Annotated in this window: 181 protein-coding genes and 2 pseudogenes (2 of these 183 only partly in view); 102 read left to right on the top strand and 81 right to left on the bottom strand. The window is 69.7% G+C overall.

Annotated elements, in window-relative coordinates; all coding sequences use genetic code 11:
- From OG214_RS14565 to OG214_RS14535, 7 genes are all read left to right on the top strand, one after another.
- A protein-coding gene (locus tag OG214_RS14565) for an AAA domain-containing protein (RefSeq protein WP_405984976.1) crosses the window boundary here: on the top strand, nt 1-2,309 show its 3' portion. 1,138 nt of this gene lie to the left of the window's left edge; the window shows 2,309 of its 3,447 coding nt (coding positions 1,139-3,447); the start codon falls outside the window, past its left edge; the stop codon is at nt 2,307-2,309.
- 65 nt (nt 2,310-2,374) lie between these two features.
- Nucleotides 2,375-4,426, top strand: a complete 2,052-nt coding sequence (locus tag OG214_RS14560) for a thioredoxin domain-containing protein (protein ID WP_363081444.1) — start codon at nt 2,375-2,377, stop codon at nt 4,424-4,426.
- Nucleotides 4,427-4,631: 205 nt separating this feature from the next.
- Complete coding sequence (locus OG214_RS14555; RefSeq protein ID WP_363081443.1) at nt 4,632-5,888, top strand: glycosyltransferase; 1,257 nt, start codon at nt 4,632-4,634, stop codon at nt 5,886-5,888.
- A complete protein-coding gene (locus OG214_RS14550; protein WP_405984975.1) occupies nt 5,885-7,762 on the top strand; it encodes an ArnT family glycosyltransferase in 1,878 nt (625 codons plus the stop codon). The genes OG214_RS14555 and OG214_RS14550 overlap by 4 nt, the downstream gene beginning before the upstream one ends.
- On the top strand, nt 7,759-9,081 hold the full coding sequence (locus tag OG214_RS14545) for a glycosyltransferase (RefSeq protein ID WP_405984974.1): 1,323 nt from the start codon (nt 7,759-7,761) through the stop codon (nt 9,079-9,081). Before OG214_RS14550 ends, OG214_RS14545 begins: the two co-directional genes overlap by 4 nt.
- A complete protein-coding gene (locus OG214_RS14540) occupies nt 9,069-11,774 on the top strand; it encodes a galactose oxidase-like domain-containing protein (protein WP_405984973.1) in 2,706 nt (901 codons plus the stop codon). The genes OG214_RS14545 and OG214_RS14540 overlap by 13 nt, the downstream gene beginning before the upstream one ends.
- Before the next feature lie 436 nt (nt 11,775-12,210).
- On the top strand, nt 12,211-15,066 hold the full coding sequence (locus tag OG214_RS14535) for an ADP-ribosyltransferase (protein WP_405984972.1): 2,856 nt from the start codon (nt 12,211-12,213) through the stop codon (nt 15,064-15,066).
- A gap of 196 nt (nt 15,067-15,262) precedes the next feature.
- Here OG214_RS14535 and OG214_RS14530 read toward each other — a convergent pair whose 3' ends face one another.
- Nucleotides 15,263-15,997, bottom strand: coding sequence for a hypothetical protein (locus OG214_RS14530; RefSeq protein ID WP_405984971.1), 735 nt, complete (start codon nt 15,995-15,997; stop codon nt 15,263-15,265).
- A 239-nt stretch (nt 15,998-16,236) separates the two neighbouring features.
- Here OG214_RS14530 and OG214_RS14525 point away from each other — a divergent pair, with 239 nt between their 5' ends.
- The 6 genes from OG214_RS14525 (at nt 16,237) to OG214_RS14500 (ending at nt 23,282) form a co-directional block, all read left to right on the top strand.
- The gene (locus OG214_RS14525) at nt 16,237-16,992 is read left to right on the top strand and encodes a cupin domain-containing protein (RefSeq protein ID WP_405984970.1); all 756 of its coding nucleotides are present in this window, start codon (nt 16,237-16,239) and stop codon (nt 16,990-16,992) included.
- Nucleotides 16,989-18,032, top strand: coding sequence for a hypothetical protein (locus tag OG214_RS14520; RefSeq protein ID WP_405984969.1), 1,044 nt, complete (start codon nt 16,989-16,991; stop codon nt 18,030-18,032). Before OG214_RS14525 ends, OG214_RS14520 begins: the two co-directional genes overlap by 4 nt.
- Nucleotides 18,029-19,120 (top strand): hypothetical protein, encoded by a 1,092-nt coding sequence (locus OG214_RS14515; RefSeq protein ID WP_405984968.1) that lies wholly within the window; start codon nt 18,029-18,031, stop codon nt 19,118-19,120. Before OG214_RS14520 ends, OG214_RS14515 begins: the two co-directional genes overlap by 4 nt.
- Nucleotides 19,121-19,144: 24 nt before the next feature.
- A complete protein-coding gene (locus tag OG214_RS14510; protein ID WP_405984967.1) occupies nt 19,145-19,720 on the top strand; it encodes a hypothetical protein in 576 nt (191 codons plus the stop codon).
- Nucleotides 19,721-19,905: 185 nt separating this feature from the next.
- Nucleotides 19,906-21,738 carry an asparagine synthetase B family protein gene (locus OG214_RS14505; RefSeq protein WP_405984966.1) on the top strand — a complete coding sequence of 611 codons (1,833 nt, stop codon included), beginning with the start codon at nt 19,906-19,908 and terminating at the stop codon, nt 21,736-21,738.
- Between the two features lie 131 nt (nt 21,739-21,869).
- Nucleotides 21,870-23,282 (top strand): aldehyde dehydrogenase family protein, encoded by a 1,413-nt coding sequence (locus tag OG214_RS14500; protein WP_405984965.1) that lies wholly within the window; start codon nt 21,870-21,872, stop codon nt 23,280-23,282.
- A gap of 64 nt (nt 23,283-23,346) precedes the next feature.
- Here the strand turns inward: OG214_RS14500 and OG214_RS14495 are convergent, their stop codons facing one another.
- From OG214_RS14495 to OG214_RS14480, 4 genes are read right to left on the bottom strand one after another with little or no spacing between them, the layout of a single operon-like run.
- The gene (locus OG214_RS14495; RefSeq protein WP_405984964.1) at nt 23,347-24,804 is read right to left on the bottom strand and encodes a hypothetical protein; all 1,458 of its coding nucleotides are present in this window, start codon (nt 24,802-24,804) and stop codon (nt 23,347-23,349) included.
- A complete protein-coding gene (locus OG214_RS14490; RefSeq protein WP_405984963.1) occupies nt 24,798-26,627 on the bottom strand; it encodes a tetratricopeptide repeat protein in 1,830 nt (609 codons plus the stop codon). Before OG214_RS14490 ends, OG214_RS14495 begins: the two co-directional genes overlap by 7 nt.
- A complete protein-coding gene (locus tag OG214_RS14485) occupies nt 26,627-27,859 on the bottom strand; it encodes a hypothetical protein (protein WP_405984962.1) in 1,233 nt (410 codons plus the stop codon). Before OG214_RS14485 ends, OG214_RS14490 begins: the two co-directional genes overlap by 1 nt.
- Complete coding sequence (locus tag OG214_RS14480) at nt 27,856-29,589, bottom strand: hypothetical protein (protein ID WP_405984961.1); 1,734 nt, start codon at nt 29,587-29,589, stop codon at nt 27,856-27,858. The genes OG214_RS14485 and OG214_RS14480 overlap by 4 nt, the downstream gene beginning before the upstream one ends.
- A 141-nt stretch (nt 29,590-29,730) precedes the next feature.
- Here OG214_RS14480 and OG214_RS14475 point away from each other — a divergent pair, with 141 nt between their 5' ends.
- Entirely contained in the window at nt 29,731-30,528 is a 798-nt protein-coding gene (locus OG214_RS14475) for a hypothetical protein (RefSeq protein WP_405984960.1), read from the top strand.
- Nucleotides 30,529-30,623: 95 nt separating this feature from the next.
- Here the strand turns inward: OG214_RS14475 and OG214_RS14470 are convergent, their stop codons facing one another.
- From OG214_RS14470 to trhA, 3 genes are all read right to left on the bottom strand, one after another.
- Entirely contained in the window at nt 30,624-31,256 is a 633-nt protein-coding gene (locus tag OG214_RS14470) for a TetR family transcriptional regulator (protein WP_363085366.1), read from the bottom strand.
- Between the two features lie 5 nt (nt 31,257-31,261).
- Nucleotides 31,262-31,651 carry a hypothetical protein gene (locus OG214_RS14465; RefSeq protein WP_405984959.1) on the bottom strand — a complete coding sequence of 130 codons (390 nt, stop codon included), beginning with the start codon at nt 31,649-31,651 and terminating at the stop codon, nt 31,262-31,264.
- Nucleotides 31,652-31,878: 227 nt separating this feature from the next.
- Nucleotides 31,879-32,616: a PAQR family membrane homeostasis protein TrhA gene (gene trhA, locus OG214_RS14460; protein WP_363079998.1), complete on the bottom strand. Its 738-nt coding sequence runs from the start codon at nt 32,614-32,616 to the stop codon at nt 31,879-31,881.
- Between the two features lie 223 nt (nt 32,617-32,839).
- On the opposite strand from trhA, the gene OG214_RS14455 reads away from it, so the two are divergent.
- The 7 genes and pseudogenes from OG214_RS14455 (at nt 32,840) to OG214_RS14425 (ending at nt 41,565) form a co-directional block, all read left to right on the top strand.
- Nucleotides 32,840-34,675 (top strand): phosphoenolpyruvate carboxykinase (GTP), encoded by a 1,836-nt coding sequence (locus tag OG214_RS14455; protein ID WP_363079997.1) that lies wholly within the window; start codon nt 32,840-32,842, stop codon nt 34,673-34,675.
- Between the two features lie 261 nt (nt 34,676-34,936).
- On the top strand, nt 34,937-35,593 hold the full coding sequence (locus OG214_RS14450; protein ID WP_405984958.1) for a hypothetical protein: 657 nt from the start codon (nt 34,937-34,939) through the stop codon (nt 35,591-35,593).
- Between the two features lie 89 nt (nt 35,594-35,682).
- A complete protein-coding gene (locus OG214_RS14445) occupies nt 35,683-36,162 on the top strand; it encodes a hypothetical protein (RefSeq protein ID WP_405984957.1) in 480 nt (159 codons plus the stop codon).
- A gap of 261 nt (nt 36,163-36,423) precedes the next feature.
- Nucleotides 36,424-36,966, top strand: a pseudogene (locus OG214_RS14440) (2Fe-2S iron-sulfur cluster-binding protein); the annotation flags it as partial.
- A gap of 164 nt (nt 36,967-37,130) precedes the next feature.
- Nucleotides 37,131-38,243 (top strand): xanthine dehydrogenase family protein subunit M, encoded by a 1,113-nt coding sequence (locus tag OG214_RS14435; RefSeq protein WP_363079994.1) that lies wholly within the window; start codon nt 37,131-37,133, stop codon nt 38,241-38,243.
- Nucleotides 38,230-40,506 carry a molybdopterin cofactor-binding domain-containing protein gene (locus OG214_RS14430; protein WP_405984956.1) on the top strand — a complete coding sequence of 759 codons (2,277 nt, stop codon included), beginning with the start codon at nt 38,230-38,232 and terminating at the stop codon, nt 40,504-40,506. Before OG214_RS14435 ends, OG214_RS14430 begins: the two co-directional genes overlap by 14 nt.
- Before the next feature lie 162 nt (nt 40,507-40,668).
- Entirely contained in the window at nt 40,669-41,565 is an 897-nt protein-coding gene (locus OG214_RS14425; protein ID WP_405984955.1) for an alpha/beta hydrolase, read from the top strand.
- Nucleotides 41,566-41,652: 87 nt separating this feature from the next.
- Here OG214_RS14425 and OG214_RS14420 read toward each other — a convergent pair whose 3' ends face one another.
- The 7 genes and pseudogenes from OG214_RS14420 to OG214_RS14390 form a co-directional block, all read right to left on the bottom strand.
- Nucleotides 41,653-42,279: a hypothetical protein gene (locus tag OG214_RS14420; protein WP_363079991.1), complete on the bottom strand. Its 627-nt coding sequence runs from the start codon at nt 42,277-42,279 to the stop codon at nt 41,653-41,655.
- The gene (locus OG214_RS14415; RefSeq protein ID WP_405984954.1) at nt 42,266-43,879 is read right to left on the bottom strand and encodes a substrate-binding and vWA domain-containing protein; all 1,614 of its coding nucleotides are present in this window, start codon (nt 43,877-43,879) and stop codon (nt 42,266-42,268) included. Before OG214_RS14415 ends, OG214_RS14420 begins: the two co-directional genes overlap by 14 nt.
- A 14-nt stretch (nt 43,880-43,893) precedes the next feature.
- Nucleotides 43,894-45,087 carry a toxic anion resistance protein gene (locus tag OG214_RS14410; RefSeq protein WP_405984953.1) on the bottom strand — a complete coding sequence of 398 codons (1,194 nt, stop codon included), beginning with the start codon at nt 45,085-45,087 and terminating at the stop codon, nt 43,894-43,896.
- Between the two features lie 87 nt (nt 45,088-45,174).
- Nucleotides 45,175-46,251 carry a hypothetical protein gene (locus OG214_RS14405; RefSeq protein WP_363079988.1) on the bottom strand — a complete coding sequence of 359 codons (1,077 nt, stop codon included), beginning with the start codon at nt 46,249-46,251 and terminating at the stop codon, nt 45,175-45,177.
- 381 nt (nt 46,252-46,632) lie between these two features.
- Nucleotides 46,633-46,995 (bottom strand): annotated as a pseudogene (locus tag OG214_RS14400) (hypothetical protein); the annotation flags it as partial.
- Nucleotides 46,996-47,149: 154 nt separating this feature from the next.
- The gene (locus tag OG214_RS14395; RefSeq protein ID WP_363079987.1) at nt 47,150-48,361 is read right to left on the bottom strand and encodes a pyridoxal phosphate-dependent aminotransferase; all 1,212 of its coding nucleotides are present in this window, start codon (nt 48,359-48,361) and stop codon (nt 47,150-47,152) included.
- A 279-nt stretch (nt 48,362-48,640) separates the two neighbouring features.
- Nucleotides 48,641-49,495, bottom strand: coding sequence for a helix-turn-helix transcriptional regulator (locus OG214_RS14390; RefSeq protein ID WP_363079986.1), 855 nt, complete (start codon nt 49,493-49,495; stop codon nt 48,641-48,643).
- A 213-nt stretch (nt 49,496-49,708) separates the two neighbouring features.
- Here OG214_RS14390 and OG214_RS14385 point away from each other — a divergent pair, with 213 nt between their 5' ends.
- Nucleotides 49,709-50,056 (top strand): DoxX family protein, encoded by a 348-nt coding sequence (locus OG214_RS14385; RefSeq protein ID WP_405984952.1) that lies wholly within the window; start codon nt 49,709-49,711, stop codon nt 50,054-50,056.
- A 52-nt stretch (nt 50,057-50,108) separates the two neighbouring features.
- On the opposite strand, the gene OG214_RS14380 is transcribed toward OG214_RS14385, so the two are convergent.
- Nucleotides 50,109-51,731 carry an amidohydrolase family protein gene (locus OG214_RS14380; protein ID WP_405984951.1) on the bottom strand — a complete coding sequence of 541 codons (1,623 nt, stop codon included), beginning with the start codon at nt 51,729-51,731 and terminating at the stop codon, nt 50,109-50,111.
- 11 nt (nt 51,732-51,742) lie between these two features.
- On the bottom strand, nt 51,743-53,083 hold the full coding sequence (locus OG214_RS14375; protein WP_405984950.1) for an alanine racemase: 1,341 nt from the start codon (nt 53,081-53,083) through the stop codon (nt 51,743-51,745).
- Between the two features lie 190 nt (nt 53,084-53,273).
- Between OG214_RS14375 and OG214_RS14370 the strand changes: the two genes are divergently transcribed.
- The 4 genes from OG214_RS14370 to OG214_RS14355 all read left to right on the top strand — a co-directional run bounded on the left by OG214_RS14370 (nt 53,274) and on the right by OG214_RS14355 (nt 57,382).
- Nucleotides 53,274-54,443, top strand: a complete 1,170-nt coding sequence (locus tag OG214_RS14370) for a sugar kinase (protein ID WP_405984949.1) — start codon at nt 53,274-53,276, stop codon at nt 54,441-54,443.
- Nucleotides 54,440-55,237, top strand: coding sequence for an IclR family transcriptional regulator (locus OG214_RS14365; protein WP_405984948.1), 798 nt, complete (start codon nt 54,440-54,442; stop codon nt 55,235-55,237). The genes OG214_RS14370 and OG214_RS14365 overlap by 4 nt, the downstream gene beginning before the upstream one ends.
- 7 nt (nt 55,238-55,244) lie before the next feature.
- Nucleotides 55,245-55,655 carry a RidA family protein gene (locus OG214_RS14360; protein ID WP_363079980.1) on the top strand — a complete coding sequence of 137 codons (411 nt, stop codon included), beginning with the start codon at nt 55,245-55,247 and terminating at the stop codon, nt 55,653-55,655.
- Between the two features lie 254 nt (nt 55,656-55,909).
- Nucleotides 55,910-57,382: a gluconate:H+ symporter gene (locus OG214_RS14355; RefSeq protein WP_363079979.1), complete on the top strand. Its 1,473-nt coding sequence runs from the start codon at nt 55,910-55,912 to the stop codon at nt 57,380-57,382.
- Between the two features lie 73 nt (nt 57,383-57,455).
- Here OG214_RS14355 and OG214_RS14350 read toward each other — a convergent pair whose 3' ends face one another.
- Nucleotides 57,456-59,636 carry a serine/threonine-protein kinase gene (locus OG214_RS14350; protein ID WP_405984947.1) on the bottom strand — a complete coding sequence of 727 codons (2,181 nt, stop codon included), beginning with the start codon at nt 59,634-59,636 and terminating at the stop codon, nt 57,456-57,458.
- 277 nt (nt 59,637-59,913) lie between these two features.
- Between OG214_RS14350 and OG214_RS14345 the strand changes: the two genes are divergently transcribed.
- A complete protein-coding gene (locus tag OG214_RS14345) occupies nt 59,914-61,383 on the top strand; it encodes an Nramp family divalent metal transporter (protein ID WP_405984946.1) in 1,470 nt (489 codons plus the stop codon).
- A 178-nt stretch (nt 61,384-61,561) separates the two neighbouring features.
- Here the strand turns inward: OG214_RS14345 and OG214_RS14340 are convergent, their stop codons facing one another.
- From OG214_RS14340 to OG214_RS14330, 3 genes are all read right to left on the bottom strand, one after another.
- Entirely contained in the window at nt 61,562-63,277 is a 1,716-nt protein-coding gene (locus OG214_RS14340; RefSeq protein WP_363079976.1) for a glycoside hydrolase family 18 protein, read from the bottom strand.
- A 289-nt stretch (nt 63,278-63,566) separates the two neighbouring features.
- A complete protein-coding gene (locus OG214_RS14335; protein WP_405984945.1) occupies nt 63,567-63,971 on the bottom strand; it encodes a hypothetical protein in 405 nt (134 codons plus the stop codon).
- A 116-nt stretch (nt 63,972-64,087) separates the two neighbouring features.
- Nucleotides 64,088-64,465 carry an ATP-binding protein gene (locus OG214_RS14330; RefSeq protein ID WP_405987505.1) on the bottom strand — a complete coding sequence of 126 codons (378 nt, stop codon included), beginning with the start codon at nt 64,463-64,465 and terminating at the stop codon, nt 64,088-64,090.
- 349 nt (nt 64,466-64,814) lie between these two features.
- On the opposite strand from OG214_RS14330, the gene OG214_RS14325 reads away from it, so the two are divergent.
- A complete protein-coding gene (locus OG214_RS14325; RefSeq protein ID WP_405984944.1) occupies nt 64,815-66,095 on the top strand; it encodes a helix-turn-helix domain-containing protein in 1,281 nt (426 codons plus the stop codon).
- A gap of 12 nt (nt 66,096-66,107) precedes the next feature.
- Nucleotides 66,108-66,581, top strand: a complete 474-nt coding sequence (locus OG214_RS14320; protein WP_405984943.1) for a hypothetical protein — start codon at nt 66,108-66,110, stop codon at nt 66,579-66,581.
- Nucleotides 66,582-66,688: 107 nt separating this feature from the next.
- Here the strand turns inward: OG214_RS14320 and OG214_RS14315 are convergent, their stop codons facing one another.
- From OG214_RS14315 to OG214_RS14300, 4 genes are all read right to left on the bottom strand, one after another.
- Entirely contained in the window at nt 66,689-67,132 is a 444-nt protein-coding gene (locus OG214_RS14315; RefSeq protein ID WP_363079970.1) for a hypothetical protein, read from the bottom strand.
- A 217-nt stretch (nt 67,133-67,349) separates the two neighbouring features.
- Entirely contained in the window at nt 67,350-67,775 is a 426-nt protein-coding gene (locus OG214_RS14310) for a DUF3592 domain-containing protein (protein ID WP_363079969.1), read from the bottom strand.
- Nucleotides 67,776-67,784: 9 nt separating this feature from the next.
- On the bottom strand, nt 67,785-68,441 hold the full coding sequence (locus OG214_RS14305) for a hypothetical protein (protein ID WP_405984942.1): 657 nt from the start codon (nt 68,439-68,441) through the stop codon (nt 67,785-67,787).
- A 27-nt stretch (nt 68,442-68,468) separates the two neighbouring features.
- Nucleotides 68,469-69,926: a hypothetical protein gene (locus OG214_RS14300; protein WP_405984941.1), complete on the bottom strand. Its 1,458-nt coding sequence runs from the start codon at nt 69,924-69,926 to the stop codon at nt 68,469-68,471.
- 589 nt (nt 69,927-70,515) lie between these two features.
- On the opposite strand from OG214_RS14300, the gene OG214_RS14295 reads away from it, so the two are divergent.
- From OG214_RS14295 to OG214_RS14205, 19 genes are all read left to right on the top strand, one after another.
- A complete protein-coding gene (locus OG214_RS14295) occupies nt 70,516-71,394 on the top strand; it encodes a hypothetical protein (RefSeq protein ID WP_363079966.1) in 879 nt (292 codons plus the stop codon).
- 367 nt (nt 71,395-71,761) lie between these two features.
- On the top strand, nt 71,762-72,472 hold the full coding sequence (cpaB, locus tag OG214_RS14290; protein ID WP_363079965.1) for a Flp pilus assembly protein CpaB: 711 nt from the start codon (nt 71,762-71,764) through the stop codon (nt 72,470-72,472).
- A gap of 7 nt (nt 72,473-72,479) precedes the next feature.
- Nucleotides 72,480-73,730 (top strand): AAA family ATPase, encoded by a 1,251-nt coding sequence (locus tag OG214_RS14285; RefSeq protein ID WP_363079964.1) that lies wholly within the window; start codon nt 72,480-72,482, stop codon nt 73,728-73,730.
- 31 nt (nt 73,731-73,761) lie between these two features.
- Nucleotides 73,762-74,187 carry a TadE family protein gene (locus tag OG214_RS14280; RefSeq protein WP_363079963.1) on the top strand — a complete coding sequence of 142 codons (426 nt, stop codon included), beginning with the start codon at nt 73,762-73,764 and terminating at the stop codon, nt 74,185-74,187.
- A gap of 2 nt (nt 74,188-74,189) precedes the next feature.
- On the top strand, nt 74,190-74,573 hold the full coding sequence (locus OG214_RS14275) for a TadE family protein (RefSeq protein WP_363079962.1): 384 nt from the start codon (nt 74,190-74,192) through the stop codon (nt 74,571-74,573).
- Nucleotides 74,574-74,684: 111 nt separating this feature from the next.
- On the top strand, nt 74,685-76,025 hold the full coding sequence (locus OG214_RS14270; protein ID WP_363079961.1) for a CpaF family protein: 1,341 nt from the start codon (nt 74,685-74,687) through the stop codon (nt 76,023-76,025).
- A gap of 108 nt (nt 76,026-76,133) precedes the next feature.
- Nucleotides 76,134-77,075 carry a type II secretion system F family protein gene (locus tag OG214_RS14265; RefSeq protein ID WP_405984940.1) on the top strand — a complete coding sequence of 314 codons (942 nt, stop codon included), beginning with the start codon at nt 76,134-76,136 and terminating at the stop codon, nt 77,073-77,075.
- A 15-nt stretch (nt 77,076-77,090) separates the two neighbouring features.
- Nucleotides 77,091-77,981 (top strand): DUF5936 domain-containing protein, encoded by an 891-nt coding sequence (locus OG214_RS14260; RefSeq protein ID WP_363079959.1) that lies wholly within the window; start codon nt 77,091-77,093, stop codon nt 77,979-77,981.
- A 139-nt stretch (nt 77,982-78,120) separates the two neighbouring features.
- On the top strand, nt 78,121-79,413 hold the full coding sequence (locus OG214_RS14255) for a sensor histidine kinase (RefSeq protein ID WP_405987504.1): 1,293 nt from the start codon (nt 78,121-78,123) through the stop codon (nt 79,411-79,413).
- Between the two features lie 75 nt (nt 79,414-79,488).
- A complete protein-coding gene (locus OG214_RS14250; RefSeq protein ID WP_405984939.1) occupies nt 79,489-80,571 on the top strand; it encodes a response regulator in 1,083 nt (360 codons plus the stop codon).
- 233 nt (nt 80,572-80,804) lie between these two features.
- The gene (locus tag OG214_RS14245; protein WP_405984938.1) at nt 80,805-81,041 is read left to right on the top strand and encodes a hypothetical protein; all 237 of its coding nucleotides are present in this window, start codon (nt 80,805-80,807) and stop codon (nt 81,039-81,041) included.
- Complete coding sequence (locus OG214_RS14240) at nt 81,038-81,694, top strand: pilus assembly protein TadG-related protein (RefSeq protein ID WP_405984937.1); 657 nt, start codon at nt 81,038-81,040, stop codon at nt 81,692-81,694. Before OG214_RS14245 ends, OG214_RS14240 begins: the two co-directional genes overlap by 4 nt.
- 29 nt (nt 81,695-81,723) lie before the next feature.
- Nucleotides 81,724-82,320, top strand: a complete 597-nt coding sequence (locus OG214_RS14235) for a hypothetical protein (RefSeq protein ID WP_363080000.1) — start codon at nt 81,724-81,726, stop codon at nt 82,318-82,320.
- Complete coding sequence (locus OG214_RS14230) at nt 82,320-82,988, top strand: OmpA family protein (protein WP_405984936.1); 669 nt, start codon at nt 82,320-82,322, stop codon at nt 82,986-82,988. Before OG214_RS14235 ends, OG214_RS14230 begins: the two co-directional genes overlap by 1 nt.
- A 322-nt stretch (nt 82,989-83,310) precedes the next feature.
- Nucleotides 83,311-85,011, top strand: a complete 1,701-nt coding sequence (locus tag OG214_RS14225; protein ID WP_405984935.1) for a polymorphic toxin-type HINT domain-containing protein — start codon at nt 83,311-83,313, stop codon at nt 85,009-85,011.
- 39 nt (nt 85,012-85,050) lie between these two features.
- A complete protein-coding gene (locus OG214_RS14220; RefSeq protein WP_405984934.1) occupies nt 85,051-85,560 on the top strand; it encodes a hypothetical protein in 510 nt (169 codons plus the stop codon).
- Nucleotides 85,561-85,821: 261 nt separating this feature from the next.
- The gene (locus OG214_RS14215) at nt 85,822-86,298 is read left to right on the top strand and encodes a hypothetical protein (protein WP_363080003.1); all 477 of its coding nucleotides are present in this window, start codon (nt 85,822-85,824) and stop codon (nt 86,296-86,298) included.
- 52 nt (nt 86,299-86,350) lie between these two features.
- Nucleotides 86,351-87,574 (top strand): phosphotransferase, encoded by a 1,224-nt coding sequence (locus OG214_RS14210; protein ID WP_405987503.1) that lies wholly within the window; start codon nt 86,351-86,353, stop codon nt 87,572-87,574.
- A 215-nt stretch (nt 87,575-87,789) separates the two neighbouring features.
- A complete protein-coding gene (locus OG214_RS14205; RefSeq protein ID WP_405984933.1) occupies nt 87,790-88,599 on the top strand; it encodes a hypothetical protein in 810 nt (269 codons plus the stop codon).
- A 44-nt stretch (nt 88,600-88,643) separates the two neighbouring features.
- On the opposite strand, the gene OG214_RS14200 is transcribed toward OG214_RS14205, so the two are convergent.
- Nucleotides 88,644-89,003 carry a DUF192 domain-containing protein gene (locus OG214_RS14200; RefSeq protein WP_363080006.1) on the bottom strand — a complete coding sequence of 120 codons (360 nt, stop codon included), beginning with the start codon at nt 89,001-89,003 and terminating at the stop codon, nt 88,644-88,646.
- Between the two features lie 125 nt (nt 89,004-89,128).
- Between OG214_RS14200 and OG214_RS14195 the strand changes: the two genes are divergently transcribed.
- The gene (locus OG214_RS14195) at nt 89,129-90,073 is read left to right on the top strand and encodes a prepilin peptidase (protein ID WP_405984932.1); all 945 of its coding nucleotides are present in this window, start codon (nt 89,129-89,131) and stop codon (nt 90,071-90,073) included.
- A 480-nt stretch (nt 90,074-90,553) separates the two neighbouring features.
- On the opposite strand, the gene mgrA is transcribed toward OG214_RS14195, so the two are convergent.
- Nucleotides 90,554-91,591, bottom strand: a complete 1,038-nt coding sequence (mgrA, locus tag OG214_RS14190; protein ID WP_363080008.1) for an L-glyceraldehyde 3-phosphate reductase — start codon at nt 91,589-91,591, stop codon at nt 90,554-90,556.
- Nucleotides 91,592-91,739: 148 nt separating this feature from the next.
- On the opposite strand from mgrA, the gene OG214_RS14185 reads away from it, so the two are divergent.
- From OG214_RS14185 to OG214_RS14165, 5 genes are all read left to right on the top strand, one after another.
- Nucleotides 91,740-92,501 carry an isoprenyl transferase gene (locus tag OG214_RS14185; protein WP_363080009.1) on the top strand — a complete coding sequence of 254 codons (762 nt, stop codon included), beginning with the start codon at nt 91,740-91,742 and terminating at the stop codon, nt 92,499-92,501.
- A gap of 466 nt (nt 92,502-92,967) precedes the next feature.
- Nucleotides 92,968-94,293 carry a PhoH family protein gene (locus tag OG214_RS14180; protein ID WP_093598250.1) on the top strand — a complete coding sequence of 442 codons (1,326 nt, stop codon included), beginning with the start codon at nt 92,968-92,970 and terminating at the stop codon, nt 94,291-94,293.
- 385 nt (nt 94,294-94,678) lie between these two features.
- A complete protein-coding gene (locus OG214_RS14175) occupies nt 94,679-95,377 on the top strand; it encodes a transglycosylase SLT domain-containing protein (protein WP_363080010.1) in 699 nt (232 codons plus the stop codon).
- A 324-nt stretch (nt 95,378-95,701) separates the two neighbouring features.
- Nucleotides 95,702-97,075 (top strand): AI-2E family transporter, encoded by a 1,374-nt coding sequence (locus OG214_RS14170; protein WP_405984931.1) that lies wholly within the window; start codon nt 95,702-95,704, stop codon nt 97,073-97,075.
- On the top strand, nt 97,072-98,043 hold the full coding sequence (locus OG214_RS14165) for a hypothetical protein (RefSeq protein WP_405984930.1): 972 nt from the start codon (nt 97,072-97,074) through the stop codon (nt 98,041-98,043). The genes OG214_RS14170 and OG214_RS14165 overlap by 4 nt, the downstream gene beginning before the upstream one ends.
- Nucleotides 98,044-98,224: 181 nt before the next feature.
- On the opposite strand, the gene OG214_RS14160 is transcribed toward OG214_RS14165, so the two are convergent.
- The 7 genes from OG214_RS14160 to OG214_RS14130 all read right to left on the bottom strand — a co-directional run bounded on the left by OG214_RS14160 (nt 98,225) and on the right by OG214_RS14130 (nt 104,370).
- Nucleotides 98,225-98,782, bottom strand: coding sequence for an alkyl hydroperoxide reductase (locus OG214_RS14160; protein WP_382853380.1), 558 nt, complete (start codon nt 98,780-98,782; stop codon nt 98,225-98,227).
- 5 nt (nt 98,783-98,787) lie between these two features.
- Nucleotides 98,788-99,342 (bottom strand): peroxiredoxin, encoded by a 555-nt coding sequence (locus OG214_RS14155; protein ID WP_363080014.1) that lies wholly within the window; start codon nt 99,340-99,342, stop codon nt 98,788-98,790.
- Between the two features lie 165 nt (nt 99,343-99,507).
- Nucleotides 99,508-101,916: an FtsX-like permease family protein gene (locus tag OG214_RS14150; RefSeq protein WP_405984929.1), complete on the bottom strand. Its 2,409-nt coding sequence runs from the start codon at nt 101,914-101,916 to the stop codon at nt 99,508-99,510.
- Nucleotides 101,913-102,599, bottom strand: coding sequence for an ABC transporter ATP-binding protein (locus OG214_RS14145; protein WP_405984928.1), 687 nt, complete (start codon nt 102,597-102,599; stop codon nt 101,913-101,915). The genes OG214_RS14150 and OG214_RS14145 overlap by 4 nt, the downstream gene beginning before the upstream one ends.
- Entirely contained in the window at nt 102,596-103,120 is a 525-nt protein-coding gene (locus OG214_RS14140; RefSeq protein ID WP_363080017.1) for a PadR family transcriptional regulator, read from the bottom strand. The genes OG214_RS14145 and OG214_RS14140 overlap by 4 nt, the downstream gene beginning before the upstream one ends.
- A gap of 87 nt (nt 103,121-103,207) precedes the next feature.
- Complete coding sequence (locus tag OG214_RS14135) at nt 103,208-103,486, bottom strand: hypothetical protein (RefSeq protein WP_363080018.1); 279 nt, start codon at nt 103,484-103,486, stop codon at nt 103,208-103,210.
- Nucleotides 103,432-104,370: an SPFH domain-containing protein gene (locus tag OG214_RS14130; protein ID WP_405984927.1), complete on the bottom strand. Its 939-nt coding sequence runs from the start codon at nt 104,368-104,370 to the stop codon at nt 103,432-103,434. The genes OG214_RS14135 and OG214_RS14130 overlap by 55 nt, the downstream gene beginning before the upstream one ends.
- Before the next feature lie 248 nt (nt 104,371-104,618).
- Here OG214_RS14130 and OG214_RS14125 point away from each other — a divergent pair, with 248 nt between their 5' ends.
- A complete protein-coding gene (locus OG214_RS14125; RefSeq protein ID WP_405984926.1) occupies nt 104,619-106,862 on the top strand; it encodes a transglycosylase domain-containing protein in 2,244 nt (747 codons plus the stop codon).
- 45 nt (nt 106,863-106,907) lie between these two features.
- On the opposite strand, the gene OG214_RS14120 is transcribed toward OG214_RS14125, so the two are convergent.
- The 5 genes from OG214_RS14120 to OG214_RS14100 form a co-directional block, all read right to left on the bottom strand.
- Nucleotides 106,908-108,371 (bottom strand): catalase, encoded by a 1,464-nt coding sequence (locus OG214_RS14120; RefSeq protein WP_382853395.1) that lies wholly within the window; start codon nt 108,369-108,371, stop codon nt 106,908-106,910.
- 190 nt (nt 108,372-108,561) lie between these two features.
- Nucleotides 108,562-110,442, bottom strand: a complete 1,881-nt coding sequence (locus OG214_RS14115; RefSeq protein WP_363080022.1) for an ATP-binding SpoIIE family protein phosphatase — start codon at nt 110,440-110,442, stop codon at nt 108,562-108,564.
- 516 nt (nt 110,443-110,958) lie between these two features.
- Nucleotides 110,959-111,633, bottom strand: coding sequence for a DUF402 domain-containing protein (locus OG214_RS14110; RefSeq protein ID WP_363080023.1), 675 nt, complete (start codon nt 111,631-111,633; stop codon nt 110,959-110,961).
- 23 nt (nt 111,634-111,656) lie between these two features.
- Entirely contained in the window at nt 111,657-113,054 is a 1,398-nt protein-coding gene (locus OG214_RS14105) for a class II fumarate hydratase (RefSeq protein ID WP_363080024.1), read from the bottom strand.
- Nucleotides 113,055-113,166: 112 nt separating this feature from the next.
- On the bottom strand, nt 113,167-114,843 hold the full coding sequence (locus tag OG214_RS14100; protein ID WP_405984925.1) for a fumarate hydratase: 1,677 nt from the start codon (nt 114,841-114,843) through the stop codon (nt 113,167-113,169).
- Nucleotides 114,844-115,098: 255 nt separating this feature from the next.
- Between OG214_RS14100 and OG214_RS14095 the strand changes: the two genes are divergently transcribed.
- A complete protein-coding gene (locus tag OG214_RS14095) occupies nt 115,099-115,782 on the top strand; it encodes a DUF1707 domain-containing protein (RefSeq protein WP_405984924.1) in 684 nt (227 codons plus the stop codon).
- Nucleotides 115,783-115,978: 196 nt separating this feature from the next.
- Nucleotides 115,979-116,353 (top strand): WhiB family transcriptional regulator, encoded by a 375-nt coding sequence (locus OG214_RS14090; RefSeq protein WP_066942704.1) that lies wholly within the window; start codon nt 115,979-115,981, stop codon nt 116,351-116,353.
- 222 nt (nt 116,354-116,575) lie between these two features.
- Here the strand turns inward: OG214_RS14090 and glpX are convergent, their stop codons facing one another.
- A complete protein-coding gene (gene glpX, locus OG214_RS14085; RefSeq protein ID WP_363080027.1) occupies nt 116,576-117,607 on the bottom strand; it encodes a class II fructose-bisphosphatase in 1,032 nt (343 codons plus the stop codon).
- Nucleotides 117,608-117,739: 132 nt separating this feature from the next.
- Here glpX and OG214_RS14080 point away from each other — a divergent pair, with 132 nt between their 5' ends.
- On the top strand, nt 117,740-118,267 hold the full coding sequence (locus OG214_RS14080) for a DUF4245 domain-containing protein (protein WP_405987502.1): 528 nt from the start codon (nt 117,740-117,742) through the stop codon (nt 118,265-118,267).
- 141 nt (nt 118,268-118,408) lie between these two features.
- Here OG214_RS14080 and OG214_RS14075 read toward each other — a convergent pair whose 3' ends face one another.
- From OG214_RS14075 to OG214_RS14060, 4 genes are all read right to left on the bottom strand, one after another.
- Nucleotides 118,409-118,999, bottom strand: coding sequence for a malonic semialdehyde reductase (locus tag OG214_RS14075; RefSeq protein ID WP_405984923.1), 591 nt, complete (start codon nt 118,997-118,999; stop codon nt 118,409-118,411).
- 124 nt (nt 119,000-119,123) lie between these two features.
- A complete protein-coding gene (locus OG214_RS14070; RefSeq protein WP_363080030.1) occupies nt 119,124-119,363 on the bottom strand; it encodes an exodeoxyribonuclease VII small subunit in 240 nt (79 codons plus the stop codon).
- 216 nt (nt 119,364-119,579) lie between these two features.
- Entirely contained in the window at nt 119,580-120,788 is a 1,209-nt protein-coding gene (gene xseA / locus OG214_RS14065) for an exodeoxyribonuclease VII large subunit (protein ID WP_405984922.1), read from the bottom strand.
- Between the two features lie 145 nt (nt 120,789-120,933).
- On the bottom strand, nt 120,934-122,340 hold the full coding sequence (locus OG214_RS14060) for an APC family permease (protein ID WP_405984921.1): 1,407 nt from the start codon (nt 122,338-122,340) through the stop codon (nt 120,934-120,936).
- A 210-nt stretch (nt 122,341-122,550) separates the two neighbouring features.
- On the opposite strand from OG214_RS14060, the gene OG214_RS14055 reads away from it, so the two are divergent.
- Both OG214_RS14055 and ppgK read left to right on the top strand, forming a co-directional pair.
- Nucleotides 122,551-123,579: a 4-hydroxy-3-methylbut-2-enyl diphosphate reductase gene (locus tag OG214_RS14055; RefSeq protein WP_363080033.1), complete on the top strand. Its 1,029-nt coding sequence runs from the start codon at nt 122,551-122,553 to the stop codon at nt 123,577-123,579.
- Nucleotides 123,580-123,686: 107 nt separating this feature from the next.
- Nucleotides 123,687-124,424 carry a polyphosphate--glucose phosphotransferase gene (gene ppgK / locus OG214_RS14050; RefSeq protein WP_363080034.1) on the top strand — a complete coding sequence of 246 codons (738 nt, stop codon included), beginning with the start codon at nt 123,687-123,689 and terminating at the stop codon, nt 124,422-124,424.
- Nucleotides 124,425-124,585: 161 nt separating this feature from the next.
- On the opposite strand, the gene OG214_RS14045 is transcribed toward ppgK, so the two are convergent.
- Nucleotides 124,586-125,239, bottom strand: a complete 654-nt coding sequence (locus OG214_RS14045) for a DUF6542 domain-containing protein (protein WP_405987501.1) — start codon at nt 125,237-125,239, stop codon at nt 124,586-124,588.
- A gap of 367 nt (nt 125,240-125,606) precedes the next feature.
- Here OG214_RS14045 and ychF point away from each other — a divergent pair, with 367 nt between their 5' ends.
- Nucleotides 125,607-126,695, top strand: coding sequence for a redox-regulated ATPase YchF (ychF, locus tag OG214_RS14040; RefSeq protein WP_363080036.1), 1,089 nt, complete (start codon nt 125,607-125,609; stop codon nt 126,693-126,695).
- Nucleotides 126,696-127,236: 541 nt separating this feature from the next.
- Complete coding sequence (pglW, locus tag OG214_RS14035) at nt 127,237-131,565, top strand: BREX system serine/threonine kinase PglW (protein ID WP_405984920.1); 4,329 nt, start codon at nt 127,237-127,239, stop codon at nt 131,563-131,565.
- 33 nt (nt 131,566-131,598) lie between these two features.
- Here the strand turns inward: pglW and OG214_RS14030 are convergent, their stop codons facing one another.
- Genes OG214_RS14030 through OG214_RS14020 form a run of 3 tightly spaced genes read right to left on the bottom strand, consistent with a single transcriptional unit; the run spans nt 131,599 to nt 134,950 of the window.
- Nucleotides 131,599-133,071 carry a hypothetical protein gene (locus OG214_RS14030; RefSeq protein WP_405984919.1) on the bottom strand — a complete coding sequence of 491 codons (1,473 nt, stop codon included), beginning with the start codon at nt 133,069-133,071 and terminating at the stop codon, nt 131,599-131,601.
- Nucleotides 133,068-134,447: a ParA family protein gene (locus OG214_RS14025; RefSeq protein ID WP_405984918.1), complete on the bottom strand. Its 1,380-nt coding sequence runs from the start codon at nt 134,445-134,447 to the stop codon at nt 133,068-133,070. Before OG214_RS14025 ends, OG214_RS14030 begins: the two co-directional genes overlap by 4 nt.
- Nucleotides 134,444-134,950 (bottom strand): hypothetical protein, encoded by a 507-nt coding sequence (locus OG214_RS14020; protein WP_405984917.1) that lies wholly within the window; start codon nt 134,948-134,950, stop codon nt 134,444-134,446. The genes OG214_RS14025 and OG214_RS14020 overlap by 4 nt, the downstream gene beginning before the upstream one ends.
- Nucleotides 134,951-135,083: 133 nt before the next feature.
- Between OG214_RS14020 and pglX the strand changes: the two genes are divergently transcribed.
- Complete coding sequence (pglX, locus tag OG214_RS14015) at nt 135,084-138,878, top strand: BREX-2 system adenine-specific DNA-methyltransferase PglX (protein WP_405984916.1); 3,795 nt, start codon at nt 135,084-135,086, stop codon at nt 138,876-138,878.
- A 51-nt stretch (nt 138,879-138,929) separates the two neighbouring features.
- Here pglX and OG214_RS14010 read toward each other — a convergent pair whose 3' ends face one another.
- Nucleotides 138,930-139,112 (bottom strand): DUF397 domain-containing protein, encoded by a 183-nt coding sequence (locus OG214_RS14010; RefSeq protein WP_405984915.1) that lies wholly within the window; start codon nt 139,110-139,112, stop codon nt 138,930-138,932.
- Nucleotides 139,109-139,663, bottom strand: a complete 555-nt coding sequence (locus OG214_RS14005; protein ID WP_405987500.1) for a Scr1 family TA system antitoxin-like transcriptional regulator — start codon at nt 139,661-139,663, stop codon at nt 139,109-139,111. The genes OG214_RS14010 and OG214_RS14005 overlap by 4 nt, the downstream gene beginning before the upstream one ends.
- Between OG214_RS14005 and OG214_RS14000 the strand changes: the two genes are divergently transcribed.
- Nucleotides 139,589-139,912, top strand: a complete 324-nt coding sequence (locus OG214_RS14000) for an ATP-binding protein (RefSeq protein ID WP_405987499.1) — start codon at nt 139,589-139,591, stop codon at nt 139,910-139,912. The genes OG214_RS14005 and OG214_RS14000 overlap by 75 nt on opposite strands.
- A 13-nt stretch (nt 139,913-139,925) precedes the next feature.
- Here the strand turns inward: OG214_RS14000 and OG214_RS13995 are convergent, their stop codons facing one another.
- Both OG214_RS13995 and OG214_RS13990 read right to left on the bottom strand, forming a co-directional pair.
- On the bottom strand, nt 139,926-141,254 hold the full coding sequence (locus tag OG214_RS13995; RefSeq protein ID WP_405984914.1) for a hypothetical protein: 1,329 nt from the start codon (nt 141,252-141,254) through the stop codon (nt 139,926-139,928).
- On the bottom strand, nt 141,251-141,781 hold the full coding sequence (locus OG214_RS13990) for a hypothetical protein (RefSeq protein ID WP_405984913.1): 531 nt from the start codon (nt 141,779-141,781) through the stop codon (nt 141,251-141,253). The genes OG214_RS13995 and OG214_RS13990 overlap by 4 nt, the downstream gene beginning before the upstream one ends.
- A 611-nt stretch (nt 141,782-142,392) precedes the next feature.
- On the opposite strand from OG214_RS13990, the gene OG214_RS13985 reads away from it, so the two are divergent.
- The 5 genes from OG214_RS13985 (at nt 142,393) to OG214_RS13965 (ending at nt 153,435) form a co-directional block, all read left to right on the top strand.
- On the top strand, nt 142,393-146,313 hold the full coding sequence (locus OG214_RS13985) for a PglY protein (protein ID WP_405984912.1): 3,921 nt from the start codon (nt 142,393-142,395) through the stop codon (nt 146,311-146,313).
- Complete coding sequence (gene pglZ, locus OG214_RS13980) at nt 146,313-149,093, top strand: BREX-2 system phosphatase PglZ (RefSeq protein WP_405984911.1); 2,781 nt, start codon at nt 146,313-146,315, stop codon at nt 149,091-149,093. The genes OG214_RS13985 and pglZ overlap by 1 nt, the downstream gene beginning before the upstream one ends.
- 4 nt (nt 149,094-149,097) lie before the next feature.
- The gene (brxD, locus tag OG214_RS13975; RefSeq protein WP_405984910.1) at nt 149,098-150,429 is read left to right on the top strand and encodes a BREX system ATP-binding protein BrxD; all 1,332 of its coding nucleotides are present in this window, start codon (nt 149,098-149,100) and stop codon (nt 150,427-150,429) included.
- Complete coding sequence (locus OG214_RS13970; protein ID WP_405984909.1) at nt 150,426-152,570, top strand: DEAD/DEAH box helicase; 2,145 nt, start codon at nt 150,426-150,428, stop codon at nt 152,568-152,570. Before brxD ends, OG214_RS13970 begins: the two co-directional genes overlap by 4 nt.
- Nucleotides 152,571-153,159: 589 nt before the next feature.
- The gene (locus OG214_RS13965; protein WP_405984908.1) at nt 153,160-153,435 is read left to right on the top strand and encodes a hypothetical protein; all 276 of its coding nucleotides are present in this window, start codon (nt 153,160-153,162) and stop codon (nt 153,433-153,435) included.
- A 408-nt stretch (nt 153,436-153,843) separates the two neighbouring features.
- On the opposite strand, the gene OG214_RS13960 is transcribed toward OG214_RS13965, so the two are convergent.
- The 3 genes from OG214_RS13960 to OG214_RS13950 all read right to left on the bottom strand — a co-directional run bounded on the left by OG214_RS13960 (nt 153,844) and on the right by OG214_RS13950 (nt 156,732).
- Nucleotides 153,844-154,902 carry a serine/arginine repetitive matrix protein 1 gene (locus tag OG214_RS13960; RefSeq protein WP_405984907.1) on the bottom strand — a complete coding sequence of 353 codons (1,059 nt, stop codon included), beginning with the start codon at nt 154,900-154,902 and terminating at the stop codon, nt 153,844-153,846.
- Between the two features lie 946 nt (nt 154,903-155,848).
- Nucleotides 155,849-156,070, bottom strand: a complete 222-nt coding sequence (locus OG214_RS13955) for a hypothetical protein (RefSeq protein ID WP_405984906.1) — start codon at nt 156,068-156,070, stop codon at nt 155,849-155,851.
- Nucleotides 156,071-156,171: 101 nt separating this feature from the next.
- Nucleotides 156,172-156,732 carry a hypothetical protein gene (locus OG214_RS13950; RefSeq protein WP_405984905.1) on the bottom strand — a complete coding sequence of 187 codons (561 nt, stop codon included), beginning with the start codon at nt 156,730-156,732 and terminating at the stop codon, nt 156,172-156,174.
- A gap of 129 nt (nt 156,733-156,861) precedes the next feature.
- Here OG214_RS13950 and OG214_RS13945 point away from each other — a divergent pair, with 129 nt between their 5' ends.
- Nucleotides 156,862-157,665: a hypothetical protein gene (locus OG214_RS13945; protein WP_405984904.1), complete on the top strand. Its 804-nt coding sequence runs from the start codon at nt 156,862-156,864 to the stop codon at nt 157,663-157,665.
- 152 nt (nt 157,666-157,817) lie between these two features.
- Here OG214_RS13945 and OG214_RS13940 read toward each other — a convergent pair whose 3' ends face one another.
- A complete protein-coding gene (locus OG214_RS13940; RefSeq protein WP_405984903.1) occupies nt 157,818-160,460 on the bottom strand; it encodes a S8 family peptidase in 2,643 nt (880 codons plus the stop codon).
- A complete protein-coding gene (locus tag OG214_RS13935; protein ID WP_405984902.1) occupies nt 160,453-161,442 on the bottom strand; it encodes an AAA family ATPase in 990 nt (329 codons plus the stop codon). Before OG214_RS13935 ends, OG214_RS13940 begins: the two co-directional genes overlap by 8 nt.
- 897 nt (nt 161,443-162,339) lie before the next feature.
- Between OG214_RS13935 and OG214_RS13930 the strand changes: the two genes are divergently transcribed.
- Nucleotides 162,340-163,617, top strand: a complete 1,278-nt coding sequence (locus OG214_RS13930) for a tyrosine-type recombinase/integrase (protein WP_405984901.1) — start codon at nt 162,340-162,342, stop codon at nt 163,615-163,617.
- A gap of 179 nt (nt 163,618-163,796) precedes the next feature.
- Nucleotides 163,797-165,023 carry a damage-control phosphatase ARMT1 family protein gene (locus OG214_RS13925; RefSeq protein ID WP_405984900.1) on the top strand — a complete coding sequence of 409 codons (1,227 nt, stop codon included), beginning with the start codon at nt 163,797-163,799 and terminating at the stop codon, nt 165,021-165,023.
- Between the two features lie 117 nt (nt 165,024-165,140).
- Here OG214_RS13925 and OG214_RS13920 read toward each other — a convergent pair whose 3' ends face one another.
- Nucleotides 165,141-167,987, bottom strand: a complete 2,847-nt coding sequence (locus tag OG214_RS13920) for a discoidin domain-containing protein (RefSeq protein ID WP_405984899.1) — start codon at nt 167,985-167,987, stop codon at nt 165,141-165,143.
- A gap of 95 nt (nt 167,988-168,082) precedes the next feature.
- A complete protein-coding gene (locus OG214_RS13915; RefSeq protein ID WP_405984898.1) occupies nt 168,083-169,267 on the bottom strand; it encodes a pyridoxal-phosphate dependent enzyme in 1,185 nt (394 codons plus the stop codon).
- A gap of 153 nt (nt 169,268-169,420) precedes the next feature.
- Here OG214_RS13915 and OG214_RS13910 point away from each other — a divergent pair, with 153 nt between their 5' ends.
- The 5 genes from OG214_RS13910 (at nt 169,421) to OG214_RS13890 (ending at nt 174,508) form a co-directional block, all read left to right on the top strand.
- The gene (locus OG214_RS13910; RefSeq protein ID WP_363082130.1) at nt 169,421-170,173 is read left to right on the top strand and encodes a GntR family transcriptional regulator; all 753 of its coding nucleotides are present in this window, start codon (nt 169,421-169,423) and stop codon (nt 170,171-170,173) included.
- A gap of 327 nt (nt 170,174-170,500) precedes the next feature.
- Nucleotides 170,501-170,680, top strand: a complete 180-nt coding sequence (locus tag OG214_RS13905; protein ID WP_405984897.1) for an SPOR domain-containing protein — start codon at nt 170,501-170,503, stop codon at nt 170,678-170,680.
- 54 nt (nt 170,681-170,734) lie between these two features.
- The gene (locus OG214_RS13900) at nt 170,735-171,163 is read left to right on the top strand and encodes a (deoxy)nucleoside triphosphate pyrophosphohydrolase (protein WP_382853446.1); all 429 of its coding nucleotides are present in this window, start codon (nt 170,735-170,737) and stop codon (nt 171,161-171,163) included.
- A gap of 203 nt (nt 171,164-171,366) precedes the next feature.
- A complete protein-coding gene (locus OG214_RS13895) occupies nt 171,367-171,795 on the top strand; it encodes an ATP-binding protein (RefSeq protein WP_383031442.1) in 429 nt (142 codons plus the stop codon).
- A 145-nt stretch (nt 171,796-171,940) separates the two neighbouring features.
- Nucleotides 171,941-174,508, top strand: coding sequence for a SpoIIE family protein phosphatase (locus OG214_RS13890; RefSeq protein ID WP_363082120.1), 2,568 nt, complete (start codon nt 171,941-171,943; stop codon nt 174,506-174,508).
- A 137-nt stretch (nt 174,509-174,645) separates the two neighbouring features.
- On the opposite strand, the gene OG214_RS13885 is transcribed toward OG214_RS13890, so the two are convergent.
- A complete protein-coding gene (locus OG214_RS13885; protein ID WP_363082121.1) occupies nt 174,646-175,356 on the bottom strand; it encodes a PspA/IM30 family protein in 711 nt (236 codons plus the stop codon).
- Nucleotides 175,357-175,388: 32 nt separating this feature from the next.
- A complete protein-coding gene (locus OG214_RS13880) occupies nt 175,389-177,494 on the bottom strand; it encodes a TPM domain-containing protein (protein ID WP_405987498.1) in 2,106 nt (701 codons plus the stop codon).
- Nucleotides 177,495-177,645: 151 nt separating this feature from the next.
- Between OG214_RS13880 and OG214_RS13875 the strand changes: the two genes are divergently transcribed.
- Nucleotides 177,646-178,719 carry a glycoside hydrolase family 18 protein gene (locus OG214_RS13875; RefSeq protein WP_405984896.1) on the top strand — a complete coding sequence of 358 codons (1,074 nt, stop codon included), beginning with the start codon at nt 177,646-177,648 and terminating at the stop codon, nt 178,717-178,719.
- On the opposite strand, the gene OG214_RS13870 is transcribed toward OG214_RS13875, so the two are convergent.
- The 8 genes from OG214_RS13870 to OG214_RS13835 form a co-directional block, all read right to left on the bottom strand.
- Nucleotides 178,703-180,187: a glucoamylase family protein gene (locus OG214_RS13870; protein ID WP_405984895.1), complete on the bottom strand. Its 1,485-nt coding sequence runs from the start codon at nt 180,185-180,187 to the stop codon at nt 178,703-178,705. The genes OG214_RS13875 and OG214_RS13870 overlap by 17 nt on opposite strands.
- Nucleotides 180,188-180,334: 147 nt before the next feature.
- Nucleotides 180,335-182,182, bottom strand: a complete 1,848-nt coding sequence (locus tag OG214_RS13865) for a GH39 family glycosyl hydrolase (RefSeq protein ID WP_405984894.1) — start codon at nt 182,180-182,182, stop codon at nt 180,335-180,337.
- 99 nt (nt 182,183-182,281) lie between these two features.
- Nucleotides 182,282-183,181: a carbohydrate ABC transporter permease gene (locus OG214_RS13860; RefSeq protein WP_405984893.1), complete on the bottom strand. Its 900-nt coding sequence runs from the start codon at nt 183,179-183,181 to the stop codon at nt 182,282-182,284.
- A complete protein-coding gene (locus tag OG214_RS13855) occupies nt 183,178-184,158 on the bottom strand; it encodes a carbohydrate ABC transporter permease (RefSeq protein ID WP_405984892.1) in 981 nt (326 codons plus the stop codon). Before OG214_RS13855 ends, OG214_RS13860 begins: the two co-directional genes overlap by 4 nt.
- Nucleotides 184,155-185,408, bottom strand: coding sequence for a sugar ABC transporter substrate-binding protein (locus OG214_RS13850; RefSeq protein ID WP_405984891.1), 1,254 nt, complete (start codon nt 185,406-185,408; stop codon nt 184,155-184,157). The genes OG214_RS13855 and OG214_RS13850 overlap by 4 nt, the downstream gene beginning before the upstream one ends.
- A gap of 213 nt (nt 185,409-185,621) precedes the next feature.
- The gene (locus OG214_RS13845; protein ID WP_405984890.1) at nt 185,622-186,161 is read right to left on the bottom strand and encodes a MarR family winged helix-turn-helix transcriptional regulator; all 540 of its coding nucleotides are present in this window, start codon (nt 186,159-186,161) and stop codon (nt 185,622-185,624) included.
- The gene (locus OG214_RS13840) at nt 186,158-188,065 is read right to left on the bottom strand and encodes an MFS transporter (protein ID WP_405984889.1); all 1,908 of its coding nucleotides are present in this window, start codon (nt 188,063-188,065) and stop codon (nt 186,158-186,160) included. Before OG214_RS13840 ends, OG214_RS13845 begins: the two co-directional genes overlap by 4 nt.
- Before the next feature lie 194 nt (nt 188,066-188,259).
- On the bottom strand, nt 188,260-189,324 hold the full coding sequence (locus OG214_RS13835; RefSeq protein WP_363083905.1) for a LacI family DNA-binding transcriptional regulator: 1,065 nt from the start codon (nt 189,322-189,324) through the stop codon (nt 188,260-188,262).
- Between the two features lie 169 nt (nt 189,325-189,493).
- On the opposite strand from OG214_RS13835, the gene OG214_RS13830 reads away from it, so the two are divergent.
- Both OG214_RS13830 and OG214_RS13825 read left to right on the top strand, forming a co-directional pair.
- Entirely contained in the window at nt 189,494-189,964 is a 471-nt protein-coding gene (locus tag OG214_RS13830) for a MarR family winged helix-turn-helix transcriptional regulator (RefSeq protein WP_405984888.1), read from the top strand.
- A gap of 215 nt (nt 189,965-190,179) precedes the next feature.
- On the top strand, nt 190,180-190,731 hold the full coding sequence (locus OG214_RS13825) for an isochorismatase family protein (protein WP_382853471.1): 552 nt from the start codon (nt 190,180-190,182) through the stop codon (nt 190,729-190,731).
- A 178-nt stretch (nt 190,732-190,909) separates the two neighbouring features.
- Here OG214_RS13825 and OG214_RS13820 read toward each other — a convergent pair whose 3' ends face one another.
- From OG214_RS13820 to OG214_RS13805, 4 genes are all read right to left on the bottom strand, one after another.
- The gene (locus OG214_RS13820) at nt 190,910-191,713 is read right to left on the bottom strand and encodes a succinate dehydrogenase/fumarate reductase iron-sulfur subunit (RefSeq protein WP_405987497.1); all 804 of its coding nucleotides are present in this window, start codon (nt 191,711-191,713) and stop codon (nt 190,910-190,912) included.
- Nucleotides 191,714-191,775: 62 nt separating this feature from the next.
- Nucleotides 191,776-193,851 (bottom strand): fumarate reductase/succinate dehydrogenase flavoprotein subunit, encoded by a 2,076-nt coding sequence (locus tag OG214_RS13815; RefSeq protein ID WP_405984887.1) that lies wholly within the window; start codon nt 193,849-193,851, stop codon nt 191,776-191,778.
- Nucleotides 193,852-193,956: 105 nt separating this feature from the next.
- The gene (locus tag OG214_RS13810) at nt 193,957-194,778 is read right to left on the bottom strand and encodes a hypothetical protein (RefSeq protein WP_363083910.1); all 822 of its coding nucleotides are present in this window, start codon (nt 194,776-194,778) and stop codon (nt 193,957-193,959) included.
- A gap of 17 nt (nt 194,779-194,795) precedes the next feature.
- A complete protein-coding gene (locus OG214_RS13805) occupies nt 194,796-195,026 on the bottom strand; it encodes a hypothetical protein (protein ID WP_363083911.1) in 231 nt (76 codons plus the stop codon).
- 297 nt (nt 195,027-195,323) lie between these two features.
- On the opposite strand from OG214_RS13805, the gene OG214_RS13800 reads away from it, so the two are divergent.
- The 7 genes from OG214_RS13800 (at nt 195,324) to OG214_RS13770 (ending at nt 206,922) form a co-directional block, all read left to right on the top strand.
- On the top strand, nt 195,324-197,903 hold the full coding sequence (locus tag OG214_RS13800) for an ABC transporter substrate-binding protein (protein ID WP_405984886.1): 2,580 nt from the start codon (nt 195,324-195,326) through the stop codon (nt 197,901-197,903).
- A 298-nt stretch (nt 197,904-198,201) separates the two neighbouring features.
- Nucleotides 198,202-200,076: a translational GTPase TypA gene (gene typA, locus OG214_RS13795; RefSeq protein WP_363083913.1), complete on the top strand. Its 1,875-nt coding sequence runs from the start codon at nt 198,202-198,204 to the stop codon at nt 200,074-200,076.
- Between the two features lie 649 nt (nt 200,077-200,725).
- Entirely contained in the window at nt 200,726-201,697 is a 972-nt protein-coding gene (locus OG214_RS13790; protein WP_363085965.1) for an ABC transporter permease, read from the top strand.
- Between the two features lie 98 nt (nt 201,698-201,795).
- A complete protein-coding gene (locus tag OG214_RS13785) occupies nt 201,796-203,598 on the top strand; it encodes an ABC transporter substrate-binding protein (RefSeq protein WP_363085964.1) in 1,803 nt (600 codons plus the stop codon).
- 115 nt (nt 203,599-203,713) lie between these two features.
- The gene (locus tag OG214_RS13780) at nt 203,714-204,691 is read left to right on the top strand and encodes an ABC transporter permease (RefSeq protein ID WP_363082236.1); all 978 of its coding nucleotides are present in this window, start codon (nt 203,714-203,716) and stop codon (nt 204,689-204,691) included.
- 10 nt (nt 204,692-204,701) lie between these two features.
- The gene (locus OG214_RS13775; protein WP_363082235.1) at nt 204,702-205,763 is read left to right on the top strand and encodes an ABC transporter ATP-binding protein; all 1,062 of its coding nucleotides are present in this window, start codon (nt 204,702-204,704) and stop codon (nt 205,761-205,763) included.
- Nucleotides 205,764-205,788: 25 nt separating this feature from the next.
- Entirely contained in the window at nt 205,789-206,922 is a 1,134-nt protein-coding gene (locus tag OG214_RS13770; protein ID WP_363082234.1) for a dipeptide ABC transporter ATP-binding protein, read from the top strand.
- A gap of 99 nt (nt 206,923-207,021) precedes the next feature.
- On the opposite strand, the gene OG214_RS13765 is transcribed toward OG214_RS13770, so the two are convergent.
- Nucleotides 207,022-207,867 carry a hypothetical protein gene (locus OG214_RS13765; RefSeq protein WP_405984885.1) on the bottom strand — a complete coding sequence of 282 codons (846 nt, stop codon included), beginning with the start codon at nt 207,865-207,867 and terminating at the stop codon, nt 207,022-207,024.
- Between the two features lie 399 nt (nt 207,868-208,266).
- Here OG214_RS13765 and OG214_RS13760 point away from each other — a divergent pair, with 399 nt between their 5' ends.
- From OG214_RS13760 to OG214_RS13740, 5 genes are read left to right on the top strand one after another with little or no spacing between them, the layout of a single operon-like run.
- A complete protein-coding gene (locus OG214_RS13760; protein WP_363082232.1) occupies nt 208,267-209,895 on the top strand; it encodes an ABC transporter substrate-binding protein in 1,629 nt (542 codons plus the stop codon).
- A gap of 21 nt (nt 209,896-209,916) precedes the next feature.
- Nucleotides 209,917-210,840, top strand: coding sequence for an ABC transporter permease (locus OG214_RS13755; RefSeq protein WP_363082231.1), 924 nt, complete (start codon nt 209,917-209,919; stop codon nt 210,838-210,840).
- Nucleotides 210,833-211,828 carry an ABC transporter permease gene (locus OG214_RS13750; protein ID WP_405984884.1) on the top strand — a complete coding sequence of 332 codons (996 nt, stop codon included), beginning with the start codon at nt 210,833-210,835 and terminating at the stop codon, nt 211,826-211,828. Before OG214_RS13755 ends, OG214_RS13750 begins: the two co-directional genes overlap by 8 nt.
- Nucleotides 211,829-211,870: 42 nt before the next feature.
- Complete coding sequence (locus tag OG214_RS13745; RefSeq protein ID WP_363082229.1) at nt 211,871-212,845, top strand: ABC transporter ATP-binding protein; 975 nt, start codon at nt 211,871-211,873, stop codon at nt 212,843-212,845.
- Nucleotides 212,838-213,878, top strand: coding sequence for an ABC transporter ATP-binding protein (locus OG214_RS13740; protein ID WP_405984883.1), 1,041 nt, complete (start codon nt 212,838-212,840; stop codon nt 213,876-213,878). The genes OG214_RS13745 and OG214_RS13740 overlap by 8 nt, the downstream gene beginning before the upstream one ends.
- 172 nt (nt 213,879-214,050) lie before the next feature.
- On the opposite strand, the gene OG214_RS13735 is transcribed toward OG214_RS13740, so the two are convergent.
- Entirely contained in the window at nt 214,051-216,231 is a 2,181-nt protein-coding gene (locus tag OG214_RS13735; protein WP_405984882.1) for an alpha/beta fold hydrolase, read from the bottom strand.
- Between the two features lie 156 nt (nt 216,232-216,387).
- Here OG214_RS13735 and OG214_RS13730 point away from each other — a divergent pair, with 156 nt between their 5' ends.
- The 4 genes from OG214_RS13730 (at nt 216,388) to OG214_RS13715 (ending at nt 220,502) form a co-directional block, all read left to right on the top strand.
- Nucleotides 216,388-216,582 (top strand): hypothetical protein, encoded by a 195-nt coding sequence (locus OG214_RS13730; RefSeq protein WP_046497980.1) that lies wholly within the window; start codon nt 216,388-216,390, stop codon nt 216,580-216,582.
- A gap of 200 nt (nt 216,583-216,782) precedes the next feature.
- On the top strand, nt 216,783-217,751 hold the full coding sequence (gene mshB, locus OG214_RS13725; RefSeq protein WP_405984881.1) for an N-acetyl-1-D-myo-inositol-2-amino-2-deoxy-alpha-D-glucopyranoside deacetylase: 969 nt from the start codon (nt 216,783-216,785) through the stop codon (nt 217,749-217,751).
- The gene (locus OG214_RS13720) at nt 217,748-218,164 is read left to right on the top strand and encodes a DUF6113 family protein (protein ID WP_363082225.1); all 417 of its coding nucleotides are present in this window, start codon (nt 217,748-217,750) and stop codon (nt 218,162-218,164) included. The genes mshB and OG214_RS13720 overlap by 4 nt, the downstream gene beginning before the upstream one ends.
- A 196-nt stretch (nt 218,165-218,360) precedes the next feature.
- Nucleotides 218,361-220,502: a hypothetical protein gene (locus OG214_RS13715; RefSeq protein ID WP_363082224.1), complete on the top strand. Its 2,142-nt coding sequence runs from the start codon at nt 218,361-218,363 to the stop codon at nt 220,500-220,502.
- Nucleotides 220,503-220,669: 167 nt separating this feature from the next.
- On the opposite strand, the gene OG214_RS13710 is transcribed toward OG214_RS13715, so the two are convergent.
- Nucleotides 220,670-221,512 (bottom strand): tetratricopeptide repeat protein, encoded by an 843-nt coding sequence (locus tag OG214_RS13710; RefSeq protein WP_405984880.1) that lies wholly within the window; start codon nt 221,510-221,512, stop codon nt 220,670-220,672.
- Nucleotides 221,513-221,529: 17 nt separating this feature from the next.
- Nucleotides 221,530-222,534: a GNAT family N-acetyltransferase gene (locus OG214_RS13705; RefSeq protein WP_405984879.1), complete on the bottom strand. Its 1,005-nt coding sequence runs from the start codon at nt 222,532-222,534 to the stop codon at nt 221,530-221,532.
- Nucleotides 222,535-222,674: 140 nt separating this feature from the next.
- Between OG214_RS13705 and fdxA the strand changes: the two genes are divergently transcribed.
- Both fdxA and dapC read left to right on the top strand, forming a co-directional pair.
- Complete coding sequence (gene fdxA / locus OG214_RS13700) at nt 222,675-222,995, top strand: ferredoxin (RefSeq protein ID WP_003985062.1); 321 nt, start codon at nt 222,675-222,677, stop codon at nt 222,993-222,995.
- Between the two features lie 168 nt (nt 222,996-223,163).
- Complete coding sequence (dapC, locus tag OG214_RS13695; RefSeq protein ID WP_363082221.1) at nt 223,164-224,276, top strand: succinyldiaminopimelate transaminase; 1,113 nt, start codon at nt 223,164-223,166, stop codon at nt 224,274-224,276.
- A gap of 142 nt (nt 224,277-224,418) precedes the next feature.
- Here the strand turns inward: dapC and OG214_RS13690 are convergent, their stop codons facing one another.
- Nucleotides 224,419-224,853 carry an ATP-binding protein gene (locus tag OG214_RS13690; RefSeq protein ID WP_363083722.1) on the bottom strand — a complete coding sequence of 145 codons (435 nt, stop codon included), beginning with the start codon at nt 224,851-224,853 and terminating at the stop codon, nt 224,419-224,421.
- A gap of 402 nt (nt 224,854-225,255) precedes the next feature.
- Nucleotides 225,256-226,254, bottom strand: a complete 999-nt coding sequence (locus OG214_RS13685; protein ID WP_405984878.1) for a hypothetical protein — start codon at nt 226,252-226,254, stop codon at nt 225,256-225,258.
- Nucleotides 226,255-226,421: 167 nt separating this feature from the next.
- Between OG214_RS13685 and dapE the strand changes: the two genes are divergently transcribed.
- Both dapE and OG214_RS13675 read left to right on the top strand, forming a co-directional pair.
- Nucleotides 226,422-227,501 carry a succinyl-diaminopimelate desuccinylase gene (dapE, locus tag OG214_RS13680; RefSeq protein ID WP_363083724.1) on the top strand — a complete coding sequence of 360 codons (1,080 nt, stop codon included), beginning with the start codon at nt 226,422-226,424 and terminating at the stop codon, nt 227,499-227,501.
- Between the two features lie 91 nt (nt 227,502-227,592).
- A complete protein-coding gene (locus OG214_RS13675; protein WP_363083725.1) occupies nt 227,593-228,342 on the top strand; it encodes a TIGR00730 family Rossman fold protein in 750 nt (249 codons plus the stop codon).
- 149 nt (nt 228,343-228,491) lie between these two features.
- Here the strand turns inward: OG214_RS13675 and folP are convergent, their stop codons facing one another.
- On the bottom strand, nt 228,492-229,364 hold the full coding sequence (gene folP, locus OG214_RS13670) for a dihydropteroate synthase (protein ID WP_405984877.1): 873 nt from the start codon (nt 229,362-229,364) through the stop codon (nt 228,492-228,494).
- 95 nt (nt 229,365-229,459) lie between these two features.
- Here folP and OG214_RS13665 point away from each other — a divergent pair, with 95 nt between their 5' ends.
- Nucleotides 229,460-229,813 (top strand): DivIVA domain-containing protein, encoded by a 354-nt coding sequence (locus tag OG214_RS13665; RefSeq protein WP_363083727.1) that lies wholly within the window; start codon nt 229,460-229,462, stop codon nt 229,811-229,813.
- Nucleotides 229,810-230,391 carry a DNA-3-methyladenine glycosylase I gene (locus OG214_RS13660; RefSeq protein ID WP_363083728.1) on the top strand — a complete coding sequence of 194 codons (582 nt, stop codon included), beginning with the start codon at nt 229,810-229,812 and terminating at the stop codon, nt 230,389-230,391. Before OG214_RS13665 ends, OG214_RS13660 begins: the two co-directional genes overlap by 4 nt.
- 168 nt (nt 230,392-230,559) lie before the next feature.
- Here the strand turns inward: OG214_RS13660 and OG214_RS13655 are convergent, their stop codons facing one another.
- Nucleotides 230,560-230,686: the end of an enoyl-CoA hydratase-related protein gene (locus OG214_RS13655; RefSeq protein WP_363083729.1), read on the bottom strand. It continues 677 nt past the right edge of the window; the window shows 127 of its 804 coding nt (coding positions 678-804); its start codon lies beyond the right edge, outside the window; its stop codon occupies nt 230,560-230,562.

Genomic DNA, 230,686 nt, shown 5'->3' with positions numbered 1-230,686 from the left:
CCGCGCTGGCCGCTCTGGACACGGAGGAACGTGGACTTGACGGGCGGGGCCGCCTGCGGACCAGACGGCGGCGTGGCGAGATCCAGCGCGAACGAGCTGAGCAGATCCAACGTCGGGTTGCCCTCCAGCAGCAGGTCGTCCATGCCGCTCAGACCTACTCCGCCCACCACGATGTTTTGCGTCGGCGTATCGCCCGTGCGCAAGCTGAGGCGCATCCCGTAGATGAGACCGCGCTGCGCCTGCAACGGGCCCTGATCGATTCAACCGCCATGGCCCAGGCCAAGGTGGACCGGGATCTCACGCTCGCTCAGCAGACGGCGGAGGCAGCCGGACACCGGCTGCGGACGGCCCAGCAGGACCACCGTCCCCAGCCCGGGGACGCCGATCTGGTGGCGACCTCCGATCGCGCCGGACTCCCTCGGCTGGCTGTCCGGCTCCGCGCATTGCAGGCCTCCTGCGCCGGACTGCTCTCCAGGCAGGGCGAGTTGGAGCGTGAACACGAGCGGCTCGTGCGGGAGCTGGCGCGTCGGCGCTCCCAGGCCGAGCCCGAGCTGATCCGCGGGGCGAGCGTGGTGGCCACTACGCTCGCCCGGCTGCGGCTCAACCGGACCGTGGCCGAAGGGCCTTATGACGTCGTACTGGTTGACGAGGCCGGTGCCGCCTTGCTGCCCGAACTGATCGTCGCGGTCGCCAAGGCCAAGGAGACCGTCGTCCTGTTCGGCGACTTCTGCCAACTCGGCCCGGTCATGCCCAAGCGTGTGCCGAAGCAGCCGGAGCTGGAGCGGTGGATCCGCATGGACTGCTTCGAGCTGGTGGGCATCCGCACACCCGCCGACGCTCTGTCGCACCCCGGCTGCGCGGCGCTGCTCACCACACACCGTTTCGGACCCGACACCACCGATCTGGTCAATCGGATCGCCTACGGCGGCACACTCAGGTCGGCCCGTCCGGTGAGGGACCGTGCCCTCGACCCGGAGATCATCCTGGTCACCACCGACGGGCTCGGTGAGGGAGATGACGGAATCGCCGCCGTGCGACGGGCACCGGGCGGAACGGGCCGCTGGTGGGTGGCCGGCAGTCTGCTGGCAACCGCGTTGGCAGAGCGCCACCACGACGAGGGCGAGAGCGTCGGTATCGTCACGCCGTACAAGGTGCAGGCCCAGGTGACGCACGACTGGCTCCACGACCAGGGCCGCCTCTTCCGTACCCCCGTGGTGGAGGTGGGTACGGCGCACCGCTTCCAGGGCCGGGAGTTCGACGTGGTCATCCTGGACCTGGTGGAGGACGGCGTGCTTCCAGGATGGGCTGCTGCCGGGGACTTCAAGGACGCGCGGCCCTTCCCCAGGGACGGGGCCCGACTCTTCAACGTGGGTGCTACGCGGGCCCGCCAACGTGTCTACGTGCTCGCGGCCTGGGACGCCCTGGCCAGAGCGGCGAGCGGAACGGTACTGGCCCAGTTGCGGGATATGGCCAGAACGGAACCCGAGGCACTGGTGCGCGGCGTCCGTTCCGATCAACTCCTCGGTCTGTCCGCCGGCGAGTCGCCGGGGTTGAACCCGTTGCAGCAGGAGATCTGGCAGGCGTTCGAAGGCCATGTTCGGTACTCCGCCATCCACGACGAGGACACCTACTTTCCCGACGCCCTCGATGCCATCGACCAGGCCCGCCACAGCATCTGGCTCTGGTCCCCCTGGTACACCAAGCGCATGTGGGAGGTTCTCCCGCGGCTTCACGACGCGCGCCGCCGGGGTGTGCGGATCCACCTCTTCGTCACCAACGAGAGCGACAGCCTGCTGCAGCGCCAGCTGGCGAATCCGGCAACCGCGGCCGACGCCGCGCGTCGGCTGCCCGAACTCAAGGCGGTGGCCGACACCGTGGTGGAGATCAAGGACATGCACCAGAAGATCCTGGTGATCGACGAGCAGCTCTGCTTCCTCGGCAGCCTGAACACCTTGTCCCACGCAGCCGGCGGTCGGGGCCGGCGGGAGATCATGGTCCCGTTCCGGGGACGTCGCTTCGCCCGTCATATCCTTGACCACGAGAACGCCGACCTGCTGCTCCACCCGCCCATCTGCCCCGACCACGGAGCCCAGGCCGAACTGCGCAAGTACACGATCCCGTTCAAGCAGCGCCCTGCAAGGTCCCGGCAGACAACCAGCCACCCGGCGCAGCGCTACTTCGTCTGGGCCTGTCCCGCGCGCACGACCGCGGTCGGACCCGACGGCACGACCAGCACCGCCGGCTGCAACCGACGGAAGGCTCTGCGCCCTGACGAAGCCGGGTACCTGGGAAACCAGCCGCCCCTGTAGCGAACAAGCGGACGGAGGCGCGCGGGTTCCACGGCCGGGGTCGGGCCTTGTGAGAGGCTGGATCCGTGAATCGGTTGGTTGGTGCGACCTCGCCTTATCTGCTTCAGCACGCTGACAATCCGGTCGACTGGTGGCCATGGGGACCGGAGGCTTTCGAGGAAGCACGGCGGCGTGATGTGCCCGTTCTGCTGTCGGTCGGCTACTCGGCGTGTCACTGGTGTCATGTGATGGCGCACGAGAGCTTCGAGGACACCACGACCGCGAAGTACATGAACCGGCACTTCGTCTGCGTCAAGGTGGACCGCGAGGAGCGGCCCGATGTCGACGCCGTCTATATGGAGGCCGTGCAGGCCGCCACCGGGCAGGGCGGGTGGCCCATGACGGTGTTTCTGACGGGGGACGGGGAGCCCTTCTACTTCGGTACGTACTTCCCGCCCGCGCCCCGGCACGGCATGGCGTCCTTCCCGCAGGTCCTGGAGGGTGTCAGCGCCGCGTGGACCGACCGGCGCGAGGAGGTCGCGGAGGTCGCGGGGCGGATCGTACGGGAGCTGTCCGGGCGGTCGCTCGCGCACGGCGGCGGGGAAGGGGTGCCGGGGGAGGCGGAGCTGTCGCAGGCGCTGCTCGGGCTGACCCGGGAGTACGACGCGCGGCACGGCGGGTTCGGCGGGGCGCCCAAGTTCCCGCCGTCGATGGTGGTGGAGTTCCTGCTGCGCCACCACGCCCGTACCGGCGCCGAGGGCGCGCTCCAGATGGCGGCCGACACCTGTGAGGCGATGGCGCGAGGCGGGATCTACGACCAGCTCGGCGGCGGGTTCGCGCGGTATTCGGTCGACCGTGAGTGGACCGTGCCCCACTTCGAGAAGATGCTCTACGACAACGCGCTGCTGTGCCGGGTCTACGCCCATCTGTGGCGGGCCACCGGATCCGATCTGGCCCGGCGGGTCGCGGTGGAGACCGCGGACTTCCTCGTACGCGAACTGCGCACCGACGAGGGCGGGTTCGCCTCCGCGCTGGACGCGGACAGCGACGACGGCACCGGACGGCATGCCGAGGGCGCCTACTACGTCTGGACCCCGGAGCAGCTGCGCGAGGTGCTGGGCGGGCCGGACGCCGAGTTCGCCGCCCAGTACTACGGGGTGACCGACGAGGGCACCTTCGAAGAGGGCGCGGAGGGCGCCTCGGTGCTCCAACTCCCGCAGGGCGGCGGGATGGTGGACGCCGCGCGGGTCGAGTCCGTACGGACCCGGCTGCTCGCCGCGCGTGAGGAGCGGCCCCGGCCCGGCCGGGACGACAAGATCGTGGCCGCCTGGAACGGGCTCGCGATCGCCGCGCTGGCCGAGACCGGCGCCTACTTCGACCGGCCGGATCTGGTGGAGCGGGCCACGGAGGCCGCCGATCTGCTGGTGCGGGTGCATCTGGGTGACACGCCCGGCACCGCGCGCCTCGTCCGTACCTCCAAGGACGGCAGGTCCGGTGCGCACGCCGGGGTGCTGGAGGACTACGGGGATGTGGCCGAGGGGTTTCTGGCGCTCGCCGCGGTCACCGGCGAGGGAACCTGGCTGGAATTCGCCGGATTCCTGCTGGACATTGTGCTCGACCGATTCGTCGCGGAGGACGGCGCGCTGTTCGATACCGCCGACGACGCCGAACAGTTGATCCGCAGGCCCCAGGATCCGACCGACAACGCGACGCCGTCCGGCTGGACCGCCGCCGCCGGAGCCCTGCTCTCCTATGCCGCGCACACCGGCTCCGAACCCCATCGCGCCGCCGCCGAAGGGGCGTTGGGCGTGGTGAAGTCGCTGGCACCGCGCGCCCCGCGCTTCATCGGCTGGGGGCTCGCGGTCGCCGAGGCGCTGCTCGACGGGCCGCGCGAGATCGCCGTCGTCGGGCCGGAAGAGGACCCCGCGGCACGGGAGTTGCACCGTACGGCACTGCTCGCGACGGCACCCGGCGCGGTCGTGGCGTCCGGCCCCGCGGACGGCGACGGGTTCCCGCTGCTGACGGACCGTCCGCTGGTCGGCGGGCGGTCCGCCGCGTATGTCTGCCGGCGGTTCGTATGCACCGCTCCCACAACCGAAGTCGGCGTCCTGCGTGCCGAGTTGGGCGTGTTCGAGTGATCTGTGGCTGATTTACGACGTGCGGTGAATCGGCCGGAAACGCAGTATTCATCTAATCACCCCCCCGACCGTCACAGGTCGGCCCTATTGTCTTCACAAGAGGCACAACAGGTGCGCATGGGGGACCTGCGCACGAGGGGGATGACGGGTGCGCCTGCGGCCAGGGGGGCCTTGCCGCGGTCCACCCGGGCCGAGGGGGGCCGTGTTGCTCACGTCTGTGTTCATTGCTGCCGTTTCACTGGCGCTTTTCTGGATGGCCGCGTTCACGCTCTGGTGGCAGATGCATGCCTGGCGTACACCGGAGACGCTGGCCTCGACCAAGTTCGCACCGCCCGACGGGGGCCGCGAGGGATCGTTCTCCCTGCTCCTGCCCGCCCGCCATGAGCAGGCGGTGCTGGAGCACACGATCGAGCGGCTGCTCCAGTCCAGCCACACCGACTTCGAGATCATCGTCATCGTCGGACACGACGACCCGGAGACCGCCGAGGTCGCCGAGCGGGCCGCGGCCCGTGACCCGGACCGGGTCAGGGTCGTCGTCGACACCCACGAGGCGAAGAACAAACCCAAGGCGCTCAACACCGCGCTGCCGCACTGCACCGGCGAGGTCGTCGGGGTCTTCGACGCCGAGGACCAGGTCCACCCCGAACTGCTGACCCATGTGGACCACGCCTTCCGCTCCACCGGCGCCGATGTCGTCCAGGGCGGCGTCCAGCTCATCAACTTCCATTCGAGCTGGTACAGCCTGCGCAACTGCCTGGAGTACTTCTTCTGGTTCCGCAGCAGACTGCATCTGCACGCCCAGAAGGGCTTCATCCCGCTCGGCGGCAACACCGTCTTCGTACGGACCGAGGTGCTGCGCAAGGCCGGCGGCTGGGACCCGAACTGCCTGGCCGAGGACTGCGATCTCGGCGTACGGCTCTCCAGCGTCGGCAAGAAGGTCGTCGTCGCGTACGACTCGGACATGGTGACCCGCGAGGAGACCCCCGGCTCACTGATGTCCCTGCTCAAACAGCGCACCCGGTGGAACCAGGGCTTCCTTCAGGTCTACCGCAAGAAGGACTGGAAGCAACTGCCCACGCCAGGACAGCGGATGCTCGCCCGCTACACCCTGATGACCCCGTTCCTCCAGGCGTTCACCGGAGTGATCATCCCGCTGAACGTGGGGATCGCGCTCTTCCTGGACGTATCGGTGACGATCGCCTTCATCACCTTCCTGCCACTGGTCACCGCGATGGTGACCTTTGTCTTCGAGGTGGTCGGGCTGCATGACTTCGGCAAGCAGTACGGACTCCGCGTCCGGCTCACGCACTATCTGAAGCTCGTCGTCGGCGGCCCCTTCTACCAGGTGCTTCTCGCCGGCGCGGCGATCCGTGCCGTCTGGCGCGAGCAGCGGGGACGCAGCGACTGGGAGCTGACCAGTCATGTCGGCGCGCATCTCATCCGAGAGGACGTCCACGCGTGACCTCCACCCTCCCCGTGGTGACGACCGATCAGAGAACGGCCGTCCCCACGCAGCCGAACGATGCCCCGGACACGGACGAACGGGCCGGACACAAGCGGGCCGGACACAAGCAGCCCAGACACAAGCGGGCGAACGGCGAGCGGGGCCCGGGGACCCCGGACGAGGCCGACGGACGGACGGGCGGCAACAGACGGCTCACGGTCCGGCCGGTGGTGCGCTTCCGCGGCTCCCGCCCCGATCTGCTGCTGTGCGGTGTGCTCCTCGTCGCGATCCTGCTGGTCCAGGGCTGGAACATCCAGCACTATCCGACGCTCAGCGACGACGAGGGCACCTATCTCGCCCAGGCCTGGGCGGTCCAGGAGGGCAACGGTCTCGCCCACTACACCTACTGGTACGACCATCCGCCGCTCGGCTGGATGCAGATCGCCTTTCTGACCTGGCTGCCCTCGCTCCTCTCGCCCGAGTCGATGACCGTCGCCCCGATGCGGTTCGCGATGCTGCTGGTCAGCGCGGCCAGCGCGGTGTTCCTGTACGTACTGGCCCGGCGGCTGTGGCTGCCGCGCTGGGCCGCGGGACTGGCGATGGTCCTCTTCGGGCTCTCCCCGCTCTCCGTGGTGCTCCAGCGGGAGATCTTCCTCGACAACATCGCCGTGATGTGGATGCTGCTGGCGTTCTGTCTGGCGGCCTCGCCGCACCGTCATCTCTGGCACCACTTCGCGGCCGGGATCGCCGCCGCCGTCGGTGTGCTCACCAAGGAGACGATGCTCGTCATCCTGCCGGCGCTGCTGGTGACGATGTGGCGGTTCAGCCACCGTGACACCCGGAAGTTCGCCCTCACCGGCGCGATCACCGCCTGTGCGCTGATCGGGCTCTTCTATCCGCTGTTCGCCCTGCTCAAGGGCGAGCTGGTGCCGGGCGGCGGACATGTCTCGCTCTGGGACGGCATCACGTACCAGATGAGCCGGCCCGGCTCCGGCTTCATCCTCGACGCCGGCAGCGGCTCGTACGGGGTGCTCCAGTCCTGGCTCTACTACGACCGGGTGCTGCCGCTGGGCGGTGTCGCCGGTGCCGTCCTGCTGATGGTGACCCTGCGCTGGTCGGTCACCGCGCGGGCGCTCGCGGGCCCCGCGCTCGCCGTGGTGATCCTCACCGCCGTCGCCATGCGTCCCTCCGGCTATCTGCCCGCGATGTATGTCATCCAGGCGCTGCCCTTCCTGGCGCTGGTGCTGGCGGGCGGCGCGGCGAGCGTCACCCATGCCGTGCTGCGCAGACGGCGCGGGAGCGGGGAGAGCCGGAAGCTGACCGTCGTGCGCTGGACGGCGCTGGCGGCCCTGGCCGCGACCGCCGCCGTGTACGCGGCGCCCCGCTGGTACGACGGCAACCGCACCGCCCTGACCGCCGACGCCAACGCCCCCTACCGGGCCGCCGCCTCCTGGATGGCCACGGAGGTCCCCGACCCGTCCCGGGCCCGGGTGCTGGTCGACGACGCGCTCTGGCTGGACCTCGTACACGCCGGATACGAGCCGGGCCTCGGCGCGATCTGGTTCTACAAGGCCGATCTCGACCCGGCCGTCACCGAGACCATGCCCCGCGGCTGGCGCGACCTGGACTATGTGGTCGCCTCCCCGACCGTACGGCGCGACGCGCGCGACCTGCCCAATGTGCGGGACGCGCTGACCCATTCGGACACCGTCGCCGTCTTCGGCGAGGGCGAGGACCGGATCGAGATCCGCCGGATCGCGGCCACGCCCACGGCTACGACCACGGACACGGCTACAGCTACAGCTTCGGACACGGCTACGACCACGGCTACGGACACGACCACGGCTACGGACACGACCACGGCCACGAAGAGCACGGGAGGCGCACGATGAGCATTCTTCCGCCCACCGGCGCCGGCGCGCTCGGCGAGCCCGAACTCGAAGCCACGGCCGTGGCCGAGCCGGGAGCCGTCACCGTCATCATCCCGACCTTCAACGAGTCGGGAAACGTCAGGGAGTTGCTGCGGCAGCTCACCGACGCCGTACCGGCCAGACTGCCCTGTGAGGTGATCTTCGTCGACGACTCGACGGACGACACCCCCGAGGTCATCGTGTCGGCCGCGCAGGACTGCCCGTTCCCCGTCGAGGTGATCCACCGGCAGACCCCCGAGGGCGGGCTCGGCGGAGCCGTCGTCGAGGGTCTGCGGGCCGCGGGCTCCGACTGGATCGTCGTCATGGACGCCGACCTCCAGCATCCGCCCGCCCTTGTCCCCGATCTGGTCGCGGCCGGTGAGCGGGAGCGCGCCGATCTCGTCGTCGCCAGCCGCTACATCAGCGGCGGCAGCCGGGCCGGACTGGCCGGCGGCTACCGGGTCGCGGTCTCCCGCGCGGCGACCTGGCTGGCCAAGGGGCTCTTCCCGGCCAGGCTGCGCGGGATCAGCGACCCGATGAGCGGGTTCTTCGCGATCCGGCGCTCGGCGGTCACCGCGGAGGCGCTGCGTCCGCTCGGCTACAAGATCCTGCTGGAGCTGGCGGTACGCTGCCGGCCCGAGCAGCCCGCCGAGGTGCCGTTCGTCTTCCGGGACCGGTTCGCGGGCGAGTCCAAGTCCTCGGCCAGGGAAGGGCTGCGCTTCCTGCGCCATCTCGTGGAGCTGCGGACGGCCTCGCCGTTCGCCAGGATGGCCGCCTTCGGACTGATCGGCCTCACCGGCTTCGTACCGAATCTGCTCGCGCTGTACGGGCTGACGGTGGCCGGGCTGCACTATCTGCCGGCCGAGGTGCTGGCCAACCAGTTCGGCGTGGCGTGGAACTTCCTTCTGATCGAGACGCTGCTCTTCCGCAACAGGCGGGCGCACCGGCACTGGGCGGACCGCGTGGGCCGGTTCGCGCTGCTCGCCAACGCCGATCTGCTGCTGCGTATCCCGCTGATCGCGCTCTTCGTCTCCCAGCTCGGGATGGCGGTGCTGGCGGCGACCGCGCTGGCGCTGCTGGCGACGTTCGTACTGCGGTTCGTGGGGACGGAAGCGCTGGTGTATCTGCCGAAGCGGCAGCGGGTGCGGGGCGGGAATCGGGGGCAGCGGGGCAAGAGCCGTGCGGCGGCCGGGCGACGGGGCGGGCCCGTGGCCGACCGCGTCGCGGGTGCGGGTGCCGGTGCCGAGCGTATCGAGGGTGTCGAGATCATCGAGGGGGGAGCCGCCCGATGGGAGCACTGAGATTCGGACGAGGGCCGCGCGGGACGGGGAGTACGGGCACGTCGACCGGGGGTCCAGACGCGGGGAGTACGGGCGCGGGGGGTACGGGCACGGGGGGTACGGGCGCGTCCCCCGGCGTCACGGGCGCGGCGCGGGCGGCGAGCGGTTCGGCGCGCTCGGCCGGATCCGTACGTCCCTTCCGCCGCCCGCCCGCCCGGCGCAGCCGCAGGACCGCCCTGCTCGCCGTCGCCGCGCTCACCGGCGGACTGCTCCTCAGCACACAGCAGCCCGCGGCGGCCGGGGTGAACCTCGTCAAGAACCCCGGCTTCGAGACGGCCGGCGCGGGCGCCGGAGCGATGCCCTACTGCTGGGAACAGTCCGGCTGGGGCGACAACGACTTCAGTTTCGCGACCGTCGCCGACGCCCACTCCGGCACCAAGGCGCTCAAGGTCGAGCTGACCCGCCGGGTCGACGGCGACCGCAAGGCGCTGATCACCGAGTCCGTGGCGTGCGCGCCCGATGTGGTGCAGGACCGGCAGTACGACCTGTCGCTCTGGTACAAGTCGACCACCCCGGACGCGGCGATCACACTCTTCCGGCATGACACCACGGCCGGCTGGCAGTACTGGACCGATCTCAAGACCCTGGACCTGAGCGCCGGTTACCAGCGGGCGGAGGTCCGTACCCCGGTCGTCCCGCCCGGCACCGACCGGATCACCTGGGGTGTGTCGGTGTACGGCACGGGCAGTGTGACCAGCGACGACTACACCATGGAAGAGGTGGCACCGCCGCCCGCCGAGCCCGAGTGCACCGGGACCGCCCAGGAGTGCCTGGACGGCAGGTGGGAGGTCCTGCCGACGGAGAACCCCGTGCGCTCGATGCACTCGGTGGTGCTCAACAACGGCAAGGTGCTGCTGATCGCCGGGTCCGGCAACGACACGGACATGTTCGAGGCGGGCACGTTCACCTCCGCCGTCTACGACCCGGAGGACGGCTCGTACCGTACGGTCCCCACGCCCGACGACATGTTCTGCGCGGGCCATGTCCAGCTCTCCGACGGCCGGGTGCTGGTGATGAGCGGCAACAAGGGCTATCCGTCGGCGGACGGCACGGTCGGCTACCAGGGGTACAAGGACTCGTACATCTTCGATCCCGTCACCGAGACCTACAGCAAGACCAACGACATGAACGACGGGCACTGGTATCCGTCGGCCACGATCATGGGCAACGGCGATGTGCTGTCCTTCGGCGGGCTGCGCGAGGACTCCAGCGGATCGGTGACCGCCGAGCGCTGGTCCGCCGCGCAGAACCAGTGGCTGCCGACGTGGCAGGTCAACCAGACCTGGTCGTACTGGGGTCTGTACCCGTCGATGATCCTGATGCAGGACGGCCGGCTCTTCTACTCGGGCAGCCATGTCTTCGGCAACGGCACCCCGGGCACCGGCTCCTCGGTCTACGACTACGACGCCAACACGGTCACGGACGTGGCCGGGCTCCAGAACAAGGACGAGCGCGACCAGTCGGCGAGCGTGCTGCTGCCGCCCGCGCAGGACCAGCGGGTGCTGACCATCGGCGGCGGCAACATCGACTCCAACCCGGAGGCGAACCGGCTCACGGACCTGATCGATCTCAAGGAGCCCAACCCGACGTACACACCTGGTCCACCGCTGCCCCAGGGCACGGTCGACCTAGGCGCCGGTCCGCAGCCGCAGACCGGGGCGCAGGGCAAGATGTACGGCTCGGCGGTGCTGCTGCCCGACGGCACGGTCCTGGAGACCGGCGGCGCGCTGCACAACCGGGCGAATCCGGTCTACGAATCGTCGATCTTCGATCCGCGGACGGACACCTTCGATCCGGTGGCGGTGGACCCCGAGGCGCGCGGCTACCACTCCTCGGCGTTCCTGCTGCCCGACGGCCGGGTGATGACGACGGGCGACAACCCGGGCAACGGCACCTGGAACCACCAGGTGTCGCTGTACACCCCGCCGTATCTGCTCAAGGGGCCGCGCCCGGAGATCACCTCGCTGATCGACGACCAGTGGCTGTACGGGGACACCCAGCGGATCACGGTCGACCGGCCCATCGCCAAGGCGGAGCTGATCCGCCCGGCGGCGGTGACGCACTCGTCCGACCCCAACCAGCGGTTCGTGGACCTGCCGCTCACGGTGGACGGGAACAACGTCGATCTCAATGTGACGAGCAATCCGAATCTGGCGCCGCCCGGCTGGTACATGCTGTTCGCGGTCGACGCCAACGGCGTTCCCTCGGTGGCGGAGTGGGTGCACCTCGGGGGCCCGGAGACACTGGCGAAGCGGTCGGCGGGGGTGGCTGGGTCCGAGGCGTCGGCGGGGTCGGCAGGGTCTGCTGGGCGAGCGGGGTCTGCTGGGCCGGCGGGGTCGGCGCACGGGGCACATGTGCAGGACTTCGCGGGCGACCTGGCGAAGCCCGCCAAGAAGCCGGGGAAGAAGCGGACCTCGGCACCGGTGAGCCCGCGGATCGCCGGCTGCGACCGGCACTACGGCTCGGCGAACGTCTGCGTCCCCACGGTCTTTCCGGAGACGGTGAAGGCGACGACGAAGGCGCGCTGCGACTGGCTGGCGGAGAACGCGTACGGACGGCTGAAGGTCAACGGCAAGGACGACCCACTGCGTCTCGACCCGGACAAGGACGGCACGGCGTGCGGAAAGGGTGACGTACGACGGACCAGGGGCTGACGCCTCGAAGGGGCTGACGCCTCGAAGGGGCTGACGCCCCGTTCGGACCCGGGTGACGCGGCGCTGCGGCACCCGGGTTCCCGCGTTTCCAGGGACCTCCGCCCCCCGGCGCCTCCGGCGTTCCCTGGAGCCTCCGGCACTCCCCGGCGCCTCCGGTGCCTCCGGTGCCTCTCGTACTCGGTTGTGCCGGGGATTCGTCCATGTCTCTCCTCTCTTGCGCCGGGCGCAGGCTCGGTTGGGCCCCCGGGTTGGGTCTGTGGGCCCTACGGCTGGGCCTCGCCCGTACCTACGCTGACGGCGTAGGTGCCACGGCCGGACACCGTCGGCCGACGTTTTGAGCAGTGTGGTGGAAGGGTTTCCTATGTCCGACCCAGGGGCCTTGACGTTGCGGGGCGTCCCACCGCTGTCCGACGGGCGCAGGGAGTTGCCCCGGTCCTTGATCCTGACGCGGGCCCTGCTGTATCTGATGTTCGCCCTTACGCTGCTGGGCGGCGTCGGCATGCTGACCTCGCTGCTGGAACTGGGCGACCGTGTCACGCCGACGCTCACCCTGCTGGCGCTGTACGCGGTGGCGCCGGGCATCGCGGGTGTGGTTCTGGCGCAGCGCCTGTGGACCGGCGGCAAGGTGGTCTGGTTCGGGCTGACCGGTCTCCAGGCGTGGCTGCTGGTCGGCGGTGTCATCAATCTGTACGGGGGTTCGGAGCGCGGGATCAGCCAGATGGTGCTGCCCGGCGCTCTGCTGGTGCTGATCGGCGGTAGCCGCGCCTGGTTCGAACTCCCCCTGGAACTGCGGGCCGTGAAGCCGCGCCTCACCCCCGAGCGGTTCCGCAGGCACGCGATTCCCTCGCTCCAGCATCTGATCAGGTGGCGCCGGAACCGTGGCCAGACGTCGGTCGAGTACGTCGGCCTGATCGGCTTGGTCGCCCTCATCATCGGCGCGCTGCTCCTCACCGGAGTGGGAACCCAGGTCGCCGGTGGCCTCCAGGACGCGGTCTGCCGGATCCTCGGCGGCTCGTGCTCCACGGTGGTCGTGGGCGGCGGTGGCGGTGGCGGCGAGACGGCCGGTGGGGGTACGGGTGGTACGGGTGGTACGGGTGGTACGGGTGGTTCCGGCGGCGGTGACAACGGCGGCAGTACGACGGGTGGTTCGGGCGGCGACAGCGGCGGTGGCGCTGACGGCGGTGGCTCCGATGGCGGCAGCACCACGGGTGGTGGCGACGACGGGGGCGGCACCGGCGGTGGTACCGACGGTGGTACTGGTGGTGACGAGGACTCGGGCGGTACGTCGGGCAACGGCGGTTCGGGTAACGGTGGCTCGGACGGCGGCGGTACGGACGGCGGCGGTACGGATGGTGGGCGTGCCAACGGCGGTACCGACGGTGGTGGTTCCGACGGCGGTACGAGCGGAAGCGGCGGCAGCGATGGCGGTGGTACCGACGGCGGCGGCAGCACCGGCGGCGGTAACTCGGGTGGCGGCTCCGACGGAGGATCTGACGGAGGCGGTTCGGACGGCGGTGGCTCCAACGGTGGCGGCTCCAACGGCGGCTCCAGCAGCGGCGGGTCCGATGACGATGACGACGACGGCGACATAGGCGGAGCCGTCATCGGCGGCGGCACCAGCGGTAGCGGTGGCTCCAGCGGTGGTGGTTCAAACGGCGGTGGCTCCAACGGTGGTGGTTCGAATGGCGGCGGGAGCAACAGCGGTGGCTCCAGCGGCGGTGGGACCAATGGTGGCGGTTCCAGTGGCGGTGGCACCAGTGGCAGTGGTGGGTCCAGCGGTGGTGGCAGTAATAGCGGCGGATCAAGCGGTAGTGGAAGTAACGGCGGTGGGACCAGCGGAGGCGGTTCCAGTGGCGGTGGCACCAGTGGCAGTGGTGGGTCCAGCGGCGGCAGCAGCAATGGCGGCGGGTCCAGCGGCGGTGGCAGCACAGGCGGTGGCTCAACCGGCGGCGGTTCCAACGGCAGTAGTAGTAGCGGCGGTTCCAGCAGCGGAGGGTCCAGCAGCGGCGGCCTGATCAGCGGTGGTCTGATCAGTGGCGGCCTGATCAGCGGCGGAGGCTCAAGCGGTGGCGGTACCTCCGGCGGTTCGACCAGCGGAGGCTCCAGCAGCGGCGGTGGCACCACCGGTGCCCTCACCAGCGGTGGCAGCAGCGGCGGTGAGGACGATGACAAGAAGGACGACGACAAGGACGACGACAAGGACGACGAAGACCAGGACGACGACGAAGACGAGGACGAGCAAGACCCCTGCGGTGGCGGTGAAGGATCCGTCGCTTCTTCCATCGCCTCAGCGATCTCCTACTCCAGCGGTGTGACCTCAGGCGCGACCGGCGGTGTCCGCTTCGCGCTCGCCTCGGCCGATGTCAGTACGGGCACGGGCACCCGGAGTGCCGCCACCGCCGGCTTCTCGCTCGCGGCCCCCGGCCCCGGGAGCACCGCGGCCGAAGTCGAAGCCGCCATGCAGGCGATGGCCGCGGCCTCCCTCGCCGGTTTCGGTACGTATCAAGAGGCGGAGCAAGCGGTCCAGCAAGCCCTTGACTCCGAGCAGCAGCAGTCGAACCCCGAGATCGGCGGGAACGACAACCCGAGTGAACCCAACGTGGGCGGGCAGAACCCGGGTAACCCCCAGGTGGGCGGCGGGAGCCTCGGAGAGTGCTCCGACGCCAACCGGCCGATGGACCCGATGCGCGCGCTGGACGACATCCCGCCGTACCGCCCGGGACCGGGACGCAAGGCCTGGGCGCAGGAGGTCGAGGAAATCGCTCGCAAGAACCCCCTGACCAAGGACTTCACGGCCGAGGACGCGCTCATCATCGCCGACTACACCGGCTCCTGGTACGAGGACGCGAACAAGTTCCTGCGCGGCCAGCCGGTCTCCGGCAGCCGGGCCGGCAAGGTCGAGGAGTTCATCGAGAAGATGGACCGCGCGCTGGAGCATCTGCCGCCGGTCAGCACGACCGTCTACCGGGGCACGTTCATGCCGCGCGACATGCTCGACAGGTACGCCGCCGGCGAAGAGATCACCATGCCCGAGTACCTCAGCACGTCCACCGACATCAAGAAGGCCGAGGGCGCCGCCGCCAAGGCGAAGAGCAACGGCCGGGACGGCGAGTCGGTCCTCGTCCGCATCGAGACGGACAACGGCCGCAATGTCGACCCGCTGTCCCGTTACCGGGGCAAGGAGTCGGAGGTCGTCATCCCGCGCGACGGCAAGTTCACACAGACCGGTACGGAGACGACCATCATCAACGGCAAGGAGTACAAGGTCATCGTCCTGAAGCAGACGGGGTGAGCCACGCGCTCGGCTCTGTACGGCGGCCGGCCGGCCGCCGTACAAGAGCCATCGCACAGGCCCGATGCCCGCGCTGCCCGATGCCCGCGGCGCGCGGCCCGCGGCGCCCAACCGTCACACGTCCCACCGTCACACGTCCCGCCGTCACGCGTCCCGCCGTCACGACGCGTCTCACGGATCTGAAGGGCATCCGTGACTACGCCTGGATGACCTGCTCGGCGATGCCCTTCTTGATCGTCACCTCGACCTTGAGGGTGCCGTCCTTGGCGGCCATGTCGAGTTCCTCGGGGGTGCAGTTCTCCGCCTCCGGGGTCTCGGGGTCGCCGCAGATCTCGCCGCCCTGGATCAGGGTGTCGACCGCGACGAAGAAGGGGCGGCCGTCGACCTCAAGTTTTCCCGGTGCCAGATAGGTCAGCACGCCGGTGACCGTACCGTCCTCACGGTTGCCGGAGTTGGCCTCTTCCGCGCCGTCCTCCCCGGACGGGGTCTCGGGGGAGATCTTCTGGAGGACCTTGACGGCTACGCCCTTCTCGATGGTCACCTCGGCGGTGTGGTTGCCGTTCTTGGCGGCCATGTCGAGTTCCTCGGGGGTGCAGTTCTCCATCTCCGGGGTCTCGGGGTCGCCGCAGATCTCGCCGCCCTGGATCAGGGCGTCCGCCGCGACGAAGAAGGGGCGGCCGTCGACCTCAAGTTTTCCCGGTGCCAGATAGGTCAGCACGCCGGTGACCGTACCGTCCTCGCGGTTGTCGGCACTGGCCTCTTCAGCCCCGTCCTTCGCACCGTCCTCCGCGCCGGCACCGGCAGTGGCCTCCGCACTGGAAGCGGCGTCGGAACCGGCGGGCTCGCAGGCGGTGAGGAACAGGCTGGTGGCGGCCAGGAGGCCGACGGCGGCCAGTGTGCGGGTGCGGGTGCGGGAGCGGCGGAGCGACATGTGGGTGCCCTTTCGGCGGTGCGTTCGTCTTGGTCTTGACCTGTCAAACGCACTTCGGGGCGAGGCGGTTTACCGATCGGCGCCACTGTTGCACGCCCATGATCAACCGTGGGTATCTGTTACAGACGAACGCGCTTCGTTCACCGTGATCTCGCCTCGGATTCGGGCCATACGCGCCGTGTGTTCCCAGACACCGGCCTACCATGCGAGGGTGGTCGACAGCGCGATGGGGGGCGTCGATGTCCGGCGTGGAATTCGGGTCCGGCAGGTCGGGACTGCGGGGTATGGCGCGGCTCGCGCGTGAACTGCCGTACGGGGTGGAGCTGTTCCAGCTCGGCTCCGAGGGCAGTGTGCTCTTCGCGGACCGCGACGGGGCGCGGGAGCTGGGACCCCGCGAGGAGTTCCTGCCCTTCATCGACGACGGGCAGTTCGCCCACTATCTCGTCGGTGACGCGCGCACCTCGCCCGAGCGCCCGTCCAACGCCACCGTCAAGCTCGGTGTCGTCGGGCCGCGCAGCGCGTTCACCCCGCACGCCCACGGCGGCGAGCACTTCGTACTCAGCCTCGGCCATGCCTCCTGCGGGCTCTGGGACGCGCCCCGCGGCCGGGTCACCGAGATCCCGCTCGTACCCGGCGGCATGATCCGTATCCCCGAGATGATGCCCCACTCCTTCGCCAACCGGGGCACCAGGCCGCTGAACATCCTCGCCGCCAACACCGGCTTCGGCATCGACCACGAGGACTACGCGATCACCGCGGACGAGGCCGAGCGCCGCGCCACGGACGATGTCGTACGCGGTGGCCGCCGCGGCCTCGGCACCGCCGCTCGCATCGGCACCGTCGCCAGGATCGGCACCGACTTCGGACTGCTCGCCGCCGCGCTGCGCGACATCGAACGCGCCCAGCGGCTCAGGGGCGTCGGCACCACCACGGCGCGCGAGCGTCTCGCCGCGGGGCTGCGCCGTATCGCCGCCGCGCTGGAGAGCCCGCGATGATCTGCCCGCACTGTCAGCAGAACCTGCTGTACAGGGAACGGCCCGACCGGACCTGTTCCAAGTGCCATCGGCGGTTCGCCCTGGACCCCAGGACCAACTCGCTCGGGCTGAGCGATCTGCGTATCCAGCGGCTCATGGCGAAGCTCACCGACGGCGGGCGGCTGAAGATCACCCTCGACCAGCTCGGGACCGCCGCCGTACGCAAGAAGCAGAAGAGTTCCTCGGGCGGGATCGCGGCGGCCATCGGGTGCACGGTGATCGGGGTGCCGGCCGGCGTCGGTCTGCTCGCCGTCGGCGCGGCCACCAGCGGGGACGGGGGCATACTCAGCGTTTTCGGCGTCCTGATCCTCATCTTCCTCGTCATCAGCGTGATCTCCTCGCTGAGGAGCGGCGGACGCGGGCGGGGCGACACCCTGCTGAGCGCCTTCCGCACCGCACTGCTGACCGACTGGAAGCCTCTCTACGGCGCGCTCCCGCACGGGGTCGTGGACGACTCCGCCCACCGGGGCGTCCACCACCCGGACAGGGCGCGGGTCGCGCTGCTCTGCCCCGACCGGGCCGTCCTCGCCTTCCTGTCCGCCAACGACATCCCCGAGCGGTACGGAATCGCCCTCGCGGCCGAGAGCCGTCAGCTCCCCGGTGTGCTGCCCGTTCTCGTCCTGCACGACGCGAGCGCGGACGGCTGCGGGCTGGTGGTGCGGACCCGCGAGGAACTGCCCGGCCGCAGGGTGGTCGACGCGGGGCTGCCGCCGCGCGCGGTGATGAACGTGAAGGGGGCGCCGACGGCGCGGGTCGCCAGACCGGCACGGGACCTCATCGCGTGGCTGGGCGGGGGCGGCACGCTGACCAAGGCCGAGCTGGACTGGCTGGCCAAGGGATGGACCGTCCCCCTGACCGCGGTACGGCCCGCCAAGCTCGTCGACGCCGTCACCAGGACCGCCCACCGGGTCGCCACCATGGACGAGGCGGATCCCGCCCGGCGCGGGGCGGAGGCGGTCGGCTTTCTCACCTGGCCCCCCGGCGGCGGGGCCGGCCGATGACCCCACGTGCCGCCACGGGCATCGGCGACCGGCTCCTCGACCGCGCCCTCACCACCGCGGTGGCCCGCGCGGGAGCGCCGGCGCGTATCCGGTTCACGGAGCGCCAGCTCTACTACGAGATGTGCCGGGTCCTGCGCCCGCTGCACACCGTGCCGCGCCGGATCCCGCTCACGCCGGCGCCGCCCGTACGGTACGAGCGGTTCGAGGAGGCGCTGCGCCGGCGGCGCGAGGCGGGGAAGGGCGAGATACCGGGGCTGCTGGAGCCCCTGCCGTCCGGTGCGCCCGCCGGTTCGGACGTCGGTCCGTCGGCCGGTGTGTCCGTCGGTCAGGCCGTCGGTCGGTCGGCCGGTGCGTCCGTCGGTCAGGCCGTCGGTCCGTCGGCCGGTGCGCCCGCCGGGGCGTCGTCCGTCAGTTCGCACGTCGGTCCGTCGGCCGGTGCGCCCGCCGGTCCTACCGCCGTCCGCCGTACCCCCGAGGAGCCCGACCTCTACGCCTACGGACTGCCCCGGCTGCTCGTCTGCCAGAGCCGCGCCGTGGCCCGGATGCTGCTCGCCAACGACATCCATCTGGAGGCGGCCTGCCCGGTGCTCGCCGCCGACGGGCTGCCGCTCGACCCCCGGCTCGTCGCCGGGCTCGGCCGGGTGGAGGGCGCCACCGTGCATGTCCTGCACGACGCGAGCACCGCCGGGATCGCGCTGACCGCGCGGGTACGTGCCGATGTCGCCGGTGTCGCTGACGTCGCCGGTGTGCGCGGCGGCTCCGGCGTTCCCGGTGTCCCTGGCGTTCCCGGGGTACGGGTCGCGTCGATGGGGCTCGTACCCCGGCACGCGGCGGCGCTGCACCTGGTCTCGCCGCACGGCCCGGCCCCGGGGCCGGACGACGGGCGGGCACTGCCGTCCGCGCTCGAACCGCGCGAGCGCGCCTGGCTCGCCGACGGGCGCTTCGCCGAGGTGGAGGCCGTCCCCCCGGCGCGTCTGCTGCGCACGGTCCTGCGTGTGCTGCGCGGACCGAGAACACCCGGCCAGTCCCTGTGGACCGGCCTGCGCGAGCTGCGCACGGCCGGGTTCATGACCTGGCCGACGGACTGACCGGCGATACGAGGACAAGAGGCGATGAACCGGCCACGCGAAACACCGTACAGAGACGAACTGCTCGCCGACCGCAGTGTCCACCGGCGGTACGAGGACGGGCGCGAGGAGTGGCGGCGGCGTGACGGCGGCACCACCGTGCGCTGGTACGACAACCAGGGCGGCTCCGGCACCGACGAGCTGCTCGGACAGCGGATCATCAAACGGCGTTACGCGGACGGCACCGTCACCTACGGCCGGGACATCGGCTACGGCCGTACGGTCTGGGGCCAGGGCGAGACGGTCATGGTCAACAGGACCTCGTTCGGCGGGCGCACGGGGGTCCTGCTGGGCGGTCTCGGTCTGGCGGCGCTCGCCGTCACGGCCGCCCAGTACCCGCCGGTGAGCCTCAGCCCCGAGGAGGAGGAAGAGCTGCGGCAGCAGGCCCAGAGCAGTTCCTCCGGCGGCGGCGACGGCGGTGGGGGTGACAGCGGCGGCGACAGCGACACCGGTGGCACCGGCGACACCGGCGGCGACAGCGGCGATGGCGGAGACTGGGACTCCGGGGACGGCTGGAACTCCGACGACGGCGGTGGCTGGAGCGACGACGACTTCGGCTGAGCGGGCCCGGCGGCTCGGCGGCCGACGGCCCGGCGGCTCGTCGGACGAGCCGTATCCCGCCAGACCCGGCAAGACCCAGCGTGATCCGTCAGGACTCAGCAAGACCCAGCGTGATCCGGTAAGACCAGGCAAGACCCAGCAGAACCCAGCAAGATCCGGCAGGATCCGGCACGAGGAGCGTGACGATGGCGCGGTTCAGCGCCTTCCTGGCGGCGGACCCCGGGCACGCCAGGGACCAACTGGCGGCGACGGGCGCCACCGTACGCCCCGACGGCCCCGCGCTCGCGCTGATCGAGGACGAACCGGGCCATGCCACCGGCCCGTTCACCGCGTACGGCCGTACCGCCGTCGGTGAGGTCACGCTCCACAACCGGTCCGAACTGCTCACCGCACTCGCCGCGGCCGGCGCCCCCGCCCCGCCCGACTGCCCCGACGGAGAGCTGCTGCTGCGCTGCTGGGCGAGGCTCGGCACGGCCGGGATCCGCGCGGCGGAGGGCATGTTCGCACTCGCCGTGCACGAGGACGGCGCACTGGTCCTGATCCGCGACCATGTCGGAGCCCGCACCCTCTTCTACGCCCGCGCCGGTGACTGCTGGGCCGCGTCCACCTCGCTGCGGGCCCTGCGCCGCTGGCCCGCGCTCGGTACCGGCCTCGAACTCTCCGCCGTACGCTCCTTCCTGACCTTCGCCTATCTCCCCGGCGAGGAGACACTGCTGCGCGGGGTACGCGAGGTGCTGCCGGGACGGTGTCTGCGGCTGGCGGCGGACGGGACCCTGGCGGAGGAGCACTACTGGGAGCCCCGGGAGCTGATCGAGAACGACGGCGCCCCGCCCGAGAGCTACGCGCTACGGCTGCGCGAACTGCTGGAGGAGGCCACCGCGCGCCGGCTGCCGGAGGCGGAGGCCGTGGGCGTCCTGCTCTCCGGCGGTGTCGACAGCTCGCTGGTGACCGCGCTCGCCGCCAAGCTGCACTCCCATCCCGTGCACACGTACTCCATCAGCTTCGGCGACGAACTCCCCAATGAACTGGGCTACTCGGGCCTGGTCGCCGCACACTGCCACACCCGCCACCGGGTGCTCACCGTCTCCGGGGACGCCGTGGCCGCCCGGCTCGCGGAGGCCGCGGCGCTGCTCGACAGCCCGGTGGGCGATCCGCTGACCGTGCCCAATCTGATGCTCGCCGAGGCGGTGGCGGGCGACGGACTACGGGTCGTGCTCAACGGGGAGGGCGGCGACCCGGTGTTCGGCGGACCGAAGAATCTGCCCATGCTCGTCAACGAGATGCACGGCGACGATCTGGCCGGGCTGCCCGGCGGGACCGGCGGAGCGGGCGGAGTCGGCGGGGCAGGTGGGCCCACCGGGACCGGCGGAGCGGACGGGTACGCGACGACCGCGCGCGAGACCGCCTATCTGCGCTCGTACCGCAAGTGCTACACCGACCTTCCCGAGCTGCTCACCCCGGACACCCTCGACGCCCTCGCCACCGCGCCCCGTCCCGAGCGCTTCATCACCCCGTATCTGCGGCCCGAGCCCCGGGACGGCCGGATGGACCATCTCCTCAACCAGCTCCTGCACTGCAATCTGCGGACCAAGGGCGCCCATCACATCCTCACCAAGGTCGAACGGCTCACCGCCTCCCAGTCGCTCCAGGGCCGCGCCCCGCTGTTCGACCGCCGGGTGGTGGACCACGCCTTCGCCACCCCGCCGCGGTGGAAGCTGAACGGCGCCGTCGAGAAGTGGGTGCTGAAGGAGGCCGTACGGGATCTGCTGCCCGGCACGGTCGTGGACCGGCCCAAGAGCGGGATGCGCGTACCGGTGCAGCAGTGGCTCGGCGGACCGCTGCGCGAGCTGGCGGGCGATCTTCTGCTGGGCCGGGAGGCACGCGCCCGAGGGCTCTTCCGCCAGGACACCGTACGCGCGTGGATGCGCGGCGAGGGCGCGCTGCTGCCGAGACAGGGCGGCAAGCTGTGGCTCGTACTCACCCTGGAACTGTGGCTGCGCGCCTACGACATACGCTGACGGGCTCCTCGGCGGCGGCCGGGGGCGCCCGCGGCGGATCCGGGGGGACGGTTAAGGTCGGAGGAACCCGGAGAAGCGATTCGCCCACCGGACAGATCCGCTTGTCCCCCGGCTGGCTGATGGAGGCCCGGTTGAGCACGTCGAGCACCCGCACCGATGACACCGCCGCAGAGACCGTTGAGACCGTCGCCGACACCGTTGACACCGTCACGCTGGTCGATCCCCGGACCGGACGGGTACGCGGCGACTTCGCCGTCGCCCGTGTGGAGCGGATCACCGCCTCCGTCGGCGCGGCCCGCCGGGCCTTCACCGGCTGGCGGGCGCTGACCCCGAGGGAACGGGCACGGCGGCTCGACCGCCTCGCCGGTCTGATCGAGGAGCACGCCGCCGAGTACGCCGCGCTGGAGCGGGCCGGTACGGGCAAGGCGGAAGGAGAGGCGGCCTCCGAGGTGGAGCAGGCGGCGGATCTCTTCCGTTTCTACGCCTGGGCCGCGCGCACCCAGGCCGCCCCGGCCGCCGGAAGCTTTGTCGCGGGCCATGAGAGCTGGGTCCGCTGGGAGCCGCTCGGTGTCGTCGGAGTGGTCGTACCCTGGAACTACCCGCTGATGATGGCCACCTGGCGGTGCGCCCCCGCGCTCGCCGCCGGGAACACCGTCGTGGTCAAGCCCGCCGAGACGACCCCCGACTCGCTGACCCTGCTCGCCGAGCACGCGCGTGAGGCGCTCGGCGAGTCGGTGGTCCGGACGGTGCCCGGCGACCGGGAGACCGGCCGGCTGCTGGTGGCGTCCGACGTGGACATGGTGGCGTTCACCGGGAGCGCGGTCGCCGGAGCCGATGTGACGGCACGGGCCGGCACCCGGCGCGTCAGCCTCGAACTGGGCGGCAACAGCCCGGTCGTCGTCCTGCCCGACGCCCCCGAGTACACCTGGACGGAACTGGCCGCCGCGACCACGTACAACGCGGGCCAGAGCTGTGCCGTCCCGGCGCGCGTGATCACACTCCGCGAGAACTACGAGTCCGCCGTCGCCCTGCTCTCCGACGCGATGCGCGAGCGCCGCGCGGGCCGGGACTTCGGCCCGCTCAACAACGCGGACCAGGCCGCGCGTTACGACCGTATGGTCGGCGCCTCCGCCGCGAAGGTGACCGCGATCGGGGAACTGGCCCCGGGGGCGGGCGAGGAGGGCGGGTACTGGCGGCCCGCGCGGGTGCTCGCCGATCTGCCCGACGACGACCCGGCGGTGGTGGAGGAGGTCTTCGGCCCGCTGCTCACCGTCCAGGCGGCGGACACGGCCGAGGACGCGCTCGCCCTGGCGAACGGTGTGCCGCAGGCGCTCGCCGCGAGTGTCTGGACGCGTGATCTGGCGGCGGGGCTGGACCTCGCAGGGCGGCTGAACGCGGGCGAGGCCTGGGTCAACTGCCATCTCGTGCAGACGGCGGAGCTGCCCCACGGCGGCCGTGGCTCCTCGGGCCACGGGACGGACCTCAGCACGCTGGCCCTGCATGAGTACCAGCGTCCGAAGACGATCACGGCGAGGGTGCGGTAGGCCCTGGCCGGGCAGCCGGGCAGCCGGGCAGCCGGGCAGCGGGACGCTGGCCGTCGGGCCTGTTTCAGACCGTGCTGATGGTGGCGAACGCGCCCCACAGCACGGGGGAGTGCTCGACCGCACGGTGCTCCCGCCAGGCGGCCAGCCGTTCCCGCTGCCAGTCGCCGTGGGCGACCACCGCGTCGTCCCGCTCGTGCGCCGCGTCGATCGCGCGGATCGCGTCCTGGAGCGGGCGGGCCGCCGGGTCCGCCCCGGCGATCCGGTGGAAGGCCAGATCCGTGGGGAGCGTCCACCGGCCCGCGGTGACGGTCTCGGCGCCCCCGTGGATCATCGCCGTGGCCAGCCCGAGCGCCTCGCCGAACCGCAGATCACCGCCGCTCTCGCAGGCGATCAGCGCCACCCGGCTGGGGATCGGCCACCGGGTGTCTCCGGCCCGCGCCCGGGTGCCGCTCTCCGTGCCGGCGGTGCTCTCCGTACCGGCGCCGGTCTTCGAACCGGTCCCGACGGCCGCCTCTGTCCTCGCCCCCGCGCCGCCCGCCCCCGCGTCGAGCCCGTACGTACCCAGCAGCAGATCCTTCGCGGAGAGCGGCCGGTGGGCGCGTACCGTCGGCGCGAAGCCGGCCGTCTCCGCGGAACAGGAAAGATGGAGCTGGGCGTTCTCGCTCTGCCCCGACTCGGGCGCCGCCGCCGTCACATGGCCGACGTACAGCAGCCGCGACGCTCCCGCGCCCTCGCGCAGCGCCGCGCCGAGCCACTCCCGGTCCAGATCGGTACGGCGGAACGCCTCGACGGGATCCTGTACGGCAGGCAGCCAGCGCTCCCGCGCCAGATACCCCGCGACCATCCGGACCACCGGGGCGTCGGCCGTCATCCGCCCCAGTACGGAGCCGAGCGCGGAGTCCGCCCGGAATCCCGGCACCCGGGGATCGAGGACGCCCACGACCGGAAGGTGCCGGGTGGCCGCCCAGGTGCGGGACGGTCTGGCGGGGGCGTGCGCGATGCTCACCGGCGCGAGCAGACTGATGTCCGCGATCTCCACCAGCCGTACCGCCGGATCCGGCGCCAGCAGCTCCCAGGGGACCTGGGCCACGCGCGGCGACGGCTGAAGGCGCAGATGGGGGCGGATCCCGCGCTCGTAGAGCTCGTGGAGCTGCTTGGCGAGGCCGTACGGGAGGAAGGTGCGCGCGAGCAGTTCGGCGAGGGCGAGTTCGGTGTCGTACGAGGCGAAGGCGCCGGAAGTCAGCGCATGGCCGAGCGCCTCGCCGGGCAGGGCGGCGGCGAGCGCGGTCAGCGCCGTGGTGAGTTCGGCGCGCGGGACGATACCGACGCCCGTCGCGGTCAGATCGTGTGTCCAGCGCCAGGAGATGTAGAGATCCCCGGCGTCGGCCATCCGGACCAGGGCCGTCGGCCGCCCGTCCGGCCGCTCCGTACCTCCCGTCCCGGCGCCCGCGCCGTTCGCGCCGTCCACGCTCACCCCGTCCACGCTCACCCCGTCCATGCTCACGCCGTCCACGCTCACCATGTCGGCACCGCCCGGTCGTCACGGATCCGGCCGCCGTAGCGGGCCTCGGCCTGGGCGATGTACGGGGCGAGCGCCACCGCGCCGGTACGGTTCAGCGCCAGCCGGGGCGGAGGGGAGACCCGCAGTCCCGCGCTCGCCGCCACTCCGGCGAGCGCGGCGCCGAGCCGGAAGGCGTCCTTCTCCTCGCCGGTGTCCCGGTCCGCGCCCGGGAAGGACAACGGACCCAGGAAATCAGGGGGTTCGGGGAACGGCGCCCCGACCGCCGGGTCACCGTCCGGGTCCTCGGCCGGACCGGCCGTGGCGGACGAGCCGTCCAGCAGCGGGGTGCCCGCGCACCGTGACTCGATCAGCTCGGCCACCAGCTCGGCCGCGCCCGCCCGGGTGGCGAGCCGGAACGCCAGCCGCATGGCGGGTTCCGCGAACGTACGGTTCCAGCGCTCCCGCTGTCCGCCGTCGGCCAGTGTGAACCGCACCGCGTCGATGGCGAGCGCCGCCGGTACGGCCAGCCCGACGGCCCGGCCCAGCAGCACGGGGTCCGGGGCGGAGCCGCCGGGCGGGCCGTACCGGCCGGGCGGGCCCGGCGGGCCGTACCGGCCGGGCGGGCCCGGCGGGCCGTGCCGGTCGGGCGGGCCGGACAGCCGGTGCTCCAGCAGCGTGGCGTGGTAGAAGTCCGTCTGCGCGCAGCGCGGTCCGAGCCCGCTGGTGGCGAACGCGGCCAAGGCCAGGGCGAGTTGGGCCTCGCTCTCCTCGTACCGGCCCTCGGCGTGCAGAACGGCCGCCAGTCGTACGCGTACCTCGGCGGCGGCGACCACCGCCCCGGACTCCTCGAACCGTGCGACCGCGCGCGCATACAGCGTGTTGGCCCTGGCCGGATCACCGCGCAGCGCGGCGAGCAGTCCGAGCAGATCGAGACCGATGCCCGACTGGTGGCCCATCCCGGTGCGTTCGAAGTACGTCCGGCACGCGGTGAGCAGCGGTTCGGCCAGGGCGGGACGCCCGGAGCGCAGATACATCTGGGCGAGACTCTGCTGTGCCTCGGCGAGCCCGGCCGGGGTGTCCGACGCCTCGAACGCGGCGATCGCCTGATGGGCGAAGTCCTCCGCCAGCTCCGGCCGTCCGGTGGCGAGATGGATCGCCGACAGATTCAGCAGCGGGCGCCCGGCGAGTTCCGGGCGGTGGCGCAGGACGACATCGAGGGACTCGGCGGCCAGTTCGTGCGCCCTGGCCCACTGCTCGCGCTCGATCGTGATCGCGGTGAGGGCGACCAGACAGCCGATGAGCAGATCCGCCGTGTCCGGTCCCGGCTCGGCGCCGCCCACCAGCGCGCGGGTCCGCTCCAGGACGGTGTGTGCCTCGTCGAGCTCCCCGGTGCGCGTCAGTGCCTGGGCGAGATTGACGAGTACGGACGCCCGCAGGACCGTCACAGCGGCGGTGTCAGCGGTGTCAGCGGGACCGGAGGGATCGGAGGGATCGGTGGCGACCAGCGCGGCGAGCCGGTCGCACAGATTCAGCGCCTCGTGGAACGAGGCGATCGCCGCCGGGTGGTCGCCCATCCGGTCGGCCGTGCTCGCCCGGTTGGCCAGGGCCTGGATACGGAGGTCGAGGGTCCGTCCGTAGCGGGTCGCGGCCTCGACGGCCTGGTCGAACAGCGCGTGGGCGGCGGGGAATTCACCTCGGAGGAAGGCGTCGTTGCCCGTGTCGACGAGGGCGGAGATCCGGGAGATCACCTCGGGCCCCGGCTCGTCGCGGTCGCCGTGGCTGCCGCGTCTGCCAGGGGCATCGTGCTCGCAGTGGGCGTCGTGGCCGTCGGGAAGGTCGGTCATCAGAAGTCCGAGTCGTCGTTCGCCGCCGCGATTTCGGCGCGCAGGAGGAGTGCCCCGGACCCGGCGGCCGAGTCCGTACCGGCTGCGGCTGCCGCTCTGGCCAGTCGGCTCCGCGCGAGATCGCGTATCCGCGCTCGTACGGCCCGTTGCGCCGCCGGATCCTCCCCGGGGCCGGCCGGTGTGCCGAAGCCCGGGAGATGGATGTCCACGGCGAGGCCGTCCGCGCCGAGGGCGTACGGATCGGGACCGGCCGGGCCGTCGGTATGGGGCCCCGCCGTGGCTCGTACGCCGTCGGGCCGTATGCCGTCCAGCCGACCGTCCCCCACCCAGGTGTCGGCCACCCGGCGCAGCGGGACGTCCAGTGGCGCGGCCGCTCCGCCGACGGCCGCCCATGGCGCCAACTCGCGGCGCGGGTGCGGCGGTCCGGGGGCGGCCACCACGCTGATGGACACGGTGGTGCGTGCCGCCGCCCGTACGACCTCCCAGGACACGGCGCGTTCCGAGGCGTCGACCAGCCCCGGCGGACAGCGGCGCCAGTCGGAGCCGCCCGTGCCCCGGGCGAGTGTCAGACCGTCGGCCGCGCCGGCGGCCGGTGCCGGACCGGCGGCAAGCGCGTAGTCGGTCGCGCGGGGCGGCGGCACGTCGGCGCCCGGGACTGTGTCCGGCGGGACGGCCGGGAACGGTCCGTCCGCCGGTGACGCGTCGGCCGTCTCCCGCGCGCCGAAGAGCAGATCGCACTCCTCGGTGAGGGTGCCGATCTCCTGGCCGAGCAGGTGTACGTCCAGCGCGGGGATGGCGTCGACCACGGAGGCGGGCCACCACCGTGCCGCCCAGTGCGCGTACGCCAGCCGACGGGCGCTCGCGACCAGTTCCGGCAGGGCGGGGGACGCTTCCGTGACGGTGCTGTCCGTGATGGTGCTGTCCGTGACGGTGTCGTCGCCCCGCCCGGCCCGTGCCGTCGCGTTCTCGGCGAGGGCCAGCGCGGTCTGTTCGCCGTAGACGGCCCAGACCCACCCCTGGGCCGGGCCGACGCTGTCGAGCACCGCCACGGGCGGTGCCTCCAGCGCGAGCACGCTCCAGGTGAGATGGCCGCCGGCGACCTCCAGCACCGCCACATCCACGCCGGGCGCGGGGTCCAGCACACTCGGTGGTGTTCCGCCGCTCGGCAGGAGCGGGGCGATGACATGGAGCAGCCCGTCCTCGGCGCGGCCGATCCGTACGGTGTCCGTCATCGGCCGGTCCTCTCGCGTCCGCTTCCTTCGCGTCCGCTTCCTTCGTGTCCGGTCCCTTCGCGGGCGGTCCCCTCGCGCGCGGGGTGGGCGGCCGGGGCGGCGAGGGGGACGGCCGGGTCGCTGAGGGCGCGTCTGACCCGGGTGCGGTGGTCCAGGATGACCGAGCGGGCGACTCCGTCCAGGACGTCCCACAGCTCCTCGACGCCGGGCATCGGCGCCTCGCGCACATCGCGTCCGTGCAGCCGGACCCAGAGGCGTCGCAGATACGCGCGCCAGGGGGTACGGAGATCCTCCGCGATGCGCGCGAGCGGTTCGGGGACGGTGGTCTGTGCGGTCCGCGCGGCCCGTACGGCGCTCTCACCGGAGCCGCCCGGCCGCTCACCGGAGCCGCCCGGCTCACCGAGGCCGACAGTGAGCCGACGGGCCCGGAGGACATACGCCTCACGGCGCCAGCGGCTGTTGATCACACGATGCGCGTCCGTTTCCGGGCTCCCACTGCCACTCCCGCCCCCGCCTCCACTCCCGCCTCCACTCCCGCCCCCGCCTTCACTCCTACTCCCACTCGCGCCGCTCTCGTCCCCGCCGCCCAACGGCCGCAGCCCGAGCGCGAGTTGTACCCCCACGGTGGCGGCGACACGCAGCGACTCGTCGCTCAGGGCCCAGGGCGCGCAGCTCCGGGCGATCTCCCGGTGGACCAGTTCCGGTACGGGCGCCAGCCCGGCCCGGTCGTTCGACGTCTGCAACACGGAGAACACCCGCTCGTGCACCGTACGGTCGAAGGGCGGTCCCAGCCCCTGTCCGGGGCCCTGTCCGGTCGCGGCCGTGGCTGCCGAGCCGCCCAGGCGCGGGCTGACCGGTACCGGATGCTTCGTCAGGCCCAGCTCTTCGGCGCCGGCGGGGAGTCTGGGGGCGGGCGCGGCGGTCCACAGGGCCCGGCCCGCCGCCGTACCGGCGTGCCGCGCGACCAGCCGTACCAGCGCCGCCGCACCCGACCGCCCGGCATCGGCCGTCCGCCCTCCGCCCGGAGCGTGCACCGTACGGGACCGGCCGACGGACGGAGCCGCGCAGCCGTCGAGCACGTCCCGTACCAACGCGGCCTGTTCTTGCGGGCTTTCGGGCTCCCCGGGGGCGCGGGACCCGTTGCCATGGCTGTTGTTGCTGTTGCCGTTGCTGTTGCCGTGGAGCCTGCCCACCCAGGCGCGTTCGAGGGCCGCCGTCAGCTCCGCGGTGTGCGCGGGGTCGGTGATGTACTCCTTCAGCGCCCCGGTCGTACGGCCCTGCGCGGAGCCGTGCGTCTCGCGCAGCGCCTCCTCCGCCGTGCGCCGGCCGGTCGTCGGATCGGGCGGACCGGAGGTGGCGGCCAGTTCGAAGCAGAGCTGGAAGTAGAGGTCCTGGGGATTGCCCTCGGTGATCCGAAGCGCGCGGCGCACCTGTTTGAGCAGGGTGAACCAGTCGGCCGTGGCGCGCAGCACGTCCGCCGCCGCGTGGATCAGCGCGGCGAGCAGGGCCGCTCCGTCCGCCGTCACCAAAGGGCCCGCGCACTGGGGATGGAGCACGGGACGGATCACCAGCGGATCGAGGACGAGCTTCACCGTACGGCTCAGGGGCCCGCCCTGGGGACCGCTCAGCGGACCGACCCCGGCCAGCTCGCGCCACACCTCGTCCAGGACCATCGCCCGCGGACGCGCCGCCCCCGAACGCACCCCGCGCACCCCGGCATCTGTCCGCATGCGCTCCAGGCTATAGCGGGTCCCTCAGCGCCGAACCGGCGCCGCCAAACCTGGGATTGGTAGGGCGCGGGCCGCTCCTACGGTCCTCGTACCGGCCGGCCGAACACGGCTCCCGGCCCATTCGGGGAAAGGAACAGACCCATGAAGAAGCTCATCCGCGCGGCGGCCCTGGTGTTTCTCTTCGGCTCGACCGGCTACTACCTCTGGACGGGGTTCACCCGGCCCGTCGAGGAGGGGTTCGAGTTTCTCGCCTGGGTGGGACCGCAGATGATCGCGCCGATCATCGCCCTCACCGTCGTCCCCATCGTCTTCGCCTTCTCCGGCGACAGCGTCGTGGCGGCGTTCTCGGGGCGCAACAGCGCGGCCTTCCGCGACGGGCTGGTGGGTGTGGGGACCGTCGTGTCGACGCGGCCCACCGGGATGACGCTCAACGACCAGCCCGAGGTACGGATCGAGCTGATGGTGGAGGGCGCGGACGGCGTTCCGTTCCCCTCGTACGCCAGGGCGGTCGTGCCGGTGACGGATCTGGCGATGCTCCGGCCGGGCATCCTGCTGCCGGTGCGTTATCTGCCCGGCCGTACGGACAGGGTGGAGCTGGACCGCTCCGGCGATATGACGAAGGTCCAGAGCGCGATGAACGAGGCCATGATCCGGCAGGGCGTCACCACCCGGGAGAATCTGGAGATCGCGGAGCGCGGGGTGGCCGCCGAGGCCGTGGTCCGCTCGCTGGAGGTGCCGGGGGAGATCCGCGACGGCAACCCGAAGGTCGCGATCGGACTGGCCGTCACCCGTCCCGACGGCACCGGTTTCACCACCGTGGTGGAGAAGTTCCTGCCGCCGCGCGCCGTGCAGCATGTCCAGGTGGGACGGGTCGTGAAGGTGCACTACCTCCCGCAGAACGAGTCCGTGCTCGTCCTGGCCCTCCCCGCCAACGCGTGAGCGTTCAGGACCGCCGGGACCGCCGGGACCGCCGGGACCGCAGAGCGATCAGTCGGCGGACCAGGGACAACGGCCCGGCATGTCCGACCTGCGCGTCACAGCCGCAGACCGGCGGCCAGATTGTCCAGAGCGCGGTGGATCAGGGCGCGCAGATCGTCCTGGCTGCCGCGCTCCCCCCAGTAGATGGTGATCTCACGCAGGGCGCCCAGCACGGCGGCGACGAAGATCCGCACCTCGAAGTCGTCCGCGTCCCGGCCGGTGCGCTCCGCCAGCGCGTCGGCGAGCAGCTTGGCCGTCGACGACATCGTCTCGGTCATCCGGGCCCGGACGGCGGGCACTTCGACCACCAGCTTGGTGCGCTGGATCATCTCGTCGTAGTCGCCGGCCATCATGGTGCGCATCGCCTCGTCCATGACGAACCGGATGGACTCCAGCGCGGGTTCGCCGGCCGGCCGGGAGCGCAGCAGGGCCGCCATGACCGGGTCGTACTCGTCGGTGAGGACGATGTCTTCCTTGGTCGGGAAGTAGCGGAAGACGGTCGAGGGGGAGACCTCGGCCGCCTCCGCGATCTGCTCGATGGTCGTCGCCTCGTACCCCTGCTCGGCGATCAGCCCGTAGGTCGCCCGGCGGATCGCGATCCGCGTCTTGAGCTTCTTGCGCTCGCGCAGGCCCATCGGGGGCTGGTGTTCCGGGAGGGGGGCGAGAGGGGTGTGAGAAGTGGCGGCCATGACTCCTATTGTCCGGCATCGGCGGGCGCCGGGGCCACGCCCGCGTCACCCTCTGTCTCCCCGGCCGTCGCTGTCTCCCTGGCTGTCGCGCTCTCCCGGACGGCCTCCCGCTCCCTGCCCGCGACCCGGTCCGTGTCCGTGTCCGCGTCCCCGGCCGGGCCCCCGCGCGTACTCTTGTCCTCTCCTCGCCTGGAGCCCGGTTCCCTGGAGCCCGATTCCAGGGAGTCCGGTCCCCGGGAGTCCGGCAGGAGCGTCATGACCAGCAGCGCGGAGGCCAGCGCCGCGACACCGCAGACCAGCAGGGCGAGGTTCATCCCGTGGATGTACGCGGCGTCCGCAGAGGCCGCGAGCCGGGGGACGTCCAGCCGGTCGGCGACGACATGCGCGGCGACCACGGAGTCCCCGGCGGTGCCGGCGGCGGCAGCGGGCAGCCCCGAGGTGTCCAGCCCGGAGGTGTAGGCGGCGGCGAGCAGTGAGCCCAGCAGAGCGATCCCGACCGCGCTGGAGTCAGTGTCAAATGACAGTAACTCTCAAAAGAGGGATAGCGTCAAGCTCTATGGGGGTCTGTGTGACGGACGGGCCGAGTCCCGGCCGCGGCCGGGACTCGGGAATGCTGCGGAACTCAGGAGTGCTGGTAGGCCACCAGTGAGATACCGACGAAGTGCACGACGAACGCGGCCAGCGTGAAGGAGTGGAACACCTCGTGGAAGCCGAACCAGCGCGGTGACGGATTGGGGCGCTTGAGACCGTAGATCACACCGCCCGCGCTGTAGAGCAGCCCGCCGACGATCACGAGGACGAGTACGGCGATCCCGCCGGTGCGCATGAAGTCGGGCAGATAGAAGACGGCGGCCCAGCCCATCGCGATGTAGCACGGCGTGTAGAGCCAGCGTGGCGCCCCGACCCAGAGCACCCGGAAGGCGATGCCCGCGGCGGCCGCCGCCCAGACCGCCCACAGCAGGGGCCGTCCCGTCGTGTCGGGCAGCAGCAGCATGGTCAGCGGGGTGTAGGTGCCCGCGATGATCAGGAAGATATTGGCGTGGTCGAGCCTGCGCAGTACGGCCTCGCCGCGCGGTCCCCAGGTGCCCCGGTGGTATATCGCGCTGACGCCGAAGAGCAGGCAGGCGGTCAGTACGTAGATCCCGCAGGCGACCCTGGCGCGGAGTGACTCGGTGGTGACGATGAGCACCACTCCCGCGATCAGCACGGCGGGAAACATCCCCGCGTGCAGCCAGCCGCGCAGCCTCGGCTTGACGATGCTCAACAGCTCGGGCACGGCCTCGGGACCGCCTCGGCTCGCGGTCCTCCCCCCTTCCTGTGACTGGGGGTTGGCGAGTGGCTCGGGCGAGGCAGGAGTCATGGGTTCATGCTACCTACGGGAGCGTAGGTTACGTTCCCGCACAAATAACCTCATCGTCATGTCGCATGAGTGGTGATGCTCACGTGTGCGGTCCTCTGGACAGATGGGCGCGCGCGGCGGATGATCATATGAGTGCGGTCGGCACCGGATGAGCGGCTACGAAGCGTCCGGGTCGCGGCCCCCAAGGGGCACAAACCTCAAAAACCCTCATCAAGGAGCAATCGTGGCGAGCGATATCGCGGCTCCCCCAACCGCCCCCACCCATCACCAGGAGTTGATCTCCTGGGTCGACGAGATCGCAGCAATCACGCAGCCGGACAGGGTGGTCTGGTGCGACGGGTCCGAGAGCGAGTACGAGCGCCTGTGCGGGGAGCTCGTCGCCAAGGGCACGTTCGTGAAGCTCGACCCGATCAAGCGGCCCAACTCGTACTACGCGGCCTCCGACCCGTCCGATGTGGCCCGCGTCGAGGACCGTACGTTCATCTGCTCCGAGAAGGAGGAGGACGCGGGGCCGACCAACCACTGGAAGGCGCCCGCCGAGATGCGGGAGATCTTCACGGGTGACCGTGGCGTCTTCCGTGGTGCGATGCGCGGCAGGACGATGTACGTGGTGCCGTTCTGCATGGGCCCGCTGGGTTCACCGCTCTCCGCGATAGGTGTCGAGATCACCGACTCCGCCTATGTCGCGGCCTCCATGCGCACCATGACCCGGATGGGCCGGGCCGTCCTCGACGAACTGGGCTCCGACGGCTTCTTCGTCAAGGCCGTCCACACGCTGGGCGCGCCGCTGGCCGAGGGCGAGGCCGATGTGCCGTGGCCCTGCAACTCGACCAAGTACATCTCCCACTTCCCCGAGTCCCGCGAGATCTGGTCGTACGGCTCGGGATACGGCGGCAACGCGCTGCTCGGCAAGAAGTGCTACGCGCTGCGTATCGCGTCCGTCATGGCGCGTGACGAGGGCTGGCTCGCCGAGCACATGCTGATCCTCAAACTGACGCCGCCGCAGGGGGAGTCGAAGTACGTCGCCGCGGCCTTCCCGTCCGCGTGCGGCAAGACGAACCTCGCGATGCTGGAACCGACCATCTCCGGCTGGACCGTGGAGACGATCGGTGACGACATCGCCTGGATGCGGTTCGGCGAGGACGGCCGGCTCTACGCGATCAACCCCGAGGCGGGCTTCTTCGGAGTCGCGCCCGGCACGGGTGAGCACACCAACGCCAACGCGATGAAGACGATGTGGGGCAACTCGGTCTTCACCAATGTGGCGCTCACCGACGACGGCGACGTCTGGTGGGAGGGCATGACGGAGGAACCGCCCGCGCATCTCACCGACTGGAAGGGCAACGACTGGACACCGGAGTCCGGTACGCCCGCCGCGCACCCCAACGCCCGCTTCACCGTGCCCGCCGGGCAGTGCCCGATCATCGCGCCCGAGTGGGAGGACCCCAGGGGGGTCCCGATCTCGGCCATCCTCTTCGGCGGCCGCCGTGCCTCCGCCGTACCGCTGGTCACTGAGTCCTTCGACTGGCGCCACGGTGTCTTCCTCGGAGCCAACGTCGCCTCCGAGAAAACGGCGGCCGCCGAGGGCAAGGTCGGCGAGCTGCGCCGGGACCCCTTCGCCATGCTGCCGTTCTGCGGCTACAACATGGGCGACTACATGGGGCACTGGGTCAAGGTCGGCGCCGACGCGACCGCCAGGGGCGACGAGTCGAAGCTGCCGAAGATCTACTACGTGAACTGGTTCCGCAAGGACGAGGCCGGCAGGTTCGTCTGGCCCGGCTTCGGTGAGAACAGCCGCGTGCTGAAGTGGATCGTGGAGCGACTCGAAGGCAAGGCCGACGGCGTCGAGACCCCGATCGGGGTCCTCCCGACCAGGGAGGCCCTGGACACGGCCGGTCTGGCGCTCTCGGAGTCCGAGCTGGACTTCCTGCTCTCGGTGGACAAGGAGGTCTGGCGCGAGGAGGCGGCGCTGGTCCCCGAGCACCTCAACACCTTCGGCGACCACGCGCCGAAGGAACTGTGGGACGAGTACCACGCGCTGGTGGAACGTCTGCGCTGACACCGCGGCCGACACCGATACCGACACACCGGCCGATACCGACACACCGGCCGATACCGATACCGATACCGATACCGGCATCGGTGTCGGTATCGGCCGCCCAACACCGCCGGGCCGGTCCCACCCCCCGGGACCGGCCCGGTCCCTCGCGGTTTCCCGTTCGCGACCGGCCGTTCCCCCTCGCCACCGGCGGTTTTCCGCCGGAGGTTTCGCGCGCGGAGGTCTCGCGCCGGACGGTGACAGCGGTCAGACTCAACAGTCATGGACGCAGGGTTAGCCGCGGTGTGCGGCGCACTGGCGGGAACGTTCGCCACGATAGGAGCCGCGTTCGCCACCGGCCGTACCCAGCTGGAGGCGGCGCGGATCGCGGCCCACATGGAGCACCACCGGCAACGCCGTGAACCACGCCATGGGTTCTACAGAGCGTTCATCTCCGCGATGGAAGAGCTGCAGACGGCGATAGGGCAGCGGAAACCGGGGCCCCACTCCCTCGCCGACTTCACGAGCGGCTATGTGCGCGAGTGCCGGGACCGGGCCTCAAGTGTGAAATCGGTATGGGTCGACGTCGCCCTGGCGGGCCCCGAGAACGTGTCGACGCTGGCGGAGGAACTCGCCCAGTCGGTCGATGTGATCTCTTCCCTCTGCGCGGATCTCGGGCGTATCAGAGAAGAGCACGAAAGGAATCCGGCCGGAAAGCTGCCACGGGACACGATCGCCCTGCTCATCTCGTTCGAGCAGACGGTCCAGCCCATGACGGAGAGCCTGCCGAAGTTCAGGAAGGCGGCCCGGAACGCCCTGGACGACAACGGTCTGAGCGATCTGCGCCAGTCCCACCGCCGCACCCGCTACCGACTCCTGCGACGTCCCGCCCCTGCCCCTGCCCTCCTCGGCGCAGGCGTGGAAGACTCCCAGCCGTGAATCTCGGCTTCGCGCGGACACAGGGGCGGCAGAGGCGGCGCGGGCGGTGCGAGCGGCACGGGTGGCGCGGGCGGCCGACGCTGTTCACGGTGACCGCGGTGACGGTCCTCGCGCTGCTCGGGGCGGGTGGCTGCACCGGGAGCGACGACGACCCCTCCGAGCCGTCCTCGACCCCCGTGACCATGCCCGCGACACGGCCGTCCGCGGCGGGTACGACCGCCGGTACGACCGCCGGCACCGCCGCCGGCACCGGGACGGTCTCCGAGGCCCCTCCGCCGTTGCGAGGCGGTGAGATCCTGCTCGGTGCGAAGTCCCGCCGGGGGAACGCGACCCTGCCGCTCGCGAAGAAGATCGGTGACGGACGGCTGGGAGTCCAGGTCAACTGCCGGGGAAAGGGCACTCTTTCGGTATCCGTCGAGCCGGTCGGACCGAGCTTCTCCCTTGAGTGCGTGGCCCAGGACGTACGCGGCACACACAACGAGATCGACCTGAAGCGGCCCACGGCCGAAGGGACGGTCCGGGTCACCGCCCCCTCCGCGGTCACCTGGGCTCTCACCGTGGAACAGTGACGAACGGCCGGCGGCCCTTCCGACAAGTTTCGGGTTCGCCGGTACGGGGTTAGCGTGGAATCCGGTATGTCCTTCGAAGGGAAGAACGTTCCCGCCGCCCTCCGGGCCGAAAGGACGGGATGCCCGCCGGCGGGATGCCCGCCCGGTCGTGGGCAGCCTCAAGGCCCCTCCGCCCGGTGGCGTGCGGGTGGCGTCCGAGTCCCTCCGAACGCTCCGCCGGAGAGGCGGAGGCGGGAAGGCGGAGACGGGAAGGCGGATGCGATGAGCGAGCCGGACGTGGACCGGGCCCGGGACGGGGGAGTACGGCTCTCCGCGATCACCTTGAACGTCAACGGCCGCTCGCGGCGCCTCGACGTCGATCCCCGTACGTCACTGCTCGACGCGCTGCGCGAGCAGCTGCGTCTGAGCGGCACCAAGAAGGGCTGCGACCACGGACAGTGCGGCGCCTGTACGGTGCTGGTCAACGGCCGGCGCGTCAATTCCTGTCTGACGCTCGCCGTGATGCGCCAGGACGACGAGATCACGACGATCGAGGGCATGGGGGGACCGGGCCGTCCCAGCGCCATGCAAGCGGCCTTCGTGGAGCGCGACGGCTTCCAGTGCGGCTACTGCACCCCTGGTCAGATCTGTTCCGCGGTCGGCATGCTCGGCGAGGTGAAGGCGGGCTGGCCCAGCCATGCCACCGCCGATGTCTCCTCCGCGCGGATCGAGCTGACCGACGAGGAACTCCGCGAGCGGATGAGCGGCAACCTCTGCCGGTGTGCGGCCTATCCGAACATCGCCGCGGCCATCCGTGATGTCGCGGCTGACAGCGGGGCGGACAGCGAGGCCGCCGGTGTGGATCCCGTTCCGAGGCATGTCGCGGGTCATGCCGCCGCCGATCTCCCGTCCGACGTCCCGGCCGACGTCGCGGCGGATCTCCCGGCCGACGTCACGAACCCGGAAAGAGGCACGGAAAGAGGTCCGGTATGAGGCCCTTCACCTATGAGCGGGTGACGGACGCGCGGGCCGCGGTGGCGGCAGCGGCGTCCCGTCCCGGCGCGAAGTTCATCAGCGGCGGGACCAATCTGCTCGACCTGATGAAGCTGGAGATCGAGCGGCCGGCCCATCTCGTGGACATCAGCCGGCTTCCCCTGGGGACCATCGAGGAACTGCCGGACGGGGGAGTGCGGATCGGCGCGCAGACGGCGAACTCCGATGTGGCCGCCGACGCCCGCGTACGTACCGCCTACCCGGTCCTGTCCGAGGCGCTCGTCGCCGGTGCCTCGGGCCAGTTGCGCAACATGGCGTCCGTCGGCGGCAATCTGTTGCAGCGCACGCGCTGCCCGTACTTCTATTACACGGACTCGGGCTGCAACAAGCGTGATCCCGGCTCCGGTTGTGACGCGATCGGCGGCCTCAACCGGACGCACGCGATCCTCGGCGCGAGCGACTCCTGTATCGCGACCCACCCCTCGGACATGGCCGTCGCGATGACGGCGCTGGAGGCGCGGATCGAACTGCTCGACGCCGGCGGGTCCGTACGCACCGTCGCCATCGGGGACTTCTACCGGCTGCCGGGGGACACCCCGCACATCGAGACCGTTCTGCGGCCCGGCGAGATGATCACGGGCGTCGTCCTCCCCCCGCCCCCGCCGGGCGGACAGCTCTACCGGAAGGTACGCGACCGCGCCTCCTACGAGTTCGCGCTGGTCTCCGTGGCGGCGGTCGTCTCGACGGACGCGGGAACGGGAGCCGGCGGGGAAACGGGAGCGGACGCGGGAACGGGAGCCGGCCGGGGAACGGCGACGGTCATGGACGCCCGGGTGGCGTTCGGCGGTGTGGCGCACAAGCCCTGGCGGTCCCTCGCCGCGGAGGACTCGCTGAGGGAGCGCCCGGCCACGATGGCGACGTACCGCGCCGCGGCCGAGGCCGCGATGCGGGACGCCGTGGGACAGGGCGGCAACGACTTCAAGATCGAGCTGGCCCGGCGCACGCTCTGCCGCACGCTGGACGAGGCGGCCCGAGCGCCGCAGGCGTCCCTGGCGACCGGGCGGTCCGGGCGGTCCGGGCGGGATGAGGGAAGCCATGGCGCGAGCTGAGAAGGCCGGCGAGGAAGCCGGAGCCCCGTTGATCGGACAGCCGCTCAACCGCGTCGACGGTCCGCTCAAGGTCACCGGCCGGGCCACCTACGCGTACGAGCGGTGGGAGGGCGGACCGCCGCTCTACGGACACATCCTGGGCGCGACCATCGGGAAGGGCGGCATCACCCGGATCGACACCACGCGCGCCGAACACCTCCCCGGTGTCCATATGGTGATGACCCACCACAACGCCCCGCCGCAAGGCACCCGCGACGAGTCCACCTTCCTGGAGTACCCGCGCGCCTTCACGGCACTCGCCAACCCCGAGATCCACTTCCACGGTGAACCCGTGGCGCTCGTCGTCGCGACGACCCTCGAACAGGCTCGGGCGGCGGCCGGCCTCATCGATGTCACCTACGCCGTCGAGCGGGGACGTTACGACTTCGCCGCCCGTCTGGACCACGCCCACCTCCCGGAGAACATGAAGATCGGTCTCCCGGCCGACGCCGCGGTGGGCGATTTCGACGCCGGGTTCGCCGCCGCCGATGTCACGATCGATCAGTACTACACGACGCCGTACGGCTCCTCGCAGCCGATGGAACCGCATGCCTGTCTCGTGGTGCCGTGCGGCGAGGACCTGATCGTCCACACCAGCACCCAGATCGTGGACATGGCACGGACCTCCATCGCGAGCACGCTCCGGATGGACAGAGAGCGGATCCATGTGGTCAGCCCGTACGTCGGCGGAGGATTCGGCTCGAAACTGCGCGTCCACTACGAGACGATCCTGGCCGCGATCGCCGCCCGCACGCTGAACCGGCCGGTCAAGATCGCGCTGACCCGGCAGCAGACGTTCCCGCTCGTCGGCCTGCGCCCCACATCGGAGCAGCGCGTCCGTCTCGGCGCCGGGCGGGACGGACGGCTGGCCGCGATCGCCCACGAGGTCACCATGTACACCAACCCCGACGTGGAGTACGCCGAGCCGACCGCCGCCACGACGCGCAGCCTCTACGCCGCCCCGAACCGGCTGACGCGTCACCGGCTGACATCGGTCGACCTGCCGCGCGGGGAGGACGTCCGCGCGCCGGGCCACGCGCCGGGGCTGCTGGCGGTCGAAGGGGCGATGGACGAGCTGGCCCATGAGCTGTCGATGGATCCGGTCGAGCTGCGGATCCGCAACGAGCCGGAGCTGGACCCCGAACGGGGTGTGCCGTTCAGCGACCGTCATCTGGTCGACTGTCTGCGCGAGGGGGAGCGCAGGTTCGGCTGGAAGCACCGCCCGACGAGACCCGCGACTCTGCGGGAGGGGCGGTGGCTGATCGGGTACGGCGTCGCCTCCGCCATCCGCCCCCATCCCCAATGGGCGACCAGGGCGCGGGTCCGGCTGGAGGCGGACGGTACGGCCGTCGTCCGGTCCGACATGACGGACATAGGCACGGGCACGTACACGCTCCTGACCCAGGTCGCCGCCGACGGGCTGGGACTGCCCCCCGACCGGGTACGGGTCGAGCTCGGGCGTTCCGGGTTCCCCGTCAGCGCGGGGTCCGGCGGCTCGTGGGGCGCGGGCAATTCGAGCACCGCGGTCCACCGCGCGTGCGCGGCCCTGCGCGAGGAACTGCTGCTCGCGGCGTGCGGCGACCCGCACTCCCCGCTGTACGGTCTCGATCCCGCGACCGCGGCCCTGGCGGACGGCGGGGTGCGCGTCGACGGGATGTCCGGGCCGTTGCCGTTGGCCGAGATCGTCGGACGGGTCCGTCCCGAGGGCATCGAGGCGGAGGGCGCGGCATCGTTCATGACGGAGGATCCGAACTACGCGGCCTACTCGATCAACACCTACGGGGCGCACTTCGCCGAAGTGGGCGTCGACGCCGACACGGCCGAGATCCGGCTCCGGCGGATGCTGGGCGTGTTCTCGGCGGGCCGCGTCCTCAACGCCAAGACAGCGCGCTCGCAGCTCATGGGCGGCATGATCTGGGGGGTCGGGATGGCGCTGGAGGAAGCGGTGCTCGTGGACACGCGGTCCGGCGCCCTCGTGAACCGGGATCTCGCGCAGTACATGGTGCCCGTCCACGCCGACATCCCCGAGATCGACGCCGTCGTCCTTGAGGGATTCGACGACAAGGCCAACCCTCTCGGCGCCAAAGGCGTCGGTGAGCTGGGCATCTGCGGCGCCGGAGCGGCGGTCGCCAACGCGGTGTTCAACGCCACGGGCGTACGCGTACGTGACTTCCCCATCATGCTCGAAGACCTTCTGTCCGCTCTGCCGCCCATGGAGGAGTGACTCGCGCACGGCGGAGTGAGCCGCGCACGGGGGACACGGATCTGCGGGGATCATCACCCGGGTGGCGGTTCCGTTTCACTCGTCTGCTCCGCAACGCGCGACCCGAGGACCAACGGCGGTGACGCTGAGGGCAGCCCCTCCGCCGTTCGAAGGAGAGAGCAGATGGCTGAGCCGTCCACTTCCGGCCCGCGGATACGTCCGGGGGCACGTCCGGAGATACGTCGGGGAACACGTCCGCGTCACCGGTACACGCTCGCGGTCGTCCTCACCGCCACGGCGTTCGCCGCCACCGTTCCCGTCGCGAGTGCCCGCCCGGCCCTCCCCGGGGGCGGTGGTACCGAGGCCGCACCGACGGTCGTGATGATCCACGGCGCCTGGGCCGACACATCGAGCTGGGGCGGTGAGGTGAAGATCCTCCGCGGCGAGGGGTACTCCGCGCGAGCGATCGGCAATCCGCTGGAGGGCCTCACCACCGACGCGGAGACGGTGGCCGACTTCGTCAAGAGCATCCCCGGGCCCGTCGTGCTGGTCGGCCACTCGTACGGCGGCTCGGTCATCACGAACGCCGCCGCCCGGACCGGCAACGTGAAGGCGCTCGTCTACGTCGACGCCGCCGCGCCGGCGGTGGGCGAGACCACGGGGGAGCTGAGCGGCTCGGCATCGGCGCTCAACGCCCCGCCCGAGACGCTGTTCGACAGCGTCCCGTACGCGAACGCCCCGGAGGGCACGGCGAACCTGTACTTGAAGCAGGACATCTTCGTCAGGAAGTTCGCCCAGGACCTGCCGGCCAAGCAGGCCGTCAACCTGTGGGCCACCCAGCGCGCCGCGTCGATGGCAGCGTTCGACACGCCGTCCAAGTACGCGGCGTGGAAGACGATCCCCTCGTGGTACTTCATCAGCACCGGCGACCAGATCATCACGCCCGAGTCCGAACTGATGATGGCCCGCCGGGCGGGCTCGAAGATCACCACGTTCCAGGGCGGCTCGCACCTGACGCTCATCTCCCACCCGGAGGCCGTCACCAAGGTCATCAAGGCGGCCATCGAAGCGGTGAGCTGAACGATGAGCTGACGCCCCGCCGCCCCCGCCCCACCCCCGGAGCCGGAGGTCGTTCCGGCCCCCCCAGCCCCCCGCCTCCCCCAGCCCTCACAGTCCCGGCGGGCGGTGGCGGTCCTCCAGGTAGCGGGTGTGGGTCTCCTGGCGGCGGGACTCGGCTTCTCTCAGGGCCGTCGCCAGGGCGCGGGCCTCGTCGTACAGGACCGTGAGCTGGCGTTCGAGATGGCGTTCCGGGGGTTCCATGCCGGGCTGGAGGCGGGTCCACCAGCGGGTGCGTACGAAGGTGTCCACCGATTCCGGGACGTCCTGGCGGATGGCCCGGGAGAGGGTGTGGACACCTTCGGCGTCGGTGGCGAGGGCGTCGGCGACCCAGCCGGGTTCGAGCAGGGCGGCCAGGACCTCGGTCAGTTCGGTGAGGCGGCCCGCCGCGGTGGGCGGGAGGTCGACCTCGGCGAGATAGGCGTGAAGCCTGGTGAAGTCGGCGCGGAGTTCGTCCAGTTGCTCGGCCGGGTTGGTGAAGGCCGGGGCGTCCGGGCGTTCCGGCGGGGCGATCAGCGCGCCCGCGCCGTACAGTCCCGCCACGACCACCGGCCAGTACGCGCCCGCGAGACCGGTGAAGGTGAGGGCGAGGCCGCCCACGCCCGCCGCGCTGCCCACCAGGTTCTTGCGCGACTCCAGATACGCCAGTGCCCTGCCGATTGCTCTACTGGTAGCCACGGATCTCCTCGAAGGCGCCGTCGAGCGACTCCTCGCCACCCGTCGCGTCGAACAGCCGACCGCCCGTGAGCTGGGCGATGTGCTCCAGCTCCGCGCGGTCCGAGTCGCCGAAGAGGATGGGGAAGACGGGGGTGGCACGCTGGTCCGCGGGCAGTCCCGCGTAGAAGCTGTCGAATTCGACGGCCTTCGTGCCCGTGGTGTTCTCGCCGTCCGTCATCAGGACGATCGAGGTGAAGGCGTCCGAGCCCGGACCGCCCTTGCCGAGATGGGAGTACGCCTCCCGCAGACTGCTGTAGACGGCCGTGTCACCGGACGCCGACAGCGCCCTGGCGTCCGCGCGGATCGCGTCCAGCGCGGCGGCCCGGCCGGCCGGGTCCACCGTATGGCTCAGGACCCGCTTCACCTCGGAGCCGAACGGCATCAGCGTCACCTCCTCCCGGTCACGGAAGCGCTCCCCGGTCGCGGAGTCGTCCGTACCGGTCAGCCCCGCGAGCGCGTCCTTCAGCCGGGAGAGCCGTTCGCCCTCCATCGAGCCCGAGGTGTCCAGTACGTACACCGTGCGCGAAGGACGGCGCAGCTGGTTCTCGTACGCGTGGAGCAGCCCGTCCGCGACCGAACGCGAGCCGGGGAAGGGGAGTTCGCGCCGCTTGTCGGTGGCCAGGCCCGCCGCGGGCGGTATGGACGGGATGACGGGGCGCCGGAACGTCTGCTCGGTCAGCGACTTCTGCGCCTCCGGGCTGCGCAGATACGAGGTGAGCGCCTGGCCCGCCTCCCGCGCCTCCTGGGGCGCCGACGTCAGCAGGGTGAAGGGGTAGTCGGCGGTCACCACCCCGTCCTTGGGACGGATCACGGTGAGCCCGGTGCGGCTGTCCCGGTTCATGGAGAGCAGCACGGACTCGTAGTTGACCAGCGCGTCCACACTGCCGCGCCGGGTGTAGGCCGTCGCCAGCCAGCCGGACGAACCCGACGTGAGCTTCTGCCCGGTGAAGAACTCCTTCAGCTTCCCCGACGCCCGGCGCACATCCGCGTCGGTGAGCGCCGACTGCGCGCCCGAGAGCCCGGAGGCCACCGAGATCAGCGCGGAGAAACCGGAGTTGGAACGTACGGGGTCGGTCATCCCGTAGGTCAGCTTCCCGGCCACGACCGCCTGGTGCACCTGGGACCAGGTGACCTCGTCCGGCTGCCAGCCGAGCCGCCGTACGGTCTCCGTCCGCACCCCGAGCGCGACGGGCGAGGACATCACCGGCGTCTCGTTGGTGATGCGCCGCGCCACCCCGGGGTCGAGCCGCAGATAGTCGTTGGACGACAGCCAGACCGCGTCGTACGCCCCGTCCGCCTTGCCCGACGCGATCAGCTCGGCGGCGTCGAGCGTGCCGGTCCAGGTGGGGCGTACCTTCACCCCGGTCCTCTGCTCGGCCTGGTCCAGTACCCCCTGCATGTCGGAGAGTTCACTGGAGGCGAGCACCCGCAGGGTGCCCGGACGGTATGTCGTGGCCGGGGCGGACTCCGGCCCGTCCGGCGCGTCGCCCCCGCCGGTGGTGCACGCCGTGGCGGCGCTCAGCAGGGCGGTGACGAGTACGGCGGTCAGCGTGCGTCTCACCGGAGGCCTTCGTCTCACTGGAGGCCTCCTTCCAGCGCGCTCGCCGAGCGGGTCCGCTCCAGATAGGTGCTCGCGCTCCGGAGCTCGGCCGTCAGGGACTCCACCGTGGAGGCCATCGACTCCGTCGCCTGGATCTTGTACGTGTCGATCGCGTCCAGCGTCCGGTAGATCTGCTGGAACGCGGTGCGCAGCGTCTCCGCCCCCACCGCCGGATCCGCCGCGATGCGCTGGATCTCGCCGCTCTGGGTGGCGAGCATCTCCGCGTTGCCGCGGATCAGGTCCTCCGTCGTCGAGCGCAGGACGTTCACCTGCTCGGTCACCTTGCGCTGGTTCTCCAGGGCCGAGGAGAGCATCACCGCGATCCGCAGCGCCGAGACCGTGGTGGTCGCGGCGCGGTCGACGCCCTTGATCAGCTCCTCGTTGTTGCGCCGTACGACATCCATCGCCAAGTAGCCCTGCGCGCACACCGCGAGCTGGGTCAGCAGGTCCTGGTGCTTCTGCCGGACGGGGAAGAGGACATCGGCGCGCAGCGCGTCGGCCTGCGCCGGATCGGTGAGGCCGACCGAGCCGATCCGCTCCTCGATCGCCGTGTCGAGCGCCGAGGTGAGCACCGCGTACTCCTGGAGCTTGCCCATGGTCTCCCACAGACGTGTGCGCTCGGTGTGCAGCGCGGCGTTGTCACGGCGCAGTTCGTCCTGGCCGCCCCTGAGCGAGCTCACGATCTTGTTCAGGGTGCCCTGCGAGGAGGCGTACTTGGCGGCGTGATCGCGCAGCTTGTTGCCGCCGGGCAGCTTCGAGAGAAACCGGCGGGCCCCCTTGCCCGGGGTGTCGCGCGGGTCCAGGTCCTCGACCGTACGGCGCAGTTCGACCAGCGAGGACGACACCCGGGACTGGGCGTCCTCGCCGCCGGAGGAGAGCGAGTGGATCGTACGGTCCAGCATCCGGTTGGACTGCTGGGCCGCGCCGCGGATCTCACCGGCGCCGAGATTGGCGATCTCGCCGATACGTGCGGTGAATTCGGGCGAGCGGGCGTCGAGCGCGGCGAGCGACCCGACATAGTCCGTGGCGCGCCGGGTCATCTCCGTGCGTACGGAGTCGTCGATCGGCACCAGTCCCGCGGCCTGTTCGGTACGGACCGGGGCGACGGGTTCGGGCGGGGTGAGGATCAGCTCCGGGCCGGCCGGCCCGGGGCTCTGTTCTACGGACATCTGGTTCCCCCTGGGACGTGAAGAGCGAAGCGCGAAGTGCCGGCCGGGACCGGACCGGCCGCGACCTGGGCTGCCACGGCGGGCCGCCTACGACCGGGCCCGCTGCGCCATCGCGTGCAGCCACTCGGTGGTGGGCACGGGCGCCTGGCGGACCCCGGTCAGCCGCTGGTTGAGGAAGGCCTGGTAGGGAGCGGTGGCGGCGGTGAACTCCGCCGCGGCTCCCTGCGGGCGGAAGCCGTGCCGTACCGCCAGCTCGCGCAGGCGCGGATCGGTGGTGAGCAGCGCGCCGAGCGCCCGCCCGTTCTCGGTGAGCGGTACGAGCGTGTGGTCGCTGTTGACGGTGGTGTCCGGGTAGAGCACCACCAGATCCCCGACCTCCTGCCGCTGGAGCAGCACCGAGGCCACCTGCGACTCGTAGACCAGCACCAGCGGATTCCCGACGCCGCTGATGAAGTCGCGGAACGGCGCGTCGGAACTGGTCTGCTGGGCGCCCTGGACCACGGTGAGCTGCTTGAGCAGCGGTGCCGTACGGGCGACGGCCGCCTTGTCGCCCACGACCTTTCCGCCGTCGGCGACATAGGACGCGGCGGCGAGATAGAGCGCGCCCGAGCTGGAGGTCATGGGGTCGGTGCTCGCGATGAAGACCGTCCCGGTCAGCTCGGCGTGGGCCGAGGCCCCCTTGAGCTGCTGCCAGGTGCGCTCCTCGCGCGCCGCCTCCAGATACGGGCCCATCCGCAGGGTGCCGCGCGACTCGCCGTCCAGGGTGGCCAGTCCGTTGCGGGCCAGGACCTGGGCGGCGGAGCGGTGGGCGACGACCACCAGCGGGGAGTAGAAGGGCCGCGGCGGGGTGCCCTGGACCTGGTACTTCGCGGCCAGTTCGTCCGCCGGTGCCTTGGAGGAGGGAAAGGCGAAGTCGGTGCCGTCGAGAGAGAGTTCCTCCATGGCCCAGGAGCCGGAGGTCTCCGTCTTCACGGCGTAACCATGTTCGTCCAGGGCCTTGACGACGTCGGGGTCGGCGAAGAACTCCGCCTTCTCCGAACCGATGACCCCTCGCACGGTCTTCGTTGCCGTGCTTGCTTCCTGGCTCTCTCGGCCTGCCACGACGGCTGCTGCCACTCCGCCGATCAGCAGCACCGCCAGGATGATTCCCACGATGCGTCTCACGCCCAAAGCGTGCTCGCGGAGACCCACATTCCGGGGGGAGTTGGGTGTACGCGGGGTGAAGTACCCATCCCGGTAAGGAACCGGAACGGAAGGTTCACAGCGGTCATAGCGACCGCGGCCACAGCGTGCCGGCCGGCCTCCGGGGGCCGTCGGGCATTGGCCTCACTCGGAGGCCGCGCGACGCCGTGGCGCGCGCCCGCCGGTGGTGAGGGGCGCCCGGTCCGCGCGCCTCCGCGGCCCGCGGGACCGGGGCCGTCAGTGGGCGCCGACCAGCCGCTGATCCTCCGGGGCCGGGGCCGGGGCCGGGGCCGGGGCCGGGGTAGGGGTAGCGGCTGGGGCCGGGGACGGTGCGGGAGCCGGGGCAGCGGCAGCGGCGGGCAGCTCGGCCAGCGCGGCGGTGTGCGCGTCCATACGCTCGGCGGAGAGGATCGCCGCGGCGGTGTCGGCCCGCGAGGCGGCGACGACGAGCGAGCGGCCCGCGAGGGCCAGGGCGCGGCGGTGCAGCACCGCCGGGTCGGCGTCGGCGAGCGCCGCGTGCCGGACCGGCGGGGTGCCTCGGAGCCTGCTGATCTGCCCGGCGATGCTCGCGCCGGGCTCTTCGAGCCCCAGCTCGTCGGTGACGGCGAGCAGGGCGGAGAGATGTCCGGCGAGCTGGATGTTCAGCTCTTCCTCGCGGGTGCGGTGGGGGAAATCGGCGTCAGCGGCCAGGGTGTGGACCGACTTGGCGCGGATCGGCTCATACATGAGGATGGCCTCCTGGCATCGTCAGGAGACCATCCTACCTTGGATCGAGTCTAAAGTTGAGCGGAGTCCGGACCCTTCTCACGGACAGTCCGGAACCTTCGCGCGGGCGATACGGGCCGTACGGGCCGTACGGGCACGGCGGCGCCCGTATCGCCTACGGCTGCGAGTAGCCGTCCAGGAAGGTCCCGATCCGGGTCACCGCGTCCGTCAGATCCTGTACGGCGGGCAGGGTCACGATCCGGAAGTGGTCCGGCTCCGGCCAGTTGAACCCCGTACCGTGCACGACCATGATCTTCTCGGCCCGCAGCAGATCCAGCACCATCTGCCGGTCGTCCTTGATCTTGAAGACCTTGGGATCGAGCCGCGGGAAGAGATAGAGCGCGCCCTTGGGCTTGACGCAGGTCACGCCCGGGATCGAGGTGAGCAGCTCGTACGCGGTGTTCCGCTGCTCCAGGATCCGCCCGCCCGGCAGGACCAGATCCCGGATGGACTGCCGGCCGCCCAGCGCCGTGGCCACCGCGTGCTGCGACGGCATATTGGCGCACAGCCGCATATTGGCCAGGATCGTCAGACCCTCGATGTACGAGGCCGCGTGCGCCTTGGGCCCGCAGACCGCCAGCCAGCCGGAGCGGAAACCGGCCACCCGGTAGTTCTTGGAGAGCCCGTTGAAGGTCAGCGTGAGCAGATCCGGGGCGATGGCGGCGGTCGGGGTGTGCGTGGCGCCGTCGTAGAGGATCCGGTCGTAGATCTCGTCGGAGCAGACGACGAGATGGTGGCGGCGGGCGATCTCCGTGAGCGCCGTGAGCATCTCCTCGCCGTATACCGCGCCCGTCGGATTGTTCGGGTTGATGATCACCAGCGCCTTGGTGCGGTCGGTGATCTTCCGTTCGATGTCGGCGAGGTCCGGCATCCACTCGGACTGCTCGTCGCAGCGGTAGTGCACGGCCGTGCCGCCCGCGAGGGAGACCGCCGCCGTCCACAGCGGATAGTCCGGCGCCGGTACGAGCACCTCGTCGCCGTCGTCGAGCAGCGCCTGCATCGACATCTGGATCAGCTCGGAGACCCCGTTGCCGAGGTAGATGTCCTCGACGTCCAGCTCGATGCCCTTGGTCTGGTAGTGCTGCATCACCGCGCGCCTGGCGGAGAGCAGCCCCTTCGCGTCCCCGTATCCGTGGGCGTCCCCGAGATTGCGGAGTACGTCCTCCAGGATCTCGGGCGGGCACTCGAAGCCGAAGGCGGCCGGGTTGCCGGTGTTGAGCTTGAGGATGCGCTGGCCCGCCGCCTCCAGCCGCATCGCCTCGTCGAGGACGGGGCCCCGGATCTCGTAACAGACGTTTGCGAGCTTCGTCGACTGGATGACCTGCATGTCCGCGAGCTTACGGCGGCGTAACGGAGCCCGCGTCGTGTTTTGGGACACGTCAGCCGGTCGGGGCGAGGTTGGGGGCCGGGCGGCGCAGTACGGCGGGCGGGGGACGCGGAAGTGTGCGGTCCGGTGCGGAGGCGCGGTGACGGCGTTCCGGGCGTACCGAATCGTTCGTCCTCGATCGCCGCACGGGCGCGGGTGGGCGCGGGACGGGCGCCGGACGGGCCGGTTTCAGCCGTACCAGTGGTTCATCCGTGCCGGCGGTTCAGCCGCGCCGGCGGTTCAGACCGCGCGCAGTGCGCCGGGGCGGCGGCCGGTGAGGGCGTCGAGCGCCGTGGACGTCGCCTCGTCGGCGGGGAGATGGATCAGCAGCCGCTGGCCCTCGGCCTCCGGCAGTTCGAGCGTCTCGTCGAGCAGCCGCAGCTCCCCCGCGCCGGGGTGGACGAGCCGCCAGGCGCTGAGGTTCGCGGGCATCCGGGGGGCGGCGGCCCACCGCTCCGTGAACGGGGTGCCCACGCTGAGCGTCAGCTCCTCGACGAGCGCCGCGAGATGCGGGTCGTCGGGGACGGAGTCGGTCTTCAGCCGGCCGATCTGCTCATCGGCGGCGCGGGACCACTCCGGGTGCGCGGTACGGGCCCGTGGATCGGTGAGCAGATAGCGGACGAGACTCGGTGAGGAGGCGTCCAGCAGACCCAGCGGGCCGACGAGCAGCTCGTAACCGCGGGTGAAGGCCAGCACCTCGGTCAGCCGGTTCAGCAGGACGGCGGGGGTGGGCTCCAGCCGTTCGAGCACCGCGCGCAGGGTGGGGCGTACGGTCCTGGCAGGCGGGCGGCCCGCCCCCGGGCAGAGCTTGAGCGTGTCGCTGTTCGCCTTGACCTGGCGCAGCAGGGCGAAGCGCTCCTCGTCGGTGAGCCGCAGGGCGTTCGCGAGCACGGTCAGCACCTGCGCGGAGGGATGACGGTCCCGGCCCTGTTCGAGCCGGGCGAGGTACTCGACGCTGATACCGGCGAGCGTGGCCAGCTCGGAGCGGCGCAGGCCGGGCGTACGGCGCCGGCCACTGTCCGGGAGCCCGACCTCGGCGGGGGTGACGGACTCGCGGCGGGCGCGCAGGAACAGGCCCAGCTCGTTGTCGCTCACGGAAGGCAATGTACCGGCCGGGCTCCGCGCCGGGAGCCGCCGGATCGTAGCCCTGTCATTACTAGTCTCGGCCCGGTGTTCCTGGGAGCCGCGGATTCCGGCACGTTGAGCGGGGGCCCTCGATCAGTGGACCTCCTTTCGTTTCCCGTGGTCTTCCCGCGGTCTTCCCGCGGTTCTTCACACGCCGTACGCACACCGTCCGAGGGGTCATCCGTGTTCATCGCCTACGCCGTAGTCGGCATTCTGCTCGCCGCCGTCCTGGCGGCCTCCGCCGTCGCCACCATCACCCGGCAGGAGTCGGTCGTCGGTTCGATGTCCAAGGTGGGCGTCCCGGACTCCTGGCTGCCACGCCTCGCCACGCTCAAGGCGGCGGGCGCGGTGGGCCTGGTGATCGGCCTCTGGGTCCCGGCACTCGGCGTGGCCGCCGCGATCGGTGTGGTCCTCTACTTCATCGGCGCCACCATCGCGCATCTCCGGGTGAAGGACTACGAGATCGCCCCGGCCGTCGGCCTCTTCCTGCTGGCCGCGGCGGCCCTTGTCCTGCGTCTGGCCTCGGCCTGAGCGGCGGCGGCGCCCCGCCCGAGCGGACGCGCCGCCCGCCTGGGCGGGGCGCTCAGCGCGACCGCCGTACGGACCGCCCCGCCAGGACGTCCGTGCGGCGGCCGTCCTCGATCACGAAGTGCCCGTCGATCAGTACGTACGGGATGCCCACCGGCAGTACGCGCGGGGACGCGAAGGTGGAGCCCGCCGCGACCGTGTCCGGGTCGAAGAGGACCAGATCGGCGCGGTAGCCCTCGCGGACCAGACCGCGGTCGGGGAGGCGCAGACGGGCGGCGGGGCGGGCGGTGAGGTGGGACACGCACTCCTCCAGTGACAGCACGCCCAGGTCACGCGCGTACCGGCCCAGATACTGGGGGAACGTGCCGTAGGCGCGCGGATGCGGCTTGGCGCCCTGGAGGATGCCGTCGCTGCCGCCCGTGTGGACGCGGTGCCGCATGATCGCGCGGACGTTCTCCTCGTGCCCCACGTGCTGGAGGATCGTCGAGCCCAGCCGGTCGTCGATCAGGAGCCGGCGGGCCGTGGTCCAGGGCGCCTCACCGCGCGCCCGCGCCGACTCCGCGACCGTACGGCCGACATGGTCCGCGAGTCCCGGTGCCGAGACGCCGGAGATCTCGATCGTGTCCCACTCGATGGGCACACCGTGGCAGCCGTCGGAGCCCACCACCTCCAGATGGTGGCGGATCCTCTCGGCGGCGGAGTCGTCCCGCAGCCGGTCCAGGACCGTGTCGGGACCGCCCTCGCCCGCCCAGCTCGGCAGCATCGCCACCAGCGTGGTGCAGCCGGGGGTGTAGGGATAGGTGTCCAGGGAGATGTCCGCGCCCGAGTCCAGCGCCCGGTCGAGCAGCGCGAGCAGCTCGGGCGCCTTCCCCTTGTTCACCCCGAAGTTCATGGTGGCGTGGGCGAGATGGAGGGCGCAGCCGGCGTTGCGGGTGAGCGTCACCATCTCCTCGTACGCCTGGAGCGCCCCGGCGCCGTAGGACCGGTGGTGCGGGCAGTAGTAGCCGTCGTACTCCGCCACCACCCGGCACAGCTCGGTCAGTTCGGCGTCGTCCGCGTACATCCCGGGCGTGTAGGTCAGCCCGGAGGACATCCCGACCGCACCCTGCTCCATGGACTCGGCCACCAGCCGTTTCATCCTGGCGAGTTCGGCGTCGGTCGCGGGCCGGTCGTCCCAGCCGACCGCGTGCATACGGACCGTGCCCTGCGGGATCAGATACGCGGCGTTGACCGCGATGCCCCGGCCGTCGAAGCCGTGGTCGAGCCGGTCCAGATACTCGCCGACCGTGCGCCAGTCGAAGTCGACGCTCGTGTCCTCCGGCGCGCCGCCGTTCCACCCGGTGATCGCCCGCCGCACCTGAGCGAGGGTCGTGTCGTCGACGGGCGCGTACGACAGACCGTCCTGGCCGATCACTTCGAGGGTCACGCCCTGCGCGGCCTTCGCCGAGTGATCGGGGTCGCGCAGCAGCGCCAGATCGCTGTGCGCGTGCATGTCGATGAAGCCGGGGGAGAGGGCGAGTCCGCCGGCGTCGAGGACCCGGGCGCCGGTGGGACGGCCCCCGCCCCCGGACTCCTTGTGTATCGCGGCGACCCGGCCGCCGGTGATGCCCACGTCCGCGCGGTACGAGGGGCCGCCCGTGCCGTCGATGACACGCGCGTCCCGCAGAACGAGATCCATGACCGGCCCTCTCAGAAGAACGTACGGATGAGGTCCGTGACCGTGCCGTCCGCCTCCACGAGCGGAATGAGCTGCCACTTGTCGAACGAGGTGCACGGATGGGACAGCCCCATCCCGACCCAGTCGCCGACCTCCAGCTCCGCCTCGGGCGTGGTGGTCAGCCAGCCGTGCTGGTCGGACAGGCCCGTGACCGTGACACCGGCCGCCGGGCGGATCGCGCCGGTGCGCCCGTCCCGTACGACCTGGGCCTCGGGCAGGTCCAGGTCGTACGCCGCGTCCCGCTTGCCCGCGTTGACGAAGGCCTGGCCGGGGGAGGGACGGGAGACGACCTGGGCCCAGAGCCGGAAGGCGGGCTGGAGGGAGCCTTCCTCGGGGACACGGTTGAAGGGGGTGAGATGGCGGTAGTGGCCGTCGTCGTGCGAGATGTACGCGCCCGAGCGCAGCAGCTTCAGCACGGGACGCGAGAGCGGGGGGATCTCCGCGAAGACGTCCGCGACCGCGTCGAACCAGGCGCTGCCGCCCGCGCTGATGACGATCTCGCCGCCGGGAGCGCCGCTCGTGCCGGCGTCCGCCGCCGGGACGGCGAAGCGGCCGGCCTTGTCGAAGCCGGCCGCCAGGGCGACGAGCCGGCGCAGCCAGGCGCGGACGGAGTCACCGTCGGCCGCCGGGACCTCGCCCTCGTAACCGGCGACGCCGACGAGCCGCAGGGTCGTCACCGCCGCCACCGCGTCGGCGACCGCGGCGCACTCCGCCTCCGTACGGGCTCCGGTACGGGCGCCCTCGCCCGCGCCCAGCTCGACGACGACCTCCACCGGGCGGACGGCGCCCGCCGCGCTCAGGGCCTCGTCCATCAGCTCGACACCGCGTACGGAGTCGACGTAGCAGAGGAACCGGAAGGCGGGGTCCCGGTCCAGCTCGGCGGCGAGCCAGCGCAGCGCCGCCGCGTCGACCAGCTCGTTGGCGAGGAAGATCCGCCGGATGCCGAACGCGCGGTAGACACGCACCTGGTGGGGCACGGCGGCGGTGATGCCCCAGGCGCCGCGGTCGAGCTGGCGGGCGAAGAGCTGCGGCGACATGGAGGTCTTGCCGTGGGGGGCGAAGGCCAGGCCGTGGCGCGCGGAGTAGGACTCCAGGAGGGCGAGATTGTGCTCGACCGACTCGGCGGAGAGGGCGAGGACAGGGGTGGTGAAGCCGCCGCTGAAGAGGGAGCGGCGCTCGGCGGCGAGCGCGGCGACGGTGAGACCCTCGGCGTCCGGCGGGAGGCCCTTGAAGCGGTGGTCGACGCGCTCGTCGCCGAGCCCCCCGCCGGGTCGCCGGTCGAGGCGCTCGTCGGTACGTCCGTCGGCGGCCATGGGAGCCTCCCCTTGCTTCAGCGGTTGCGGCGGTTGTGGCGGTTGCGGTGGTTCCAGCGGTTTGTTTCGGCAGTGTCGTTGCAATACTTGCAATGACCATTGCGTGTAACGCTCACCGCTGTCTAACATCCGAGCGACAGCGGGTCAATGGTGACCTCATCGAACATCACGAGCGGCGAGGAGTCCCAGCGTGACCGGAACCGCGGACGCGGAGGTCGTCTGTCTCGGTGAGTCCATGGTCACCTTCCTGCCCTCGCGGCCCGGCCCGCTCGCGGACGTCCCGTCCTTCGACCGTACGATCGGCGGCGCCGAGTCCAATGTCGCCTGCGCGCTGGCGGCGGCCGGGCACCGGGTGCGCTGGGTCAGCCGGGTCGGCGCCGACGGCTTCGGCGACCATCTCGTACGGTCGGTCGCCGCGTACGGGGTCGACACCTCGGGTGTGCGCCGCGACCCGCACCGGCCCACCGGTATCTACTTCCGTACGGCGACGGACCGCGCCACCGACGCGCACGAGGTCGTCTACTACCGCGCGGGTTCCGCCGCCTCCGCGATGTCGCCGGACAACATGGCGCCCGAGGACCTCCGGTCGGGGGCACTGCTGCATCTGTCCGGTATCACCGCCGCGCTCTCGGACGACTGCCTGGCGCTGATGCGCGCGCTGACCGCGCGGACCCCCGGGCGCCCGCTGGTCTCCTTCGACGTCAACCACCGCCCGAATCTGTGGCGCGATCCCTCCGGCGTCCGTGTGCTGCTGGACCTCGCGCGCGGCGCCGACCTGGTGTTCGTCGGCGAGGACGAGGCCGCGGCGGCCTGGGACCTGCACGGCGCGGAGGCGATCCGCGCCGCGCTGCCCGAACCGCGGACGCTGGTGATCAAACGCGGCGCGGCGGGGGCGACGGTCTACACACGCGAGCCGGAGACGACGGCCCTCGGCACCGCGGGCGCCCCGCCCGCCACGCCCGTCACGCCTGCTTCGTCGGCGTACGGGCACGACTCGGCGCATGGGCGCGAGGCGGAGTACGGGCACGAGGCGGAGTACGGGCACGAGGCGGAGTACGGGCGCGACACCGTCGTCTCCGTGCCCGCCCTCCGCGTCGATGTCGTCGCGCCCGTCGGGGCCGGGGACGCCTTCGCCGCCGGATTCCTCTCCGCGACCCTGCGCGGCCTGCCCGCCGCCGCCCGGCTGCGCCACGGGCATCTCATGGCCGCCGCCGCCCTCACCGTGCCCGGCGATCTCGGGGCGCCGCCCGCGCGCGCGGACGCCGACCGGCTCGCGGGCCTCGACGCGCGGGCGTGGGGGAGACTTCGTCTCGGCCCCGGCTGGACGGAGGCCACGGAGCAGGAGGTACGTACCCCATGAGCCAGACCGTCGACCGCGCGCTGAGCATCCTTCCGCTGCTCGCCCAGGGACCCGCCGATCTCGGGCAGGTCGCGGACCGGCTCGGTGTGCACAAGTCCACCGCGCTGCGGCTGCTCCGTACGCTCCACGAGCACGGGCTCGTCCACCGCCAGCAGGACCAGCGCTACCGCCTCGGCGCCCGTCTCTTCGCGCTCGCGCAGGAGGCCGTGGAGAACCTGGACGTACGCGAGATCGCGCACCCCCATCTCAGCGCGCTCAACGAGGAGATCGGGCACACCGTCCATCTCGCCGTGTACGAGGAGAACGAGGTCCTCTACATCGACAAGGTCGAGAGCCGCTACCCCGTCCGTATGTACTCGCGGATCGGCAAGCCCGTCGCGATCACCGTCGCCGCCGTGGCCAAGCTCCTGCTCGCCGACCTTCCCGAGCCCGAGCGCCGCGCCGTCGCGGAGAAGCTCGACTACCCCGCCTACACGTCCCGTTCGACGCCGAACGCCGCCGCCTTCCTCAAGGAGCTGGCGACCGTGCGCGAACAGGGCTGGGCCACCGATCTCGGCGGCCACGAGGAGTCCATCAACTGCGTCGGCGCCCCGGTCCGCGGTACGGACGGCCGGGCCGTCGCCGCCATGTCGGTCTCCGCGCCGAACGTCGTGGTCACCGCCGAGGAACTCCTCACCCTGCTGCCGCTGGTACGCCGTACCGCGGACGCCATCAGCCGGGAGTACTCCGGCACCGCCCCCATCAGCACCACCCCGCTCCACACCGCCCCCGTCAAGGACACGCCCGAAGGATGAGTGCCACATGACCGAGAAGACCGCCCTCACGCCCGCCACCCACACCGCCCCGCCGGCGAAGTTCTCGCACGGCGTCCGCAAGGGGAACATCCTCCAGGTCGCGGGCCAGGTCGGTTTCCTGCCCGCCGTCGAGGGGCAGGCGCCCACGGTCGCGGGACCGACCCTGCGTGAGCAGACCCTCCAGACGTTCGCCAATGTCCGGGCGATCCTGGAGGAGGGCGGCGCGAGTTGGGACGACGTCATGATGATGCGCGTCTATCTCACCGACGTGGACCACTTCGCCGAGATGAACGCGATCTACAACGCGTACTTCGAGGAGCAGGGGCTGAAGGAGGCCCCCGCCGCGCGTACGACCGTCTATGTGGGCCTGCCCAAGGGGCTGTTGATCGAGATCGACGCGCTCGCCGTCCTCGGCTGAGCCACCGAAGCCCCCCAGCTCCCGAACCCCCAAGCTCCCGAAGTCCGCGAGGCCCCGAAGCCCGCCAGAGATCCAGAGATCCGGAGATCCGGAAACCGACCCGGTACGGCGACCGCCCCCGCGGCGCCGTACCGCGATCCCCCCTGCCCCGCACACCATCGCCACGCCATCGCCGTATGCCCTTATATCCCCATAACCCCCTGAATCCCCGGAACCCCCCGAGCTTCCTGAACCCCCTGAACAGAGGTCCCCCCATGCTCCTGGCCGCCGACGCCCCACCCGAGACACCGCCCCACACCGGTGGTCTGCTGCTCCTGATCGACGGCACCGCCGGTCTGCTGACCGTCGCCGCCCTCGGTATCGCCCTCCTTCTCCTCCTGATCATCAAGGTCAGGCTCCAGCCCTTCGTGGCCCTCCTCGGTGTCTCCATAGCCGTCGGCCTCGCCGCCGGTCTCTCCGTCACCGAACTCTTCGGCACGGTCCAGAAGTCCGCCGCCGTCTCCATGATCGAGACGGGTATGGGCGGCATCCTCGGCCATGTCGCGATCATCATCGGTCTGGGCACCATGCTCGGCGCGATCCTCGAAGTGTCCGGCGGCGCCGAGGTGCTGAGCGCCCGGCTGCTCCGTCTCTTCGGCGAGAAGCGCGCGCCGCTCGCCATGGGGGTCACCGGTGTCGTCTTCGGTGTCCCGGTCTTCTTCGACGTCGGTATCTTCGTCCTCGCGCCGATCGTGTACGCCGCCGCCAGGCGCTCGGGCAAGTCGGTCCTGCTGTACGCGATGCCGCTGCTCGCCGGTCTGTCGATGACCCATGCCTTTCTGCCGCCGCACCCGGGTCCCGTCGCCGCGGCCGGACTCTTCGGGGTGGATCTGGGCTGGGTCATCCTGATGGGTGTCGTCGTCGGCGTCCCGGCCGTGCTCGCCGCGTGGGTCTACGCCGCGTGGATCGGCAAGCGGCTGTTCGTCGAGGTTCCGCAGGACATGGTCGAGGCCGCGGCGGAGGCCAAGGCCGCGGTCGCCGCCGAGCAGCGGGCCTCCGGGGTCACCCCGAGCGAGCGGCCCGTCGCGCTCGGGACCGTACTCGCGATCATCGGCACCCCGCTGGTCCTGATCCTGCTGGCGACCTTCTCGTCCATCGCCCTGGACCCGTCGACCGGCCGCTCGGTGATCGAGTTCTTCGGCCACCCGTTCGTGGCGCTGACGATCGCGCTGCTGCTGGCGTACTACCTGCTGGGCATCCGCCGGGGCTGGTCACGTGCCTCGCTGGAGAGGGTCTCCACCTCCTCCCTCAAACCGGTCGGCAACATCCTGCTGGTCGTCGGCGCGGGCGGGGTCTTCGGCGCGGTCCTCAAGGGCAGCGGTATCGCGGACGCCCTCGCCGACACCTTCAACGACGTCGGTCTGCCGGTCATCCTGCTGGCCTGGCTGATCTCCGTCGTACTGCGGGTGGCACAGGGCTCGGCGACGGTCGCGATCGTCACCACCGCGGGCATCGTCGTCCCGCTGGTCGAGGGGCAGGGCTTCTCGCAGGCGCATCTCGCCCTGATCATCATGGCGATCTCGGCGGGCTCCATCTTCGCCTCGCACGTCAACGACGGCGGCTTCTGGATGGTCGCCAAGTACTTCGGCATCTCGGAGCGCGACACCCTGAAGTCCTGGACGGTGCTGGAGACGGTCCTGTCGGTGGCGGGCTTCGTCGTGGCGGCGCTGCTGAGCCTGGTGATCTAGCGACTCCGGTACTTCCACGTTCCGGCGATTCCTGGCGCTCCGGCGAGTCGGGCGCTCCGGCGGTGACCGGTGCTCAGGAAGTCACCTCGGCGCAGACGTAGTTCTCGTCGTCGTCCACCTCCCACCAGTACTCGGGGCAGTTGGGGTCACTGCCGTCCGCCGGCATCGAGTAGTAGCCGGTGATCTGCATGATGTACGCGTAGCCCTTGGGCACCGTGTCGGCGCCGCAGTTCCATACGGCCTGGAGGCGGCCGGCGCCGACACGGTCGCCGTTCTTCTCGGCGATGAAGCACTGGCCCGGGGCGTATCTGCGGGAGACGCAGAGCGTGGTGGTCATCCCGTCGTCGCCCCGGTTCGCCCAGGCCTGCTGGTCCTCGCCGCCGTCGCAGCCCGAACCCGTCGAGTCCGAGACGGCCCGGTCGACATGGTTGTAGGCCTCGGGCGCCGAGCAGTCGACCCGCTTCGGCACGGTGTCGCTCCAGCGTCCGAACCCGTCGTCGTGGGAGCTGAGGCACTCCCCGGTCCGTACGGCACGGAAGGCGAGGTCGACGGCGCTCGGGGTGGGCGTCGAGGGGCTGTCACTGGAGTAGGAGGAGCCGCCGTCGTAGGAACTCCCGCCGCTCGACGACGACGAGCCGCCGGAGGACGAGGTGCTGGTGGTGTCGGCCTCCCAGGGGCGCCAGATGAAGATCACGACGAAGGCCATGACGAGGAGGAACACACCGCCGCTGGAGGACTTCTTGGCGGGGGACGTCGCGGGCGGCGTGGCGGCGGGCGCCGACCTGGCCGCTCCGGCGGAGGAACGCTGTCTGCCCGCCGGGCGTGATCCGGCGGGTGAGCCCTGGCCGGTGGAGCCCTGCCGGGGTGAGCCCTGCCCGGGGGAGCGCTGTCCCGCGGAGCCCGGTCCGCCGGGCGATCCCGCCCGTGACCGGCCGTCGGCCCCGGCGTCCTGCCGCCCTGCCTGATCCTGCCCCGCCTTGTTCCGTTCCGCCTGCTCCCGTTCCGCCTGTTCCCGCTCGATCCGGCCGCGTGCCGCGCGTACCTGTCTGGCCTGTATCTCGGCCAGCTCGCGGGCCGAACGCTCCCGTTGGGCGCGGCGCTCGGCCCGTTCCCGTTCCGCGCGGTCGTGTTCGCGGGCGGCGCGCTCCCGCTCCCGCTCGGCCCGTTCGCGCTCGGCCTCCTCCTTCTCGGCTCTCTCCCGCTCCGCCTCCGCCGTCGCCTCCGCCGCCGCGTCGCGGGCCTGGGTGTACTCGCGCGTCGGGTCCGGTTCCCGTACCCCGTGCGTCCGCTGGTCCGCCGTCGGATCGTCGGGGCCCACGCCCGACGCCGCCCCCGGTCCCGGCCCGCCCTCCCGTAGCCTCCGTCCCTGCTGGTCGTACGCCTCGATCAGCGCCGTCCAGCGCGGCGGCAGCCACCGCTTGCCGCTGTCCGACACCGGCAGCCCGACCAGAGCGGCCTTGAACTGCGCGAGGACGTCCGCCGGCCGGGGCCGGGCACCCGGGTCCGCCGCCAGGCAGGGGCGGATGAGCTGGTCCAGTTCGCGCGGCAGCCCGCTCAGCTCCAGCTCGCCCCTGGCCACCCGCGCCAGCAGCCCGAGCGTGTCGCCGTCATGGGCGTACGGCGGCCGGCCGACCGCGAGATGGAAGAGGGTCGCGCCCAGCGAGTAGATGTCGGAGGCCGCCGTGGACGGCTCGCCCCTGGCCTGCTCGGGGGAGGTGAAGGCGATCGTGCCGAGTGTGAGGCTGGTGCGGGTGAGATCGCTGGCGTGGGAGATCCCGAAGTCGATGACGCGCGGGCCGTTCAGCGGGAGCAGTACGTTCGGCGGCTTGATGTCACGGTGGACGATGCCCGCGCCGTGCAGCGCGACCAGCGCCGCCGCCACCCCCGCCCCCACCCAGCGCACCGCCGAGGCCGGTGGCTGCCCGGCCGTCCGTACCAGCTCGGCGAGCGACGGCGCGGCGATGTACTGGATGGCCATCCAGGGCCGGGCCGCGTCGGCGTCGGCGTCCAGGACCCGCGCCGTGTAGCCGCTGTCGACCCGCTGGGCCACGGCCACCTCACGGGCGAACCGGCGCCGGTCGACATCGCTGACGATCCCCTCGGCGAGCAGCGTCTTGACCGCCACCAGCCGTGGGCCGGAGCGGGCCAGATAGATCCGGCCCATTCCGCCCGAACCAAGTCTGCCGATGATCCGGTACGGGCCCAGAGCCGTCGGGTCGTCCGCACCCAGCCGCTCGATCTTCACCCCGGACATGCCAAAACTCCCCCCGCAGATCCCCCGTCGATTCCGGTGCGCGGTGGATAACACGCCTGGCGGGGACACCCCGTTCCCGCCACGGCCATGGAATCCACCGGATCCGGAATCCACCAGGAATGCTCGTCCGCCACCGCACCCGCGTCAACATCCTGGGGAGGGAGGCGGGACCTGATTGGTCCGCCGCCGGACCCGACGCGGTCTTGCGCGATCACCGGCCCTCCGCTTTGGTGACGTGGGTCACATGAGGGGGGTCGAGTGAGAGGCGACGTTACGCATGGCGGACAGTACGGACAGTACGGGTACGGCGGACAGTAGAGGTACGACGGACAGTACGGGCGCGACGGGCGCGACGGGCGCCGGGGCGGGCACCGGGCCCGGAACCGGGGCGGGTACGGGAGCCGGGGCCGACGCGGTTATCGGGACCGGGACCGGGACAGGGGCAGGCGCCGGTGCAGTCGCCGGAGCCGGTGAGGCCGTCTCCCGGCCGCGCAAGTCCAGCTGGAAGTACATCGGCCCCGGGATCGTCGTCGCGGCGACCGGGGTCGGCGCGGGCGATCTGGTCGCGACGCTCATCGCGGGCAGCAAGTTCGGCTACACCCTGCTGTGGGCGGCGGTCATCGGCTGTGTCGTGAAGATCTCCCTCGCCGAGGCGGCGGGCCGCTGGCATCTCGCCACCGGCCGTACGCTCTTCGACGGCTGGCGCAGCCTGGGCAACTGGACCACCGTCTACTTCGCGGTCTACGTCCTCGTCTGGGGCTTCGTCTACGGCGCCACGGCCATGTCCTCCAGCGCCCTGCCGATCGTGGCGCTCTTCCCCGACGGTCCCGGGCTCAAGACCTGGGCGGTCATCACGGGGCTGACCGGCCTGGTCTTCGTCTGGTTCAACCGGTACGCCGTCTTCGAGAAGGCCATGACGGTCCTGATCGGGATGAAGTTCCTCGTCGTCATGTATGTCGCGGTCCGCGTCGCGCCGGATCTCGGGGAGGCCGTCGCCGGTCTCGTACCGGTTCTGCCGGACGGCTCGCTCTTCTACACGCTCGGTCTGATCGGCGGCGTCGGCGGCACCATCACCATGGCCGCCTACGGGTACTGGGTGAACGCCAAGGGCTGGACCAACTCCGGCTGGATGAAGGTGATGCGGCTCGACAACCGCGTCGCCTACATCACCACCGGCCTCTTCGTCGTCGCCATGCTGATCATCGGGGCCGAGCTGCTGCACTCCTCCCAGATCGCCCTCACCTCGGGCGACCGGGGCCTGATCGATCTCGGTACCGTACTGGAGGACCGCTTCGGCGTGGTCACGGCGAAGCTCTTCCTGATCGGCTTCTTCGCCACGTCCTTCGGGGCGCTCATGGGCGTGTGGCACGGCGTGAGCCTGATGTTCGCCGACTTCGTCGACCGGTTCGTCCGGGAGCGGAAGGGCGTGGACCGGGAGGACGCGGTGGACATGGTCGCGTCCGGCGCGCGGGAGCGTTCGTTCATGTTCCGCGCGTATCTGCTCTGGCTGACCTTCCCACCGATCGCGCTGCTCTTCCTCGACGAGCCGTTCGGTCTTGTGGTGGTCTACGGAGTGCTGGGCGCCTTCTTCATGCCGTTCCTGGCGCTCACCCTGGTCTGGCTGCTCAACTCCTCGCGTACGCCCGCCGAATGGCGCAACGGTGTGCTGAGCAATGTGATGCTCGCGGCGGGCGGGCTGCTGTTCGTGGTGCTGTGTGTGCAGCAGGTGAGGGACCTTCCCTGGTAGCCGCCGCGCCACGCGGTGATCCGGGGCCGGACACACGGCAGCGCCGTCGGGGTGGGGTTCGACGGCGCTGCCGGCCCTGTGGGGGGCTTGGGGGTTCTGGCAGTGCCACCGGGGGAGCGGCGGCACTGCCGGTACGGTGCTGTGCCGGTGAGACCGGCGGTACGGCGGTACGGCGGGGTTACGGCAGGCCGTGGACGTGCGGGCCGACCGCGTTGGACCAGGCGTTGCCCGCCGTGGCGTCCCAGTTGGTGGACCAGGTCATGGCGCCGCGGATGCCGGGGTAGGTCCTGGAGGGCTTGAAGGAACCGCAGTTGGTGCCCCTGGCGAGGCAGTCCAGCGCGTTCTTCACGATGGACGGGTCGACATAGCCGCTGCCCGCGCCCCGCGTGGAGGCGGGCACTCCGAGGCCGACCTGTGACGGGTCGAGGCCGCCTTCGAGCTGGATGCAGGCGAGGGCGGTGAGGAAGTCCACCGAGCCCTGGGAGTAGACCTTGCCGTCGCAGCCGAGCATCGAACCGCTGTTGTAGTACTGCATGTTGACGACCGTGAGGATGTCCTTCACGTTCAGCGCCGTCTTGAAGTACTCGCCCGACGTCGACTGCATGTCGATGGTCTGCGGCGCCATCGTCAGCACCAGTCCGCTGCCGGCCTTCGCGGAGAGCTGCCGCAGGGCCTTGGTCAGATAGGTGGAGTTGATGCCGTGTTCGAGGTCGATGTCGACCCCGCTGAAGCCGTACTCCTGCATCAGCGCGTAGGTGCTGTCGGCGAAGGCGGTCGCGGAGGCGTCACTGTTGATGGTGACATTGCCCTTCTCACCGCCGACCGAGATGATCACCGACTTGCCCGCGGACTTCTTCGCGGCGATGTCCGCCTTGAAGTCGGCCACCGAGGCGTATCCGACGGCCGGGTCGAGATTGAAGGTGATCTGACCGGGCGTGGCCGTCGCGTCGGCGAACGACACCGCGATGATGTCGTACTGCGACTGGACGTCACGGAGCTTCTGGACGGTCGCGCCGTTGTTGAAGTTCTGCCAGTAGCCGGTCAGCGCGTGCTTCGGCACCGAGGGGTTGCCGGGCGGGTTGCCGCCGCCCTGCGCGGTCCTGCCGCTGACGGTGGCGGAGCGGGCGGACTCGCCGGCCGCGTTGGTCGCGGTCACCTGGAAGTCGTACGAGGTGTTCGCGGCCAGGCCGGTCACGGTCGAGGAGGTGCCGGTCGCCGACTGGACCTTCGTACCGGACCGGTAGACGTTGTAGCCGGTCGCCCCGGACACCCCGCTCCAGTTGAGCGTCACGGACGACGAGGTCACGGAGCCGACGGCGAGACCGCTGGGCGCGGCGGGGATCTGCGGCCCGGGGTCGGTGCCTCCGCCGCCGTCGGGGCCGAAGACGGAGAGATCGTCGGCGTAGTAGGGGGTCTGGCCGTACCACCCGTGGGTGTAGACGGTCACCGACCGGGTGGAGGCACCGGTCCTGAAGGTGGTCGTGAGCTGCTTCCAGCCGGAGCTGTCCGGGGTCCAGGTCGACACATCGGTCGTACCGGTCCCCTCGGCCCCGAGATACACATACCCGCCCTGGACCCACGCGCTCAGCGTGTACGTCGAGTTGGGCTGCACGGCGACGGCCTGGGCGCACTTGGCGTTGTCCTGGCCCGCGGGCGTGGCCCTGAGCGCGGCGGCGCCGCCGTGCACGGGCGAGCCGACCGTGGCCCCACTGCCCGCGGAACAGGTCCAGTTGGCGAGCCCGGACTCGTAGCCGGCGTTCTTGGCGACATTGATGTCGGCGGCCTGCGCGCTCCCGGAGAGCCCGGTCACACTCAGCGCTCCGGCCGCCAGCACGGCCACCGCCCCGCCGATCCAGGTACGTATGCGACCTCTGCCGTCTGGTGCACGTTCCACTTGCTGCCTCCGCTGGGGGTTCGGGGATGGAGGTACCGAGAGGGGGAACGGTGGCCACCGTCGGGCGTAAAGGTGGTCCAGACCAATCAACTTGTCAAGACCTCTGGCAGAAGGTCGTATACAAGAAACCCCACCCCACCCCGAGCCCCACACCCACCCCCCACGAGCGCGCCGCACACCGGGAACGCCGGGACCTGCGCGGATACCGAACACGCGGGACGGCTGTCCTGGGGGCGGCACGGCCGGTTGCCCGCAGGGCGGGCGGGTGCCTTCGTGCCGCAGGGGAGGATTACAACCGCCGGACGAAGGCACGCGCTCCGTTGTGGAACGCGACCGTCAGACCACCGCGGCTGTTCCCCTGACCCGGACGGGTCGACCAGCGCTCGATGCTCGCGATCTCCGGGGACTCCGCCCGTGCGACGGCCGCGGCGAGCCATCCTTCGTGATCGCCGGACGCCGGGTTCGCCACTACCTGAACCGGGTCACCGTTGACGGGAACATCAGCGTGTTCGTGTTTCTCGCTCTCGGCGAGCTGGCCCATGATCTGCCACCGCGCTTCACCGTCCCCGGTCGTGATCGCCAGCCCGAAGGGATGCTTGGTGTCCCCGGCTTCCGCGAGCGTCTGGACGCGTGTCACGCCGGGGCTGTTCTTGGCCAGATCGAGTGTGAAGTCCTGGAACCGGGAGGGGCGCATTTACGGTTATTTCTCCGAGGATGGGTCATGTCGTCCGAGGCTGCGGACAGCCGCCGCGGGGGCGCTGTGGATCGAGGGACGCCGGGGCCCGCGCAGATGTCGGACAAGGGTGATCGTCACCGGCCGTCTCCAGTACCCATGTCGATCGTGCACCAGGTAATGGAGCCGTCCTCACTTACCCCCCACGCCTCCGTAAGGGCGTCGACGAGGAACAATCCCCGACCGCCTTCCCGGTCGACGTCAGGTCCGCACGGTTCGGCGCGGCTGCCGGGTGTGCGATCGTCCACCTCGATGCGTACCTTGCCCGACAGGCTGTCGTGGGCGAGAGACAGACCGACCGCCTCGGCCCGGCCGTACCTCACCGCATTCGACAGCAACTCGCTGACGACAAGGGTGATGGAGTGCACCGCATCGGCGGCAGCTGCCGCCCAGTGCCGGAGGAACGCGGCGACGATACGCCGCTGCGCACCGACGTACCGGGGATGTCTGATCATCTCGGTCACATACCGGCGTACGTGCGGTGGGGACGCCGGTCCGGACGAAGCCGGTAAATCCTCGTCCTGCGGGCCGACCGGTAAGAAAGCCGCGGTGACAGATGCGGACGGGCCCCGCTCGGCCTGGCCCTGGGGGAGGTGGTCCTGCTCCACCGGAGGCAGGTAGGTGCTCGGTTTCCTCAGGTGCGCTTTCACGTGTCCCCCTTCGCGACGGCCGGGACAGGTCCTGACGGTCCTCGGGTCTCTGAGAGGCCAAGCCAATCGTGCGAACAGCAACGGATCCACGGCGCATTCAGTTCGCGAATACGCATACCCGCAAAGCGCATACGCGTCGGCAAGGAGAGGTGACATGCTGCCTACTGTGATGACATCGAACAACATCGACTGGCACGCGCACGGAGACCTCAAGGACGCGAGTCGGGAAGGCGACTTCGGATTGGTCATCAGACGGGCAAGGCGTGTCCGCGGCATGAATCAATCGCAATTCGCCAAGCTGTGCGGATTAACCCAGTCCGCCGTCTCGCGACTGGAAAACAGTCACACCGGCGCGTACAACATGACCACCCTGGCAAACGCCGCGACAGCCCTGGGACTCCCCTTTGAACTGGTCGGCCTGGCCAGCCAGCACTCGAACGGAATCCCTCCCGTGGAACGTCGCGAATTCCTTGCCGGCGGCTTGGCGGTAGCAGCGGCTCCGTTGATCTGCTCGCCACCGGCCCGGCTCACGGACGGAGACTCCTCTCCGGCCGCCGGCCTGCGCGTGGTTACCTCGTCGTATCGGCGACTCGACGCGACCACGGTCTCAAGTGATCTTGCCGATGCGGTACATGCGCACCTTCGGCTCATCCAAAGCATCGCTCAGACGTCCTCGGACGCGTTCCAGCGCGCTCGCATGGCCTCCGTCGGCAGCGAGGCCGCAAGTTTCGCCGCTTGGCTCGCGTGGGACATGGCGGACTACGGTTCCGCACGTCGCTGGTACGGCTCCTCCGTCAAGGCCGCGCACGCCTCCGGAGACATGCTCCTCACTGCCTACCAGACCGGTAGCCTGGCAAGTTTCGAGGCCGACACAGGCACCCCGCACGAAGCCTTGAGACTGGTCACCGAAGCCCGCCGCCACCTCGGAACCGATGTTCCTCTTCTCGCCGCTGCCTGGCTGGCATCGATCGAAGCCCTCGCCCACGCCGGCAACGGCGACCGCACCGCGTGTGAACGGGCTCTCCGTGCCTGTGAGCGACATGCGAACGCCATGTCCGAGGCCGATCCCGTCGCCTGGCCCTGGATTTTCGCATTCGATGAACGCAAGATCGCCGCGTGTCGCGTCACCTGCGCCGCGCGTCTCGCTTCAACACAACGGATCCGGGTATCGGAGGACGACATCGCCGTGGCGCTCAGTAACGGCAACGACAAGCAGCGGGCGCTGCTGACCATAGACGTTGCCACCGGCCATCTGCGGTCCGGGGACGTCGACATGGCCTTCACACTCGCATCACGAGCCCTCGGTGAGGGAATGCGTCTTCGCTCAGGAAAGATTGTGGAGAGGGCCCGTCGGCTTCGCTCCACCTACAAGGAATCGCAACGACGCGCTATCGTGCGCGAGTTCGATGCCCAGCTCCATGCGACCTATTTGTAGGAAGACAGGACCATGCGTATCGGGATTACCGGCCACCGCGGCCTGCCGTCGGATGTCGCCGCCGAAGTTCGAGCCGATCTCATCGAGCAAGCAAAAGCCCATGCAGCCGCGGAGTTCACCGCTGTCAGTTGTATCGCTGACGGCCCTGACGCATGGTGGGCACGGGCCGCACTGGACGCGGGTGCCCGGCTCGAAGTTGTCATCCCGGCCGACGAATACCGCGAGAACTTGCCCGGATGGCACCACGCCGACTACGACCAACTCCTGAGCAGTGCTGCGGACGTTCATCGCACCGGACTCACGGAGTCGACCTCGGAGGCTCATCAAGCGGGCAGCGAGATCCTCGTCGGTCTCTCCGACCATCTCCTCGCGGTGTGGGACGGCAAGCCCGCCCGAGGGTATGGAGGGACGGCCGACGTCGTCGCCTACGCGCGCCGGGTAGGTGTACCTGTAACGATCATCTGGCCTGACGGCGCATCACGCTGAGACGTGAGGGGGGCGGTCTCTCGGCCTCGGTCAAACCGGGTGCGCCGCCGAGCCGCGCCCCCCGCCCCCGCGCGCCCCCGCGAAGCTTCCTGCCGCGCGTCGGGACGTCAGTCCTCTGTGAGGCGGTCCGCCGCGTAGCCCGTTACGCAGCCGAGTACCAGGACCGCGTTGGACATCAGCAGGCCCTCCGTGGCCAGGTCCTGCCACTGGATCGACATGCTCAGGGCCTGGGCCGCCACGGGGACGGTGAAGGTCGCCAGGGCGTGCTGGAAGCGGGCGTCGCGGTAGGGCTCGTGGTGGACCCGGCCCGCGATCCAGGAGGCCAGGGCTATGCATATCGCGTTCGGGAGGTGGATCAGCGTCAGGCGGCCGAGGAACGTCTCCAGGCTGTCCTCGGACGCGAGATGGTCGTTGACCAGCGTGGCCTGGAGATACTCCGTCGCGACCAGGACGACGATGCCGGCCGCCCAGGCGCGTACGAGCGCGAAGACCGGCGCTCCGGGGCCCTCGTCCCGCTGGGCGCGCGCCCCCGGGTAGTCGTACCGCGTCATCGCCCCTCGCCTCCGAACAGATCGCCGTGCATCAAAACTCCGTGCCTCGAATCGCCGTACTGTGCTGGGGACTTCCGCTGCTGTACCGGGAGCCGCTGTAGCGGGTGCTGCTGTACTGGCTGCCGCTGGACCGGCGACTTCCGCGCCACGAAAGAGCCGCCGTGCCGCCGTACCGCCGTACCACCGTGCCCCGGGACCGGTCGGTCGGTCCCGGGGCTCAGATCACCGTGAACAGGAACACCGCCGTGAACCCGGCCGCCGCCAGTCCGCAGCCCGCCACCAGCAGTCCGTACTGCGCCACCGGTGACCAGCTCCCGCGCCCCGCGACCGTCGCGGTGCGCTCCGGGGCGGCCGGGTCGTACGCCACCGTGACCTCGCCGCCCACCTTCACCGCGCCGCTCGCCAGATCCTCGAACTCGATCGTGCGCCCGTCCTCGGGGGTGCGGAAGGAGAAGACATACCGTCGCGCGTCCGAGCGGTTGTACGGTTCGCTCTCGATCCTTATGCAGACACCGGGCGCCCGGCCGCCCGCCCGCAGCGCACGTCCCACGGCCGCCAGCCGTCGCGCGTAATGTGCCGTCAGCCACCCGAACAGCAGAATCATGCCCAGGAAAAAGACGTAGTCACCACCCGGAATCCCCATCAAAGCACCTTACTTGACCGTGATGGACTCGATGATCTTGTCCAGATCACCGCTGCCGAGCGTTCCCGTGGCCGCGTCGATCCGTACCGCGTAGGACTTCTCGGCGGAGTCGAGGCCCGCGACGATCACGCCCTGGTACCGGGTGTTCTTCTCCGTAAACCGGAAGTTGACGCGCCGGGCCTCCTCCTCGCCGTCGGGGCCCGTGACCACGATCTTCTGCTGCTTGCCCAGCGTCGAGCCGAGAGCGATGCCCGCCTCCGCGCCGATCGCCGCCTCCTCCACCGAGTCGGCGTTGGTGAAGTCGAGCTGGACGGTGATCATTCCGACGGACTTGCCGCCCTCGGTGAGGGTGGCCGCCGCCGCGTTGTACTCGCTGCGCTCGGTGTCGCTCTGCGGGGCGAAGGCGGGCGGGTACGCGACCGTGACCGAGGACGTCGTGAGTGTGTCCCAGCCCTCGGGGACCACGCCGGCGTCCGTGTCCGTCGTACCGCATCCGGCCGTCAGCAGGACGGCGGCGGACGCGACGACGGATACGGCGGCGGACGCGACGGCTCTGGTCCTGGCCGCCATGGTCCCGGACGCCACGGCTCTGGCCCCGGCCGCCATGGTTTCGGCCCCCGACCGCCGTCGGACCGCCGCCGTCTTCTCGCTGATCGTGCTGGTCATCACGTGGGTGCTCCTGTCGCCGGCGGGTCAGTTCGCACAGTAGCTGTACGGGAGATAGCTGCGGCTGCCCCCATGGGGCGCCCCGAGGAACTGGGCCTGGTCGAGCGTCTCCTCCTTCTTCTCGGTCGAGACCGAGAAGCCGAGGCTGAGCCCGAGGTTCAGCTCGAAGCCGTACTCGGCCGCGTCCGTCCGGCCGGTGTAGGTCGTCCGGCTGGAGAGACCCTCGTCGAAGAGCAGTTGCCCGAACGGGTCGTCGTCACCCGGGCGCTTCGTCGGCGCGTGGTCGTCGAACATGTACGTGAAGGGCGCGGCGTTGTCGCCATGGCCGTCCAGCCACTCCTGGGCGATCCGGCGCTGCTCGTCGCCGTCGCTGCCCGGCGGGATGACGACGGAGTTGGTGACGACCTCGATACCGGTGCTCTGGTCGCTGCCCTTCGCGCCGCCGCTGCCGCCGCGCTTGTCGTCACCGCTCTTACCGTTGTCGCCGCCCAGCTTCGCGCCGTCCTTGGTGGCACCCTTCTCCACCGTGCGGGTCATGTCGATCCGCAGCAGCTCACCGGTCTTCTTGTCGTGGGTGACGGTGATCGTGCCGGTCCGGGTGGTGGAGCCGGAGGACTCGCCGCTCAGGGGCCCGGCCTCGTAACCGATCCTGCCGCCGTACTCGACGGCCGCGCTGTACGTGTACGCCTTGGTGCCCTTGAAGTCGTTGTCCGTCCAGGTCACCTCGGGGGAGAACTTGAAGTTGCCGCCGAGGGTGCCGCTCAGCTTCTTCTCGTCGCCCGCCGACAGCTTGAGCCCGCCGGCCGCGCTGGCCTCCAGGCCGACCTTGCCGTAGCTGATGTGGCGGTTGCCGAGCTTCTCCTCTATACGGTCGCGCAGCTTCTCCTCCTCGGCCATCGGGCCCTTGCCGAAGAGGTAGAGGATGCTGTTGCCGAGGCCTCCGCCACGGGAGTTGCTGTTCCGGTTGGCAAGCTCGTAGGTCTTCAGGGACTCGATGTCGTCGCGGAAGGCGGCGGCGTCCTCCTCGCTGTCGAAGACCCAGGTGTCACCGTTGGTGACCTTGATCCCCGCACCGAGCTCCACCTTGTCGGCGCCGAACTTGCCGATCTTCGCGCCCGGTTTCCAGTCCTTCTTGGCGGCGACGGAGGCGGCGTCGGTGAAGGTCATCATCACCTGCTGGTCGTTGACATCGACCTTGCCGTCCTTGTTCACATCGGTGTTCGCCTGAAAGGTCGTCTGCTGGAAGCCGTACTCCTCGCCCCACTCGATGAAGAGGACCTTGGCCTTCGCGCCGGCCTTGTCGCTGACCGAGGAGATCTGGCAGAGCGGCGGCTCGTAGTCGGCGTCGGTCCTGGGCTGGGCGCTGTCGTCGGTACCGTCACCGCCCCTGCCGCAGGGGCCGTTGAACGACACCAGACAGCGCAGCTCGGCGGCGATGGTCTCGTCGACACCGGTGCCGACCATCGCGCCCGCGATAGCGGCCACGACCACGATCACACCCGCGTACTCGGTGGCCGTGGCGCCCCGGTCGTGTCTGCGGCCCCGTACCCGGCGGGCGGACGGCTCCGGACGCGAGTCCGGGCCCGAGTCCGGGCCGTGGTCCCGGCGCTGGACCCGGGCCCCGCCTTTGACCGGTTGCGGGCCCCGGCGCTGATTCCGAAGCCCGACCGGGCCCCGTTCCTGACTCAGGCCCGGACCTCGCTCCGCGTCCCGTCTCATCCGACGTCCCCGTCCCGTCCCCCTCGGCGCCGCGCGCCATTCGCACGCGGAATCGGAATGGGAGCGTACGAGTGTGGGCAGAGCGGGGGCGTGGGTCCGTGGGCCCAACCCGGGCCCAAAGTGGCGGGATTGGATGCGGAATTCGGCCGAATGGAATATTTCTTGAAACGTGGGTGAACAGGTGACTGCTTCGCCCGAGTTTGCCGGTGCTTGCCACCGGGGAACGGTGTCACCGGTATCTGATAGGTGTTCTCTGCGCCGTACGACGTGGATAAAGTGCTGGGGCAGAAGCACGGAGCAGGAGAGATCTGCGGTCGCCGGGACTCCGACGGCCGGAGCCGAACGGGGAACCAGCGTGCCGACCGCGATCGCAGTCACCAGTCCCGATCTGGTGCTACCACCGACGGACCATCAGACGCCCACCGCGGCGCTGCTACAGTCGCCCGACGCCCAGCCCCTGGACGCCGCGCTCGCCGATATGCAGGTGCTCGTGGAGCAGCACGGCTATGTCGTCGGGCTCTACCCGGCATCGATCCCGGCGGCTCATGAACGGCGGCTGCACACGGTCAGGTCCGTCCTGGAGAGTGACCGGATCGCCCTGATCAAGCTCGATCTGCCGCCGCTCGGTGTAGCCGTACTGGTGCGCCAGCTACGGCAGTTGTCGATCTCCGGTTTCAGTGCCGGGGTCGTCGCCTCCGCCGCCCGGCTGCTCTCGCACTACATCTACTCCGGAGCGCTGCTCAACTCCGTCGCCAAGCTCGACCGGGTGCCGGTGAGCCTCAAGTCCCATGCCAAGTCATGGGTGCCGGGCTCCCAGTTCGGTGTCCTCGCCAACCCGGAACCTCAATTGATCAAGGTTGGCAGCGGCGAACTGACCGGTCCGGACTTCAGCACTCAACTGATGGTCGGAAAGGGGCAGTTGCAGTCGGACTGGGTGACAGCCACGCTCGCACCCGCCTGGCGGATCCAGGGAATTCAGGAGATCTCGCTTCTGGCCGATTCGCCGCGTTGGTGGGGAACCGCCAAAATGATCGAGTTCGCCGCTTTCCTTCCGGACATCTCCGTTCTCTATCAGTTGGTTTCCTCCGTCCGGCGCGAGGTGTGTTCCTGGTGCGGTATCGAACTGATAGGTGACCGCTGCGGATTCTGCTCGGCGCCGCTCAACCCGCCGGAGAACCAAGGCCGCGCGTCCGGTGTCCTGAACCAGGGAGCGCCTATCCAGCACGGATCGTGAATCCGCGAGCGCCGGCGGGTCCCCGGGACCGGCCGCGAAGGCTCCCCGGGCCCCGGGCCCTCACCCGCGGGCCGTCCCGTACATCATGGGTCCTCGGTCGCGGTCCGGCAGTCGCGGACCGCGGGCCGGAGGCCGTCCACAGCTCAACAGGTCCCCGCACGCAGCACGCCGTCAACGCTCAGCACATCCTCAACGTCCAGCACATCGTCAACGCCCAGTACGCCGTCAATGCTCAGTACGCCGTCAACGCACAACAGGCTCCACACTCAGCAGGCCGTGGTCCACAGGTCGTCAGTCGCAGGCTCCCGCCCAGGGCCCCTACCCACCGACTCTCACTCTCACGTCTCCGAACGAGGTTGTCCCGCTCATGAATTCACGGCAACGCCGCGGCGTCATACTTCTTCTTCTCTCGGTGCTCTGCGCCTTCGCCGCCTTCGCCGGTGTCCTCTCGGTGATCAGCGATGTGAATTCGAAGGTCGGCCCCGAGGTCGCCGCGTACCGGCTGAAAGAGGACGTGGCGCCGTACACACCGCTCCAGGTGAACCAGTTCGAGAAGATCACCATGCCCAAGCGGTGGCTCTCCGACAACGCGGTGACCGATCTGGCCGTCGTCAGCGGGAAGATCGCCGTCAACCAGCTCAAAAAGGGCTCGCTGCTCCAGGACGACATGATCGTCAAGCGGCCCGCGCTCGCCAATGACGAGCAGGAGATCGCCATCATGATCGACGCGGCGACCGGGGTCGCCGGCAAGATCACCCCCGGCGATCTGGTCAATATCTTCGCCACCTTCGCCGCCGACAACGAGGGCGCGCAGGCCCAGTCCCGGATCATCGTCCCCAACGCCAAGGTCATCGACGTCGGCCGGCTCACCGCGCTGGAACCGGACGAGAACGACAGGAACCGCAGCGCGGTCAAGCAGGCCGTGCCGATCACCTTCGCGCTGAAGACCAAGGACGCCCAGCGCGTCGCGTACGCCGAGTCCTTCGCCCAGCACGTACGGCTCGCGCTCCTCGCCGACGGCAGCCCGACCACGCTGCGCCCCGGGGAGAGCACCTACACCCTCGAAGGGGACAAGTGAGGGACGAATGACGACCAGAATCCTCCCGGTCGTCGGCGACGCCGACGCCGCACGGTCCATCACCACCCTGCTCAGCCAGCTTCCCGAAGCGGAGCCCGCCGCGCCGGTCGGTGACTCGACCTCCCTGATCGACACCCTGGGGCGGCTGGCGGCCGAGTCGATCGACGAACTGCCCGAGGTCGTGCTGGTCCATGAACGGATCGGTCCCGTACCGGCACTCGAACTGATCCGGGAGGTGGCCCTCCGTTTCCCCGCCGTCGGGGTCATCCTGGTCACCACGGACGCGGGCCCCGGTCTGTTCTCGGCCGCGATGGACGCGGGCGCCCGCGGCCTGGTCGGGCTGCCGCTCTCGTACGAGGAACTGGCCCAGCGCGTCGCGGCCGCGGCCGGCTGGTCGGTGGGGGTGCGGCGCCATCTCGGGCAGGGCGGCGACGTGTTCACCGGCCCCGGCGGCACGGTGATCACCGTCAGCGGCTCGAAGGGCGGTGTCGGTACGACCCTCATAGCGGTTCAGCTCGCCCTGGCGGCCAGGGCGTCGGGCATGAACACCGCCCTCGCCGATCTGGATCTCCAGGCCGGGGACGTCGCCTCGTACCTCGATGTGCAGTTCCGCCGGTCGATCGTGGACCTCGCCACCATCCAGGACATATCTCCCCGGGTGCTCCAGGACGCGGTCTTCGTCCATCCGAGCGGTATCGGTCTGCTGCTGGCACCGGGGGAGGGGGAGCGGGGCGAGGAGGTCAACGAACGGTCCGTGCGGCAGATCGTCAGCGCGCTGCGCAACCGCTACGAGGTCGTCGTCATCGACTGCGGTACCCAGATGAACAGCGCGAACGCGGCGGCGATCGAGATGGCCGACACCACACTGCTGGTCACCACGCCCGATGTGGTCTCGGTCCGGGCGGCCAAGCGCATGGTGCGGCTCTGGGACCGGCTCCAGATCCGCAAGGCGGAGGAGACCGTGTCGGTCGTCAACCGCCACACCAGGAACACCGAGATCCAGCCGCCGCTGATCGAGCGCATCACCGGCACAAGGGTCTCCAAGGTGGTGATCCCGGCCAATTTCAAGGAGTTGCAGTCGGCGGTCGACGCGGGCCGGATGCAGGACCTGGAGTCCAAGTCCACGGTCAAGCAGGCCATGTGGGGACTGGCGGGCGAACTGGGTCTGGTGAAGGTGCCCGAAGGCAGCGAGAAACAAGGCAAGTTCAAGGGAGACCGCGGATCGGTCGGGACCCTTCGCGGACGATCGAAGCCGTAGGACCGACGAGTCGGAGGGGGCACGTTGAACCATGAATGTCATAGGAAGAGCAGCCGGACAGTACGGAGAGGGCCCCGAGCCGCGGCCGGGTGACCGGTCGTACGACGACCGGGGCCAGGCCGCGATCGAGTTCACGGGGATGGTCCCGATCATCCTGGCCACGGTGATCCTGCTCTGGGAGGCGGCGCTGGTCGGCTACACGTTCTCGCTCGCGGGGAACGCGGCGGACGAGGCCGTGCGGGCCGCGACGGTCGCGGTGCCGGGTACGAGGGTCGCGGAGTGCACCGACGCCGCCGAGAACAATCTGCCGGGGCCCTGGAACCTTCAGGACGTCGACTGCCAGGCCGAGGGCGATCTGGTCGAGGTGGATCTCACACTCGACCTTCCGCTGTTCTTTCCCGGCGTCAACATCCCGATCAATGTCCCCGCCCACGCCTCCGCGGTGAGGGAGAGCTGACCATGCGGACCATGTGGACCACAGGCAAGCGCGCGGCGCGCGGCGAGGGCGGGCGGGGCCAGGCGGCCATCGAGTACGTCGGTGTGATCGTCCTGCTGCTCTTCGTGGCCCTCGCCGCCATTCAGCTCGGGATCGCCGCGTACGCCGTACAGCAGGCGGGTACGGCATCGCGGGCCGCCGCGCGTGCCGCGTCGTACGACGAGGCGACGACGGACCCGCAGACGGCCGGCGAGGCCGCCGTGAGCGACTGGCTGGACGTCACCATCGACCCGCCGTCGTCGGCCGGCGACGAGATCACGGCCACCGCGCGGATAGAGATTCCGGCGATCCTGCCGGTCTTCGAATTCCCCGACGCCGAGAGGAGCACCACGATGCCCCTCGACTGACGGACGGGACGGGCCGGGCCGTACGTACGGCGGCACCGAACCCGCACAGCAGAGCACACGAGATCGCACCAGCACACCAGAGCACACCAGCAGAACCTGGGAGTTGAGGACATGAGCCTGCGGGCGCGCATCAACAGCCCCGAGCCGACGAACGGGCACAGCGAGGAGAGTCTCCTCGTCGGGGTCTACCGCGCCAAGCTCCTGGAGGAGATCGACCTCGCGGAGATGTCCGCGCTCGCCGCGGCGGAGCGCCGGGCCCGGCTGGAACGGGTCCTGAGCCACATCATCAGCAGGGAGGGCCCGGTCCTCTCGACCGTGGAACGCTCCCAGCTGATCCGCCGGGTGGTGGACGAGGCCCTCGGCCTCGGCATCCTGGAGCCGCTGCTCGAAGACGCCTCCATCAGCGAGATCATGGTCAACGGCGCGGAGCAGGTCTTCGTCGAGCGCGGTGGCCGGCTGGAGATGCTGCCGATGCGGTTCACCTCCAACGAGCAGCTCATGCAGACCATCGAGCGCATCGTCTCCACCGTCAACCGCCGTGTGGACGAGGCGAATCCCATGGTGGACGCCCGTCTCCCGTCCGGCGAGCGTGTCAACGTGATCATCCCGCCGCTCTCGCTGACCGGGCCGATCCTCACCATCCGGCGCTTCCCGAGGGCCTTCACCCTCCAGGAGATGATCAGTCTCGGCTCGCTCGACGAGCAGATGATGGTCCTGCTGGCCGGGCTGGTGCGGGCGAAGTTCAATGTGATCGTCTCCGGGGCCACCGGCACCGGCAAGACGACCTTGCTGAACTCGCTCTCCGGACTGATCCCCAACGGCGAGCGCATCGTCACCATCGAGGACTCCGCGGAGCTCCAGCTCCAGCAGTCCCATGTGATCACGCTGGAGAGCCGGCCCGCGAACGTCGAGGGCAAGGGCCAGGTCACCATCCGCGATCTCGTACGCAACTCCCTGCGTATGCGCCCCGACCGCATCATCGTCGGTGAGGTCCGCGGCGGGGAGACGCTCGACATGCTCCAGGCGATGTCCACCGGTCACGACGGCTCGCTCGCCACCGTCCACGCCAACAGCGCCGAGGACGCGCTGATGCGACTCCAGACCCTGGCCTCCATGTCGGAGGTCGAGATCCCGTTCGTGGCGATCAAGGACCAGATCAACAGCGCCGTCGATGTCATCGTGCAGCTCACCCGGCACGCGGACGGCTCGCGCCGGGTCACCGAGATCGCCATCGTCGACTCGCACGGCCGCGAGGAGTACCGGATCGTCTCCGTCTGCCGTTTTCTCGCCCAGCCGATGGCCACGGACGGCAGGATCTACGGGAAGTTCGAGTACTACCCGCTGCCCCGCAGGATCGCCGAACGCCTCTATCTGAAGAGCGAACCCGTGCCACCGGCCTTCGGGGTCGCCGATTCGGAGGAGAAGCTGGCCGTAAGGAAGACGGCGGCCTGACAACGCTGCCGTACCCCGCACCCGCCGCCCCCCGCACCCGTCCCGCCTCCCCCGAACCCGTCCCCTTCCCGCTTCCATCCCCGTCCATCGAGAAGGTCCCCGCACGACATGGATAATCTCCCGCTCCTGACGATCGGCGTCACGCTGCTCACCTGTGTGTTCGCCGTCATCGGCGTGCACGTCTACTCGTCGGGCAAGGCCCAGCGGGAGGCGCTCGTCGAGCGCATGTCCCACACGGGACAGATCGCGAACGTGACCGGCCGGCGCCGTCGCTTCACCGGTGTCGACCGCCAGCTGCGCACCACCAAGCTGGGCAAGCGCATCGAACGCAAGATCGCCGCCACCGGCCTCGATCTGACACCGGGCGAGTACGTCGTCTATGTGGTGGCCGGTCTGCTCGCCCTGTACTTCGTCGTCGGCGCGATATTCGCCCCGTACTTCGGCGTACTGGCGGCGCTGACCGGTGTGTGGGGCGGCAACGCCTTCCTCAACTGGCAGCGGACGAAGCGTACGGAAGCCTTCATCAGCCAGCTCCCCGAACTGACCCGCGTCCTCGCCAACGCCACCCAGGCGGGGCTCGCGATGCGTACGGCACTGGCGATGGCGGCGGAGGAACTCGACAACCCCGCGGGCGAGGAACTGCGCCGGGTCGCCGACCAGCTCGCCATCGGCCACTCCCTGGACGACGCGCTCGGTGAACTCGCCGACCGCCTCCCGTCCCGCGAACTGGTCGTCCTGGTCACCACCCTGGTCCTTTCCAGCCGCGCCGGCGGCCAGGTCGTCACCTCCCTGCGGAACCTCACGGAGACCCTGGAGGAACGCAAGGAGACCCGCCGGGAGGTCACGACGATGCTCTCGCAGGTCAAGGTCACCGCGCTCGCGGTCCCGCTGCTGGGACTCGGCTTCCTGCTGATGATCAACGCGACGACACCCGGCGCGCTGGACAAGATGACGGGCTCGGTACTGGGCCAGTTCGGCACCGGCATCGCGTTCGCCCTGTACGCCGTCGGCTATCTCCTGATCGGGCGTCTGTCCCGGGTCCAGGTCTGAGGCGGGAGAAGAGAGATGACAGGACTTCTGCTCGCACTCGCCGTGGGACTCGCCGTTTACGGCGCCTTCCACGGCATCCGTATGTACCGCGCGGACGCCCGCCTTCCGGGAGATCTGGCGCTCGCCCTGGAGGTCGGCGCCACCCGTACGACCGCAGTGGGATCCGGTATCGACCGGCTCGGTATGCGCTGGGCACCCAGCGTGCTCAGCATGATGGGCCCGAAGAGGGTCGAGGCCCTGCGCCGCCGGCTGGACATGGCGGGCAACCCGGGCGGTATGACGGTCGACCGCTTCGCCGCCCGCAGGGCCGTCTACGGAGCCCTGGGCGCGCTCGCGGCGCTCGCGATGGTCTCCCGGGGACAGACCGTGATAGCCGTGGTCGCCCTCGCGTACGGTCTGGTCTGGCCCGATGTGATCATCCGGGCCGCCATCCGCAGGCGCAAGTCGGACATCGAGCGCACTCTGCCCGACTTCCTGGACGTTCTCGCCGTCGTCGTCTCCGCCGGACTCGGCTTCCGTCAGGCGCTGGAGCGTGTCGCGGACAAGTACACCGGTCCCTGGTCCGATGAACTCAGCATCACCCTGCGCCAGATGGACATGGGCGTCAGCCGCCGCGAGGCCTTCGAGCAGTTGCGCAAGCGCAACGCGTCGGAGCAGGTGTCGATGTTCGTCACGGCGCTCCAGCAGGGCGAGGAACTGGGCGCCCCCATCGTCGACACACTGATCCAGATCGCCAACGACATGCGCCGCGCGGACGCCCAGAACGCCCGCCGCAGCGCCGCCCAGGCGGTACCGAAGAGCACACTCGTGGTGACCATGGTGATGCTGCCCGCCACCATGATCCTGATCGTCCTGAGCTTCTACTACGGCTCCAACGTCGACTTCGGGAGCATTCTCTCCGGGTGATCCGACAGGGCGTCACCTCATAGCCGTCCGTACCACCCGACCGCGCCATCCGTCCGCAACCCGACCGCACTCGTCCGAAGGGGAGGTGATCTCCATGGGTCAGAAGACACTCACACTCACAGGCGGAAACACCAATGAGATGCCGCGCTCGGCCACGGCGGCCCCGAACCACGTGCCCTCGCTCCCGATCCAGGTCAACGCCCTTCAGGCGCTGTGCCGTCAGGTCTTCGGCTTCCGGCTGGCGATGATCGCGCTCGCCGCCCCCTTCGCCCTGGCCCGTACCGCGCCGGGCCTCGCGACCTGGCTCGTGGGCTCGGCCGTGCTCGTGACCTTCATGCTCTCCTACGTCCTGCTGCGCGACTGGGAGCGCTTCGGGCCCGTCCTGCTGCGGCACCCCGTTCTTCTCGCCGTCGACATGTTCTTCGGCGCGCTGCTGCTCATCACGGCGTCGCCGGACTCGACACTCGCCTATGTCACCATCTGCACCCCGCTGCTCGCGGGACTGGTCTACGGCTGGCGCGGCGCAGCGCTCTTCGCCGTGCTCCAGTCGCTGATCGTGGCCGCCGCGTATGTCGTCAACAGCGACGCGGACGCAGGCTTCAACGCCCTGCTCCTGCCGGGCCTCTGCGTGATCGCGGGCGCGATCGGCAGTACGTTGCGCAGTCTGATGCTGGGCTTCGGCACCGCCAGCCATGCCCTGACCGAGGCCCGCGCCCGGCTCGCGGTGCACGGCGCGGTCGAGGAGGAACGAGCGCGGCTGGCCCGGGAGATGCATGACTCGGTGGCCAAGACGCTCCACGGTCTGGCCATGGCGGCGGACGGTCTGGCGCATTCGGCGGACCGTATGGATCCCCTCACCGTCAAGCACCAGGCGGAGCTGGTGGCACGCTCCGCCCGGCGCGCCGCCGCCGAGTCACGGGAGCTGCTCTCCGATCTGCGGCGTGAATCGGGGCTGGACGGCGGGGTGGACGTACTGACCGAACTGCGCTCCCGCACCGAGGACTTCGCCCGCCGGCACAGCGTCGAGGCGACCTTCGGGCTGATCGGCGAGGTGTCCGTACCGCCCATTCCGCACGCCGTCGCCCGGCACGCCCTGACGATCGCCAGCGAGGCGATGGAGAACGCGCACCGTCACGCGAATCCGACGTATGTGAATGTCTCGGCCGGGGTGGTCCGCGATCTGCTGCGGATCAGCGTGTACGACGACGGGAACGGTCTGCCGCCCGGCACGACCCTCAACGACCTGCGCCGGGCGGGCCACTTCGGTCTGGTCGGCATGGTCGAGCGGGCGGCGTCCATCGGAGCGCGGATCCGGATCGGCAAGGGCCGTGCCGCGAAGGGCACGGAGGTGCGTCTGGAACTGCCGCTCACCGCTCTGCGACCTACCCATGAGGGCCAGTGGACCCCGCATCCCGCCCCACAACTGAACTGACGCCGAAGGATCCACGTACCGCACAGCACAGATCCCATCCACCGTCCCCATACACCTTGAGAGGAGGCCGCAGCCATGCCGGACGACATCTCCAGAAGCTCCGGGCAGCACTGGACACAGCAGTCCCATGTGTCCCAGCACACGTCCTCGCACGCCACACCGCTCAGCTCGGAACACACCGCGGGAGTCCCCACCGCCGGGCCGCCCGCGGCATCCGGAGAACTCCCCGACTTCCCCCTGACACCGCCGACCGCGCCGCCGATGCGCGTCGTGGTCGCCGACGACAACCCGGTGGTACGGGCGGGGCTCACCGTCCTGCTCTCCGGACGTGACGACCTGGAAGTCGTCGCGGAGGCCTCGGACGGCCGCCAGGCGTACGAACAGGCCGTACAGCACCGCCCCGATGTCATTCTGCTGGACGTACGGATGCCGGGGGTCGACGGGATCTCCGCGCTGCCGCATCTGGTGCGGCTGGCACCGGTCCTGATGATGACGTACAGCCGTGAGAGCGAGATCGTCCACGAGGCGCTGAGGCTGGGCGCGGGCGGTTATCTCGTCCACGGCGAGTTCACGGCCGACCAACTGGTCCACGCGGTACGGGACATCAAGCAGGGCCGCGCCCACTTCACCTACTCCGCCTCCAGCGCGCTGCTGGCGACGGTACGCAACGGCACCGGGCCCGACGGCGGGCCGGCGCGTCTGCCGGAGGGTCTGGGCACGGCGTTCACGGGCTCGGGCTATCTGCCCGCGGTCCAGATTCAACCATCTGCACCTGCACATGCCACGATGCCGGGCCAGCTGCCGCCGTTCCCGGCAACCCAGGCCCAGCCAGGGAACGTTGACCAAGGATTGAATTCACAACAATCTTCTTCGGGGTCTTTGCTTTCGCAAGCTGGTGTGGGACATTCTTCTCAGGGACAGCAGACAGCGCTCCCTGAGGGGCTGTACTCCGAACTGAGCCAGCGGGAGGTGGAGATCATGGATCTGATCGCGTCGGGCATGACCAATCAGCAGATCGCCGCCGCCTGCTTCATCAGCCAGAAGACCGTCAAGAACCACATCAACCGCATCTTCGCCAAGCTGAACGCGGGCAGCCGCGGTGAGGCCATCGCCCTCTGGCACGGGATCACCCGGGGGAGGTCGGCCGACCATGGCTGAGCGCATGGGGGACTCCCGGGACTCCCGGGGCACGCGGACACCGGAGGGCAGGGCCCAATCCCCGTATTGGGCCCGCGGTTGGGCCCTGAGGCCCATGGCGGGGGATGCCTCCCCGGCGTACTTTTCTCATGTCGCCAGCGACACCGGCCAGGAGGAAGTCGGAAGCGCGAACGACATCAAAGACTCGTACGAGTCGGCCGGTAGACGGCCGGCCGACACCGGAGGAGAACACCATGTCGAACATCACGCTGAAGGCCGCCACCGCCACCAAGATCTACGTCGGCACCTGGGCGAACACGGCCGTCACGGCGATGAAGGCCCGTCGCGACAAGGGTCAGGGCGCCGTCGAGTACGTGGGTGTGATCGTGCTGGTGGCGCTGATCATCGCGGCCCTGGTGGGCTCGGGTGTGGCGGAGACCATCGCCGAGGGTCTGACCACCCGGGTCGGCGAGATCCTCGGTGGCGAGTGACCCACCGTTCGACCAGTGAGTCAGGGCAGGCCGCTCCCATCTACATCACGATGGTGGCGGGCCTGCTCTTTCTCGCGCTCGCGTTCTTCGCGGTCGGTCAGGCCGGTGCGACACGCAATGACGCTCAGGCGGCGGCGGATGCCGCCGCCTTGGCGGCGGCCCAGGAGTCACGTGATCTGTTCCGTGGCGATCTCCTGGGGGGTCTGCTGGACCCGGGATTTCTCGACGACGTCTTCAACGGCCATCCGATCGGCACATGGAACGGCTGCCAGGCCGCGACCCGCTTCGCCGACGAGAACGGCGCCGATGTGCGGCCGGGCGAGTGCGGCTCGCTGACCGACGGCCGCTGGGGCTTCGCGGTCGGTGTGGTCACCCAGGAACCGATGGGTGCCAGCATCCTCCCGGGAACCGAGGACGAATACGCCGAGGCCTGGGCCACGGCGGTCGTCGAACCCCGGTGCGGCTTCGAGCCCGCCGAGGAGGAGCAGCAGCCGGAGGACGGGGACGAGCCGGAGAACCCCGACGACGCCGAGCCGGTGTCACCCGGCACGCTCCGCTGCGGCGGCGGCACGAACTGGGACATCGATCCGGAGCATCTCGACCTTCTCCCGGACATGGCCGATCTATTCTCCGTCCGACTGGCCCAGGACTGACCGCGAGCGAACGCAAAGGAATGGCACTCATGAGTATGTGGCACGGAGCGAAGGCGCGCAGGGCTGCGGCGGTGGCCCTCGCGGCCACCGCGCTGACCGTCTCTCTGACGGCCTGCGGCGGTGGCGGGGGGGACGGCGCCACGGAGGACGGCGGGAGCTCCGCGTCCGCCGAGCCGAGCACGGAGACGCCGAAGGACGACGGTGCCGGTGGCGAGTCGCCGGACACCAGCCAGGTCCTGGCGACCATGCGCGCCGCGAACGGACTCGAAATCGTCATCCACTCCGCCCAGCGCGACGAGGGCGGCTTTCTCACCGTGAGCGGCACCCTCACGAATACGAGTTCCTCTCAGCAGTACGCGCCGATCAGCTGGAACGGCAAGGAAACGCAAGTGGTGCGCACGGGAAGGTCCTTGGCGGGCTTCACGGTCGTGGACAAGGCGGAGAAGAAGCGTTACTACGTGCTGCGCGACACGGAAGGCCATCCGCTGACCACCACGGGGATCGTGGCGATCAAGGCGAATGAGAAGATTTCCATCTTCGCCCAGTTCCCGGCGCCTCCGGACTCCACGACCCAGGTCGACATCCAGCTTCCCCAGATGCCGAACGCCACGATTGCGATCTCCTGATGGGTGCCACGACGTCCCGCGTACGCAGGGTCTCCAGGCGTCCGGCGGTCACGGCTGTCGCCGCCGCCGTCCTCTTCACCAGTGTGCAGTTCACCATGGCCGCCGGCGCCCGCGCCGACGAGACTCCGAGTATTCCGCCGGGCACGGAGTCGACCTCGCCACCACCCGAGGTGGACGGCAACTCCCCCGGTCTCAAGCTCCGCAGCGGTGCCACACTCGCCCCCGCCAAGGTGCTGGACATCATCTCGGTCGTCGAGTCCGAGGGCGGTGAGGAGCGTCGTGAGGACACCAACCAGACCGTGAAGTTCGCGCTCCAGGCCGAGGTCCTCTTCGGCAAGGACAGTGCCAAGCTGTCGCCGGCCGCGAACGACCGAATCGCCGCCATCGCCGACGAGATCAAGTTGCAGGGCGCGTCGAAGGTCCGGGTCTTCGGCTTCACCGACAACCTCGGCTCGGCCGCGCACGGCGACGTGCTCTCCAAGCAGCGGGCCGAAGCCGTGCACGGTGTGCTGGACCAGGAGCTGGCGTCGGCCGGGATCACCTACGAGATCCGGGGGTACGGCGAGCAGTACCCGATCGCCGACAACAGCAACGAGGAAGGCCGCAAGAAGAACCGTCGCGTGGAGGTCTCCTTCCCGCGCGGGGAGAGCGGCGGTTCGCAGAGCTGACGCACCGTAAGGGCACGTGTCACATCCCAGGTGCCACGACCTGCATGCACATGCCATGACCGGAGGGCCCGGTCCACCGCGAAGTCCGCGTGGACCGGGCCCCTTCGGCGTGCCCTCGACGTGTCCTTCGGCAGGTCCTTCGCCAGGCCTCTTCGTGTCGTGCCCTTGGTGCCGTGTCCGTGGTCATGCCCCTTGTGCGGAAGGGGATTTGAGTCCCGACTTGGGCCCCAGGGCCCAAGACCGTACAGGAATGGGCACATAACCTCCTTTCATGTCGCCACTGGGGGTAGTGCGTCGTTTTCGTCGTCGCGTACGGCGGGTCATGCCGCGTACGGACACGCGTCTGCTGGGACTGCGCGGAGCGCAGCGGGGTCAGGGAGCCATCGAGTACGTCGGCCTGGTGGTCGTCGTCGCCGCGATCGTCGGCGCGCTGGTGGCGACCGGGGCCGGGCCGGTCATCGCCGAGGGGATCAGCACGCAGGTGTGCCGGATCACCGGCGGGGGCGACTGCGGCGGGGGCGGTGGCGGGGACACCGAGGCCGTCGGCGAACAGGACGGTCCCGGCGCGGACGACCCGGCGGGCGACCCGGCCACCGACACCGGAGGCACGGGCGGCACGGGCGGCACGGGCGGCACCGATGGTACGGACGACATCGGTACGGGCGAGGGCGATCCGGGTGAAGGGGATCCGGGCGAAGGAGATCCGGGTGACACCGGCGGGAAGACCCCGACCCGGATCGACTACGAGGCCGCGCTCAAGGAACTCCAGGACGCCCAGGCCGCCGAGCGGACCGACTCCGACAAGGCCAAGGAGGCCGCCAAGGAGCTGGCGAAGATCCTCGCCGACGAGCTGGGGATCACCGACGCCCTCGACTGTGTCACCAAGGGCGACATGGGCGCCTGCACGGAGACCCTTGTCAATGTGCTGCTCAGCCTTGTCGGCGGCGCCGTCGGCAAACTCGCGGCGAAGTACGGGGCGCCGTGGAAGTGGAAGAAGGCCGTCGAGCTGGTCGCAAAGCTGAAGAAGCACGGCGGCGATCTGTACGACGGCATCAGGGGCCTGATCAAGAACCGTAAGCGGGTCGGTGAGGCGGAGGACAGACTCGCCGACGCGAAACGCAGACTCGACGCCGAGAACGCCGGGAAGAAGGACAAACCCGGGGACGGCGACAAGGAGAAGCCGGACAAGGAGCCCGTCGCCTGTCCCGTCCGCCACAGCTTCCTGCCCGGCACCCCGGTGCTGCTCGCCGACGGCCGCCGTATGGCCATCGACCGGATCCCGGTGGGTACCCGCGTCCTGGCCACGGACCCGGTGACCGGTGTGACACGGGCCCGGCCCGTCGTACGGACCATCACCACCCACGACGACAAGGACTTCACCCGGCTCACGGTCGCCACGGCCTCGGGCCCCGCGGTGATCACGGCGACCGACACCCACCCGTTCTGGCTGAGCGACCGGGCCCGCTGGGCCGACGCCGGCGAGATCGTGCCCGGTGACGAACTGCGCACCCCGGCCGGGGCCGCGACGCGCGTCGTGGCGGTCGGCCACTACACCGAGCCCCGGACCACCCATGACCTCACCGTCGCGGGCATCCACACGTACTACGTCTTCGTCGGCTCCACGGCTGTGCTCGTCCACAACGACGACTGCGACATGTCGCCGGAAGAGGCCGAGTCCGCCAGGAAGCCGACGGTCGGAGAGGGTGACGCGAGGAAGTTCAAGGACCACTTCCTGCGCCACAAGAAGCTCGTCGAGGACGCCCTGGGCACCAGGTACAGAAGGCTCAAGGAGGACGGCCCGCGGTTCCGTGAGGACATCGCCGGGGCCATCGAGGACGGCACCTTCGAGCTCGTCGGCAAGGGCACGCTGAAGAAGGGCGAGCCGGAGGGGCTGATCTATCGTGGCAGGGGCGTGACCATCGTCCTGAGGGAGAACGGCGACTTCTGGACCGCGCTCCGTAGCGGTGAGGGACTCGACACCTCGATCGAGATCACCAAGAAGGCGCCGGGGAAGAAGGGATGACGGGATGGACTGGGCAACGGGGCTGAAGAGGCCGCCGCGATGAGTGCGCGCGGGACGGTCGAAGAGGCACTCCGTGACCATCACGTCCGGGATGTCCTCGTCCCGGGCTGGGTCGACCGGGACGACGCCGTGGCCGAGTTCCGGCCCCAGCCGGTGGCCGTATGGCTGCGGCTGGACGAGGGGCTGCTGAGGTTCGAGTCGCTCGGCCAGTTCGAGCGGCTGGGCTGCGCGCGGGTGCCGTCCGTCGGCTGGGACGACATCGGGACGCTGGCCGAGGCCGAGGACGAGGTGATCGTCGCCTCGTACGGCGAACAGCTCTTCGGCGACGGCAGGGACGAACTGCGCTGTCTGCGCGTGCGCGTCCACTCCGCTCCCGGGGTGGAGTGCAGATGCCTGGCGCTGGACTTCGAGGGCGGTCAGACGCTGTTCCTCGACCCGACCTGGACGTTCGGCATCAGGATCGGCAACGAGGCCGACGAGAAGCGCTGGACCGAGCTGTACGGGAGCGACACCGTCCCCGCCGTGACCACGGTCCTGCGGGACGAGTGAGAGACGGGTACGGGACCGCCGGAAGCCGGAAGCCGGAAGCCGGAAGCCGGAAGCCGCGAGCTGGGAGCTGTGGCCGTGAGCTGTGAGACGGGACCGGTGGGAGACCGGGCGTGGGACGAGTGGGACCGGACTGGGTCCTGGGGCCCATGACCGCGTCGGGCGCGGCGCGTAGCGTCGCGCTTCCGACGAGGTTGTGTACGTCCAGGAACAGCATCCACACGCTCCCGCGTACGCCGGAGCCGTTGACCGGGGGTACGTACCGTGATCTGCAATTTCCTGCTCAGCAGACGGCTGGAGCCGGCCGAGCTGACCGAGGCACTGGCCGACGTGGTGCGGGTGCCGCGCGGTCAGGTGGACGTCTGCGCCGGCCGGGACGACTTCGGCGAACGCGACTGGGAGGCGTTCGTCCTCTGTACGTACCGACCCGTGCGCGGCGATGTGGCGATGAGTCTCGACATCCAGGTCCAGCCGTCGACGGCCGTCCATGGCGCGCCCGTGACCGAGCCCGAGCTGGCGGTGGCCTTCGCGCGCGGAACCGGGGTCATGGTCCTCCATCCCGACGACCGCATCGACCCGGAGACGTACTGGCTCACGGACCCGGCGGGCACGGTGACCAGGGCCCGTCTGCTGGCCTCGGACGACGAGCCGACGACGTACACCGTGGACGCCGTCGAAACGGCCGTCGCCGCCTTCCCCGGCGCCGAGGTGACACCGCTCGCCGAGATCCCGCACACGTAGGAACACGCGTAGGAAAGGGAGTTGCCGCTCACCGCCGCGACGGCGTTGGATGATGCGGACGGACGAGCGGGCAGGGGAGCACGTGAACAAGCGGACAGGCGTCCCGTTCGGTGAGGAACTGCTGGCGGCGCTGGGCGCCCCGCGCCGGGCACGGGTGCTCGACAGCAGTCCGCGTTCACGGGTGTGGCGGGTCGAACTGCCCGGTGGCGGGCCCGCCGTCGTCAAACAGCTCCTCGGCGGACCCGAGGCCGCCGGGAGATACGCCCGTGAGGTGGCCGCGCTACGGCTCGCGGGCAGGGCGGCGCACCCCGTCGTACCACGGCTGCTCGGTACGGACGACGACGCGCGGCTGCTGGTCATGGAGCTGCTGGAACACCGGCCGCCCGCCGAGGGATGGGAAGTCGCGTACGCCGAGGCCCTGGCCCGGCTGCACGCCTCCGCCCCGGCGACCGGACCGGCGAACGAAGCGGCCTCCGCGAGCGACGCCGGATCCGTGGACGAAGCGGCGCCCGCGAGCGACGCCGGACCTGTGAGCGACGCCGCACCCGTGGACGAACTGGCCGCGCTGCCGGCCTGGTCGGGCCCCGGCGACGCCGACATCGACTCGTTCCTCACGCTCGCCCAGGTGCTCGGAGCCGCCGTCCCCGCCGGCGTCCGCGACGAACTCGACGGTCTGGTCGAACGACTGGGCCGGCCACCGCTCCGCCCGGCCCTGCTGCACGGCGACCCCTGCCCCGGCAACGATCTCCACACCCCGGACGGGATCCGCTTCGTCGACTTCGAGCAGGCGTCCCTGGGCAGCGGACTGATGGAACTGGCCTACGTACGGATCGGCTTCCCGACCTGCTGGTGCGTCACCGCCGCCCCCGCGCCCCTGGTCAGCGCGGCGGAGGCCGCCTACCGCTCGGTCTGGCGCGACACGACGGGCACCGAACCGGAGGGCGACCTCGCCGACGCGTGCGCCGGCTGGCTGATCCGTGGCGACGCCCTCGTCCGACGGGACCACCGGGGCGCGGTCGACCATCTCGCCAGGCTGCCGCGCCGGGACTGGAAGTGGGGCACGGCCTCCGCCCGCCAGCGGCTGCTGCACCGTCTCGACGTGGTCGCCCGGTCGACCGACGAGAGCGCCGCCACCGGCACCGGCACCGGCACCGACTCCGCCACCGACGCCGGCTCCGAACTGGGCGCCCTTGGACGGCTCGCTACGGACATGGCCGCACGGATACGAGCCCGCTGGCCCCGGCTGGGTCCCGTACCGGTACGACGCCCGGAGTGAACGGGCGCGGGAACCAGCGAGCAAGGCGTACGGGCGTACAGGTGTACGGACGAGGCGTACCGGGCGTATCGGCATGGGGGCGCGGGTAGGGCCCCGCGGGCGTGTATTGGGTCCGTAGGCCCATGCGTGCTGGTGAGAGCCGTTGCTAGCGTGCGGGAACAGTCGGTGCGCGGCAGGCCGCTGAGTCGCAGGTCCAGCGAGATGGGGGAACCGTCATGAGGACGCGCACCGCGGATATGCCGGTCATGTCACGTCGCGTCATCCTGGCCGCGACGGCCGCCGCGCTGGCACTGGGACTCACGGGCGCCTGCGGAGGCGGCAAACAGAGCGACGGGGAGACGTCGAGGAAGGACGCCGACGCGAAGGCCGCCGCGACGGCCACGGCCCCCGCCACCCCGACCGGCGAACCGTCCGAGGAACCGAGCCCCCGGCCCGGTCTGACCGGTATCGGCGCGAGCGACGGCAGGGTGCTCGGCCAGGACGAACTGGACCGGGCGGTACTCACCGAGGGCGATGTGTCCGGCTTCACGGTCGAACGGATGGCCGCTCCGCCGCCGCAGGGCGAGACGGCGGGAAAGGCCGAGTGTCTGCCCCTGACCGCAGTGATCAACGGCAAGCCGGAGCCGCTGGGCAAGGCCGTCGCGTACCGGCAGCTCGTCGGCTCGCGGAACGGCCGTCCCGCCGTCTCGGAGTTTCTCACCGCCCACGGCGGTCAGGGCGCGGGCACCGTGCTGAGCAGGCTCCGTACCGCCGTCACCGCCTGCGCCGACGGCTTCACGGCGACCGGCGGTGACAGCCCGTCGAAGTACACCGGCGTGAAGCTGCTGCCACCGGTCGAGGTGGGCGACGACGCGCTCGCCTACCAGGTGACGGGCGACTTCGAGGGCGAACCGGTCCCGCTGGTGTTCCATGTCGTACGGGTCGGCGGCACCGTGGCCACCTTCTACACGGCGAACCTGGAAGACGCCAGGACCCCGCGGATGCCCGCCGCCCTGCTCCAGGCCCAGGCCACCAAGCTCAAGTAGCCATGGTCGGCGGATCGTTCCCGCGCTCGCGCGCGTCCGCTCGTTCATGCCCCCGGCGCCATGCTCACCTTGGTGCCGGGCCGCAGACCCCAGCGCGCCATCGCACCCGCCTCCGCCTCCAGTACGTGACGGGCCTTCCAGCGCGGCATGGCGAGCCGTCCCGGCCGCAGCGTATGGATGTCGACGACCGTCAACTCCTTGTCCAGATACGCCACATCGATCGCGAAGCGCATCCGGAAGGTGTGCACGCTGTTGCACGGGGTGATCAGCAGCGCGCCGTCGATCCCGTCGCGCCCGAGCAGACCGCGCCGCCGTGTCCCGTACGACGCGGCGATCTCCAGATCCACCGAGCCGTCCTGCCCCGCGATCGTCAACTGTCCGGTGCCGTTCCGCCAAGTGCCCATGGCCGTAGACCGTAGCGCCCGGCGGCCGGGCCGTGTCCCGGGACCTCCGCTTCTGGGCCTCGTGCACCGGGAGTGGGCCCCTGGGCCCATGACCGGGCCCGGCGGGCGGCTCTAGGGTCGGTGCTGTGTACGTCACGCTGATCGTCGTCGCCGCTCTCTGGGGCGGAGCCACCGGACTGCTGCTGCCACGAGCGGCGTACCGGCTCTCGGTCGAGCCGGAGCAGGCGTGGCGCGGCAGTTGTCCCGAGGGACACCCGATCACCGGTCCGGCCGGCGGATGGCTCGGCGGTACGCGCTGCGCGGGCTGCGAAGCGGGTGTTCCCGCCCTTACGCCTGGTACGGAGACGGAGCGCCCCGCGCCCGAAACGGCCCACGCGCCCGCGCCCGACGACGCGGACGCGGCCCCGACTCCGCTCGCCCCGGCTCCGCCCGCGACGACCCCGCCCGCGACGACCCCGCCCGCGACCACGGAGCCGGTCACCGCCGTCGAGCCCGACGAACCGCGCCCCCCCGTCGCCCCCGCCGCCTACGCTCCGTCCGTCCTCATCCCTCTGCTCACCGCCCTCTCCTGCGCGGCCCTCGCGGCGGCGACCGGGCCACGCCCCGAACTCGCCGTCTGGCTGCTGTTCACACCCTTCGCCGTACTGCTCGCCCTGGTGGACCGTCATGTCCACCGGCTGCCGGACCAGTTGACGCTGCCCCTCGCCGCTGCGGCGGCGGTGCTGCTCGGCGTGGCGGCCCTGCTCCCCGCCGCAGGCGGCTCCTGGCCGTCGGCCCTGCTCGGCGGAGTGGCCCTCGGCGCCTGCTACTTCGTACTCTTCCTGATCAACCCGAACGGTATGGGCTTCGGCGATGTGAAGCTCGCGCTCTCGCTCGGGGTCGCCCTCGGCTGGTACGGCTGGCAGGTCCTCTTCGTCGGCGCGTTCGCCGGGTTTCTGCTGGGCGCGCTCTACGGGCTCGGGCTGATCCTGCTGCGCCGGGCGGGCCGCAAGTCGTCGATCCCGTTCGGACCCTTCATGATCACCGGAGCCCTGATCGGCATCCTCCTCGGCGGCCTCGCCGCCGCGTGACGCGGGCGTAGGTGGCGCGCGCGTACGTGGCGCGCGCGTAAGAGGGGAGCCCGGGGATCGAGCGGCGACCGGGCCTCATCGGAGCCACGGCCTCGATCGGCGACCCGGTCCCAACCGGAAGCCGGGCCCCAGTTCTCACACTCCGCGTCAAGCCCGTCGACCCCGGCTCATCGCTCCTGAGGGTTACGACGCGGCGTGGCTACTACTCGCCACGCCCGGCCCCGAACCCCTCTGAGCTCCGGAATTCCGGGCCCCGCGGGGCCCTCCGGTGCTTTCGGAGCGTCATCACGGCCTGTCGTGGCGCGCACCATCCCTTACGAAGGGTTATGGTGGAAACCCCCCCTCGGGCCGGTCCGTATCCCCCCCACGGACCGGCCCGTTTTCTTGTCCGGCCCGCCCCAGCACGTCAAGGCGGACTCCGGACGACCGGACGGGCCGACCACTTTCCCGTCGGCCCGCCCGGTCAGGGACCGCGGAGCGTCAGCCCCGTCCGGCCCAGATGTTCGTGCCCTCGGTGTCCACCGCGAAGCTGTCGATCTCCTTGAGCTCATCGGCGGAGAGCGGTGCCCCGGCCAGCGCCGCGACATTCTCCTCCAGCTGCTTCACGCTCGAAGCGCCGATCAGCGCCGACGTCATCCGGGGGTCGCGCAGCACCCAGTTCAGCGCGAGCTGCGCCAGCGACTGACCCCTTCGCCCGGCGATCTCGTTCAGCCCGTTCAACCGGCGCGTGACCTCGTCCGACAGCAGATCCGGGTCGAGGGACTTGCCCTGCGTGGCCCGCGATCCCTCCGGAATCCCCTTCAGGTACTTGTTCGTCAGAAGTCCCTGGGCCAGCGGCACGAAGGAGATACAGCCCATCCCGGCCGCCTCCAGCGTGTCCAGCAGGCCGTCGTCCTCGGTCCAGCGGTTGATCATCGAATAGGACGGCTGGTGGATGAGCGCGGGAACACCCATCTCCTTCAGCAGCCGGGCCGCCTCCGCGGTCTGCTCCGCGGTGTACGACGAGACACCGACGTACAGCGCCTTGCCCTGCCGCACGGCGGAGGCCAGCGCGCCCATCGTCTCCTCAAGTGGAGTGTCCGGGTCGAATCGGTGCGAGTAGAAGATGTCGACGTAATCAAGACCCATCCGGTCCAGGGAGGCGTCGAGCGACGACAGCAGATACTTGCGCGAACCCCATTCACCGTAAGGTCCGGGATGCATGAGATATCCGGCCTTGGTGGAAATGATGAGTTCGTCACGATAGGCCGAGAAGTCCTGCGCGAAGAGCTTGCCGAAATTCAGCTCGGCGGATCCCGCCGGGGGCCCGTAGTTGTTCGCCAGATCGAAGTGCGTGACGCCCAGATCGAAGGCGCGGCGCAGGATGCCGCGCTGCGAATCGAGGGTCCGGTCGTCACCGAAGTTGTGCCAGAGGCCGAGCGAGATCGCGGGCAGTTTCAGGCCGCTGCGTCCGCTGCGCCGGTACTCCATGGAGTCGTACCGGTCGTCGGCTGCGAGGTAAGGGGGAAAATCAGTCACGGTTCATTCCTTATCACGGACTTGTGACAGACCGGGTTGGGTGCCTGTGGGGGCCGCGCAGTAATGTGACGGCTTCGGGGTCCCAGGGCCGGCCCCAGGATCCCGCCAGCGGACGCGCCGGTCCCCATCGAATCGAGAGGTGGACTCAGTGAACTTGCGCGACCTGGTGTACGGGCTCTACGCACGCCGGGTGGAAGGCCGCCTCGATCATGCCCAGGTGCCCAAGCACATCGGCGTCATCCTCGACGGCAACCGCCGCTGGGCGAAGGCGTCCGGCGGTACGGCCGAGCAGGGACACAAGGCCGGAGCCAGCAAGATCCAGGAACTCCTCGGCTGGTGCTCCGAGACCAATGTGGAGGTTGTCACACTCTGGCTGCTCTCCACGGACAATCTCGACCGTCCCGAGGACGAGCTGATCCCCCTTCTCGGCATCATCGAGAACGCGGTCCGCGCCCTGGCGGCCGACGGCCGCTGGCGGGTGCATCACGTCGGCACGCTGGACCTGCTGCCCGGCCGTACGCAGATGGTCCTCAAGGAGGCAGAACAGGCCACCATCGGCAACAAGGGAATACTCGTCAATGTCGCCGTGGGTTACGGCGGCAGGCAGGAGATCGCGGACGCGGTCCGCTCCCTGCTGACGGACCACGCGAACAAGGGCACCACCTTCGAGGAGCTCGCCGAGATCGTCGACACCGACCTGATCTCGTCGCATCTCTACACCCGCGGCCAGCCGGACCCCGATCTGGTCATCCGCACCAGCGGTGAGCAGCGTCTGTCCGGTTTCATGCTGTGGCAGAGCGCCCATTCGGAGTACTACTTCTGCGAAGTCTTCTGGCCGGCCTTCCGCAAGGTCGACTTCCTGCGCGCCCTGCGTGACTACGCGGCGCGCCACCGCCGCTACGGGACCTGACCTTCCGCTCCTTTCCCGGCGTAAGGGCCCCGTACTAGGCCGTACGGGTCCTTTGTGCGAGGCCTTTCGGCGCGTCGCTTCCAGGGGGCCCGCAGGGGTGTCCGCGCGCCGTCGAGGGCCGTGGCAGGCGCCCCGCGAGCATCGCGCGGACCCTCCGCAGGGCCGCCACGCACCCCCTTCACCTGTGGTTCACCAGCCGTCCGTCATATGCCGTGGCATGGCCGCGCGTGTTCGAGGGAATACCTCCCCCAGGTCGATGTCCGAAAGCCAGGTCCGTGGACGTCGCATCTCAGCGGACGGCATGGGGCCGTCCGCCCGGGAGGCCCTTTGCACCAGGACGACCGTGCGGTCAGACGTACGGGCGACATGGAGGGCCGGAGCTCGGCCCGCGCATGGGGCCCGAGCCCGGCCCACCCGCCCGCGACGCCGTCGCACCCCGACCTCATTCGAGGGGGTACGTCCTTCCGTGGTGACCAGCACAAAGCGCCGCATGCCCGACAGGCGCACCTATGTTCTCGACACCAGCGTCCTGCTGGCCGATCCGAACGCCATGTCCCGCTTCGACGAGCACGAGGTAGTGCTGCCGATCGTGGTGATCACGGAGTTGGAGGCCAAGAGGCACCATCCGGAGCTCGGCTATTTCGCCCGGCAGGTTCTGCGCCTGCTCGACGACTTCCGGGTCCGGTACGGCCGTCTCGACGCCCCCATTCCGCTGGGCGACCTGGGCGGCACGATGCGTGTCGAGCTCAACCACTCTGATCCCGGCATCCTGCCCGCCGGCTTCCGTCTGGGGGACAACGACTCACGGATCCTCGCGGTCGCGCGCAATCTCCAGGCCGAGGGGTACGACGTCACGGTCGTCTCCAAGGACCTGCCGCTGCGCATCAAGGCGTCGTCGGTCGGCCTCCTCGCCGAGGAGTACCGCGCCGAGCTCGCCATCACCGACTCCTCCGGCTGGACCGGGATGAGCGAGCTGACGCTCGCCGCGGACCAGGTCGACCTCCTCTTCACCGAGGAGTCGCTCTATGTGCCCGAGGCGAGCGAGCTGCCCGTGCACACCGGACTGGTGCTCCAGTCCGAGCGCGGCAAGGCGCTCGGCCGGGTCACGGCCGAGGGCAATGTCCGGCTCGTCCGCGGCGACCGTGAGGCCTTCGGGATCCACGGCCGCAGCGCCGAGCAGCGCATCGCCCTCGATCTCCTCCTCGACCCCGACATCGGCATCGTGTCGATGGGCGGCCGGGCCGGCACCGGCAAGTCGGCGCTGGCCCTCTGCGCGGGCCTGGAGGCGGTCCTGGAGCGCCGGCAGCATCAGAAGGTGATGGTCTTCCGGCCGCTGTACGCGGTGGGCGGGCAGGAGCTGGGCTATCTGCCCGGCACCGAGGCCGAGAAGATGAGCCCGTGGGCACAGGCGGTCTTCGACACGCTCTCGGCGGTCGCGGGCCGCGAGGTGATCGAGGAGGTGCTGGGGCGCGGCATGCTCGAAGTGCTGCCGCTCACCCATATCCGGGGACGCTCCCTGCACGACGCGTTCGTCATCGTCGACGAGGCCCAGTCCCTGGAGCGGAATGTCCTGCTGACCGTTCTCTCCAGGATCGGGGCGAACTCCCGGGTGGTGCTGACCCACGATGTGGCGCAGCGCGACAATCTGCGGGTGGGCCGGTACGACGGAATTGTCGCGGTCGTCGAGAAGCTGAAGGGTCATCCGCTTTTCGCGCATGTCACCCTGACCCGCTCCGAGCGCTCGCAGATCGCGGCGCTGGTGACCGAAATGTTGGAGGACGGTCAGATCTAGACCGTATCGCCACAGTTCACGCCGCCCGGCAGAGCGCAACAGCCTAGCCGGGCGGCGTTGTGCTGCGCGGCTCTTTCCTTTTTCTTCCCGGCCAAACGGAGTGTGAGCTTTCCCACGCAACGAAGAATTGCCTCATGGCGTTGCCTTCCGGCAGAGTCTTGCTTCCGTCAGGCCCCGCATGCGGCACACGCGCACCCCCAGTGGTGCTGCACCACACAACTCCACAACTGCCGCCGTATGCCGCCCGTGCACCACGCGGCAGTCCCCGCAAGGGGGTTGCCCACCGGGCCCGTGTCTCCCGTGACCCAGTAGTGCGGAGGCCAGTGCCAGGGGCACGATCGCGTCCGTGAGGTCACGTATACGGGCGATGCTGGAAGGACACCGTGTGAGCCGGATCTCGGTCCGGGGATTCGCCGTGGCATCGGCCACCGCGGTCACCACCGTCGGCGCTGTCGTGGGTGTCGCCTCGGGCGACCCCCAGGTTTCGGGCGACAATTTCGAGGCGGCCGCAGCCGACACGACGCTCCTCGCAGACATTCCCGCGGGCCAGCAGGCGCAGGTGCAGACCGCGTCGCTGACCCAGCAGGCCGACGTGCAGGCCGCCGCGGCCGACGCGTCCGCGAAGAAGTCCGCGGAGGAAGCGGCCCGTATCCAGGCCGCCAAGGACGCCAAGGCGAAGAAGGAAGCCGCCGAGGAGAAGGCCGACCGCGAGCGGGAGGCCAAGGAGGCGGCCGAGCGCGCGAGCCGTGACGAGGTGCGCTCCGCCACCACCTTCGCGGTACAGAGCTCGTACACCGTGGCCCAGGTCCAGGCGATGGCACGGCAGATGATCCCCGCCGACCAGTTCCAGTGCTTCAGCAACATCGTGGACCACGAGTCCGGCTGGAACTACCAGGCACAGAACCCGTCCTCCGGCGCGTACGGTCTGGTCCAGGCGCTGCCCGGCTCCAAGATGTCGTCGGCCGGCGCCGACTGGCAGACCAACCCGGCCACCCAGATCAAGTGGGGCCTGAACTACATGGACGGCCGCTACGGCAGCCCCTGTGGTGCCTGGTCGTTCTGGCAGGCCAACAACTGGTACTAGGTCCTATCCGGTCGATCTTCGTGGGCCCGGAACGCCTGGCACGGCACCTCGCCGCGTTGTCGGAGTCACCCGAGTACATCCAGTACACGGGCGATCCTCCGCCTTGCGATGCACCGCGCCAGACGCCCCGGGCTGATCCACGAAGATCGACCGGACAGGACCTAGCCGAGCACACCGGTTCCGCCCGGCGCTCAACCTCATGAAGCCCCCCGCCGTCCTACGGCAGGGGGCTTCACCCTTGTATACGGCTTCACCCGTGTACGGTCGATTCGAACATCTTCGGGGAAGCACATGGGGCGAAGGACGGGGGGAAGAGGAAACATCATGTCGAGAGTGCCGGCGTGGCTCAGCCAGATGGGTACGGAACTGACGCGAATGGGTGAGCAACTGGAACGGCGCAGGGCCGCGGCCACGGCCGACGAACCCCCGGTGCCGGTCGCCGTGCCCGCCCCCGCGCCCGAATCCGTCCCGCCGCCCCCTTCGTACGCCCCCGCCGTCTCCGCCAAGCCCGACCCCGTCTCCGCCATCCCCTGGGGTATGCGGGTCGCGGGCGAGGCCGCCTGGCGGCTGCTCGTCCTCGCCGGGACGGTCTGGGTGCTGATGCGCGTCATCAGCGCCGTACAGCTCGTCGTCATGGCCTTTGTCGCCGCCCTGCTCATCACCGCGCTGCTCCAGCCCACGGTCGCCTGGCTCAAACGGCTGGGGGTGCCGCGCGGAGTGGCCACCGCCCTCACGGCGATCGCCGGATTCGTCCTCATGGGGCTGGTCGGCTGGTTCGTCGTGTGGCAGGTCGTGGAGAACATCGACGATCTCTCCAACCGGGTCACGGACGGTATCGAGGAGCTGAAGCGCTGGCTGCTCAACAGCCCGTTCCATGTGACCGAGGACCAGATCAACGACATCGCGAAGAGCCTGAGCGACGCCATCGGCTCCAACACCGAGGAGATCACCTCCGCCGGGCTCCAGGGCGTGACGGTGATCGTGGAGCTGCTGACCGGTATCTTCCTCGCGATGTTCTCGACGCTCTTCCTGCTGTACGACGGCAAGAAGGTCTGGCAGTGGTCGCTCAAGCTGGTCCCGGCCCAGGCGCGTGAGGGCGTCGCGGGAGCCGGGCCGCGCGCCTGGCACACCCTGACCGCCTATGTGCGCGGCACGGTGATCGTGGCGATGATCGACGCGCTCTTCATCGGGCTCGGGCTCTACTTCCTCGAAGTCCCGCTGGCCGTGCCGCTGGCGGTCATCATCTTCCTCGGGGCGTTCATCCCGCTGGTCGGGGCGGTGATCTCAGGGGCGCTGGCCGTGGTCGTGGCGCTGGTGACGCAGGATGTGTTCACCGCGCTGATGGTCCTGCTCATCGTGCTCGGGGTGCAGCAGATCGAGGGCCATGTCCTCCAGCCGTTCATCCTGGGCCGCGCGGTGCGGGTGCATCCGCTCGCGGTGGTCCTCGCCGTCGCCGCGGGCGGGCTGGTCGCGGGTATCGCCGGGGCGGTGGTCGCGGTGCCGCTGGTGGCGGTCACCAACACCGTCGTCGGCTATCTCCGCGCGTACAGCGCGGAACGGGACCTGCGGCACGCGGCGCCGCCGGCCGAGGCGCCGGCGCGGGAGCCCGAGCCGGTCACGGCGTCCGCTTCGGCGGCCCCGGCCGCGGCGCCCCCGGGCACACCGGCGGTCGCCGAGGGCACGGACGGCCGGGAATGATCTCCGAGCCGGAACTGGAAGGCACCGGGGACGATCCGCCGGACGGCCCGTCCCGGGCCACGCCCTCCGTACCGGCTCCCCGGACGGGCGCCGGCGCACCGCCGCCGGTGTCCGGTCCCGGTGCCTCGTTCGGCCCCGGCGCCTCTGCCGGTCCCGACGCGTCAGCGGGTTTCGACGCCTCGGGCGGTTTCGGAGCGCCCGCCGGTTCCGGACCGGCCGCCGCTCCCGGGGTGACCGGCGGGTCCGGGACGACCGGTGAGTCCGAGACGATCGCCGGTCGGCGCCCGTCCCGGCTGCTCCAACTGCCCCGTCCGTCCTGGCTGCCGTCCCGGCGAGCGCCCTGGCTGTGGGCGCTCGGCGGCGCGCTCGTCGCCTCCGCCGTCTGGGCGGCCGGACTGTACGCGTACGGCGGGACCGAGCCGGATCTGGGCGGTTACCAGGTCAGCCGTGATCTCTGCCAGGACGGGGAACTTCCGGCCATGTCGGCCCTGCTCGGCAAACGGCAGTTCCCGAGGGCGGCGGTGGACGAACAGCTCGCGATCGACCGGGCCTTCTGCAGCCTGACCCTGATGGCAGGCCGGCGGAACGAGGTCAAGAACGACTCCCGCCCGGTCGCGTACGCCGGCGTCGACATCAACTACTCGCTGCACAAGCGGACCGATCCGGGCCCCGAGTTCGACGCGACGGTGACGCGGCTCGCTCCCGACGGAGCGCTGGAGCGGCGGGTCATGCGGATACCGGACCTGGGTGAGCGCGCCTACATGGTGACGGACCCCTCGGGTGATTCCCCGGAGCTGACGGTCCTCGACGGCCAGGCCGTGCTCACGATCGCGGTCAGCCAGACCGTCAACTACACGGCGAACCCCGCCACCGGCGATCTCAAAGCGCCCGATGCGATCGACTACTCCGGTATCCAACCCGCCATGGTCGAGGACATGAGGGACCTGATGGACGCGCTCAAGCGATAGCACCGGCGGGCGCCGGAACCGTACGGCCGGTACAGCGCCGGAGCCGTACGGCCGGTACACCGCCGGAACCGTACGGCCCGTACAGCCCGACTCGTACAGTCCGTACAGCCCGGAAGGGTCCCGAGGACACCCTCCTCGGGACCCTTCCGCGTACTTCCGGCCACCGGGCCGCCCGCGCGTCCTACCCGCCCGCGCCCGCGGCTTCGGCCTCGGCGAGTACGGCCTCCGCGTCCAGCGTCGTACCGACCGCCTGGATCACCGATGCGATCTTGAACGCCTCCTGGATCGTCTCCCGGTCCGCGCCCGCCTTGCGCAGCGCCCGCTCGTGCGAGTCCAGGCACTGACCGCAGCCGTTGATGGCGGAGACGGCGAGCGACCACAGTTCGAAGTCGATCTTCTCCACACCCGGGTTGCCGAGCACATTCATCCGCAGCCCCGCGCGGAGCTTCCCGTATTCGGGGTCCGACAGCAGATGCCGGGTCCGGTAGAAGACGTTGTTCATCGCCATGACGGCCGCGGCCGACTTGGCCGCGGTGTACGCCTCGGCGCTCAGCCGGGCCCTGGCCTCCGGCTCCAGCGCCAGGAGCACCGCCCGTGAGCGCGAGGCGATCGCACAGACCAGCACCGTGCCCCAGAGCCGCTGCGGCGGCAGCTCGCTGTTGCCGATGACCGAACCGAGGTTCAGCCGCAGGTCCTTGGCGTACTCCGGTATGGCCGCCTTGAGTTCGTCGAGTCCCATGGGGATCACTCGCCCGACAGGAGCGTGACGGGGTCGAGGGTGTCCTCGCCCTTGTTCCAGTTGCACGGACACAGCTCGTCGGTCTGGAGGGCGTCCAGCACCCGCAGGACCTCCCTGGGGTTACGGCCCACGGAACCGGCGGTCACCATCGTGAACTGGATCTCGTCGGACGGGTCGACGACGAGGACGGCGCGCCGCGCGAAGCCGTTCTCGTCCTCGATGCCCAGCGCGCGCATCAACTCGTGCCTGGAGTCGGCCATCATCGGGAAGGGCAGGTCGCGCAGGTCCGTGTGGTCCTTGCGCCAGGCGTGGTGCACATACTCGGAGTCGCCCGAGAAGCCGAGGACTTGGGCCTCACGGTCGGCGAACTCGTCGTTCAGCCGGCCGAAGGCCGCGATCTCCGTCGGGCACACGAAGGTGAAGTCCTTGGGCCAGGCGAAGTAGATCTTCCACTTGCCCTCGTAGGTCTTGTGATTGATCTCCTCGAACTCCTTGCCGCTCTCCAGCGAGACACAGGCGGTCAGTTCGAACGAGGGGAACTTGTCACCAACAGTGAGCACACACTCTCCTTGGGGGGACGGAAATCCCGTTTTGGGGTCTTCCGGAGGGTTGCATGGATCACTGATGGTGGCACAGAGGACATCGATCACAGAAATGGCCGAATCGGTGCGATCCAGGACGGCCGGACAGGCCGGTCACTCCGGCCGGAGACGTTCCGGCCGAAGTCACTCCGACCGCAGTCCCTCCGGCCGTGTCATCCGCCACAACGGCGGCAGACTCGCCAGGGTCACCAGCAGGATCACCGCGGCGCCCGCGCCCGCGAAGGGCAGGAAGACCCACCAGTCGGTGAACGGTTTGGCGACCATACGCAGCAGGACGACGCCGAGCGTCAGCCCGCCCGCGGTCGCCAGCACCGTGCCGAGCACCACCGGCACGGCGGTCTGCCACAGCACCGACCAGGCGAGGGTCGAGCGGCGCGTGCCGAACGCGACCAGCACCGACATCAGCCGTCTGCGCTCGCGCAGCTGCTCGATCTGCGAGACCAGCATGCTCGCCGCGATCAGTCCCATCGTGGCGGTGCCGCCGATCAGCAGCCCCTTGCGCACACTGGCGTACTTGGCGTCCCGTTCCACCGCCCTGATCGTCCATACCCGCGCCGTCGGATCGAGACGCGCCGCCGTGTTCCGTACGTGCTCCTCGGCGTCCGGCACCCGGTCGTCGGTCCGGATCGTGGCCCTGGTCGTGGCCAGGGCCAGCAGCTCGGTGTCGACGGAGCCGGGTGTCGCCAGGATGCCGTCGGTCTCCCGGCCCACCGGGTCCTTCCTCGCCGGCACCGTACGGGCCGACGCCGGCAGCGTCCACAGCAGGGATCTCGAACCGTCGTCCACGGACCGGGGATTGAGATCCACCCGCTCGCCGGGGCGGGCGGTCCTGTCGGTCCAGTCGTTCTGTTCCTTCCGTCCCGTCAGATGGGCGACGAAGGCGTCCCCGTCCCGGCAGGACGGCAGTTCGGCGAGTTCGCGCAGGGTGGCACAGCTTCCGACGGTCAGCGAGGTGGTGGGCTGGATCTCGTCCGCGGCCACGCGCCCCGGCCGGATCACAAAGCTCTCGACGGTGCCGACGACCTTCCTCACGCCCGGGGTGTCACGGAAGCCGTCGATCATCCGCTGGGCCAGCTCCCCGCTGCCGTACGAGGCGGAGACCGCGATGTCGGCCCGCGCCGGGTCCTCCCCGGTGGGATGGAGGAAGGCCTGATGGACCCCGGTGGACACCATCTGGAGCGCGATGGCCCCCGCCACCGCGACGGTGATACCGCTGACCGCGCGGGCCGCCGAGCCGCTGCCGAGCTGGAGCCGGCGCACGGCGAGCTGCCAGGGCACGGCGCCGCCGCGCAGTCCGCCCACCACCGCCTCCACCAGCCAGGGCAGCAGTGTGGTCAGACCGACCAGCACCAGGATCGCCCCGGCGGCGATCGGATACGGATCGACCGCCACCGAACTCTCGTCGACGGTCCCGACCCGGGCCAGGACCACCACACCGGCGACGGGCGGCAGCACCCGCCACCACAGCCGGCGGCGCCGGGGGACGGTGTTCCGTACGACGCCCAGCGGCTCGATGGTCACCGAACGCAGCGCGACCAGTGTCACGGCGACGGCCGCGGCCGGTACGCCCACCGCGACGAGGGCGGCGAGCGCCGGTACGGGGACCAGATCGGCCGGGAAGGCGCTCAGACTCCACAGCCGTACCCCGCCCGCCGCCGGCCGGGCGGCCAGAAAGAGCAGAAACCCCGTCAGCACCCCCAGCACCGCGCCGAAGAGGGCCTCTCCGGCGGCGATCCGCCGGGTCGTCCTGATGTCGGCGCCCACCAGCCGCAGCGCGGCGAGCCTGCGGTCCCTGCGGTCGCCGCCGAAGCGCACGGCGGTGGCGATGAAGATGGTCACCGGCACCAGCAGGACGACGGCGATCAGCACGACCAGGACCACCAGGAGGGGTTCCATGGGGTCGGGCGCCCCGCGGTCGCCGTAACCGGCCGTCCGCTGACCGCCCCTGGCCAAGGTGAGTGTGTCGCTGCCCGCGTAGAAGTACAGCTCCTCGGGGTCGAGCAGACCGGGATCGCCGATGGTGCCGGTGATCCGGTGGCCGAGCCGCTCCTGGAGGAGGGCGCCGCCGGGCGAGGCCAGCAGCTCCCGCAGGGCGGGCGAGACCAGCATCTCGTGGGGACCGGGCGGCTTCGCCACACCGGGCGGAAGAGGCGGGCGCGAGCCGTCCGGACGAAGAAACCGGCCGCCCACGCTCTCACCGCGGTACTCGGTCCCGGCCTCGGCCCACACGAGGGTGGTGTCCGAGCGCTCCACCGGTGTGCCGGAGAGCTCCTCCAGCGTGGCGCGCGCATGGGTCCGGGCCTCGCGCGCGTCGATCGCGCGCGGCACGGAGGCGGCGAAGAAGAGCAGGGCCACCCCGAGCCCGACGCCGAGCGCGGTCAGTGCCGTACGGGCCCAGCCCTCGCGTCCGCCCGCCGCGGCGAAGCGTATGCCGAGCCCGAGATCGCGTATCCAGGAGCCGCGGCGGGGCGCCCGGACCGTCCCGGGGTCCGGCACCTGGACCGTCCCGGGACCTGGCGCTCGGACCGTCATCCGGCGTACTCCGCGTCGCGTGACTTCCCGTCGCGTATGACGATCTCCCGGTCCGAGTAGGCGGCGACCCGCGCCTCGTGGGTGACGAGTACGACGGCGGCGCCCGTGGATCCGGCCGCCTCCGTCAGCATCTCCATCACCCGCTCCCCGCTGTAGGAGTCGAGCGCGCCGGTCGGCTCGTCGGCGAAGATCACCCGTGGGGAGGTGACCAGCGAACGGGCGACCGCCACCCGCTGGCCCTGTCCGCCGGAGACCTCGCCGGGACGCTTGGCCCTCAGCTCCGCGACCTCCAGCCGCTCCAGCCACTCCAGCGCGGCGCGCTCGGCGTCCCTGCGCCGGGCGCCGCCCAGCCGCAGCGGCAGCGCGACATTCTCCAGACAGGTCAGTTCGGGTACGAGCTGGCCGAACTGGAACACGAAGCCGAAGTCCGTACGGCGCAGGGTGCTCAGCTCGGCGTCCGGCAGACCGGTCAGGGCGCGGCCCCGATAGGTGATGCTGCCCGCGTCGGGCCGGACGATCCCGGCGAGGCAGTGCAGCAGGGTCGACTTTCCCGAGCCCGAGGGGCCCATGACGGCGACGACCTCGCCGGGGTGGACCGAGAACGAGACGCCGTCGAGCGCGGGGGTCGGACCGTACGACTTGCGCAGCTCCTCGGCGACGAGCAGGGAGCCGTCGGGCGTCACGGCCTGACCGCCGCGGCGAGCTTGTCCAGCCGGGTGGCGGTCAGCTCCAGCCAGCGCAGATCCGCCTCCAGATGGAACAGGGCGTGGTCGCAGATGAGCTGGTCGGCGAGATCGCCCTCGCGCTTGCGCGCGGTGAGGTCACGCATCATCCGCAGATGCTCGGCGCGCTGGGTGTCGAGCAGATCGGCGGCGCTGCGGCCCGTCAGCAGCGCGATGACGATCTTCGTGTAGAGCGCCGACTGAAGATACGGCTCGGGCTTCTCCGGCTGCCCGAGCCACCGCTCGACATCGGTGACGCCGGCGTCGGTGATCGCGTACCGCTTGCGCTCGGGGCCGCCGCCGGTCTCCACGCCGTCGACGGCGACGAGCCCGTTCTTCAGCAGCCGGGACATGGTCGAGTAGACCTGGCCGTAGTGGAGGGGCCGGTCGTGACCGAACTGCTGGTCGAAGGCGCGCTTGAGGTCATAGCCATGACGCGGTCCGGACTCCAGGAGCCCGAGAAGGGTGTGCCCGATTGACATACGAGCACTATACACGCCGTGTATAGCGGAGCTGGTGGGTGTGGCCGGTATGCCTTCCGGTGGAAGCCACCGGGAGGCACGCCGCGGTCACCCGCCCTGGCCGGGGGGCGAGGGAGGTGGTGTCGCCTTCGGGGGGCGGCCCCGGCGGGGGATCGGAGCCGCGTTGCCCGGGAGGCGGCCCGCGTCCGCCAGGGACCGGCGGAGCAGGAACTCGATCTGCGCGTTGGCGCTGCGCAGTTCGTCGGACGCCCAGCGTGCCAGGGCGTCGTACACCGCCGGATCCAGTCGCAGGAGCACCTGCTTGCGTTCGGTCACTGGTAAAGCGTGCCCGTGTTCACGACCGGCTGCGCCGAGCGGTCCCCGCACAGCACCACCAGCAGATTGCTCACCATCGCGGCCTTGCGCTCCGAGTCCAGTTCCACGATGTCCTGCTCGGTGAGCCGGGTCAGCGCCGCCTCGACCATGCCGACCGCGCCGTCCACGATCTGCCTGCGGGCCGCCACGACCGCGCCCGCCTGCTGGCGCTGGAGCATCGCCGAGGCGATCTCGGGGGCGTAGGCGAGATGCGTGAAGCGGGACTCGATGATGTCGACACCGGCCGCCTCCGCCCGTGCGCGGAGTTCGACGGCGAGCTTCTCGGTGATCTCCTCGGCGTTGCCGCGCAGCGACAGGCCTTCCTCGTCGTGGTTGTCGTACGGGTACTCGATGGCGATGTGCCGTACGGCGGCCTCGGTCTGCGTGGAGACGAACTCCAGGAAGTCGTCCACCTCGAACAGCGCCTGCGAGGTGTCCTTGACCCGCCAGACCACGACCGCGGCCAGCTCGATCGGGTTGCCGTAGGCGTCGTTGACCTTGAGGACCGGTGTCTCGTGGTTCCGTACCCGCGTCGAGATCTTGACGCGGGAGGTGAGCGGGTTCACCCAGCGCAGTCCGTCGGTACGGATCGTGCCCCGGTAGCGGCCGAAGAGCTGGACCACCCGGGCCTCGCCCGGCGCCACCATGTTCAGTCCGCACAGGACGAGGAACGCGGCGGCCACGACCAGCGAGCCGGTCACGATCACCGCCGACTTGGCGCCGGCCGAGTCGAGCAGTGCGCCGAAGATGATCAGGAGCGTGCCGGCGGCGAGGCCGAGCAGTCCGAGCAGCAGCGCGAGAGCGCCCCCACTGCTCTGGGCGGAGTACTCCCGCACCTGCGGGTCCGGCATCTCCGGCAGATCGTCCACCGGAGTCTTCGTGCTGGTCAGAGTCATCTCTATGCCCCGTTTCCGTGCTGGTCCGCGAGAGTGCGGTAGCTAGCATTGTGCTAGCACATTATTGATTCTGGCAACCCTCGGGCCGTCTCATGAGTCGGTTCCATTGGGATGGGTGCGGATTGTCACGTCCGGAAAGTCAGGATCAATGCTCTTTGTCACAGCGGGCGGTGTTAGTTTTCTGAGCTGATCCCGATGAGCGAGCGTGAGTCCTGACCGATACGACCTGAGAGCGGAGCGACACGGCGATGGGCCGAGCTGAAGCCGGACGGGCGCGGGGGCGTGGCACGCGCCGGGCGCCGAAGCAGGGCGGCATACGCCGCTTCCTCACGCCGAAGAAACTGCTCGGCACCTTCTTCGGGCTCTGCCTGCTCGGCATGGGCGGGTTCGTCGTGATCTATCTGCTGGTCCCGGTGCCGAGCGCCAACGCGCAGGCCGAGATGCAGAGCAATGTCTACAAGTACAGCGACGGCACGATCCTGGCCCGTACCGGCAAGATCAACCGCGAGATCGTCGGTCTGGAGCAGATACCCAAGGAGGTCCAGCGGACCTTCGTCGCCGCCGAGAACAAGAGCTTCTACCAGGACGTCGGCGTCGACATCAAGGGCACGGCGCGCGGTCTGATGAACACCATCTCAGGCAAGGGCAAACAGGGCGGCTCGACCATCACCCAGCAGTACGTCAAGAACTACTACCTCAACCAGGACCAGACGATCACCCGCAAGCTCAAGGAGCTGGTGATCTCCCTGAAGGTGGACCGGAAGAAGGACAAGAACGAGATCCTCGCCGGGTACATCAACACCAGCTACTACGGCCGCGGCGCCTATGGGATCCAGGCCGCGGCCCAGGCGTACTACGGCGTCGACGCGGTCAGGCTGAATGTCGCCCAGGGCGCGTATCTCGCCGCGCTGCTCCAGGCCCCCAGCCAGTACGACTGGGCCGTGGCGGGTGACACCGGCAAGCGGCTGGTGACCGAGCGCTGGAACTATGTCCTCGACAACATGGTCGAGATGAAGTGGCTGGACGCGTCGGTCCGCTCCGGTCTGAAGTTCCCCGTACCGCACGAGCCCAAGGCCCCCCGTGGCATGGAGGGCCAGACCGGATATCTGGTCGAGGCCGCCGACGACGAGCTGGCACGCCAGGGAGTCGACAAGGCGGACATCGACGCGGGCGGCTGGACGATCACGCTCAATATCGACAAGAAGCGGCAGCAGCAGCTGGAGAAGTCGGTCGACAAGGAGCTGGAGAGCAAGCTCGACCGCGAGAACAACAAGACGGACGCGACGGTGCAGGCCGGTGCGACCTCCGTGGACCCGAAGACCGGACGGGTCGTCGCGCTCTACGGCGGCACGAGCGCCACCAAGCACTGGATCTCCAACGCCACCCGTGAGGACTACCAGCCCGCGTCGACCTTCAAGCCGGTCGTGCTCGCCTCCGCCCTGGAGAACGGTTCGAAGACCCAGGACGGCGAGAGGATCGGCGTCGGCACGCGGTACGACGGCACCAGCAGACGGCCGGTGGTGGGCAGCGACACCCCCTTCGACCCGCAGAACGAGGACGACCAGGACTACGGCTGGGTGAACGTCCAGACCGCCATGAACAAGTCCATCAACTCCGTCTTCGCGCAGATGGTGGTCGATGTCACGCCCGCCAAGGTCAAGCGGACCGCGCTGGCCCTCGGAATACCGGACGGCAAGGCCTTCCCCGAGCGCCCCGCCATCACACTCGGCACCATGAACGCCTCCACCTGGGACATGGCGGGCGTCTACGCGACGCTCGACAACCACGGCAGGAAGGTCACCCCGGCGATCGTGAAGTCGGCCTCGCACAAGGACCGTACGGTCGAGCTGCCCGATCCGGTCGGCAAGCAGGCGGTCAGCCGGGAGACGGCCGACACCGTGACCCATGTGCTGCAAGGCGTCGTGGACAACGGCTCGGGCTTCGAGGCCGATACGTCCGCCTATGACGCGGCGGGCAAGACGGGTACCTCGGAGAAGAACAAATCCGCCTGGTTCGCCGCCTACACCCCCCAGCTCACCACGGTCGTCGCGCTCTTCGGCGAGTCCACCAAGGAGGGCGGCGAGCAGGTCAGCCTGACCGGCACCGCCAACAGCGGCCGTGCCAACGGCGGTGGCTTCCCCGCCAGGATCTGGGCGGACTACACGCTCGGTGCGCTGGACGGCGGCTCGGACGCGCGGTTCGATCTGCGGATCGCCGAGCCCGTACGCGAGGAGCCGACGATGACGCCCGGCGAGACGGCACCGAGCGAGACGCCTAGCTCCGAGCCGCCGTCACCGTCCGAGCCGGCCGAGCAGGAGCCGCAGCCGCCGGCGCAGACCCCGAGCGAGAGCGCGCCCCAGACGCCCGAGGAGAGCCCGCCGGCCAGCGAGCCGGGCCCCGGGGAGTCCAGCAGCGGCGAGCCCGGCGGCGGGGAGACCGGCGGTGTTCCCTCCGGCGGCGTCAACACTCCGCGGATCCGTCCCACGCGCTGACGAAGGGCGGCCTCGGGGGGCCGCCCTCCGCGTCGGATGTGCCGGTCAGCCGCCGTTCATCTTGTTCGCGATGCGGTCGCCGATCACCTTGTCGATATTGCGCCAGTACTGGATCGCCCGGTCGAGCACCGGCCGGGACACGCCCTGGGCGAGATGCCCGCTGACGTTCGACACCAGCCGGTCGCGCGCGGCGTCGTCCAGGACCTCGCGGACCTGTGTGCCCGCCTGGCCCCAGTCGTCGTCCTCGCGGTGCAGCTTGTACGCCTCCCGCACCATCTCGCCCGCCGCGGCCCAGCCCGCCGGGTCGCCGAAGCGCTCCGTGTCGGCCGCGGGACCGCCGTACGAGTTCGGCGCGTACGGCCTGGCCGCCGTCGACGGCTCGTACCGCATGGGTCCGTCCTTGGCGTACGAGCGCACCGGCACCCGCGGCCGGTTCGGCGGGAGCTGGGTGTAGTTCGGGCCGATACGGTAGCGGTGCGTGTCCGGGTACGAGAAGAGCCGTCCGAGCAGCATCTTGTCCGGCGACGGGCCGATGCCCGGCACCAGATTCGAGGGCTCGAACGCCGCCTGCTCGATATGGACGAAGTAGTCGTCCGGATTCTTGTCGAGAATCATCCGGCCCACATCGATCAGCGGGTAGTCGGCGTGCGGCCACACCTTGGTCAGATCGAACGGATTGAACCGGTAGTCGGCCGCGTCCTCGAACGGCATGATCTGGACCTTCAGGCTCCAGGTCGGCGCGTTCCCCGACTGGATCGACTCGTACAGATCGCGGCGGTGGTGGTCCCCGTCCGTACCGGCCATCAGATCGGCATCGGCCTGGGTGAAGTAGTCGATGCCCTGGTCGGTCTTGAAGTGGTACTTCACCCAGAACCGCTCGCCCGCGCCGTTCACCCACATATAGGTGTGCGAGCTGTAGCCGTTCATATGCCGGAAGGACTTCGGAATGCCCCGGTCGCCCATCAGCCAGGTGACCATGTGCGCGGACTCGGGGGAGAGGCTCCAGAAGTCCCACTGCATGTCGTTGTTGCGCAGCCCGGTGGCCGGGTGGCGCTTCTGCGAGCGGATGAAGTCCTGGAACTTGCTCGGGTCACGGACGAAGAAGACCGGCGTGTTGTTGCCGACCATGTCGTAGTTGCCCAGCTCGGTGTAGAACTTCAGCGCGAAGCCGCGGGGGTCGCGCCAGGTGTCGGGCGAGCCCATCTCGCCGGCCACCGTGGAGAACCGGGCCAGCATCTCCGTGCGCTTGCCCGGCTGGAACAGATCGGCCTTGGTGAACTGGCTGACGTCGTTCGTCACCTCGAAGACGCCGTACGCGCCCGCGCCCTTGGCGTGGACCACGCGTTCGGGGACCCGTTCCCGGTTGAACTGGGCCATTTTCTCGATCAGATAGTGGTCTTGCAGCAGGATCGGCCCGTCGGGACTGATGGTGAGCGAGTATTCGTCGCTCTCCACCGGGATGCCGACGTTGTTGGTCGTGTAAGCCGTCCTGGGGGATGACCCGCTCACGAACGTCCTCCCGTCGATTGCAGGCCCGGGAAACCGGGGGCGCCCCGGGGAATGGCAGCGTTCATTGAGAGCGCCTTCCCCAGTCAAGCCCTCCCACACCATGTCGGCAACATCTATATTTGTCCCTCTTGGTCTTTTTGGTGGTCTTTGTCGTTTCTGACCGACATCGGTACCGGCTGACTTATCCGGATCACATCCGGGTCGGCAGCTCGAACCAGACCACCTTCCCGGTGGACAGCCGTGTGGCTCCCCAGCGCCGCGCCAGCCGGTTGACCAGGAACAGTCCCCGTCCGCTCTCGTCCGTGTCCCGGGCCCGCCGCTGCCGGGGGAGCTGCGGCGAATCGTCCCCGACCTCACAGCGCAGTACATCCGTACGGAGCAGCCGCAGGGTCACCGGACGCTCGGCGTACCGCACGGCATTGGTGACGACCTCGCTGATCAGCAGCTCGACCGAGTCGCTCAGCTCCTCCAGGTCCCAGCGGGCCAGCGCCCTCCTGGCCAGCCGCCGGGCCCGTCCCGGAGCGGCGTCCTCCGGGTCCAGGAACCAGTACGCCACATCGCTCGGCGCGATCCCGTCGAAGCGGGCGGCGAGCAGCGCGATGTCGTCGTCACGGTCGCCGGGGCCCAGGACGTCGAGGACGTCGTCGCAGAGCGCCTCCAGCGGCGGCGAGTGATCCGGCCCGGTGAGCTGCGCGGCGGCCGCGAGCCGCTCCCGGAGCTGTTCGATCCCGGTCCATACGTCGCGCAGCCGCGACTCGACGAGACCGTCCGTGTAGAGCAGCAGGGTCGCCCCGGCGGGCGCGTCCAGCTCGACGGCCTCGAAGTCCACCCCGCCGACGCCGATCGGCGCACCGGGCGGCACCCGGAGCACCTCGGCCCGGCCGCCGAGATGCAGCAGTATGGGCGGCGGATGGCCCGCGTTGGCGATGGTGATCCGGTGCGAGACCGGGTCGTAGACCGCGTAGAGGCAGGTCGCCATCCGGTCCGAGCCGAGCCGCTGCGCCTGCTCGTCGAGATGGTGCAGCACCTCCTGCGGCGGCAGATCCAGACCGGCGAGGGTCTGCGCCGTCGTACGGAGCTGGCCCATGATCGCGGCGGAGGTCATGGAGTGGCCCATGACATCGCCGACGACCAGGGCGACCCGGCTGCCGGGCAGCGGGATCGCGTCGTACCAGTCACCGCCGACCCGGGCGGTCTCGGCGGCCGGGAGATAGCGGGAGGCCAGCCGGACCCCGGTGGGCTGCGGCAGATTCTCCGGCAGCATCGTGCGCTGGAGCTCGTCCGCGATATACGCCTCGCGCCCGTACAGCACGGCCTTGTCGATCCCGAGCGCCGTGTGCGTGGCGAGCTGCGCCGCGACCAGCAGATCGTTCGGCTCGAAGGCGGCGCGGTCGGGCCTGCGCAGAAAGACGGCCGCGCCGATGACGCGCCGGCGTCCGCGCAGCGGCGCGAGGATCGCGCGGTGACCGGTCGGTACGGCACGGTCGGCGCCCAGCAGCTCCGGCAGCGCGGCGCGGGCCGCGGCGGAGTCGCCGAAGACCGGGCGCACGCCCCGCAGGACCTCGGAGAGCGCACCGCCCGAGCCGACCTCGCACAGCTCCGCGGCCGGCATCACATCCGACTGGGGGTCGAGGATCGGCAGCCGGAGCGCATCGCTGACCTGGAGCGGGATACCGCCGGTCTCGGTGTCCTCGTCGGTCAGCCGCAGCCGGTCCGTGCGCCGCAGCCGCAGCACGAAGGGCGACACCGGGCGCTCGTCGCCGACGGGCAGCGGATCGCGGAGATAGACGAGTATGGCGTCGGAGAACGTCGGCACGGTCGCGCGGCAGAGCCCGAGCACGATCTCGTCCAGGTCTATGCCGCGCGCGATACGGCGCGTCGCGGCGCCCACGAAGCGCAGCCGGTCGCCCTCGCGGCGCGCCGTCGCCGCAGGGTCGGGCGCGGGCGCGGGCGGTGGCACGGAGGGCCCCGGCATCCCGGAGGCGCCCGCCTCCTGCCGCGGGCGCGTGCGTTCCTGCGGCCGGGCAGCCAGGGGCTGCCTGCCTTCGTGGGAGGGTGGGTGCTCCGTCACGCGTGGGATTCCGTCCGTCCGGGCCGGTGGTGCGATGCGGTCACTGCGACCGGGTCGGTCCCCGGCCGTGCCGTTTCCCGCCGGGGTCTGCGCCCGGACCGTGTTCGGTGTCCGGTGCGGCTCGGGACACCCGGGGGCGTCTCGCGGTTCCTGCTGGGCCCGCGGCACATGGCTCCACCCCCTCGTAGTGACTCACGGTCGTCATGACGTGCGGTCGTAGCGGCTAACGGTGTGACGTCTGGTGACATGCGGTGTGACTAACGGTCAGGCCGGTTGCTGTGCACGCCCGTTGCCCCGGTGCAGTCTTCCGGAGGACGATCCTACGTTTGAACCCTGGGGGCACATCAAGGGTCTCATGACGTCGGCGGCGACGCCCCTGTGATCACGGTCTTGGTCAGCATGGTTCCAGCCACGCGGACCGCTTCCGGCCATGTCTTTGGTCATGTCTTCGGCGGTAAGGAGAGCTGTCCGTACGACTGTACGAAGAGCTGTGCGGGCAGCCGCGCGGCGGGGCGCTCAACGGGCCTGTACCCCGGCGCACTCCGGCGCCCGGTCCCAGTCGTCGGGCAGCTCGGGCACCGGCCAGTGGGGCTCGGGCCGCCAGTGCTCCCAGCCGTCGCGGAACGGCGCGCCCCAGCCGTTGACGACCTCGATCGCCGCGAGCCCCGCCTCCCTGACCCGGCGTGCCTGGGCGGGCCCCATCAGCCCGTCCTGCTGGGCCTGGGCGAACTCGTCCTCGTCGCGCCACCGCCAGCTCCGGTCGGGGAAGACGTCGATGTCGAGGAAGTGGTCCTCCGAGTCGACGCCACCGGCCCAGCGGGTGCGGGGCTCCTCCAGATTCACGTACCAGTTCTGGAACCGCCAGTCGTGCTCCCACCACAGCCACACCGACCATGGCTCACCGGGCCGCGCCAGCTTCAGCACGCCCATTCCGTACCACCGGTCACGCACTACGGTGCGCGGTGTGGTGTAGCGGGTCGCCAGCGGCTCGTTCTGGATCGGCGAGCCGTCCGCGAGGGCCGGCTTCATACACGGCGTGTCCGGCGCCAGCCAGGCGGCGAGCAGTTCGGCGGAGTCCTCGACGACCGTGACGGGACGGCAGATGTGCACCCGATCACCGGCGTTCTCCCGGTACCGCCACAGAATCTGTGTGCCGGGCGCCCAGTGCCCGGCCGCCGCCGTCTCTGTCATGCGCAGATCCTAGGCCCGCTCGCTCACGGGCGGGTCATCCGCAGTACGTCCAGTGCCTCGTCGAGCTGTTCCAGGGTCAGATCCCCGCGCTCCACATAGCCGAGCTCCAGGACCGTCTCACGGATCGTCCGGTGCTCGGCCAGGGACTTCTTGGCGACCTTCGCGGCCTCCTCGTACCCGATGTACTTGTTCAGCGGGGTGACGACGGAGGGCGACGACTCGGCGTACTCACGGGCCCGTTCGACGTGCGCGACGATGCCGTCGACCGTACGGTCCGCCAGCAGCCGGGACGCGTTGGCCAGCAGCCGTACGGACTCCAGGAGGTTCTTGGCGATCACCGGGAGCATCACGTTCAGCTCGAAGTTCCCGGCGGCGCCGGCCGCCGCGACCGTCGCGTCGTTTCCGGTGACCTGCGCCGCGACCATCAGCACGGCCTCCGGGATCACCGGATTGACCTTGCCGGGCATGATCGAGGAGCCGGGCTGGAGATCCGGGAGGCTGATCTCGGCCAGTCCGGTGCGCGGTCCCGAGGCCATCCAGCGCAGATCGTTGGAGATCTTGGTGAGGGAGACCGCCAGCGTACGGAGCTGTCCCGAGGTCTCCACGAGCCCGTCGCGCGCCCCCTGCGCCTCGAAGTGGTTACGGGCCTCCGTCAGCGGCAGTCCCGTGGCGCGGGCCACCTCCGCGATCACCGCGGCGGAGAAGCCGGGCGGGGTGTTGATACCGGTGCCCACCGCCGTACCGCCGAGGGGCAGTTCGGCGAGCCGGGGGAGGGAGGCGGTCAGCCGCTCCACCGCGTATCCGATCTGCGCGGCGTAACCGCCGAACTCCTGGCCCAGCGTGACGGGCGTGGCGTCCATCAGATGCGTACGGCCCGACTTGACCACCGAGCCGAACTCCCCGGCCTTGCGCTCCAGGGCGGCGGCCAGGTGCTCCAGCGCCGGGATCAGCTCGCCGGTGACGGCGGCGGTCGCGGCGATATGGATGCTGGACGGGAAGACGTCGTTGGAACTCTGCGACGCGTTGACATGGTCGTTCGGATGGACCTCACGGCCGAGACGCTCGGTGGCGAGTGTGGCGAGCACCTCATTCGTGTTCATATTCGAGGAGGTACCTGAGCCCGTCTGGAAGACGTCCACCGGGAAGTGCTCGTCCCACTGGCCCGCGGCGACCTCGGCCGCCGCGTCCTGGACGGCGTCGGCGATGTCCTTGTCGATCACCCCGAGATCGGCGTTGACCTTGGCGGCGGCGGCCTTGATCCGGGCCAGGGCCTCGATATGGGCACGCTCCAGACGCTGCCCCGAGATGGGGAAGTTCTCCACCGCGCGCTGTGTCTGGGCGCGCCACTTGGCGTGCGCGGGGACCTGTACCTCACCCATGGAGTCGTGCTCGGTGCGGTACTGGATCTCGTCGGTCGTCATCGTCGTACCTCCTGCAAGAAGAGCGTCCGGCCGCACCGCTGTGTTCCCGTGAAGCGTTCCCACGAAAGGGTGACGGCGGGCCGGGGCGACGCGACGGCGAGGCGGGCCGGGGTCAGACGAGCCCGGGGCCGCGGACCGGAATGCTGGTGAACGTGGGCGCCGGAGCCGGTTCGGTGAAGAAGTCGTTCCCCTTGTCGTCCACGACGATGAACGCGGGGAAGTCCTCCACCTCGATCTTCCAGACCGCCTCCATCCCCAGCTCCTCGTACTCGACGACCTCGACCTTCTTGATGCAGTCCCGCGCCAGCCGCGCCGCCGGGCCGCCGATCGAGCCGAGGTAGAAGCCGCCGTGCGCGCCGCAGGCGTCGGTGACCTGCTTCGAACGGTTGCCCTTGGCGAGCATCACCTTCGAGCCGCCCGCCGCCTGGAACTGCTCCACGTACGAGTCCATCCGGCCGGCCGTCGTCGGGCCGAAGGATCCCGACGCGTACCCCTCGGGCGTCTTCGCCGGGCCCGCGTAGTACACCGGGTGGTCCTTCAGGTACTGCGGCATCTCCTCGCCCGCGTCCAGCCGCTCCTTGATCTTGGCGTGCGCGATGTCACGGGCGACGACGAGCGGCCCGGTGAGCGAGAGCCGGGTCTTGACCGGATACTTCGTCAGCTCGGCGAGCACATCGTCCATCGGACGGTTGAGATCGACCCGTACGACATCGCCGCCCTCGTCCAGGTGCTCGTCCGTGGTGTCCGGCAGGAAGCGCGCCGGGTCGGTCTCCAGCTGTTCGAGGAAGACACCCTCCGCGGTGATCTTCGCGACGGCCTGGCGGTCGGCCGAGCAGGAGACGGCGATCGCGACCGGCAGCGAGGCACCGTGGCGCGGCAGACGCACCACCCGTACGTCGTGGCAGAAGTACTTGCCGCCGAACTGCGCGCCGATACCGATCCGCTGCGTCAGCTCGAAGACCTTCTCCTCCAGCTCCTTGTCACGGAAGCCATGACCGGTCGGGGAACCCTCGGACGGCAATTCGTCCAGATAGTGCGCGGAGGCGTACTTCGCGGTCTTCAGGGCGAACTCGGCCGATGTACCGCCCACGACGATCGCCAAGTGGTAGGGCGGGCAGGCGGCCGTACCCAGCGAACGAATCTTCTCCTCCAGGAACTTCATCATGGAGGCCTCGTTGAGAACCGCCTTCGTCTCCTGGTAGAGGAACGACTTGTTGGCGGAGCCGCCGCCCTTCGCCATGAAGAGGAACTTGTACGCGCCGCCGTCGGTCGCGTACAGCTCGATCTGCGCGGGCAGGTTCGAGCCGGTGTTCTTCTCCTCCCACATGGTGAGCGGGGCCATCTGCGAATAACGCAGATTCAACTTGGTGTACGCGTCGTAGATACCGTGCGAAAGGGCTTCCTCGTCGCCGCCCCGCGTCAGTACGTTCTGTCCGCGCTTGCCCATCACGATCGCCGTACCGGTGTCCTGGCACATCGGGAGAACACCCGCCGCCGCGATATTCGCGTTCTTCAGCAGATCGAGCGCCACGAACTTGTCGTTCGACGACGCCTCGGGGTCGTCCACGATCCGGCGGAGCTGGGCGAGATGGGCCGGGCGCAGATAGTGCGAGATGTCGTGCATCGCCTCGGCGGCGAGGGTGCGCAGCGCCTCCGGCTCGACCTTGAGGAACGTACGCCCGTCGGCCTCGAAGGACGAGACACCCTCGGCGGTCACCAGCCGGTAGGGCGTGGTGTCCTCTCCGAGCGGCAGCAGATCGGAGTACGCAAACTCTGGCATTTCGGCCATTCCTCACTCGACAGACGGCGGCGCGGCCTCCATTGGCGACGCGCCCTCCAGCGTAGGGCGCCGCATGGACACCGCGCTTGTGAGGTAGGGCTCAGTGCGAGGGGCCGGTGCGGCAACCGAGGAGGGCCGGCGCGGTGGCCGTGGTGGTCGGCGCGGCGGCTGTGACGGCCGGTGCGGCGGCTGTGGGACTCCGCGCCGTGACTCGGACCGGACAAGCCCTAGTCGCGATCTATCGCGTTTCGCTACCCTGTGGTCGTGGACCTCGAAAAGCAACCCCAGAAGCCGGTCGCGCCGGTGGAGCCCGCCGGTATCCGGGCCTCCGACGCCGACCGGGACCGGATCGCGGACATCCTCCGGGAGGCCCTGGCGGAGGGCCGTCTGGACGCCGAGGAGCATGCCGAGCGGATCGACTCCGTCTACCGCGCCAAGACCGTGGGTGAACTGGCGCCGCTGATCAGGGACTTGCCCGCGGTCGGCGCGGACGGCAGGCCCGCCATCGCGGCCGCACCTTCGTCGGCCGGATACGGATACGGCCCCGAGGACCCCTCGGCACCGGCCGAGAATCTGATCGCGGTCTTCAGCAGTTCGACCCGCAAGGGCCGCTGGCGCATCGGCCGCAGGACCAATGCCTTCGCGCTCTTCGGCAATGTCGAGATCGATCTGACCGAGGCGCTCTTCGGGCAGCGCACCACCGTGATCAACGCGACGTCCATTTTCGGCAATGTCGAGGTCCGTGTTCCCGAGAACATCTCGCTGCGCGGCAACGGCACGGGCATCTTCGGCAATTTCGAAGTCCGCACGCTGGAGGCCGCCGACCCGGACGCACCGGCCGTCGTCGTGAACGGTTACTCGGTGTTCGGCAATGTCGAGGCCAAGCCGAAGCGCGGCAAGCTGGTCGCGGACCTCCGCGACAGGCTCCGTAAGCACCTCGGTTACTGAGCCTGAGCGGCGCTCCCGGCGCCTGTTCCTTTCCGGTTCTTTCCGGCCAAAGCCGCCCAGCGGTGATTGAGCGTCCACAATTCCGCACGGCGTTCCGAACTCCGAACTCGGTGCCACTCAGTGCTTAGGAGCGCGCACAGCGGGTAGGGAAAGCTGCATCGTCTCTCGCTCGCGAAGCCGTCGTCAGGAGTAGACCGTGCTGCAACTGCCGCATCAGCCCCTGCAGGTCGCCGCCGTGCCCTCCCAGCGGAGTCCCGCTCGGGAGGATCAGGCCGGCCCCTGGCACTCGGAGGCGGTGTGCCGCCGGGACGAAGCCGCATTGTTCTTCGCCCCCTCGAAGGAACCGACAGCCGCGAGGCTGGCGCGGGAGGAGGCCGCGAAGCGGGTCTGTGCCCGCTGTCCGGTCATGGTGGACTGCCGGGAGCACGCGCTGCTCCAGCCCGAACCGTACGGAGTATGGGGCGGGTTGACGGCGGCCGAGCGCCGGGTGGTGCTGGCGCGCCGCAGGCGGCGCGAGGTGGAGCTGAGAAAGGCCGCGGCGGCGGGCGAGCGGATCGCCGCCGCGGGCTGACCCGCCGGCCGTCGCCGGCCGGCCGACCGCCGGCCGCCGATGGCCGGCCCCGGGTTCGGACGCGGATCACGGATACGGGCGGATCACGGATACGGAAGGGGCGCCCCGCCGCACAACGGGGCGCCCTCTCCCTGTCCGCGTCGCCCGTGTCCCCGCGCGGACCACACGGGTCCACGAGGGGGCCGCACACAGGCCGACGCTCTCACCGGCCGGTCTGTACGGCTACCGGGCGCGGTCGAAGTCGATCGTGCTGTAGGCCCGGAGCTTCGACAGCCGGTGGGTGGAGTCGATCTGCCGGATCGTGCCGGATTTGGAGCGCATGACCAGCGACTGGGTCGTCGCCGTCTCCGAGCGGTAGCGCACCCCGCGCAGCAGTTCGCCGTCGGTGATGCCGGTGGCGACGAAGAACACGTTGTCGCCGCTGACCAGATCGTCGGTGGACAGGACGCGGTCCAGATCGTGCCCCGCGTCGATCGCGCGCTGCCGCTCCGCCTCGTCCTTGGGCCAGAGCTTGCCCTGGATGACACCGCCGAGGCACTTTATGGCGCACGCCGAGATGATGCCCTCGGGTGTACCGCCCACGCCCATCAGCAGATCGACGCCGGTGCCGTCGCGCGCGGCCATGATCGAACCGGCGACGTCGCCGTCCGAGATGAACTTGATCCGGGCGCCCGTCTCCCGGATCTCCTTGACGATCCCGTCATGACGGGGACGGTCGAGGACGACCACCGTGACGTCCTCCGGCGAGGAGCGCTTGGCCTTGGCGACCCGGCGGATATTGACGGCGACGGGCGCGTTGATGTCCACGAAGTCGGCGGCCTCGGGACCGGTCACCAGCTTGTCCATGTAGAAGACCGCGGACGGGTCGAACATGGCGCCGCGGTCGGCGGCGGCCAGCACGGCGATGGCGTTGGGCATGCCCTTGGCGTTCAGGGTGGTGCCGTCGATGGGGTCCACCGCGATGTCGACCTCGGCGCCGGTGCCGTCGCCGACATGCTCGCCGTTGTAGAGCATCGGGGCTTCGTCCTTCTCGCCCTCGCCGATGACGACCACACCGTTCATCGACACCGTGGAGACGAGCGTGCGCATGGCGTTCACCGCGGCGCCGTCCGCGCCGTTCTTGTCGCCGCGCCCGACCCAGCGGCCCGCCGCCATGGCGGCGGCCTCCGTGACCCGGACCAGCTCCAGGGCGAGGTTGCGGTCGGGTGCCTCGGGGGCCACCTCAAGTGGGGGCGGCAGGTGATGCTCGGTCATCGGAACGCACCTTTCTGTACGGCGACGGCCGGATAAGAGGGTGATACGACTCTATCCGCAGCTCGACAGTTTGAGCAGAGGGGCCCACGGATGAGCGCAAAGCCCTGATGCGACGATGGTGGGGTGGCAGGTATGCGAGGCAGACAGACGGTGCGGGACATGTTTCTGTCGATGGCGGCCATCGGGCTCGTCGTCGCGGGGATCTATGTGTTCATTCCGCACGACGACACCGCGGTTCCGGTCAAGGCGGTCGACTACCGGGTCGAGCTGCTGACCGCGCGCCGCGCCGCGCCCTATCCGGTCCTGGCGCCGACGGGCCTGACGGAGAAGTGGAAGCCGACGTCGGTCTCGTACCGGACCGAGGACGCCGACGCGTGGCACCTGGGCTATCTGGCCCCGGACGGCGAGTACGTCGCCGTCGAGCAGTCCACGGCGCCCGCGCGGAAGTACGTTCCCGAGGTGAGCCAGGAGGCGGCCGACACCGGCAGGACCCAGCAGGTGGCGGGCGAGCCCTGGCAGCGGTGGGAGGGGCCCAAGTACGACGCCCTGGTCCGTACGGAAGGGAACGCGACGACGGTGGTGACGGGCACGGCCTCGTACGAACGGCTGGCGGAGATGGCCGCCGCTCTGAAGTCCGGGTCCGGGACGCCTCAGACCTGACGCCCGCCCGGTCCGTACTGCCCAGCCTGTCCGTACGTGTTCGCACCCGTTCGCACCTGTTCGTACCCGTTCGTACGCTCTGTACGACGAAGGCCGCCGTCCTCGCGGGACGGCGGCCTTTCGCGGACTGGTGGCCGGGGCTCAGACGGTCGTGACGACGTCGTCGAAGTCGAGGCGCGGGTTGCGCGGGAACCACGCGTTCTCGCCCGGCTTGCCGATGTTGATGATCATCAGCGGCGTGTGGTCGTCGTCCAGGAACTCCTTCTGGACTCCGGCGAAGTCGAAGCCGGTCATGGGGCCCGCGGCGAGACCGGCGGCGCGGATGCCCGTGATGAAGTAGCCGGCCTGGAGGGCGGCGTTCATCGAGGCGTTCTGCTCGCGGACCGACCGCTCGCTGAAGAAGGCGTCCTTGGCCTGCGGGAAGTGCGGAAGGAGCCGGGGGAGCTCCTCGTGGAACTCGTTGTCGGCGGCCAGGATCGCGACCAGGGGCGCGGTGACGGTCTTGTCCCGGTTACCGTCGGACATCAGCGGCGCCAGGCGCGCACGGGCCTCGTCGGAACGCACCAGGACGATGCGCAGCGGCGACTGGTTGAATGCGGTGGGACCGTACTTGACCAGCTCGTAGATCGCCCGCACCTGCTCGTCGGTCACCGGCTCGTCGGTGAACGTGTTGGCGGTGCGCGCCTCACGGAAGAGGAGATCCTGGGCTGCGGGGTCGAGGTGGAGGGACATCTGGAAACCTTCCGAAGGCGTGGCGGATCGAGTAATCGCCTTCACGGTACAAGTGGTTGTGTGAAGCTTCAACTAAATCGTTGCCTCAGTGACCTGCTTCACAGCCGCCGCCGTCCGGCCCCGGCTACTCCTCGTCCCGGTCCTCCTCCGTCCCGGCCTTCTCGTCGGCCAGGGAGGCGTCCAGCCGGGCCCGCGCGCCCTCCAGCCAGCGGCGGCAGACCTTCGCCAGTTCCTCGCCGCGCTCCCACAGGGCGAGCGAGTCCTCCAGGGACGTACCGCCCGCCTCCAGCCGGCGTACGACCTCGATCAGCTCGTCGCGTGCCTGCTCGTATCCGAGCACGGCGGCTTCATCCGTCCTGGCCATCTCATCCACCCTGTGTACGCGCGCCCGCGCGCGATCCGACAATGACTCCGTCAACGATTCCGACAACGACTCCGTCAACGATTCCGGGGCCCTCGCTCCGGTCCGTGCTCCGGTGCGTGCTCCGGTCCATGTACCGGTCCACGCACTGGTCCATCTGGTCCACGTACTGGCCGGCGCTCCGGCTCACGACGTGCTCACGCCCGGCGTCCGACGCGCTCACTCCGCGACCCGTACCGTGAACTCGCCCTCCGCCACCCGGGCCCTCAGCTCCTCGGCCGCCGTGACCTCGCGCGGAGACCGTACGACCGTCCCGTCGGGCCGTTGCAGCACCGCGTATCCGCGCTCCAGCGTCGCCGCGGGGGACAGCGCGACCACGCGCGCCAGCGTGTGCGACAGCTCCGAGTCCGCGCGGTCCAGAAGATGCCTCAGCACCCGTGCGCTCCGGTCGGCCAGCGCGGCCACCTCCGCCGCGCGCTCGTCCACCATCCTGTGCGGGCGCTCCATCACGGGACGGGCCAGGGCGTGGGCGAGCCCCCGCTCCTCGCGGTCGAGCAGCCCCCGTACCGTCCGCAGCGCCCGGTCGCGCAGCGCCTGCACCCGGTCCAGCTCCTCCCCGACGTCCGGCACGGTCTTCTTCGCCGCGTCCGTCGGCGTCGAGGCCCGGACGTCCGCCACGAGATCCAGCAGCGGCGAGTCCGGCTCGTGCCCGATCGCCGAGACGACGGGCGTACGGCACGCGGCCACCGCCCGTACCAACTGCTCGTCCGAGAACGGCAGCAGATCCTCCACGCTGCCGCCGCCGCGCGCCACGATGATCACATCCACCTCCGGCAGCGCGTCCAGTTCCTTCACCGCCTGGATGACCTGGGCCACCGCGTTGACCCCCTGCACCGCCGTATTGCGCACCTCGAAACGGACCGCGGGCCAGCGCCGCCGCGCGTTCTCCAGTACATCCCGCTCGGCCGCCGACGCCCGTCCGCAGACCAGTCCGATCAACTGCGGGAGAAAAGGCAGCGGTTTCTTGCGGCCGGCGGCGAACAGCCCTTCCGCGGTCAGGGACTTCTTCAACTGCTCCAGCCGCACGAGCAGTTCACCGATCCCGACCGGGCGTATCTCCGTGGCCCGCAGCGAGAGCTGCCCACGCGGCGCGTACCACTCCGGCTTGGCCTGGACCACGACCCGCGCGCCCTCGGAGACCACATCCGCGATCGCGTCGAACACCTGCCGGAAACACGTGACGCTCACCGAGATGTCGTACGAGGGGTCGCGCAGCGTCAGAAAGACGACCCCCGCACCCGGCCGGCGCGAGAGCTGGGTGATCTGCCCCTCGACCCAGACCGCGCCGAGGCGGTCGATCCACCCGCCGATGAGCCGGGACACCTCGCCGACCGGCAGCGGAGCGTCCGCGGACGTATGCAGAGCCATACCAAGGAGCGTATCCGCCGCCTACGACATCACTCCCCGAGCGGCCCGCCCCGTCGCGCAATCCCGCCGTCGTGCCGTCCCGCCGTCGCGGCTCTGTGGCTCTGTGGCTCGGTGCCGTCGTCCGCGCCGTGCCGCCGTGCCGTCGTCAGCCGTGCTGCCGTCCCCGCCGCACCAGCAGCACCACAAGGCCCACGGCCAGCCAGATCGCGCCCGTCACCTGGGCCGGGCCCGCCGCCTCCGCGACGACCGCGATCAGGATGCCCGCGCCGGCCACCGGCAGTACCGCGTGGCGGAACCAGCGCGGCGGCCCCTCTCCCCGGCGCACCACGAACCACCCCACCACCGACGCGTGCAGCAGTACGAACGCCGTCAGCGCCCCGATGTCCACCACCGAGACCAGCCGGTCCAGACCGTCGGCGCGCCGGGCCGCCCAGACGGCCGCGACCAGCGTCACCACGGCCGCCAGCAGCAGGGCGACGCGTGGCACGCCCGCGTACGTACGCGACAGCGCGTACGGCAGCCGGCGCGCACGGCCCATCGCGAAGAGCAGCCGTCCCGCCGCCGCCTGCGCGGCCAGCGCCGCGAACGCCGCTCCGATCGCCTTGCTCACCGCCACCAGATCATGGAGCCAGGCGCCGACCGAGGCGTCCACCGCGTCGTAGAACGCCGGGCCCTGCCGCGCCGGGTCCGCCGCCAACTGGGCGGAGGTCACCGGTTCGAGCAGTGCCACCACGTATGTCTGTACGACGAACAGGGCACCGGCGAGCACCAGACAGAACAGCACCGCCCGCGCCACCGGACGCGAACCGCCCGTCACCTCCTCCGCGAACGAGGCGATCGCGTCGAAGCCCAGATACGACAGCACCGCGACCGACACCGCGCCCAGCACCGCCGCCGAGGAGAAGCCGCTGTCACCGGTGAACGGCGTGGACCAGCCGCGTGTCGCCCCGTCGCGCGCGAGGACGACGACGGCCGCCACCACGAACACCAGCAGCACCGCGATCTCCATCGCCAGTACCGCGAAGCCGACCCGGGCCGCCGCCCGTACTCCCCACAGATTGAGCACTGTCGTGATTACCACGGCGATCGCGGTCCACACCCACCGGTCGACGGAGGGCACCAGCGCCTCCATCGCGATCCCGGCGAAGAGATAGGCCACGGCCGGGATCAGCAGATAGTCGAGCATCGCCATCCAGCCGGCGATGAATCCAGGCCCCTCACCGAGCCCCTTGCGCGCGTACGCGAAGACCGAGCCGGCCTGTGGGGCGACCCGTACCATCTCGGCGTAGCTGAAGGCGGTGAACGCCATCGCCACGGTCGCGACGACATAGACCAGGGCCACGGCGCCATGGGACCTGGCGTCGAGGGTACCGAAGACACCGACCGGTGCCATGGGGGCGATGAACAGCAGTCCGTAGACGACGAGATCGCGAAAGCCGAGTGTCCGCCGGAGCCCGCCCCCGCCTGTCCCCGCATCACCGGCCGCCTGGCCTGTCCCCGGATCACCGGCCGCCGGCCCGGTCGCCCGGCCGTCCGCCGCTCGATCGTCCACCGCTGGTCCGTCACCCGCCCGTCCGTCACGCGCGTATGCCCCGGTCAGGTACTCCGACGCCCGGTCATGTAGTCCCGCGCGTACTCCCGCACATGCTCCGACACGTACTCCGGCTCACGTACGCCCGGTCACGTAAGCCCGTCCTGTACGCCCAGTGTCGGGTGGACGGGCGAAGTTCCGCCTCTTCTGAACGGCCTTACGATGGGACGCATGACTGCCACGTCCCGCCCGTCGCCCGCCGCCGCCTCCAGTGCAGACGCCGTGCGCCGCGCCGGTAAACGCGTTCTGCTCGCCGCCCCCCGTGGTTACTGCGCGGGTGTCGACCGTGCCGTGATCGCCGTGGAGAAGGCGATCGAGCAGTACGGGGCGCCGATCTACGTCCGTCACGAGATCGTCCACAACAAGTACGTCGTCAAGACCCTGGAGAAGAAGGGGGCCATCTTCGTCGACGCGACGGCGGAGGTCCCCGAGGGGTCGATCGTCATGTTCTCGGCGCACGGTGTCGCGCCGGTCGTCCACGAGGAGGCGGCCGAGCGCCGGCTCGCCACCATCGACGCGACCTGCCCCCTGGTGACCAAGGTCCACAAGGAAGCCGTCCGGTTCGCCAACGAGGACTACGACATCCTGCTGATCGGCCACGACGGCCATGAAGAGGTCATCGGTACCTCGGGCGAGGCCCCGGAGCACATCACGCTGGTCGACGGTCCCGGCGATGTCGCGAGCGTCGAGGTGCGCGACGAGTCGAAGGTCGTCTGGCTCTCCCAGACCACGCTCTCCGTGGACGAGACGATGGAGACGGTCGACGCGCTGAAGCAGAAGTTCCCGCAGCTCATCTCGCCGCCGAGCGACGACATCTGCTACGCCACGCAGAACCGCCAGATCGCGGTCAAGCAGATGGGCGCCGACGCGGATCTGGTGATCGTCGTCGGCTCCAAGAACTCCTCCAACTCGGTACGGCTGGTCGAGGTCGCCCTCGGCGCGGGCGCGGGCGCCTCCCATCTGGTGGACGGTGCCGACGAGATCGACGAGGCATGGCTGGCGGGCGTCTCCACGGTCGGCCTCACCTCGGGCGCGTCCGTACCGGAAATCCTGGTCGAGGGTGTTCTGGAGTGGCTGTCGCAGCGCGGCTTCGAGGATGTCGAGATCGTCAAGGCGGCGGAGGAGTCGATCACGTTCTCGCTCCCCAAGGAACTCCGCCGTGACCTGCGCGCGGAGGCGGCGGCCCTCGCGGAGAAGTAGCGGCGGCCCTCGCGAAGAAGTAAGGGTACGGGGGAGATTCGTAAGGAGGCGCTCGCAAGCCGTTCCCCCGGAAGTCGCTGTCAGCGTCTGGCCGTAACGTTGTGTCCATGAACGTCTTCGGAGTGGACATCGGTGGCTCGGGCATCAAGGGCGCGCCCGTGGACCTGGAGCGCGGCGATCTCGTCGAGCCGCGGCACAAAGTACTCACCCCGCACCCGGCGACGCCGGAGAGCGTCGCCGACGGTGTGGTGGAGGTCGTGCGGCATTTCGGCTGGTCGGGCCCGGTCGGTATCACCTTTCCCGGGGTGGTCACCGGATCCGTGGTGCGCACCGCCGCCAATGTCGACAAAGCATGGATCGATATGGACGCGGGACAGTTCCTCGGCGACAAGCTGAATCTGCGGACCACGGTGCTGAACGACGCGGACGCGGCGGGCGTCGCGGAGATGTCCTTCGGCGCGGGGCGGGGCCGTAAGGGCGTGGTCTTCCTGCTGACCTTCGGCACGGGCATCGGCAGCGCGCTGTTCATCGACGGCAAGCTGGTGCCCAACACCGAGCTGGGCCATCTGGAGCTGCACGGCCACGAGGCGGAGAAGCGCGCGTCGTCCAAGGCCAAGGAGGACGCGGAGCTGAGCTGGCACCACTGGGCGCACCGGGTGCAGAAGTATCTGGAGCATCTGGAGATGCTGTTCTCGCCGGAGCTGTTCATCATCGGCGGCGGGGTGAGCCGTAAGTCCGAGAAGTTCCTGCCGCTGATCGAGGGGATCAGGGCCGAGATCATTCCGGCGGAGCTGCAGAACAACGCGGGGATCGTGGGCGCGGCGATGGTGGCGGCGGGACGGTAGACGGCCGGACAAGGACGGCAGACGGCCGGACAGGGCCGACAGGGGGAGGTACGGGGGCTTACGTGCGCTACGCGGGCCGCCCGGGGGGTTGTGGGTCATGCGGGGTTGTGGGTCGCCAGGCGAGGCGCGGGGTGTCGGCCGGGGGTGTCGGCGGGGTGTGGCTAACCGCGTCGTACGGCCCGGTAGGCGGTGGCTCCGTTGGGCGGTGTGGTCCGGGCCGGTCTGACCTTGGACCCGGCCCGGAGGGCGGCGGCGTCCCGGGCGCGCTGCCGGCGCCCCATCTGCCGCACCTTCCGTACGGACGCGATGAGCCCGGCGACGAGCGTGCCGCCGTACAGCCACCCCGCGTGCACGGCCAGCGTCGTGACCAGCGCCATGGTGTGGCCGCCGAAACCGCCGGAGCCGCCGGCGATGGGAAAGCTGCCGACCGCGAAGGCGATCGGCACGCTGATGGGAGCCGTCACCAGGTCGGCGGTGCGGACCCAGAGGGCGGTCACCGCGCTGACCGGCAGGAACAGCGCCCCGTACACCAGGGGCGCGCTGTCGAGCAGCAGGCGGTCCAGAAAGGCGACGCAGAGCATCGTGGAGGCGGCGAAGAGCCCGGCACCCAGCCCGGTGAACCGGGGATTGGGCAGTCTGCGCGGTTTCCGCAGCCTGCCCAGCCCGCCGAGCTTCGCCAGCTGGCCGCCGGGTCTACGTGACGTGCCGGCCCTCGGTGGCCTGGCGGCCCGGCCTGGCCCGGCGGCCCTGCCCTGCCCGGCGGATTTCACCGGCTTGTCGGATTTTCGCGGATGGAGCGCGACGGGCGGTGGCATCCGCCGCCGGGCCGCCGTCCCGGGGAGCCGGTACACGCCTGTGGATCCCGCTACGGCACTCTGCGGGGAGGGCGGGTCCTGCGGCCGCTGCCGGCGCCGGGGCTGACGTGTCCTGTGCTGCTCCACCGCTACAACGTAGGTGGCACCCGGTGAGGAATCAGGCGATGGACACGCCCTTTGGGTGACCTTGAGGTTGAGTTCGAGATCATGGGGCGCGTCGGGTGGCGCCCCGAACCCGTCATCGACCGCCGCGGCCCGCCCGTAAACTGGGGGATCGGCCCCCCGGGGCCGTAAGCGGGCCATCCACCGGACCTCGGCCCTGGGCCGGTCCTCCTCCAGCCAGTCCTCACTCCAGGAAGTCGCCAACGTGTCGCTCACGATCGGAATCGTCGGCCTGCCGAATGTCGGCAAGTCGACCCTGTTCAACGCCCTGACCAAGAACGACGTGCTGGCGGCCAACTACCCGTTCGCCACCATCGAGCCCAATGTCGGCGTGGTCGGCGTGCCGGACCCGCGGCTGAACAAGCTCGCGGAGATCTTCGGCTCCCAGCGGATCCTCCCCGCCACCGTCGACTTCGTCGATATCGCCGGTATCGTGCGCGGCGCCTCCGAGGGCGAGGGCCTGGGCAACAAGTTCCTGGCGAACATCCGTGAGTCGGACGCCATCTGCCAGGTCATCCGTGCCTTCAAGGACGAGAACGTCGTACATGTCGACGGCAAGGTCTCGCCCAAGGACGACATCGAGACGATCAACACCGAGCTGATCCTCGCCGACCTCCAGACGATCGAGAAGGTCCTCCCGCGTCTCCAGCGGGAGTCGCGGATCAAGAAGGAGGTGCTGGGCCAGGTCAAGGCGATCGAGGAGGCCCAGGCCATCCTGGAGACCGGTGAGACCCTCTTCTCCGCGGGCATCGTCCAGGGCACGGAGAAGGCGGAGCCGCTGCGCGAACTGCATCTGCTCACCACCAAGCCCTTCCTCTACGTCTTCAACGTCGACGAGGAGGAGCTGACGGACGACTCCTTCAAGGACGAACAGCGCGCCCTGGTCGCCCCCGCGGAGGCGATCTTCCTCAACGCCAAGCTGGAGTCCGACCTCGCGGAACTGGACGACGAGGAGGCCCTCGAACTCCTCCAGTCCGTAGGCCAGGAGGAGCCGGGCCTCGCGACCCTGGCCCATGTCGGTTTCCGCACCCTGGGCCTCCAGACCTACCTCACGGCAGGCCCCAAGGAGTCCCGCGCCTGGACGATCAAGAAGGGCGCCACGGCCCCCGAAGCGGCCGGTGTGATCCACACCGACTTCCAGAAGGGCTTCATCAAGGCCGAGGTGATCTCCTTCGCCGACCTGGTGACCACCGGCTCAGTAGCCGACGCCCGCTCCGCCGGCAAGGCCCGCATGGAGGGCAAGGACTACGTCATGCAGGACGGCGACGTGGTCGAGTTCAGGTTCAACGTTTAGCCGCATTTCCACCACGTCGCCATTGTCAAACGCGCAGGTCAAGAGGGTCTGGCTCTTCCGAGTCGGCCCTCTGGCCTGTTCCCGTGCTGGGATGGTGCTGGGATGACACTGAAGAACCTGACGCATTGTCATCGCACATTTGAGTTGCCTGGGCGTCGCTTCCTTGGAGCGGACTCGCAGTGCGTACGCGTTCACAGTGGCTGGCGGCGGACGCTGTGCCGCGGACACTTGCAACGGCGGTGTCTGTGACTCTGCGGCCCCCTGCATGGTTCAGGCACCTTTCCGGTGAACGGCGCTGGATCGAGGCGCTCTCGTTCCGGATCGGCGAACGCCAGGGGTCCCTCATGTGGCGGGCGCGGTAGGCTCGACCAGGCATGATGCGGCCCTGCCGGCATGGGCGACGCGGGAGGACGGGACAGTGACCGCAGTGGGAGGAGCCCCGGCGTCCGGGGTGCCGAAGCCTGGCCCCGTGAGGCCGCCCCGACAGTGGTCGCAGGAGAGAGTCTCTCCGTACCCCTGGGAGCAGGAGGCGCTGGATCATGTGCGACAGCTCATGCCGCATGCCGAGCCTTATCGGGCCTGGGCAACCTTCTCTTTCACTGCGCAATCCGGACGCGTCAACGAATGCGATCTGCTGATCGCGGTTCCGTCCGGGCTATTTCTTGTTGAGATCAAGAGTCATCCCGGTGAACTCCGCAACAGCGGTTCTACCTGGAATTTCCGTGGCCAGGACCGCACGCGGACGATCACCAATCCGCTGCACTTCAACGACCTGAAGTCCAAGGAGCTGAAGAGCCAGCTTCACTGGGCAGCCCGCAAGTTGGGCATAAGTGATCGCGTCGTGCCACGTATCGAGCCTGCCGTTTTTCTCTCCGCCCCGGATCTGGACAGTCATCTGGACGAGGTGCAGCAGATCAAGGTCTACGGCCGTGATGACGGCGCGAGTGGACTCAAACGCATCTGGCAGGATTTTCTGGGGCTGCCGCCGGACCGCCCTGAGCGACGCATTACTCCGGAATTCTCCCGCCACACCCTCCCTCAGCTTCTGAAGGCTATTGGAATTCGCCAGTCCGCCGCCCATCTGCGATTCGGCGATGCGTGGAAGATGGAGCCCCATCCGTTGGATGCCGGGCCGTCCTGGGAGGACCGTCTCGCGTCTCGCGATGACGGGATGGTCCAGGAGGAGGGCAGGGTCCGTATCTATCTGGTCAGCCAGATGGCTACCGAAGCAGCCCGCAAGGCCACTGAGCGAGCCGCGCGTCGCGAATACCAAGTGCTCCAGGGCATCAACCACCGTGGGATCGTCGACGCAGTCGAATTCCGTGAGCATCAAGGCGGTCCGGCGATTCTCTTTCGCCATCGCCACACGGATCTGCGACTCGACCAGTATCTGGATGTCTACGGTGGGAAGCTGACTCCTGAGACACGCCTCGATCTGGTTCGGCAGCTTGCGGAGGCCGTCCGCTATGCACACAACCGGTCGCTGTATCACCGCGCTCTGGCGGCCCGTTCGGTATATGTCTCGTTCAAAGAGGGTGGGACCCATCCCGAACTGCGGATCACTGACTGGCAGACCGCGGCCCGGGATTTCGATTCCAATGCCACCTTCTTCCGTTCCATCGGTGGGTCCGCGCTCGACGCGGCGCTCATCGAGGACGCGGCTCGCGTGTACCTGGCCCCGGAGACGGATCAGCCCTTCGCCGACCCAGGTGATCTGGACGTCTTCGGTCTGGGAGCAGTCGCGCATCTGATCCTGACCGGGCTGCCGCCGGCCGCGCAGCGCAGTGCGCTGAGTGATCGTTTGCGCACGGACTCGGGCCTGCGGCTCTTCGCGGTGGCGGATGGGCTGCCCGATGCTCTGGACGATCTCGTCTTCCAGGCGACCCGGACCGATGTCAATGACCGCCTGGGTTCGGTGGAGGAGTTCCTCGACCTCCTCGACGAGGCCGAGCGCGCCAGCGTTCTGCCAGATTCCCCGGCCTCGACCGGTGTCGATCCGCTGGAGGCGCTGCCCGGCCAGTCGCTCGACACCGAATGGTCGGTGCGGCGGGTTCTCGGCACCGGGGCCACGGCCCGTGCCCTCCTTGTGGAGCGTGCGACGGAGGGCGAGGACGGCCACGTCCACATCGACGAGCATGTCTTCAAAGTCGCTCTCGACGAGGAGCGGGCCGGCAGGCTGCGGGCCGAGGAGCGAGTGCTCGGGACGGTCGGTGGTGGAGCGATCGTCCAGCTGCGAGGGGAGGGGCTGCGGGAGATTGGCGGGCGCACGGTTCTGGAACTGGAGTATGCGGGCGAGCAGTCGCTCGGTGAGCGGCTCAGGGGCCAGGGCAGGCTCACCTTTCACGAGTTGGAACGTTTCTCGGACGACCTGTTCCACGCCCTTGACCAGCTCGCCGGTCATGGAGTGCGTCACCGTGACATCAAGCCGGACAATTTCGGTGTCCAGCGTCGCAAGGACCGCACCTGGCAGCTCAAGCTCTTCGACTTCTCCCTCACCGATGCTTCCGACCGGGACATCAAGGCCGGCACCCGCAACTATCTCGACCCGTTCCTCGGGTCAATGCGTCGTGCCCACTACGACGATCACGCCGAGCGGTACGCGGCGGCTGTCACACTGCACGAGATGGCCAGCGGTGAGCGGCCGGTGTGGGGTGACGGACAGAACGATCCGCTCACCAATGAGTCGGCAGTCCTCCGTATCGCGGTCGAGCTCTTCGAACCCGCATTGAGCGAAGGGCTCGCGCGCTTCTTCCGGCGAGCCTTGCATCGCGACGTCGAGCACCGCTTCGAAACCCTCACGCAGATGCGTGACGAGTGGAGGCAGGTGTTCCGCACCGCGGACTCGACCGGCCCCACCACCGCGCAGGACGCGGTCGGCGCAGCCTCCGAGGACCCGGAAAGCGACCGGGACAGGGCGGCGGAAGCCGCCGACGCCACCACACTCCTGGAGGCCGCAGGACTGACCCCCCGGGCGGTGTCCGTCGCGAACGACCTGCACGCCTACCGGGTCGGCGATCTGCTGAACCTTCAGCCGTACGTCATCTCCCGGGCGCGCGGAGCCGGTGCGCTGGTGCGCAAGGAGTTGAACCGGCGGCGCAAGCAATGGGCGGCAGCACTCCTTCCGGCCTCCGACGGTCGTTCCCCGCAGACCCCACCCGTCGACCGCCCGGTGGTGGACGTCGAGACGGTGGACGGCTCGGCCCCGGAACGCATTCTGTCGATAGACGAGATGGCGGCCCTGCTCACCCCCGAGCCCGGCCGCAAGGGCTCACACCGTGCGGCCGTGGTCCGGCTCACTCTCGGGCTTCCACCGGAAGAGGGCGGGCTCTCCCCGCTGGGTGCCTGGCCGGTTCAGGCACGCATCGCCGAGCACCTGGGTATCAAGCAGCCGCCGGTCTCCCGGCATCACCGGATCGAGATCAAACAGTGGGCCGAGGCGGCCTGGCTCTCACCGGTACGCGCTGAGTTGGTCGACATCGTCACCGCCGCTGGGCGGGTCATGACCGCTGTGGAGGCTGCGGCTGAACTGCGTGCCCGCCACGGAGCGGGCAGTGACACCGGTGAGCGGATCCTGGCCAGGTCTCTGGCCGTGGTCCGGGCCGCGGTCGAGGCCGAGACCTCGGATGCGGTGGGAGAGGTGGACAGCGCGGGGACCGAGGGCGGTGTACCGCACGAGCCCCGCCTCGCAGTGCATCGGCGTGGCGAAGCGATCCTCATTGCGGCTGAGTCCTTGCCCGGGACTGAAGACCCCAGCCCTCGTGAACTGGCCGACTACAGTGCCTTGCTGGGAGCTTGCGCACATCAACTTGCGCGGCGTGACCCGCTGCCCAGCCGTACTGAGGTCCTGCGTGACCTGCGTGCCGTACCGGTCCCCGACGGCTTCGCCCCGCTCGCGGACACCCGCCTCGTGGCACTGGCCGCCGCGGTCGCAGCCCGGACCGCGGTGACGCCGCGCCTTGAGCTGTACCCGCAGGATCTGAGCCTGGAGCGGGCCCTGCGTATCTCCCAGGCGGGAGCCGGGGTCCGGCACGACCGGGGCATTGTGGTTTCTGGCCTGGTCGCTCGGCTGCGGGCACGCTTTCCCGACCTGGATCTCCTCGCGGGCGGCCGGGAGCCGACTCACGTGGAACTCGAGGAGGCACTGGAGGCGGCCCGGTTCGACCTGCGTTACGACCTCACGACCCTGACGTTCTTCCCGCGCAGATCCGCACCACCTGCCGCCCGCACCTCGACCGGCGTCCTCACCAGCTACCTTCCTCCGCGTCCGGTCTCCCACGCGGACCGCGAGGATCCGCACGGGGCGTTGCGTGCCCGGCTGACCGAGCGTGCCGCCCGCGGTGGCTTCCTCGCCTTGACGGTGAAGCGCGACGTGCTGGTGGGGACGGCGGAGCGGGTGGCGGTGGGATTCGAGTCCGAAGGCGTCGTCCCGGTCGATGTCGCAGGGATGTTCCTGCGCACGCTGCGGGAGCTGGCGGACGAAAAGGGACAGGACTGGCAGAAGTTCCTGCGTGCCGACAGCGGTTCGGCCCCCGGCCGCATCAAGCCCGGCCTCGCCTCCTTCGCCCGCGTGGTCTGGCAGCGCATGGAGGACGCCCTCCTCGAACGGGCCACCGCACGCCGGACGGTCCTGTTCCTCTACGACGCCAGCCTGGTCGCACGCTACTGGGACGAGGGCGGCCACGGCTTCCTCACCCGTCTCCAGAATACGGCTCGCCGACCTGCGAGCGTCCCCCACGGCCTATGGCTGCTGTGTCCGGTCGAGACACGGTCGCAGCAGCCACGCCTCGACGGGCGGACGGTCGAGGTGATCGGCGGCGACGGGGAGCGGGAGCACCTGGACGCGGGGTTCGTGAAGGCGCTTGGGGACTGAGCGCCTTCCGACGGAGTGGACGGACGAGAGGGGTCAGGACTTCTTGCGGGAAACCCCGCCCCTGCGCCCGATGTTGAAGTACAGCCGGTACACATCGGGCAGGTCGATGGCCCCGGTGGTGAGTCGCCGGGTCAGGACGCCGATGTCGATGAGTTCTTCGAGGACAGCGAAGGGATCATCCGGTTTGCGTGGGCCGCTGCCGCCGTCGTCCTCCTGAGGGTCCTGGCCGCTTTCCTGGGCCAGTTCCTGCAGCGCGGCGCTGAGCCCGCCCTGATTCCAGTGGGCGATGACGACCGAGGGTTCCATCGGTACCTCGCCCCCCTCGAGTCTCTCGACTGCGGCAACTGCCCAGGCGATGTCCTCTGTGAGTTCCTCCACGCGGATACGGGCCGCCCCGTGCAGGCTCGCTCTGATGGCGTCGTAATGGAGCGCGTACTCGTATCCGGCGTATCGCTCGGCGGATACGACAGCGGCTTCCCGCAGGCTGTACAACCACGTACGGGGGCTGACCTCCTCATTACCGTCCTGGAGGTGATTGGGCACCCAGGTGTAGGTGAGGCCCTTTCGTCGGTCGGTGCCCATGTACGGTCCGGCGATGTCGACGAATACGGCTTCCTGCCGTGTCTGGTCGGCGATGACATCAGTCGGCGCGATGAACCGGCCGTCGCCTTCGTCGCGCCAGCCGCCGGTGGCAGCCCGGAACTCCGCGGCTCCGGGGCCGTCGTAGTTCCCCAACTGGTGGAAGAAAAGCCCGTAGAGATTCTCCCGGAGCCAGGTGAGCTCGGCGGTGTTCGCGGTGAGTTTCGACGCGTCCGCGAACTTCTTGGGTGCGCTGTCGTACATGTCCGGGCGGATGAAGACCTTCGCGCGCAGGGCGGATGTGGTGAGGCGCAGTTCCAGCGCGACCTCGAGCAGACCCGACACGAGCTTGTCCGCCTGCGTCCTGTCCTTGTGCAGATGGTCCAGGGCGTCGAAGAGCAGGACCTGCGTCATGCCGTCGCTGCGGGCCGCGCTGTCCGCTTCCTGAAGAGCGTCGTCGAGCGCCTCGGGATTCTCCCGTACCCAGCTCATCCTGCCGGGCCAGTCGTTGATGGCTGCGATCTCGGGCACCTTGAGCGCCATCAGAACGACCATGAACCAGAAGTCGACCGCATCGAACTCGTCATCGCGCATCAACCGGGCGATGACTCGCTTGGTCGGGTAGGCGGCGTCGGCCTTGCGGTCCGCAGCGAATCCCGTAGCGATCTTGACCCGGCGCAATCTGGGCATCAGGTACGAAGCCGCGGCGATCTCCCGCAGCCGGGGATCGGTCAGCGCCTTGGCCCAGTACGTCTTGCCGGTGCCGCGTGCGCCCTTCACCACGGTGACGTCGGGAGCGAGAGCGAGCCGGTGGCTCGACGGGGTGAACAGCCGCCGCAGGTCCGGTTCCGTGGTGTTCGCGTCGACCGCGTCTTCCAGGGCCCGGACAATCAGGGTGCGGTACTCGTCGGCGGTCAGGGGGGTCATGAGGGCTCCGGGTGCGGCGGGGGCAGCAGTCGCTCCACCGTAGTCGTGAAGGTCTGGTAGACGGCCTCGACCATCGGCAGCTCGGGCCAGGCGCTGCTGCGCAGCGGGTCGAGCCCGATCAGGTCATTGCCGAACAGGATCGGGATGGGGGTGTGCGGTGCGTCTTCCGCGTCTGCTGCCGAGATATACGTGCTGTCCGGCTCGTAGAGAGTGTCGGCGAAGAGGTTGTACGCCCGCTCCTGTAGGGCGAGCAGACGGTTGACGTCTCCGGCGGAGTTGAACATGGCAGCGACCACTCTGAGGCGTTCCACCAGGTCACCGACGTGGTCCTGCCGTTGCCGCCACTGCTCGAACAGCATGCGGTACCCCTCCCAGGTGGAAGGGTTGTCCACGGTGAACAACAGCGCCAGGCCGCTCAGGTGGGTCAGGGTGACGGCGGCGATGTCGTGCATGCCGGCACGGCAGTCGAGCAGGACGATGTCGGGGCGCCGGGAGAGCTCTGCCACCTGGTCCTCGCAGGCGCTGATGGCCTGCTCGAGCCGGGTAGCGAAGGGACGCGGACCGTCGCCGGGATTGAGTGGGGCAAGGTCGCTGTAGATGCGGTTCAGTTTGGCGAGGTAGTCGCTGCGTTCGCCTGCACGGGGTGTGCCTCCGGCAGGGGCGAACCACACCTCGCCGTTGCTCTCGCCCCGGACGGGCAGAGCGGTGCCGCGAGCGACCAGTTCGAGTCCGTCGGCATGCCCGACGGCCGCTTCGATCAGGTGGTCCACGATGCCGTGACGAGGGATGCCGCTCGGACTCTCCAGGAGATTTGACACCCCGGGCGACTCCAGGTCGAGGTCGACCACGAGTACGCACCGTCCGCGGTCGGCCAGATACCGGGCGAGCATCGCGGTGGCCGTCGAGCGGCCCACACCCCCCTTGAACCCGTACATGGCGACGCGCCGGTCCCGGCGGTCCCAGTCGCCGTCGGACGGCGTACGGGCAGGAAGGGGCGCACTTGTCCAGTCGGCCCCTATCACGGTGCGTTCCAGGGCGTGCACGCTGCCGACATTGCCGTGGGAAGCGCTGACCTCCGTACGGTCTCCACTGGCGAAGAAGAGATCGGGGGCGAAAAGGAGACTGCCGAGCACGAGGGGTTCGAGGCCGGTGAAGGGGTGTGTCGCGGCTGCGAACCCGTCCCTCGTGGACACTACGTCCGGGGCGTCCGCCGCCAGCGGGTCCGCGCGATCGTCGACGAGGAGCGATGCGCGTCCCAGAAGGTCACGGGTGACGACGACGTTCATGCCGAACCGCTGGGCTGCCTGTCCGGCATGGGCGAGTGCTTGCTTCCAGGCCGCGTCGAACCGTACGGACGGCAGGGGTTGAGTGGTCATACGAGAGTGCCGGTTCCTAGGATGCGGGCCTGCTCGTGGGCGGCGATGAGGTCGTGGGCCGCCTTGAGGTGCCGGTCGACGTGCTCCTTGGTGAGCATGGTGCCGTCGCAGTACCGGTCGCCCACGTCCCAGTCCGCGAACGGGTTCTCCCAGAGGAGCTGGGAGAACAGGAGACCTGCGGCGGTGTCGTTGCGGCGGTGGGCCACGGCGGTGAGCTGTTCCCAGAGCGCGGGAAGGTGGCCGTGCTGGCCGTCCCAGTTCTTCTGCTTCTTCTGATGGTGCGGGAACTTCATCTCGGGGTGGTGCGGCATGCCGTTCGGCTTGAGCTCGGAGCCCAGGAAACTGATCAGGATGGCTTTGATGCCACATTCCGCGGCAAGGCCGGCCAGGTGATCTGCCGATATCTGCCACCGCGCGCCGGTCGCGAGGACGGCCGACCGGTAATGGTGCACGCTCGCTCTGGCGAAGTCGGGCGGGGGCGAGGTAGGGGGCTTTGCCGTCACGACGATCACTTTAGTGGTGGGAGCGGAGGGCGCGGGAGGGCTTTCCGCACACGGGAGCCGCAGCTTCGATAGCGAGGCTGGCAGGATTGAGGGGCCTGGCCGCCCGGAGTGCGGCGGGAAGGGATGCGCTGCGGTGAGCAGGAACGAGAAGGAAGCGGACGTGACGGTGGAGACGGCAGGTACGGCGAGGCTGGACCAGGAGGCCCTGGTCAAGGACCTCAAGCGGCTGGTCCTCGACCTGGAGGACGACCTGCGTGTCCGCAGCGAGACGGTCGAGGATTTCCGGACACCTCTTGAGGAGGAGTACCGGCAGGCCAAGGAGGCGAAGCGGATCGCGGCCCCCTACGCTGCCTGGCGTGACGAGCGGGTCACGCAGGCCGCGGCGGCCTGGGTCCTTGCCTGCGTCTTCGTCCGCTTCTGCGAGGACAACGGTCTGATCGAGGAGCCCTACATCGCCGGCCCCGGTGAGCGCCTCGCCGAGGCGGAGGCCCGCCACGACAACTTCTTCCGTGAGAACCCGCATCTCAACGACCGTGACTGGCTGATCGAGTCCTTCGACCATCTCGCTGGTACGAACGCGGCTGCGGCCGGCCTCTTCGACAAGAACCACAACCCGCTGTGGAGCATCACCCCCAGCTACGACGTGGCGACCAAGCTGCTCGCTTTCTGGCGCAGGTGGGGTGCGGCGGGCGAGATCCGTTACAACTTCTTTGACCCGGAGTGGAACACCCGCTTCCTCGGCGACCTATACCAGGACCTGAGCGAGCATGCCCGTAAGACGTACGCACTGCTCCAAACCCCGGAATTCGTCGAGGAGTTCATCCTCGACCTGACCCTGGAACCCGCGATCGAGGAGTTCGGCCTCAACGCGGTACGGGAAGATCCTCTGGGCCCGACGGGTGAGCCGCTGCGCGGGCTGCGGACCATCGACCCGGCGTGCGGGTCGGGGCACTTCCTGCTCGGCATCTTCCACCGGCTGCTGGACAAGTGGCGTATCGCGGAGCCGGGTACGGACGACTGGACGTTGATTCGGCGCTCGCTGGAATCCGTCCACGGCTGCGACAAGAACCCGTTCGCGGCGAGCATCGCGCGCTTCCGGCTGCTGGTCGCCGCGATGAAGGCCGCGGGGGTGAGCAGGCTCGACCGGATGCGGCCGTTCCCGATCAATGTGGCGGTCGGTGACTCGCTGCTGCACGGGCGGGGGGCGGCCGGTATCCAGACCGAGATCGAGTTGGACACGCTGTTCTCGGACGCGCCCGTCGGGAGTGAAGGCGAGGACGGGGACGGGGAGACGTACGCGTACTCGACCGAGGACGTGTGGGAGTACGCGAAGCGGGCGGATCTGCTTGGGCGAGGCTCGTATCACGTGGTGGTGGGGAATCCGCCGTACATCACGGTGAAGGACAAGCAGGAGAACGAGAACTACCGGGCGGCGTACAAGGATGTGTGCGCGGGGACTTATGCGCTGTCCGTGCCGTTCGCGGCGCGGCTGTTCGAGCTGGCGGTCAGGGGGCCGGGCGGGCGGCTCGGTGGTGGTGGATTCGTCGGGCAGATCACGGCGAATTCCTTCATGAAGCGGGAGTTCGGCAAGAAGCTCATCGAGGTCTTCTTTCGGAATCGGGCCGAACTGTCGCATGTGATCGATACGTCGGGGGCGTATATCCCGGGGCATGGCACGCCTACGGTGATTCTGGTGGGGCGGAACCGGATTCCTAGTCCGGAGCGGACGGTTCGGGCGGTTTTGGGGGTTCGGGGGGAGCCGGGGCAGCCGAAGAAGGGGAAAGAGGCGGAGGGGTATGTATGGCAGGCAATTGTGGAGCAGGTGGGGCGGCCGGGGAGTGAGTCGGACTGGGTTTCCGTTGAGAATGCGGCCGCGGCGAGCTTTGTGACTCACCCGTGGTCGGTGAGCGGGGGTGGGGCAGGTCCTCTCCTGGATCGGCTGACTGTTGGCACGATGCCTCTTGAGGAGAAGATCTCGAAGCCGATCGGTCGCGCCATTCGTGCGGGTGCCGACGAGGCATACATGAGGCCGTTGCGGAAGACGTACAAGCCTCGAGCGGATAAGCGAGCACTGCGGCCGCTACTCCTCGGGGACGTGGTTCGGGACTGGCGAGCTGATCCGAATGTTGCCATCTGGAGGCCGGATGCCAAGGCGGTGAACGGGGGGCGCCTTGGAGAAGAATTGTGGCCTTGGCGGGCAATGTTGGCGGCGCGTAGGACCTTTCAAGGCGACATGGCAGATGCAGGTCTCGAATGGTGGGACTACATGCAGTACACCGCGTCTGCCTACTCAACGCCACTGTCGATCGCCTTTGCGTTTGTGTCGACGCACAACCACTTCGTGCTGGACCGGGGCGGTAAGGTATTCAACAGGTCGGCGCCGGTCATCAAGCTGCCGGAGGGTGCGGATGAGGATGCGCACCTGGAGTTGTTGGGGGTTCTCAATTCTTCGACGGCTTGCTTCTGGTTGAAGCAGGTCAGCCATGACAAGGGGAGTCAGTCAGGGACTGGCGGGTTCATGCATGACGAATGGGAGCGGTTCTACGAGTTCACCGGAACCAAGCTGCAGGGGTTCCCGCTTCCGGGAACTCTCCCGCTTGAACTGGGGCGCTGTCTGGACCTTGCGGCGAGTGAGTTGGCGGACAGCGAGCCGGATGCTGTCGCTGGGCGCGAGACTCCAAGTCGAGCCAACCTTGATCAGGCGCGTCGGGGCAGCGAAGCAACCAAATGGCGGATGATTTCACTTCAGGAAGAGCTCGATTGGACTGTCTACGGCCTCTACGGCTTGCTGACTCCGGCTGAATTGGGTCGGGTGACTCTGCCCGTGTCCTACGAGGTGCCCGAAGTAGCCTTGGGCGAGCGGGCTTTTGAGATCGCGCTCGCCAGGCGCGTGGCTGAAGGCGAGACCACAACTGTCTGGTTCGACCGCCATGGTGCGATCCCGATCGTGGACATCCCTGGGCACTGGCCGGAGGAGTACAAAGCTGTGGTGCAGGCACGGCTTGACATTATCGCCTCGCGAACCAAGGACATTGGCCTAATCGAGCGGCCTGAGTGCAAGCGGCGGTGGGCTGCCGAGTCATGGGAGAAGAAGGAGCAAGCCGCACTGCGGGCCTGGTTGCTCGACCGGTGCGAGAGCAGTGGGCTCTGGTACGAGCTGCGAGACGGGATGAAGCAGCCGCGGTCGATGACGGTCAATTATCTTGCTGACCAGTTGAGTTCGGATGCAGACTTCGTGTCTGTCGCGGCGCTGTACGCTTCCGACCATCTCGGCATGCCGGATCTCCCACTGGCGCAGGTGCTTACTGAAGTCATCGCCGATGAGCATGTCCCGTTTCTCGCAGCCCTGCGCTACAAGGATTCAGGAATGCGCATCCGCGCACAGTGGGAGCAGGTATGGGCGGAGCAGCGGGAGGAGGACAAGGACGGTGTGCGCAGGGACATTGATCCGCCGAACAAGTACAAGACGTCGGACTTCCTGCGGTTCTCGTACTGGGCGAACCGAGGCAAGCTCGACGTGCCAAAGGAGCGGTTCATCTCGTATCCCGATGCGAGTCCGGACGGAGACCCGACGCTGATGCTCGGCTGGGCCGGGTGGGATCACAAGGATCAAGCGCAGGTGCTGTCGCAGTTGATCGACGCGCGGACCAAGCGGGACGGCTGGAGCACCGAGCGGATCGTTCCGCTGCTCGCGGGGCTTCGCGAGGTTATGCCGTGGGTGAAGCAGTGGCATGGCGAGCCGGACGCGGAGTGGGACGACGAGGTGCCGGCCGAGGTGCTTGAGGCGGACTACGAGGCGTTGCTGCGCAGGCACGGTGTCGGCGAGGCGCAGTTGGCGGCGTGGCGGCCGGTGAAGAAGCCGCGTGGGCGGAAGGCTGCCGTGTCGAAGAAGAAGCCTGTCGAGCAGGTCGAGTTGGGCGCAGAATAGGGAAGTTGGGGGCCGGTGAGGTGGCAGGGGCTCTGCCGCCTCACCGACTCGTCAGAACTCGGATGCGTATGAGGTGAAGGCCGACCAAGCGTCGGATGTGACGGTGAACGGGCGCAGGCCGGTGTCCTTGGAGTCTCGGACATGTACGCATTTGTCGTCCAGGGCGACCTCGACGCAGTTGTCGCCACCGCTGCCGCTGTAACTGCTCTTGAACCAGTGCAGTTCCGTGGTCATAGCGCTCCTTGAATCTGCTTCAACAGGCCAGCCGTGGCCTCTTGGCTCAGCGCCTGTGAGCGCATCTTGCCATAGCGCTGGAGCATGGAGCTGACCACTTTCGAGTCGGCGATGAGCATGCTGCTCTCGTGCCCCTCGACGTAGCCGAACCAGTTATTGGCGGAGGTCTCTGCCAGGTACATCTGGCCGTCGATACCAGAGTGGTCCGGCTGTTTGAGCGGCATGACAAGGATCTCCACGTTGTGTCGGCGGCCGTGTGTCAGCAGGTTGTCGATGAGCGCGGAAGTCACCTCGGGGCCTCCCAGCTGGCGCTCTAGGACCGCTTGTTCGATGAGGAATGAGAAGGAGGTGTTGGGACGCTGGGCCAGGAGCTGCTGCCTCTCCAGGCGGGCAGCCACCTGCCGTTCGAACTGCTCCTCCGACAGTGGCGGTAGGCGGCGCGCCGGTTCGCTTCGGGGCAGCTCGGCGACTGGGGCATCCCGCCCGGCGCCCCGCTCCACGACACGGTCGCCGTGATCGTCGCCGAGCTCGCGGCCAACGCCGCCCGCCACGGACGCGTACCGGGGCGGAACTTCGAACTGCGCCTGCTGTACGAGCACGAGACCGCCGTCGTGCGAGTCGGGGTGTCCGACACTCACCCGCGTCGGCCTGACCCGTCGAGCGTCGGCATGGCAGACCCGGAAGCCGACGGTGGGCGGGGGCTCGCCCTCGTCGAGGCTGTCGCGTACCGCTGGGGCGTCGACGACCGCACCGGTCCCGGCAAGACCGTATGGGCCCAGACCGAGCCCTTCGTATCGTGATCCGCGAGGCCCTTCACGCGGATCGCCGTACCGCAGGCGCCTGCGCGACCAGCGCCCGCAGTTCCTCGCGCCCGCGCTCCACGACGTTCAGGAGGTCCGGGATGCGGGCCTCGGGTGGCAGCGGGACATCGGCCACCAGGTCGAGCACTGTGCACGGGGTGTCCAGCCAGCGCGTGAGTGCCCGCCAGTGCTGGGCGAGGTCCGCATCCAAGGACGGGTCCCAGGGGTCGGCCGCGTAGGGAGTGCGGTCCTTGCCGTATGCGTGCAGCAGGCCGGAGCGGCGGACCAGACAGGGGAAGCAGAGGCCGCAGTGCGGCAGGCGCGGCAACCGCGACCGCCCGAGCTGCCGCATGGGAGATGTGCCGCAGCTCAGCGTGGCCTCCAGGATCTCCCGGGGCATCCCGGCGTCCCGGGCCGCTTCGCACACCTTGCCTTTGGTGAGCGCCGCGAACGGATTGACGACCCGGACCCCCTGCTCCGGCCGGTCCGTGATCAGCTCGATGACCCGGTTGAGGTGGTGCAGCGTCCACGGATGCACCGAGCGGGTAGAGCACGCACTCCAACGGGCCGCAGAAAGAGGCGGGTTGAGAGCGAGTTGGCCGTTCTCCGGGATGTGTACGACGGGGACGCGCTCGGCCGCGGCCGCGTGTACGGCCGTGGCGGCGTACAACAGGCCGCGGGAACGTGTGGAGCGTTCAAGCGTGAAGGTGGCGTCCCTTGGCCTGCGGATCGTCTGACTCTGCTCCAGGCGTCGCAGGTCGCGCTCGCTGCGCCGGAGCACCGCTTCGTACACGGTGTCCTGGACAGACTCGAAGTTCCGCTCCTCGAACATGACCAGAAGCAGCGCCTGCGGGCTGCGCACCGTGGCGCGCTGGGCCGCCCAGCCGAGGGAGTCGAGGCCGCCGGAGAACAGAGCCACCTCGCGGGCGTACTCGTCGGGGGCGAAGGGCAGCGGGCGGGACCGGGGCCGGGCGTCAGCGTCGTACGGGCGGAACTCGACCTCCCAGCGGTCGCCCGTCACTGTCGCGAGCAGTGCGATGAGGTGCGGGAGGGCGCGGGTCCACGCGTCCGGCGCGGTGACCGGGACGGAGAGGCGGATGTGCCGGGTCCAGCGGTCGAAGGTCTCCTCCCGCGAGGTGCAGCGGTCCGCGGCGAAGACGGCACGGGCCACCCGCTGGAAGTCGTCCGCCCAGTCCGGGGCGGCTGCGAGGAGCTGGCGGCGGTCGGGCGCGCGGGTCGGTGACTCCCAGTACAGGGCGTCGCTCAGCGGCTGCCAGCCACTCCCTGGTGCTGGGGCGCCAGGGTGGGAGAGCCAGAAGTGGAAGGCCGGTGTACCCGTCATGCGGCAGGGCTCCCCTCGCTCGGTTCGGCGCCCGACTCGTGCTCCGCAGTGGATTCGGGCGGGGTGAGCAGTCCGAGCACCCTGCCGACCGCACGGGGGACCAGACCTCGCGCGACCTGCGCGAGTGCGCCGACCGTTGGATCCTCGAAGGCGGTGACCGCTTTCTCGGCCTGTTCCACCGCGTCCTTGAGATGTTCGGCCTCCTCGCACGGGTTCGGTACCAGATGCAGCACCTGTTTGGCGACCCAGTCCGCGACGTGGTCTTCAGGATCGGCCACAGGCAGGACTGGGACCACGAGTTTGATCTTCTCGGCGATGACGCCGCGCAGGAATTCGGCCACGACGTCCGCGAAGAACCACTGGTAGACCAGGCAGAGCAGGTCGCCGGACCAGCCCTTGCCGTTTACGGCGAGCACCTCCGGGTGCTGTGCGGCCATCCGGTCCGCAGTCGCCGCTGCCGCCCGCCGTACGGCCGCGTCGGCGACCGTGCCGCCCTCGCCGCCCACGGCCCGGACGAGCCGGGCCACGAAAACCGTACGAGCGTCTTGTCCGCCCGGATCAGGAAGTGCGTTGGCTGTCGTGCTCGGACCCGCAGCGAGATCGTCCATGACCGCCGTCAGCCGTTCACCTCCCGCGCGGGCGGCGTCTCGTAGGCCGAATGCGGCCGGGTCGGCTCGCATCGTCCGATGCAGGACCCCCAGGCAATCCCCGGCGATCTCGTCCAGGTCCTCGGGACGGCCGGAGCGCCACGACGACAGACGCCTGCCGATACGACTCCACTCGCCGGCCGGAGTACCGGGTTTTCCTCTCGGCCCCGGCCACCGTGATGACGTGCCCATCCGTCCTCCCCCCGTAGGGCGCCGACAGCCCTCTCTCCAGGGGAGCAGCAACCTGGACTGCGAGGTAGGGCGTGACTCGGCCATGGCCGGTGTGCCTGCCCGGTCATCGGCCGCGACACTGAGTGAGGTGGAGAGGCCGGTGGGGCACGAGAGGTTGCACAGAGTGATCGCCTGGTATGTGAAGGGCGCGAAGGGCCGGTTCCGTACACCTATGGCCTGGCAAGATTGGCAGGGGGCGCGCAGCAGCAGCGTGTCATCGGTGCCGCCAGGGTCCAGCCGAGTGAGGGAATGATCGCCTGATGTCGACCAGAGAGCTCGTCCTGCGTGACGTCATTGCTATCAAGGAAGACGTTCACGCCGGAAATTTCAAGGTCGATCTCTCGCAAGGCTTCAACGAGACCGACGAACGGGTGGGCGAGTACGTCGTCACCGAACAGCTGCAGAAGCAGTTCCGCAAGGCACTCGGTCTGGTCGCCGACGCCGTGCGCACGGGTGACTCGCACGCTGCCTATCTGCACGGCTCGTTCGGTGCCGGTAAGAGCCACTTCCTGACCGTGCTGCACGCGGCGCTCAATAACCATCCGGCGGCCCGGGACAAGCGCGGCCTCGCCGAGGTGATGGCCGAGCACCAGGACTGGCTGCCGAACAGCCGCTTCCTGATGGTGCCCTACCACCTGGTCGGCTCTGCGGACCTGGACTCCGCGCTGCTCGGCGGATACGTGCACACTGTGCGGCAGCTCCACCCCGAAGCACCGACCCCCGCCGTCTACCGGGCCGACGCACTGCTCGCCGATGCGCAGCGGCAGCGTGACTTCCTCGCTGACGACGACAAGTTCCGGCAGTGGCTCGGAGCCGGAGCGCCGACTGCCCGGGCTGTCGCGACGGACGACGACGATGTGCCCGTCCTCGACGTGGGTACGGGCGACGTCGCCGGCCCGCTCGACTGGACCACCGCCGAACTGGACGAAGCATTCGCGGCGAAGGCCGGCGACCCGGAACGTGACCGACTGGTGTCCGCGCTGGTCAGCGGCCCCATGGCGGCGTACGCCCAGGCAGCCCGTGGTGACAAGGACTCCTTCATTCCGCTGGAGAACGGCCTGAAGGTCATCTCCCGGCACGCCGAGGACCGCGGCTACGACGGCGTCGTGCTGTTCCTCGACGAGCTGATCCTCTGGCTCCAGGCGCACATGGGTGAGCAGGACTTCGTCCGGGACCAGGTGCAGCGGCTGGTCAAGCTGATCGAGTCCGGCGACGGGGACCGGCCGGTGCCGATCGTGTCGTTCATCTCCCGCCAGCGAGACCTGTCGCAGCTGATCGGTGCGGATGTCGCGGGCGCCGAGGTGCAGAACCTCGAGCAGCAGATCGACTATCTCGCGGGGCGGATCGACGTCGTCGAGCTGGAGGACAGCAACCTCGTCGAGATCATCAAGCACCGGGTCCTCGCCCCGCGGCCCGGTATGGAGCAGGCGCGCGACGACGCGTTCCGGCTCGTCGAATCCTCCAGGGACGAGGTGCGGCAGGTCCTGCTCGACGCGCAGGGCCGCACCGAGGCGAACTGGGACGATTTCCGTACGCTCTATCCCTTGTCCCCCGCTCTGCTCAACGTCCTGGTCGACCTGTCGGGGGCGCTGCAGCGCGAGCGGACCGGCCTCAGGCTCGTACAGGAACTCCTCGGGCGTCGCCTCGACGACCTCAAGCTCGGCGAGCTCATCCCGATAGGGGATCTGTGGGACGTCATCGCGCAACGCACCGGTGAGGCGTTCACTGCCAAGCTGAAGGCGGAGGCGGAGACCGCCCGGCGCTTTCACGAGCGGGTGCGCGAGCACCTTCTGACGAAGTACGGCTCGGCCGACGACAAGCGGTTCCAGACCGACGACCGGCTCGTCAAGACACTGCTGCTCGCTGCCCTCGCCCCGCACGTGCCCGCGCTGTCCCGGCTCACCGGTGGGAAGCTCGCGGCACTGAACCACGGCACGATCCGAACCCGGGTCGGCGATGCGGGCTCGGTAGCGGTCAAACGGCTGCAGGAACTGCAGTCCGAGGGGTTCGACGGGGAACTGCGCAGCGAGGGCGACAGCACCGACCCGGTGTTTCATCTGCACCTGTCCGACCTGGACGTCGAGCCGCTCCTCGAAGAGGTGCAGGGCGTCGCCGACCAGACCGGCTACCGGCGACAGTGGATCAAGGACCAGCTGTGGGCCGCCCTCAAGATCCCCGACACCCAGGCGTTCGTCTGTGTACGGGAGGTCGTGTGGCGCGGGACGAAGCGCACCGTCGAGTTCGTCTTCGGTAACGTCCGCGATCCCCATCTGCCTGACGAGCAGTTCAGGCCGCAGCTGGGCAGCGACCTGAGAATTGTCATCGACTACCCCTTCGACGACGGCGACCACTCGCCGATGGACGACGTGCAGCGGGTCGACCGGATGAAGCGCGCCGGGAAGACCCACCCCACCGTCGTCTGGCTGTCCGACTTCCTCTCCGAGCAGAAGAGCCGCAACCTCGGACGTCTGCTGAAGATCAATTATCTGCTCGAGCGGGACCGGCTCGAAGAGCACACCGCCACGCGTCCCGCCGAGGAGCGCGCCCAGATCCGTAACCAGCTCAAGGCGTCCAGTGACAACCTCACCGGCCAGCTCATCGAGGCGCTCCAGCAGGTGTACGGCATCGTCCGGGCCGAGCCCGGCACCACCGGCGCCGAGGTGCCCGAGGGGAAGCACCTGCTTACCCTCCAGCCCGGTTTCACCCGAACCAACCCCGAGGCAGCGGTCGGCTTCGAGGAGAACCTGTACTTCATCGCGGACGACATCCTCGCGGCGCGGCATCCCAAGCACCCGGACTTCGACCCCCGCCTCACCCGCAAGGCCATCACCAAAGCCGAGCTGAAGACCACGCTGACGTGGATCAACCGGGCCATGGCCGACGGCAGTCGCCGTGTCGTCGTCGACGGGCATCAGCTGGCCACCGTACGGAAAATCGTCCACGCCCTCGGGCTCGGCGAGGTACACGACGGGCCGCTGAACGTCACGAACGACTGGCGGCTGCGGATCAACAAGAAGGCCGCGGACCATCCGGACGTCGGTCCCGACCTGTCGGTGGAGGACATTCGCACCTGGATCGAGGAGCTGGGCTACACCGGCCTGGACCGCAACGTCAGCAACCTGATCATCGCGACCTATGCCCTGCTCGACGACCGCACCTGGGTCTACCAGACCTCGCCACTGACCGAGGCTCCCGACCTCGAACGGATCGGGCAAGGGTACGGACTCCGGGCGGTGGAGCTTCCCACCGAAGAGGAGTTCAGCACAGCCCTTGGCCGTGCGGGGAAGATCTTCGGCGAGACCGTCTCGCGGGTGTTGTTCGCCCGGAACGTCGCGAGTCTCGCGGAGAAGATCCGCAAGGTCGCCGAGGACAACCAGCGGGCGCTCGGCGATGCCCGCTCCCTCCTGCAGGACAACGCGGCACGTCTCGGCCTGGCAGGACCGGGGGGTGCGGACGCGCCGCGTATCAGGTCCATGAAGGCGGCGGCCGATCTCGTCGCGCGACTGTTGCGCACCGATACCCCCGCCGCCCTGGTGAGGGAGCTGGCGGCCGCTGCGTACGACGTCACGGACGGAGAGATCGGGGCGGCGCTCGTACAGGCCCCCGAGGTACTCACCGCGCTGCGCTCGCCCGACTGGACGGACGACCTCGACACGGTCCGCTCCCTCACCGGTCGGGGCGACAGCCTCGGGGAGCGCGCAAGGCGGCTCCTCGACCAGGTCGCCCGGACCGCCAACGAGCACGAGGAGGAGTCCTCGCTCGTTCCCGTACTGGACGGACTGCGTGACAGCACGAAGGCGCTGATGCGCGAGGTGGCCCGGCTCGCGCAAGCAGCCGGGCCCGTCACGCCCGTGGGTCCGGCGGTGCCTTCGGAGCCCACCGCCCAGGACGTCAGCCTCACCGAGCACGGGAACCCGCGTGTCCCCACTCCTCCCGCCGCGACACATCCCACCGACAGCACAGGCCCCGGGACCACGCCCGAGCCCTCGGGCCGCACCGAGGCTCCCCGCCCCGTGCACGTGGTCGAACCCACACGGCTCGAAGCGACTCTGGCCGCCACGGTCACGCGCATCGAGGACGAGATCCGTACGTTCCTGGCCGCGCATCCCGACCGCCGGGTCCAGGTCACCTGGAAGCCGGTCGCAGCCGAGGGCTGCGACAGTGAAGGGGCCGGAGACTGATGGCCCCTGCCGCGCCCCGGGTCGGACGCCGCACTGTCGAAGCGCTCCTGACCGCCCACCAGGACAGCCTCCGTGAACGCAGCCTGGTCCTGATCCACGGCCGCTACCTCCCAGGAGCGCCCGCCCGGTTCACCACTGCCGTCTACAACGAACCCCGCCGCGTGCAGGTCCGCGACGAATCCTCCGTCCTCGGCGTGACGGCCGCCTGGCACGACCACCGGAACACGGCTGGTCCGGGCGACATCCTCGTGGTCACCACCGGGGTCGACGACGAACAGCTCGGCTGGGACCTGCGCGGGCAGGCCATTCTCCGCCGTACGCTCACCGTCGAGAACGCGGAGATCGTCACCCAGCGATTCGGCGCCACCGGCCTCGATGTGCGCATGTACGACATGGAGTGGCTCCTGGAAGCCCTCCTGGAAGCCGAACCCACCGACGCAGGCTGGCCGCGCGTCGCAGGACTGCTCACCCTCGACACCGCACTGCGGGCCTTGGCCGTGCAGCGGCTCGGCCTCGGCCTTGGCGAGGGCGGATCCGCGACCGGGCCCCAGGCAGGGCCGCCCACGCTCGACACCGACACCCTTCTGGCCTGGTCGCGTACGCCGGCGGGCCCTCTCCGCTTCGCCGAACTGCCCCCAGCGGAACGCACCGAACTGAAGAAGTGGCTCGGAGACACTGCGGGCCCCGCGGCACCGGTACTTCTCTCCCTCGCGGAAGCTGGACTCGGCCATGACGCCATGTCACTCGGCGTCCTCGCAGCGGCCCTGAGGGACCCGGCGGTGGCTCCCGACACCGCCCTCACGATCGGCGGCCTCTTCGGCCAGGTCATACCCCGCCGGGCCGCCCTCAGTGCCTTCACCGACGCGGTGGAAGGGGCCCTGACCCGCTGGATTGCCCAAGCCAGAACCAGTCCGCGCGCCCGGCGCCAGGTCTTCGCCGTACTGGACCGTGCCGACGAGCTGGCCGAAACAGCAGGTCTTGCCGAGCCCCTCACCAACAGCCGGTTCCTGCCTACCGGATTCGCCGTGCAACTCGGCCGGACGGTCGCCGAAGCACGCCGTTCCTCCACGGCAGGAGAGACCGCGCTCGCGGACCTGGCAGGACACGGCCTCGCAGCCCTCTACCCGGACCGGGTGCAGGTCGCCGAGATGGCAGTGCGCATCGCCCGCTGGCTCGAACAGCCCGAACCGGTCGTGCCCACGGTGGCGAGCGGCATCCGCTCGCAGATCACCGACTGGGGGTGGGCCGACCGAGCGCTCACCCTCCTGTGGGCGGGGGACCCGGGCGGTGATCTGACCACGGGCCGCGAACTGCAGGGCCTTTACGAGAGAGGCCGGGCGCGCAGAGAAGTCCTCGACGAGCAGTTCGCCCGTCGTCTCGTGGCCTGGTCCGCACACGCCGACGCACACCAGCCGAACGACGCCCTGGTCATCGAGAACGTACTGGAGACGGCTGTACGTCCACTGGCCGGTGCGGGAGCTCCTCTGGTCGTCGTACTCGACGGGATGAGCTGCGCGGTCGCCATACAGCTCGGTGAGGAGGCCGAACGCGAAGGCTGGCGGGAAGTGGTGCCGGGACCGGTCGACGGACAGCCTGCAGTCCGCACGGCCGCGGTGTCCATGCTGCCCTCCGTCACCCGAACGAGCCGTGCTTCGCTGCTCGCCGCGAAACCAGTCCGCGGCGGACAGTCCGTGGAGACCGCGGGCTTCAACGCCTTCTGGAAACGCCACCGCAAGGAAGCCGCTCTTTTCCACAAAGCGGATATCGGTGGCGAGACGGGCCATGCCCTTTCCCACGAGCTCATGGGTGCACTCGCCTCCGAGGCAGTTGTCGGTGTCGTCCTGAACACCATCGACGACGCGCTCGAAAAGGGGCAACAGGGGCGCGGCACGACCTGGGGCCTCGATGACATCACCCACCTGCGGGACCTGCTCTCGGCAGCCAGGAGCTACGGACGACCGGTCGTGCTGGTCGCCGACCACGGACACGTCCTGGAACGCGGCAGCCGCCGTGGGAGCGCGGAGGCGGACACGGCCGCAGCAGCCTCGCCCCGCTGGCGCACCGGAGGGCCGGCCGGCGAGGGCGAGATCGAGATCCGGGGAGAACGGGTCCTCGAAGGCGGCGGGAGCATCGTCGCGCCGTGGCGTGAGGACATCCGGTACACCGCACGTAAGGCCGGCTACCACGGAGGCGCGTCTCTCGCGGAGGTGACGGTGCCGGTACTCACTCTGGTCGCAGTGGCCGAACAGACGCCCAAGGGCTGGGTCGGGCTCCCGCGGGAGCAGTCGACCCCCTCGTGGTGGACCGAGCCCCTGCCGGCTGACGAGTCCACAAGGGCAGCCCTGTCCGCTGCCGGGAGTGCAGGAGCCGCAACGCAGTCGGCGCCGCGCCAGCGCACAGCCGGCACCGAGGCCTACAAGAGTTCTTCCGTGCCGCCCCGAGCTACCGTCGGTCTGGGCAGCGAGGTGGTGGCGAGCGAGGTCTATGCGGCGCAGAAGGAATACGTCCGCAAAGCGCCGGAAGCGAAGGTCGTCGCCGCGGTCATCGACGCTCTCGTCGCCGCGGGCGGCACCATGTCCCCGGCAGCACTCTCCGCGGCCGTCTCGGCGACCGGACGCGTCCGGCGCAACATCGAGGGATTCGTCGCGACAGTCCAGCGACTGCTGAATGTCGAGGGCTATCCCGTCCTCGGGTTCGTCGACGCCGGGCATGCGGTGAAACTCGATGTCCCGCTGCTTCGCGAGCAGTTCCTGCCGCAACCGAAGCCGAAGAAGGAGTAACGAGATGTCGCAGTCCGCCCTGGTGAGCGTGGCCAGACGGCGCGAGGTCATCGACGCGCTACGACGCGGCACCGTACCGCAGGCCGGCCTCGACCTTTTCGCCGTGGGACTCGGTCGGTTCGAAAGTGCCCTCGACGAGGACCTTGCCGCGGTGACCCGCGGTGGTGCTGCCTTCCATGCGATCCGTGGCGACTACGGGTCGGGCAAGACGTTCTTCGCACGCTGGCTGACCGAGCGCGCCAAGCGCGCCGGCCTGGCCACCGCGGAAGTGCAGATCTCCGAGACGGAAACGCCCCTGCACCGCCTGGAGACCGTCTACCGACGGCTCACCGAGCACCTGGCGACGGCCACGCACCAACCCAGTGCACTCCGAGCGGTGATCGATTCCTGGTTCTACACGCTGGAGGAGGAAGTCCTCGACGGCGGGGACCTCGACGAGGAGGACGAGGCGGCGCTCTCCGAGGCTGTGACGGCGCTGATGGAGCGACGGCTCGCCGATGTCGCACGCACCACTCCTGCTTTCGCTGCGGCTCTGCGCGGCTACCGTGCGGCGGTCGCGGAGGGGGACGCGGCCACTGCGGAAGCGCTGATCGCATGGCTCGGCGGACAGAAGTCCGTCGCGGCGTCGGCCCGCCGTTCGGCGGGAGTGCGCGGAGACCTCGACCACTTCGCGGCCCTGGGCTTTCTCCAGGGCCTGCTCACCGTGTTGCGGGACTGCGGCCATCCCGGCCTTCTCCTCGTACTCGACGAGATCGAGACACTGCAGCGGGTTCGTGGCGATGTCCGGGAGAAGGGCCTCAACGCACTACGGCAACTCCTCGACGAGATCGACACGGGCAGGTTCCCCGGGCTCTTCCTCGTCATCACAGGCACCCCAGCCTTCTACGACGGGCAGCAGGGCGCGCAGCGGCTGCCCCCACTGGCCCAGCGCCTGGCCACTGACTTCACCACCGATCCGCGCTTCGACTCGCCGCGCGCAGTGCAACTCCGGTTGCCGGGCTTTGATCTTCCCCGGCTCGGAGAACTCGGCCGGAACGTCCGCGATCTCTATCAAGGAGCGGCCGCTCATCCGGACCGCGTTGCCGCGCGTGTCGACGACCGTTACGTCGACGAGCTGGCTACCGCTGTCACCGGTGGACTCGGTGGGAAAGTCGGCGTCGCACCACGCGTCTTTCTTCGCAAGCTTGTTGCCGATGTCCTCGACAGGGTTGACGAGTTCGAGGACTTCGACCCGCGCGAGCACTATGCACTCACGATCGCGGAGGCCGAACTGACCGTAATCGAGAGAAATGCCGCGTCAGGAGATGCCGACGACATCGCGCTGGAATTGCCATGAGCGCGGTCGACGAGCTGGAACCCGCGCTTGTCCACCACATCGTGAACACCCTTGGCTGGAAGGGACTGCGGCCCCTCCAGGAAGCGGCGGTCGTGCCGCTGTCCGGAGGCAAGGACGCCCTCCTCCTCGCCCCGACCGCCGGCGGGAAAACGGAAGCGGCGTGCTTTCCACTCCTATCGTGCATGCATCGCGCTCGGTGGTCCGACACCTCGGTGCTGTATCTCTGCCCCCTCAAGGCGCTGCTGAACAACCTGCTGCCCAGAGTCGGGACGTACGCCTCCTGGCTCGGACGCAGCGCCGCACTCTGGCACGGTGACACCGCCTCCGGTACCCGCAAGCGCATCCTGGCGGACCGGCCGGACGTCCTGCTCACGACCCCCGAGTCGCTGGAAGCGATGCTGGTGAGCGTCAACGTCGATCATGCGTCGTTCTTCTCAGGGCTCAGGGCGGTGGTCGTCGACGAGGTGCATGCCTTCGCAGGCGACGACCGGGGTTGGCATCTGCTGGCTGTACTGGAGCGACTGCAACGGGTGGTGGGTCGTCCACTTCAACGTGTCGGACTCTCGGCGACGGTCGGTAACCCTGACGAACTTCTCACGTGGCTCCAGGGATCGGGAGCGGGCTCGCGGCCCGCACAAGTCGTCGCCCCTCACTTGGACGCGACGCGGGATGCAGTGAGTGGTGCGCCCTCTGCCTCCGTACCGCCTGGGGACATTCAGCTCGACTACGTGGGATCGCTCGAAAACGCGGCAACTGTCATCAGCACCTTGCACCGCGGTGAGAAACGCCTGGTGTTCTGCGAGTCACGGCGACTGGTCGAAGAGCTGGGATCAGCGCTACGGGCCCGTGGGATCAACACGTTCCTCTCTCACGCATCGCTCTCGCTCGACGAGCGCAGGCGAGCGGAGGCGGCTTTCGCCGAAGCGCGAGACTGTGTGATCGTGTCGACCAGCACGCTCGAACTCGGCATCGATGTCGGTGACTTGGATCGGGTTGTCCAGATCGATGCACCGGCATCGGTCGCGTCCTTCCTCCAGCGGATCGGCCGTACCGGACGCCGCCCCGGGACCTCACGGAACTGTCTTTTCCTCGCTCTCGACCGTGCGGGTCTGTTGAGTGCGGCAGGGCTCCTGCTGCAGTGGTCGAGAGGCTGGGTCGAGCCGGTGGTCGCACCTGCCGAGCCGAGGCACATCGTGGCTCAACAGGTGCTCGCCCTCTGCCTTCAGGAGGGTGGCGTCGGAAGCAATCTGTGGCATGAAGGGTGGAACGGCCTCGGGCCGTTCGGCTCGTCCGCGCAGCCGATCGTCAAACACCTGGTGACAGAGGGATACCTCGACCAGGACGACGGGTTGCTCTTCATCGGTCCGGAAGCCGAACGTCGATTCGGCCACCGGCACTTCATGAATCTCACCGCGGTCTTCACCGCACCGCCGCAGTTCACCGTCCTGCAGGGCCGGACCGAGATCGGCCGTACAGACCCCAGTCTGCTGACCGAGCACATCACCGGTCCCCGCCGACTTCTGCTCGCCGGCCGGAACTGGCAGGTCACCTACATCGACTGGAACCGGAAGCGGTGCTTCGTCGAACCGGTCGAAGAAGGTGGCAAAGCCAAGTGGAGCGGTGCCGGATTCGGCCAGGGCGCGTCCTTCCGGCTTGTCCGCGCGGTGCGTGAAGTGCTCCTCGGCGCCGACCCGCCGGTGAATCTGACCCGGAGAGCACAGGGGTGCCTGGGCGAAGCCCGGGAGTACTTCATGGAGCGAGTGCACCCAGGAGGCACTCTGATCGTGCGGGAAAGGGACAGGTCAGGCCAACTACGGTGGTGGACGTGGGCCGGGCATCGGGCGAATGCCACCCTGGCGGCCTCCCTCGGTGGCGTCGCGGTGCCAGGACAACGTCCCAACGATCACTGGGTGCGTCTGCGGGACGATCTCACTCCGGCGGATTGGAGGCTGGCGCGAAACGGCATTACAGATCGTCTGGCTCTGCCCGACATCGACGAGAAGGCCGTGAAGGGTCTCAAATTCGGCGATGCTCTCCCACCGCGACTGGCTGAGGCCACGCTGTCGACCAGACTCGCTGACCTCGAATCTGCGGCCGCTGTGCTGGTCGAGCCGGTGCGCTTCACGGGAGGGGGCATCTGAACTGCAGCGTGCTGGGATGGAACGCCCGTGCTGAGATGGTGCTGGGATGAGCCCTGCAAAACCCACGTTTTCGCAGGTGGGAGCTCTGCACCACGGATTCCGCTTCAGTCTATGAATTCCCCCACATCGCCGACGTGAGGGAATTCAATGCGAAGGTACAAGTGACTGATGGGGCCGGGACGAGTTCGTCCCGGCCCCATCAAGTGTCCCCGCGGTTCTTGACGAGGGCCTCGAATGCGAGGGTGAAGATCTCCCTTCCCCCTGCCTCAGCCGTCCCGTTCCTTTACGTCCTTGTGCTCGTGGGCTCTCGTATTCAACTGTCGCGGGCTCGCCGGGTACTCCATCCGGCTCGTGACGATCCGTGATCGCGAACGGCGTACGGTTTCAGGGCCGGTTGGTCTCCTTCACCGACCACCGTCAGGACCGTCAAGCAGCGGACAGGGTGCCCGCAGCGCCTCCATACGGCCGCGCCATCGGCGGCGGAGGCTCCCGCACCCGATGACGTACGTCCGTGAACGCCCCACCCACGACGTGTCGCCCTGCGATCATTGATCCATCCTTGAGTGAGTGACACGAATTGAGGAGAACCATGGCGTGGGCCTACGCGGAACTGGCCAAGGAAGCAGCCAAGCGCGGCGGTCCCACCGCGCTGCGTGCCTTCTACACCGGGCGGGGCATCATCATTGGCGGCGCTATCACCAGCGCCTCCATCGCGGGGACCGTCGCCTACGACAAGTGGAGCAAACGCCGCACCGCTGCCGCTGCCGAAACGGCGTCTGACGCTACAACGGAAACTCCAGCCGCTGGCGACACCCGGAGCGGGCGATCTGCCGATAGCTCTCGTACGGACCGACTCCTGCAGTGAGCGAATAGCTACCAAGCGTACTGGTGGGCTCGCGTATTCGACTGTCGCCAGTTCCCCGTTGAGCCCAGCCTTCCAGTAACTGTGCGTGGTCTCTCCGTAGGACTGGCTCCGTAAGGTTCTCTTGGCCCGGCCCACTGCCGAAACTGAGAACGATCATGATCAGAGCGTGAGCGTGCTGACGCGATCCGTGTACTCGCGACGGGCCTTGCGCTGGGCCGGGACCGCAGGTCACATCTCGGTGAAGCGGTGGCCAGCGAGCCCTCGTCCAGGTGTGCGCGCATCTCGTAGAGCGGGCCGTCGGGCCAGTTCACATGCTCCACTCGGCGCCGCGGACGTACTCCAGGATCGCCTCGACGCAGGTGACCTCCGGCAGGTGCCGCCCGAGGAGGAACGCCTGGCGAGCTCGGCTCATGCTCCGTCTCCTTTCCTGGGGAACCAGCTGTTTTCGTAGGCGGGCGGTTCTGCGTCCTCGTCGAAGCCGTAGTCCGCCGGGTCCTCGTAAGGCGGCCCGTATTCGGCTGCGGGGCTGGGCTCCCATGAGTCTTCGCACGGGCGGCACAGCGGCGCGGAACCTTCGTCCGAGACGTCAATCGGCTTGCCACACCCGTCGCAGGGTGCGATTTCCTTGGCGATGTGGGAGCAGGCAAAACAGAAGTAGACAGGTTCGGGCTCGCTGCGGACCCGAACGTCGATGCCGAGCGCCGCCTCACCGCACATCGGGCAGATGTCTGCCTCCTCCCACACCGGTCTTCCCCGAAAGTGGATGTGGAGCCCTTGCGGGGGCCAGGACGTCGAACAGAAACGACATGTCGCACGGTCGCCCCAGTCGTCCGGAAGCCCCGAGGTTGTACGCGGCTGCACCACAAGGGCGGTCTCCTGACAGGAAACGCACTCGATGGTGCGAGCTTCGACCCCCTCCGCCTTCAGTTCTCCACCGATCCGGTTCATCCGCTCACGCACGTAGGAGTTGATGTTGTTCAGCCCCTCGCGCAGACCATCAAGCTCCCGCTCCGTTTCCGCCATCTCTGGTTCGTCGAGATAAGGCAGGAGCTGGTCCTCAATGAAGTGGATCAAGAAGTCGAGGACGGCGCCGGCGCGTGCCTCGACGGCGCGAGCGTTGTGGGTCAGGCCGAAGTGCTGGAGCTTGTTGCGGTCCTCTGTGAGCCTGGTGAGCGCCTTCTGCTCCTTGTCGGTAATGGGAACGCCAACGATGTTCCGCAACCGCGCAATGGCCTTGTCGGTGGACACACTGTTGAGCGTGGCCTCATCCAGGGCCTTCCGGTTGGCCTCGCCAGGGTGAGTGAAGACGAGGGTCCAGTGCTCGGCGAGCAGTCGCGCCTTGAACAGCACATCGACCGCGGCCTGGAGGTGGAGGACTGCGTACTTCACGTCGCTGGGCGTCACCTCGGACTCGGTCTCGTCCAGGTGCTCTACGACGCTGGTGAGGTAGTCGAGCCCGTTCTTCACCGGGGGGAAGTCGAGCTGCGGGGGACCCGGCGTCCGGGGCGGGGCGGAGGGCGGTAGCCGTCGCATCCGGCGCGCTGGGCGGGAGTCCTGCTCGATGCCGGCCCCTCCCGGCGCCGTGGTGGCGGTGTCGCCGGATGTGGTTGTGGCCGCCGTGGCCGTCCCCTCGGATCCGCTCATCAGTGTGGGTTCCCCTCCCGGTCAACCGACTCCCGTTTCACCCCTGTTGCCGCGTTGATAAATGGAGAGGCTATCCGACGCAACTTCCCGTCCGGCTACCGTTCCATTATCGGCCTCGGTACTGGTTGGCTCTCGTATTCAACTGTCGCCGGTTCCCGCAGAACCCAGCCCGCTGGTGACCTGGTGTGGTCCCCGGGCGCGTAGCGGCTCCAGGTCCCTCCTATCTCGTTGCGGAGGCGACTGGTGGTCTTGTCGTGGTAGCCGAGAGCGTCCGCGACGACGGGTGCGGGGAGTTCGAGGAGTTGCTGCGGACGGCGGCTCCGCGGGCGGCGGCGATCGGGATGTCGGCCTTGTTCAGGAGCGCGGACAGGTGATTCGATCCGAGCGGCTGGCGGTCCGACTGCCGGGGAAGAGCCAGCGCGACGCCGGGTTGGTGGCGGTGTTCGTGTTGCTGCGGGTAGCGAGGGGCTCCAGCAGCAGGGCGGCGACGGGCGACGCTGGCTCGCCGAGTCGTAGCAGCACGGCGTCGCCGTCGTGACGATGTCGTCCACGGTGAGCCGGACGACGCGGCTCAGAGGCTGCGCGTAGAGACGAGCGATGACTCCGGCGACGCGGAGTCGCATCGGTATCTCCGTGTCAGTCAGCAGGCGCCCAAGGACGGCGAGGCGTTGGTCCTCGCTCAGTGCGGGCCGGCGGGAGATCTTCATCGTGGGGACGGCCAGGGAACGTGGGCAGAGGCGGCCCTGCATGGCCCAGTTGAGGCCGCCTCTCAGGCGCGTGCGGGCGTGCTCGGAGTTCTCGCGGGTCCGAAGACGGTCAGCACCCCACAGCGTTTGGGCGGCGAGCCCTTCTTGGCCTTGCCGAACCGGACCTGGCAGCGGCCGTACTTGCCGAACTCGGCGCCGTGCGGGTTGCGGCCGAAGTCGGCGGCGTCGTTGTGCGCCTTCGAGCCGCCGCCGAGACCGGCGAGCGGGACGGAGGCCGCCGACACGCACCGGACGCCCGGCGCTGACCGGCCGCCGCGCGGAGGAACAGGGGGATGGGGCCCTGAGGACGGCCCTCATCGATGGGAGCAACCTGGGTGGCAGGTAATCACAGCTTGAGGGCGTACTCTTTGGTGGCCTTGTCGATCTTGGCAGTTAGTACTTCAAGGTCGAGATAACTCACTTCGCTCCAGTCGCTGGAGCGTCGCGTGATATCAACTCCCAACCCGGAGAGTGTTTCGACCTGGTTGCTTAGCTGGTCGATGGCTGCTAGGTAGCGGACGAGTTTCGCACGCTCGGTGTCGACTTCGGATTGGTTTGTCAGGGTAGGGAATGTCCGGCTTGCGTATGCCAGTGTGTCGAGGAAGCTCTGGCTCGTGTGGTTCCGCAGGGCCTCATTGGCGACTGGCAGCGCCTTTTTGAGCTCGACGTGTGCGCGGCGGACCCTTTTGCGTTCCGCCTCCTTGGCTGTAGCGTCTGCCGCTACCTGCTGGTCAAGCTTCGCGTGGCGGATCGCCTGCTTCTTGCGACGGTCAGTCTTGCGTACCTTGACGACGTCGCGAAGATCCTCCAGCCATGCCAGTACAGCCCCCTTGGCTGCGATGCGCCAGGCTGTCATCAGCCCGCCGAGAAACCCGAACGCAGCCCCTGCCAGCAGCTCGACCAGCATTGTGGCCCCCCGTCCCCGTGTTTGAGTCGCGACAGAGTGTAGCTGGCGCCTCCGGCCCGATCCGGTCGACCGTTCCAACGCGCCCGGAGAGCGGCGGCGTTGTCAGTGCTGGCTGTCAGAATGCCCTGTATGGGTGAAGCGCTGTCGCTGGCCGACATCATGGAGAAGAACCCGATCGACCAAGTGGGGGAGCAGTGGTTGGCCGCTGCCGCCACTCTGCTCTATCAGCGGGGCGATACCGAGGCTGCCATTGCCGCCACTGACGTGCTTGCGGTCGATCTGACTCTCTGGAACTCAAACGAGTACGAACCGGACGAGTACATGGTGTACTTCACGGTAGAACCGAACCTGGTTGACCAGTTCACAGAAGCGGTGCTGAGCCGCATCGAGGGTGGCATGCACGCCGTCGTGCCTAGGCGGGCCAGCATGCGCATCGATTCGATCGAGGTCAGTCCGGTTGTCCCGGTTCCTAGCGCGGACTGGCGGAAGCAACTCCGGACGGCTAACGGGCCCATGCCGACGAACCAGGCTCGGAAGGTCCGCCTTGAGCCCGAGGATCAGCACCCGATCGAGGATGACCTGCACTTCACCAACGAGTGGGAGCGCAAGGTCTACCAAGTGCTGAAGGAACGGCAAGCCACCCTGTCTGACAGCGAGACGATCGGCGTCATGCCCCTGGGCAGGATGCGGCTGCTCGGGTCTACACGAGAGCCAGACTTCTTGGTCACTTACAGAGGGCGTGCGGGGGTCATCGAGGTGGATGGCCCCCATCACGGAAAACCTGGCAGAGCGTCAAGTGATAGCAGCCGGGACAGCCTGATGATCAACGCTGGGATTGAGTGGGTCAGCCGCCTCGACGTTCGCGACGTGCATTCGAAAGCTGAAGTCGAGAAGTTCGTAGACACATTCCTTGCGAGGCTCGCGCGACGGTAGAGACGCGGCTCACCGCGTTCGTAGGCTTCCTGCGCTGCGATCACCCGGGCCAAGAGCTTGGACGGCCTGGGCGTGCGCTTGGCTGCCGATAGGGGAGCCCCACGTGGGCGCGGTCGGATCAAGCTCGGCCTCGACCGAACTGGCCCGGGAAGCTACCAGCCCAATTCCATCTGAACGGGGATGCCGTTCACGACATCGGTCTGGGCCTGTGGGGCCACTCCGATCGACACGCCGAGCTGGGTGGCGATGGGCGTGTACAGGTCGGTGGAGACCTCTGGGGTGCGCAGGGAGATCAGGAGGGCGTAGCTGACGGGCAGGCCGATGCGGTCGTTGCGCCGGTTCGCCTTCCACCAGCCTCCGACGGGGTAGACGGCGAGCGTGCCGCAGTCGGCGAGTTCGGCCGCCGATCCGCGCCAGATGTCGGCGTGCAGGGAGCCGAGGTTGCGGGCCCGGGGGCCGACCAGCCACCTGCTGTTGGACTCGAATGCCCTGGGGTTGCCGAGGCCGTCGCTTTCGTGTTCGGCCTGTTCGGCCAGTCGTCTCTGGAAGGAGTCGCTGGATTCGGTGGAGCCTTTGATGGCGAAGCGAAGGCCGTGGGAGGCGTAGCTGTAGCGGCCGAGCATGCCGCGCCGGCCGGGATTGGGCTCAATCATGTAGGCGAGCGTTACGCGCAGGTCGACGGTGGTCTCGGCCAGGTCGCGCAGTTGTTCTAGGGGCCAGGGCAGCTCGTGCAGCTTGAGTTCGGCCAGGCGAGCCTGCCCGCCCTTGATCTTGTACGGCACCAGGGTGTTCTGGATGATCATGGTGACGGCGTTCGAGGCGCTGCTGCGGATACGTTCGGCGGTGGGCATGCCCCATCCGTACCGGCGGATTACCTGGCGCATTACGTCGCCCTTGGCGAGTTTGGGGGCGCCGGTCTTCTTGAACAGGCCCTGTTCGACCATGGCTGGGGTCCACTGGGCTTCGTGCACGAGAAGGGCGCGAACCGTTTCCGGTCGCAGTCCGGGGTAGGCGCTCATCGCCGTGGCGGCGAGCGCAGCCGCCTGGGCCGTGGCGGCGCTCGTGGCGTTCGTCCAGGTCAGCTGACGCGCAGGGTCGTGGTGGGTGGTCGCCACGCTCACCAGATCGTGGGCGTCCAGGATGCTGTCGTCAGGGGCGACGAGCATGTTGCCGCCCTCCAGAACGATGTCGGGCTTGGTGATGGCTGCGTTGGTCAGCGCCACCGAGGTCCGGCTGAAGGGGGACAGGGCGCCCGGCGCCGCCAGCGCACGGTATCCCCGGAACAGGGCGGAATCGGGGACGGCGTCCATGTGCGTGCACGCCCCGACGGTGAGTACGTTGTGTGCCTGGGCGGGTTCCTCGATGCGTGACAGGTCGGACAGAAGTAGCGGATCCAGCGTGCCATCGTCGCGGCGCATCTGGTGGGGGAGAGCACCGCGGATGTTGCCGGCGCTGACGATGATCAGACGTGAGGCTTCGGGATCGGGTGCTCCGATCAGTTCGATGCGGTCGTCCCGCACGATGACGTCCGTGCCTGCCGCCAGGGCGTCCAGGGTCGCTGACCACAGGGTCGCGGTGCCGTCTACGCCGTTCTCCCCTTCCCCGGACTGCCGGGTGACGGCCATCGAGAAGACCCGTCCGGACGGTGCGGGGCCGCCGTTGCCGATCTCAGCGGTTGCGACCGCGTTCGCGGTCGTTTCCGCACAGGTGCGCGGGGACGCGTCGGGTGTGTGAGCGTCGCTGAGGATCTTCACGGACTCAAGGCCGTGACCGAGGACGACGGGGCCTTGGGATTCAAGGGCTGCGGCGAAGTCTCCGAAGAGGGCGAGCCCGGCCATCTGCGTGCCGTGCCCGATTCGGTCGGCCGGTGTGCTGCCAGGGAGCACGCTGTAGGCGCGCTCGTGCAACGCGGGCTTCAGCAGGGCGTGCTCCTGGGCTATCCCTGTGTCCAGGATGCATACCGCCGGGGACTCCGGTGCGGCCGGCTCGATGCGCGCGGCGAGATCCTTGACGAGGTCCACGCGGAACTCGCGGTCGACGGCGTAGAGGCCCTCGGCGAAGGTAGGACTGCGGATCTCAACAGGGCAGGCGTTGGTGGCCAACAAGAACGCCAGCTCGTTACCGGTCGTCGCGACGTGCGCCACCAGGCGTTCCCCGACATGGATCGCCCGTGCACTGACCCGCCAGCGACGCTCTTCGGCCAGGGAACGCAAGGTGGCAACCGCAGTCGGCGAGATCCGCGGATCGAACCACAACTCCCACCACCGCTCCTCGCCCAGCTGTGGCAGATCCTGCCGCTCCTGCCAGAGGTGCTCCAGCAGAGCCCGCTGGACCTGTTCCATGTTGGCTACCAGCAGGGCCTGTTTAGGGTTTCCGCCGGGGGTGTCATCCGTGAAGTCGGCGATCCGCTGGGTGAACGAGGCGACTTTGTCGAAGGGGATCCAGACCAGCGCGTCCTGCTGGCTGTTCTCCGTCTGCGGGTGGCTGCTCATGAGTGTCAGGCCGGAAGCGTCCAGGCGCTCCAGGTTCAGTGGGTGGTCGCGAGCTGCCTCGATACGCACCGCGAAACCGTCAGGCTGGCGGTCCTCGGGCGTCTGCTGCATGAGCTGGGTGGCCTCACGGCGGGCCGTCTCCAGCCCGTCCACCAAGGCGTCGGCGTGCCCCTGCCGGTCCGTGTGTTGGACCAGGTCCGGGCTGCTTCCGCCAGCAGGCTCGGAGCGCGGGGTGAGGGTGGCGGCCTCCCAGGGCACGATCAGGTGCGGACTGAGCCGTGCGGAAGTGTCGGGCTCAGGCATGGTGGGAGGTGTGCCGCTCGGTCAGGGCTTCCAGCAGCAGCTGCTCGTCCACCACGTCCCGTTCAGCCAAGATAGCTCGTTTGGCTGCTGCTTCCGCCGCTTTGACTAGCTCGGCGTGACTCAGGCCCGATGCACGTTCTGTCACGAGGCCCCACCGTAGTGTGCTTGTGTCCATTCCGGCTAGACGTCGCTGCAGCACCTGTACAGCTTCCTCCCCGGTGGGAGGGCCGTAGGTGGCGATCATGTCGAAGCGACGGAACAGAGCCTGGTCCAGCAGCTGGTGGTGATTGGTGCCGGCCACCACGAGACTCTCAGAGGGCGCCTCATCAAGGAACAGCAGAAATGAGTTGAGGATCCTGCGGGCTTCGCCGACGTCGTTGCCTGCCGCCCGTTCGGCTCCCAGAGCGTCGAACTCATCGAACAGGTAGACCGCACGGGTCTGAGCCACGGCGTCGAAGACCAGGCGCAGCTTGGCGGCGGTCTCGCCCATGAACCGGCTGATCAGACCGTCCAGACGAATGGTGAACAGAGGCAGCTTCAACTCTCCGGCCAGGGCCGCTGCCGTCATGCTCTTGCCCGTCCCAGGAGGCCCGGACAGCAGAATGCGGTGCACCGGGGTAAAGCCGAAACGCTCAAGCCGTGCACGCTGTCGCTGTTCGTGCAGCACACGATCCAGCGAGGCGCGCAGTCCGGCGTCCAGAGTCATGTCGTCGAGCTGGGTGTCCGGATAGCCTGCCGTCAGGAGACTGGTCAGCTCACCGCGGGGCTGCACCACCGGAGTAGCGGCACGCCGCTGGGTGTCCGGCTTCCCCTGCCTCTGCTGGGCGGCCTCGACCAGCTCGCGCAGCTCTACGGCGAACTTTCCCTGCCCCTGGCGGGCGGACTTCGCCGCAACTTGCAGAGCGACGCTGTAGAAGAGGTCGTCGTTGGCTTCGGAGTGCGCCCGCACAAGAGCTTTCAGGTGATCGGCGTTCGCCGCCATACGCCTGTCACCCTCCGATGTGGACTGCCTGTAAGAAGAGGTCTACCCAAATCAGCGGGCCCCTGCGCCTGCATCGTACGGCCCTGGGCCTCAGGCTGCTGCCCGGATCCTCTGCTGGCCGGGATGTCCGAATGAGTGGATCGCAGCGCGAAAAGCCGGTATGGCCTGGGCGCCGTCGCGCACCCACGCCGCGGCAGGGGCGTGAACCGGTGATGCCCGGATCATGCATGTCGACCGAGGGTCGAGCGCAGGAAGCCTAGGCGTTCGACGCCCCTCTCAGGACCCGCCGCCCTTCAGGCCGCCAGTCTGCTTCCGGATCGAGTATTTGCCCGCGAGAAGCGAGCGCTCGGTACCAAGATCCCGTTCGACCCGGCCGGGGCGCTTTGTCACCCGCCGCCGCCCGTCAGGTGGGGCGGGAGGCGGTTGGTCCCTCCAGGGCTGGGTGAAGGGCGCGCGCCGATCTTCCCTTGGCCTGGGACGTGCACGAGTGGGAGTGCACGTTCACTGCAAGGGGTGGTTTGGTCAATTTCTTCTTGCTTGTCTTGGGGACAGGGAGCACGGTTTCGTGTGCTGGGTGAATCAGGGATGACTGCGCTCGGCGGACGGTGGCCGCAGTGGTGAGGTCCCTGAGTCGAGCGCGCTTCGGGCAGGACGGGTCGCTGACGCGGATGTGGCCGTTGGCTGGTGCGCCGCACGGAGAGCGATACAGCGGCCGCCTCGCTCTCGGCACGAGCAGAGGAGGCGTGGGTGGCCAGCGTTTTCCAGAAGTGCAAGCGGGATGTTCGGGACCCGAGCTATCCCTGCGAACGTCCAAGGTGCGGCCACAGGTGGACGGTGCGATATCGGGAGCCGGGCGGAAGGCGGGGCCGGTAACGGGAGAAGTCGTTCTCTCGGAGGGTGGGCCCGGACGGTGCGGACGCCTTTGTCGTCCACGTCGAGAACGACAAGAAGTCGGGCGCCTTCCTGGACCCCGCTCGGGGAGCCATGCGCCTGCAGGTTTGGGCACAGGACTGGGTCGAGCGGCGAGCCATCGGTGACACGACTCGCCGCAACTACGAGGGCTTCATTCGCAACCACATCGTGCCGCGCCTGGGACATAGGACTCTGGCCAGTCTGACGCGACGCGACTTCGAACAGTTCGCCAAGAGCCTGCACGGATCGGGTGCGGGCCTGGCGGCTTCCACGGTCAACGATCGCATACTCGTGGTGGCCGCCATGCTGGAGGCGGCCGTAGTCGACAAACAGATCCCGGACAACCCCGCACGAGGGGTTCGGATATCCCGAGCGAGGCCGGCAGCAGCGGATGAAGACGAGATTCCGACGCCGACTGAAGTCGACCTCATTGCGGCGCATATATCGCCGCAATACCGGCTCGCGGTCTATTTGCAGGCTGGTACTGGCCAGCGTCCAAGCGAGGCCCTCGCCTTCTCCACCGAATGTCGACGGTCCGGGTTCGTCAGGATCCGTTGGCAGGTCAGCGCCATGGCCCACCGTGCGGACTGCCACAGGGTCTTCGTACCGCTCAAAAATCGGACGGAGGGTGAATATCGCGACGTCCCGACCGCCCTCTTTGTTGATCAGGAGGTAGACGCTCACCTGTCGATATGGAAGCCGGTGCCCGTGATCTTCATCGGGCGGAGGGGCAAGCGGCGCAGGCTTGAAGTCTTCTTCTCCCCGCGCGCCCACGGCAAAAGCACGATGCCCACCGCGTCCACCTACGGCTACCACTTCAAAAAAGCGTGTCAGTCGGCGGGCCTGGTCGGCGCGGACGGGGAGGCGGCATACACCCCTGGCAGCCTGCGGCACTTCTTCGCCTCGACCGCCTTGGCCCACGGCGTCCCGATCTACGAGGTGTCACGCTGGCTAGGCCACCGATCGGTCAAGACCACGATCGACATCTACGGGCATCTGCTGCCGAGTGCCTGGCGCCGCTGTCGTACGGTCCTGCAGGACGCGATGAGGCCAGCACCCCTCATTGAGGCGGGCCCGACTGAGGCGCCGACCGAATCCGGCGTCAGTACCCAGGCGACGGGGCAAGGGGCTGCTGGTGAGGCGACTGAGCTGCAGGGCGCTGGGATAGAACTCCCGTGCTGGGATGGTGTTGGGATGGGCACCCCAGAAACCACGTTTCCGCAGGTGGGAGCTCTGCACCAAACATTCCGCTTCGACGTGTGACCTTTTCGATACTGTGCGCTAGGAGATTCGTCAAGTGTGCAGGTCAGAAGGGGTCGGCTTCCGAAGGGGTGGCCCCTTCGTCATGCCCGTGCTGGGCGGGTGCTGGGCATCCTTGTGCTGCTACCGCTTCACCCTGGGCAGGGCGGCGATCGCGTGCTCTTCCGGGGGATCATCGGGGCATGCCCGAAATCGTTGACGCGCCAGTCATTGTGAGCAACAAGCCCGGATCCTTTTCCTGGGGTGTGCTGACCGAGCGGCATCCGGCGTTGATCAGGAGAGTGCGTGATGCCTTCCCGTACGGCCCTGAGCAGCATCGGGCGCTCGATGTTCTGCTCGGGGAGTGCACGGAGGGGGTGATCGAGCCCCTTGGGTCCGATGCGCGTGACCGGGACCGGTGGGCGGGGTGGGACCGGGGGTATGTCGGCGGGTCGTGGTTCGACGCGCCGTTCCTGTGGGCGGAGAGCTACTTCTACCGCAAGCTTCTCGATGCCGTCGGGTACTTCGTGCCGGGGCCGTGGCTGGGCATCGATCCGTTCCGCCCCTTCAAGCAGGCCGAGCTGCGCACCGAAGAGGCCGAAGCGGAACTGGTGGCGCTGGACCGGCTCGCCATGCGGACCGTCGACGAGCAGGCGCGCGCACTGCTCCAGGGCTCGCTGTGGGGCAACCGCGCGGACCTCGGTTTCCGCCTGGTCTCCGACGGCGGGGCGGCGGGCGGCACTGTTGGTGCCGGTCACGGTTCCGGTGCGGGTGCGGGTGCTGGTGCTGGTGTCAGCGCTCCTCTTGTCGCGGACGACTCCGCGGCGCTCTGGTCGCTGCTCCCCGCCGGAGGACCGAACACGGTATGTCTGGTCGCGGACAACGCCGGACGTGAACTCGTCCCCGATCTGCTCCTGATCGACCACCTGTTGCGGCACCAGCACGCCGAACACGTCGTCCTGCACGTCAAGCCGTATCCGTACTTCGTCTCGGACGCCACGACCGCTGATGTGATCGACTGCCTGCGTCATGTGAAGCGGGCCGACGGCGTTGCCGGGGTGGTCGGCGAACGGCTGTGGGAGGCGATGGGGCGCGGTCGGCTTGTCGTGCGGGCGCACCCCTTCTCCTGCGCGCCTCTCCCGTACTCGGACATGCCCGACGATCTGCGTCAGGATTTCGCGGAGGCCACGGTGACCATCATGAAAGGCGACTTGAACTACCGGCGTCTGGTGGGCGATCAACTCTGGCCCGCCACCACCTCGTTCACCGAGCGCACGGCGTACTTCCCGGGTCCCGTGGCGGCTCTGCGCACGTTGAAGTCCGATGTGATCGTCGGACTCGACGAGCGGACGGAGTCCGCGCTCGTTGCCGCGCACGACCAGCGTTGGCGCACCAGCGGTACTCACGCGCTGATCCAGGTCCGGCGGTGATGTCGTTCTTACGTCCGGAACAGTTGGGGCCGTGGCTGACTCGTTGGGCCGGCAGGCAGGTTCAGCCGGTCAGCCGGTCAGCCGGTCAGCCGGTCGGCCGGTCAGCCGGCCGTTCGGTCAATCGGTCTTCGCCGTCCTGACCGTCAGTTCGCGGATTCCCGAGCGCTGATCGCCGGCTGGCGCGCGTACGGTCACGCGGATATGACGGGCCCGCGCCCCGGGGCGCAGCGGCTGCCAGCGCGTCGCGTCCGTCGAGGTCTCGACCGAGTGCGAAGCGGGGCGCGAAGCTGTCCACTCCGGGGCGACCGACCCGATCGGGACGGTACGGCCCAGATCCACCGAGAACGAGGCCGTGGCGGCCGAGGGGACCCAGGAGGTGGCCCTGCTGCCGTCGACGGCGGCCGCCGCGTACAGACCGGGCTGCTCGGAGGAGGCCGTCGCCGGCCGGCAACGGGCCGCGTTCGGCGTCGGGGTGAGATCAGGGCGGCGCGTGGGCAGGATGAGCGTCGTACTCAGCCGCCGTGCGCCGCCCGGCGTGTGCACCATGAACGGTTCGCCGGAGGTGAGCCGGACCGTCGTCTCGCGGGCACCGATGGCGATGTCGTACGTACGCCCCTGCCAGTGAAGTCCTCGCAGGCTCACCCCGCTCCCGCTCCCGCTCCGGTTCGCGCTGGTCTTCCCGTTTCCGTCCCCGTTCGCGTTGGTGTTGGTGTTCGCGAGCTGAGGAGGCAGCATGGGGTCGAGCCGTACGCCGTCCTCCCGCAGCCGGAGCCCCGTCAACCCGTGGGTGAAGACCTGGAGGAAACCACCCTTTCCGGTGAGGAAATCCTGTGCCGGAGCTCCGGCGAGAGGGTCCGAGGTCCCCGCCTTGTCGCCCCGGGCCTCGGAGAAGAGCGCGAAGGGTCCCCGGACGAACGGCCGGATCGACCGCTGGAGATAGGTGTACGCCGCACACCCCGGTTCCCCGATGGCGGCGGCGCCGATCGCGTGGACCGAGTCCGTCATCGCGGGCCCGTCCGGATCGGTGCGCTCGGCGTAGTGATCGAGGGTCGCCGCCGCGGCCCCCGCGGGCATCGGCCACTCCAGCGGATATGTCAGCAGGACCGTGTCCGCCTGTTTGATCCGGGAGCCGTCGTAGCCCGCGTACTGGAGGTAGATCTTGCGGCGCGCGTCGTACGGGACACGGATCTTGCCGGCGATCCGCGTCCACTCACCGGGCGGCCGCTCACCGACGAGCACGGCGGCACGGGCGGCGTTGCGCAGCGCGGTGGCGGCGCCCGCGTTGGTGAAGACACCGTCGGTGACGCCGTTGCTGTACTCGTCGGGACCCGCCACCTCCTTGACGGAGTAACTGCCGTCGTCGTTGGCGGTGACCCGCGAAACCCAGAACTCGGCGATCCCCTTGAGCAGCGGCCAGCCGCGCTCGCGCAGCCAGCCCCGGTCGCCGGTGGCCAGGTAGTACTGCCAGACGGCGAGGGCGACATCACCCTGGAGATGGTTCTGGGTGACACAGTGGGGCGGATACCAGGACTGGCACTCCGTCCAGACGTGTCCCTCACCACCACTGGTCCATGGGTAGAACAGACCCTTGAAACCGAGCTTTTCGGCATTCGCCGCCGCCGCGCCCCGGGTGCGGAAACGGTAGTCGAGGACGGAGCGGGCCAGTTCGGGCCGGGTCACCAGCAGGCCCGGATACATCCAGGTCTCGGCGTCCCAGAAGACCAGCCCCGCGTAGTTGTCGCTGGTTAGACCGGTGGGCGCGAGACTGTCGGCGGACCCCTGACGGGTACTGGTCAGCAGTCCGTACTGGGCCGAGCGCAGCCACGCCTGGAGATCGGGCTGCCCCGGTACGTCGATATCGGCGTCCCACAGGGGCGACCAGGCGGCCTCGTTGGCGGCGAACAGCGCCTGCCAGCCGTGGCCGGCCGCCCGGAGGGCGGCGTCCATGGCGGTGGCGCGCGGATCACGTGAGGTGAGGGTGGTGTCGACACCGACGTACTTCGCGAACTCGTACGTACGGTCCGCGTGGACCGGGACCGGACCGCTGGCCGGACCACTTGCCGAACCGCCGACTGGACCGCCGACTGGACCGCCGACCGAGCCGCCGAGCGGGCTCTGGGCCGGGCTCTGGGCCGGACTCCTGGCCGGGCTCCAGGTCCGGACTGCGGCTGGGTCCTCGACTGGGCCCTTGGTCGGGCCTGCGTCCTGGCCCTCGGTCGGGCCTTCGAGGGACGGTCGCAGCATCGTGGCGACGGCGCCGGTCGTCCCCGTACCTTCGGTACGGAAGGTGGTGACGTCGGCGTCCCTGGAGCGGTGCTCTCCCGTGCGGGCGAGGCGCCTGGCCCCGCGCCAGTCGAGTCCGCCGCCGATCGTGGCCTCGCCGCTCCACCGCGGGGTGAGACGCAGTCGTACAGCGCCGACGTGAGGGTCGGACCGGTCGGTGAGGACCTCGTACGTCAGGTCGGTGGCCCGGCCGTCCCCAGCGGTCCAGCGCAGGGTGGTTCGGACCACTCCGCAGCGCAGCAGAACACTCTGGCGGTAGCGGGAGATCCGGCTGTCCTCGCCGAAGGTCTCGTCGCCCACCCGCACGGGCACGGTCGTCCAGGTGGGCAGCGCGGCGAGCACCTGCCGGCCTGCGGTGGTGCTCGGCTCGCGGGCGTACAGTCCGGCCGCGAAGGCGCCGTCGTAGCGCGGGGTGAAGAGCGGCCAGCCCGTCTTCGCGCCGTCCTCGGCGTAACCGGCGCCGATCGGCGGAACCCGCGTTCCCAGATAGCCGTTCCCGGTGTAGGCGTGGTGGCTGTCGACGGGGTCGACGCGGGTGGCGGTGGGTGACCAGCCGGGATCCGCCTCCGCCCCGCAGGACGGTGAGGAGCCCCGGTCTTCGGCGTACGAGAGCGGGGGCACGGCGGCAGCGAGGGCGCCCGCGAGGAGGGGGGCGAGCACGTGCGTACGCGAGAGTCTCACCGTACGACCGTATGAACGGGCGTCCGGCGCGGGCGCGCACGGCGCGCGTGGTGAACGTGTGAACGGACTGAGCGCCTGGTCAGGCCGAGGGCTGGTCAGGCCGAGGGCGCGAGGCCGGTCTTCGCGCCCGCGCCGCAGAGCGGTACGACGGCGGAGCGGTCGGTCCAGCTGCCCACCGCCGCCCAGCAGGCGACGCCCGTCGACTCCACGAAGAGGCCCCGGGCGGCCAGATCGAGCTGGGCGGCGCGGAGTTGGTCCTCCGTCACGGTGAGGAAGGTGCCGCCGGACTCCCTTACGGCGCGCAGGATCTGGCGGGCGCGCGGCGGACGGGGGATGGCGATGCCCTCGGCGAGGGTGGTGGCGGTGGCGCTGGCGGCGGTGGTGTTTCCGGGGCCGGCGGTGACGGTGGCAGTGGCAGTGGCGGCGTTTCTGGCGTCGGCGGTGGCGGAAGCGCTGGGCAGGTCGTCGGCGCCCGCGTGGAAAGCGGTCGCCAGCGGTGAGACCGCCTCGGCCTGGACGGCGATCAGCGCGGGGCGTTCGGCGATGAGACCGTGCCCATACAGCTCCGCGACGGCGAGCGCGGCACCGAGAAGCAGCGTTCCGTTGCCGACCGGTACGACGATCGCCTCGGGAAGACGTCCCCCGAGGTCCTCCCACAGCTCGTAGACATAGGTCTTCGTGCCGTGCAGGAAGTACGGGTTGTGGACATGGCTCGCGTAGAACGTGCCCGGTTCGTCGGCGGCGGTCCGGGCGGCCAGTGCGGTGGCCTCCCGGTCGCCGGGGACGCGTACGAGACGCGCGCCGTGGGCCCGGATCTGCTCGGTCTTCTTCGGCGAGGTCGCTTCCGGCACATACACCGTGCAGGGCAGTCCGGCCCGCGCGCAGTACGCCGCGACGGCCGTGCCCGCGTTGCCGCTGCTGTCCGCGATGACGCGCTCCGCCCCGAGCCGCCGCGCCAGCTCCGCGAGCATCACCGCGCCCCGGTCCTTGAAGGAGAGCGTGGGCATCAGGAAGTCGAGCTTGGCGGAGACGGACGGGGTCAGCGCCACCAGCGGCGTACGGCCCTCGCCGAGGCTTGTGACGGGCGCGGAGAGCGGCAGCGCCTCCTCGTACCGCCAGAGCGAATTGACCCGCTGGGGAAGGGAACGCAGAGCTACCGGCGAGGTGTCGAAGGCGAGATCCCACGGCCCCCGGCAGACGGGGCAGCACCAGGCGTACGAATCGACGGGCGAGCGGGTGCCGTCGACCGGACAGAGGCAGGCGGGATACGTCGTCGTCATACCGACCAGCATGGCAGCCGCCCAGGTGAGCCCCGGTGCCAGACCTTTGCCAAACCATAAGTCATCACTTCGGGTGAAACTCTGGCCCATGCTTGCGGCCAACAACCGACGGTTGCCACGCTGTTGCTGTCTGTCAACCTGATGGGAGTGCCCGTGGCCTTCGGTGAGCAGCCCGCCTATCTGCGCGTTGCGAGCGATCTTCGCGAGAAGATCGTCAATGGAGTGCTGCCGCCGCATACCCGATTGCCCTCGCAGGCCCGTATCCGCGAGGAGTACGGCGTCTCGGACACGGTCGCGCTGGAGGCGCGCAAGGTGCTGATGGCGGAAGGTCTGGTCGAGGGGCGCTCGGGTTCGGGCACGTATGTACGGGAGCGGCCCGTCCCGCGCCGGATCTCCCGCTCGGGGTACCGGCCGCCGTCCGGCTCCAGTCCGTTCCGCCAGGAGCAGGCGGAGGCCGGGGCGCGGGGCACGTGGGAGTCCAGGAGCGAGCAGGAGGAGGCGGGGACCGAGATCGCGCTCCGCCTCGGTATCCAGCCGGGCGAACCGGTGATGCGTACGCGCTATGTCTTCCGGGACGGGGGCGAGCCGATGATGCTCTCCACCTCATGGGAGCCGCTGTCGCTCACGGGGCGTACGCCGGTGATGCTGCCCGAGGAGGGGCCGCTCGGAGGGTGCGGGGTGGTCGAGCGGATGGCGGCCATCGACCTCGTCGTGGACAACGTGCTGGAGCAGGTCGGCGCACGGCCGGGGCTCGCGGAGGAGTTGCTGACGCTCGGCGGTGTGCCCGGCCATGTGGTGATGGTGCTGGAGCGGACCTATTACGCGTCGGGGCGTGCCGTGGAGACGGCGGAAGTGGTCGTCCCCGCCGACCGGTACCGCATCGCTTACCACCTCTCCGTCAAGTAGCCTTCAGACGACCGCTGTTGTCGGTCCGTGTCGCCCCGTTCCTGTGGTCCGGGCGCCATGACGGAGTGTCAACTGACGTTCTCCTGCTTCCGGTGGCACCATCGCGTGTTCGTCGCGTACCGAAGTGCCGTGCCGTGTACGCCGGAGCGGGGTAACGGCGCACGCCGGCGCGTGCCCCCGCTTTTCGGCGTTTTGTTGGCCGGATGAGTGCCTCTTCGTGAAAAGACGTATCCGCTGAGTGAAGGTCAGGCGTAGGCTCGGGCATATGCGGATTGCGGTTTCCTGGGAATTTTCAGAGACATGCAGGCCGGTGGCGGGAGGAGTTCGATGAACGACGGCGCGGTCGCGCTCCCGTGGTTGGTGATACGGGAGGACGACAACGGCAACCGCTATCGCGTCGGCAGATATGCCACCGAGGACGAGGCGAACAAGACGGTGGACAGCCTCTCCGATTCCGGACACAAGCAGCTCTACTGGGTCGAGCGCGTCGGCCAGACCGCGTACTAGGTCCTGGTCCTGACCCGTCCTGGGCGCGAACGCGTTCAGGTTACGCTCCGGCGCATGAGTGATCGTGTCGTGGTGGCGGGTGCCGTATGTGACCGGGGCCGGCTGCTGGCCGCCCGTCGTAGTGCGCCTCCCGAGCTGGCCGGACGCTGGGAGCTGCCCGGCGGCAAGCTGGAGCCGGGAGAGGGGCCCGAGCAGGCGCTTGTGCGCGAGCTACGGGAAGAACTCGGCGTGGAGACACAGCCGGTGGAGCGAATCCCCGGTGAGTGGCCGCTCAAGCCCGGCTATGTGCTCCAGGTGTGGACGGCCCGGCTGCTCTCCGGCGAGCCCCTTCCCCTTGAGGACCACGACGAGCTGCGCTGGCTCGGCCCGGACGAGATCCATACCGTGGACTGGCTCGACCAGGACCGCCCGGCCGTGGCCGAAGCCGCCCGCCGCCTTCGCGCCGCCTCGCCCGACGCCGCGAACGGGACCTCCTCCCGCTAGAGCTCCGCTTGAGCCCCCAAGAGTCATTTCCCCCGGTTCTTTCCCTGGTCATTTCCCTGGGCCGTGCCTCCGTGGTCCGGAGCCGGAGTGTCTACTCCGTTTGTCCCACCGTGCGTCCGGCGGGGCGATAGCTGTCTTGAATGCCGGGTATGTACTGATTAACCCCTTCAAAAGGATGCGGTCCCTGCCGTCGGTCTTGGGAAGTGATCGGCTTGATCGACACAGAGGACGGCGCAGAGGCCGAGTGGACCTTCCCCGCCGAACTCGATTCCGTCCATGCCGCCCGCCATGCCGTACGTGACACGCTCCGCACCTGGAAACTGCCTCCTGCCGTCCGTGATGTGGCGGTACTGCTGGTCAGCGAGCTGGTGACCAATTCTCTGCGCTATGCCTCGGGGCCGATCGGGGTACACCTCGCCCTTCGCGCCGGGGCTTCCGCGGCCTCGGAGCGGGCCGCGCTCCTGGTGGAGGTGTCCGACCCGCTCCCTGACCTTCCGACCGAGCGGCCCGCCGGTCCCGACGACGAGGGGGGCCGCGGGATCCAGCTCGTGGCCTGCTCGGCCAAGCGCTGGGGCACTCGACGGGGGAAGACGGGCAAGACCGTGTGGTTCGAGCTGCCTCTGCCTGGTTAGAAGTGTGAAGGGAGAACGATCACGTCGACACGGCTCAAAAAGAACGAGACCGTGCTGTGATCGTGAACGGCGTGTCGGCCGGGGCCGTAGTGCTGAATACTGCGGGCATGGCCGGTCCGGTGCGTGAGCTGGAGGGGACGGTCGCGTGAGCGAGATATCTGGGACGACGGGCGACGTCGTATGGCAGAGCAGTCCGCCCGGCTCGATATATGACTACATCAGAATCGCTTCCTTCTCGATCGGCCCGGACGGGCTGGTCGATCAGTGGAGCGAGCGTGCCGCCGAGCTGTTCGGAATCGGTTCGCACCAGGTCAGGGGCAAGGACCCGGTCGAGGTCTTCATGCCCGCCGACCTGCGTCCGCGCGGGCATCGCCGGGTCAGGGAAATACTCGACGGCAAGGAGTGGACCGGCCTGGTCCCGTTCCGGACCGACGGCGAGCACGGAGGCCGCGGGGAGCACGGGCTCGCCGAGGTCTATGTGATGCCGAGCGAGACGGAAAGTGGCGAACGGGGTGCTCTCTGTATCGTCGTCGACGTCCGGGCCCTGCGCCGTATCGAAACCGACCTCGCCTCCTCGCAGGCTATTTTCGGCCAATCTCCTTTCGGTTTCCTTCTGTTCGGCACCGATCTCAAGGTGCAGCGCGCCAACCAGCGGTTCGCCACCGTCTTCGGCGGTGCGGTCGGCGACCACCGCGGGCGTACCGTCCATGACTATCTCTCCCGTCCCGAGGCCGAGCGGATGACCGCCGCCCTCCAGCGGGTCCTGAAGACCGGGGAATCCGTCACCGACCTTCAGATCGTCGGCACCCAGCCCGGCGGCAAGGAGCGCCGGCACTGGTCGGTCAATCTCTACCGTGTGCACAGCGGATCGGGCCGCCCCATCGGTGTCGCCGGGGTCGGCACCGATGTCACCCGGCGTCATATCGCCGCCCGCGAGGCCGCCAGCGCCCGCCGTAATCTCGCCCTCCTCAACGAGGCCAGTGCCCGGATAGGCAACTCCCTCGATCTGGAGACCACAGCCCGGGAACTGCTCGATGTCGCCGTCCCCGGCTTCTGCGACCTGGCCGCCGTCGATCTCTACCAGAGCCTGCTCACCGGCGAGGAGGCACCGCCGGGACGGTGGGGCTCCTCCGGCAACGACTCCGGCGGAGGCAGCGCACGGCTGCGTCGTGTCGCCTTCGCCAGCGCCGTCTCCGACGCCCCGCTGACCGGTCCTGGCGGCGCGGGCGACGAGGGATATGTCCCACCGCAGGTCGGCGCCGTCCATCGCTTCCCGTTCAGCTCGCTCAGCGCGAACGCCCTGCGGACCGGCCGGGTGCAGTCCATCCCCGGTGAGGCGGGCAGCCTGGTGCAGTCCACGCTGGCCGTCCCGATGGTCGCCCACGACACCGTCATCGGACTCGCCCAGTTCTCCCGGACGAAGGGCAGCGAACCGTTCGGCGAACGGGACCGGGCGCTCGCCGTCGAACTCGCCGCGCGCGCCGCGGTCTGTATCGACAACGCCCGTCTCTACCGGAGGGAGCACGAGCGCGCGCTCATACTCCAGCGCAGTCTGCTCCCGCCGGGTGACCCCGAGGCCGCCGGGCTGGACATCGCCTGCCGCTATCTGCCGGGCAACACCGCCACCGAGGTGGGCGGCGACTGGTTCGACGTCATCGAACTGCCCGGCCACCGGACGGCGTTGGTCGTCGGTGACGTCATGGGACGCGGTCTGCGGGCCGCCGTCGCCATGGGAGAGCTGCGCACCGCCGTACGCACCCTGGCGCTGCTCGATCTGGAGCCCGCGGAAGTGCTCTCCGCGCTCGACGAGATCGCCCGTGGTCTCGGCACCCCCAGCGGAGCCCAGCAGGCCTCGCGGGTCGCCCACAAGACGCGCGACGCCGATCTCTCCGAGGTCTATCTCGCCACTTGTGTCTATGCCGTCTACGACCCGGTCACCCGGCGCTGCACCTTCGCCAACGCCGGCCACCTCCCGCCCATGCTCGTCGAACCCGACGAAGCGGCACTGATGCTCGATGTGCCGCCCGGAATGCCCCTCGGTGTGGGCGGTGAACCCTTCGAGCAGGTCGAGGTCGACCTCACGGAGGGCGCGCTGCTGGCCCTCTACACGGACGGTCTCGTCGAGTCCAGGGACCATCCGCTCGACGAAGGACTGAGCGCCTTCCGCGCCGCTCTCACCAACCCCGGCCGCCCGCTGGAAGACGTCTGCGACCACGTCCTCAACACGCTCGACACCCGGCACGGCGAGGACGACATCGCCCTTCTGATGGCCCGTATCCAGGGACTGCCCACCGACGCGGTCGGCGACTGGCGGCTGCCACGCGAGCCGCGCTCCGTCGGCCGGGCCCGGGAACTCGCCCGCACACAGCTCGTGGCCTGGGATCTCGAACCGCTCGTGGACACCGTCGAACTGCTCGTCAGCGAACTGGTCACCAACGCCATGCGCTACGGCGAGGGCGAGATCAGACTGCGGCTGCTCCGTGACCGTACGCTCGTCTGCGAGGTGTGGGACGCCGGACTGGTCCAGCCCCGGCGGCGACGCGCCCGCGACACCGACGAGGGCGGCCGGGGGCTGCAACTGGTCGGTCTGCTGAGCGCCGCGTGGGGCTCGCGCCGGACCCCACGCGGAAAGACGGTCTGGTTCGAACTCGCCCTGCCCGACGGTGACTCGACGGCGGAACCGACGGTCGAGCAGCTCTTGAGCATGTTCTGACGTTCCGTCACCATACCCAGCCGAAGCCGAAGCCGAAGCCGAAGCCGAAGCCGAAGCCGAAGCCGGACCGCCCCGTACGATCCGGCCGTGACGGCCGTGCGGCCCGCCCTTGCACGGGGGGCCGCCGCTCCACCCGGTCAGGCGGCCTTGAGCGCCGCCAGGCGCGCTTCCACCTCCGCGCTGTCGCCGACGCTGTCCAGCCGCTCGAACTGCGCGTCTAGGGACGAGGCGGCCAGCTCCTGCTTGCCCGTCGCTCTCGCCTCCTCGCGCCGCACCTTGTCCTCGAACCGGCCGATCTCGCTGGTCGGGTCGAGCACATTGATGTTCTTGACCGCGTCCAGCATCTGATTCTGTGCCTGGGCGGTCTTGGCCCGCGCCACCAGTTCGTCGCGCTTCGACTGCAACTGGCCGAGCTTGGACCGCATCCGCTCCAGACCGGTCTTGAGCTTGTCCACGACCTCCGTCTGCGAGGCGATGGTCGGCTCGGCCGTCTTCGCCTCCTTCTCGGACTGGAGCTGGCGCTCCAGGGCCACCTTGGCGAGATTGTCGAAGGTGTCCGCCTCCGTGCCATGGCTGGACAGGCGCAGCTCGTCCGCCTTCCTGCTCGCCGCGAGCGCCTTCACACCCCACTCCCGGGCCGCTTCCACGTCCTCCCGGTGGTCCTGCTCCAGCAGACGGAGATTCCCGATGGTGCCCGCCACCGCCTGTTCCGCCTCGCTGATGTTGTTGATGTAGTCGCGGATCAACTGGTCCAGCAGCTTCTGCGGATCCTCCGCCTGGTCCAGCAGCGCGTTGATATTGGCCTTCGCCAGCTGTGTGACGCGTCCGAGGATGGTCTGCTTGGTCATGGCTCTTCTCCTTGTGGGGAAAGGGAATTGCGTCAGAAACGGCCGCCACCGCCCATCCGGCCGCGCGTGCCACCGCCGCCAAAACTGCCAGGACCGCCGCCGCGGTAACCCCCGCCAAAGCCCCCGCCTCCTCCCAGCCCGCCTCCGCCGCCGAACAGGCCGCCGAGGATGATCCCGCCGAGCACGGCGCCGCCGAGCCCGCCTCCTGCCCCTTGTACACCGCCGACGCCATATCGGTTCCCGTACGAGCGCACATCCTGCTCGGCGAGGTACTGGGCCTCCCGGGCCAGCTCGTCCGCGAGCTGTGTCTCGGCCAGCGCGCCCTGCGCGTCGGTCGATGCCGCCGCATGCGCCCGCTCCAGCCGTCGCTGCGCCTCCACCAGCCGGGTTCGCGCCTGGCTGCCCACCGCTCCTCGATGGGTGGTGATGTAGTCAGCGGCGGCGCCGATGGCCGAGCGAGCGCTGAGCGTCGCCTGGTCGAGGAGGGTGCCGGCCCGGCGAACGCCCTGCTCACGCTCGCGGGCCCCGGTCAGCGACTCGTCCAGGACCGCGTCCGTCTCCTCGACCCGGCGCAGGGCGTCGATCGGGTCGTACCGCCCCGCGTCCAGTTCACGCCGTACCTCCGTGACCACCGCCTCGGCGCGGCCGATCCGGCCCTGGAGATCGGCCGTCGACACCCCCGGCGTGGCGCCGCGCAGCAGACCGCGGGCGTCCGCGAGGTCCGTCTCCGTCTCGGTGAGCGCGCCGGGGAGCTTCCCTACAGCCTCCGCGAGTTCCGCCGCGCGCCGCTCGACCGCCTCGACGAGGATGGCCGCCTGTCCGATGGCCGCCTCCGCGGCCCGCACATGCACGGCCGCCTTGCCGTTGTCCGCCGCGTCGATGAATCCGCGCGTCTTGTCCAGACCGGCGGAGGCGAACTCCAGCCGGTCCTCGGCCTGCTCGACGCTGTCCGTGACGGGCGCGGAGGCGGAGTCGGCGTACCGTTCGCGCAGCGCCGTGAGCGTGGCGCGCGCCGTGGTGGCACGTCCGCTCAGCTCGTGGAAGGCCGTTCGCGCCGAGTCCAGCGCCTGCGGCGCGTTCTGCTCCAGGGCCCGCAGCCGGTCGAAGCCCTCGGACTCGGCGTCCAGCCGGTCGTCGGCCTCCGTGCAGCGGGCGATGATCTCGTCCAGCATTCGGCGCCGGGTCGTGTCGTCCTCCGGAATGGCGTCGTCCAGTTGCTGCCGCACCCGGAACGCCAGGGTCAGCTGCCCCTTGGCGAAGTGCACGGCGTCCGTGAAGGGCGCGGCGGCCTCCTCGCCGAACTGCGCGGTCGCGAATCCCAGTTCCTCCTGACTGGTGCGCAGGGCGTCGTCCGTTTCGACCAGGAGCTGTTTCGCCCGGCCGTCCAGCTCGGGCAGCGGCGTCGGCGGTGGCCGCGGAGTTCCGCCGGGAGAGCCCCAGCCCTGTTCGCCGCCCCGCGCCGATGTGTGAGCCGCCGCCCGCCGCTTGCGCTTGCCGTAGATATAGGCCGCGAGCGCCAAGGCCGCCAGTACGACGGCGACGGGCAGCACCAGATTGGTCGCGGCGCCTCCGTTGGCCGCCCTCCCGCCCGGGTCCGGCTCGCCGGGCGTGATGGCGGGTGTGGGTACGGGCCGGCCCGCGAGCACCGCGTCGTATCCGTTCGCGGCTCCGATCGCCGCGCCCGCCCAGTCGTTCTGCCGCAGCGCCGGCTCGACGGCGGTCCTGGCGACATCGGCGAGCTGGCTGTCGGTGAGAGGGGAGCCGGCGTCGACGGAGTAGGCGTACTGCCGGTCGTGGGTGGCGACCGCCAGCAGAATGTCGTCGCGGCCGAGCCCGTTGCGCACCGCCGTGGAATCGGCCCAGCTCTGCGGGGAGTGTCCCGAGAAGTCGCGTACGTATGCGACGAAGAGCTGCACACGGTTGTCGGTGTAGAGACGGTCGAGGGAATGGCCGACCGCCACCCTGCGATCGCCGAGCGCCCCCACCTTGTCGGTGATCTGTCCCTGCCGCGACAGTGTGATCGGATCATCGGCCTGGGCGTCCCGAGCGCCGGGTATGAGCAGGCACCACGCCATGACCAGTACGGCCAGAAGGGTCCGGCCGGCTATGTGCGTCCGGGTGGAGCTCTCGGGAAGCATCACAATTTGGAGGTTATGTCCGCGTTGGATCCTTCGCGACCGGAAATGACCGAACCTGGAGCGCATACCGCGCGCCTGCCGCCCGGCTTCGGCACATAGCCTGGACGCCTTCATGGCCGGACGGTCATGACTCCTGGGGAGGGGAACGGTTTTGCGGGCACGACTGCGCGGATTCGGGCGGACACTGGTACGGGCGTGGCGCGCCCCGCGCGCGCGGTGGCCCAGACGGATCGCGCTGGTGCTCGTCGTTCTGCTCGTCGTACCGGTGGTCACCGTCGCCGTCGCGCTGCGTATCAACTACGCGGGCGACATCGAGGACGGCACACAGACCCGTGGCCGGGACGCCATCTGGCTCGGCCACGCCTGGGTGGACGGCCGCAAGAAGGACGCCGATCTCGACGCCTTCGCGGAGCGTATCCGCGGGACCGGAATCCGCGACCTGTATGTTCACACCGGACCGCTGGAGCACGACGGAACCCTGCCCGCCGCCCGCTATCCCCGGGCCCGGTGGCTGATCGACGCCGTGCACCGCACGATTCCGGATGTACGGGTGCACGCCTGGCTGGGCGACGAACTGGCGACCGAGGGTCCCGACGGACTGCGGCTGGAGCGGGCGGCGTCACGCGCCGCCGTGGTGCGCTCGGCCGAGCAGATCCTGGACGCGGGATTCGACGGTGTCCATTTCGATCTGGAGCCCTTGCACTCGGGGGACCCTGATTATCTCTCGCTCCTCGACGATCTGCGCGTTCTCACCCGGGCCAGGGACGTACCGCTCTCCATCGCCGCCCATCAGATCGATCCGGTGCCCGCGCTGCACTCGGTCGCCGGAGCCCTCACCGGACACCCCAAGTGGTGGTCACAGGCGTTCTTCGCCGAGGTGGCACGGCGGGTCGACCAGATCGCCGTCATGTCCTACGACACCGCGATGCCACTGGAGAGTCTCTACGGCGGTTATGTCGCCCAGCAGACCACGCTCGCCCTGGAGGTCACACCGCCCGACACGGATCTGCTGATGGGACTGCCCTTCTACTACGAGGAGGACATGAGCCATCACGGTCACGCGGAGACCGTCGCGGCCGCGGTCCGTGGCGTCAGGCTGGGGCTGGGGCGCACGGACCGTGACCGGGAGCGGTTCGGGGTCGCCATCTATGTCGACTTCGCCGCGCGCGAGAGCGACTGGACGGCGTACCGCGCGGGGTGGGGCTGCGTCACGGCTGGATGCTGAAACGCTCCTTCGCCAGCAGCGGCCGTACCCGAGAGGCGAATCCGCCCGTACGGAACGGCCGCTGGAGCAGGCCCGGACGCAAGTCCTGGGCGAGGGCCGCGGCGATCATCCCCTGGTCGAGGGCGAGGACGAAGTCACTGACCCGGCCCGTCCCCACATTGACGGAGTCGCGGAAGCCGTAGCGGTCGTCGTACGCGCCGAAGTCCCGCGCGATCGCCTTCAGATTGGCGATGGCCTCCCCACGCGCCTGGGGGAGCGCGAGGAAGGAGGCGTGCGGGGTGACGACACCGTTGGTGTAGGCGGAGGCGGGCGGCGACGGCTCGCCGTGGGTGACGAAGGTACGGTCGGTGTTGGAGGCGTAGCCGTCGATCTGCATGCCGATCGCGTCGACGCCGTACTCCTGGTAGCCGCCCTCGGGCACATTGGAGGGGGAGAAGCCCCAGTAGCCGTATCCGGTCTCCGCCAGACCGTGTTCGATCTGGGAGCGGACATAGCGGCTGTGGGTGGTGCCCCAGGAACCGGGCGACCACTCGGTCTCGGGCACGAAGAGGGGCACCATCAGCGCCTCGAACATCGAGCCGCCCCAGGTGGGAACGAGCTTGCGGCCGCGATAGGTGTAGTGGCCCTGCCATACGCGGACACCGTCGATGGTGTCGTACCTCCCCTGCGGGGGCTGTTCCTGCCCGTTCTCGGGGACCATGGTGCGCAGCATGTGCCAGTAGTGCTCGCCGGGCAGGGTGCCGTCGGCGATGCCCAGATAACTGGCCATGCGAGGCTCGGTGTTGAGGGCTCCGTAATGGTGACCGGTGGGCTCGCCGGTGTCGGTCCAGAAGCCGCCGCGGAGCTGGCCGGGCCCGGCCACCGGGTCGGCGGGGTCGTACGGCGTGTAGTAGTACGACCAGTCCGCGCCGGCGAGGAGCGCGGCGACCCGGGGGCGCAGTCGCGGGTCCGCGTCGGCGGCGATGCGCAGGCCGGTGACGAGCCAGGCGTTGTCGACGGAGGAGAGGAAGGGGCGGACCGGGTCGCCGGTGCCGGGCCAGCTCGTCAGGACGGAACCGTCGTAGGCGTCGTACCAGTTGAGCCAGAAGCCGTGGTGGCGTTCGAGCCGCTCGACGGCCGAGACGGTACGGGCCAGCGCGCGGTGCATGGTGTCCTGGTCGATCACGCCGAGGCCGGCCGCGGCGACGGTGGACCAGAGCCCGCAGCCGATATTGGTCGGTGAGGTGTTCTGGGACGGGACGGGCGTACCGGGGCCGCTGACGTCGATCTTGTCCGCGGTGAGACCGAGGTCGGTCGTCATTGCCTCGATCGAGTGATACGTATCGTGGAACCACCGGCGCAGCAGCGGTGTATCAGAGGCATGAGAGACACGAGAACGCGATGCGGCGACGGCAGGTGCGGATACGGCTCCGAGGGACAGGGCGGCGGCCCCGGTTCCCGCGGCGGCGAGAAACGTGCGACGGTCCATAAGAGTCCAGCTCCCGTTGGCAGATGTGGAATCGTGGCTGTGGCTGTGGCTGTGGCTGTGGCTGTGGCTGTGCTGATGGTCGCTGCGGTGGTGCGGGGGCCGACGACGGTCAGGTGCCGCCGGCCCCCGGGTCGGCCGGGGCGCGGATCAGGCGCGGGCGAAGCGCAGAAAGCGGATGCCCGGGTTGGGGAGACCGACGGTCAGCGCCGCGGTGCCGTCGGCGTCCGCGGTGACGGGCGCGAGCTCCTCGGCGGGCAGCCGGTCGGCGGCGCGCAGCTTCGCCCACTGCTGGTCGTCGGGCCAGTCGCCACCGTCGAGGTCCTGCCAGACGGCCCGGATATTGCCGTGCCGTTCGTCGACCCGGTGCGACTCGACGGTGTAGACGGCGCCCGGCTCCAGCCCGCCGACCCGTACGGCCGCGGCGCGGTCGAGCTCGGTGGCGCCGTCGAGCTTGGACTGGTCGAGGGTGCCGTTCCAGAGGAGGACGTCCACGGTGGAGCGGTCCTCTGCGCGGGTGGCGATGGACTCGACGAGCGCTTCCGCGCCGTCGCCGGTGACGGCCACGGGAATCCGGCCGCCGGCCAGCCGGGAGAGGAGATACAGCGCCCAGAAGCGCGGCTTGCGCAGATTGCCGACGGTCAGCAGGCCGAAGCCGCCGTGGAAGAGCCGGGGTGGCCAGCCCAGCTCCTCGAACTGGTCGGAGGCGACCCAGTAGGAGAGACAGTCGGTGGACGACAGGGCGCTCTTCATCCCCCGCAGAACGAAGGGCGCGGCGAAGACGGAGTCGCTGACACGGTGGAAGTGCGTGGGTGTGATGCCCCACTCGGTCCACAGGATCTCCGGCTCGGGTCCGCCGGTCGCGGCGGCGAAGGCGCGGGTCATCGGACGGAAGTCCAGGGGCGCGTTGCCATAGGTGTGGGTGGAGACGAAGTCGACGGGGACATCGTGCTCCTGGCAGTACTCCAGCAGCGCGCCGACCCAGCCGGCCGCGGCGGAGGAGGGCCCGCCGACCCGGATCCGCTCGTCCACGCCCTTCACGGCGCGTACGGCGACTTCGTAGAGCCGGTGGTAGTCGTCCTGGGTGCCGTTCCAGAACACCTCCAGATTGGGCTCGTTCCAGACCTCGAACTCCCAGCCGGCCACGGTGTCGCGGCCGTACCGCTCCTGGAGATGGACGGTCAGCTCGCGGCAGAGATCACCCCAGCGCTCCCATCGCGCGGGTGTGGAGACGAGCGCCTTGTAGCCGAAGACGGTGTAGTCGGGGTCGGAGGCGAGTTCCCGCGGCATGAAGGAGAGTTCGACGACGGGCCGGAGGCCGGTGGCCAGGAAGCGGTCATAGACCGCGTCGAGGCCGGAGAAGTCGAAGGAGCCGTCGTCCCGGACGGTCACGGTCTCGGGCAGGAAGGTCCCGTGCGCGCGCACGGAGCGTACGCCGATCTCGTCGCGGACGATGGCCAGTGCCTCGCCGTACTCCTTCGCGACATCGGAGCCGCCCGCGCCGGGCTTCTCCCAGGTCAGCAGGGAGAAGTGCTCAGCGCCGATCATCCGGTTCCAGACGCCGGGCAGTTCGGTGGCCGGGGCGGCGGCGTCCACCGCCACGGTGACCTCGGCGGGGCGGGAGCCCGCGGCCCTGGCGGAGCCGGGCACCGCCTCGGACAGCTCACCGGCCCCGCTGTCGGACCAGGTGGCCACCTTGTAGAAATAGCCGCGGCCGGGCTCGGCGAGAGTGTCCGCGTACGGCGGGTGCGGCACGGCGAGCACATCACCGCCGAGATGGTCGAGCGGCTCGAAGGGGCCCTCGGCGGAGTCGGCGCGGTGCACCAGATAGCCGAGCGCCCCTGCCACCGGCCGCCAGGTCAGCAGCACATGGCCGGTGCCGTCCTCGGCGGACAGACCGAGGGGAGCGGGAAGCTCCCCGATGCCGGTGAGCCGCTCATCGCTGGGCTTTCCGATGCGCGACTCCCAGTCGGTGTGAGCGGCGGACTTTTCGGTCATGGCAGTACGAACCTTCTGGTAGAGGGGGGTGTGCGGGTACGGGTGCGCACGGCGGCGGGTCGGATCCGTCGGAGGTGGTGGGGTGGAGAACGCCGGTGGTTACTTGAGACCGGCCGTGGCGACGCCCTGGGTGAAGTACCGCTGGAGTACGAGGAAGACCAGCAGTACCGGCAGCACGATCAGGAAGGAGCCGGCCATCAGCATTCCGTTGGACCCCGCGGACTGATTCGGGTCGGTGGCGAAGGTCGCGAGGGCCACGGGCAGCGTGTATTTGTCCGGATCGTTGGTGGCGATCAGCGGCCAGACGAAGTTGTTCCACGAACTGAGGAAGGTGAGGATCGCGAGCGTCGCCAGGGCGGGCTTCACCAGCGGCATCACGATCCGCCAGAAGATGTACCACTCACCCGCGCCGTCCATCCGGGCCGCTTCCAGCAGTTCGTCGGGGATCGAGAGCATGAATTGGCGCATCAGGAAGACTCCGAAGGCACCGGCGGCGAACGGCAGGACCAGACCCGCGTACGAATCGATCAGACGCAGCTTGCTCATCAGGACGAAGAGCGGCAGCAGCATCAGATTGCCCGGCACCATGAGCGCGCCGAGCACCAGCGCGAAGAGCTTGTTCCGGCCCGCGAACCGCAGTTTGGCCAGGGCGTACCCCAGCATCGAGCAGAACACCAGATTGGAGACGGTCACCAGCACGGCGACAACCACGGAGTTGAAGAAGTAGAGCGGGAGGTCCAGCCGGTCGAGCAAGCGTGTGAAGTGATCGAGGGTCCACTCCGTGGGGAGCCAGACCGGAGGGCTGGCCCGCAGCTCACGGTCGGTCTTGAAGGCGGAGAGCGCCATCCAGAGGAACGGCGCGGCCATGACCAGCAGTCCGAGCGACAGCAGCGCATAGACGCCGGGCTTCTTGAGCCGCTCGGTGCGCGCGCCGCGTCCGGCCGGCACGGGGGCCCCGGGCGCGGTCGGGGCCGGGGTCGGCGTGTGTGCGGCACTCATTTCGTGTTGTCCTTCAGCAGACGGAGCTGGAGCACGGTGATGCCCATGATCACGACGAAGAGCACATACGCCATGGCGCTCGCGTAGCCCATATGGAAGAAGTTGAAGCCCTGGCGGTACATGTTCAGGGACACGGTGAGCGTGCTGTCCGAGGGGCCGCCCTGGGTCATCACGAACGGCTCCTCGAAGACATTGAGATAGCCGATCGTGGTGATCACCGTGGCGTAGAGCGTGGTGGGCCGCAGCAGCGGGACGGTGATCCGGCGGAACTCCTGCCAGGCGCCGGCGCCGTCCAGCCGGGCCGCCTCCCGTACATCGGCGGGGACGGCCTGGAGACCGGCGATGAAGAGCACCATGACCGTGCCGAGATTGCGCCAGACCGCCATGAGGATCAGCGACGGCATGGCGAGCGTCTCGGAGCCGAGGAAGTCGGGGCCGGTGAGCCCGACTTCGGAGGCCAGGCCCGCGATCAGTCCGTCGGACGGGTCGAGGACGAAGCGCCAGACGACGGCGACGGCGACGATGCTGGTCACCACCGGGGCGTAGAAGCCGACCCGGAAGAAGGTGCGTGCCCGGTCGACACCGCTGTTCAGCAGGACGGCGGCGGCGAGCCCGGCGCCGATGGTGAGCGGCACGCCGACGACCACGAAGTACGCGGTGTTGAAGAGGGACTTGAGGAACTTCTCGTCACCGAAGAGCTCGGTGTAGTTCTCGAAGCCGATGAACTCCGCGGAGAACGGATCGGTCACATCGCGCAGCCCGAAGTCGGTGAAGCTCATGGCGAGCGTGGCGACGATCGGGAAGGCCATGAAGACGGTGAACAGCACCAGGAAGGGGGTGGAGAAGAGCCACCCGCCCAGATTCTGCACACCCATCGGGCGGGGCTTGCCGCCGGCCGCCCGGCGGGCCGGAGGACGGGCCCCCGGCGCGGGCTTCACCGGGGCCGCTTCGGCGGCGGGTTCGGTCGAGGTGCTCATCGCGGTTGCTCCACGAGCCCTTCGATCTCGGACTGCGCCTTCTCGGCGGCCTCCTGCGGCGAGGACTTACCCTGGGTCACCGAGGCGATGGCGTCATCGGCCTTCGAGCTGATCTCGCTCCACCGGGGCTGGACCGGCGGGACCTTGGAGGACTCCATCTGCTCGCGGAAGATCTGGAGCGCCGGGTCCTCGGCGAGCCTGCCGGAGTCCCAGGCACTGGTGTTGGCGGGCAGATCGCTGGAGCGCGTGAACCAGTCCCGCTGCCCCTCGGTGCCGGTGAGATAGGTGATGAACTCCTGGGCGGCGGCCTTGTGTTCGCTGTCCTCGGAGATGACCAGACTGGAGCCGCCCGCCATCGAGACGGAGTCCTTGTCGGCGGGGACCTTCGCGACGCCCCACTTGTCCTTGAGTTCGGGGTAGCCGTCATTGATCAGGGTCATGATCCAGGGGCCGGAGAAGAACATCGGCGCGTCACCGGTGTTGAAGTCCTTCAGCACGTCATAGCCGGGCGCGACGCTCTTCTTGGCCAGGCCCTTGTCGAAGTACGAGCCGTACTCCGCCAGGGCGCGGACGGTGGCCGGGCTGTCGGCGACGGCCTTGCCGTCGTCGGTGACGATCTCGCCGCCGGCCGAGTAGAGGAAGGGGTACCAGCTCTGTACGGTGTCCAGGCCGCTGGGCTGGATGGAGATGCCCCACTCGGTGCCGGCCTTGTCCTGGTAGGCGGTGGCGAGCTGCCGTAGCTCGGGCCAGGTGGCGGGCGCCTTCTCGATGCCGGCCTTCTTCGCCAGATCGGTGCGGTAGTAGAGGACACGGGTGTCGACGTACCACGGGACGCCGTACACCTCACCGCCGACCTCGCCCTGCTTCCAGGCGGCGGGGAAGAAGGCGCCCTTCTTGAAGACGGTGGTGTCCACCGGCTCCAGCACGCCGAGTTCGGCGAACTCGCCTATATACGTGCTGCCCATCTGGGCCACATCGGGCAGATTGCCCGCGGCGGCGGCCGAGACCAGCTTCTGGTGGGCGACGTCCCAGCCGACGGGGGTGACCTTGACGGTGATGTGCGGGTTTGCCTTCTCGTACACCTCGGCCACCTCCGCGAGCTTCTCGCCCTCGGCGCCCATGGCCCAGACGGTGAGCGTCTGCTTCTTGTCGGCGGCGACTCCTTCACCACCGGAGCCGCCGCATGCGGAGATTCCGAAGGCCAGCGCGAGCGCGGTGGCGGCAGAGGCGGTTCTGGCGGTGCGGTGCATGGACGGCTCCTCCTTGAGCTCTCCGATGTATGCGCTGCCTGTAAGCGCATACATCACTCTGCCGCCGCTTTTCCGGAAACCGCAAGAGGTGCCTTGGTCACACTCGTGCAACATGCGGGACATCTGTGAGTACGGCTTCCCCGGCCATGCCTCGGCATTCATGGGCCGAAAGCGGCATGGAGCGGGCGGCCGACGGCGGTTCGGGCGTCCCGGTCAGATGGTGCTGGGCAGTTCGCCGGGGAGGCTCGCCGCGTGTTCGGACAGGGCCTCCAGCGCGGGAAGCGCGGCATCCAAGGAGCGCTGCTCGGCGGGCGTCAGCCGGGCGATCTGCTCGGCGAGCCGTACGGCGGCCTCCCGGCGCGTGGCGTCCAGCAGAGCCCGGCCCGCGTCGTTGAGGGCGATCAGAGTGGCTCGCTGGTCCAGCGGATCGGTGTTGCGTTCGATCCAGCCGGAGCCGTCGAGCAGATCCACCATCCGGGAGACGGTGGACAGGGCGATTCCCATACGCGTGGCGAGATCGCTGATACGCAACGGTCCATGAGCCGCGAGCGTGGCCAGCGCGGCCTGCCGGCTGGGGGTGAGATCGCCGCGAGCGGTCCGGGTGCGCAGGGTGGGAAGCAGATGCTGGATCGCCGTACGGAGCCGTCCGGCGATCTCCGCCGGTTCCGGAGCGGCACGTTCCGCGGTGCCTGATTCCGCGGTGCCTGATTCCGAAGGGCCGCGTTCCGAGGAGCTGAGGTCGGGTGCGGTCATGACGACTCCTTGGACTCCGGCGGGTGCGGGTGCGGGTGCGGGCGTGGGCGTGGGGACAACTGTGCTGGCGAGGATGCCCGCGCCCCGGGCGTCGTATACCGGCCGACCTCAACACCAGTCGCAGCTCCAGCTCCAGCCCCAGTCCTTGCCCCCGCTCCCGGTGTTCCAGACCCCGGCCGTTGTCCGGTCCGGTCGTCGTGGATATAGCGGCCGCCTCGGAGCAGCGAGGCGAAGGCCGCCACGAGACAGGCGACGATCGCGAAGTTGAAGGCGACGGACAGCCCGTCGGCGAACGGCTGGGAGATCAGCGTCGGGAAGAATTCCCGCCCCGTGAGGTAGTGGGCGTGCCCGGCGGGCAGTTGCGCAAGCACATGCGGGCCGAGCAGCGTCCGCACCGGGTTGTATCCGAGGAGCGAGGCGAACAGCACGCCCACCGGCGGAAGGGCGGCGACCCTCGCGGCATCGGCGGCCGGCACCCCCTGGGCGGCCAGACCGTGGGTGAGCGCGCCCGGCAGCGAACCGGCCAGTCCCGCGATCATCAGGGAGAAGAAGATCCCGATGGACAGCACGGTGGCCGAGTTCTGGAAGGTCGTGGTGATCCCGGCACCCACACCGCGCTGGTCGGGCGGCAGGCTGTTCATGATGGCCGCCCGGTTGGGAGAGGTGAACAGCCCCATGGCCAGCCCGTTGAGGAGCAGGATCAGCGCGAACATCGGATAGCCGAAGTCGACCGGCAGCTCCTCCAGGGCGAGGAAGGTCCCGGCGGCCAGCACCATGCCGCCGGTGGCGAAGCTCCGGGCGCCGAACCGGTCGGAGGCCCAGCCGGAGAACGGCCCCGCGATCAGGAATCCGATGGTCAGCGGCAGCATGTAGATACCGGCCCACAGCGGGGTCTCCTCGAAGGAGTAGCCGTGCCGTGGCAGCCAGATGCCCTGCAACCAGATGATCAGGATGAACATCAGACCGCCACGTCCCAGGGCCGCCAGCAGATTCGCCACATTCCCCGCGGTGAACGCGCGGATCCTGAACAGCGCGAGATGGAACATCGGTTCCGCGACCCTGCTCTCGATCACGCAGAAGACCACCAGCATCGCGAGTCCGCCGCCGATCGCGGTGATCACCCAGGGGTTGGCCCAGCCCATGGTGTGGCCGCCGTAGGGCTGGATTCCGTAGGTGATGCCGGACAGTACGGCGATCAGGCCGGCGGCGAAGGTGATGTTGCCCCACCAGTCCAGCCGGGCCGGCGTGCGGACGCCGGTGTCACGCAGCTTCAGATACGCCCACGCCGTACCGAACAGCCCGAACGGTACGGACACCAGGAACACGAGATGCCAGTCGACGGGACCGAGCAGTCCGCCCAGGACCAGTCCGATGAAGGACCCGGCGATACCCGCGACCTGGTTCAGCCCCAGGGCGAGACCGCGCTGACGGGCGGGAAAGGCGTCGGTGAGGATGGCGTTGGAGTTCGCCAGCAGCATCGCGCCGCCGACGCCCTGCAGGACACGCATACCGATCAGCCACAGCGCGCCCGCCGTGCCATGCGTCCAGGTCACCGAGAGCAGCACCGAGAACACGGTGAAGACCGCGAACCCCATGTTGTACATACGGACCCGGCCGTACATGTCGCCCAGCCGGCCGAAGCTCACCACCAGTACGGCGGTGACCACCAGATAGCTCATGATCAGCCACAGCAGCAGGCTGGTGTTGCCCGGCAGCAGCGGATCCACTCCGATTCCGCGGAAGATGTCGGGCAGGGCGATCAGCAAGATCGACATATTGATCGTCGCGATCAGTACGCCCAGCGTGGTGTTGGAGAGGGCGATCCACTTGTAGCGCGGGCCCGGTCCACTGTCGCCGTCGGGCCGTACGGCGGTCGTCTTCGCGGCTGCCCATCGCACGGGCATCACTCCCATCGGGGAGTCCCCCAGCACTTACTTGCTTGACTTCAACCAATCTAATCCCGGACCGCCCGCGCGGCCAGTGAACGTGCCCATGCCCGCGTCCCGCCCCGGATCCCGCCCCAGACTCGGACCTCACCTCCGATCCAGGCCCAGACCCGGATCCCGGCCCAGCCCCACACCCAGACCCCGTACCGGACCTAGCAGCCGCAGCTCGCGCGGCGGGCCACCGAGACCGGGAGCATCAGTGAGACCGGCTCGCGGTCCCGGTCGCCGAGCCGCTGTACGAGCAGTTCCACCGCCTCCTCGCCCAGCCGCCGTATCGGCTGCCGTACGGTCGTCAGCGCCGGCCGCACCATCCGGCTCAGCGGAATCCCGTCGAACCCTGTCACCGCGATGTCCTCGGGCACCCGCACCCCGCGCCGCTCCAGGGCGTGCAGGGCCCCGATCGCCATCTGGTCGTTGGCGAAGAGCATCGCCCGGGGCCGGCTGCCGTGCCGGTCGCCCCGTTCCAGCAGCGACTCCGCCGCCCGCTCGCCCTCGGCCTGGGTCATCATCCCGGCGCGCAGTTCCGGCTCGTCGGGAACCGGCAGTCCCGCTTCCGCGCACGCCTCCCGGAACCCCCGGAACCTTGCCTCGGCGTCCGGCGACTCCTTCTCGCCGCCGATGAAGACCAGTTCGCGCAGCCCGTGGTCGCGGATGAGATGACGGGCCAGTTCCCGCTCGCCGTCGGAATTGGCCACCTCGATATGGTCGAGATGGTCGATCTCGCGCGGCCCCGCCAGCATCACCACCGGCAGCCGCCGTGAGATCACCTCAAGGTCCTCGGTGGGGACGGTCCGCGCCAGTACGGCGAAGCCGTCGACCCGCCCCGCGACCTTCGCCACCAGTGACTCGGGTCCGCCCTTCAGGGACGCGGCGATCAGCAGCGCGTACCCGTGCCGCCGCGCGGCCCGCTCCATGCCCCGGATGATCTGGTCGGAGTAGAGCATCACGGCGGAGTCGTCGTACGTGTCGTCCGCCTCGGCGTCGGTCTCGGCGTCCGGATCCGCGTAGTCGGGGAAGCAGAGCCCGAGCACCCCGGTGGTCCTGCTGGCCAGACCGCGTGCGTTTCCGCTGGGTACGTAGCCGAGCGTACGGGCCGCCGCGAGCACCCGGTCGCGGGTCTGGGCGCGGACGGAATCCGGGTTCCGGTAGACCCGTGACACCGTCGCAATGGAGACGCCGGACCGCTCGGCGACGTCGTACACCGTGGGGGCACTCACCCGACCGACCGTCCGCTTCTTGTCTGTTCCGTTCCATCCATGAAAGCGCATTCACCCTAGGTGCCGTGCTGTCCGGGGAGCAAGGCGGACCCCGGCGGGCGGCCGGACCCCGGCGCCGACTGGACAGGTAGCCTTGCAAGGTTACCTGTCTATCTCCTACGGTGGCCCTATGGGTGGGCATACGCACAAGGAGTCCGGGCGGTCCGGCGAACCGACCGCCGAGCAGGTCGCCGCCGATCTCACCGCCGTCGTCGGCAGACTGATGCGGCGCCTGCGGACGACGTCGCCCGACAACAGGCTCACGCCTTCCCAGCGTTCGGTGCTCTCCCGGCTGGACGGTGAGGGGCCGTCCACGACGGCCGCGCTGGCGCGCGCGGAGTACGTACGTCCCCAGTCGATGCGGCTGACGCTCGGCGCCCTGGAGGAACAGGGCCTGATCGAGCGGACACCCGATCCCGACGACGGCCGGCAGTCCGTCGTCTCGGTCACGGACACGGGCCGCGGCACGCTCGCCGGGGTCCGTGCGGCCAAGCAGGGCTGGCTCTCCGAGGCGATCGCGGCGGAACTCGACAGCGCCGAGCGCCGCGCCCTGGCCGACGCTGCGGCACTGCTGCGACGGCTGGTCGAGAGGAGCCAGTGAGACGGCGGCCCACAGCGGTGGAGCGACCGCGCGGGCCGGGGCGCGGGCCGGGGCGGGCCGGGGGCAGCGCAGGGCGGGGTCGGTACGGAGCTCGCGGCTCGATCGCGGTCGGGGCTTCCGGGCATGCGAAGCAGACGGCTCCTGAGCCCACTGCCCCGAACACCTATCTGCCGAACACCAATCTCCCGGACACACAGATCTGAAGGAGTACCACCATGACCGCCACCACTCTCGACCCCAGGACCGCTCTGGTCGTCGTCGACCTCCAGAAGGGCATCGTCTCCCGGCCCGCCGTCCACCCGACCGACGATGTCGTGGCCCGATCCGCCGAACTCGCCGCCGCTTTCCGGGCGAAGGGCCTGCCCGTCGTGCTCGTCAATGTCACCGGCGGCGCGCCCGGCCGTACCGCCGGTCCGACGGGTAGCCTCCCGGCCGACGCCTCCTGGGCGGATCTCGTGCCGGGACTGGGGCAGCAGGACAGCGACATCGTCGTCACCAAGCAGACCTGGGGCGCCTTCTACGGCACCGACCTCGACATGCGGCTGCGCCGTCTCGGGGTCACCCAGGTCGTGGTGACGGGCGTCGCCACCAGCAAGGGCGTCGAGTCCACGGCCCGTGCCGCGCATGAGCGCGGATACAACGTCACCGTGGTCACCGACGCTGTCACCGACACGGACGAGGGCGCCCACCGCAACTCCGTCGAGAAGATCTTCCCGGCGCTCGGCGAGACCGACACCACCGATGCCATCGTGAAGCTGCTCGGCTGAACGGCTGCGCGGCTGAACGGGTTAGCGGCCGACCGGCTGAACCGCCGACCCGAGCACGCACCCGAGCACGCACCCAGGCACACAGCGGGGCCCGCACCCGTCCCGACGGATCCGGGCCCCTGCCAGGCCTCGCTGTGCGCGGTGTGTCTGTCTCCTACTCGCCGACCTACTCGCCGTCCTACTCGCCGCGGCGCCGGATCTTGTTGCCCAGCCACACCAGCGGGTCGTACTTCCGGTCCACCGCCCGTTCCTTCAACGGGATCAGGGCGTTGTCCGTGATCTTGATGTGCTCGGGGCACACCTCCGTACAGCATTTGGTGATGTTGCAGTAGCCCAGCCCGTGCTCGTCCTGAGCCGTCTTCTTCCGGTCGAGCCCGGACTCACCGGCGGCGTCCAGCGGATGCATGTCCAGCTCGGCCACCCGCATCAGAAAGCGCGGTCCGGCGAAGGCGGTCTTGTTCTCCTCGTGGTCCCGCACCACATGGCAGGTGTCCTGGCACAGGAAGCACTCGATGCACTTACGGAACTCCTGTGAGCGGTCCACATCGATCTGCTGCATCCGGTACTCGCCGGCGGCGACGCCCGGCGGCGGTACGAACGACGGCACTTCCCGCGCTTTGGCGTAGTTGAACGACACATCCGTCACCAGATCCCGGATCACCGGGAAGGCCCGTAGCGGGGTGACCGTGATCGTCTCCTCGCGCGAGAAGACCGACATCCGCGTCATACACATCAGCCGCGGCCGGCCGTTGATCTCCGCGCTGCACGAACCGCACTTGCCTGCCTTGCAGTTCCAGCGCACCGCCAGATCCGCCGCCTGGGTGGCCTGGAGCCGGTGGATGATGTCGAGGACGACCTCTCCCTCGTTCACCTCGACCGCGAAGTCCGTCAGCTCTCCGCCGTCGGCGTCGCCCCGCCAGACCCGGAACTTCGCCTCGTACGCCGTCGACGCGCTCCCGCTCGTATCCGCGCTCGTATCCACGCTCGTACCCGCGTTCTCAGCCGTACTCCTACCTGCGCTCTCGCTCGTACCCGTACTCGCGCTCACTCGTGAAGCTCCTCTTCGGCGAGATACTTGACCAGCTCTTCCTTGTCGAACAGGGCGAGCAGATCGGGACGTATGGGCTCGGTCGTCCGGCGCGAGAGCGCGATCCGGTCCTCGGCGGGGCCGGTCGCTCCGGTGAGCCGGCAGTACAGATTGATCCGGCGCCAGTCGCGGTCCATACCCGGCCAGTCCTCCCGGGTGTGGCCGCCGCGGCTCTCCGTACGCTCCAGGGCCGCCCGCGCCACACACTCGCTGACCAGCAGCATGTTCCGCAGATCGAGCGCCAGGTGCCAGCCGGGGTTGAACTGGCGGTGGCCCTCGACCACCGCGCGCTCGGCCCGTGTCCGCAGCTCGGCCAGTTTCTCCAGGGCCTGTTCCATCTCGCCCTCGCGCCGGATGATGCCGACCAGGTCGTTCATCGTCTGCTGGAGTACCTGGTGGAGCGTGTACGGATTCTCCGCGGGCCCGGCGCCCGCGCCACCGCCGCCACTGCCCCCGTCCACGCCGCCCCCGTCGCCCCGGCCGCCGCCACCGCCGCCGTTCTCGCCCGCGCCGCTGAACGGGCGGAGCGCCTCGGCCGCCGCCGCGTCGATCTGCCCCTCGTCCGGCACCGGTCGCGCACCCGCGTCCGCGTCGATCCCCAGGGCGTACTCGGCCGCGTGCAGCCCCGCCCGGCGGCCGAAGACCAGCAGATCGGAGAGGGAGTTACCGCCGAGCCGGTTCGAGCCGTGCATCCCGCCGGCGACCTCGCCCGCCGCGTACAGCCCCCGTACGCCCGAGGCCGCGGCGGTGTCCGAGTCGACGGCGATCCCGCCCATCACGTAATGGCAGGTGGGGCCGACCTCCATCGCCTCCGCCGTGATGTCGACATCCGCCAGTTCCTTGAACTGGTGGTACATCGACGGCAGCCGGCGGCGGATGACCTCGGCGGGCATCCGGGTGGAGACGTCGAGATAGACACCGCCGTGCGGTGAGCCGCGGCCCGCCTTGACCTCGGAGTTGATGGCGCGGGCCACCTCGTCGCGGGGGAGCAGTTCGGGCGGGCGCCGGTTGCGGTCCGGATCCTCGTACCAGCGGTCGCCCTCCTCCTCCGACTCCGCGTACTTCTCCTTGAAGACATCGGGGATGTAGTCGAACATGAACCGCTTGCCCTCGGAGTTGCGCAGCACCCCGCCGTCGCCGCGCACGGATTCGGTGACGAGGATGCCCTTCACCGACGGCGGCCAGACCATTCCGGTCGGATGGAACTGCACGAACTCCATGTTCAGCAGGGGAGCACCGGCGAGCAGCGCGAGCGCGTGCCCGTCGCCGGTGTACTCCCAGGAGTTCGAGGTCACCTTGAAGGACTTGCCGATACCGCCCGTGGCGAGAACGACCGAAGGGGCTTCCAGTACGAAGAAGCGCCCGGATTCCCGCTCGTAGCAGAACGCGCCCGCGACCCGCCCGCCGTCCTCACCCGGCCCGGAACCCTGTCCGCCCTCGGCGCCGGCCCCCTCTCCGGCCCCGGTGCCCGCCCCCGCCCCCGCTCCCTCGACGTCCTTCAGGATCCTGGTGACCGTGCACTCCTGATAGACCTTGAGACGGGCCTCGTAGTCGCCGTACTCGCGGAAGTCCTCCTGCTGAAGCGAGACGATCTTCTGCTGGAGGGTACGGATCAGCTCCAGGCCCGTCCGGTCGCCGACATGGGCGAGCCGGGGATACTCGTGCCCGCCGAAGTTGCGCTGGGAGATCCTGCCGTCGGCCGTACGGTCGAAGAGCGCGCCCCAGGTCTCCAGCTCCCAGACCCGGTCCGGTGCCTCCCGCGCGTGCAGTTCCGCCATCCGCCACTGGTTGAGGAATTTCCCGCCGCGCAGGGTGTCGCGGAAGTGCACCCGCCAGTTGTCGCCCGCGTTCACATTGCCCATGGAGGCGGCGATGCCGCCCTCGGCCATCACCGTATGGGCCTTGCCGAAGAGGGACTTGCAGATGACGGCGGTACGGGCGCCCCGCTCGCGTGCCTCGATGGCGGCCCGCAGTCCCGCGCCACCCGCGCCCACCACCACGACGTCCCACTGACGGCGTTCGAGTTGCGTCATGTCCGAAGGGTCTCCCTGTTCCTAGAGAAGCGCGGAGTTCCGGTGCGGAGTTCCAGTGCGGAGTTCCGGTACGGAGTCGTGCGCGGAGTTCTTGGCACGGAGTTCCTAGAAGAAGCGCGGATCGTCGAAGGCCCCCGTGGCGAGCAGATAGACATAGAAGTCGGAGACGGCGACGCTGATCAGCGAGGCCCAGGCGAGCTGCATATGGCGGTTGTTGAGCCTGCCCACCCAGCCCCAGAGCCGGTAGCGCACCGGGTGTTTGGAGAAGTGCCGGAGCCGGCCGCCGATGATGTGCCGGCAGGAGTGGCACGAGAGCGTGTACGCCCAGATCAGCCCGATATTGACCAGGAAGATCAGTGAGCCGAGCCCCATATGGCCCCAGGCGTACTCCTCGTCGCGGAAGGAGAGCACGGTGTCGTACGTGAGGATGCCCGCGACCGGCACGGCGGCGTAGAAGAAGTACCGGTGGATGTTCTGGAGGATCAGCGGGAAGCGGGTCTCACCGGTGTAGGTCGCGTGGGGTTCGGCGACGGCGCAGGCGGGCGGCGAGGCCCAGAAGCCCCGGTAATACGCCTTGCGGTAGTAGTAGCAGGTCAGCCGGAAACCCAGCGGGAAGATCAGGATCAGCAGCGCGGGGGAGAGCCCCCACCAGCTCCCGAAGATCTCCCAGTTGGGGCCGTTCCGCATCGGCGCGCAGTTCTCCGCCAGACACGGCGAGTAGAACGGTGAGACATAGGGCGCGGCGTAGTAGTCGCTGTTCGCGAAGGCCCGCCAGGTCGAGTACACGATGAAGGCGAGCAGCCCGGCGGCGGTCGCGGCGGGCGCCAGCCACCAGCGGTCCGTCCGCAGATGGCGGGGTGCGATGGCGGCGCGCGAGGCGCCGCGCACACCCGTACTGGCTGGTGGGGGTTGGGTACCGGTGGCCAACGAGGTCTCCTCGGGAATCAGGGCGCTCGCCGGTCGCGCACACCCAGGCCCTCGTCGTCCGAGTCCGTCCACAGCGCGCTGTCGTACGGAGTGTCGGGGATGGTCACCAGGTCGTCGGCGCGGCCGGCCGACGGGGATCGGGACTCGTTCTCGTGTGCTCGCGCCAGGCTCTGTTCCAGCCGTCCGACCGTACGGACCAGATCGTCCAGGCAGCGCCTGACCGCCGCCAAATCCTCCTGAAGGGACATGAGTTGCCCTCACTTCCGCGGTCGCGGGTGGCATGCGGGGATCCAGGCCCTGTCCGGCCCCGGAGGTCGCCCCTCGGACGGCCCTCTGTATGCGCCTGAGAGTGTCGCGCGTCACACCCGCCTTCCACAAGAGCACCGACCGGTCGCCCGTGCGGCGGAGCGGTTGGCCCGTGCGAGTGGCGTTTGCGACACGAGGCGACGTGTCACCGGGCCGGTTCCGCGGCTTTCCACTTCAGTGAGTGGGCAATAGGTGTGATGATCTCTAAATTCCACAAACAGGACGAAGAGGTACTAGACATGTCCCACGTCGGCGCCCCACGCGGGAGGACATGCTCCCGAACGCTCCGCTCCCTCGCGCTCCTCACCACCGGTGTGCTCGCCCTGCCCGTCCTGTCCGCGTGCACCTCGGACGACGACGGCGCGAGCGCGGACGCGGCCCCGGACATCGCGGCCGCGGGACGGGACCAGGTCACCGCGGGCGGCTCCCTGCGCTGGGCGATCGACACCATGCCCTCGACGCTCAACGCCTTCCAGGCCGACGCGGACGGCTCCACCGGCCGGATCGCCGCCGCCGTACTTCCCTCACTCTTCACGCTCGACAAACGAGGCCGCCCGCAGCGCAATCCGGACTATCTGGAATCCGCGAAGATCGTCGAGCGCGAGCCCAAACAGGTCGTGCTCTACAAACTCAATCAGCAGGCCGTGTGGAGCGACGGCCGCGAGATCGGGGCACCCGACTTCGTGGCCCAGTGGCGTGCCCTGAGCGGCAAGGACTCCGCGTACTGGACCGCGCGCAACGCCGGTTACGAACGGATCGAGAAGATCGAGCGCGGAGCGAACGACCTTGAGGTCAGGGTCACCTTCGGCAAGCCCTACGCGGACTGGCGGTCCCTCTTCACCCCTCTTTATCCGAAGGATGTGACGGGCACGCCCAACTCCTTCAACGACGGGGCCAGATCCAGTCTCAAGACGACGGCCGGGCCCTTCAGCGTCAAGAAGGTCGACCGCAAGGGCAAGGAGGTCACCCTTGTCCGCAGCGCCCGCTGGTGGGGAGAGCCCGCCAAGCTGGACTCGCTCGTGCTGCGCGCGGTGCCCAGGAGCAAACGCGCGTCGGCGCTCGCGGACGGCAAGCTCGATCTCGCCGAGATCGACAAGAGCGCGGCGGACCGTATCGCCCTGGCGGTCCGGGACCGCGGATCCGGCGAGCCGAAGCTCACCCATGGCCCCGGTGTCGCGATCACCCCTGCCTCCGCGCTCCGCTCCTGGGCGCTGGCCAACGGCTCGGACGAGGAGGAGGCCGAGGCCGCGCAGATCGCGCGCGAGCAGACGGCCGCGGCCATCGTCCGGTACGCCAAGGAGCAGAAGACGCTCCACGGATTCGTCGTACGCAAGTCGCTGGAACCCGCCTACACCCAGCTCGCGCTGAACGGGGAGACCGGACCGCTCGCCGACGAGCGGGTACGGCGTGCCGTCGCCCGCGCGCTCGACCGCCAGGAGCTGGCCGACACCGTGCTCAAGCCGCTCGGACTGCCGGCGAGGCCGCTCGGCAGCCATCTGGCCCTGGTCGGCCAGGAGGCGTACGCGGACAGCAGCGCGGCGCTCGGCAAGCAGGACACCCAGGAGGCGCGGGCGCTGCTGGCGGACGCGGGCTGGGTGCCGGGCGGAGCCGTCAAGAAGAAGGACGCGGCCAAGGCGGGCAGCAAGGGCGAGAACGCGAATCCCGAGGACGAGGAGGAAGCGGAGGAGAACGAGGAGGAGGCCGAGGAGGAGAAGCCCAAGGAGAAGTCGGCCGCCGAGAAGAAGTACGACGCCAAGCAGCGGGAGCTGGCGAAGAAGGAGGAAGAGGAGGCGAAGAAGAAGGAGAAGGCGGACGACAAGGACGTTCCCTCCGACGAGGGCTCGGTCATCGTCGGCGACGAGAAGTCCGGTCGGAAGACCAGGCCCGGCCAGGAGCAGACGCCGGGCCAGGAGCGGAAGCCCGCCCAGGATGCCGGGGAAGGCCAGGATCACCGGTCCGGCCAGGATCACCCGTCCGGCCAGGACGGGGCCGACCAGCAGGACTCGGCCGTCCAGGACGACAAGCCCGGCCAGAGGGCCCCCCGCCCCGAGTCCGCGATCCATGTCCTCGCCCCCGCCCCCGCCGCCGCCTTCCAGGGCGTGACCCTGCTCCGCCAGGCCGCCGTGGTGCGTGACACCCAGGACCAGGACAAGAAGCCGGGCGGTGTGACGGGCGCCTACGCCCCGCGCGGCACGGCCGCCCCCGCCCCGTCGGTCTCGGGCTCCCCCGCCCCGATGACCGGTCCGCTGGGCAAGGACGGGAAGGCCCTGACCCTGCGTTTCGTGCTGCCGTCGGGCGAGGGCTCGGAGGCGCTGCGCACGGTCGGCCAGCGGATCGCGCGGATGCTGAACCGTATCGGCGTCAAGACGGAGATCACCAAGGTGCCGGACGAGGGCTACTTCAAGGACCATGTCGCCTCCGGCGACTACGACCTGGCCCTCTACTCCTGGCCGGCCACCGCCTACCCGGCGACCGACGGCCGGCCGATCTTCGCCAAGCCCGTGCCCGCCAGCGACGGCTCCCTGCTGGTGGAGCAGAACTACACCCGCGTCGGTACGGACCACATCGACCAGCTCTTCAACCGGGCCGTGGCCGAGATCGACGAGAAGGCCAGCCGCTCCCTGGTGAAGCAGGCCGACGCCCGGATCTGGGCCGCCGCCGGCTCCATCCCCCTCTTCCAGCGGCCGGAACTGGTCGCGGCCAAGCCGGAGGTCGTGAACGCGGGAGCCTTTGGTCTCGGGGCCCCCAGATACCAGGACATCGGATTCACGAACGCCGGTACGTCGGGCTCCGGTGGCAAGGAGCAGAAGAAGAAGTAGCGAAGGAACGGTGAGCGAAGCATGAAGCGGCGGAAAAGCACCAGATGAACGCCGTGTGAGCGGCTCGCCACCCGATCAATTCGTTTGCCCGCCGGCCTGCCCGGCGGGCAAGCTCGTTCCTGTCCTTGACCCGGGCAGTTCCACACCCGCAGAACACCCCAGAATCAGCCGCTTCCATTGGGCCGGGAAGCCCCCGACACCTCGGCCCCGTACCATGGGACAAGCCGTGGCGTGTCAGCCCGGCGGGCGTACGAGGAAAGAACGCCGCATCCCACGATCGAGAGAAGCGCCAGCCAGCATGCCCACGCGCCACGACATCCGCAACGTCGCCATCGTCGCCCACGTCGACCATGGCAAGACCACTCTGGTCGACGCCATGCTGAAGCAGGCCGGCGCCTTCGCCGCGCACGCCGCCGAGCAGCTCGACGACCGGATGATGGACTCGAACGACCTGGAGCGTGAGAAGGGCATCACGATCCTGGCCAAGAACACCGCCGTGAAGTACCACCCCAAGACGGGTGGCGACCCGATCACCATCAACATCATCGACACCCCCGGCCACGCCGACTTCGGCGGCGAGGTCGAGCGCGGTCTCTCGATGGTCGACGCGGTGGTCCTGCTCGTGGACGCCTCGGAGGGCCCCCTCCCGCAGACCCGCTTCGTGCTCCGCAAGGCGCTCCAGGCGAAGATGCCCGTCATCCTCTGTATCAACAAGACGGACCGCCCCGACTCCCGGATCGCCGAGGTCGTCGACGAGACGTACGACCTCTTCCTCGATCTGGACGCGACCGAGGAGCAGATCGAGTTCCCGATCGTCTACGCCTGCGCGCGGGACGGTATCGCCTCGCTGACCAAGCCGGAGGACGGCACCGTCCCGGCCGACAGCGACAGCCTGGAGCCGTTCTTCAACACGATCCTGTCGCATGTCCCGGCTCCCGAGTACGACGAGTCGGCGCCGCTCCAGGCCCATGTCACCAACCTGGACGCCGACAACTTCCTCGGCCGTATCGCGCTCTGCCGGGTCGAGCAGGGTGAGCTCAGGAAGGGCCAGACCGTCACCTGGATCAAGCGTGACGGCTCCATGTCCAATGTCCGTATCACCGAGCTGCTGATGACCGAGGCGCTCACCCGCAAGCCGGCCGAGCGGGCGCGCCCCGGTGACATCTGCGCCATCGCCGGTATCCCGGACATCATGATCGGCGAGACCCTCGCCGACCCCGAGAACCCGATCGCGCTGCCGCTGATCACGGTCGACGAGCCCGCGATCTCGATGACCATCGGCACGAACACCTCGCCGCTGGTCGGCAAGGGCGGCAAGGGCCACAAGGTCACCGCCCGCCAGGTCAAGGACCGTCTCGACCGCGAGCTGATCGGTAACGTCTCGCTGCGCGTCCTGGACACCGAGCGCCCCGACGCCTGGGAGGTGCAGGGCCGCGGTGAGCTGGCGCTGGCCATCCTGGTCGAGCAGATGCGCCGGGAGGGCTTCGAGCTGACCGTCGGCAAGCCCGAGGTCGTCACCAAGCAGGTCGACGGCAAGACGTACGAGCCCATCGAGCGGATGACGATCGACTCCCCGGAGGAGCACCTCGGTGCGATCACCCAGCTCATGGCGACCCGCAAGGGCCGTATGGAGACCATGACCAACCATGGCTCGGGCTGGATCCGTATGGAGTGGATCGTGCCGTCCCGCGGTCTGATCGGCTTCCGTACGGAGTTCCTCACCCAGACCCGTGGCACGGGTATCGCCCACTCGATCTTCGAGGGCCACGAGCCGTGGTTCGGCGAGCTGCGCACCCGTAACAACGGCTCGCTGGTCGCGGACCGTTCCGGTTCCGTGACCCCCTTCGCGATGATCAATCTCCAGGAGCGCGGTGTCATCTTCACCGAGCCCGGTACCGAGGTCTACGAAGGAATGATCATCGGTGAGAACTCACGCTCCGACGACATGGACGTGAATATCACCAAGGAGAAGAAGCTCACCAATATGCGGGCCGCCTCCGCGGATTCCACCGAGAATGTGGTGCCGCCGAGGAAGCTCTCGCTGGAGCAGTCGCTGGAGTTCTGCCGCGACGACGAATGCATCGAGGTGACCCCGGAGACGGTGCGCATCCGCAAGGTCGTCCTGGACCAGAAGGAGCGCGGTCGCGCCGCGTCCCGGGCCAAGCACGGCTGAGCAGCCGCTCGGCAGCGCTCCGATGTGCTGACGCGCTTGAGGTGATGGTGTACGACGGCCCGGCCCCCGCTTGATCGCGGGGGCCGGGCCGTTCGTCGTGTGACCTCCGCTACGCAGGGGAGCGGGGCGCGATCGTCCGGTTCTGGAGGGTGACCGTTCCGAGAGGTTCCGGACAGCTTGACGTCAAGTTCGTTTTTGCGGATCGCGTCCGATTATCGGCGGGTGGTCACCGGATGGTGTGTTAACGGTCCGTTTCGCGGGTGTCTGCCTGGGATAACTTTGTCCGGATTTCGGGCGGACAGGGGGTGTCGATGTTGCCAAAACGAGACCCTTTAAGTGTGGTTTACGGCCCGGCCGTACTTAATAGTTGGCCATTGAGCTCGGGTCAATGGGTCAAACGCTATGGGGAGCGTCGACTCACGAGCACACTCGGGGTACTTGGAAACCGCACTGTCAGGGGTGTCAGCGCGCGTAGACAGTGCCCTTCTTGTAGTGACAAGTGGACTCATGAGGAGGACCCCATGCGTGGTGCCATAAGCACCAAATGGGTCGGGCGCGCGGTAGTGATCCCCACGGGGGAAGAGCGATCGTGACAAGTCCAGTACAGACCGAGGACGCCTCGTCGTCCACCGTTCCCGACGCGTCCGACGTGTCGAAGGACGGGACCCAGGAGGCCAAGACGCTCGCCGGGCTCTCACCCGGCCAGTTGATGTGGCGCCGCTTCAAGCGCGACCGTACCGGGGTCGTCTCCGCCGTGGTCGTCATCATCTTCTTCGCGGTCGCGCTTCTCGCGCCCGTGATCAAGATGGTCTACGGCAAGGACCCGTACACCCTGTACGGCCAGGACAGTCTTGATCTGCTCGACGAGTTCAACATGCCGACCGGCACCTTCGGCGGTATGTCGGCCGACCACTGGTTCGGTATCGAGCCCAACCTCGGCCGCGATGTGTTCATGCAGCTCATATACGGCATGCGCACCTCGATCTACACGGCGCTGGTGGCGACGATCCTGATGGTCGTCGTGGGCGTGCTGATCGGACTCGTCGGCGGCTACTACGGTGGCAAGATCGATTACTGGCTCGGCCGGCTCACAGACTTCCTGCTGGGCTTCCCCAGCCAGCTCTTCTTCATCGCCTCCATGCCGGTCGTCGTCGCGGCCTTCGTCCGCCCGGACGAGGAGACGCCCACGGCTCTCCGTGCCGGCGCGATCATCGTGGTGCTGTCGTTCCTCGGCTGGATGGGTCTGGCCCGGCTGGTCCGCGCCGCCACCCTCTCCCTGCGCGAACGGGAATTCGTGGAGGCCGCCAGGATCGCCGGTGCGTCTCCCTGGCGCATCATCCGCAAGGAACTGCTGCCCAATCTGGTCACACCGATCCTGGTGCAGGCCACCCTGCTGCTGCCGTCGACCATTCTCGGCGTCGCCTTCCTTTCCTTTGTCGGTGTCGGCTATGTGGAACCCACCCCGGACTGGGGCCGCATGTTCGCGACCGGGGCCGGCATCTACGAGCAGGACCCGGCTTACATGATCTTCCCGGGTGTCGCCATGGTCATCTTCGTCGTGGCGTTCAACCTTCTCGGCGACTCGGTTCGAGACGCCTTCGACCCGAAGTCCGGACGCTGACGTTCAGCCGAGGGGCTGCTGCCACCCGGGCGCCGGTCCATACCGGATGCGCCAGGCAGCACAGTTGGATCACTACTGACAGATAGGTACTCATCACCATGAGCATCTTTGGCACGCGCAAGACACGCGCTGTCGTCGTCGCCCTGGCGGCCGGCTCGCTGGCGCTGACCGCATGTGGCGGCAACGACGGCAACAGCGGGACCAAGGACAAGGGCAAAACCCAGGAGGACGCCGCCAAGCAGTCGGCGGCGGTTGTCTACGGTGACGCCAAGGCCTCCACCGGACCCGCGGCCGAGGTGCCCGGTGCCAAGCCCGGTGGCACCCTGACGGTCTACCAGGAGTCCGACTTCTCGCACCTGGACCCGGGTCAGAGCTATGTCAGTGACGCCAAGCTGCTGGACCGTCTGATCCAGCGCGGTCTGACGCAGTACCAGGAGGACGACAACGGCAAGCTCACCCTCGTGGGTGACCTGGCCACCGACTCCGGTAAGCAGACCGACGGCGGCAAGACCTGGACCTTCACCCTCAAGGACGGGCTGAAGGACCAGAACGGCGGCGCCATAACGTCGGCCGACATCCGCCACACCATCGAGCGCCTCTACGCGCCGTTCATCACGGACGGTCCGATCTACGTCCAGCAGTGGCTGTCCGGCACGGGCACCACCTACCGCGAGGCGCTCCCGGACGGTCCGTACAAGGGCAAGCACCTGCCCGACTCGGTCCTGGCGACCCCGGACGACAAGACGGTCGTCTTCAAGTTCAAGGACCCGCAGCCCGACCTGCCGCAGGCGCTCGCGATGCCCGGCTACTCGGTGGTGCCCGCGAAGGCGGACACCAAGGAGAAGTACGACACGGCCCCGGTCTCGACCGGCCCGTACAAGATCTCGGACTTCAAGCCGGGCAAGTCGATGACCCTCGTCAAGAACGAGAACTGGGACGCGAAGACCGACTCGGTCCGTCACCAGTACGTCGACGGCTTCAACATCGAGTACAACCACGACGACCCCGACCAGACCAAGACCCTTCTGGCCGACCGCGGCGAGGCCAAGAACGCCGTGATGTTCACGGGTCAGGTCGCCACCAACGAGGTCCGCAACGTCGTCAACGACCCCGAGGCGATGAAGCGCACGATCCAGGGCTACGCCCCGTACGTGTGGCAGCTCAACTTCAACCTGGACCGGATGAAGGACAAGAAGGTCCGGGACGCCATCACCTACGCGATGCCGAGCGCGCAGATCTACAAGCTCGACGGTGGCGCCTACGGCGGTGAGACCGCGACCGGTCTGATCTCCCCGACCACCCCGGGCTACGAGAAGGGTTACGACCCCTTCGGCAAGCTCAAGAAGCCGAACGGTGACGTCGAGAAGGCCAAGGCGCTCATCAAGGAGGCCGGCGCCGAGGGCCAGAAGGTCGTCTACGCGTACGGCAACACCCCCGTCCGCCAGCAGCAGGCCGTCGTCATCGCCGACCGGCTGAAGGCGATCGGTCTGGATGTCGTCAAGAAGGAAATCGACTCCACCACCTGGTACGAGCAGGTCGGCAAGGTCGACAACGGCCTGGACCTCTACATGACCGGCTGGGGCCAGGACTGGCCGTCCGCCTCCACGGTCATCCCGCCGCTGTACGACGGCAAGCAGATCCAGGACGGTTCCTCCGTCTACTCGCACATCAACGACCCCAAGGTCAACTCCGAGATCGCGCGCATCCTGAAGATCACGGACCCGGCCGAGGCCCAGGAGGCGTGGACGGCGCTGCACCACGACATCGTGGAGCGGATCAACCCGGCGGCACCGATCTACTTCACCAAGGTGTTCCAGATCTTCGGCTCCAACGTCGGTGGTCTGCGCTACTCGACCGACGCGAGCTACGTCGACGTCACGCGTCTGTTCCTGAAGAAGTAAGCAGCGTGTAGGCCGGGCCCGGAGGTGCGCACCCGGCGGAGTGCGCACCTCCGGTCCGCCGATCCTCACTTCTCGACCCCCTCACAGCCGCCGTCCTGAGAGCAGCGACCAAGCCATGCTTCAATTCCTTACTCGCCGGGCGTTCGGCGCAGTCCTGACCCTTTTTCTGATCAGTGCCGTCACGTTCTTCATGTTCTTCGCGATCCCCCAGGACCCCGCCCTGCTCGCGTGTGGCAAGAACTGCACTCCGGACGCGCTGGCGGTCATCCACCAGAACCTCGGCCTCGACAAGCCGGTCCCCGTACAGTTCTGGGACTTCATCGTCGGCATCTTCGCCGGCCGGGACTTCGCGGTCGGCCACTGCGCCGCCCCCTGCTTCGGTGTCTCCTTCGACAACCAGCAGATGGTGTGGGACACCATCATCGACCGGTTCCCCCTGACGCTCTCCCTCTCGGTCGGCGGTCTGATCGTCTTCCTGATCGTGGGCCTCGGCACCGGCATGCTGGCCGCGTGGAAGAAGGGCACCCCCACCGACAAGGTGTTCAGCTCCGTCTCGCTGGTGCTCAGCTCGCTCCAGATCTACTTCCTCGGCCCGGTCGTGCTCGGTCTCTTCGTCTACAGCACCGGCTGGCTGAACAAGCCGAAGTGGGTCCCGCCGTCGGAGAGTCTCAGCGGCTGGTTCATGGGCCTGCTGATCCCCTGGCTGGTGATGTCCGTGATCTTCACCGCCAACTACACGCGTATGTCCCGGTCGACCATGATCGAACAGCTTCAGGAAGAGCATGTCAGAGCGGCCCGCGCCAAGGGTATGGCCAGCCGCTATGTCTTCTTCCGCTACGCGTGGCGTGGCTCGCTCATCCCGATCGTCACCATCCTCGGTATGGACCTCGGCGCCCTCTTCGGCGGTGCGATGGTCACCGAGATCACCTTCGGACTGCCCGGCATCGGCCGGCTGGCCCGTGACTCGGTCATCGACAAGGACCTGCCGCTGACCATGGGCGTGATGATCGTCAGCGCCGCCTTCATCCTTCTGTTCAATGTCATCGTGGACGCCATGTACGCCGTCATCGACCCGCGCGTACGTCTGTCCTAGGAGAACGACCGTGACCACACTCACCAAGACCCAGGACGCCCCGGCCCCGAACGCGTCGGACCCGTTCCTGTCGGTGCGCGATCTGCGTGTCCACTTCTCCACCGAGGACGGCGTCGTCAAGGCCGTGAACGGACTCTCCTTCGATCTGGAGCGCGGCAAGACCCTCGGTATCGTCGGCGAGTCGGGCTCCGGCAAGTCCGTGACCAATCTGTCCATCCTGGGTCTGCACAACCCGGAGTCGTCATCCGTCACGGGCGAGATCCTGCTCGACGGCGAGGACCTCACGGACGTCTCGGGCAAGCGGCTCGAAAAGCTCCGCGGCAACAAGATGGCGATGATCTTCCAGGACGCGCTCACCGCCCTGTCGCCGTACTACACCGTCGGCCGGCAGATCGCCGAGCCGTTCATGAAGCACACCGGTGCCTCCAAGAAGGAGGCCCGCGCACGGGCGATCGAGATGCTGGCCAAGGTCGGTATCCCGGACCCGAAGAACCGGGTGGACGACTATCCGCACCAGTTCTCCGGCGGTATGCGCCAGCGCGCGATGATCGCCATGTCGCTGGTGTGCAATCCCGAACTGCTGATCGCCGACGAGCCGACGACCGCCCTGGACGTGACCGTCCAGGCGCAGATCCTCGATCTGCTCAAGGACCTCCAGCAGGAATTCGGCTCCGCGATCATTCTGATCACCCATGACCTGGGCGTCGTGGCCAATGTCGCCGACGACCTGCTGGTGATGTACGCGGGACGCGCCGTGGAGCGCGGCTCCGTACGCGAGGTGCTCAAGCAGCCGCAGCACCCCTACACCTGGGGCCTGCTCAGCTCGATGCCGCGCCTGTCGTCCGATGTGGGCGAGCCGCTTCAGCCCATCCCCGGCACCCCGCCCAGCCTGCTGAACCCGCCGTCCGGCTGTGCGTTCAACCCGCGCTGTGCCTATGTCGACCTGGTGGACGGGGGGCGCTGTCTGCACGAGCGCCCGCTGCTCCCGGAGGGGCGCGGCGCCGCCTGCCATCTGCCGGCGGACCGCAAGCAGCAGGTTTTCATCGAGAAGATTCAGCCCCGGCTGGGCTGATGTACCGGCGACTGGGGCTATGACCATGAGCGAGAAGAACACCACCACACCCGTCACGGACGCGGTCACACCGCGCCGTGACCCCGCCTCGGCGACCGAGCCGCTGCTCGAAGTGAAGGGCCTGACCAAACACTTCCCGATCTACGGCGGCTTTCCCATCAAACGGAGGGTCGGCGCGGTCCAGGCCGTCGACGGCGTGGACCTGAGCGTCTACCCGGGCGAGAGCCTCGGCCTCGTCGGCGAGTCCGGCTGCGGCAAGTCGACCACGGGGCGGCTGTTCACCCGGCTGCTGGAGCCGACCGCGGGCACGATCACCTACAACGGCCGGGACATCACCCACGCCTCACGCAGGCAGATGGCGCCGATCCGGTCCGAGATCCAGATGATCTTCCAGGACCCGTACGCCTCGCTGAACCCGCGGCAGACGGTCGGCACGATCATCTCCAGCCCGATGGAGATCAACGGCATCAATCCGCCCGGCGGCCGTGAGGCCCGGGTGCGGGAGCTGCTGGAGATCGTCGGGCTCAACCCGGAGCACTACAACCGCTTCCCGCACGAGTTCTCCGGCGGTCAGCGCCAGCGCATCGGGGTGGCCCGCGCGCTCGCGCTGGAGCCGAAGCTGATCGTCGCGGACGAGCCGGTCTCCGCGCTCGACGTCTCTATCCAGGCGCAGGTCGTCAATCTGCTCCAGGACCTCCAGCGCGATCTGGGCATCGCCTTTGTCTTCATCGCCCATGACCTGGCGATCGTGCGGCACTTCTCGCAGCGTGTCGCCGTGATGTACCTGGGCAAGGTGGTGGAGGTCGCGGACCGCGACTCGCTGTACGAGCGCCCCCGCCACCCGTACACCCACGCCCTGCTCTCGGCGGTGCCCGAGGCGGACATCGACCTGGACAAGAAGGAGCGGATCCGGCTCGCCGGCGACGTGCCCTCGCCGATCATGCCGCCCTCCGGCTGCCGGTTCCGTACGCGCTGCTGGAAGGCTCAGGACAAGTGCGCCACGGAGGAGCCGCCGCTGCTCCAGATCGCGGGCAACCGCGAGGGGCATCTGACGGCCTGCCACTTCCCGGAGGAGCCGACGACGGAGGCACGGGGCGAGGATGTCGTCCTGGACCCGGCGCTGGTGGCCATCGAGAAGGAGCTGTCCGAGGAGGCGTGAGCCGCCCCGGCCGCGCGCCGACGTACGGAAGGGCCCGTGCCCGAGGAGCTTCCTCCGGCGCGGGCCCTTCCGGTGTCCGCGCCCGCTATCGAGCGTCCGCTATCCGAGCGCCCGCTGTCCGAGCACCCGCTCGATGCCCTGCCGTACGAACTCCCGTGCCAGCTCGCCGCGGTGGGCCGGCCACCGGCCGGACGCGGCGCCGGACTCCGGGCCGTTCGCGGGAGTGACTGCGGGACCCTCGCCGCGCGTTCCGTATCTGCGGTGGGCGATGTCGTCGACGACCTCGGCCGGCGCGCCCCGCGCGCGCAGCTCGTCGAGCGCCTCCCGCTTGGTGACCAGCCGGCCCTCGCGCAGGGTCACCGCCGCCCGTGCGAAGGTCAGCATGCCCACATCGACCCAGATGTCCTGGAGCCACAGCTCGGGCCTGGCGGTGACCCGGAGCCAGTAGCCGCGCAGCTCGGCGCGGATGAAGTCCGTCAGTTCCGTGTCGCTCACCGCGGGCAGCAGGCCGGACGGCCCGGGGCCGCTCAGCACCCGTGCGCCCAGGGCCAGTTCACGACGGGCCACCGGGGTCACGGGCCGTTCGAACCACTCACCGAGGGCCCAGGTCGGATGGGTGCGCCCGGTGTCCGCCACACCGGTGAGAGGCAGATACGTACAGTGCAGCGAGCGGCCGTACGGCAGCTCGGCGACCAGCCGTTCATGGACGGCGCGCAGCCGCTCCTCCTGTACGCCGGTGAGTTCGCCGCCGACCAGCGCGATCAGATCGAGGTCGCTCCGGCCCGGCAGGAAGTCCCCGAGCGCCAGTGAACCGTGCGCCCAGAGCGCGACCGGGGGCACCACCGCGCCCAGGTCGGCCCCGAAGCGGCCGAGAAGCCGTGTCACCCCGGTGTCCTCGGTGTCCCCGGTGTCCCTGGTGGCCCCGGTGTCCTCGCTGTCCTCCATACGGACCACCCTCCCACGTGCGCGGGCACGGGAGAGGGACGGGGTACGCCGGTGTTCCGCCGGTCGGAAATGCCGTTGCGAGGAGGGCCCGGCCGCCGGATGAGGAGGTCGGTCTCGGGGTGGACACCCAGAACGCCTCGGGGGCGCTCAGGCTGTACGAGGCCGGCGGTATGGGGCTGCACTTCTCGGTGGACACCTGGGAGGTCACGCTGCCGGTGTGACGGGCCGGGTGACGGGCCGGGTGACGGGCCCGGCGTGGCGTGGTCCGTTGTGACGGGCCGTCATACCGTCGGCCCCCGGCCGCCCCGTACAGCCGCCATCAACGTGCGGATGATCACCGCGTGGGGTGTATTGGGGGACACGGAGGACGACCCGGCGCCCGGTGAGGAGGCACGTTCGATGCGTGGAGCCGCACCCGTCCCATGGGCCGTGTACGCGGTGGCCGCCGCCCTCACCGCGACAGCGTGCGGCGGGGGGAGCGCCGGCGCCGCCGGGGGACCCGACGGGGTGCTCTCCTCCTCCTGGGGCGATCCGCAGAACCCGCTGGAGCCCGCGAACACCAATGAGGTCCAGGGCGGCAAGGTCCTCGACATGATCTTCCGGGGGCTGAAGAAGTACAACCCGAGGACCGGCAGGGCGGAGAACGCCCTCGCCCGGCGGATCGACACCACGGACTCGACGAACTTCGCCGTCACCCTCAAGGACGGCTGGACCTTCAGCAACGGCGAGCCGGTCACGGCGAAGTCGTTCGTGGACGCCTGGAACTACGGCGCGCATCTGAGGAACAACCAGAAGAGCGCCTACTTCTTCGAGTACATCGAGGGGTACGACAAGGTCCACCCGGCCTCGGGCCGGCCCACCGCGGCCACCCTCTCGGGTCTTAGGGTCACCGGCCCCCTGTCCTTCACCGTCAGGCTGTCGCAGCGCTTCTCCACCTGGCCGGACACCCTCGGGTACGCCGCGTTCGCGCCGCTTCCCCGGGCGTTCTTCGACGACCACGACGCCTGGCTCGCCAAGCCCGTCGGCAACGGCCCGTACGCGGTCGAGAAGTACACCAGGGGCGCCCAGATGTCGCTGCGCACCTGGAAGGGCTACCCGGGCGGCGACAAGGCGCGCAACGGCGGAGTGGATCTGCGGGTCTACACGGACGGCAACACCGCCTACACCGATCTGGTCTCCGGCAATCTCGATCTGGTCGACGACGTCCCGGCCGCGCAGCTCAAGAACGTCAGGGCCGATCTCGAAGGCCGGTACATCAACACCCCCGCCGGCATCCTCCAGAGCCTCTCCTTCCCGTACTACGACCCGGCCTGGAACACCCCGGGCGCCGTCAAGGTCCGCACCGGCCTCTCCATGGCGATCAACCGTGAGCAGATCACCGAGACGATCTTCCACGGGACCCGCACCCCCGCCACCGACTGGACCTCCCCGGTCCTCGGCGCGGACGGCGGCTACAGGGCCGGGCTCTGCGGGAAGGCCTGCTCCTTCGATCCGGCCTCGGCGAAGAGACTGATCGCGGAGGGCGGCGGTATCCCCGGCGGCCGGCTCACCATCACGTACAACGCCGACAGCGGATCGCACAAGGAGTGGGTCGACGCGGTCTGCAACAGCATCAACAACGCGCTGGGAAACGACAGATCGTGTGCCGGCAGCCCGGTCGGCACCTTCGCGGACTTCCGTAACAAGATCGGCCGGAAGAAGCTCACCGGTCCGTTCCGCGCGGGCTGGCAGATGGACTATCCGCTGATCCAGAACTTCCTTCAGCCGCTCTACTACTCCAACGGCTCGTCCAACGACGGCAAGTGGGCCAACGCGCGGTTCGACGAACTGGTCAACGAGGCCAACGCCGATACGGACACCGCGACGGCGGTCCGTAAGTTCCAGCAGGCCGAGGAGGTCGTACGGGACGAGATGGCGGGGATCCCGCTCTGGTACCAGAACGGCAGCGCCGGTTACGCGGCCCGGATCTCCCATGTCGAACTGAACCCCTTCAGCGTGCCGGTCTACAACGAGATCAAGGTCGGCTGACACCGGGAAGGGGAGTACCTCATGGGACGTTATGTGATCCGCCGTCTGCTCCAGATGATCCCCGTCTTCATCGGGGCCACCCTGCTGATCTTCCTGATGGTCCATGTGATGGGCGACCCGATCGCGGGACTCTGCGGCGAGAGACAGTGCGATCCGGCGACCGAGGCCCGGCTGCGCCAGGAGTTCGGCCTCGACCAGCCGGTGTGGCAGCAGTATCTGACCTATATGGCCCATGTGTTCTCGGGCGACTTCGGGACCGCCTTCAACGGCCAGAAGGTCATCGACCTGATGGCGTCGGCCTTCCCGGTCACCATCCGGCTCACCCTCGTGGCCGTCGCCTTCGAGCTCGTCATCGGGGTCGTCCTCGGGGTGATCACGGGTCTGCGCCGGGGCCGCCCGGTCGACACCTCCGTACTGCTGCTGACGCTCGTGGTCATCGCCGTACCGACCTTTGTCACCGGGCTGCTGGCGCAGCTCCTGTTCGGCGTCAAGTGGAGGATCATCCAGCCGTCGGTCTCCTACACCGCGCCCTTCGACGAGCTGATCCTGCCCGGACTGGTGCTGGCGTCGGTCTCCCTGGCGTATGTCACCCGGCTGACCCGCGCCTCGATCGCCGAGAACGCCCGCTCCGACTATGTCCGCACCGCCGTCGCCAAGGGACTGCCCAGACACCGGGTGATCACCCGCCATCTCCTGCGGAACTCGCTGATCCCGGTGGTCACCTTCATCGGCACGGACATCGGCGCCCTGATGGGCGGCGCCATCGTCACCGAGCGGATCTTCAACATCCACGGTGTCGGATTCCAGCTCTACCAGGGGATCCTGCGCCAGAACACCCAGACCGTCGTCGGCTTCGTGACCGTACTCGTCATCGTCTTCCTGCTGGCGAATCTGCTGGTCGACCTGGTCTACGCCGTTCTCGACCCGAGGATCCGCTATGCCTGAGCCGCAGTGCGCCCGACCGAGGACCACCGCCGTCGCCGCCTCCGCGGCGGGCGCCGCGACCGTCCTCGCCGCCGGTGAGACAGGGAAGACCGCCGTCCCGGAGCGGCGGCCCGGGAGCCCCGACGGCGCCGCGCCCACCGGAAGGCCCCGCGGTCTGTGGTCGGACGCCTGGCACGATCTGCGCCGTAACCCGGTCTTCCTCGTCTCGGCGCTCGTCATCGTCTTCCTGGTGGTCATCTCGGTCCGGCCGTCCCTGATCGCCGGCGGCAACCCGCTCTCCTGCGATCTCGCCCAGGCCCAGGAGGGCTCCCGGCCCGGCCATCCCTTCGGCTTCAACGGACAGGGCTGCGACATCTACACCCGTACCGTCCACGGCGCCAGGACCTCGGTCGTCGTCGGGGTGCTCGCCAGCCTCGGGGTCGCCGTGACCGGCTCGGTCCTCGGCGCCCTGGCCGGATTCTTCGGCGGGGTCTGGGACGCGGTCCTCTCCCGGATCACCGATGTCTTCTTCGCGGTTCCGGTGGTGCTCGGCGGACTCGTCCTGCTGTCCCTGGTGGCCGGCACCACCGTCTGGCCGGTGATCGGTTTCATGGTGCTGCTCGGCTGGCCGCAGATCTCCCGGATCGCCCGCGGGTCCGTGATCACGGTCGGACAGAACGACTTCGTGCAGGCGGCGCGGGCGCTCGGCGCCTCCCGCACACGGATCCTGCTCCGGCACGTCCTGCCCAACGCCGTCGCGCCCGTGATCGTCGTGGCGACCATCGCGCTCGGTACGTTCATCGCGCTGGAGGCGACCCTCTCGTACCTCGGTGTGGGGCTCAGACCGCCCGCGGTGTCCTGGGGGATCGACATCTCGGACGCCTCGCCGTACATCCGCAACTCCCCGCACATGCTGCTCTGGCCGGCCGGCGCGCTGGCGGTCACCGTGCTCGCGTTCATCATGCTCGGCGACGCGGTACGCGACGCCCTCGACCCCAAGCTGCGCTAGTGCTGTGGCCGCGCTAGACCCGCGATTCCAGGGAGTCCGCCCATGCTGCTCGACGTACGCGATCTACGAGTGGAGTTCCGTACCCGCGACGGTGTCGCCAGGGCCGTCAACGGCGTGAGTTACGCGGTGGACGCCGGCGAGACGCTCGCCGTGCTCGGCGAGTCCGGCTCGGGCAAGTCCGTCACCGCGCAGGCGGTCATGGGAATCCTGGACTCGCCCCCCGGCCGGATCACCGGCGGTGAAGTGTTCTTCCAGGGCCGTGATCTGCTGAAGCTCAAGGAGGAGCGGCGGCGCCGGATCCGGGGCGCCGAGATGGCGATGATCTTCCAGGACGCGCTGTCCGCGCTCAACCCCGTGCTCAGCGTCGGCACCCAGCTCGGCGAGATGTTCGTGGTGCACCGGGGGATGTCCCGCGGACAGGCGCGGGCGCGGGCCGTCGAGCTGATGGACCGGGTCGGGATCCCGGCGGCCCGGGAACGCGTGGGCGACTATCCGCACCAGTTCTCCGGCGGTATGCGCCAGCGCGTCATGATCGCGATGGCCCTCGCGCTGGAACCCCCGCTGATCATCGCCGACGAACCGACCACCGCGCTCGATGTGACCGTCCAGGCCCAGGTCATGGAACTGCTCGCGGAGCTGCGTCGCGAGCTGGACATGGGGCTGGTCCTGATCACCCATGATCTCGGGGTGGTCGCCGACGCCGCGGACCGGATCGCGGTGATGTACGCGGGGCGGATCGTGGAGACCGCGCCGGTGCACGCCCTCTACAAGGCCCCGGCCCATCCGTACACCCGCGGTCTGCTGGACTCGATCCCGCGCCTGGACCGCAAGGGCCGGGAGCTGTACGCGATCAGGGGCCTGCCGCCGAATCCGCTGCGCGTCCCGCCCGGCTGCGCCTTCCACCCCCGCTGCCCGATCGCCCGGGACATCTGCCGTACGGACGAGCCCCCGCTCCACGACATCGGCGGGGGCCGGCACAGCGCCTGCCACTTCTGGCGGGAGACACTCGATGGCTGAGGCGCTTCTGGAAGTCACCGACCTGGTCAAACACTATCCGCTGACCCGCGGCGTCCTGGTCAGGAAACAGATCGGGGCGGTACGGGCCGTCGACGGGATCTCCTTCGGTCTGGCCGCCGGGGAGACCCTCGGCATCGTGGGGGAGTCGGGCTGCGGCAAGTCGACCGTGGCGAGGATGCTGGTGAATCTGGAGCGGCCGACGTCCGGCCGGATCCGCTACAAGGGCGAGGACATCACCCGGCTGTCGCGGCGCGCGCTGAAGGCGGTGCGCAGAAACATCCAGATGGTGTTCCAGGATCCGTACACCTCGCTCGATCCCCGGATGACCGTGGGCGACATCGTCGGGGAGCCGTACGAGATCCATCCCGAGGCGGCGCCGAAGGGCGACCGGCGCCGCAGGGTCCGGGAGCTGCTGGACGTGGTCGGGCTCGACCCGGAGTACGTGAACCGCTATCCGCACCAGTTCTCCGGCGGGCAGCGCCAGCGCATCGGTATCGCCAGGGGGCTGGCCCTGCGGCCGGAGATCATCGTCGCCGACGAACCGGTCTCCGCCCTCGATGTCTCCGTCCAGGCGCAGGTCATCAATCTGATGGAGCGGCTCCAGAACGAGTTCGCGCTCTCCTATGTGTTCATCGCCCATGATCTGTCGATCGTCCGGCACATCTCCGACCGGGTCGGGGTGATGTATCTGGGGCGGCTCGCCGAGCTCGGCTCGGACGAGCAGATCTACGACCACCCCACGCACCCCTACACCCAGGCGCTGCTCTCCGCCGTGCCGGTGCCCGATCCGGCGGCCCGCGAGCACCGGGACCGGATCGTCCTGGCGGGCGAGGTCCCGTCCCCGGCGCACCCGCCGTCCGGCTGCCGGTTCCGTACCCGCTGCTGGAAGGCGCGGGAGCGGTGTGCGGTGGAGGAGCCGGAGCTGGCGGTCCCGGCGGCTTTCCTGGGGCAGGAGGGACCGGCGGCGCATCCCTCCGCCTGTCATTTCGCGGCGCGGCGACGGATCGTACCGGCCGTGGGGGGCGAAACGTAATAAAACACATCAATTTCGTTAACACACAGGCAACTTCACGGACCCGACACCGATATACGAACGCGTCACGCTGAACTCCGTACGGCCGTGCGGGTGCCGTAGATCGGCCGGGGCTCTGGGAGCCCCGGCCGGTCGCCTCTGTGCCGGGCCGTTCCGGCCGCCGCTCCGCGGGTCAGTCCAGGCCCAGCGACCGCTTCAGGAAGTCGACCTGGAGCAGCAGCAGATTCTCCGCGATCTGTTCCTGCGGTGTCATATGCGTCACACCGGTGAGCGGCAGCACCTCATGGGGCCGTCCCGCGGCGAGCAGTGCCGCGGAGAGCCTGAGGGTGTGCGCGACCACCACATTGTCGTCGGCGAGTCCATGGATCAGCATCAGCGGCCGCACGGGCAGCTCGGGCGCCGAGAGTCCGTCGTCCGTGACCAGTGAGTGGGCGTCGTAGACCTCGGGCGCCTCCTGCGGGGTGCCGAAGTACCGCTCCTGGTAGTGGGTGTCGTAGAGCCGCAGATCGGTGACCGGGGCGCCGGAGACCGCCGCGTGGAAGACATCGGGGCGGCGCAGGACCGCGAGGGCGGCGAGCCAGCCGCCGAAGGACCAGCCGCGGATCGCCACCCGCTCCAGATCGAGCGGGAAGCGGTCCGCGAGGGCGTGCAGCGCCTCGATCTGGTCGTCCAGGCTGAGCAGCGTATTCCGCTTGACCGCCTTCTCCCAGGCGGGGGAGCGGCCCGGGGTGCCCCGGCCGTCGGCGACGATCACCGCGAACCCCTGGTCGGCGAACCACTGTGAGGTCAGATACGCGTTCTGCGCGGCGACCACCCGCTGGCCGTGCGGACCGCCGTAGGGATCCAGCAGAACCGGAAGCGGACCATCCGATTCCTGGTAACCGGCCGGCAGGAGCACGGCGGAGGGAATCCGGTGCGCGCCCGCCTCGGTGAGTGTCGCGCGAGCCGTGAGCACCGGCTGTTCGGCGTACGAGGCGATGGTGGCGAGCCGCTCGCCGTCCCTGAGGACCTGTACGGACGAGCCCGGGGTGTCCGGCGCGGCCGACACCAGTACGGACACTCCGCCCGACCGTACGGCCGTGTGCACACCGGCGCCCGCCGAGATCCGCTCCACCCCCAGATCACTGACTCTGTACACATGAATCTGGCCAATTTCTGGATCACCCGCCTCCTCGCCGGCCGATGCCGAGATCAGGACATCCCGGTCACCGACGTCCAGAACCGCGCGCGGATGCAGCTGCGGTCCGGTCAGCGGCCGGTCGCCGAGCGCCAGGACCCGCGCGCCCCCCTCGTCGGCGAGCCGCACCAGCCGCCCGTCCGGTGTCCAGGCCGGCACCCCGGGGGAGAGCTCCAGCCACGCGGGGTCCTCGTCCTGATGTACGGTCCTGGTCGCGCCGGTCTCCGTGTCCACCGCCAGATAGAGCTGTCCGCGCTGGTCACGGCTCTGTACCAGCAGCAGGGGGGCACCCTCGGACGCCCAGTGGACCCGGGCCAGATACGGATACCGCGCCCGGTCCCAGGTCACCTCCGTACGCTGCGCGGACCCGGCGTCCGGCCCCTCCAGGGGGATCAGGAAGAGCCGTACGTCCGCGTTGGGCGTGCCCGCGGCGGGATAGGCGACCCGGGCCGGCTCGCGGTCCGGGTGGGCGGGATCGGAGATCCACCAGCGCCGCACGTGTGAGGTGTCCACCCGCGCGACCAGCAGCCGGTCCGATCCGGGCGACCACCAGAAGCCGCGGGTACGGCTCATCTCCTCGGCGGCGATGAACTCCGCGAGACCGTAGGTGATGTCCGCCCCGTCGGCCGCCCCTTCGGCCGCGCTCCCGCCGGGTCCGGCCAGCTCACGGTCGCCTTCCCCGTCCGCTCCGATCACTCGGAGCGCCCCCTCGGCCACATAGGCGATGTGCCGGCCGTCGGGCGCGGGCCGCGGGTCGATCACCGGTCCCCGTACGGGCAGTTGGCGCGCGGTGCCGGCGCGCAGCTCTGCCGCGTACAGCCGCCCGGAGAGCGCGAACGCGGCCATTTCGACCGCATTGTCCACCGCGTAGCCGACGATGCCCTCCGCCCCCTCGCGGCTCCGCTCGCGGCGGGCCCGCTCCTCGGCGGAGAGGTGCTCCACGGCGCCCCCCAGCAGCGTCCTGGGGTCCGCGGCGAGCCGCTCCCGCCCCCCGGGGCCCGGGTCTTCGAGATCGAGCACCCAGAGGGCGTTCACGCGGTCCGCCCCCGAGGCGGAACGCAGGAAGACCACCCGCGCTCCGTCGGGCGAGACCGTGAACGCGCGGGGAGCGCCCAGGGTGAACCGCTGTGTCCTGGCGTGCTGGCGTGGGAACGAGTGCTCGTGGCTCAAGGTCATACGACCGAAACTAGTGCCCGTGCGCCCCCCTGTGCTGCCGTGCACCGACCGATGCGTACGTACGGATAGTTATGATCCGTAGCGCAAGGTGGGTAGGAATCTGCAGGCACATGCATGCCGCTCTTTCCCGACTGATATTTATGGAGGTGAACCGCCGTGGCACTCTCGATTTCGGCGGTGGTGCTGCTGGCGATCATCGTCTTCCTGCTGGTCCGGAAATCCGGGCTCAAGGCCGGTCACGCGGTGGTCTGCATGCTGCTCGGGTTCTACATCGCCAGTTCGTCCATCGCTCCCACCATCAGCGAACTGACCACGAACGTGGCGGGGATGATCGGCGGGATCAAGTTCTGACCCCCGCCTCATGACGTCCGACTCGTGACCCCCGCTCCGTGATCTCCGGCTCGTCGGTCCTCGACCAGCCGGCCTCCGACTCCAGTCGCCGCCGAAGCCGCTGACCCGGGCTTCCGGCCCTCTTTTCCGACTCCGCTCGCCGTCCCCCGGCCGCCGCCCACCGGCCGGGGGTTTCACGGGCGGCCTCGTAGGCTGTCCTCATGACCGACCAACCCGCCCGTCGTCTGCTGCTGGTGCACGCGCACCCGGACGACGAGTCGATCAACAACGGCGCCACCATGGCCAAGTACGCGGCCGAGGGCGCTCTGGTCACCCTGGTGACCTGCACCCTCGGGGAGGAGGGCGAGATCATCACGCCCGGTCTCGCCCATCTCGCCGCCGACCGGGAGGACGGCCTCGGCGCCCATCGCATCGGTGAACTCGCCGCGGCCATGGGGGAGCTGGGCGTCTCCGATCACCGGTTCCTCGGCGGCCCCGGCAGATTCCGGGACTCCGGGATGATGGGCCTGCCGCAGAACGACCGCGAGGGCGCCTTCTGGCACACGGAGGTCGACGAGGCCGCGGGGCATCTGGTCGAGGTGATCCGAGAGGTGCGCCCCCAGGTGCTGGTGACCTACGACCCGAACGGCGGTTACGGACACCCCGACCATATCCAGGCCCACCGCGTCGCCATGCGCGCCGCGGCACTGGCCGCCGACGGCGCGTACGGCCCCGGGCTCGGCGCTCCCCACTCGATCGGCAAGATCTACTGGAACCGGGTGCCGCGCTCGGTGGCCGTGGAGGGATTCGCCCGGCTTCGTGACACTGGTACCGATTTTCCCGGTATCGCCGAAGTCGACGACATCCCGGGGGTGGTGGACGACTCGGAGATCACCGCGGTGATCGACGGCGCGCCGTACCGGGAGCGCAAGGCCGCCGCGATGCGGGCCCACGCGACGCAAATCGCCGTCGACGGGCCCTTCTTCGCGCTCTCCAACGATCTGGGCCAGCCGATCTTCGCCGCCGAGTACTACCAGTTGGTGCACGGGGTGTCCGGAGCGTCCGCCGGTGAACGCGAGGGCGATCTCTTCGCCGGAGTCACCGGAGACGGTGGAGACGCCGGAGACGGTGGAGACACGGGAGTCGCCGGAGACGGTGCGGCGGGCCATGGCAGTGGGGCGGGCGCATGAGTGAGCTGAAGCGGCAGCAGGCCGCCGACGGGCTCCCGACCCCGCCCCGGCCCTCCCGTATCGCCGTCTACGTCGGCCTCGCCGTGCTGGGCGCCCTCGTCGCCCTCGCGGGCTCGTTCGTCCAAGGCGGCTGGTTCCCCGGGGGTTTGGTGCTGGCCCTGCTCGCCACCGCCGGTGTCTTCTTCGGCGGACTGCGTCTCACCGGAACCCAGATGGGCGTGGGAGCGCCCGCCGGGGGCTGGCTGATCGCGGCCGTTCTGCTGAGCGTCGGCCGCCCGGAGGGCGACGCGGCCTTCTCCGCGGGCGTCGGACCGCTCATCTATCTGCTGGGCGGGATGGCGGTGGCTGTGATGTGTGCCACCATGTCGCGGTTGCCGCAACCGGGCACGAAGTCCGGCCGACTTGGGAAGTGACGCGCCCGTCATCCACTGAATTGCCCCCGTCGGCACGGCCCGCGAACCATGGCTTCACACGGTCGTGGGGTGCCGGCCGGCTGGGGCCAGTATGGTGGTGCGCGCTCCGGGCCTTCCCCTCGCCTTCGGCTGTGGGGGACCTGAACAGTTGAGTACCAGTAAGAACGGGCGGCGGAGCCAACCGGGAGAACCTGCTTTGAGTCGTGAAACTGACAGTTCGTCCTCCGGGCCCCAGGGGCGCGGCGGAGCCGCGTACCCCTCGGGGACACCGCCGTACGGATCCCGCCAGTATCCGTCGACGCACCCCCAGCAGGATGCTCCGGAGGAGACCGAGACCGCGCTCGCCCCTCAGCCGGACGAGCCAAGAACCGAAACCACACTGACCACACGCATCCGGATCAACATTCCGGGTTCGCGGCCGATCCCGCCGGTCGTGATGCGTACGCCCATGGGCGAGAGCGATACCGCGGGCGGCCGGGGCGTCAAGGCCGCCGAGCTCACGAGCGGCGCCCAGGTGCCCGAGCAGGGCCAGGACGGGGCGGACGCCCTGGGGGGCCAGGCTCCGGACGAGAAGCCGGCCGCGGACAAGCCCGCGAACGACTGGTTCGCGCCACGCAGGTCCTCGACGGGCCCGGCGGGCGGCACGGGAACGGGCACCGGTACGAGCGCGGGCATGGGCGCGGGCGCGGCCGCCGTCGCGGGCGTCTCCGTGCCGGCGCAGGCCGACCCAGGCACCGGCCGGCTCACGGACACGCCGTACTACGCCGACTACTCCGAGCCCCCGCAGGCGCGGTCGCACCCGTCCACCGGCGGCGGCCCGCACGGCGATCCCTCCGGCGGAACCGCGCTGCCGGTCCAGGGGACCGGCGGCTTCGGGCCCGGTGGCGGACCCACCACACCGGCGCTCGGAATCCGTACCCCCGGCGCTTCCGCGGGCCCCGGCGGCCCCAGCGGCCCGACCGGGGGACCCGTCACCGGCAGTGCCTCGCTGGGCACCCCGCCCCTGGCACTGGGCGCCGGGCCCGGCCAGGCCCACGGCGGGCAGGGCGGTGCGCCGCGGATGTCCGACGACACCGCGGAGCTGACCCCGCAGCAGCACGCGCCCCAGCCGGGACCCGGCGGCGGCCATGTCTCCGGGGACACGCTCACCAGCGGTATCCCCGTGGTTCCGCCGGAGCACCGCTCGCCCTTCCCGGGTTCGGGAGCGCAGGGCGGCGGCGCGCACGCCGATCAGGACCGGCGGCCCGGCGGCCCCGGCTCCCACGGCCAGGACCAGGACTTCTCGGCGCCGGACTTCCCCGGTCCGATCGGTTCCACGCAGGGCGGCGGGCCTGCGACCGCTCCGGCCCGGTCCGCCGCTCCGGCGGCCCCCGCCCCCAAGCCCGTCAAGAAGAAGGGCCGGTCCAAGCTGGCGCTCCTCGTCGGCCTCCTGCTGGTGGCGGGCGGCGGTGTGTACGGCGCGGGTCTGCTCATGAACCACTCCGACGTACCGAAGGGCACCACCGTCCTCGGGGTCGACATCGGCGGCGGCACCCGTGACGCGGCGGTCATCAAGCTCGACGCGGCCCTCGGCAAGCGCGCCTCGGCGCCCCTGCTGCTCAGCGTCGGCGGCAAGACCGAGGAGCTCTCCCCGGACAAGGCGGGCCTCAGCCTGGACAGCCAGGCGACCGTCCGGTCCGCGGCCGGCAGCGACTACAACCCGGTCTCGGTGATCGGCTCGCTCTTCGGCGGGCAGCGGATCGCCCAGCCGGTGATCCCGGTCGACGAGGAGAAGCTCAGCGCCGCGCTGACCGATCTGGCCGGTGTCTCGGGCTCGGCCACCGAAGGAACGATCAAGTTCGAGCCGGGCCGTGCCGTCGCCATACCGGGCAAGTCGGGCCAGTCGCTCGATGTCAGCCACTCGATCATCTCGGTACGGGACGCCTACCGTTCCCAGGTCCAGACGGGCCGTACGAACACCGTCGAGCTGCCCATCGCCCCGCGCGATCCGACGATCACCCAGGCAGAGCTGGACCGGGCGATGAACGAGTTCGCCAAGCCCGCGATGTCCGATCTGATCACGATCAGCGCCGGCGACAAGGAGATCCAGTTCGGCCCCGCCAAGTCGCTGCCGAAGATCCTCTCGATGAAGGCGATCGACGGCCGGCTGGTGGAGGTCTACGACAAGAAGGCGATCGAGGAGCTTCTGGAAGGCGTCTTCGACGGCATCACGATCACCAAGGGGGACGGCAAGGAGCACCCCGTCTCCGCCGACGATGTCGCCCAGGCGATGCAGAAGGCACTGCTCGGCACCACACCCGCCGAGCGCACCCAGGTGATCGATCTCGACCCGAGCTGATCGGTTCGGCCGATCGGCTGTGCCGGAGCCCCCGTCCTCTCCTGGGCGGGGGCTCCGGCGCGTCCGCCGACGGTGTGTCCCGCCGCGATCGGGCCGAGTGGGCCGGCGCGGTCCGCTCGGGGCGGTCCGCTCAGCGCGGTTTGCTTGGGACGGTCCGCTCGGGGCGGTCAGTTGAGCATCGCCCGTGCCGCCCGTGCCCGGCGGCGGATCGCTTCCGCCGTGGACGGCTCGACGGCTTCGACCACCTCCGCGTACTCCTCCATCTCCGTCGCGCCCTGGAGGTACTCCCCGCGCTGGACGAGGAGTTGGGCACGTTCGTAGCGCAGTCGGGCCGGGTGCGCGGGCAGCAGCAAGGAGAGTTCGACCGCCCACAGCGACACATCGGTGCGCTCGGGGCGGTTGGCCGCCCAGGCACGGATGTTGTTCAGGACGCGCAGCACGATGCCGAGCGGATCGGCCGGGGCGAACAGCGCGTCCAGTGCCCTGTCCTCCAGCGTCCCGCCCGTCGTACCGCTCACCAGCAGTGCTGTGTCCGCGCTGGTCAGCAGCCGTCCGCCGGCGAAGGGATCGGCCAGGATCCGTTCGCCTGGATCGCCGAAGCCGACCACGAAATGGCCGGGCAGGGCCACCCCGTACACCGGCGCCCCGGCCCGTCGAGCGACCTCCATCCACACCACCGAGAGCAGGATGGGCAGTCCGCGCCGGCGCCGCAGTACCACCGGCAGCAGCGAGGAGTCGAGGCGCTGGTAGTCGGCGGGGGAGCCTTCGAAACCGCATCGCTCGCCGAGCAGTTCCGCGAGCGCGACCGCCCAGGCGCGCGCCCCGAGGACGCCGAAGGGCAGCAGTCCCGCGAGCCGGTCCAACTCGGCCTGGGCCGCGTCGATACCGGCCTCGCCCAGGGCGGGATCGGCCTCGGCGCCCACGAGGAGACAGAGCGTCGCCAGGTCGGGGCGGTCCGCGCGGGCCTCCAGGGCGAAGCGGCGGCGCGGGTCGTCGGATTCCGGTCGCATATCGGCCTCGTACCCGCTCAGGGCGATCGGAAGTAGTGGTAACGGTGGTGGACGGCGAAGCCCATGGCGTCGTACAGCGCACGCGCCCCGGTGTTGTCCGACTCCACCTGGAGCCAGGCGGCGGACGCGCCCTCCTCCAGCGCGCGCCGGGCGAGCGCGGTCATCACGGCCGTCGCCAGGCCCTCGCGGCGGTGGGCCGGGTCGACCTCCACCGCCATGAACCCCGCCCAGCGTCCGTCGACCACACACCGGCCGATGGCCGCGGGCACGTCCCCCGTTCCGGGCACCGAGGCGAACCACACCGAAGGGCCACCGGCCAGTACGTGGAGCACATGGGGTCCCGGCACACCGGACCGCTGGTAACGCCGGAGCCAGCCGGTGCCCGCGGAGCCGATGGAGCGGTCCAGCCGTACCCGCGAGACGGCGGCGTCCTGGTCCCCGATCGCGGCCAGCGCCCCGATCCGTACCTCCGTGGTCGTCTCCCGCCGCCAGCCGCGCCGCTCCAGCTCCGCGCAGAGCGTCTCCTGGGTGCCCTCCGCGCCGGTCGCGGCCTGGATGTACGCCGGCAGCCCGCGCTCCCCGTACCACCGCCGTACGCGCTCCAGCGCCTCGTCCAGCGGTGTCCCCGGGTCGCCGAGGGGCAGGACGGAGTTGGCCCGCCGGGTGAAGCCTCCCGCGGCCCGCAGCAGCCACTCGCCCAGCGGCTCGCTCTCCACCGGCTGCCAGGCGCGCGCACCGACCCGTGCCAGTTCCTGGAAGTCCGCCGCGGGCCCCCGGCGCCTGGCGGGCGCGGCCGGTACGACCTTCCCCGCGACCAGGGCCGATTCGGGGACGCGGACGCTCTCGCCGGTACGGCGTGTGATCAGCAACACACCCTTGTCCCACGATGTGAGAACGCCGACCGTGTCGGTGAACTTCCGCGCCCCCGTGCCCCCGCCCGTCAGCTGTCTGACCGAAACGCGTTTGCCCACGTCAGCCGGGGTCAGACGGACCCGGAGCCGTCCGCCCGCAGTGAATTCCACAGGTCTGTCCGCCCCTCCTGTTCGGATCGTGCTCAAGAACGGAGATACTAGATGCGGGCATCGACGACGCCGCGCTTCCGCGCGCCCGTGGACGGAGCCGCAGATCGGCCCGCCGCGCCCTATCGAGGAGGAACGACAGCGTGACCTACGTCATCGCGCAGCCTTGTGTCGACGTCAAGGACAAGGCGTGCATCGAGGAGTGCCCGGTCGACTGCATCTACGAGGGCTCCCGGTCCTTGTACATCCACCCGGACGAATGCGTCGACTGTGGAGCCTGTGAGCCGGTCTGCCCGGTCGAGGCCATCTTCTACGAGGACGACACCCCGGAGGAGTGGAAGGACTACTACAAGGCGAATGTCGAGTTCTTCGACGAGCTCGGCTCGCCCGGCGGTGCTTCCAAGCTCGGCCTGATCGAGCGTGACCACCCCTTCATCGCCGCTCTGCCGCCCCAGAACGGCTGACCGCGTGCCTCTCGGTCCCGTACGGCCCGCGCCGTACGGGACCGGGGTGTTTTCCCGGTACGGGTCCGGCACGGTCCGGTACGAACCCGGTGCGAGTGCCGTCCGGTAGAAGTGTGTACCGTCCGGTACGAGTGTGTACGAGAAGTGTGTACGAGAAAGAGTGAGCACGTGTCCGCTGTCTCTTCGCGCCTTCCCCTCTTCCCCTGGGACAAGCTGGAGCCCCACAAGGCGAAGGCCACGGCTCATCCCGACGGGATCGTCGACCTGTCCATCGGGACCCCCGTCGACCCGGTCCCCGAGCTGATCCAGCGGGCGCTGACCGCCGCCGCCGACTCACCCGGGTATCCGACGGTGTGGGGCACGGCCGCGCTGCGTGACGCGCTGACCGGATGGGTGGAGCGCAGACTCGGCGCACACGGGGTCGCACACGAGAACGTGCTGCCGGTGCTCGGTTCCAAGGAACTGGTGGCCTGGCTGCCGACCCAGCTCGGCCTCGGCGCGGGCGACCGGGTCGCGTATCCGCGGCTCGCGTACCCGACGTACGAGGTGGGGGCCAGGCTCGCCGGCACCGAGCCCGTCCCGTACGACGCGGAGACCTTCGGGGCCGACCCCGCGGGCGCCGGACTGGAGGATGTGAAGCTCCTCTGGCTGAACTCGCCGTCGAACCCGACCGGAGCGGTGCTGCCCAAGGACGCGCTGGCCCGGATCGTGGCCTGGGCGCGGGAGCACGGGGTGCTGGTCTTCAGCGACGAGTGCTATCTGGAGCTGGGCTGGGAGGCCGAGCCCGTCTCCGTGCTGCACCCGGACGTCTGCGGCGGTACGTACGAGGGGATCGTCGCCGTCCACTCGCTCTCCAAGCGCTCCAACCTCGCCGGATACCGCGCGGCGTTCGTGGCGGGTGACGCCGCCGTCCTCGGAGGGCTGCTCCAGATCCGCAGGCACGGCGGGATGATGACCCCCGCGCCGGTGCAGGCGGCGACGGTGGCGGCGCTCGGTGACGACACGCACGTACGGGAACAGCGCGCGCGGTACGCGGCCCGTCGCACGGCGCTGCGCACCGCGCTGGAGGCGCACGGCTTCCGTGTCGACCACAGCGAGGCCAGTCTGTATCTCTGGTCGACACGCGACGAGCCGTGCTGGGACACCGTGGCGCACCTCGCGGAGCTGGGCATCCTGGTCGCGCCCGGCGACTTCTACGGTCCGCAGGGAGCGCGCCATGTGAGGGTGGCGCTGACGGCCACGGACGAACGCGTCGAGGCGGCGGTCAAGCGGCTGGGCTGAGCGGCCGGGCCACGAGAAGAGACGGCTACGGGGAGGGCCCGGGGAGCGGCTGCTCCCCGGGCCCTCCCCGTACACCCCACACACCTCTGCGTAGCCGTGCGCTCCGCGCCTGGACGGTGCTCCGCCCCAGGCGCTTCGCGCGTCAGCCGCCGATCGGCAGGCCCTGGATCGGCAGGCCGCCCATGAGCGCCCCGGTCGACGCGGCCCCGGTGCCCTTCGTGGCGGTCGAGGTGGTGTCGCCCACCAGCTGACCGGCGCTTCCCGCGGTGTCGCCGGCCACCTTCTGAACGGCGGGCGTCGCGGTCTTGCCGACCGAGCCGACGGTCTTGCCCGCGGCGGGGACGCCCTTCTTGACGGCCTTGCCGCCGAGGTCACCCGCCACCTCGGTGGTCTGCCGCGCGCCACCGTCCACGGTGTTGCCCACGGCGGCACCGTCCAGCGAGCTCACCGCGCCCAGGTCGGTGGGCTGCGGCAGTGCCGCGGCGCTCGCGGAGCCGGCCGCACCGACCACGGGGGCTGCGCCGGCGGCGACGAGCAGCGCGGCACGGGCGATCCGACGGGTCACGGGGAGGGACATGATGCTCCTTTGGCGGGAGGGAAACAGTGCTTGTCCGTCGATCGGACGGCCTGACAACCCCTCGAAGGGCGACGGAAGTTGCGGTGCGCCAAGGTAACGAATGGATAACGCGTCGTATTGTCGACGGCGGATGAAAGCGGGCAAATGAGGGTGCCCGGCCGTGCCTGCTGAATCGTCACTTCCCTTGGTGCGCAGGGGAAATGGCCGATCAGGCGGGCGCTGCCGAATCATCGGAAGAAATGCCGCCGGAAAAGCGGCGGACTCGTCCGTCCGGGCGATCGGCCGTACTGCTGAACGGTGTGTGATATCGCCCGGTATGCCGGTACGGGGCGGGAGCGACGCGAGCCGGTGGGGACTGGTGCGGACCGGTGCGAGCCGGTGGGCCCGTGTGGGACGGGCCGGTTATCGCGCGGTGCGCATACGGACCTCGTCCAGGGCCTTCCCGGACTCCTCGGCCGTCCCCGAGCCGTCCGTCCGCCGCCAGCCCTGGTCCGCTTCCTTCGCGCTCCACACCCGGCCCGCGTAGGAGACCTCGTCGATCCGCAGGACGTCGGCCTGTGCCACCGCCCAGTGCGCCAGCTCCCAGCCGCGCCGGGACGACGAGCCCCCGTCCGCCGGGCCGCCGCTCGGGCCCGTGTCCGCGACCGTGTCCAGGGCCGGGTCCGAACCGGTCGTGGCGGACACGGGTACGGACACCCCGGTGTCCGAGCCGGCGGGCCGTACCCCGGAACCGAAGGCGCGCACCAGGGCGGCCCGTACCTTCGCCGGATCGCCGGGCACGGCCGCGCTCGGCGCCGAACAGGTCAGCGAGGCCGCGGACCGGCCGGTGAGCGCCGCGGCCAGCAGCGCGGCGTCCGGCTCGTGCTTCGCGTACGCCTGCGGGAAGCCGCTGCGCTGGACGCGCTGGGCCGCCTCGGTGAGCGGCAGCCGCGAGTAGCCGGGGACCTGGGCGAGATGGTCGTAGAACTGTCCCGCCGAGTAGACCGGATCGAGGATCTGCTTCGCCGTGCCCCACCCCTTGGAGGGGCGCTGCTGGAAGAGACCGAGCGAGTCCCGGTCACCGTGGTTCAGATTGCGCAGGGCGGACTCCTGGAGGGCCGTCGCCAGCGCGATCGTCACCGCGCGCTCGGGCAGCCCCCGGGTGGTGCCGACCGCGGAGATCGTCGCCGCGTTCGCGGCCTGCTCCGGGGTCATCTCGTAGGTGGGACTGGCGCCCGAGGCGCTGCCGTCCGAGCCGCCGTCGTCCGACGGGTCCATGGCCCGGACCACGCACCTGGGCGCGCCCCCGCCGCCGGACAGGTATTGCACCGCCATATATCCGGCCAGGGCCAGCAGCACGGCGAGAGCGGCGGCGATACGCAGGGGGCGGCCGCGACGGGAGGGGGGAGCGGTCTCGGACACGGGCCCACCGTACTGGAGTCGGATCGTCCCCACCGGCGCCGGACGACAGGGGGGACACCGGCCCTGTGGCCCCACGGCACCGGGCCGGACTCCCGGCGCACCTGGAGCCCGCCCGCATGGCAGCGTGCTGGGCCTACCGGGCGTGCTGGGCGTACTAGGGTCGCAGCATGTCTGAGAACGTGCTCGACCTCACCCTGGACGGCCCGGCGCTCACCGCGTGGCTGGTCGACTTCCCGTCGGTCAGCGGCGATGAGAAGCCGCTCGCCGACGCGATCGAGCAGGCGCTGCGTGCCCTGCCCCATCTCACCGTCGACCGGCACGGCAACAATGTCGTGGCCAGGACACAGCTGGGGCGGGACGAGCGGATCATCCTGGCCGGCCATGTCGACACCGTTCCGATCGCCGGCAATGTGCCCTCGCGACTGGACGAGGACGGGGTGCTGTGGGGCTGCGGCACCAGCGACATGAAGTCGGGGGTGGCCGTCCAGCTCCGTATCGCGGCGACGGTCCCCGAGCCCAACCGCGATCTCACCTTCGTCTTCTACGACAACGAAGAGGTCGACGCGGATCTCAATGGGCTCGGACATGTGGCCGACGCCCATCCCGACTGGCTGGAAGGTGATTTCGCCGTACTGCTGGAGTCGTCCGACGGAGAGGTCGAGGGCGGCTGCCAGGGCACGCTACGGGTCCTTCTCCGTACCACCGGGGAGCGGGCACACTCCGCGCGGAGCTGGATGGGGTCCAACGCCATTCACGCCGTGGCCCCCATCCTGGACCGTCTCGCCGCGTATGAACCACGCCGGCCCGTGATCGACGGTCTGGAGTACCGGGAGGGCCTCAACGCCGTACGGATCGAGGCGGGCGTCGCCAACAACGTCATCCCCGACGCCTGCACGGTCACCGTCAACTACCGCTACGCCCCGGACCGGAGCGAGGAGGAGGCCCTCGCCCATGTCCATGAGGTCTTCGCGGACTGCGGGGTCGCGGAGTTCACGGTGGACGACCACTCGGGAGCGGCGCTGCCGGGTCTCTCGCACCCTGCCGCCGCCGCCTTCATGACCGCCGTGGGCGGTACGGCACGGCCCAAGTTCGGCTGGACGGATGTCGCGCGGTTCGGGGGGCTCGGGGTGCCCGCGGTCAACTACGGTCCGGGTAACCCGCTGCTCGCCCACCGGCGCGACGAGCGGGTGGCCGTCGAGCGGATCACCCACTGCGAGGAGCGTCTGCGCGACTGGCTCACCAAGTGACGGTCTGATCGTCTGCCGGAATTTCGCCGTTTGTCACGCCCAGGGACCTACCCTTGCCCAGAACAACGCACAGCGGCGGAGGGAGCGGGTCATGGGCATGCCTGACGGAGCGCGGAAGCCTGAGGAACAGCGGCTCGGACCGGTGATCCGCAGACGGGAGCAGGTGCAGCCCGGTACGACCGATCAGCGGCTGCTGGACACCGAGGGTGACTCGGAGTGGGTGCACACCGACCCCTGGCGAGTGATGCGTATCCAGTCGGAGTTCGTCGAGGGCTTCGGCGCGCTGGCCGAACTGCCCAGCGCCATCAGTGTCTTCGGCTCCGCGCGCACCCCGGTCGGCTCCCCCGAGTACGAGGCGGGGACCCGGATCGGCGCGGCGCTCGTCGACGCCGGATTCGCGGTGATCACGGGCGGCGGCCCCGGTGCGATGGAGGCGGCGAACAAGGGGGCGCGGGAGGCGGAGGGGGTCTCCGTGGGGCTGGGGATCGAGCTGCCCTTCGAGCAGGGGCTCAATCCGCATGTCGACATCGGTGTGAACTTCCGCTACTTCTTCGTCCGCAAGACCATGTTCGTGAAGTACGCGCAGGGTTTCGTGGTGCTGCCGGGCGGTCTCGGCACGCTGGACGAGCTGTTCGAGGCGCTCACCCTGGTCCAGACCCGCAAGGTGACCCGCTTCCCCATCGTGCTGTTCGGCACGGCGTACTGGGGCGGGCTCATCGACTGGCTGCGGAACACCGTGGTCGCGCAGGGCAAGGCGTCCGAGAAGGATCTGCTGCTGTTCCATGTCACGGACGATGTGGACGAGGCTGTCGCGCTGGTGACCAAGGAAACGGGCAAGTAGGAGAAAACGGGCGGGCGGTGTGATGGCTGCCCGCCTGTTTCCCGCCCTGTTGCCCGCCTCCCGCCGTCATGACAGGCGGTGGCGGGAAGCCGGGAGAGCGGGGCCGGGGGCCGGTCGGGGAAGCCGGGAGAGCGGGAAGCCGCGGCCGGTCAGGCCAGACCCCTTCTGGCCACCTTAGGAGGGCGGTGACCGGCGATGGCGGCCACCATGTCCACCACCTGCCGGGTCTCCGCGACCTCGTGGACCCGGTAGACGCGGGCCCCGAGCCACGCGGACACCGCCGTCGTCGCGAGCGTTCCGATCAGCCGTTCCTTGACCGGCTTGTCGAGCGTCTCGCCGACGAAGTCCTTGTTGGAGAGCGAGACCAGCACCGGCCAGCCGGTCTCCGTCATCTCGCCCAGCCTGCGGGTCGCCTCCAGCGAGTGCCGGGTGTTCTTTCCGAAGTCGTGCCCGGGATCGATGATGATCCCGTCCCGGCGCACGCCCAGTTCCAGGGCCCGCTCGGCCAGTCCCAGCGTCACGCGCAGGATGTCCGCCAACACATCGTCGTAGCTGACCCGGTGCGGCCGGGTCCTGGGCTCGGCGCCGCCGGCATGCGTACAGACCAGCCCCGCGCCGTACCGCGCGGCGACCTCGGCGAGCCGGGGGTCCACCCCGCCCCACGCGTCGTTGAGCAGATCGGCGCCCGCCTCGCAGACCGCCTCGCCCACCTCGTGGCGCCAGGTGTCGACGCTGATCACCACGTCGGGGTGGCGCCGGCGCACCTCGGCGACGAAACCGACCGTACGGCGTGCCTCCTCCGCGGCCGTGACCTCGTCACCCGGCCCCGCCTTCACCCCGCCGATGTCGATGATCGCGGCGCCCTCGGCCACCGCGCGCTCGACATGGGCGAGGGCCGGCTCGTCGTGGAAGGACGCGCCCTGGTCGTAGAAGGAGTCCGGGGTCCGGTTGACGATCGCCATGATCACCGGCTCGTACGCGTCGAATTCCCGACGTCCCAGCCGCAGAGTCCCGCCGCTCATCCCCTGTTACCTCCTCGCGTTCGCTCGCCTGCGACCTTAACCGCCTTCCCATGGCACGATCGGCACCGGACGTTTTCCTGCCAGGGGAGAAGCTCGTGTTCTTGTTCTTGCTCATCGCGATGGGTGTGGTCGTCGCCGCGGTCACCCTCGCGGTCATCGGCGGCGGAGACCAGGCGGTCCTGCCGGAGGCCGCCCCCGACCGGCTGGTGGACCCCCTGCCCATGACGCGTCCCGTCGGCCGCGCCGATGTCGAGGCGCTCCGGCTGCCGCTCGGGCTGCGCGGCTACCGGATGGCGGAGGTGGACGATGTGCTCGGCCGGCTCGGCGCGGAGCTGGCGGAGCGGGACGCGAGGATCGCGGAGCTGGAGGCGGCGCTGGCCGGGGCCCAGGCGACGGCGGTCTCCTCCCCCGACCTCTTCAGGAAACCGGGAGAGGAGGACGACCGATGACCACCGGCGGTGTCGTGACGGGACCCGACGGACGGCCGCGCTGCCCGTGGGGGCTGTCGACGGAGGACTATGTCGCCTACCACGACACGGAGTGGGGCCGGCCGGTCCGCGGCGACGACGCGCTGTTCGAGCGGGTGTCCCTGGAGGCCTTCCAGTCCGGTCTCTCCTGGATCACGATCCTGCGTCGGCGCGAGGGCTTCCGCGAGGCGTTCGCCTCGTTCAAGATCGCGTCCGTGGCGGAGTTCACCGACACGGACCGTGAGCGGCTGCTCGCCGACCCGGGGATCATCCGCAACCGCGCCAAGATCGACGCGACGCTCGCCAACGCGCGTGCCCTGGCGCAGTGGCCCGACGGCGAGCTGACCACGCTGATCTGGTCCCACGCTCCCCGCCCGGCCCGCAGGGCGCCCAGGACCGCGGCCGACGTCCCGGCGGTCACGGACGAGTCCACGGCGCTGGCGAAGGACCTGAAGAAGCGCGGTATCCGCTTTGTCGGCCCGACCACGGCCTATGCCCTCATGCAGGCCTGCGGTCTGGTCAACGACCATCTGGCCGCCTGCGCCTTCCGCGACGCCTGACGGGCCCAGGCACGGGCCCGGCAGGGGCCCAGGAGTGCGGCCGGCCGCAGGGTCGGCCGCGGGTCCGGGCGCGGGTCCGGGCGCGGGTCCGGGCGCGGGCGCCCGGCTCGCTTCCGCTCCGCCTCGGCCGCCGGCCTCGGTGTCCGGCCTCGGTGTCCGGCCCGGTCCTCAGCGGCCCACGTACCTCGGCTTCTCCTTCGCCAGGAACGCCCGCACCGCGATCGTGTGGTCCTCCGACGCCCCCGCCCTCGACTGGAGCTCGTCCTCCTTCTCCAGCGTCGCCGCCAGCGGGTGT

This window comes from Streptomyces sp. NBC_00872 (assembly GCF_045161915.1).
Classification (GTDB): Bacteria; Actinomycetota; Actinomycetes; order Streptomycetales; family Streptomycetaceae; genus Streptomyces.
This window is presented reverse-complemented; position numbering and strand designations above follow the sequence as displayed.

Excerpts from the sequence above, each read along its gene's own strand:
- OG214_RS14410 (WP_405984953.1), bottom strand. The coding sequence starts at position 45,087 with ATGTCCGTAGAACAGAGCCCCGGGCCGGCCGGCCCGGAGCTGATCCTC.
- OG214_RS13805 (WP_363083911.1), bottom strand. The coding sequence starts at position 195,026 with ATGTCCCTTCAGGAGGATTTGGCGGCGGTCAGGCGCTGCCTGGACGAT.
- OG214_RS14475 (WP_405984960.1), top strand. The coding sequence starts at position 29,731 with ATGAAGAAGCTCATCCGCGCGGCGGCCCTGGTGTTTCTCTTCGGCTCG.
- OG214_RS14320 (WP_405984943.1), top strand. The coding sequence starts at position 66,108 with ATGCGTATCGGGATTACCGGCCACCGCGGCCTGCCGTCGGATGTCGCC.
- OG214_RS13840 (WP_405984889.1), bottom strand. The coding sequence starts at position 188,065 with ATGCCCGTGCGATGGGCAGCCGCGAAGACGACCGCCGTACGGCCCGAC.
- folP (WP_405984877.1), bottom strand. The coding sequence starts at position 229,364 with ATGAGCGGCGGGACTCTGCGGCTGGGACGTCGGGAATTCGACGCGTAC.
- OG214_RS13860 (WP_405984893.1), bottom strand. The coding sequence starts at position 183,181 with ATGAGTGCCGCACACACGCCGACCCCGGCCCCGACCGCGCCCGGGGCC.
- OG214_RS13785 (WP_363085964.1), top strand. The coding sequence starts at position 201,796 with ATGAGCATCTTTGGCACGCGCAAGACACGCGCTGTCGTCGTCGCCCTG.
- OG214_RS14245 (WP_405984938.1), top strand. The coding sequence starts at position 80,805 with ATGTCGAACATCACGCTGAAGGCCGCCACCGCCACCAAGATCTACGTC.
- OG214_RS13745 (WP_363082229.1), top strand. The coding sequence starts at position 211,871 with ATGCTGCTCGACGTACGCGATCTACGAGTGGAGTTCCGTACCCGCGAC.
- OG214_RS14045 (WP_405987501.1), bottom strand. The coding sequence starts at position 125,239 with ATGCCACCGCCCGTCGCGCTCCATCCGCGAAAATCCGACAAGCCGGTG.
- OG214_RS14425 (WP_405984955.1), top strand. The coding sequence starts at position 40,669 with ATGGCTGAGCCGTCCACTTCCGGCCCGCGGATACGTCCGGGGGCACGT.
- OG214_RS14205 (WP_405984933.1), top strand. The coding sequence starts at position 87,790 with ATGAGGACGCGCACCGCGGATATGCCGGTCATGTCACGTCGCGTCATC.
- OG214_RS13830 (WP_405984888.1), top strand. The coding sequence starts at position 189,494 with ATGGGTGGGCATACGCACAAGGAGTCCGGGCGGTCCGGCGAACCGACC.
- OG214_RS13885 (WP_363082121.1), bottom strand. The coding sequence starts at position 175,356 with ATGACCAAGCAGACCATCCTCGGACGCGTCACACAGCTGGCGAAGGCC.
- OG214_RS13900 (WP_382853446.1), top strand. The coding sequence starts at position 170,735 with ATGAGTGATCGTGTCGTGGTGGCGGGTGCCGTATGTGACCGGGGCCGG.
- OG214_RS13915 (WP_405984898.1), bottom strand. The coding sequence starts at position 169,267 with ATGACGACGACGTATCCCGCCTGCCTCTGTCCGGTCGACGGCACCCGC.
- OG214_RS14510 (WP_405984967.1), top strand. The coding sequence starts at position 19,145 with ATGAACCGGCCACGCGAAACACCGTACAGAGACGAACTGCTCGCCGAC.
- OG214_RS14525 (WP_405984970.1), top strand. The coding sequence starts at position 16,237 with ATGTCCGGCGTGGAATTCGGGTCCGGCAGGTCGGGACTGCGGGGTATG.
- OG214_RS13950 (WP_405984905.1), bottom strand. The coding sequence starts at position 156,732 with ATGCTGGTCGAGCTGCTGGCAGGGGCTGCGTTCGGGTTTCTCGGCGGG.
- OG214_RS13870 (WP_405984895.1), bottom strand. The coding sequence starts at position 180,187 with ATGGACCGTCGCACGTTTCTCGCCGCCGCGGGAACCGGGGCCGCCGCC.
- OG214_RS14480 (WP_405984961.1), bottom strand. The coding sequence starts at position 29,589 with ATGCGGACAGATGCCGGGGTGCGCGGGGTGCGTTCGGGGGCGGCGCGT.
- OG214_RS13970 (WP_405984909.1), top strand. The coding sequence starts at position 150,426 with ATGAGCGCGGTCGACGAGCTGGAACCCGCGCTTGTCCACCACATCGTG.
- OG214_RS14220 (WP_405984934.1), top strand. The coding sequence starts at position 85,051 with ATGAGTGCGCGCGGGACGGTCGAAGAGGCACTCCGTGACCATCACGTC.
- OG214_RS14110 (WP_363080023.1), bottom strand. The coding sequence starts at position 111,633 with ATGACAGAGACGGCGGCGGCCGGGCACTGGGCGCCCGGCACACAGATT.
- OG214_RS14365 (WP_405984948.1), top strand. The coding sequence starts at position 54,440 with ATGAGCCAGACCGTCGACCGCGCGCTGAGCATCCTTCCGCTGCTCGCC.
- OG214_RS14140 (WP_363080017.1), bottom strand. The coding sequence starts at position 103,120 with ATGTCAATCGGGCACACCCTTCTCGGGCTCCTGGAGTCCGGACCGCGT.
- OG214_RS13710 (WP_405984880.1), bottom strand. The coding sequence starts at position 221,512 with ATGCGACCGGAATCCGACGACCCGCGCCGCCGCTTCGCCCTGGAGGCC.
- OG214_RS13905 (WP_405984897.1), top strand. The coding sequence starts at position 170,501 with ATGAACGACGGCGCGGTCGCGCTCCCGTGGTTGGTGATACGGGAGGAC.
- OG214_RS14435 (WP_363079994.1), top strand. The coding sequence starts at position 37,131 with ATGAGGCCCTTCACCTATGAGCGGGTGACGGACGCGCGGGCCGCGGTG.
- typA (WP_363083913.1), top strand. The coding sequence starts at position 198,202 with ATGCCCACGCGCCACGACATCCGCAACGTCGCCATCGTCGCCCACGTC.
- OG214_RS13735 (WP_405984882.1), bottom strand. The coding sequence starts at position 216,231 with ATGACCTTGAGCCACGAGCACTCGTTCCCACGCCAGCACGCCAGGACA.
- OG214_RS13815 (WP_405984887.1), bottom strand. The coding sequence starts at position 193,851 with ATGACGCAACTCGAACGCCGTCAGTGGGACGTCGTGGTGGTGGGCGCG.
- OG214_RS14010 (WP_405984915.1), bottom strand. The coding sequence starts at position 139,112 with ATGACCACGGAACTGCACTGGTTCAAGAGCAGTTACAGCGGCAGCGGT.
- OG214_RS13945 (WP_405984904.1), top strand. The coding sequence starts at position 156,862 with ATGGGTGAAGCGCTGTCGCTGGCCGACATCATGGAGAAGAACCCGATC.
- OG214_RS14380 (WP_405984951.1), bottom strand. The coding sequence starts at position 51,731 with ATGGATCTCGTTCTGCGGGACGCGCGTGTCATCGACGGCACGGGCGGC.
- OG214_RS14160 (WP_382853380.1), bottom strand. The coding sequence starts at position 98,782 with ATGGGACTCGACGAACTCAAGGCGGCCATACCGGAGTACGCCAAGGAC.
- OG214_RS14225 (WP_405984935.1), top strand. The coding sequence starts at position 83,311 with ATGCCGCGTACGGACACGCGTCTGCTGGGACTGCGCGGAGCGCAGCGG.
- OG214_RS14265 (WP_405984940.1), top strand. The coding sequence starts at position 76,134 with ATGGATAATCTCCCGCTCCTGACGATCGGCGTCACGCTGCTCACCTGT.
- OG214_RS14355 (WP_363079979.1), top strand. The coding sequence starts at position 55,910 with ATGCTCCTGGCCGCCGACGCCCCACCCGAGACACCGCCCCACACCGGT.
- OG214_RS13855 (WP_405984892.1), bottom strand. The coding sequence starts at position 184,158 with ATGAGCACCTCGACCGAACCCGCCGCCGAAGCGGCCCCGGTGAAGCCC.
- OG214_RS13750 (WP_405984884.1), top strand. The coding sequence starts at position 210,833 with ATGCCTGAGCCGCAGTGCGCCCGACCGAGGACCACCGCCGTCGCCGCC.
- OG214_RS13675 (WP_363083725.1), top strand. The coding sequence starts at position 227,593 with ATGGGCATGCCTGACGGAGCGCGGAAGCCTGAGGAACAGCGGCTCGGA.
- OG214_RS14495 (WP_405984964.1), bottom strand. The coding sequence starts at position 24,804 with ATGGTGAGCGTGGACGGCGTGAGCATGGACGGGGTGAGCGTGGACGGG.
- OG214_RS13985 (WP_405984912.1), top strand. The coding sequence starts at position 142,393 with ATGTCGACCAGAGAGCTCGTCCTGCGTGACGTCATTGCTATCAAGGAA.
- OG214_RS14515 (WP_405984968.1), top strand. The coding sequence starts at position 18,029 with ATGACCCCACGTGCCGCCACGGGCATCGGCGACCGGCTCCTCGACCGC.
- OG214_RS14310 (WP_363079969.1), bottom strand. The coding sequence starts at position 67,775 with ATGGGGATTCCGGGTGGTGACTACGTCTTTTTCCTGGGCATGATTCTG.
- OG214_RS13940 (WP_405984903.1), bottom strand. The coding sequence starts at position 160,460 with ATGCCTGAGCCCGACACTTCCGCACGGCTCAGTCCGCACCTGATCGTG.
- OG214_RS14330 (WP_405987505.1), bottom strand. The coding sequence starts at position 64,465 with ATGATCAGACATCCCCGGTACGTCGGTGCGCAGCGGCGTATCGTCGCC.
- OG214_RS14530 (WP_405984971.1), bottom strand. The coding sequence starts at position 15,997 with ATGTCGCTCCGCCGCTCCCGCACCCGCACCCGCACACTGGCCGCCGTC.
- OG214_RS13880 (WP_405987498.1), bottom strand. The coding sequence starts at position 177,494 with ATGCTTCCCGAGAGCTCCACCCGGACGCACATAGCCGGCCGGACCCTT.
- OG214_RS13935 (WP_405984902.1), bottom strand. The coding sequence starts at position 161,442 with ATGGCGGCGAACGCCGATCACCTGAAAGCTCTTGTGCGGGCGCACTCC.
- OG214_RS14080 (WP_405987502.1), top strand. The coding sequence starts at position 117,740 with ATGCGAGGCAGACAGACGGTGCGGGACATGTTTCTGTCGATGGCGGCC.
- OG214_RS14100 (WP_405984925.1), bottom strand. The coding sequence starts at position 114,843 with ATGGCCGAAATGCCAGAGTTTGCGTACTCCGATCTGCTGCCGCTCGGA.
- mshB (WP_405984881.1), top strand. The coding sequence starts at position 216,783 with ATGACCGACCAACCCGCCCGTCGTCTGCTGCTGGTGCACGCGCACCCG.
- OG214_RS13865 (WP_405984894.1), bottom strand. The coding sequence starts at position 182,182 with ATGACCGAAAAGTCCGCCGCTCACACCGACTGGGAGTCGCGCATCGGA.
- OG214_RS13965 (WP_405984908.1), top strand. The coding sequence starts at position 153,160 with ATGGCGTGGGCCTACGCGGAACTGGCCAAGGAAGCAGCCAAGCGCGGC.
- OG214_RS13720 (WP_363082225.1), top strand. The coding sequence starts at position 217,748 with ATGAGTGAGCTGAAGCGGCAGCAGGCCGCCGACGGGCTCCCGACCCCG.
- OG214_RS14305 (WP_405984942.1), bottom strand. The coding sequence starts at position 68,441 with ATGACCAGCACGATCAGCGAGAAGACGGCGGCGGTCCGACGGCGGTCG.
- OG214_RS14210 (WP_405987503.1), top strand. The coding sequence starts at position 86,351 with ATGCGGACGGACGAGCGGGCAGGGGAGCACGTGAACAAGCGGACAGGC.
- OG214_RS14070 (WP_363080030.1), bottom strand. The coding sequence starts at position 119,363 with ATGGCCAGGACGGATGAAGCCGCCGTGCTCGGATACGAGCAGGCACGC.
- OG214_RS14030 (WP_405984919.1), bottom strand. The coding sequence starts at position 133,071 with ATGACCCCCCTGACCGCCGACGAGTACCGCACCCTGATTGTCCGGGCC.
- OG214_RS14470 (WP_363085366.1), bottom strand. The coding sequence starts at position 31,256 with ATGGCCGCCACTTCTCACACCCCTCTCGCCCCCCTCCCGGAACACCAG.
- OG214_RS14315 (WP_363079970.1), bottom strand. The coding sequence starts at position 67,132 with ATGACGCGGTACGACTACCCGGGGGCGCGCGCCCAGCGGGACGAGGGC.
- OG214_RS14200 (WP_363080006.1), bottom strand. The coding sequence starts at position 89,003 with ATGGGCACTTGGCGGAACGGCACCGGACAGTTGACGATCGCGGGGCAG.
- OG214_RS14230 (WP_405984936.1), top strand. The coding sequence starts at position 82,320 with ATGGGTGCCACGACGTCCCGCGTACGCAGGGTCTCCAGGCGTCCGGCG.
- OG214_RS13995 (WP_405984914.1), bottom strand. The coding sequence starts at position 141,254 with ATGACGGGTACACCGGCCTTCCACTTCTGGCTCTCCCACCCTGGCGCC.
- OG214_RS14125 (WP_405984926.1), top strand. The coding sequence starts at position 104,619 with ATGGGCCGAGCTGAAGCCGGACGGGCGCGGGGGCGTGGCACGCGCCGG.
- OG214_RS14285 (WP_363079964.1), top strand. The coding sequence starts at position 72,480 with ATGACGACCAGAATCCTCCCGGTCGTCGGCGACGCCGACGCCGCACGG.
- OG214_RS14375 (WP_405984950.1), bottom strand. The coding sequence starts at position 53,083 with ATGGCCGCCGACGGACGTACCGACGAGCGCCTCGACCGGCGACCCGGC.
- OG214_RS14275 (WP_363079962.1), top strand. The coding sequence starts at position 74,190 with ATGCGGACCATGTGGACCACAGGCAAGCGCGCGGCGCGCGGCGAGGGC.
- OG214_RS14105 (WP_363080024.1), bottom strand. The coding sequence starts at position 113,054 with ATGACGACCGACGAGATCCAGTACCGCACCGAGCACGACTCCATGGGT.
- OG214_RS14165 (WP_405984930.1), top strand. The coding sequence starts at position 97,072 with ATGATCTCCGAGCCGGAACTGGAAGGCACCGGGGACGATCCGCCGGAC.
- OG214_RS14255 (WP_405987504.1), top strand. The coding sequence starts at position 78,121 with ATGCCGCGCTCGGCCACGGCGGCCCCGAACCACGTGCCCTCGCTCCCG.
- OG214_RS14260 (WP_363079959.1), top strand. The coding sequence starts at position 77,091 with ATGACAGGACTTCTGCTCGCACTCGCCGTGGGACTCGCCGTTTACGGC.
- OG214_RS14520 (WP_405984969.1), top strand. The coding sequence starts at position 16,989 with ATGATCTGCCCGCACTGTCAGCAGAACCTGCTGTACAGGGAACGGCCC.
- OG214_RS14150 (WP_405984929.1), bottom strand. The coding sequence starts at position 101,916 with ATGACGGTCCGAGCGCCAGGTCCCGGGACGGTCCAGGTGCCGGACCCC.
- OG214_RS13755 (WP_363082231.1), top strand. The coding sequence starts at position 209,917 with ATGGGACGTTATGTGATCCGCCGTCTGCTCCAGATGATCCCCGTCTTC.
- OG214_RS14170 (WP_405984931.1), top strand. The coding sequence starts at position 95,702 with ATGTCGAGAGTGCCGGCGTGGCTCAGCCAGATGGGTACGGAACTGACG.
- OG214_RS14025 (WP_405984918.1), bottom strand. The coding sequence starts at position 134,447 with ATGACCACTCAACCCCTGCCGTCCGTACGGTTCGACGCGGCCTGGAAG.
- dapE (WP_363083724.1), top strand. The coding sequence starts at position 226,422 with ATGTCTGAGAACGTGCTCGACCTCACCCTGGACGGCCCGGCGCTCACC.
- OG214_RS14430 (WP_405984956.1), top strand. The coding sequence starts at position 38,230 with ATGGCGCGAGCTGAGAAGGCCGGCGAGGAAGCCGGAGCCCCGTTGATC.
- OG214_RS14540 (WP_405984973.1), top strand. The coding sequence starts at position 9,069 with ATGGGAGCACTGAGATTCGGACGAGGGCCGCGCGGGACGGGGAGTACG.
- OG214_RS13660 (WP_363083728.1), top strand. The coding sequence starts at position 229,810 with ATGACCACCGGCGGTGTCGTGACGGGACCCGACGGACGGCCGCGCTGC.
- OG214_RS13850 (WP_405984891.1), bottom strand. The coding sequence starts at position 185,408 with ATGCACCGCACCGCCAGAACCGCCTCTGCCGCCACCGCGCTCGCGCTG.
- glpX (WP_363080027.1), bottom strand. The coding sequence starts at position 117,607 with ATGACCGAGCATCACCTGCCGCCCCCACTTGAGGTGGCCCCCGAGGCA.
- OG214_RS14250 (WP_405984939.1), top strand. The coding sequence starts at position 79,489 with ATGCCGGACGACATCTCCAGAAGCTCCGGGCAGCACTGGACACAGCAG.
- brxD (WP_405984910.1), top strand. The coding sequence starts at position 149,098 with ATGTCGCAGTCCGCCCTGGTGAGCGTGGCCAGACGGCGCGAGGTCATC.
- OG214_RS14395 (WP_363079987.1), bottom strand. The coding sequence starts at position 48,361 with ATGCAGGTCATCCAGTCGACGAAGCTCGCAAACGTCTGTTACGAGATC.
- OG214_RS14325 (WP_405984944.1), top strand. The coding sequence starts at position 64,815 with ATGCTGCCTACTGTGATGACATCGAACAACATCGACTGGCACGCGCAC.
- OG214_RS13740 (WP_405984883.1), top strand. The coding sequence starts at position 212,838 with ATGGCTGAGGCGCTTCTGGAAGTCACCGACCTGGTCAAACACTATCCG.
- OG214_RS14360 (WP_363079980.1), top strand. The coding sequence starts at position 55,245 with ATGACCGAGAAGACCGCCCTCACGCCCGCCACCCACACCGCCCCGCCG.
- OG214_RS14130 (WP_405984927.1), bottom strand. The coding sequence starts at position 104,370 with ATGACTCTGACCAGCACGAAGACTCCGGTGGACGATCTGCCGGAGATG.
- OG214_RS14490 (WP_405984963.1), bottom strand. The coding sequence starts at position 26,627 with ATGACCGACCTTCCCGACGGCCACGACGCCCACTGCGAGCACGATGCC.
- OG214_RS13845 (WP_405984890.1), bottom strand. The coding sequence starts at position 186,161 with ATGACCGCACCCGACCTCAGCTCCTCGGAACGCGGCCCTTCGGAATCA.
- ppgK (WP_363080034.1), top strand. The coding sequence starts at position 123,687 with ATGAACGTCTTCGGAGTGGACATCGGTGGCTCGGGCATCAAGGGCGCG.
- OG214_RS13825 (WP_382853471.1), top strand. The coding sequence starts at position 190,180 with ATGACCGCCACCACTCTCGACCCCAGGACCGCTCTGGTCGTCGTCGAC.
- OG214_RS14055 (WP_363080033.1), top strand. The coding sequence starts at position 122,551 with ATGACTGCCACGTCCCGCCCGTCGCCCGCCGCCGCCTCCAGTGCAGAC.
- OG214_RS13690 (WP_363083722.1), bottom strand. The coding sequence starts at position 224,853 with ATGTCCCTCCCCGTGACCCGTCGGATCGCCCGTGCCGCGCTGCTCGTC.
- OG214_RS14505 (WP_405984966.1), top strand. The coding sequence starts at position 19,906 with ATGGCGCGGTTCAGCGCCTTCCTGGCGGCGGACCCCGGGCACGCCAGG.
- cpaB (WP_363079965.1), top strand. The coding sequence starts at position 71,762 with ATGAATTCACGGCAACGCCGCGGCGTCATACTTCTTCTTCTCTCGGTG.
- OG214_RS13780 (WP_363082236.1), top strand. The coding sequence starts at position 203,714 with ATGCTTCAATTCCTTACTCGCCGGGCGTTCGGCGCAGTCCTGACCCTT.
- OG214_RS14280 (WP_363079963.1), top strand. The coding sequence starts at position 73,762 with ATGAATGTCATAGGAAGAGCAGCCGGACAGTACGGAGAGGGCCCCGAG.
- OG214_RS13925 (WP_405984900.1), top strand. The coding sequence starts at position 163,797 with ATGCCCGAAATCGTTGACGCGCCAGTCATTGTGAGCAACAAGCCCGGA.
- OG214_RS13800 (WP_405984886.1), top strand. The coding sequence starts at position 195,324 with ATGTCCCACGTCGGCGCCCCACGCGGGAGGACATGCTCCCGAACGCTC.
- xseA (WP_405984922.1), bottom strand. The coding sequence starts at position 120,788 with ATGGCTCTGCATACGTCCGCGGACGCTCCGCTGCCGGTCGGCGAGGTG.
- OG214_RS14450 (WP_405984958.1), top strand. The coding sequence starts at position 34,937 with ATGGACGCAGGGTTAGCCGCGGTGTGCGGCGCACTGGCGGGAACGTTC.
- OG214_RS14350 (WP_405984947.1), bottom strand. The coding sequence starts at position 59,636 with ATGTCCGGGGTGAAGATCGAGCGGCTGGGTGCGGACGACCCGACGGCT.
- OG214_RS14345 (WP_405984946.1), top strand. The coding sequence starts at position 59,914 with ATGGCGGACAGTACGGACAGTACGGGTACGGCGGACAGTAGAGGTACG.
- OG214_RS13765 (WP_405984885.1), bottom strand. The coding sequence starts at position 207,867 with ATGGAGGACAGCGAGGACACCGGGGCCACCAGGGACACCGGGGACACC.
- pglZ (WP_405984911.1), top strand. The coding sequence starts at position 146,313 with ATGGCCCCTGCCGCGCCCCGGGTCGGACGCCGCACTGTCGAAGCGCTC.
- OG214_RS14270 (WP_363079961.1), top strand. The coding sequence starts at position 74,685 with ATGAGCCTGCGGGCGCGCATCAACAGCCCCGAGCCGACGAACGGGCAC.
- OG214_RS13760 (WP_363082232.1), top strand. The coding sequence starts at position 208,267 with ATGCGTGGAGCCGCACCCGTCCCATGGGCCGTGTACGCGGTGGCCGCC.
- OG214_RS14485 (WP_405984962.1), bottom strand. The coding sequence starts at position 27,859 with ATGACGGACACCGTACGGATCGGCCGCGCCGAGGACGGGCTGCTCCAT.
- OG214_RS13770 (WP_363082234.1), top strand. The coding sequence starts at position 205,789 with ATGAGCGAGAAGAACACCACCACACCCGTCACGGACGCGGTCACACCG.
- OG214_RS14075 (WP_405984923.1), bottom strand. The coding sequence starts at position 118,999 with ATGTCCCTCCACCTCGACCCCGCAGCCCAGGATCTCCTCTTCCGTGAG.
- OG214_RS14335 (WP_405984945.1), bottom strand. The coding sequence starts at position 63,971 with ATGCGCCCCTCCCGGTTCCAGGACTTCACACTCGATCTGGCCAAGAAC.
- trhA (WP_363079998.1), bottom strand. The coding sequence starts at position 32,616 with ATGACTCCTGCCTCGCCCGAGCCACTCGCCAACCCCCAGTCACAGGAA.
- OG214_RS14545 (WP_405984974.1), top strand. The coding sequence starts at position 7,759 with ATGAGCATTCTTCCGCCCACCGGCGCCGGCGCGCTCGGCGAGCCCGAA.
- OG214_RS14235 (WP_363080000.1), top strand. The coding sequence starts at position 81,724 with ATGAGTATGTGGCACGGAGCGAAGGCGCGCAGGGCTGCGGCGGTGGCC.